This window comes from Tenacibaculum singaporense (genome assembly GCF_003867015.1).
Taxonomy (GTDB): domain Bacteria; phylum Bacteroidota; class Bacteroidia; order Flavobacteriales; family Flavobacteriaceae; genus Polaribacter; species Polaribacter singaporensis.
The window spans coordinates 3,183,346-3,414,031 of sequence record NZ_CP032548.1 but is presented as its reverse complement, the minus strand read 5'-3'; the positions used below and the strand labels follow the sequence as shown (position 1 = coordinate 3,414,031).

The window sequence follows — 230,686 nt, the reverse complement described above, 5'->3', positions numbered from 1 at the left end:
TCTAATTCTAAAACCGAGTTTGATTTTACAACAATTTCCTCTTCAGCTCCAATAAAAGAAGCAATAATAAAAAAGAAAACAAACAGTAAAAATAGGGCAATAAAAAAACCTAGAATAGAGGCGAGTAAATTTCTTAAAAACTTCATGTTGTATGGTTAATTTTTTTGAGCAAATATACAGTTTTTCGAAAGACGTCTTTTACTAAGGTTTTACTAGTTCCAACGATTTATTCCTACACCCAAATTCATGCGGTATTTTCGTTGGGCGAACTCAAAATAATTAAAAAGTTTATAGTTTACTTCATAGCCATAATCAACGTGTGGACTATAATCAATTACGTTTTCATAAATGTTTGAATTAAATTGTAAAGGATTTCTAGCTCGGTAATTCCATGTATTTACATACAAACGGTTTTTATTTTCGAGGTATTGTTGTGAGTAAAAGCCTTCTGGTTTGGCTATACTGTTTAAATAAGTAGTAAAACCAGGGTCAATAATTATAATTTCATACTCTAAACTATCATTAGCAATTACAACAGGTTCCTCTTTAGGAGTGTTAGAAGTATTTTTTATAGGCGAGGAACTGCAAGCCCATATCATAATTCCAATAATACTAAGAAAAAGAATATGTTGTAAGGTTTTCATAATCAGTGTAATTTGTAATTATAAAGTCGCAAAAATTATTCCATTTTTCATTGATTTTTAATTTGTTTAACAGTAATTTTCAGCATTAAATAATAGAAAATGAAGAAAAGGTGTTTTTGGGTTAGTGATGACCCACTATATATTGAGTATCACGATAATGAATGGGGAGTGCCTGTATATGATGATGATAAGCTGTTTGAGTTTTTAATATTAGAAACTTTCCAAGCAGGTTTGAGTTGGATTACAGTTTTGAAGAAAAGAGAAAACTTTAGAAAGGCATTTGATAATTTCGACTATAAAAAAATAGCAAAATACTCTGAAGATAAATATGAAGAATTGCTTCAAGATGCTGGAATTATAAGAAATAAATTAAAGATAAGAGCCACAATTACCAACGCACAGGCTTTTATGAAAGTACAAGAAGAATTTGGTACGTTTTCAAAATATATTTGGGCTTTTACTGATGGAAAACCGATAGTGAATAAGTTTGAAAAGAGAGAAGAAGTACCGGCAACAACAGAGCTTTCCGATGCAATTTCAAAAGATTTAAAAAAACGAGGATTTAAGTTTGTTGGTTCAACAGTAATTTATGCACATATGCAGGCGACAGGAATGGTAAACGACCATACAACCGACTGTTTCCGATACCATGAAGTTTAAATTTTGTAATTTTAGCGTTCAAAAAAATAAATTAAAAACTATATAAATGAAACTAAAACAAATGCTTTGTGTGTTTGCAGCGGCAGGAGTGTTAACTTCTTGTGGTGTGGATGCAAAAAAAGAGCCTAAAGTAGCAGAAAAAAAAGCAAAAGAGTTTGAGTATGTTGTTGAGCAATTTGCTGATATAAAAGTGTTACGTTATCAAATTCCAGGGTTTGATGAGTTAACACTAAAAGAAAAAAAATTAGTGTACTATTTAACACAAGCTGGTTTATCTGGACGTGATATTATGTGGGATCAAAACTACCGTCACAATCTTGAAATTAGAGCTGCTTTAGAAAATATTAACAATAACTTTAAAGGAGATAAAGAAAGTGAAGATTTTAAAGCATTCACTACCTATTTGAAAAGAGTGTGGTTTTCTAACGGAATCCACCATCATTACTCTAACGATAAGCTAAAACCTACATTTTCTAAAGAATATTTAGAAACTTTATTAAAAGAAACTAATACTGAATTATCTACGGAAGCATTAGAAGTTATTTTTAATGATAAAGATGCTAAAAAAGTAAACAAGAAAGCTGGAGTAGATAATGTATTAGCATCAGCAGTAAATTTTTACGGAGCAGATATTACAAGTAAAGATGTAGAAGACTTTTATGCGAAAGCTGATAAAGGACCAGAAAGTCAACCAATTGAGGCAGGATTAAACTCGAAGCTAGTTCGTGAGAATGGAAAACTAGTGGAGAAAGTTTGGAAGTCTGGTGGAATGTACGGACAAGCAATCGATAAAATTATTTATTGGTTAGAAAAAGCTAAAGAAGTAGCAGAAAACGAAAAGCAAGCAAAAACATTAGAGTTGTTAATCGAGTACTATAAAACAGGAGATTTACATACTTGGGACGAATATGCAATTGCTTGGGTAGAATCTACTGAAGGAAATATTGATTGGATTAATGGTTTTATTGAAGTATATAATGATCCTAAAGGATACAGAGGTTCGTACGAAACAATTGTACAGATTAAAGACTTCGATATGTCTAAAAAGATGAAAGTATTATCAGACAATGCACAATGGTTTGAAGATAATTCTCCGTTAGATCCAAGTCACAAAAAGAAAGATGTTGTAGGAGTTTCTTATAAAACAGTAAATGTTGCTGGTGAAGCAGGAGATGCATCTCCAAGTACTCCAATTGGAGTGAATTTGCCAAACAATAACTGGATTCGTCAACAACACGGTTCTAAATCGGTATCATTAGGGAATATTATAGGTTCTTACAATAATGCTGGAGGAACTGGACGTTTAAAAGAATTTGCTAATGATCAAGAAGAAATTGATTTAGAGATTAAATACGGTAAGTTAGCAGATAAATTACATACAGCATTACATGAGGTAATTGGGCATGCTTCTGGAGTAATTAATGAAGGAATTGGTCAACCGAAAGAAACTTTGAAAAACTACGCTTCTACAATGGAAGAAGGTAGAGCAGATTTAGTTGGGCTTTATTACTTAATGGATCCTAAATTACAAGAATTAGGTTTAGTTGATGACTGGCAAAAAGTAGGAAAAGCTGCTTATGACGGATATATTAGAAACGGGTTAATGACACAGTTAATTAGAATTAACTTAGGAGACGATATTGAAGAAGATCACATGGTAAACCGTCAATGGGTTTCAGCATGGGCTTTTGAGCAAGGAGCGAAAGATAATGTAATTGAAAAAGTTGTCAGAGATGGAAAAACTTTTTATAATATTAACGATTATGAGAAGCTTCGTGAGATTTTTGGTCGTTTATTAAAAGAAGCACAAAGAATTAAATCTGAAGGAGATTTTGAAGCGGCAAAAGCATTAGTAGAAGGTTACGGAGTAAAAGTAGATCAAGATATTCATAAAGAAGTTTTAGATCGTAATGCTCAGTTTACATCTGCTCCTTATAGCGGATTTGTAAACCCAGTATTAGAGCCTGTAACAGATGCTGATGGAAATATCACTGATATTAAGATTAAGCAACCAGAAACGTTTGAAGAGCAAATGAATTTCTATGCTAAAAACTATAACTTCTTACCAGTTAAAAACTAAGAAGTCCAGTTTTAAAAATAGTTGAAAAAATCAAAACCGATTCTAATTAGAATCGGTTTTGTATTTTTAGAGATGTTAATAAAAAACACATGGCAAAAAAAGTAAAAGACCCTGGCTTAGGTTATAGCTCTAGTAGTAATGCACAAAGAATAATTAATGCAGATGGTAGCTCTAATGTAGTACATGCAAATAGAAGGTTTGGAGCAGATGATCTGTATACTTTTTTTATAGAATTACCGTGGTGGCAGTTTTTTACATTGATACTTATTGGATATTCATTGTTGAATGTTCTTTTTGCATTTGTATATGTGTTTATTGGAATAGAACAAATAACACCTTCAAAAGGAAATTTTTTAGACGACCTTTTAAATGGTTTTTTCTTTAGTGCACAAACCTTAACAACGGTAGGGTATGGGGGAATAGCGCCTAAAGGTATTGCAGCTAATGTAATTGCAGCTTTCGAAGCAATGATAGGCTTGTTGAGCTTTTCATTTATTACTGGATTGTTGTATGGGCGTTTTTCAAAAGCAAAAGCATCTATCCGTTTTAGTGAAAATTTAATTTTAAGAGATTTTAAAGAAGGAAGAGCATTAATGTTTCGGTTAATGAATCGTCGTAAAACAGTAATGATAGAGCCTGAAATAACTGTAACCTTATCACTATCAGAAAAAAAGTTAAACGGAGAATACAAACGACAATTTTATGAACTAAAACTAGAAAGAAATAAAATTATGTATTTACCAACTGTTTGGACAGTCGTACATGAAATAGATGAAAAAAGTCCGTTATATAAATATTCAAATAAAGAAATAAGTGAGTTAGATGGAGTTCTTTATGTTTTAACGCAATACCATGAAGAATCTTTTGGGCAAAAAGTATATCAAATTACTTCGTACAATTTTTCTTCTCTTGAAATAGATGTGAAATACACATCATCATTTTATTTTGATGAAGCAGGAAACACTGTGTTAGATCACTCAAAATTAAGTGAAATATCAAAAATGAATTAGAATTACTTCGTTAGTAGTTTTGATAAGAATAACAGTGCAATTACTACTGCGATTCCTATTGCTACATAAATAGCTGCATTTTGGTAGTATTTCTTATTGTTTTTAGCATCTTTTTTGTAGCTAAAAAACATCAAAATAATAAAAGCTATAACAAATAAACTCGCAAAAATGATTCTGCCTGTAGCAAACATTTTAGCAGCAATAAGTATAAACATAAAATTGTATTTTTAGCAAAGTTAAAGAATGATTTTAGAATGGAGAAAACTAAAACAGCAATTATTTTTGGAGGCACTTCTGGTATTGGAAAAGGACTTGTAGAAAAACTAATACAAGAAAATTATATCGTAGCGGTAACCGGGAGAAGGCTCGAAAAACTGAAAGAGTTAAAGAAGAAGTATTTCAATCAAGTTCTTATTAAGCAAAATGATATCCAACAAGTTGATGAGGTAGAAAAAGTGTTTAATGAGTTAGTAAATGAATTAGGAGAAGTTCATTTGGTGATACAATCTTCAGGAGTTGGATTTGTAAACCCAAAGTTAGACTGGGATAAACAAGAGCAAACTATAAACACGAATGTTTTAGGTGTAACAAAACTATATGCATTAGCTTATAAATTGTTTAAAAAACAAGGTTTTGGTCATTTAGTCGGTATTTCTTCTATCGCTTCACTACGTGGAAATAGAGCAGCACCAGATTATTTCTCTTCTAAAGCATATCAAAAAGCGTATTTAGAGAGTTTGTATATCAAAACAAAATCTATTAAAACAAAAAAAGTTTTTATTTCAGATATTCGTCCGGGGTTTGTTGATACAGCAATGGCTTTAGGTGATGGTATTTTTTGGATGGTTCCTCTAGAAAAAGCAGTTAATCAAATTTATTCAGCAATAAAACGAAAAAAACGAGTAGCTTATATCTCAAAAAGATGGAGGTTAATAGCTTGGGTACTAAAAATAGTACCAGCAAGAATTTTAAAAATGGCAACATAATGAAAAAGGAAAATTTAATAGTATTTGATATTGATGATACATTAACTAAAAGTGAAAATCAACATCAAGAAGCGTATGTAGAAGCTATGAAAAGTTTTGGAATAACTAAAGTAAACCAAGACTGGAAAAGTTATAAAAACATGACAGATAGTTATATCTTAAAAAGAAACTATGAAGTCAATTTTAATACAGCTTTTAGTTTTTCTTTTATTCCTGAATTTGAAGAAAAAATGACGGAACTACTATTGTCCTTAACAAAAACAGAAGAAATACAAGGAGCAGGAGAAATAGTTGATTTTTTTATGAAAGAAACCGATTATGCTATTTGTTTTGCAACAGGTTCATTATTAAAACCAGCATTAATTAAATTAGAACAAGCAGGTATAAACTTTGTTCCGAATTTAGTAGAAGCATCAAATAATTTATTCACAAGAGAAGAAATTGTAAACTCAGCAATTCAAAAAGCAAAAAGTTATTTTCAAGTAGAAGAATTCAAAAATATTATTTCGGTAGGAGACGGAATATGGGATTTAAGAACTGCAAAAAACTTAGGAGTAAACTTTTTAGGTATCAGAAATAAAAATTTATCAGATTTTAAAGAAGAAGGAATTAAGAGTCATATTGAAGATTGGACAAGATTTAATTTTCAAAAAGTAAAAACAGAATTACAAATCATATAAGTTATATAGAATGAAAAAAAGAATTGAAGCAGTACATGAATTTCATAGTGCATTTGGGTTAGGAATTAAAAATGAACCCACCGCTAATATAGGTGAAGAAAGAAATTTACTTCGTTATAATTTAATGAAAGAAGAAAATGAAGAGTATTTAGAAGCTGCCCAAAATAACGATTTGGTTGAAGTAGCTGATGCTTTAGGTGATATGTTGTATATTTTATGTGGAACTATAATAGAGCATGGAATGCAACATAAAATAGAGGAAGTATTCAATGAGATACAACGAAGTAATATGAGTAAATTAGGAGAAGATGGTAAGCCAATTTATCGTGAAGATGGTAAGGTGCTTAAAGGACCAAATTACTTCAAACCAAACATAAAAGAGATATTAGATAAATAAAAAAGCTCCTTATTGAGGAGCTTTTTTTACATTTTGTTCTTCTATGCTATTTACCCATAATTCTTTCTAATTCTGATGTTAATGTTTTAACATTGTTAACCATTTTAATAATAATACCATTAGAATCTACAATTAAATGAGTAGGGTATTGCTTTACTTTTAGCTTTTTAGCCATATACTCTTTTTGTTTAGGGATGGTTGGATATTTAAACTCTTTAGTTTCTAAAAACTCAACAAGTTCATCTTTTTTATCAAAAGCCAAACTAACAAATTCTATTTTGTCATCCTTGTACTTATCAACCAATTCATTTAGTTCAGGAAACTCTTCAACACATACCTTACAAGTAATAAACCAGCATTTTAATACTAACAATTTTCCTTTTGTATCGGCTTTATTGTGTGCCTTACCTTTTAAATCAACAAAATTATAATCAGGAAGTTTTTTACCTTCCATTTTAAAATATTGATGTGCTATTGAGGCTTTGCTAACAATTGATTTCTTGATTTTTTCGTCTGCAGAACCGTTAATCCCTGTAAGTTGATATTGTACTTTACCATCTTTTTCAGATTTAATAGGAATGTATGCACCCGTACGAAGTAAGGTTAAAAAGATTCCCTTTTCCATAACAGCTCCTTCATCATCTAAAGGAGTAAAAGTTGACATTAAGTCAATGTTTTCCTTTGTATAAGCTTCCCAATTATCAAAACTTTTCTGAATATCTTCACTATCAACAGAAATTGAACCTGTTGAAGATTCATTAACCGTTAAATCTTCTTCAGGAGTTTCTTCTTTAGAAGTTTCTACAGTCTCTACAGGAGTAGTAATTTCATTACTTTGGGCTACGATTTTATTTTCATTTTTTAATGAATCAGAATAAAAATCTAAGCCAAAAAACGAAACAGCAAAACCAACTCCTATTGATAATAAAGCAGGTATAATATTTCTCATTTCTTTAGAATTTTTTGTTAAAAAAACTTAATTCTGTTTACTAATATAGTTTTTTTTAATGAAACGATTAAATTTTCACCCTCCAGTTATGCTTGTCTTCCAATTTGTTATATTGAATGTTAAGTAGCTTATCTTTAAAGAAAGAAGCATAAGAATCACTTATTTCAGGTAGTTCAAAGGCTTCATTTTGGTGTTTAAACCCTTTTATAGGATTTATAACAGCAGCAGTACCAGAACCAAAGATCTCCTTTAGCTCACCTTGCCTTGCAGCTTCTTTAATTTCAGCAACTGAAACTCTTCTTACTTCAATGTCTATATTATAATCTTTTGCAAGTTGAATGATCGATTTACGAGTAACACCATCTAAAATACGGTCATTAGTTGGTGCAGTTACAAGTTTATCTCCTATTCTAAAAAAGATGTTCATTGTACCAGCTTCTTCTAGATATTCATGAGTATTAGCATCAGTCCAAATAATTTGTTGATAACCTTCTTTGTGAGCTAAACTAGTAGGGTAAAATTGTGCTGCATAGTTACCAGCCGCTTTAGCAAAACCAACACCACCATCAGCAGAACGACTATACTCTTCAGCAAAAATAACTCTAACTTCACCAGCGTAATACGATTGAGCAGGTGAGCAAATAATTATGAATTTATATTCTTCAGCAGGTGAAGCAGCAATAGCTCCTTCAGAAGCAATAATAAACGGACGAATGTATAATGAGTTTCCTATTCCTTTTTTAATCCATGCATTATCTAGTTCAAGAAGTTTTTTTAATCCTTCAAAAAATACATTTTCAGGAACTGGAGGCATTGCTAAACGAGCACCAGATTTATTGATTCTATGAAAATTCTCGTCTGGACGGAATAAAAATACATCATCATTATCATCTTTGTAAGCTTTCATTCCTTCAAAAACAGCCTGACCATAATGAAAAACTCTAGCAGAAGGCTCAAACGATAAAGGTCCGTAAGGCATAATTTTAGGTGTTTTCCATTCTCCATCAGCAAAGTCACAGATTAACATGTGGTCAGTAAAAGTGCGACCAAAAGCTAAGTTGTTAAAATCTACTGTATCTATTTTTGACTCTTGTATAAGCTCAATATCAATATTCATTGCGTTGTTGTTTTTAGAAGTGCCACGAAGATACGAAATCTAGCGGTATATTTAGAGTTTAGCTCCCTGCTTGGGGAAATATAAGTATATTTGTTGAATGTTAATTTTAAAATTTTGAAAATGAAAAGACTACTAGTTTTTGCTATAGTTTTAAGTATAGCAATTGTTGCTTGTAAAGTTGAGAAGAAAAATGAAACTTCTGATGTAAATAACTCTGAAGAACAAAAGATAGAATATGTATCGTTTGGAGATGAGATTACAGATGTGGATGCTATTTCTGCTGAAGAAATGCGTACTAAATTTAAAAATTTAAAAAAGGGAGATACCTTGAATATAAAATTTACTTCAACTATAAATGAAGTGTGTAAGAAAAAAGGGTGTTGGATGAAGTTAGATTTAGGTGAAGAACAAGAGTCAATGGTGCGTTTTAAAGAGTATGGTTTTTTCATGCCTTTAAATGCAGATAATAAAGAAGTGGTAGTAAACGGTAAAGCTTTTGTTACTGAGATTTCTGTTGAGGAATTACAACATTATGCTAAAGATGCAGGAAAATCAGAAGAAGAAATAGCAAAAATTACAGAACCAAAATACACTTATGCTTTTGAGGCTGATGGAGTGTTGATGAAAAAATAATGAAACAATTAATTATTGTTTTATTGGTGTCTTTGGTGCTTTTTTCTTGCAAAGAGGAAAGGAAACAACCAAAAGAGGAACTTATAATGTATCAGTCTTCTGAAATGGCAGCTTTAATGAATGCTATGTACGAAGGGAATATGACCATTAAAGATAAAATTTTAGAAGGAGAGCGAATAGGTGACTTTCCAGAAACCTATCTGAATATTCATAATGCTGTTTTAACAGACCCAGCAGATAGAAATGCAAGTTTTGAAGCTTTTTCTAAACTGTATATTCAAAATATGCAATTAGTATATTCTGGTTCTAAAGATTCTTTAAAACAAAATTTTAATCAAGCAGTAAACAGTTGTATTACCTGTCATAAGACTACTTGTACTGGGCCAATACCAAGAATTAAAAAATTACTGATTAAATAGTTTAGTTATAAAACGAGAAATTATCATAACGTCCGATGGTTCTACAACCATTCATTTACCAGAATGGAATGAACAATATCATTCTAAACACGGAGCAATACAAGAAGCATATCATGTATTCATTAGAAATGGACTGAAGTATGTTGATGCTAAAAATGTTTCTATTCTAGAAATAGGCTTTGGTACAGGACTTAATTCTTTTATCACGTTATTGGAAGCTAAAAAGGAGATTGATTATGTTGGAGTAGAGGCATATCCTGTAGCTAAAGAAGAAGTAGCAAAATTAAATTATGTTGCGGAGTTGGACGCCGATGACAAAAGAGAATTTTTTGAAAAAATTCACGAAGTTTCTTGGGAAGAAAAACACAACATTACTCCCAATTTTTCATTAACTAAGCGTAAACAGTTTTTTGCTGAAATTACTGATGAGAATTATTTCGATTTAATTTATTTTGATGCTTTTGGAGCAAGAGTACAACCTGACTTGTGGACAGAAGATATTTTTAGAATTATGTTTGCTGCGCTAAAATCAGAAGGTGTCTTGGTAACTTACTCAGCAAAGGGAAATGTAAGACGAGCAATGCAAGCAGTAGGTTTTGATGTTGAACGTTTACCTGGGCCTCCAGGTAAAAGAGAAATGTTACGAGCTACGAAAGTAGGCGAGTAATATTCAGCGTAGCTAAATGCTTCTCGGAACAAAAGTTAGGAAGTAATATTTTACGTAATTAGTGTAGAAATTAGAAAACAAACAAGTGGAATTTAAAAGACGTTTTGGTAACCGAAAAAGAGGAAATCCTAAAAGAGGGTTATTCTTAGTGATTTTATTAATTATTGTGTTGTATTTGTTCTTCAATGCAGAAAAAATTCTTGGAAGATTTTTATAAATGAAACCATTTAAATTTAAAGAGTTTATAGTGCATCAAGATAAAACAGCAATGAAAGTTGGTACTGATGCAGTATTGTTAGGTGCATGGTGTAATTTAGGAGATTATCCAGATACAATGCTAGATGTTGGTTCAGGTACAGGTGTTATTTCATTAATGTTAGCGCAACGAAGCGATGCCATGACTATTGATGCAGTAGAAGTAGATGGAGATGCTTATGAACAAACTGTAGAGAATTTTGAGCAGTCTGATTGGGGAGATAGACTCTTTTGTTACAATGCTTCTTTTGTAGAGTTTGCAGAAGAAATGGCAGAGGAAGAAGAAGAGTATGATATAATTATATCTAACCCGCCATTTTATACTGATAACTACGAAACAGAAGATGTAGCACGAAACAAAGCACGGTTTACGAGTTCTTTGTCTTTTGAAGAGTTATTAAAGGGAGTTAGTGAAATATTGTCCGAAAACGGAAGGTTTTCAACCATTATACCATTCAAAGAAGAAGAAAGCTTTATAGAACTAGCTAAAAAGCATAATTTATACCTAAACAGAGTTTGTCGAGTAAAAGGAACTCCTACTACTGAAATCAAACGTAGTTTATTAGAATTGTCTTTTGTAGAGAGTACAATCCAAGAAGAAGAGTTGATAATAGAAACAAAAAGGCACCAGTATACTGATGCCTATATTAATCTCACTAAAGATTTTTATTTGAAGATGTAATCTTTTATGAGGTTATACTTTCAAAATTTCTGTTTAGTTTTTAGTTATGTTCTTGTGAGGAATGTAGTTCTTCAGTGCCAGTTTTTATGACAGCAATAGGATTTTTGTTTTCATCAATAGCAACAAATGTAAATTCACCTTCAATGGCTTTTTCTCTGTGATGAGAGTACATCTGTTCAGTAAAAATTTTAACGGTGACTTTTAAACTTTTGTTACCTATATAACTTACTTTTCCTACTAATTCAATAATAGTTCCAGCAGGGATAGGCTTTTTAAAATCAATTTTATCACTATTTACGGTTACAACTTTTTGCCTACAGAATCGTGTTGCAGTAATAAAAGCAACTTCATCCATTAATTGCATGGCAGTTCCTCCAAAAAGGGTGTCATAGTGATTGGTTGTATTTGGAAATACAGCTTTGAAAATACGTGTTTCCGAATTTGCTATTTTTTCTTCTGTGGTCATTTTTAATAAATGTTAGGTGATTGAGGTAGCTGCTTTTTCATTTATATCTAGATATAAAGAAATAGAATTACTACGCTCTTTAAACTTTTATAATTAAATATTAATTTCAAAAGTTCTTTTAGATGCTTCGCAATGCTAAAAAACGATAAGATGTTTGAGGAGAAATAATGACATACCAAAAAGGCACAGCATTTCATAGAAGAAAGTGTGCGTTAAAAATATATCATCGGTATGACCCAAAAGCTTCAAATCGCGAAAGCATTGTCAATATCCGAATAGGCAGGTCTCCTGACTTATAACAGCTTTTATCATCCTTCCCGCTTTTGGCAGTGGATATACTAGGATAAAAACTTTTGGTGTGTTACTTACAGTTGCGCGACAGTTCGTGATTTGCACACGATTCCCTATTAATCTACAGCTAAGTAAAACCTTTCCGGTTGATGAAGTATGTAAAGAACTTATCGGGGTAAATGTATGTATTATTTTTTTAGAACTGGTAATAAAAAAAGCATCAATAAATTGATGCTTCATTTTGAAAAAGAAAATTTATAACTAATGTTTATTTTTTCCAGTTTTTAAGTTGGTCCAAGTATAGATAGCTTTCAACAAATTTTCTATGTTCTGTATTTGTCATAATTTCGAGAAGTTCTAACGCTGAAATATAACTAGCTAAATTTCCGTTTGAAGATAAAAACTTACCATCCTTAATAAAAGTCACTACGCTGTCGTTTTGCACTTTTAAATTTGGATAGTCTTTTTGTAGTTGCTCACCGCCGCCAATCCATGTTACAATTTTATGACCATCTGCTATGCCAGATTTACCAATTAAATTAGCTCCAGCACAATTACTAACAGTGTATTGGGTTTCTTGATTTTTTGTTTTTATAAAATCTACAACTTTATTATTGTGTACTTGTGCGTACATGTCGTATGCACTTGGTACAAACAAAGCTGTTAGTTTAGGGCAGTTTTCAAAAGTATAGTCAGGAACAAAATGCATTCCTTCTTCAGTAGTAATGGGTTTAGCTGTTTCAGCAATAGCTATTACATTAAAAAGTTGTTTGCCATCTTTGTTTGGTTTTCCAAAAACATCTGATGTTGCTATAACTTCTCCTTGTAAAACCCCATTAAACATTAAAAGTCCAATAGTTGGTAAATCAGGATTAAATGGCTTTAGGTGTTTAGTTAGTGTGTCAGATGGAGATATAACTTGTTCAACTTCTTCTGTTTTTTTATTGGTTTTCGATTTTTCTGAATTACAACTAACAGTAATAATTGTAAAAAGTAGTATTACTACAATGCTTAAATTTTTCATGCGTATTTTATTTAGTATCTCTTTGAGTAGGTTTAATAATCATTCTAAAATATTGGTCTTTATATATGTAATAGCCTAACCAGTTGTATAAAGTTCTTACTTTATTTTTGAAGTTAACAAGCCCCATAATATGTACAAAAATCCAAATTAACCAAGCGACAAAACCTTTTAAAGATTGTTTTTGTCCAGGAAAATCAAGTACAGCCTTATTTCTTCCAATAATAGCTAACGAGCCTTTGTCGTTGTATTGAAAAGTCTTCCAATTACCATGTTTTCTGTCAAGGTTTTTAGCCAAGTTTTTTGCCTGCTGTAATGCTGGTTGTGCTAATTGTGGATGTCCGTTAGGGTAGTTTTCATCTCCTAAAACTAAGGCACAGTCACCCAAAGCATAAATATTATCATATGAATGCACTAGGTTAAACTGATTTGTTTTTAATCTTCTACCAGGGCCAAAACTTTCTTTTGAAAAACCATCAAATGTTTTTGCAGATACACCAGCTGCCCAAATAAGGTTTTTGGTTTCTATTTTTTCTCCGTTTGATAAGTATACCGTTTCACCATCAAAGTCGTTAACCATTGTGTTCATAGTCAGAGTAACTCCGAGTTCACTTAGCTTTTGAGAAGTGTATTCTTGCGCTTTTTTTGACATAGGAGCTAATACAGAACTTTGACCATCGATAAGGTGTATTTCTCCAAAATCATTTTTATCTAACTCTGGATAATCTTTTATGATAATTGAAGTTTTAATTTCAGATAAAATTCCTGAAAGTTCAACACCAGTAGGACCCGCACCAGCGATCACAAAAGTTAAACACTTTTTCCTTTCTTCTGGATTCTGGATTCTAGTAGCACGGTCAAATCGAGTTAAAATAACATTTCTAAGAGATAAGGCATCACTAATAGTTTTCATTGGTAAACTATACTTTTGAATGCTTTTATTTCCAAAAAAATTAGTTTCTGTACCGGTAGCCATTACTAAAATGTCATATTCTATATCTCCATTACTTACTACAATTTTGTTTTCTTCTGGGACAACTTTTTCAAGAGTGCCGAGTCGAAAACGGGCGTTTTTAAATTTTCTTAAAATTTTTCTGAATGGATAGCTAATGGCAGATGGTTCCATAAAGCCTGTGGATACTTGGTAGATTAAAGGAGGAAAGAAATTGTAGTTGTTACTATCTACTAGAATTATCTGATAATTTTCTGAATTTCCTAATCCTTTTATAAGTTCTAATCCAGCAAAACCGCCGCCAACAACGACAATTTTTTTCATATTTTTCATAATGCTATTATGCCCTTAAATTAATATAAGTACAAAGGTAGTTAAGAAGATTTCAGTAAAAAATAAACTAGCTTAAGAAATGTTATTTTCTTTTAATTTCACTTAAATATTCAGGAGTTAACCCTAAGAAGCTTGCTAATAAATATTGGGGTACTCGTTGCACAAACTCAGGAAAGTCTTCTCTAAATCTAAAAAACATTTCTTCTTTAGAATAGCTGTTTATGTATTTTAAACGCATTAAAGCAGCTCCGTAAGCGGTTTCATAAATATTTCGGAAGTATTTTTCTAATAAAGGAAATTGATTTAATAACTCAGTATATTTTGAGGAAGAGATTGATAAAACTATAGAGTTTTCAACTGTCTCTATAGTAAAGTTAGAACGTTTTTGGTTTTGAAAAGCTAAAAAGTCAGTTAACCACCAATTCTCTAGAGCAAACTGTGTTGTTTTTTTGTAGCCTAAATTATCAATAAAATATAATTGTAAACAGCCTTTAGCAACAAAAAACAGTTTATCACAACGTTTATTTGTAGATAATAAAACTTCTTTTTTTTTATAGGACTGACAGTTAAAAAAAGAAAGTATTTCAGTTAGTTCTTTTTCTGAAAAAGAAGTGTAACCTTTAATATGTTCTATTAAAATACTTTTAGCCATTTGTTAGTGTAGTATTGAAATGTAAAAATACTAACTTTATAATTAGTTCTTTTTAACTAAAAAAGAAAAGGCACCCTTGTTTAGGTGCCTTTTTATTTGTTATTTGAAAATTTTTATCCCTTTATACTCTCAGGGTTATATCCTAAATAAGGCACTTCTTTTTCAACAAAATTAATTCCGTAATCTTCCAACTCTTTTAAAATTGGTTCGTATACTTCTTTGTTGATTGGTAATTGTACACCAGGAGTAGTAATATCACCATTTAAAATACGTACCGTAGCCATGGCTACAGGTAAACCAACAGTTTTAGCCATTGCAGTATAAGTTTGGTCATCACCTTTAATCACCATACTACTTTCAATTTGGTACTTGTCTTCTTTGTATTGGTATCCAAAAATATGGTGCATTACAATCATATCTTTATCTTCAGCTTCAAGAGTCCAAGAATCCATCAATATTTTTTGTAAAATTTCAGCTGGAGTTGCGTTTTTCAACCCTACTTTTTTATTCGGATTGAAGATGTCTAACTCTACAAATTTATCCCACATTAAATCATCTTGATCAATCTTTGCATATGAACGGAATTTTAATTCAACAGAATCTGAAGGAGAATAGGCTAAGAAAAGATTTGTAAAATCACGATAGCTCATGTTTTCAGAATCTTCAATAGTATAAGTATCATCAGTCATTCCCAATTGAACAAATACATTCCAAGCACGAGAAAATCCAACTTTACGAATTGTTCCTCTGTACATGGTTTTAATATCTTCTAAACCATAAATACTTCTATATTTTAAAGAATCACGGTTAGCATACGCTTCAAATTTTCCACTACCATTAATGGTTAAAAATTCAGTTCGTCTAAACAGTTTTTGATACGGAATATACTTATAGGTTCCTTCTTGAATAAACATTGAAGCTCCACCTTGACCAGCTAATACTACATTTCTTGGGTTCCAAGTAAATTTATAATTCCATAAATTAGTATCACTTTCAGGTGCTACCAATCCGCCACAAAAAGATTCAAATAATAGCATTTTGCCTCCCTGTTCCTTTATACGATCAATAACTTGCATAGCACTCATGTGATCGATTCCTGGATCCAAACCAATTTCGTTCATAAATACTAAGCCTTTAGCTTTAGCTTCTTTATCTAACGCTTTCATTTCATCAGAAATATATGAGGCGGTAACCATGTGCTTTCCGTAAGTAATACAATCTTTAGCTACTTCAATATGAAAACGAGCAGGTAACATTGAGATAACAATGTCAGCTTTTTGAATTGCTTGTGAGCGTTCCTCGGCGTTAAAAACATCTAACTGTATTGCTGTAGCATTTGAATGATTGTTAACTTTAGATTGAGCGCTTTCTAATGAAACATCACCAATAGTAATATGTAGGTTTTCTTGTGAAGATTTATCTAATAAATATTTTATAAGTGAAGAGCTTGATCTACCAGCACCAATTATCAATATATTTCTCATTATAATGTATTTTTGTTATCAATAAATTTTGAGGCGACAATATCGCTAAAAAAGTTTAAATTTAAACAAAAACTATAAAAATGTATAAAAATTTAACAACGACAGGGGGTTTAGGAGTGATTGCTGTTATTTTAGGAGCTTTTGGAGCTCATGCTTTAAAAACAAGATTAACACCAGAAGCTTTAGATAGTTTTGAAACAGCTGTACGTTATCAGTTTTTTCATGTGTTTTTATTACTTTTTGTAAACATGTTTACTGAGTTTACTAACAAAGAAAAGAACAAGATTAGCTATTTTTTAATAGCTGGAATTTTATTGTTTTCAGGATCAATTTATCTAATCCATCTAGCGAATGTTCCTGCAAAAGCAATTTGGTTTATAACACCATTAGGAGGAATACTATTAATAGTGGGTTGGAGTCTATTAACATATAGTTTTTTTAAAAAAGTTATTAAAAGTTAAAGTTGATAAAATCTTTGTATGATTCATCTTTTTAATCAAAAAGAACTATTTTTGTCCAAAATTAAACACAACTAAAATCTTTTAAGATGACAAATCTTGATACGAAAACGATATCGTTAGATAACTTAGGCATAAAAGACGCTACGGTTCGTTATCAATTAACTTCAGACGAGTTACACGACATCACTATTGAAAAAGAACAAGGAGTAGAAACCAGTTTTGGAGCATTAGCTGTTAAAACAGGTGAGTTCACAGGTCGTTCTCCAATGGATCGTTTTATTGTTAAAGACGATATAACTAAAGACCAAGTTTGGTGGGGAGATATTAATATTCCTTTCGATTCAGAAAAATTTGACAAGCTATACGATAAAGTAACAAACTATTTATCAAATAAAGAGGTATTTGTACGTGATAGTTATGCATGTGCAGATGAAGATTACAAACTAAATATTCGTGTTGTAAACGAATATCCATGGAGTAACATGTTTGCATACAACATGTTTTTACGTCCTACAGCTGAGGAGTTAAAAAACTTTTCTCCAGAGTGGACAGTAGTAAACGCTCCTGGTTTTATGGCAGATCCTGAGGTAGATGGAACGCGCCAACACAACTTTGCTATCTTAAACTTTACTAGAAAAGTAGCATTAATTGGTGGTACTGGATACACAGGAGAAATTAAAAAAGGTATTTTCTCTGCGTTGAACTTTATTTTACCAGTATTTAAAAACACATTACCAATGCACTGTTCTGCAAACGTTGGTAAAGAGGGGGATACTGCTATTTTCTTTGGATTATCAGGAACAGGTAAAACTACCTTATCTACCGATCCAAATCGTAGTTTGATTGGTGATGATGAGCATGGTTGGACTGCTGAAAACACTATCTTCAACTTTGAAGGAGGATGTTATGCAAAAGTAATCGACTTATCTCAAGAGAAAGAACCAGAGATTTACGGAGCAATTAAAAGAGGAGCAATCCTTGAAAATATTGTAATGGACGATAAAGGAAATGTAGATTTTGCAGATACATCAATTACACAAAATACACGTGTAAGTTACCCTATTTATCACATTGAAAATATTCAAACACCTTCAAAAGGTGCAAACCCAAAGAATATCTTCTTCTTAACAGCAGATGCTTTTGGAGTATTGCCTCCAATCTCTAAATTAACACCAGGGCAGGCAGCATATCACTTTATTTCTGGATACACAGCAAAAGTAGCAGGTACAGAGGCAGGAATTAACGAACCATTACCAAGTTTCTCAGCTTGTTTTGGAGCTCCATTTATGCCATTACACCCAACACGTTACGCTGAAATGTTAAGTAAGAAAATGCAAGAAGCAGGTGTAAACGTTTGGTTAATTAATACTGGATGGACAGGTGGTGCTTACGGTACTGGTAGCAGAATGAAATTAAAGTACACTCGTGCTATGATTACAGAAGCTTTAGAAGGTAATTTAGAAAATGTTGAATTTGTACAACACCCAATTTTTGGATTATCAATGCCAACTACTTGTGAAAATGTTCCTGATGAAGTATTAAATCCAAAGCAAACATGGGCAGACAAAGATGCTTATGATGCAAAAGCTATGGAATTAGCGAATTCATTTAGAAAGAACTTTGCTCAGTTTGAAGAAATGGCAAGTGAGGAAATTATTAAAGGAGGACCAATAGCGTAACCTTTAAAACATAAATACTAAGAAAGCATCCACTATGGATGCTTTTTTTGTGAAAAATACTCAGTATTTTAGCAATAAATAAATTTTAGCATGATTGTACAGGGAAATATAGTCGACATACAAAATAAACGAATCTTTAAAGGAGAAGTTGAGGTTAAAGAAGGAAAGATTATACAGATTAGAGAAGTAGAAAATGCTGTAGAAAACTATATTTTACCTGGATTTATTGATGCACATATCCATATTGAAAGTTCAATGTTAGTACCATCAGAGTTTGCTAAAATAGCAGTAACACATGGTACGGTAGCAACAGTATCTGATCCACATGAAATAGCCAATGTATTAGGGGTTAAAGGTGTGAATTTCATGATTGAAAACGGAAAAAAAGTTCCGTTAAAATTCAATTTTGGAGCGCCGTCTTGTGTACCAGCGACTTCTTTTGAAAGTGCAGGAGCAGTAATTGATTCAGAAGAAATCAAAAAGATGATGGAGAATCCTGATATCAAATATTTAGCAGAAATGATGAATTACCCGGGAGTTATTTATCAAGATGAAGAAGTGTTGAAAAAAATCGCTTGGGCAAAACATTACAACAAACCAGTAGATGGTCATGCACCTGGACTAAGAGGTGAAGATTTAGATAAATACATAGCGGCAGGAATTTATACCGACCACGAATGCTTTACCTATGAAGAAGGATTGGAGAAGTTAGAAAAAGGGATGAAAGTTATTATCCGTGAAGGAAGTGCTGCAAAAAACTTTGAAGCATTAATTGATTTACTACCTGAGCATTATGAGAATATGATGTTCTGTTCTGATGATAAGCATCCAGATGATTTGTTATTAGGACATATCAACCAATTATGTGAGCACGCAGTAGCGAAAGAAATAGATGTTTTTAAAGTATTGCAAGCTGCCTGTATAAATCCGGTAGAGCATTACAATTTGGATGTTGGGACTTTAAACGAAGGAGATGATGCTGATTTTATTGTGGTGAAAGACTTACAAAAGTTTGAAGTACTACAAACGTATATTAATGGTGAATTAGTAGCTGAGAAAGGAAAATCATTTGTAGAGCATGTAGATTTTGAAGTGTTGAATAATTTTGACACTGATAAAAAAAATGTTGCTGATTTTGAGTTCCATTCAGCATCTGAAAAGCTTCGAGTGATAGAAGCTCTAGACGGAGAATTGATGACGAATGAGATTGAAGCTGATTCGTTGATAAAAGAAGGAAATTTAGTTTCTGATGTAGCAAACGATGTGCTAAAAATGACGGTAGTAAATCGTTATCAAAATGCAGAACCTTCGATTGCGTTTATCAAAAACTTTGGATTAAAAGAAGGGGCGATAGCGAGTTCTGTAGGACATGATTCTCATAATATTATTGCTGTAGGAGTATCGGATGAATTGATTTGTAAGGCGGTAAATTTATTGATTGAAAATAAAGGAGGCGTTTGCGCTGTAACATCTTCTGAAGAAAAAGTAGTTCCGCTTCCCGTTGCAGGAATCATGTCAGATAAACCAGCAGTTGAAATAGGAAAAGCCTATGCAGAATTGGATGTGATGGCAAAACAATTAGGTAGTAAATTACGAGCTCCGTATATGACCTTATCTTTTATGGCATTGTTGGTAATTCCATCCTTAAAACTATCAGACAAAGGCTTGTTTGATGGGAACACATTTAAATTTACTTCTTTAGAAGTTAAATAAACGAGAGTTTGAAGACAGAAAAAATTATATTAGGGATTGACCCAGGAACTTCCATTATGGGATTTGGAATTATAAAGGTAGTAGGTAAAAAGATGGAATTTGTTCAAATGAATGAATTGCTCTTAAAAAAATATGACGATCATTATTTAAAACTCAAAATTATTTTTGAACGAACCATTGAATTGATTGATACTTACAATCCAGATGAAATAGCGTTGGAAGCTCCTTTTTATGGGAAGAATGTACAATCTATGTTGAAATTAGGACGCGCACAAGGAGTGGCCATGGCAGCAGGATTGTCAAGACAAATACCAGTAACGGAGTACGCACCTAAGAAAATAAAAATGGCCATTACAGGAAAAGGAACTTCAAGTAAAGAACAGGTAGCCTTAATGTTAAAATCGTTATTGAATTTAAAAGTGCTACCTAAAAACTTAGATGCAACGGATGGTTTAGCAGCTGCGGTGTGTCATTTTTATAATTCAGGAACAAAAGTAGGAGGTAAGAACTATACAGGTTGGGCAGCGTTTGTAAAGCAGAATCCAGGAAAAGTGAAATAATTTGGCAGGAATTTATCTACATATCCCATTTTGTAAGCAAGCATGTTATTATTGCGATTTTCACTTTTCTACTTCATTAAAAAAGAAAGAGGAGTTAGTTTCTTGCTTGGTGAAAGAGCTAGAATTGCGAAAGGAAGAGTTACAAAATGAAGAAATAGAAACGATTTATTTTGGAGGAGGAACCCCAAGTTTGTTGTCATTTGAAGAATTGAGGTTGTTAATAGATACTATTTATCAAAACTATGTAGTAATAGCCAACCCAGAAATTACCTTAGAAGCGAACCCAGATGATTTATCAGAAGAAAAAATAATTGAATTATCTAAAACCCCTGTTAATCGCTTAAGCATAGGAATACAATCTTTTTTTGAAGAAGATTTACAATTGATGAATCGAGCTCATAATGCACAAGAAGCAAAAAACTGCTTGTCTGTCGCGACACGCTACTTTGATAATATTACTATTGATTTGATTTACGGAGTTCCGAATATGAGTAATGAACGTTGGAGAGAAAATTTGCAAATTGCTTTTGATTTCGGAATCAATCATATTTCATCATATGCGTTAACGGTAGAACCTAAAACAGCATTAGATTCATTTATCAAGCAAGGAAAATATCCTGATGTTGACGAAACAGTAGCCAAAGAACATTTTGATGTTTTGGTAGCAGAAACCACTAAAAACGGATTTGTACATTACGAAATTTCCAATTTTGGAAAACCAAATTATTTTTCAAAACACAATACAAGTTACTGGCTAGGGAAAAAATATATAGGCATTGGTCCATCAGCACACTCGTTTAATAAAACACACCGTAGTTGGAATGTAGCTAACAATGCAAAATATATAAAAGCAATTCAAGAAGGAAAACTCCCTTTAGAAGAAGAAAAACTCACTAAGAAAGATCAGTTTAATGAATATTTAATGACAGGATTAAGAACCATTTGGGGAGTGTCGTTAGAGAAAATTGAGGAGGATTTCGGGGAAGAGTTTAGAAAAAACCTCCTTAAAAATGCTAAGAAATTTATCCAGCAAGGGCTACTAGTCATTACAAATGAAGTTTTGAAGACTACAGAAAAAGGAAAGTTCTTAGCAGATGGATTAGCTTCTGAATTATTTATTATTTAAGTATATTTGAGTATGATCGCAACAATTGAATATAACTCAAGAAAGTACAAAATAGATTTATCAAAACCACAAGACATTTCAATAGCTATTGATACCTCAAAAGAAAATGTAAATGCTTGGTATTTAGATGATCCTAAAATTTTCCCTGTTTCTGATGGGAATTGGATAGGAAGTGTACAACAAGGAGCAGATGTAAACTTTAATAATATCCAGTTTAATCCTCACTCACATATTACACATACCGAATGTGTGGGGCATATTACAGAAGAAGTTTATTCAGTAAACAAAGAGCTATCAAAATTTTTCTTCTTAGCTGAAGTAGTGACTATTGCTCCAGAACAGTTAAAAAATAAGGACTTTGTAATTTCAAAAAAACAATTACAAAATGTTTTAGGAAACAAAAAGCGCGATGCAATTGTAATCAGAACCTTACCAAACCTTTCAGACAAAAAATCGATGCGGTATTCAAATACAAATCCAACCTATTTGTTAGAAGAGGGTGCTATATACTTAAAAGAAAAAGGAATAGAACATTTACTAATTGATTTACCATCGGTAGACAAAGAAAAAGACGAAGGAAAATTGTTAGCACATAATGCTTTTTGGAATACACAAGGAGAAATTAGAATGCAGGCAACGATAACAGAGTTTATATATGTATCCAATAAAATAAAGGATGGAACCTACTTTTTAAACTTGATGGTAGCGCCATTTGAAAACGACGCTACACCCAGTAAACCTACACTTTACGAAATTATTTAAAACTTTTTTTGTTGGTGTATTTATTTTTTTACTAGTTTTACAGCTCAATCAAGAAATAATAATGACAATTTTTAATACATATAAGCAATGTAAATCGACTGTGGTAAGACACAGAAACGATCGGGCGATGTATGTATTATAACTATGTTTATATAAAATATAATGATTACAAAAAGTCCGACTGAAAAGTCGGACTTTTTACTTTTATAACTAGTAATAATAACCAAACTTTAACCATATGAAAAAACTATACTTTAACTATTTAAACACCTTTAAAGGGCTCTCAAACGAAGTTTGGTGGCTTTCATTAATAACTCTGATAAACAGAGCAGGAACCATGGTGATTCCGTTTTTATCATTGTACCTAACTAAGAGCCTACAGTTTACTTTAAAAGATGTAGGGTGGATTATGACTTGTTTTGGGTTAGGGTCTGTATTAGGATCTTGGTTAGGAGGTAAGTTAACCGATAAAATAGGTTTTTATAAAGTAATGAAGACTAGCTTGTTTTTGACGGGGTTACTTTTTATAGCCTTACAATTTGTAAATACTTTTGCAGGTTTTTGTATTGGTATTTTCTTAGTAATGTTAGTAGCAGATACGTTTAGACCAGCTATGTTTGTTGCATTAAGCACATATAGTAAACCAGAAAATAAAACACGTTCGGTAACGCTAATTCGTTTAGCAATTAACTTAGGTTTCTCAGCAGGTCCTGCAGTAGGTGGATTAATTATAACCTCGTTGGATTATAGTGGGCTGTTTTGGGTAGATGGAGTGACTTGTATTTTAGCTACTGTTTTATTAGTGAATGTATTAAACCCTAAGAAAGCAAAAGTTTTAGATGAAATAAAAGTAGAAAATCCACAATCGGTATTTTCAGATAAAGCTTTTTGGGTGTTCTTTGTAGGGATGTTCATTTTCGGATTTATTTTCTTACAATACTTCTCAACAATGCCTTTATATTACAAAGATGTTCATCATTTAACTGAGTTAGAAATAGGCTTATTAATGGGGCTTAATGGATTCTTTATCTTCTTATTAGAAATGCCTCTTATTAAATGGTTAGAAGAAAGTAAGTATACCAAAGAATTTTTAATGTTTTTTGGTTTATTATTAACAGGATTAAGTTTTGTTGTAATTAACTTAACCGGTTGGGTAGGAATTTTAATTGTAGGGATGTTATTTATGACCATAGGAGAGATGATCGCATTTCCTTTTTCAAATGCCTTCGTAATGGAACGTGCAAAAAAAGGAAACCAAGGAGAATACATGGCATATTATAGTATTGCATTTTCTATGTCACACATATTTGGACACAATTCAGGAATGCAATTAATTGATAATATTGGGTTTGATAACACATGGAATTTTATGATTGTATTATCGGGAATAGGAGTGTTATTTTTATTAATGTTAGTACGAATTGTTAAAAGAGAAAAAGTAATAGCATGAATTTAAATCAAGTAACAATTCCGTCTATAGATGTATATGCATCTGTTGTATTTTATAAAAAACTAGGCTTGCATCTTATTGTAGATGCAAGTCCTAGATATGTCCGGTTTGAAGTGCCAGATGGAGATGCAACTTTCTCAATTCATCAAGTAGAGAGTTTACCTAAAGGAGAAGGAATTACATTGTATTTTGAAGATGAGAATTTAGATGTGTTAGTAGAAAAATTACAAGAAAAAGGAATTCAATTCACCCAATTACCCAAAGATCAAACATGGTTATGGAGAGAAGCCCATTTGTTAGATCCAGATGGTAATAAATTAATTCTGTTTAAAGCAGGAGAGCATAGAAAAAATCCGCCTTGGCGAATCAATTAAGAAATAGAAGTTTTTATCTTTGAATGTTTAATAAGAAAGCAGAGAACATGAATATACAAGACGCACAAAAACAAGTAGATGATTGGATTAAAAATCACGGAGTTCGTTACTTTAACGAGTTAACAAATATGGCGCAACTAACAGAAGAAGTTGGAGAAGTAGCTCGAATTATTGCGCGTCGTTATGGAGAACAAAGTGAAAAAGAAAGTGATAAAAACAAAGATTTAGGGGAAGAATTGGCCGATGTAATGTTTGTTGTGTTGTGTTTGGCAAACCAAACAGGCGTAAACTTACAAGAAGCCTTTGATAAGAAGCTAGATATTAAAACTAAAAGAGATCACGATCGTCATCACAATAACAAAAAACTACAATAAATGAGTCTCATAAATAATATACAAAAAGGAAGTTTTTGGATTAATGTTTTAAAAGTAGGAACTCCATTTTTAATAATAGTAGCTGTATTTTCTCTATTTTTTAAAACAGGAGGAGCTATTTTTTCAGGAGACTTTGAAACTGTATACAATGTACACTTCGCAAACAAACAGTGGATTCGTTTTTGGTTGAGTAAGATAGTAATCACACTTATTTATAGTATATACATTGTAAATAAAAAAACGAAGTAGTTTTTTATGGATTTAAGACTAAAAACTGAAGAATTTAATTCAGGTACTCATATAACCATTTCAGGTTCAAAAAGTGAATCAAATAGATTGTTGATTTTACAACAGTTATATCCAGGTTTACAAATTGAAAATTTATCAGATTCTGACGATACACACCATTTACAAGGAGCGTTAACTTCTGATGATACAGTTGCAGACATTGGACATGCAGGAACTGCGATGCGTTTTTTAACTGCTTTTTTTGCAACACAAGAAGGTGTTACAAAAGTATTGCAAGGATCTGACCGTATGCATAATCGACCAATTGAAATCTTGGTTAATGCGCTTCGTGATTTAGGTGCTGATATAGAATATGAAAAAAAAGAAGGCTATCCACCGCTCAAAATAACAGGTAAGAAGTTAACGAGAAATAAAGTTTCAATTAACGGAAATGTGAGTAGTCAATACATTTCAGCATTAATGCTAATTGCTCCTAGCTTAGAAAAAGGACTGGAAATTGAATTGGTTGGAAAAATTACATCGGTTCCCTACATCAATATGACCTTACAGCTATTACATCAATTGAAGGTTGAAGCTGAGTTTAAAGGACAGGTTATTAAAATAAAACCTAAATTAACTGTAGAGAAACAAACAGTTGTAGTTGAGTCTGATTGGAGTTCAGCGTCTTATTTTTATTCGATTATTGCATTGAGTAAAATAGGCTCTTCTGTGAAATTATCAGCGTATAAAAAAGATAGTTTACAAGGAGATAGTTGCTTGGAAGAAATCTATAAGCATTTTGGAGTGACGACCACTTTTAAAGACAACTCAATTCTTTTAACCAAAGAAAGAGAACATAGTTCAGCTGTATTAAAAGAAAATTTAAAAAATGCACCAGATATAGCCCAAACTATTGCAGTTACATGTTTCGGATTAGGTGTTGCTTGTGATTTAACAGGGCTACATACCTTAAAAATTAAAGAGACTGATCGTTTAGAAGCATTACGTGAAGAGTTAACAAAATTAGGAGCAGATATTTCAGTTACTAATGAAAGTTTACACTTAAAACCATCTATAAAAATTAAAGAGAATATTCAAATAGCTACCTATAATGATCACCGAATGGCAATGGCATTTGCTCCGTTAGCATTAAAAGTTTCCATAGAAATTTTAGAAGCAGAAGTAGTAACTAAATCGTATAGAAGTTTTTGGAAAGATATGCTGAGTGTAGGAATTCAGAATGTTACCATAAAATAATAGGGCAATAGCTTGACAACCCCTATGTTGAAATTGTATATTTGCCACCGTTAAGAAAATTTTACAAATGAAATTATCAAATTTTAATTTTGAATTGCCAAAAGAATTATTGGCAGAGTATCCTTCAGAGCACAGAGATGAAGCACGATTAATGGTATTGCACCGTGACACACAAAAAATCGAGCATAAACTATTTAAAGATTTAATCGATTATTTTGATGAAGGAGATGTAATGATGTTGAACAATACGAAAGTATTTCCAGCCCGTATGTACGGAAACAAGGAAAAAACTGGAGCTCGTATTGAAGTATTCTTATTACGTGAGTTAAATGCTGAAAATCGTTTGTGGGATGTATTAGTAGATCCAGCAAGAAAAATAAGAATAGGTAATAAGTTATTCTTTGGAGATGATGAAAGTTTAGTAGCTGAAGTTATTGACAATACTACTTCACGTGGAAGAACATTACGTTTCTTATTTGATGGTCCTTACGATGAATTTAGAAAAAAATTAATCGAATTAGGAGAAACGCCATTACCAAAATACATAAAACGTGAGGTAGAGCCAGAAGACGAAGATCGTTACCAAACTATTTTTGCTAAGCACGAAGGAGCAGTAGCAGCACCAACAGCAGGATTACACTTTTCTAAGCACCTAATGAAGCGTTTAGAAATTAAAGGAGTAGATTTTGCTGAAACAACATTGCATGTAGGTTTAGGTACTTTTAACCCAGTAGAGGTTGAAGATTTATCTAAGCATAAAATGGATTCTGAGCAAATTATTATTCCGCAAGTTAGTGCAGATATGGTAAATAATGCTATTGCTAACAAGAAAAAAGTTTGTGCAGTAGGTACTACAGTGATGAGAACGATTGAATCATCAGTATCTTCTAGTAAGCAATTAAATGCTTATGAAGGATGGACAAACAAATTCATTTTCCCTCCATACGACTTTAGTATCGCTAACTGTATGGTAACAAACTTCCATACTCCAAAATCTACTTTATTAATGATGGTATCGGCGTTTGCTGGTCACGATTTTATGATGGAGGCTTACCAAGAAGCAATTAAAGAAAAATATAAATTTTACTCGTACGGAGATGCGATGTTAATTTTATAAAATAGTTTTTAAACCATTAACAAAACCTCACAAGCTACTTGTGAGGTTTTGTGTATTTTTGTACCTGATGACAGTAAAGAAGAAAGATATACGTGCATTAACCAAAGAACAACTCCGTGACTTTTTTGTTGAAAACGGAGATAAAGCCTTTCGAGGTAACCAAGTGTATGAATGGTTATGGCATAAAGCAGCGCATTCGTTTGATGATATGACAAGCTTATCTAAAGCAACAAGAAAAATGCTTGATGAGAACTTTGTAATCAATCATATTGAAGTTGATGCAATGCAGCGTAGTAATGATGGTACGATAAAAAATGCTATCAAGTTACATGATGGGTTAATTGTAGAGTCAGTTTTAATTCCTACCGAAAAACGTACTACAGCTTGTGTATCTAGTCAAGTGGGTTGTAGTTTAGATTGTAAATTTTGTGCCACAGCTCGTTTAAAACGCATGCGTAATTTAAATGCAGATGAGATCTATGATCAAGTTGTAGCAATTGATAAACAAAGTAGGTTATACCATAATCATAAATTGTCAAACATTGTTTTTATGGGAATGGGAGAACCTTTAATGAATTACAATAATGTAATTAAAGCTATTGATAAAATAACTTCGGATGAAGGCTTGGGAATGGCAGCTCGAAGAATTACTGTGTCAACTTCTGGCGTGCCTAAAATGATTAAAAAAATGGCAGATGATGAAGTACGTTTTAATTTAGCAGTTTCATTACATTCAGCCATTGATGAAGTTCGAACATCTATTATGCCATTCAATGCTACTTTCCCATTAAAAGATCTAAAAGAATCTTTGGAGTATTGGTATGAAAAGACTAAACGAAAAATAACATACGAGTATGTTGTTTGGAATGGAATTAATGATCGAAAAGAAGATATTGATGCACTGGTACAATTCTGTAAATATGTTCCGTGTAAGGTTAATTTAATAGAGTACAATCCAATAGATGACGGAGAATTTCAGCAAGCATCAGACAGAGCTTTGAATAATTATATTTCTAATCTTGAAATGAACGATATTGTGGTAAATGTGCGTCGTTCTAGAGGAAAAGATATTGATGCAGCTTGTGGGCAATTAGCAAATAAAAGTTAAAGATTAATTCCTTACTTTTGATATCTGAATGAAGCCAGTAGAGCAAATAAAACTTCCGATTGCTAAAGAAATGGAACTCTTTGAAACAAAGTTCAAAGATTCGATGTTGTCTAAAGTTCCATTATTAAACAGAATTACCTATTATATCGTTCGTAGAAAAGGAAAGCAAATGCGACCAATGTTTGTGTTTTTGGTAGCAAAAATGGTTTCTAATGGCGGTTTTGATGAACGAACATACCGAGGAGCTTCAGTAGTAGAATTAATCCACACAGCAACTTTGGTACACGATGATGTAGTTGATGATAGTAACCGCCGTAGAGGTTTTTTCTCAATCAATGCACTTTGGAAGAATAAAATAGCTGTCTTAGTAGGTGACTATTTACTATCTAAAGGATTATTACTCTCTATAGATAATGAAGATTTTGATTTACTGAAATTGATTTCGATTGCGGTTCGAGAAATGAGTGAAGGGGAGTTGTTACAGATTGAAAAAGCTCGTAAACTCGACATTACTGAAGAGGTTTATTTTGAAATTATTCGTCAAAAAACGGCAACGTTAATTGCAGCATGTTGTGGTATTGGTGCGGCATCAGTTGGTGCGAACAATGAAACAGTACAACAAATGCGAAAGTTCGGAGAATACATTGGTATTGCATTTCAAATTAAAGACGACTTATTTGATTATACTGAAGATAAAATAGGAAAACCAACAGGAATTGATATTAAAGAACAAAAGATGACACTTCCATTGATTTATACACTGAATACTTGTTCTCCTAAAGAAAAAACCTGGTTAATCAATTCGGTAAAAAAGCATAATAAAAACAAAAAAAGAGTAAAAGAAGTCATTGCTTTTGTAAAAGAAAATGGAGGGTTAGAATATACGACAGCTAAAATGCACGATTATAAAAATAAAGCATTAGCTATTCTTAATAATTACCCAGATTCAGAATATAAAAGTTCTTTGCTTCAAATGATTGATTATGTTGTGGAAAGGAAAATATAACTTTACTTGTATGAGATAAGCTAACTTTTATTTAGTGTTTTCTACGTATGCTTCATATTTTATTTTCTCATCTTTAGATATATCTTTTAGATGATTTATAATATCACTAGTTAAAAGATGTAGCTTAAATGTGTAGTTACGATTTTTTATGTTTTTATTTACTGTATAGGTTAAAATGAATAAAACCATACTGGTAGAGAAGAAAATGTATGAAAATACATTATGATTTAATAAAAGAATTGTTTTACTGTCTTGAGTGAGTGAAGATTTGGTTGATTTTTCTATAATGGTAACTATAAATTCAGGAAAGAAGAAAATTAAAGAAAAGCTAACCGTTAAAATTGATAGTAAAAGCAAGATAATCCTAAAAGAGTTTAAAGAAAAATCCTTGATACTTCTAAAAATAGATTTTTCTTCTATTTTTTTAAAGGTATTTTCAAACTCACGTATTTTTTGATCTGTAGTTTGGATTTTATATAGTTTGTAATTACGAATTTCCTCTTTAATCTTATTGTTGTTCATAGCTTCACATTATTTTTTATCAATTATACAAAAAACTGATAATTTTATGGTTGTTTTTTAATGAGTAATTTTTTGTTTTTCATACAAAAACAAAAACCTCGAGATATGTCTCGAGGTTTTCTATATTTATCTATGGCGATTCGCCATTACATCATTCCTGGCATTCCACCACCCATTGGAGGCATTCCACCACCTGCAGGAGCATCTTCTTTAATATCAACTAAAGCACACTCAGTAGTTAAGATCATTCCAGCAACAGAAGCAGCGTTTTCTAAAGCTACACGAGTTACTTTCTTAGGATCAATAATACCAGCCTCTAACATATCTACATATTGTTCAGATTTTGCATCGTAACCAAAGTTTTGGTTTTCTTCTAAAACCTTATTGATTACAACTGAACCTTCACCACCAGCATTTTCAACAATAGTACGTAATGGAGATTCAATAGCTCTATTTACAATTTGAATACCTGTAGTTTCGTCTAAATTCTCTGTAGTAATAGTTTCTAACACCTTTTTAGCACGTACTAAAGCAACACCACCACCGGCAACAATTCCTTCTTCTACAGCGGCTCTTGTAGCATGTAAAGCATCATCAACACGGTCTTTCTTTTCTTTCATTTCCACTTCAGAAGCAGCACCAACATATAGTACAGCAACACCACCAGCTAACTTCGCTAAACGCTCTTGTAACTTTTCACGATCGTAATCAGAAGTAGTCGTCTCAATTTGTGCTTTGATTTGATTTACACGAGCTTTGATTTGTGCTTCGTCACCAGAACCATTAACAATTGTAGTGTTATCTTTATCAATAGTTACTGTTTCTGCAGTACCTAATAAATCTAAAGTTGCATTTTCTAATGAGAAACCTCTTTCCTCAGAAATTACGGTACCACCAGTTAAAATAGCGATGTCTTCTAACATTGCTTTTCTACGATCTCCAAACCCTGGAGCTTTTACAGCAGCGATTTTTAATCCACCACGTAGTTTGTTCACAACTAAAGTAGCTAAAGCTTGTCCGTCAACATCTTCAGCAATAATTAATAAAGGTTTACCAGATTGAGCAACTGGCTCTAAAATTGGAAGAATTTCTTGTAAGTTAGAAATCTTTTTATCGAATAATAAGATATAAGGATTGTCTAAGTCAGCAATCATTTTATCAGCATCTGTTACAAAGTAAGGAGATAAGTATCCACGATCAAATTGCATTCCTTCAACAACATCAACATAGGTGTCAGTTCCTTTAGCTTCTTCAACAGTAATCACTCCTTCTTTTCCAACTTTACCAAATGCTTCAGCAATTAAGTTACCAATTACCGCATCGTTATTAGAAGAAATTGCAGCTACTTGCTTAATTTTTTCTGATGAATCACCAACTTCTTTAGATTGTTTTGCTAAATCTTCAGTAATAGCGGCTACTGCTTTATCAATACCACGTTTTAAATCCATAGGGTTAGCACCTGCAGCAACATTTTTTAATCCTTCTTTTACGATTGCTTGTGCTAATACAGTCGCAGTAGTAGTACCGTCACCTGCTAAATCGTTAGTTTTAGAAGCTACTTCTTTTACCATTTGAGCTCCCATGTTTTCTAACTCATCTTCTAACTCTACTTCTTTAGCTACAGAAACTCCATCTTTAGTTACATGAGGAGCTCCGAATGATTTAGAAATAATTACGTTACGCCCTTTAGGACCTAAAGTTACTTTTACTGCATTTGCTAATGCATCTACTCCACGTTTTAATCCGTCGCGAGCGTCTACATCAAATTTTATATCTTTTGCCATGTTTGTTTAAGTTTTTTTGCCGTTAGCATATAGCTGTTGGCTTGGTTTTAAATTTTTTGTTTAATAGGCTAATAGCGAAAAGCTAATAGCAAAGAAATTTTAGATAATAGCGAAAATGTCGCTTTCTCTCATAATTAAATAATCTTTTCCTTCTAATTTAAGCTCTGTACCAGCGTACTTTCCGTATAAAACAGTATCACCAACTTTTACAGTTAAAGGCTCATCTTTTGTTCCGTTTCCTACGGCTACGACAGTACCTTTTTGTGGTTTTTCCTTTGCGTTGTCAGGGATGATGATTCCTGATGCTGTAGTAGTTTCTGCTGCAGCTGGTTCAACAAGAACTCTGTCTGCTAAAGGTTTAATGTTTAATCCCATTTTATATATTTTGATTGATTAAATTAATTTTACTGGTAGTATTTTGTCAGAAATTATGCCATTAGGTTTTTGCTGACAATTTTTCTAATACATTAGATTAATAAATAAAAAAAATGCCAACGTGTCATTTACGTTGGCATTTTATATTCTATTTTTTTTAGAAACTATTGAGCGCTATCTTTAGCTGTATCTGTTGCTGCTGGTGTAGCAGGAGTTGTTGTAGTTTCAATATTGTTTAAGGTTTCATTTAATTGAGGAGCGTCAGCTGCATTTCCTCTTGGAATAGCAAAGTTAGCTAATAAAATTAAAGCAAACATAGTAATAGCTAATGTCCATGTAGTTCTGTCTAAAAAGCTATTCGTATTTTGTACACCTCCAATATTTTGAGCTCCACCGCCTCCAAATGATGAAGATAATCCTCCACCTTTAGGATTTTGAACCATTACAATTAAGATTAATGCTATTGCAACAATCAATATTAAAACTAAAAGTAAAGTATACGTTGTCATCTATTTATTGTTTTGTAAAATTTGTATTCTTTTAATTTGGTCTGCAAAGAAACCACTTTTTTCTGGATATTTCAAACTTAATATTTTATATGCTTGAATAGCACTATCATATTTCTTTTGTTCTAAATATACTTTAGCCAAAGTTTCGGTAGCTAATTGATTATTTTGTTGATTTTCGGATATTTTTATATCCGAGGTATTTGTTTTGCTAGGGCGAGAAATTTTTGGAGCAGTTTCAATAAAACGATCAATAATAGCTTCGTGCTCAGATTTAACTGGAGTTTTGCTTGTTTGTTTTTCTGAAATTTTATTATTTAAAGTTCTAACTATAGCTTTTTTAGATGATAGTTGTAACCATTGATTGAAAGAAAAAGTTTCGTTTTGTGTGAAAGAAAGAGGTTTACCAATAGCTAAATCTTCTTCTATTGCTGAAACTTTTATTTGTTTCCTTTTAGGAAGAATTTTGTCTTTTAAACTAATCTTTTCTTCTTTTATAGGAGCTTCTTTGAAAGCTTCAGAGGTAATAAAATCAAATAAAACAGTTCTGTCACTGGTGTGAGCTGCCGTTATTTTTAACTCGTTGTTGTATTTATAACTTTCTTGATTTTTTAAAATTTTTAAACGAAGTGCTCTAGCTGATTGAAAATAAGGATATTCTTGAATGATATCAGTAATATCTGAAAGATGTTCTTGCGAAATTAATTCAGGCTTTTCTAATAACTGTATGTATAAATCCTTATTCAAAAAATTACCATTTTGCCACTGAGGCATTAAAAATATCTTGCGTAATACGTTCTATAATTTCATCTAAAGCAGTTTCTAAAACCCCTCCTGTTAATTGTTGATTAGCTCCGTAATCGTAGTAAAAAGAAAAACGTTTTTCAAAATTATCTTTCTCTTCTAAAGCATTAACAAAGTTTACATTTACAGTAATTGTTAATCGGTTTTGAGCAGCTGTTTGTTGAGCTGTTGCACTCATTGGTGTAATACGATAGTCAACAATTTCACCAGAAAAATGTAAATCACCACCGGAATTCACCAAGGTTAAATTAGTTTGACGAGTGAATAAATCTTGTAAATCTTGTGTGAATTTTTGACTAAGTATTGGTTCAACTAAAGGTGCTTGGTTAGGAAAAAAATCAACCTGAATTGTTTTTGCATTTCCTGTGTTTCCACCAGTAAAAGAGTATGCTCCACAACCAATAATGGTTGTAAAAGTAATAAGTAACGATACTATATAAAGAGTTTTTTTCATTTAAAGTTGAATAATTTTTTAAAAGTAAACAATGTAGCTATTATAAATCGTATTGTTTTATTTTTCTGTATAAGGTTCTCTCAGATATTCCTAATTCTTTGGCAGCTAATTTACGCTTACCATTGTTTTTTTCGAGAGACTTTTTTATCATTTCTATTTCTTTTTCTTGTAACGATAAACTTTCATCTTCCTCAATGGTTTCCGCATAATCATAATCATTTTGATGAGAAGTTGATTTTGGAATTTGTACTACCTCAATGTTTGAAGCTTCTGATAAATCTTGATCTTGATAAATACGTTCAATTAAACGATGATTGTCTTCTTGTACCTGTTGAGAGTTTCCGTTTTGCATTAAATCTAGCGTTAGCTTTTTTAGATCATTAATGTCATTACGCATATCAAACAAGATTTTATACATGATGTCTCGTTCATTAGCAAAATCTGATTGACTTGTAGTTCTGTCACCTACAACAGCAGGTAGATTACTACGGTTTTCAGGCAAATATTGAATTAGTTTTTCAGGGGTAATTAGCCTATCTTCCTCAACTATTGATACTTGTTCGGCAATGTTTTTTAATTGACGAATATTACCAGGGAAATGATAGTTCAATAAAACCTTTACAGCATTCTCATTTAACCTGATGGTAGGCATTCGGTATTTTTGTGCAAAATCGGCAGCAAACTTTCTGAACAGTAAATGTATGTCTTCTCCACGTTCTCTTAAAGGAGGTAGTGGAATTTCTATAGTACTTAAACGGTAATATAAATCTTCACGAAATTTCTCTTTAGAAATAGCTTCGTGCATATTAACGTTGGTTGCAGCTACAATACGAACATTTGTTTTTTGTACTTGTGAAGATCCTACTTTTATAAATTCTCCATTTTCCAATACACGTAACAAACGCACTTGAGTGGTTAATGGAAGCTCACCAACTTCATCTAAAAAAATGGTTCCGCCATCAGCCACTTCAAAATACCCTTTTCGGGTTTGTGTAGCTCCTGTAAAAGCTCCTTTTTCATGTCCAAATAACTCACTGTCAATCGTTCCTTCAGGAATAGCACCACAGTTTACTGCAATATATTTTGCATGTTTTCTGTGTGATAATTGATGAATTATTTTTGGGATATTTTCTTTTCCAACACCACTTTCACCAGTAACTAGTACCGAAATATCAGTAGGAGCAACACGAATCGCTTTTTCAATAGCGCGATTTAGTTGCACATCGTTACCGATAATGCCAAAGCGTTGTTTTATAGCTTGTAAATTTTCCATTTCTTTTTTAGAATAGAGAAAAAAGAATAGAGAGAAAAGAAAAATGTAATCTTTTCTCTTGACTCTCTTTTTATAAATTAATTATTGTCAGAATATCCAACAGCCGTACCTTTTAAGGTAGTAGAAGTACAATCTTCAATTTTTACATTTACAAAATCACCCATTTTATAGTTTTCTTTAGGGAAAACAACTACGGTGTTTTGTGTGTTACGACCTTTCCATTCGTTTTCGTTTCTCTTTGAAGTTCCTTCAATTAAAACTTCCTGAATTTTCCCTACATGTTCTTTAGCTCTGTATAAACTATGTTCTTGTTGTAGGTTGATGATTTCTTGTAAACGACGTTTTTTGATAGCTAAAGGAACATCATCTTCCATTTTCTTAGCAGCTAAGGTTCCTGGTCTTTCTGAATAAGCAAACATAAACCCGAAGCTATATTTTACATAGTTCATCATGTCTAAAGTATCAAGATGGTCTTCTTCAGTTTCTCCACAGAAACCAGCAATCATATCTTGACTTAAAGCCATTTCAGGAACAATTTTATAAATATTGTCAACTAACTCCATATACTCTTCACGAGTGTGTTGACGGTTCATAGCTTTAAGCATATTGTTACTTCCACTTTGAACAGGTAAGTGAATGTATTTACAAATGTTTTGGTGTTTTGCCATTACATGAATCACATCTAAGGTCATATCCTGTGGATTAGACGTAGAAAAACGGAAACGCATTTTAGGAAACTCAGTAGCACACATGTCTAATAATTGAGCGAAATCTACTGCAGAAGCTTGTGCTAATTCAGATGCTTTTTTGAAATCTTTTTTCAATCCACCACCATACCATAAATAAGAATCAACATTCTGTCCTAATAAGGTAATTTCTTTGAAGTTTTTTTCTTGCATACTGCGAATTTCTTCAATAATACTCTTAGGGTCACGACTACGTTCACGGCCACGAGTAAAAGGAACTACACAGAATGTACACATATTATCACAACCACGAGTAATTGAAACAAATGCAGAAACTCCGTTAGAGTTTAAGCGTACAGGAGAAACATCAGCGTACGTTTCTTCCTTAGATAAAATTACATTTACAGCATCTCGACCCGCATCAACTTCTTCAATTAAATTTGGTAAGTCTCGATACGCATCAGGACCAACAACTAAGTCAACGATTTTTTCTTCCTCTAAAAATTTTTCTTTCAGTCGTTCTGCCATACAACCTAGTACACCAACTTTCATAGTTGGGTTAGTTTTTTTAACAGCGTTGTATTTTTGAAGTCTGTTACGAACAGTGGTTTCTGCTTTTTCACGAATAGAACAAGTGTTAACTAGTACAAGATCTGCATCTTCTAGGTTTTGTGTGGTATTAAAACCTTGTTCAGCTAAAATTGACGCCACAATTTCGCTATCGTTCATATTCATTTGACAACCATAACTTTCTATAAAAAGTTTTTTGTTGTTTCCTTCTTTGTGTTCTGTAACAAGGGCTTTTCCTTGTTTTTTCTCATCAATTACTTTCTCTACGTGTTCCATAAATCCTTAAATCGTACTAAAATAGGCTGCAAAGATACAACCAAAAAGTGTAATTTGTGACAAATTGACATGGATTGTTTTTTTAAGAAAAAGTAAAATTTTGTTAAAAATGACCCATTAAAAAAAAACTATATACTTTTGCAAACTGAATTATACCTATATTATTAAGGTGTAAAATGAGATAAGAGATATAAGACGTATGGCAAAAAATTTAGTAATAGTTGAGTCACCTGCTAAGGCGAAAACAATAGAGAAGTTTTTAGGAAAGGACTTTCAGGTTGAATCGAGTTTTGGACACATTGCAGACTTACCATCTAAGGAATTGGGTGTAAATGTAGAAGGAGATTTCAAACCGAAGTATATAGTTTCTACCGATAAAAAAGCGGTAGTAAAAAAACTGAAAGACTTAGCAAAGAAAGCAGAAACTGTTTGGTTAGCATCCGATGAAGACCGCGAGGGAGAAGCTATAGCATGGCACTTAGCGGAACAATTGAAGTTGAAAAATGAAAACACTAAGCGTATTGTTTTTAACTCTATTACTAAAAATGCAATTTTAAAAGCAATTGAAAACCCACGCACAATTAATTACAATCTTGTTGATGCTCAACAAGCAAGACGTGTGTTAGATAGAATTGTAGGATATGAATTATCTCCTGTATTATGGAGAAAAGTAAAACCAGGATTGTCAGCAGGTAGGGTGCAATCGGTTGCAGTACGTTTAATTGTAGAACGTGAAAGAGAAATAGAAGGTTTTACACCAGTAGCTTCTTATCGTGTTGATGCAGAGTTTGTAAATGCAGAAGGAAAAAAGTTTAAAGCAAAATTAGCAAAGAACTTTTCAACAAAAAAAGAAGCTGAAAATTTCTTAAATTCTTGTTTAGGAGCAGAATTTTCTGTTGCTGATTTACAAAAAAAACCAGCAAAAAAATCTCCAGCACCGCCATTTACTACATCGACGTTGCAACAGGAAGCGTCAAGAAAATTAGGTTTTCCAGTTGCCAAAACTATGATGGTAGCACAACGTTTGTATGAAGCAGGGTTAATAACCTACATGAGAACAGACAGTGTAAACTTATCTGATGATGCAAAAAAAGCTGCTCAAGCAGAAATTATAGCTTCTTATGGTGAAGAATATAGCAAGCCACGTAATTATGCAACTAAGTCTAAAGGAGCACAAGAAGCGCATGAGGCAATTCGTCCGACTAACATGGAGAATCATGAAATTACAGGTGAGTATGATCAAACAAGATTGTATAGCTTAATTTGGAAACGCACATTAGCTTCACAAATGAGTGAAGCTAAGCTAGAACGTACCGTCGTAAAAATAGATAACAATAAGAATAAAAAGCAGTTTACTGCAAATGGAGAGGTAATTACTTTTGAAGGATTTTTAAAAGTATATTTAGAAGGTACAGACAACGAAGAGGAAGAACAGGCAGGAATGTTACCTAAAATGGAAGTAAATGAAGAATTAATAAACGAGTTGATAACAGCAACTGAGCGTTACACACGTCCGCCAGCAAGGTTTTCTGAAGCATCCTTGGTAAAACAATTAGAAGAGTTAGGTATTGGTCGCCCTTCTACGTATGCACCAACCATTTCAACTATTCAAAGAAGGGAGTATATTGAAAAAGGAACTGTAGAAGGAAAAGAAAGAAATTACACTCAATTAAGTTTAGCCAATCAAGAAGTGTCAGAGCAAATTTTAACTGAAAGAGTAGGTTCAGATAAAGGAAAGCTCGTGCCAACAGATATAGGAAATATAGTAAATGATTTCTTAGTAGAAAATTTTGATGCAATTTTAGATTATGGTTTTACAGCTAAAGTAGAAAATGAATTTGATGAAATTGCAGAAGGAAAAGAAGATTGGATAGCAATGATTAAAGACTTTTATAAAAACTTTCATGTTGTTGTAGAAGATGTTGCTGCAAATGCAGAAAGAGCAAAAGGGGAACGTTTATTAGGTGTAGATCCTGAAAGTGGAAAGAATGTGTATGTGCGTTTAGGGCGTTACGGAGCAATGGTGCAGATAGGAGAGGCAACTGATGAAGAGAAACCTCGTTTTGCAAGTTTACAAGGTGACCAAACAATGAATTCAATTACCTATGAAGAGGCAATGGATTTATTTAAGTTGCCAAAAACATTGGGAGACTATGAAGAGAAAGAAGTAGTTGTAGCTAATGGAAGATTTGGTCCTTATATTAAATTTGATGGTAAATATGTATCGTTAGATAAAGGAGAAAATCCAATGTCTGTAGATATGGATAGAGCTATTGAATTGATTGAAGCAAAAAGAAAAGCAGATGCTCCTATTGGAGAATATGAAGGAATGCCAATTCAAAAGGGAGTAGGGCGTTTTGGCCCTTTTATTAAATGGAACTCTATTTTTATCAACGTAAATAAAAAATACGACTTTGATAATTTAAGTCAAACAGATTTAGAAGAATTAATAGAAGATAAAAAAAGAAAAGAGCGTGAAAAGCTAATCCACAATTTTGAAGAGGTTGGTATTCGTGTAGAAAAAGCACGCTGGGGACGTTTTAATGTAATAAAAGGAAAGATAAAGGTAGAACTGCCAAAGACAACAGAGATAGAAAAACTAACACAAGAAGAGGCTGTTAAAATGATTGAAGCAAAAACACCTAAGAAAAAAACAGCTAAAAAGAAAGCAACCAAAAAAAAATAAAGAAGCTTTCAGAAAAAAAATAGTTTAGTATATTGCGACTCCAAAAATTCCCCTAATAAATGAATATAGACTTCTTTTCCCCTATTGAAGATTCTGTAGCTACTCGTGTAGTTTTACAGCCTTCTTCTGTATTAGGAAGAACTATTCAACTACATACTGTTCAAGATGGTTTTCCAGATTTAACAGAAGTAACTATCGCAATTTTAGGGGTTAAAGATGATAGAGGAGCAGCAGGTAATTTAGGGAGTGGTAAAGAATTACACGAAATTCGTAAACATTTGTATCAATTATTTCCTGGTAACTGGCATACTCGTATAGCAGATCTCGGAAACATAGAGAAAGGAAATACATTAGAAGATACCTACTTTGCTGTTAAATCATCAGTAGCATTTTTACTAAAAAAAAATATACTTCCTGTAATAATTGGGGGAGGACAAGATTTAACTTACGCAAATTATAGAGCTTACGACGAACTAGAGCAAACAGTTAACTTAGTAGTTGTTGATAGTCGGTTTGATTTAGGCTCATTAGAAGAAGAATTAAGCTCTCAATCTTATTTAAGTAGAATTGTAATGGAGGAGCCTAATAATCTGTTTAACTTCAGTAATATAGGGTACCAAACCTACTTTAATTCTCAAGAAGAAATAAATCTATTAGATAAATTATATTTTGAAGCCTACAGATTAGGAGAAGTTAAAAACATAACATTGGTAGAACCAATAATGCGTGACGCAGATGTTGTAAGCGTAGATATAGGCAGTGTACGTCAAAGCGATGCTCCTGCAAATAAAAATGCTTCGCCAAATGGATTTTATGGAGAAGAGTTATGTGCTGTTGCACGTTATGCAGGGATAAGTGATAAGGTAACATCTTTTGGAATTTACGAGTACAATAGCCTTTTAGATTTAAATCATCAAACAGCAAAATTAATAGCTCAAGTAATTTGGTACTTTATAGAAGGAGTAAATTCAAGAGCTAAAGATTACCCATTTGTAACCAAAGAAAGTTACCAAAAGTTTACGGTACTTTTAAATGATGATGATCCAATAAACTTTTATAAGAGTGATAAAAGCGGTCGTTGGTGGATGGAAATAAATTTAATATCAAATAATAAACACAAAAGACATGCGTTAATACCATGTAACTATCGAGATTATGAACAAGCATTACAACAAAAAATACCAGAAAGGTGGTATAAGGCTTTGCAAAAGCTTGTTTAAAAGAAAGTTGTATGTTCTGTAAAAAATAATAATTCGTAATTGTTTTTTAATAAAAAAAATAATAGGTTTACGCCTCTTTTATAAGAAAGATTTAATATGAAAAAAATAACAGTACTTGCATTGTTAGCATCTATCATTTACTCTTGTGGTTCAAGTGGTGATAGGGGAGAGTTAGTAGGAGTGAAATCTAAAAGGAAATGGTTTGCTGAAAAACCATATGGTATGGCTAAAATCCCAGGAGGATCTTTCACTATGGGAAAACAAGATGAAGACCCTATGGGGGCTATGAATGCTCCAACTAAAACAGTTACGGTACAACCATTTTACATGGATGAGACTGAAATAACAAACAGTGAGTATAAAGCCTTTGTTCATTGGGTAAGAGATTCCATAACAAGAACTAAATTAGCTTATCAAGCAGAATTTGCTTCTTTAGGAGGAGAGGATGCAGCTAATACAGGTAAAAATGCACAAGGAATACAATTATATGCTTTTGCATCAAAAGATACTGTTAATGAAACTCCGTATGATAAGTACATGCGTGAAAATTATTACGAATTAGGAGAAGGATTAGATTCACTAAAACCATTAAACTGGGAAGAAGAGTTAATTTGGGATTCACAAGAATATCCTGATGCTGATTATGTAGAGGTGATGGACTCTTTATATATTAGAAAAGATGAGGCTTTAAATGGAATTAGAACATTTAATACAAAATTATTAAACTATAGGTATTATTGGTTTGATAATGAAGCTGCAGCAAGAACAGGTAAGAATAGAAGAGATTTCTTAAAAGACGAAGTTATAAATGTGTATCCAGATACAACAGTATGGATAAAAGACTTTAATTATTCATACAATGATCCAATGCATCAAGAGTATTTCGGACACAAAGCGTATGAGAATTACCCAGTAGTAGGGGTAACATGGAATCAAGCAAAAGCATTCTGTCATTGGAGAACACAAACAAAAAATAATTTTCAAAGATCTAGAAAGAAGTTAGGTTTAGTGCCTGCTTTCAGATTGCCTACAGAAGCAGAGTGGGAATATGCAGCACGTGGAGGATTAGATTATGGTAAATATCCTTGGGGAGGACCTAGTACAACGAGTGATAGAGGATGTTTTTTAGCAAACTTTAAACCAGTTCGTGGAGATTATGCAGCTGATGGAGCCCTTTACACAGTTGAAGCAATGTCTTATAATCCTAATGAGTATGGATTGTTTAATATGGCAGGTAATGTTTCAGAATGGACAAATACAGCTTACAATCAAATGTCTTATTATATGGGGTCTACCATGAACCCTAATGTTGAAATAAAAGAAAATAGAAGAAAGATAATACGTGGAGGATCTTGGAAAGATGTAGCATATTTCTTAGAGGTAAGTTCTCGTGATTGGGAATACGCTGACACCGCAAGAAGTTATATCGGATTTAGAACCGTACAAGATTATTTAGGTACCAATAAAAGTAATTAAACAAGAAAACAAGAATAAATATTAATCCCCAAATTTTAAAAATCAAGAATTATGGCACAATCAAAATCAACTAAAAAAATGTTCAACATGGCTTACGGTTTAGGAGCCGCAGTAGTTATTATTGGAGCATTATTTAAAATTTTACACTGGCCTTTTGGAAATGAAGTATTAATGGTAGGTATGATTGTTGAAGCAGCAGTTTTCGCATTGTCAGCGTTTGAAGCAGTTGAAGACGATTTAGATTGGACAAAAGTATACCCAGAGTTAGCAGATGGACAATCATCAGGTAACAAAAGAGATAAAAAAGTTTCTGCTTCACCAGAAGAAGCACAAAGCATGTTATCTCAAAAATTAGACAATATACTAAGTGAAGCTAAATTAGATGCTCAATTAGTATCTCGTTTAGGAGACAGTATTAAAAGCTTCCAAGGAGCAGTAGAGCCATTAGCTTCAGCTTCTCAATCAATTTCAGCTACTAATAGTTACAATGAACAAATGTCTAGAGCAGCAGCTCAAATGGAATCATTAAATAGTTTATACCAAACTCAAGTAGAAAATGCTAGTAAACAAGCCGATTTAAACTCAGCTATGGTAGAAAACTCTCAACGTTTACAAGAGCAAATGCAATCGTTAGCAACAAACCTATCTTCATTAAATGGAGTATATGGAGGAATGTTAACTGCAATGTCTAACAAATAATTAATTAGTTTAATCTAATTATTAACTAAACAAACTAATTAATATGGCAGGAGGACAACTATCACCAAGGCAGAAGATGATTAACCTTATGTACTTAGTGTTTATTGCAATGTTAGCAATGAACATGAGTAAGGAAGTATTATCTGCCTTTGGATTAATGAATGAAAAGTTAACAGTAGCTAACCAAAAAGCAACAGAGAAAAATAAAACAGCTTACGAAACGTTAGCTCAAAAGGCAGCAGAACAAGCTAAGCAATACGGTGAAGCTAAGGAGAAAACAGATAAGTTAAAAGTAGCAGCTGATGAATTATATGCTTACGTAGGAGATTTAAAGAGCCAAATGACTGGTGATTTAGAAGATAAAAAAGCATATGAAACAATGGATAAGTCTAAATTTTTAGATGAATTGTTCTTTAAAGGAGGTAAAATATCAAAAAAAGGACAAGAATTTGTTGCTAAGATAGATGCTTTCAGAAATGATGCTGTTGCTGCTTTAGAAGGTACAGAAGTAGCAGATGTAATAGCCGCTCGTTTTAATACAAGTAAAGTAGAAAATAAAGACGGTAAAAAAATTGACTGGTTAAAATATCATTTTGAAGGTTTCCCTTTAATTGCGTCTTTAACTAAGTTAACTCAAATCCAAGCAGATATTAAAGCTACAGAATCTGATGCTTTAACAGCTTTATTACAAGGAGAATTACAAAGTGCTGTATCTATGACCAAATATGAAGCAATGGTTGTTTTTGATAAGAGTGCTTATTATCCTGGAGAAAACTTATCAGGTAGAATTGTATTAGGAAAAAAAGATCCTAATTTAACTGCAGAGAAAGTTATTATTAATGATAAAGAAGTTGAGCAAGAAAAAATTCAAGCAGGACAAGTTATTCTAGACGGTCCAGCAGGTAATGTAGGAGATAAGGAATTAAAAGGAGAGTTCCAATTTAAAGAAGGAGATTCTATTGTAAAAATAGATATTAAAGGAGCTTATGCTGTTATTCCTAGACCAAATGAAGCTCTAGTTTCTGCAGATAAAATGAATGTAGTATACCGTGGTTTAGCTAACCCGTTAACTATTTCTATTCCAGGAGTACCAGGAAATAAAGTTTCTGCAAAAGCTCCAGGATTGAAAAGAGTTAGAGGAGACAAGTATACTATGTATCCAGGAAAAGGTAGTGAGGTAAACATCGTAGTTACAGGAACTCCAACGGGTGCATCAAAAGGTGTACGTTCTGTTAAGAAATTTAGAATTAAAGACATACCACCAGCAGTAGGTATGGTTAGAGGTCAATATGGTACCGTAAAAATGCCAAAAGCTAGTTTAGGAAGAATAAGCGTAGCTGCAGGATTACCAGACTTCTTATTTGATTTAAAACTAAACGTATCTAGCTTTAAGGTTAAAGTACCAGGACAAGTAGCTATTTCAGTTAGTGGTAGAGGCTTAAACTCTAGAGCTAAAGCAGCTATAAATAAGGCTAGAAGAAATGATGTAATTACGATTTTTGATATCAAAGCATCAGTATCAGGTTCTAACTACAAAATTAAAAAAGTATTACCTGTTAGCGTAGAAATTACAAATTAATAAGTAAAAAATAAGAAAGTATGAATTGGAAGCGTTTTTATATGGTTTTATTCGCGTTTGCTGCGACAAGCTATGCAAGTGCACAAGCTAACCTTTTAAATGCTAAAAAGGTAGATGAAATTGGAGTTAAATCTGAAGCTCAAATAGCTTCAGAAGATGACAAACCACTTCCTTATGGCTACATTAGTGATAGAGATGTGTTATGGTCTAAAGTGGTGTGGGAATATGTAGATTTAAACCAGAAAATAAATCTACCTTATTATTACCCAATTGATACTATGAATGCAGGTCTTACAAGACGTTCTTTATTTGATACTTTATTAAAAGGTATCAAAAACGGTGAAATAACTGAGGTTTATAACGACTCTTATTTTACTACAAAGATTGGTATGAACGATATAGAAATGATGGTTCATAATCAACGTCAAAATGGAGATTATGTGGATGATTATTATGTACAGTCTCAGGATATTAAAGGATTTAAATTGAAAGGTATTTGGTATTTTGACAAACGCCAAGGTGAGTTAAAATATCGTTTATTAGCCTTAGCACCTATGGGGCCAGATGTACAAGTAATGGGAGTTGAAGAAATTGACGATAGTGAAAATGTATATCCATTATTTTGGGTGTTTTTCCCAGATGCTCGTGAAACGTTACATAGTTCGAAAGTATTCAACCCAGAAAATTCAGCACAACCACTTTCTTATGACAACTTGTTAAATGCAAGACGTTTTAACTCAACCATTTTGAGAGAAGAGAACATTTATGGAGACAGAGCTATTTCTGATTATGTTCGTGGTAACTCTTTATTTCAATTGTTAGAAGCAAATAGAATTAAAGAAGGTATTCGTAATAGAGAAATGGATATGTGGAATTATTAATATTCCTTTTCAGTATAAACAAAAAAGAGCTTGCAATGCAAGCTCTTTTTTATTACAATAGTAGTACTTTTGAATTATGAATAAAGAGGTAGATTATATCATCGTTGGCTTAGGGTTATCAGGAATAGCCTTTACAGAACAATTAATTAAAAACAATAAAAGTTTTATTGTTTTTGAAAATACTTCACAAGTATCTTCAGTAGTTGCTGGTGGAGTATACAATCCTGTAATCTTAAAACGATTTACGCCAGTTTGGAATGGACATGAACAACTAGAAAAGGCAATCCCTTTTTATGAAGAACTAGAAGAAAAGTTACAACTTAACTTAGATTATAAATTTACTACTAAAAAAGTATTTTCAAGTGTAGGAGATGAAAACAATTGGTTCATTGCATCAGATAAACCAATGTTGTCTTACTATATGAATCCAAAAATATCAAAAAAAAAAATAAAAGGAATTATAGGTAATTATGGATTTGGAGAATTAAAAGGAACAGGAAGAATTGATACCCCTTTATTAGTAAAGTCTTATAAAGAGTATATAAAATCATTAAAAAGTCTCCTAGAACAAGCCTTTGACTATTCAAAAGTTACTATTCAAGAAGATAAAGTAAGTTATGATAATATTACAGCAAAAAGAATTGTGTTTAGTGAAGGATTTGGTTTAAAGAAAAACCCATTTTTTAATTATTTGCCTTTAAATGGAACGAAAGGAGAAACGATAACAATTCATGCTCCCGAACTAAAAATAGATTTTTTATTAAAAGGCAGTGTATTTATAATGCCGTTAGGTGACGATACATACAAAGTAGGCGCTACTTTTAATTGGACAGATAAAACATCAGTTCCAACAGAAGAAGGAAGAAAAGAGTTGGAAGAAAAATTACAAAAGATAATATCAGTTCCATATACAGTAATTGAACAATCAGCAGGAATACGCCCTACAGTAAAAGATAGAAGACCTTTAGTAGGAAAACATCCAGAATATCAAAAATTAGCTATTTTAAACGGCTTAGGAACACGTGGTGTAATGATTGCCCCAACTGTTGCAGAAAACTTATATAATCATCTCGAGAAGGGTGAAGAGTTGGATAAAGAAATAAATATAAAAAGGTTCGTTGAATAACGAACCTTTTTATATTTTAAGAAATAATAAACTTATTCCTAGTAGAGTTATTTTTCTGATTGTAATTCTTTGGCGTTCTTTTTATAACCCACAAATAGGTTAATCCAAATAATTCTTGAAAGTCTTAATGTAATAGGTGTTAATATTAAAGAAACAACTATTATAGCTATGAAACTATGTAAAATAGATAAGCCAATAAAAACTTTAGCAATAATAAAAATAGCAACAAAAAGAGCTACTGCAAGCGCGTAATTTACATACATCGCACCAAAGAAAAAAGAAGGCTCCATCATGTACTTAAAATTACATTGAGGACAATTTTCATGTAAAGTAGTTACTTTTTTAGGGTTGAAGTTAAGTTTGTATTTAAAGAAGTCTCCTTCATGACATCGAGGACATTTACTATTAAAAATACTATACAATTTACTTCCTTTTCCAAACATTTCTTATGGGTATTAAGTTCGATTAACTATTTGCTTTTTGTAAGTTTGTACAAATTTCAACAAAAATAAAACTATCGTTTGTAACTCTAGTTACAAAACTAAAGTAATTTGCTAAAAATATGTTAAACGTACACGATGTATCAGTTTCATTTATGGGAACAGATTTGTTTTCTGGAATCACTTTTAAGTTAATAAAAGGAGACAGAATTGGATTGATTGGAAAAAATGGAGCAGGAAAATCTACCTTATTAAAAGTTTTATCAAAAGATATTGAAAGTAGTGGCGGAACACTGGCATTTGATAAAGATGTACGTATAGGGTTTTTACGACAGGATATTGATTTTGTACATGGAAGAACTATTTTAGAAGAAGCATACCAAGCATTTACTGAAATTAAAGAAATTGAACTAGAGCTTGATGAAATTAATCGTCAACTAGCAGAAAGAACTGATTATGAAAGTGAAGCGTATAATCAATTAATTATTGATTTAAACGAGAAAACTGAACGTTACGAGTTACTTGGTGGATATAACTACCAAGGAGAAACCGAAAAGATTTTACAAGGGTTAGGTTTTCAACGAGAAGATTTTGATAAGTTAACTGATACTTTTTCTGGAGGTTGGCGTATGCGTATTGAATTAGCAAAACTACTTTTACAGAATAATGATATTTTATTGCTAGATGAGCCTACCAATCACTTAGATATTGAGTCAATTATTTGGCTAGAAAATTTCTTAAAGAATTATGCAGGCGCCATAGTGTTAGTATCACATGATAAAATGTTTTTAGATAACGTAACTAACCGTACAATAGAAATTTCACTAGGACAGATTTACGATTATAAAAAGCCTTACTCAGAGTTTTTAAAGTTGCGAGCTGAAATAAAAGAAAAGCAATTACAAGCTCAGAAAAATCAACAAAAAGAAATTGAGCATACCGAAAAGTTGATTGAGAAGTTCCGTGCGAAAGCTAACAAAGCTTCTATGGCACAATCACTAATCAAAAAGTTAGACAAGGTTGAGCGTATTGAGGTTGATCAAGATGATAACGCGGTAATGAATGTTCGCTTTGCTATTTCGAAAGAACCAGGGAAAATTATTGTAGAAGCTGAAAACCTATCCAAGAGTTACGGAGACAAAGAGGTGTTGAAAAATGTCAATTTGCTGATTGAACGTAATAGTAGAATAGCCTTTGTAGGGCAAAATGGACAAGGGAAATCTACTTTAGCGAAGATGATGGTAGGGGAGATTCCGTTTGAAGGAAACTTAAAGCTCGGGCATAATGTAGAGATAGGATATTTTGCGCAGAACCAGTCAGAAGAATTACCACCAGAGAAAACAGTGTTGGAAATCATGGAAGACGCTGCTAATGATACCAACCGAGTAAAGGTAAGAGACATGTTAGGGGCCTTTTTGTTTGGTGGAGAAGCAGTAGATAAAAAAGCAAAAGTACTATCAGGAGGAGAGCGAAACCGTTTAGCGTTGTGTAAGCTATTATTATCACCTTTTAACGTGTTGATAATGGATGAGCCTACCAACCACTTAGATATTGCTTCCAAAAATGTATTAAAAAAGGCTCTACAGAACTTTGACGGAACCTTAATCGTAGTATCTCACGACCGTGATTTCTTACAAGGATTAACAACAACCGTATACGGATTTAAAGACCGAGAAATAAAAGAATATTTAGGTGATATCGATTATTTCTTAGAGCAACACAAAATGGAAAGTTTACGCGATGCTGAAAAAAGAACCGTAGTAACCAAAGAAAAAGATACTTCTAAAAAAGAAGCGTATCAGTTATCGAGAGAGCAAGAAAAGGAACTTAAAAAGTTAAAAAATAAGCTTAATAAAATAGAAAATCAAATAGCGAATTTAGAAGCCGAAATTGAGCAAATAGATTTAGAACTAGCTCAGAATTACGACGAGGTATCTTCACGTCCTAATTTCTTTGAAAACTACAAAGCCAAAAAAGCGAAAGTTGATCAACTCATGGAAGAGTGGGAGCAAGTAGAAGAACAGGTGGCTGGGTTATAGGTATAGTTTATACTAGTATTGATTATACTTTTATATTGAAGTAGAACGTACTTCCTACACCTAATTCAGATTGCACCCAAATATTTCCATTGTGCATAGATGCTATTTTTTTACAATGAGCAAGTCCAATACCTGTTCCTTCATATTCAGACCTATTGTTTAACCTTTGAAACATAGAAAATATTTTTTCCTTATAAGGTTCGTCTATTCCTATTCCATTGTCCGTAATTGAGAATGTCCATCCATTCTCTTTTTTAGCATCAATGAATATTTGAGGTCTTATATTTTGTTTTTGAAACTTGATTGCATTTCCAATCAGATTTAGAAACAAAAGCCCTAGTTCAGTTTCATATCCTTTTAACTTTGGTAAGGAACCTATTTTAATAATTGCTTTGCTATTTTTAATCTTTTTGTCAAGATCGATTAAAACATTTTTTAATAATTCATCACAATTTATATTACTTAGGTTTTTGTTTTCTCCAAGTTTGCTATAATCAAGTAATGAATTAATAAGGCTTTTCATTCGTTTAGCAGAAACAGATATGTAATTAAGATATATACTGGCTTCCTTTTCAATATCATTTCCATAATCTTGTAATAATAAGTCAGCAAAGCTTTGAATGGTATTTACTGGTTCTTGTAAATCATGTGAAGCTATGTAGGCAAATTGTTCTAGTTCCTTGTTTTTTTCAGCTAGCATTTTATTAGCTTCTTTTAGTTTTGTTGTTGTTGTCATAATTTTGGTAATATTATTATGAGCACCTAACATTCTTATTGGTGTACCAAGACTATTTCGAATAACTAAACCTCGACATCTAATATAAACAGTTGAACCATCTTTATGTTTATACCTGACAACTTGGTCATATGGATGATTAGAGTCTTCACAATGTTTATTGAAATTTTCCAGAGCAGTGTTTAAATCATCTTTATTTATAATATTTTGCCAAGCATCACTTTTATGGGGCATTTCATTTGGGTTATATCCTAATTCTGTCCAAAACTTTTCATTCATCCATTCATTTTCAGGGTTTTCTAGATCCCAATACCATAAGCCATCTAGAGATCCTTCTTGAATAAAAGAAAATATTGAATCATCTGTTTTGATTAAATCGTAAAGCTCCTTTTTTAAGTAATGTTCCATAATTGTAATAACTAGATTAGCTCTATGTTTTTGATTTTAAATATAGTAAAAGAAAATTGTTTTTGAACTAAGAAAGAAGATGTTAGGTTCAACGAAGTAAAATCTCAAGATTGTGGCTTAGTTTGTTTTAATAAGAGACCTCTCTCTAGTTGGAATGAAGAGAATGAAAATGTCAAAAAAGTGTAAAAGAAATGTCAACTATTGATTAAAACCATTGAAAAGTAGGATATTTGTAAACAATATGAGTAAGAATCCTAATTTAATAGTAAATAAAATAAGTGTCTACTTATTTGTTGTAATAGTACTATTTATTTCGTGTACTACTAGCGAAAATTTTTCAGAACGTGTAAAAGTTTGCTTACGAAATGTGGGGCATCAGTTATTATTAAGTAATGGAGATGCTAGCTCATTAATATTACCTATAAAGCAGTTGAATGAATCAACCTTTAAGCTAAGTTTTCAAGATAGTTTGGAAATTCAACCCGATAGCTTAGTGATTTTTGTAAACAGGAGTTTTAAAAAATCTAGTTTTCCAACAAATTATATTCTAGAAGTAAAAAGCTGTACTAAAGAAGAAGTAGTGTATAGTTATGAAATGCGAAAAAGAGAAGAAAAATCGATTATACCCTGCAAAGGAAGAGCATTGCCAAAGGATTGTTATTTTATAGAAGTTCAATTTCATAAAAAGAGTACATCTAATAAAAGTCAGTTTATTTTTTATGGGTTGTTGTTTTTAGCTTTAGTATCCAGTGTAGTGGTGTATCAAAAGAGAAGAAAAAATAAAACAACAACAACGAATAATCTAACTAATGTTGTAAGCTTAGGAATTTTTGAGTTTTATCCAGAGCAAAACAAATTAGTAAAACAGGCTGTAGAAATTAGCTTATCTAAAAAAGAATGTGAGTTATTAGAAATTTTTATTAGCAGACCAAACGAAATTATAAAAAGAGAAGAGTTAACCAAAAGAGTTTGGGAAGATAACGGAGTGGTTGTTGGAAGAAGTTTAGATACGTATATTTCTAAACTTCGTAAAAAACTAAAAGACGATACTTCCATAAAAATAACTAACATTCATGGAGTAGGGTATAAGCTAGAAATAGATTAAAGACTTACTTTTGCGTTGATAACTTTTTAAAATGCTGTTCCAACTAGAAATTCCCACACCAGAGAATCAACAAATTCAACTACCTGTTTTAACAACAAAAGGAATTGAGCTCTTTGTAAAAAGGGAAGACACCATCCATCCATTTGTTTCAGGGAATAAATTCAGGAAACTTAAGTATAATATTGAAGAAGCAGAACAACAAGAGAAAGAGGTTTTATTAACTTTTGGAGGTGCTTTTTCAAATCATATTGCAGCTACTGCCGCCGCAGGAAAAATAGCGGGATTTAAAACAATTGGAATTATTAGAGGTGATGAGTTAGGAAAGGATGTAACGAAGACACTTTCTCAAAATGAAACCTTGAGAAATGCATACGAAAATGGAATGCAGTTCAAGTTCATTACCAGAGAAGCCTATCGAAATAAAACTTCTGAAGCATTTATCAATCAATTAAAAAAAGAATTTGGTGATTTTTACTTGGTTCCAGAAGGAGGAACTAATGCTTTAGCTGTTCAAGGTTGCGAAGAGATTTTAACAAATGAAGATGAAAAATTCAATTATATTTGTTGTGCAGTTGGTACTGGAGGAACCATTTCTGGATTGATAAATTCGGCAAAAAAACACCAAAAAGTAATTGGTTTTCCTGCACTAAAAGGTGATTTTTTAGTAGATGAAATTCAACCTTATGTAAAAGGAAGTGAAAACTGGAGTTTACAAACTGACTATCATTTTGGAGGTTACGGAAAATATAATGAGGAGCTAATCCGTTTTATTAATGAATTTAAAGAGCAAACGACTATTTTGTTAGATCCTATTTATACAGGGAAAATGTTGTTTGGGATTTTGGATTTAGTAGCAAAAGGTGCATTTCCAGTAGGTAGTAAACTACTAGCAATTCATACAGGAGGTTTGCAAGGAATAGCAGGAGTAAATCAAAAATTAAAGAATAAAAATAAAGAGTTAATAAAGGTTTAATGAGAGTAAAGGTAGTTTTTTTAGCAGTGTGTGCTGTAATATTGACAAGTTGTGGATCAGGTAAAAATGTAGTAAAGAGTACACCTAATGAGGTAACTTTAGAACCTAGAGAAGAAAAAATGCCTGAGTTACCACAGTTAGAACAGATACAAAAACCATTAAAAACTACAACAAATCATACCGAGGCATATATTCAAAAATTTGCACCGATTGCGGTTAAGAAAATGCACGAACATGGTATTCCTGCTAGTATAACTTTAGCTCAAGGAGTGTTAGAATCGGGAAGTGGTAGAAGTCAGTTAGCCCGCAGATCAAACAACCACTTCGGAATTAAATGTCATAGAGGTTGGCAAGGAAATAGTGTAACCCATGATGATGATGAAAAAGGAGAGTGCTTTAGAAAATATAAATATCCAGAAACTTCATATGAAGACCATTCGCAGTTTTTATTAACTCGTAAACGATATGCAAGTTTATTCAGATTGAGGCATACAGACTATAAAGGTTGGGCTCATGGGTTGAAGAGAGCAGGGTATGCAACGGATAGAAAATATCCTCAAAAGTTAATATCGATTATTAGAAAATACAACCTAGATAAGTATGATAGAGTAAGGCGAGATGGTTCTTTAGCAGCGAAAACACCAACTTATAAAACAACTTCTCATAAAGTTCAAAAAGGAGATACATTGTATTCTATATCAAGAAGATATAATATTTCGGTACAACGATTAAAAGAAGTAAACGGATTAAGTGATAATAACATTAGTATTGGGCAAGATTTGTTGGTAAAATAAACGAAATGTCATTTCGAACTGTAGTGTAACGAAAGTGAGAAATCTGAAAGGCTTTGATTCTGTTTATTAAAAATATTTACTGTTTCTTTGAATGAGATTCTTCTCGTTGTTAGGAATGACGACATAAAAAAGCGGAGTAAAACCCCGCTTCAACTAACCAAACCCAAATCAAAACTACCAAGAGTAATTTTTCTTTTTTGCTTGTTTTTTAATGGCTTTAATCATAACACTTTCTAATTCATTCTTCTTAGAACTTTCACGTTGTTTTTTTGCTACATAAGTCTTTCTTTTTTTATTTAACTCTTGAATTTTTTGTTGGATTTCTGCACGCTCCTTACGCTTTTTTTCCACATACACCTTAATCTCTTTAGCAGATTTGTTTTGTAACTGTTTAGGGAGTTGTTTCTTTTTTAAAGAGCTATAATCAATTTCTTTTTCTTCTGAAGCATCCACCAAATCCCATTCAGCATTTTTATATAGTTTAGAGCTTTTAGTTACAGCACGTTTTACCACTACAGCTTCATCTAAACTCTCAGCATTCATATCTTGCTTTGCTTGGTTACTGTATTTAGAATATCCATAAGAACCATAGTGAATATAGGTGTCATTTAAACGTTTATTTAAAATAATAATATCGTTGTCATAAGGTGTTACAATATGTACAATGTGTTTGTTTTGGTTAATGGTCATATAATCACCACCTCCATAAATAGCTCCATCTTGCCATCTTCCAGTAATCCCCTGATTATAATCACCACAAAAAATAGTATTTATGGTAATGTCTTTTTCTTTGGCATTGGTAATAGCATCTCTGTAATTAATTTTTCCTTGTGTAAAAGGTTCATTCCCCGCAATAAAAATCATTTTTAAATCACGTTTATTAGCTCCCCAATCTAGTTCATTTAGTGATGTTTGTATTACTTGCCCGCAATATTCACTTCCACCATTGGTGCTTAAAGAAAAAAGATGTTCAGAAATCTCATCTAAATCACTGGTGAATTGTAAAACTTGTCGGATATATCCTTCTCTAGAAGATAAGTTTGAGTTTCCGTATTTGTACAAAGCAATTTCTAAGTTAGGGGTGATACCATTGCATTTAGCATACGATAACTCATTTACAATCTCCCATAATTGTGCTTTAGCTTGGTTAATGAGTCCGTCCATACTATTACTGGTATCCAATAACAATGCAACTTTTACGGTTTGCTTTTTAGCTTTTTTTGTAGGTTGATTTTCATTAGCAAACGTAGTTGCTGTTAGTAGTACTAAGCAAAAGAAAAATACTTTTAATGCGTGCGTTTTCATAATTTTTGTTTTTAGTTATTAATCGGGTAAAAGTTTGATTGGTGCTAATTTCTATTCAAAACTACTTCCAACTTTTTTCTTAAAAAATCCAGAATGAGTGAATAGGTTATTTCGTTTAGGGAAATAATGAGTTAAATGAGTAACTCCTGTTTTTTGGCTGCTTTTTATAGTGTTTTAGAGAGACAACCGTTTTTTTGTATGGTATTTTGTGAGTATGTTTACAGTAAGAAATAAAGAATGAAGAAACTTATTTACATACTATTACTTCCTATATTTTTACTGAAGTTTTCATCAATTTATTCCCAAGTAGATAAAGAACTATCGAAAGAATTTTCTGTAAAAGTTCAAGTGGTGAGTAAAGAAACAAGTCGTCCCATAAAAGATGCGAGTGTAGAAGTAAATGGAAGAACATATCGATTTTCTGAAATAACGGGAAGCTATACTGTAAAAGCCACAGCAGGAAGTCAACTGGAAGTATCACACCCTAACTTTAATCGTGTTTTTTATACGATTAAAGATGATGAAGATATAAAGGTAGAAGTTGAAGGTTTTACACCTAAAAGAAAATCAAAACTAAGCTCTTATAGTGCAAGAAAACAAACAGGTTTATATTCACAATACTTAGATTCTGTTCAGTTTTATAAAAAGAAAGATATTGATAAAAGTTTGTCTTTTGTTGAAAAGACGTTGTTGATAAACCCAAATAAAAGCCAAAGAGCTACTGTATTTAAAGAATTAGCAGAGGTGTACTTTTATTGGAAACAATACGATTTAGCGGTTGAGAATTATCAAATTTCTTTACAAGAAGTAAACTCGCCTAGGGTTCGGTTAAAATTGGCGAAAGCAGCGTTTTTATCTGAAGATTATAGCAGTAGTGAACAGAATTATTTACAAAGTTTACAAAGCGGAGTGTTAAATAATTACTTGCGTTTAACAGCATATCAAGGATTGGGAGACGTGTATTTAGCACAAAAGAACTATAATCAAGCAAAAGCTAATTATGAAAAAGCACTAGAAATTGCGAAAAAGAATCTAATCACTCCTAAAATAACAGACTTAAACTCTAAGTTGGCAGAAGTTTTTGCAGCACAAGGGAACACTCAAAAAGCAGATGGTTATTTTAAAAACTCATTAAAATTAGCATCCGAAGAAAACAAAAAACGCTCGTTAAAAGAACAACAAAAAGTGGCCGATTTTTATAATAGATCTCAGCGATATGATGAAGAAATTCAGCTGCGAAAAGAAAGCCTAAAAGAAGCAGATGATATAGTTGTAGAAGCGGAAAGTAACGAATCTTTGGTCGATTCAATTACTTCACAAAAAATCAACTATAAAATAGGAAATGCCTACATGCAAAAATCTGAATATGAAGAAGCAATTCCATATTTAAAAAAGAGTATTGCAGATGCTGATAAAAACAAAGATTTAATCATTCAAAAAGATGCTACTAAGCGTTTATCAGAAGTATATGCTACGGTTGGAGATTACACGGAAGCACTAAAAACCTATCAAGATTATGTAGAATTGGTAGATACTTTGTATTCACGAAAAGAGCAGGAAATTCAGCAAGTAAAACGTTTTAGTAAGCGAATTTCAGATAACCAAAATAGAATAGCTAGTTTAGAAAAAGACAAAGAACTAGCAGATAGCAAAATAAATTTAGCGTATAAAGATCAGCAATTGGTTCAGGAAAGTAACAAACGTCAAAAATGGATTATTTATTCATTAATCGGAGGTTTTTTATTAATGGTTTTGTTAGTGTATTTTATGTTCAGAACGAATAAACAACAAAAGTTAGCCAATAATTTACTGGCTTTAAAATCGATGCGTTCGCAAATGAATCCGCACTTTATTTTCAATGCATTGAACTCAGTAAATAGTTTTATTGCAGTAAATGACGAGCGAAGTGCGAATCGATATTTGTCAGAGTTTTCAGCATTAATGCGTTCGGTTTTAGAAAATTCAGATGAAGATTTTATACCGTTAACGAAAGAAATTGAGTTATTAGAATTGTATGTGAAGTTAGAGCATAATCGATTTAAAGATAAGTTTGATTATAATATCAATATAGATAAAAGTATACCTTTAGATGAATACTCGATTCCACCAATGTTATTGCAACCGTATATAGAAAATGCGATTTGGCATGGACTTCGATACAAAAAAGAAAAAGGAAAACTTCAAATTTCAATGCTTCCCAAAAACAATGATTCTGTTACAATTTTAATTGAAGACGATGGAATTGGAAGAGAGAAATCAATAGAAATGAAGACGAAAAACCAACTCAAACAGAAATCGAAAGGAATGAGTACAATAAAAAATAGAATTGCTATTTTAAATGATATGTATCAGGACAAAATATCTGTAGTGGTTTCTGATGCTTTTGAAGATGGAAGTGGAACTAAAGTAGCATTGATACTAAAAAAAGACAAAAATTAGCAATGAAAATAAAAGCAATTATAGTTGAAGACGAGCAAATCAGTAGAGATATTCTACGAAATTATATAGCTAAATATTGTCCTAATGTTGAGTTGTTAGGAGAAGCAAGTAATATTGAAGAAGCACAAAAATTAATTGAAAAATATGAATTAGATTTGGTGTTTTTAGATGTAGAAATGCCTTTTGGAAATGCTTTTGATTTGTTAGAAAAAGTAGAAAACCAAACTTTTGAAACAGTTTTTGTAACTGCATACGATCATTACGCTATTGAGGCATTAAACAATCAAGCAACTTATTATTTGCTAAAACCTATTTCGATAGATGAGTTGATTAAAGCAGTAAATATTGTAACTGAAATTAAAGAGAAAGAAAATGAGTTAGAAACCGCTGTGTTAACTCCAAAAACAACGCATCAAGTAAATGGAAAGATTACGATTCCGCAGCAGGATGGATTTGAGGTAGTACTAGTCAATGAAATTTTGTTTTGTAAGGCAGATGATAATTATACCGAAATTTATTTTGAGAATTCTAAAAAGTTAGTGAGTAAAACACTGAAATATTTTGAAGAAGCTTTAAAAGACAGTTCTTTTGTTAGGGTGCACAAATCGTTTTTAGTCAACGTTAATGAAATAACAAAGTATAAAAAAGGAAAAGGAGGAAGTGTTGTGCTGTCAAACGGGAAAGAAATTATGGTTTCAGCATCTAAAAAAGCAAATTTATTATCATATTTTAAATAAAATTATGCCAATTATAAAACCAGTAAAAGGAAAACACCCACAAATTCCAAATGATTGTTATGTTGCAGAAAATGCAACTATTGTAGGAGATGTAGTAATGGGAAAAGAATGTAGCGTATGGTTCAATGCGGTTATTCGAGGAGATGTACACTACATAAAAATGGGAGACAAAGTAAATGTGCAAGACGGCGCAGTTATACATGCAACATATCAAAAATCACCAACTACCATAGGAAATAATGTTTCTATAGGTCATAATGCTTTGGTACATGGATGCACGATACATGATAATGTATTAGTAGGTATGGGGAGCATTATCATGGACGATTGTGTGGTCGAATCGAATTCTATCATTGCAGCAGGTGCAGTAGTTACTAAAAATACACATATTGAAAGTGGAAGTATTTATGCTGGAGTACCAGCAAAAAAAGTAAAAGATATTTCTAAAGAACTCATTTCAGGAGAAATTGATCGAATCGCCAATAATTATGTAAAATATTCAAGTTGGTTTAAAGAGTAAGTGAAAAAGTAAAAAGCCCGGTTTTGTTTCCAAAATCGAGCTTTTTTTCAATCAAAAACTAATCTACTAAGAGGTTAGACTTACTTTTCCTCTTGGTGCTTTTTATGGTGTTCTCCTTTTCTATATTTTTTATGAGTAGCTTTCTTTTTATGCCTCTTCATTTTTCGTGCATTCATTTTTTCATAACGCTCGTATTGTTGCTCATTTAAAATACGTTTCATTTCAGATTTATGAGCAATTTTTTTGTCTAGCATATGGCTTTTCATAGCATAACGTTCATCAGCTGTAGCTTTTTTACCGCTTTCTTTCATTGCTTTTCTTTTTGCCCACATTTTCTGTCTCTCCGCAACCTGTTTTGCTATTAAAGGCTTAATTTGCTTTTGTTGAGCTTCAGTTAAATCAAGCTGTAGCGTCAATTTTTTTACGGCTAACTCTGTTTTTTGTTCAGTACTTAACTCTTTATGTTTAGTATTATCTCGTTTTTGAGCTTGAGTAGTAACAGTAAAACCAACTGCTAAAATCAAGAGTGTTAGTAATTTCTTCATGTTATTAAATTTTAAGGTTTATTTAATTATTTACGCTTCTAAGACCGTTCCAGATTAAAAAAGTTTAAATTTGAAATCGTTTTTAACACTTTTTTAATTTTTATGAAGTCAGTTTTTAGAATTATCTTAAGGTCTTTACTACTTGTTTTGGGGTTGTTTGCAATCTTTTTTTTCTGGGCATCATCTCCAACAATGGATGAAGCAGAGTATGCTAAAATTATTACGCATGAGTATACGAGTACAACTGATAATGATTCAATATACAGTATAGTAACCTACAATATTGGTTATTTAAGTGGAATGACAAATAACAGAGCAATAGCAAAGCCTAAAGAATTATTTGATTCAAATTTAAAAAAGGTACTTACAGAAGTAAAAAAAGTGAACCCAGATATTATAGCACTTCAAGAAGTTGATTATAATGCAGCGAGATCTTATGAAGTAAACCAAGAAGAAAAAATAGCAGAATTAGGTTACAATTATGTGGCAAGAGGTATAAATTGGGACGAGCATTACGTACCTTTTCCATATTGGCCACCAAGCATGCATTTTGGTAAAATAGTTTCAGGCCAATCAATTTTAAGTAAATATGAGCTACAAGATTATGAACGTATAGTTTTAGAACGAGTAGCTGATAACCCTTTTTATAGAGATGCTTTGTATTTAGATAGATTGGTACAAGTGGTAAAAGTTATTTTAGAAGGAAAAGAGGTTGTAGTAATAAATTTACATTTAGAAGCATTTGATAAAACAACTAGAGTAAGACAGTTTGAGTATGTATTAAATCTTTTTAATAAGTATAAAAATAAGTACCCTACAATTTTATTAGGAGATTTTAATTCAAAAGCAAGAGATAGTGAAGCTATTATTAGAAAAATGTTTGCAATGGATGGAGTAGGAAATGCAGCCTTTTTTGTTGAGAATCCTGAAAATACATTTGATACAAAAAATCCAGTAGAGCGCATTGATTATATTTTTTATACTGAAGATTCTATAGAATACATAGACGGAACTGTATTAAAAGAGTTCGGACAAGCATCAGATCATTTACCTATTGAAATGAAGTTTAAGTTAAAATAAATAAAGAAGCTTGGTAAAATTACTGAGTTTTTTCATTTTTAAAACTAAAAAACCCGAACAAATTTGTTCGGGTTTTTATCGTGGTGCCTCCAGGAATCGAACCAGGGACACAAGGATTTTCAGTCCTTTGCTCTACCAACTGAGCTAAGGCACCAGTCATAGCTTAAAAAGTAACATCTTTAAAATAAAACTCGTAACATCGCTACGAGTTTTATTGTGGTGCCTCCAGGAATCGAACCAGGGACACAAGGATTTTCAGTCCTTTGCTCTACCAACTGAGCTAAGGCACCAGTTGCTACTTTCGTTAAGCGGATGCAAATATACAATCGTTTTTTAATTATACAAAGTAAAAACTTTAAAAAAATGTAACGTAAATTTACAAGCTCTAAGAAATGAAATATGTACCTAATTATTGATGTAGGCAATACAAGAGTTAAAGTGGCTGTTTTTGAAATAGATACTATTAAAGAAGTCTTTACTTTTGAAAAAACAAATATAATTTCAGAACTGAAAAAAATAATTTCAAATTTTTCAATTTCGAATAGTATCGTGTCATCTGTAGCTAATTTTACAGATGAGGAAACGAAAAAAATAGCTGAACTCTTGAATCCAGTTTTTTTAGATTCAAACACAAAAGTTCCATTTGAAAACTTATATAAAACACCAAAAACATTAGGAGTAGATAGAATAGCGTTAGCATCAGCAGCGATAAAAAGATATCCAAATCAAAATGTATTGGTATTGGATGCTGGTACTTGTATAACATATGAATTTATAATTGATGAAGGAAATTATCTAGGAGGTGCCATTTCACCAGGAATAGCCATGAGGTATAAGGCATTACATACTTTTACTTCTAAATTACCGTTACTAGAAGCAAATGAATTAGAAAACTTTATTGGTACAGATACTGAAAGTTCAATCCATTCAGGAGTTATTAATGGAGTTTGTAATGAAATAGACGGAATTATAGCACAATATCAAAAGAAATATCCAGATTTAACAGTAGTTTTAACAGGAGGAGATACATATTTTTTGTCAAAACAATTAAAAAGTGTCATATTTGCCCATCCAAATTTTGTTTTGGAGGGGTTACATACTATTTTGATACACAATTTAGCGAATGATTAAGAGATTTATATTAGGAGTTTTCGTACTAACTACGTCAGCAATATTAGCGCAAAGAAATAGTGCTTCGCCATATTCTTATTTTGGTATTGGTGAAAATTTTGAGGCAGTAACAGTAGAGCAAGCTTCTATGGGAGGTATTGGTGTTGCAATGAAAGATTATCATCACCTAAATTTTACAAACCCAGCGTCAAATGCTGATTTAAGAGCTGCAACTTATGCAATAGGAGGTAGCTTAACTTTTTTAACTGTTAAAGAACAAAACGCTTCTCAAACAGGAAACTCAACAAATTTAAGATACATATCACTAGGTTTTCCTATTGGTAAAAAAGCAGGGTTATCTGTTGGATTACAACCTTTTTCATCGGTAGGATATTCTTTGTTAGATGATGCTAACGCTGATGATGTTACTTTATTTACAGGAGAAGGAGGAGCTAACAAAATATATGCAAGCTTTGGTATGTATGCCTATAAAGGATTATCTATTGGGGCTGAAGCAGGGTTTATTTTTGGAAACATAGAGAATAATATTTTAAACCAAAGAGCTAATGTTGCATTAGCAACTAAACACAAAGAGTCTTTCAATGTTAGAGGGGGGCAGTTTAAGTTAGGTTTACAATATAAAACAGAACTGAAAAATAAATTACAGTTATCTACAGGGGCTTCATTTACAATGTCTACAGATTTATCTGCAAAAGGGTCTGAGAAAATGTACTCATTATCATTTAGCGGATCTGGACAAGAAATTCCTAGAGACGATTTATTTAATAGAACCTTAGATGGAAATATAAATGTGCCTTTGAAAAGTACTTATGGTTTCGGTTTAGGAAAGGAAAATAAATGGTATATAGGAATTAATCAAGAATTCCAAAGTGCTTTAGGAAGTAATAGTGTTTTTATAGCTAATGGATCATCGCATAAGTATGATGATTCAAGTAAGTTTGCTATAGGAGGATACTATATTCCAAAAATTAATTCAATTTCAAGTTATTGGGATAGAGTTACCTATAGAGCAGGTTTGCGTTTTGAAGACACGGGTTTATTGGTCAAAACCACCAATAATTTTACTGCTGTAAAAGACTTTGGCATAAATGTTGGATTAGGATTGCCATTACCGAGACAATTATCAAACGTAAATGTAGGGTTTGAGTACGGGCAAAGAGGAACAACTAACAACAACTTAATAAAAGAAAACTATTTTAACGTAAGATTAAGTTTATCTTTGAATAGTATTAATTGGTTCCAAAAAAAACGAATAGATTAACAAAAACTGAGAACGATGAAAAAAATTACGTATTTACTAACAGGATTATTTTTGTTTGTAGCCGTAAATGGAGCGAAAGCGCAAGCAAGCCAAGAGTGTCATATCAAGTATAACCTATTTAAAGGTGATGCTACAACTAAGAAATATGCCCAAGCAAAACCTAATTTAGAATACTTATTAGATAACTGTGCTACATTATCTATTAACATTTATAAATATGGAGCTAAAGTTGCTGAAAATTTAAAAGATCCTGTTTTAGCTAAGAAAGTATACGAAACAAGGTTAGCTAATTTTCCAGATAAAGATCCAGCTAAAGCACATAGTGATTATGCAGATTTTTTAATTGAAAACAAATTAGCGTCAGATGATGAAGTTTTTGAAATCTTAAAGAAGGCTTATAATATCTCTCCAAAAGACATGGGAGTAAAAAATATCTTCTTGTACTTCCAAATGATAGCGGATAAGCATCAAGATTCTAATCCTCAAAAAGTTTTTGATACCTATGATGACGTAATGGAATCAGTAGAAGAAAAATTAGAAGACTACAGTAAGAAGATTGCAAAATTACAAGAGAAAGATTCTGTAGGAACTATTACTTCTAGAGAGAAAAGAAACTTAAGAGCTTACACAATTAACTCAGGATTACTAGGTAAAGTTGAAGGAGGTTTAGATGCAAAAATCTCTAAGATAGCAACATGTGAAAGATTAATACCTATTTACTCTAGAGATTTTGAAGAAAACAAAACAGATGGTGTTTGGTTAAAAAGAGCAGTATCAAGAATGTATAATAAAGAGTGTCAAACAGATCCTTTATTTGAGAAGTTAGCAAACGAGTATGCTAAAGTAACACAGTCTGCTGACGCATATAACTTCTTAGCAGGAGTTTTAGCTAAGAACGGAGATAAGAGTGGAGCTGCTGAAATGAGAAAAAAAGCATTCGACTTAGAAACAGATCCGTTTAAAAAGGCTAAGTATAAGTTAAGAGAAGCTCAAAGTGCAGGAGGTAGCAGAGCAAGAGCTTTAGCTTACGAAGCTTTAAAGTATAACCCTAACATGGGTAAAGCATACTTATTCATTGCAAGTTTATACCAAAGAAGCGCTAATTCTTGTGGTGGTGATGAGTTCGAAAAAAGAATGGTATATGTAGCAGCTTTAAATAAGGCTTTAAAAGCTAAAAAAGTTGATCCAGGGTGTGGAGCTGGAAGATATATTTCTAGTTATAAAAAGAATGTACCATCTAAAAAGTTAATTTTCCAAAAAGGAATGTCTTCAGGGGCAAGTTATAGAGTAGGATGTTGGATTGGAGAAACTGTTCGTGTACCTTAATAGAAGTTAATGCTTAAAAGAGCAAAACATATATACAATAGCATTGCTACCATTTGTTTGGTGGCAATGTTTTTTTCTTGTACCAATTCAAAGAAAGAGGTGCGAGATTTTTTAGCAGATAAAAATTTGCCAGTAGGTTCGGCAGTAAATATTTATCATATTCATAAAGATTCTGGAAGAATAAGTTCAAAAACAAAAGCACCTGTTTTTTACGACTATTCAAACAGAAAAGATCATCCATATAGTGAGTTTCCTAAAGGAATCGAAATTGTAACTATTGATAAAAATGGAATAGACTCAACCACAATATCAGGTAATTATGCACTAACTTATAATAAGACAAAAATATCTGAAATTAGAGGAAATGTGGTGATTACGAATCATACCAATCAAACAATATTAGAAACCAATCAATTGTTCTGGGATCAAAAAGAACATTATTTTTTTACAGAAGATGGCTTTAGGTTTACAACTCCTGAATCAGAAATTAATGGCTTCGGATTTGAGTCGAGCGAAGACTTAACTAAATGGATAGCTAAAGATATTACTGGAGATATAGAAACAACACAAAAAGATATATAATGAACGCACTTTGGAAATATTTACAATACGGATACTTGATTATAGGAGTAATCTTTTTTGTTGAAGGAACTTTGAAATGGAATTCTGATAGACAAGAAGCGTTTATTATGTTTGGATTTGCTATCTTTATCGTATTAATATTCTTCTTTAAACGACATTTTAGAAGAAAAGTAGAAAAAAGAAACAAAGAACGTTAATGCAACCCGAACTCTTAATTATTCTTACTTCTATTTTATTTTCAGCCTTTTTTTCAGGAATGGAAATAGCCTTTATTTCGGCAAATAAACTTCATATAGAGCTAGAGAAAAAGGGAGAAGGAATACTTTCTAAAATACTAACCAAGTTAACAGAAAAATCCTCAAAGTTTATTACGACTATGTTAGTTGGTAATAACGTAGCTTTAGTAATTTATAGTTACTTTATGGGGGAATTGTTAATGAGATGGTTTCAATCTTTTTTACCTTCTGATTATACGGTTGTAAATTATGTGTTATCAGATATAAGTTTACTAACGCAAACACTTATTTCAACAGTAATTATTTTGGTAACAGCAGAATTTTTACCAAAAGCCATCTTTAGAATTTATGCAAATGAAATGCTAAAGTTCTTTGCTATACCTGCTTATGTTTTTTATGTTATTTTTTATGGAGTTACATGGGTAATTACTAAAATTTCAGACTTTTTCCTACATGTGTTTTTTCGAACAAAAGAAGATGAAATTCAAACTGAATTTAGTAAAGAAGAGCTAGGAAATTATATTTCCGAACAATTAGATGCGGGTAATGATGAAGAGCAGGTAGATTCTGAAATTCAAATATTTCAAAATGCATTAGAGTTTCACAAGGTTAAATCTCGTGAAATTATGGTACCTAGAACAGAAATTGTTGCGGTTGATTTACACGAAACAGTAAGTAACCTCAAAAAAATGTTTATCACAACAGGATTGTCAAAAATCTTGGTTTATAAAAATTCATTAGATGATATTTTAGGGTATGTAAATGCCTTTGAACTTTTTAAAAAACCACGCACTATTAAGTCGATTTTGTTGCCTGTAGAGTTTGTTCCAGAGTCTATGATTATCAATGATGTACTTAATAATTTAATAAAAAAGCGTAAAAGTATAGCGGTTGTAGTAGATGAATACGGGGGAACTTCAGGTATTATTACGGTTGAAGATATTGTAGAGGAGTTATTTGGAGAAATAGAAGATGAACACGATACGCAACAATTATTAGAAGAACGAATTAGTGAGCACGAATTTAATTTTTCAGCTCGTTTAGAGGTAGATTATTTAAATGAAGAATACGGTTTAGGAATCCCCAAAGAAGAGGCTTATGAAACCATAGGAGGCTTTATTTTAAACCATACTGAAACAATACCACTACAAGATGAGGTATTAGATATAGAAAACTTCCAAATAAAAATCTTAAAAGTAAGTGCCACCAAGATTGATGAAATTTATTTTAAAGTAATTCGTAAAGAAGATTAAATTTCCTTCTTTTACCTAGAACTCCCTCAAAAACAGCGTAAAAAAACATTGCATTATTTAATGTGAAATTGTATTTTCGCACACTGTTAATAAAATAAATTATGTATGGCAATTTTATCGAAAATTAGAGAACGTTCAATGTTCTTAATTCTTGTAATTGGTTTAGCACTTTTTGCTTTTGTATTAGACCCTTCTACAATATCAGACTTTTTTAGCGCAAGTAAAGTAAATGAAATAGGTGAAGTTAATGGTGAAGCCATTTCTCGTCAAGAGTTTGCTGAAGCTTTAGAAGCTTATAAAGCACAAACAGGAAATAGCATGTCTGAGATGCAAGCAGCAAAAGCAGTATGGAATAATTTAATCCGTCAAAAGATATACAAAAAGCAATTAGAAGAAGCTGGTATTACTGTTGGAGATGCAGATATCTTAAACGCTTTATATGAAACCCCAGTAATTCAAAACGATGCCAGATTCCAAACTTCAGGAATTTTCGATAAAAACAAGTTAAAAGAGCATTTAGCTACGATTAAAGAAGAGAACGGACAAGAATGGGGTGCATGGCAAAACTATATGGCTTCTATAAAAAGTAATATAGAGAAAACTACATACGATAACTTAGTAGCAGCTGGTTTAGGGGCTTCTTTAAAAGAAGGAGAGTCTAAATACTTAACTGAAAATACAAAAGTATCTGGTAAGTATGTATATGTGCCATATACAACAATTGCAGATAGTTTAGTAACTTTAAAGAAAAGCGACGTTCAAAATTATATAAACGAACATCAAGATGCTTTTCAGGTTGAAGCTTCAAGAGACATTAACTTTGTAAAATTTAATATAGAGCCTACTGAAGCTGATGAAGAAGCTATTAAAGCTAATGTAGCTAAATTAATTGAAGATTCTGAAGTAAACAATACTCCAGTTAAAGGATTAAAAAACACTACAAATTATAGTGAGTTTTTAGAAGAAAACGAATCTGATTTAAGATTAGATAATAATTATAAGTTTAAAGTACAAGTTCCTCAAGTAATTGCTGAAGAAGTTTTCAACGGTAAAGAAGGAGATGTTTTCGGGCCATACAAAGATGCAGGATTCTTTAAGTTATCTAAAATTACTGAGGTAAAACAATTACCAGACTCAGCACAAGCAAGTCACATTTTAATTCCTTTTGTTGGTTCTGCTAGTGCTGATGCAACGGTTGTTCAAACAGAAGAAGAGGCTAAGAAAACAGCAGATAGTTTATTAGCTGTTGTTAAAGCTGATAAATCTAAGTTTGCAGATTTAGCAAAAGAAATGTCATCAGATAAAGGTTCTGCTGAAAAAGGAGGATTCTATGATTGGTTTGCTTATAACAGAATGGTACCATCATTTAGAGACTTTGTTTTTGAAGGTAAAGAAGGTGATATGGGAGTTGTAAAATCTCAATTCGGATTCCATGTAATTAAAATTGACGGGCAAAAGAACTTCCAGCCAGTAGTTAAATTAGCTACTTTTGGACGTAAGATTGAAGCTTCAGAAGAAACAGAAAATGCAGTATTCCAAAATGCAGAAACATTTGCTTTGGAATTAGCCAATGGAAAAGCTTTTGAAGAAATAGTAAAAGAAAAGAACTTAAGTTCTTTACCAGCGGTAGGGTTAAAGTCTTTAGATGAAAACGTACCAGGTGTAGGTCGTGAAAGACAAATCATTACTTGGGCATTTGAAAAAGAAGTAAATGAAGGAGACTTTAAACGTTTTGATGTTGAAGGTGGATATGTAGTAGCTGTATTAACTACTAAAACTGAGAAAGGATTAATGTCAGTTGATAAAGCAACAGCAAGTGTGCGTCCTATTTTAACAAATGAGCGCAAAGCAAAAATGATTGAAGATAAAATTAGTGGTTCAACATTAGATGAAATCGCTAAATCAGTAAGTCAAACAGTTAGAACTGCTACCGATGTAAACTTACAATCACCAACTATTTCAGGTGTAGGTTTCGAACCAAAGGTAGTAGGAGCAATGATTAATGCAAAAGAAAACGAAGTAGTTAAAAATGTAGTAGGAGATAAAGGAGTATTTGCTTTTGTTATTGAAAAGAAAGAATTGCCAACAGCATTACCTAACTACGATACGTACAGAAAGCGTATAGCTAATGAAAGAAAGAATAAAACGTTCCAAATGTACGAGGCGGTTAAAAAAGCGTCTGAAATAGAAGATAACATGAGTTCTTTCTACGGAATTCAATAAGAAATAAAGTCATACAAATAAAAAAATCCCGAACTAAGTAGTTCGGGATTTTTTGTGCAAAAAATTATTTATAATTTTCAGCTGTTTGATTTGATAGTTTCTCGCTAAAAAGATTCATGAATTCAATTGAAAAAACAAGCCATTTATCAACAAAAGACTTTAAGTCATTTAACTCAAAGTTTCTTATATTTTTTTCTGCTTTATTAAACACTGGAGAAAACTCATTATTAATAATTTTAAAATTGATTGATAAATTTTCATAATGAACTACAGTATCTCTAGGTTTTACTGCTTTTGAAATCCAGTCATTATAATTATCAAATATTAACTTCATCAACTTATCACTGTCTTTTCTAAATTTAACTTCAGACATCATGCCTTTAGTTTTTCCCTCTGTTGTAATTCTACCAAAAGTCGTAGAAGAACTTACACTTTTATTAATTTTTGACACAAAATATACTAATCTATCAAGAGCAGTTTTAATAGCGACTAAGAAGGCGTTTAATTCTAATTGAATTTTCAATGTAGAATAACTAATATCATGTTCGTCAATAACCCCTTTTGACAACATGTATGGTAAGTCTTTTGAAAAATAATCTTCTATTACTGTTTTTAATCTATTAAAATGATACGCAGGAGATAAATGTGAAATTTTAAAGTCATAATATTTTTGATAAATTAAAATATCATTACCAATATAAAGGTGTTTTATATTTTTATTAAGAGTTTTTGTAAAATCATTTGAAAGTTTATTTAAGTCATACATAAAAAAATTGTTTACTGAAATGTAAAACTATAAAATAAAAAAGCAACCTCAAACGAGATTGCTTTTTAAAGTATATTTTAAGGCTTTTTATTAAGCGTTTAATGGTTTACCATCCCAAGCTGCTTTCGCTGCTTCTTTTACAGCTTCAGAGTAGGTTGGGTGTCCATGACAAATACGAGCTAAATCTTCCGCAGAAGCTCTGTATTCCATTGCTACGGCAGCTTCCATAATTAAGTCAGCTACACGAGCACCTACCATATGAACTCCTAATACTTCATCGGTATTTTTATCAGCCAACACTTTTACAAATCCGTCTAAATCTCCACTTGCACGAGAACGTCCTAATGCACGCATAGAGAATTTTCCAGACTTATAATCAACACCAGCATCTTTTAATTCTTGTTCAGTTTTACCAACAGCCGCTACTTCTGGCCATGTGTAAACAATTCCAGGAATTAAGTTATAGTCAATATGAGGTTTTTGTCCAGCTAAATATTCAGCAACCACAACACCTTCTTCTTCTGCTTTATGTGCTAACATAGCTCCACGAACTACATCACCAATTGCATAAATGTTAGAAACGTTAGTTTGTAAATGATCATTTACTTCAACCATTCCTCTTTCCGTAACTTTAACGCCCGCTTTTTCTAAAGCTAGTCCTTCAGTATACGGACGACGACCTACAGAAACTAAACAGTAATCACCAGTGAAAGTAACCTCTTCACCTTTTTTATTAGTGGCTTTCACCACCACTTCATCACCATTTCTTTCAACAGAAGTCACACCGTGACTAGTATTAATTTTCATACCTTGTTTCTTTAAAACTTTAGTAAGTTCTTTAGAAACATCTTTATCCATAGTAGGAGTAATTGCAGGCATAAATTCGATAACAGTTACCTCAGCACCTAAACGCTTGTAAACTGACCCTAACTCTAAACCAATAACACCACCACCAATTACTAATAAGTGCTTAGGAACTTCAGGAAGTTTTAAGGCTTCAGTAGAAGTTATTACACGCTCTTTATCTATAGTAATAAAAGGTAAAGAAGATGGCTTAGAACCAGTAGCTATAATAATGTTGGTACCTTCAATTACTTCTTCAGCACCATCATTTTTAGTGATTTTTACGTGTGTAGCATCTTCAAAAGATCCTAAACCTTCGTAAACTTCAATATTATTTTTATCCATTAAATATTTGATACCTCCTGTAGTAGTTTCTACTACATTTGCTTTACGAGCTACCATTTTTCCGAAGTCAAAAGAAGGCTTCTCTACAGAGATACCATGCTCTTCGAAATGATTTACTGCATCATAGTAATGGTGCGAAGAATCTAATAAAGCTTTTGAAGGAATACATCCAACATTTAAACAAGTTCCACCTAAAGTTGAGTATTTTTCAATGATAGCAACTTTAGAACCTAATTGAGCGGCTCTGATAGCAGCAATGTACCCTCCTGGACCAGAACCAATAACGATTAAATCGTATTTCATGAGTTGTGTTTTATTTTTTCATAAATAATGAGGTACAAAAGTACAATTATTTGTCGATAAAATTAGTTTTCATATCTTTAAAACTTAAATTCGTTGTATGAAAATTTTCAAAAAAATTATAGGATTATTACTAATACTATTAGTAGTTGCACAGTTTTTTCAACCAGAAAAAAATCAAGGAGAAATAGCTACAGTTGAAGCTTTTATAAAAGAGACTAAACCAAATGATCAAGTACATAAAATACTAAAAACAGCATGTTTTGATTGTCATAGTAATTCAACTCGTTACCCTTGGTATAGTAGTATTACGCCAGTAAACTATTGGTTGGCTGACCATGTAAACCATGGAAAAGAAGAATTGAATTTTTCTGAATGGGCTACCTACTCTCTAAAACGAAAAGAACATAAAATGGAAGAAGTTTGGGAGGAAGTAGAAAAAGGGAAAATGCCGTTAGATTCGTATACTTGGACACATGCGGATGCTCGTTTAACTAAAGAAGAAGTAGAGCAAGTAATTAACTGGGCTAAAAGTGTACAAAGTGATTACAAAATGCAGTTAGCGAACTAAATTAATGCAACAACTTTTAATAATTGGGTATGTTTGGATAGAAAAAACTACCGGCGCTGGCAACCGAATGTTACAGTTGCTCAATGTTTTTAAAAACCAAAACTATACGATCACTTTTGCAACTTCTGCTCAAAAAACTGAAAACTCTTTAAGTTTAATAGAGTTAGGAGTTCAAGAGCAATCGATTGAATTGAATTCAAGTTCTTTTGATGATTTTGTTAAAGAACTGCAACCTGATGTTGTATTGTTCGATCGTTTTATGATGGAAGAACAATTCGGTTGGCGTGTTGCAGAACATTGCCCGAAAGCTTTACGGGTTTTAGATACAGAAGATTTACATTTTTTACGTAAAACACGTCATCAACAATTAAAAAAAGGAAAACAATTTTCAACAGAAGCTTTGTTGAAATCGGATGAAGCAAAGAGGGAAATAGCTGCTATTTTACGTTGCGATATGAGTCTGATTATTTCAGCTTATGAAATCCAGCTTTTGAAGGAAGTTTTTAAGATTGATGAAGCTTTGTTATATCATTTACCTTTTTTGTTGGATGCAATAGATGCTGAAACTACTCAGAACTGGAAATCTTTTGAAGAACGAGAACATTTTGTGTTTGTAGGTAATTTTTTCCATGCTCCAAATGTCGATGCCGTTTTACAATTAAAAACAATATGGAAGCAGATCAGGAAACAACTACCCAAAGCAGAATTACACATTTATGGAGCTTATGCTACGCAACAAATTAAGCAATTGCATAAACCAAAAGAAGGGTTTATAGTTAAAGGTTTTGCAGAAAATGCACTCGAAGTAGTTAAAGATGCTAGAGTAGTGTTAGCGCCAATTCGTTTTGGAGCGGGAATTAAAGGGAAATTAACCGAAGCAATGGAATGTGGAACTCCAAGTGTAACTACTTCGATAGGAGCAGAAGGGATGCATGCTGATTTACCTTGGAACGGATTTATAGAGGATGATTTTGAAAAGTTTGCTAACAAAGCTATAGAGCTATATACTTACGATATCCTTTGGAAAAAGTCTCAACAAAAAGGTATAGAGATTATTAATTCAATATATGACAAAGAAGTGTTAGAGATTTCTTTTATGAAGAGAGTTAAAAAAATCCAAGAAAATCTTGACGTACATCGTACACAAAATTTTCTTGGAAGTTTGTTGCAACATCAAACCCTACAGGCTACAAAATTCATGAGCAAGTGGATTGAGGAGAAGAATAGAAGGTTATAAACTACTTGGTAATTAATTGACATTTGAGTTAAAAATGTCTAAAGTTTCATGATAATAATTAAAGTTGCCATTTGTAAATAATATAGTAATAGAAGAAACTTTAGCTTCTTTATCAATTCCTATATATATGATCTTAACGTTACCATAAACTTTATGTTTGTAGTAATTGTCGGGTTTTATTTTTGGGAATTTAGTGAATAAATTATTAATTAGTTGAATCTCAGTTTTACTGATGTTGTTTTCTCTTGTGTTCACTAAATTATAGATGTTAGGAATTGTATTAAAACCATCAATCTTTAAAATCTTATGATAAAGATAATGACTAATAGCACTTTGAGGTAAATTATTTAAACGATTAAACCCATCTATTACCCAGTTATTTTTAACAATATTTTGACCATACTTTTCTATATTTATTAATGTTTGATAAAATAAATGACTTTTTGTTGTGTTATTTTTCTTGTTATATTCTAGAGTGTTCTTAATAGACGAAAAAATAATATTATAGGTTTGAGAAACAGAAAAGTTATTTAACAAGCTTGTTAAGATATCAAATGTTTCAATTCTCGAATTAAAACCACCTCCAATATATTTAAAAACTAAGTGTTGATAGTACTCTATTACCTCATAAAGAGCAACTTTTTTCCACATGAAGAGAATCTCTAAATAATCATCTTCGGTTAGAGTTACTTCGTCTAGAAAAGTGTTAACTTTCTGGATATAAGTTGAAGTATCTTCAATGTTAATATTTAAACTCCAAAGAAGAGATTTAGTGTCTTCATAGTCAATTAATGGTATTATATATTCTAAAGAAATTAAATCGCTTATAATTTCATCATCATAAAAAGACGAAGGAGAATAAGGTATAGCTATATTTTTGATAGGCTCACTAAAACCTTTATTATTAGAAATACAAATAGAAAATAATGCCCCAAGATATATTTTTTCAGTTATTGAAAGATCATTTATCTTAACATCTCTATTGGAGTTAGTCTCTTTTTCTAACATATTTTTTCATAATATAACTACGAATTATGAATTTTAAACTCATAATTCGTAATTTAAAATTTATAATTATTTCAGAAGTCCCGCACGTCTTAATAAAGCATCAGGTTTTGGTTCTCTTCCTCTAAAACGTTTGTATAATTCCATAGGTTCTTCTGTTCCGCCTTTAGATAATACATTATTCTTGAATTTATCGGCAACTTCTTTATTAAAAATACCTTCTTCTTTAAAATATTCAAAAGCATCGGCATCTAAAACCTCTGCCCATTTGTATGAATAATATCCAGCTGAGTATCCACCTTGAAAAATATGAGAGAATGAAGTACTCATACAGTTTTCTGCTACATCAGGGTATAACTTAGTCTCAGCAAAAGCATTCGTTTCAAACTCTTTTACATCAGCAATAGTTTCAGGAGAATCTCCAGAGTGCCAAGACATATCTAATAATCCGAAGCTTAATTGACGTAAGGTTTGCATTCCTTCATGGAAACTCGCAGATTCTTTAATTTTCTCAACATATTCCATAGGAATAATTGCTCCAGTTTCGTAATGTTTTGCAAACAATTCCAACGCTTCTTTTTCGTAACACCAGTTTTCTAAAACTTGACTTGGTAACTCTACAAAATCCCAAGAAACAGAAGTTCCTGATAAGCTTTTATAAGTAGTATTTGCCAACATTCCGTGTAAGGCGTGACCAAACTCGTGGAATAAGGTAGTAACCTCGTTAAAAGTTAATAAAGAAGGCTTGGTTTGTGTAGGTTTGGTAAAGTTACAAACGATAGAGACTTGTGGTCTTTCATTTGTACCATTACTCCTATATTGTGATTTGTAAGAAGTCATCCACGCACCGTTACGTTTTCCTGGTCTTGGATGAAAATCAGCATAAAAATACGAAACAAAATTACCATCAGTATCAGTTACAGCATACGTCTTAACATCTTCATGATACTTATCAATAGTGTCAATTTCTTCAAACTGTAAGTTGTACAATTTGTTAGCCACAGTAAACACACCATCAATTACATTCTCTAACTTAAAATAAGGTTTCAATAACTCTTGATCTAAGTTAAACAACTCTTTTTTAAGCTTCTCAGAATAGTAAGCACCATCCCATTTTTGTAGCTGGTCTATTCCGTCTAGTTTTTTAGCATAGGCCTCTAAATTATCAAATTCACGTTGCGCAGCAGGTTTCGCTTTTTCTAACAATTCATTTAAAAACTCCATAACCTTTTCAGGGGTTTCAGCCATACGCTCTTCTAATACAAAATGAGCGTGGGTTTTATACCCTAATAGGTTTGCACGTTTGTGGCGAAAGGTTACAATGTCTTTTACAATTTGCTCGTTGTTGTATTCATTTTGTTGGAAACCTTTTTTACCAAAAGCTATAGCTAACTTTTTTCTCAATTCTCTATTATCAGCATAGGTCATAAAAGGAATATAGCTTGGATAATCTAAGGTAATCATCCAACCCTCTTTGCCTTTAGAGTTCGCGAGTTCTTTAGCAGCTTCTTTAGCACTTTCTGGCAAACCAGCTAAATCATCTTCATTGGTAATTAATAATTCAAAAGCGTTGGTTTCAGCCAACACATGCTCACCAAACTGTAACGATAATTTTGCTAATTCAGCATCAATTTTGCGAAGCTCAGTTTTATCAGTTTCATTTAAATTCGCTCCGTTACGCGCAAAGCTTTTGTATTGCTTATCTAGCAACATTTCTTGCTCAGGAGTCAAGTTTAAATCAGACAATTGATTGTATACAGTTTTTACACGTTTAAACAACCCCTCATTTAAAATCATATCGTTTCTAAACTCACTTAACCAAGGAGAAATATCTTTCGCTATTTTTTGAATTTCTTCATTTGTTTCAGCAGAGTTTAAATTGAAAAAGATAGAAGTAGCTCTATCTAATTTATTACCTGTATTGTCTAAAGCAACTGTAGTATTTTCAAAAGTTGGAGCTTCAGAGTTTTCTACAATAGCATCAATTTCGTCTTTAGCTATTTGTATAGCTTCTTTTATAGCGGGTTTATAATCTTCTTCTTTAATTTGAGAAAAAGGGGGCGTATTAAAATCTTGTAAAAGTGGATTTTTGGTCATGAAAATTTAGTTTAAAAAATTGAAGAAACCTCACAAATAAAAAAATCTGTGAGGTCTTCAAGTTAATATTGTACTAAGGTACTTATTTTTTTACTCTTTCAGAAGCTTTTTCAACTTTCAGTTTTAAGCCTTCTTTATAAGCGATAATTTTGTCTAACACACATTTGTCAGAAGCTCCAATAATTTGAGCTGCTAAGATTCCTGCATTTTTTGCTCCGTCTAAAGCAACTGTAGCCACAGGAACACCACCTGGCATTTGAAGAATAGATAAAACAGAATCCCAACCATCAATAGAGTTTCTACTTTTTACAGGAACTCCAATTACAGGTAACGGACTCATACTGGCTACCATTCCAGGTAAATGAGCAGCACCACCAGCACCAGCAACAATAACTTGTACGCCACGCTTGTGTGCATTGTTAGCGTAATCGAATAATTTTTCAGGAGTTCTGTGTGCAGATACGATATCTACTTCAACTTGAATATCAAAACTCTCTAAAATATCAATTGCTTCTTGCATAATTGGAAGATCTGAATCGCTTCCCATGATAATTCCTACCATAATTTTATGTTTTTGTCATCTCGAGTGTAGTCGAGAGGTTATTTTGCTATTACCTTAATAGTTTCTTTTACTTGTTGAGCGACTTTTCTCGCCTCATTTATATCTTCATTCACAATAGTTACATGTCCCATTTTACGGAAAGGTTTGGTTGTCTTTTTTCCGTAGATATGAGGAGTAACGCCGTCAATCTTTAAAATCTCTTCAATATTTTCGTATACGACATCACCAGTATAGCCTTCTGCACCAACTAAGTTCACCATGATTCCGGCTACTTTACTTTCGGTATTTCCTAATGGAAGGTTTAAAATACTACGTAAATGTTGTTCAAATTGACTAGTATAACTCGCTTCGATAGAATAATGCCCTGAATTGTGAGTTCTTGGAGCAGCTTCATTGACTAAAATTTCGTCATTTTCAGTTTGAAACATTTCCACAGCTAATAATCCAACAAAATCAAATGCATCTGCAACTTTTAAAGCAACTTCGCGCGCTTTTTCAGCAACTGCATCTTCAATTCTTGCAGGACAAATTACGTACTCTACCTGATTTGCTTCTGGGTGAAATTCCATTTCAACTACTGGGTAAGTTTTAGTTTCTCCGCTTGCATTTCTAGCAACAATAACAGCTAATTCATTTTTAAAAGGAATTAACTTTTCAGCAATACACTCACCTGTAGGAAGGTTTTCTAAATCGCTGATAGCACGAACTATTTTTACTCCATTACCATCGTATCCAAATCGAGCTGATTTCCAAACAAAAGGATAAGTAACCGCTTCGTTACTTATGGCGTGTTTCAGCTCTTCTAAAGAAGTAAATCTAGAAAAATCAGCAGTAGGTATATTGTTATCGTGATAAAACACCTTTTGATGTGCTTTATTTTGAATAGTTCTTAAGTTTTTAGGCTTTGGAAAAATGGTTAATCCCTCAGCTTCTAAAGCATCTAAAGCATCAATATTTACGTTTTCAATTTCTATGGTTAACAAATCTACTTGTTTTCCAAAATTGTAAACAGTATCATAATCTAATAAATCTCCTTGATGGAATTCGTTACATATCTGAGCGCAAGGAGCGTCAGCATTTCCGTCTAAAATAACAGTATAGATATCAAATTTTTGCGTTTCGGTAAGTAACATTCTTCCTAATTGGCCGCCTCCTAGAACACCCAATTTAAAGTTTGAAGAAAAGTAGTTTTTCACGATAAATGTGTTAATTGTGTTGTTGTTGCTGCAAAAATAAGAATCTAATTGTTAGTACAAATAGTATTAACGAGATATTCTTAACTGATTGTTACTAATAGGAGTAACAAAATACATTAAAGCATTGCAACCTTCACCGTCTAAAGGAGCACCACCAGAAAGGTAGTTGTATTTTTTATTGTCGCAAGGACAGGTTATTTCAACTCCGTTGAAAGTCATTAAAGAGTTACAGTTTTGTTCAGGACATTGTTGGTCAAAAGCTCTGTAACCAGAAGTTCCTGTTCTAAAAATAAAAACATTTCGCCCTTGTATTACGTTTTGCGATTCTCCTCCAGGAACTAATAAACCACTAAATTCTGGAAGAGATAAATCAATGATAGCATTCATTTTTATTCCAGAAAAACAGTTGTTAATAGGAGTGTTATCACTACAGCTAAAACAAATTATAACAAGAAATAAATAAAATATTTTTTTCATTTTTTAGTATAGAAGTTGTTATTGTAACGCAACGAAGTTACAAATATTTTGTACATTTGTAAGACAATCTCATTCCTAACGGCGTGAGATTTTTAAATTTAACCCACAGGGTTATAGGAAGAAAAGTTATATGCTTCTTACAAAACGTTAAAGAAAGCGTATAAAAGTTTGTTGATTTTAAAAAGAGAGAAGAGATGAGTAATGTATCATATTATACGGAAGAAGGATTAAAGAAACTTAAAGAAGAATTAGCGCATTTAGAGCAAGTAGAAAGACCACGTGTTTCTCAAGAGATTGCAGATGCTCGTGATAAAGGAGACTTGAGTGAGAATGCAGAATACCACGCTGCAAAAGAAGAGCAATCGTTGCTAGAAACAAAAATAGCAAAGCTTAAAAATGTAGTGGCTAATGCCCGTGTTATTGATGAAAGTCAGTTAGACACCTCTAAAATTTTAATCCACTCGATAGTGAAGATTAAAAATACGGTAAACGGAATGGAGTTTACGTATACGCTGGTAGCAGATAGCGAAAGTGATGTAAGAAACGGAAAGTTATCTGTAAACTCACCAATAGGTAAAGGATTGTTAGGTAAAAAAGTAGGTGATGTTGCCGAAATACAAGTGCCTAACGGAATTATGAAGTTTGAAGTAATGGAGATTTCTCGATAAGAGAAAAAACAAATACAAAAAGAGTAAAGATTTATTCGGGTTTTAGCTTCGCTAGAACCCGATTTCTTTTTTACTTTTACTGTAAAATTAAATTAATAAAGACATGGCAAGTATTTTTACAAAAATAATTAACGGAGAAATTCCATCGTATAAAATAGCTGAAGATGACAACTATTTTGCTTTTTTAGATATCAATCCAAATGCAAAAGGACATACGTTAGTAATTCCTAAACGAGAGGAAAATAAATTATTTGACTTATCAAAAGAAGAGTACGACGGATTAATGTCTTTCTCTTACAGAGTAGCCAAAGCAATTGAAAAAACAATTCCGTGTGAGCGTGTAGGGATGAGCGTAATTGGTTTAGAAGTACCTCATGTACATGTACACTTAATTCCGTTACAAACTATGGAGGATATCCGTTTTGTAAAGAAAGAAAAGTTAACAAACGAAGAGTTTGTAGCAGTTGCTGAAGGGATTGCTAAGAATTTTGAATAAATAAAAAAGAGCTATGAAAAAGTGGATAAAAGAGGGGATAGCCTGGGGAGTAATTATGTTTATAATGATGATGATTATTTTCCCATGGATTGAAGGAGAAGAAATAACTTTAAAAAGAATGCTTGTAGGGGCACTTATATGGGGAGCTGGCGGATTGTTTTACGGTTTTTTAATGAGTAAAGTAAAGGCAGACAGTTAAACCTTATTCAATAAGATTTCAAAAGTAGTTCCTTTTCCTATTTCAGATTTTAATACGTGTATTCTTCCGTTGTGGTAATCTTCAATAATACGTTTAGAGAGAGATAAACCTAGACCCCAACCACGTTTTTTTGTGGTGAATCCAGGGTTGAATATTTGTGAAAACTGTGTTTTAGGAATCCCTTTACCAGTATCTGAAATTAGGATTTTTACATTTTTAGAGCTTTCACTAATGCTAGCTGATAAACTCCCTTTGCCTTGCATAGCATCAATAGCATTTTTAATTAAGTTCTCTATAACCCAACCATATAACTCGGTATTTAGGTTGGCGCGAATTTCTTCTGCTTCGGTAGTAAAAGAAAAAGAAATTTGTTTAGAGCTTCTATTTTCTAAGTAGTCATAAGCAACTTTAGTAATCGATACAACGTTGTTGGGTTTTAACTCAGGAAGAGATCCTATTTTAGAAAAACGATTTGCGATGGTGTTTAAGCGTCGTACATCTTTTTCAATTTCATCAACATAATCACTGCTAACATTTTCAGCACGTAAAATAGCTATCCAACCTAATAAAGAAGAAAGCGGCGTTCCTATTTGGTGTGCCGTTTCTTTTGCCATACCTGTCCACAACTTATTTTGTTCAGCAACTTTGTTAGACTTGTACACCATGTAAATAATGGTGAGAAATAAACCTAAAATTAGGACTAAGGCGAGCGGGTAGTATTTGAGCTTGTATAAAAGGTCAGAATTTCTATAGTAGATGTGTTCTTTAATACCTAAGTATTCTATAGCAATTGGTTCATTCTGATTTTTCATAATGTTCAATTGCTTTTGAAGGTATTCAGGATCTGTAGACTTTATAGAATCTAGGTTATGGAACTGCTTTATTTCACCATCTTTACCAACTAAAATAGAAGGAATGTTCTCTATGGTTTCATAAACTTTGTTTACTAAATTAAAGTTGCCATCAGAGTCAGGGTTTGATGCTACCTCCTTAATTGCAGTAGCATAAATCTCCATTTTAGCGCGTTCATCCTTTTTAAATTTTTGAAAAAACACGTAAGTATTCCATAAAATAAATAAAACGATAAGTAAGGAAATACTAATTGCAATACGCTTTACCCAATAAGTGTTTGTAAAAAAAGCCATCAATCAAATATAAACTATTCTCTAGAATAACTTGATAATTGAAATTTTAGTTCAATTAAAACAAAACTATATAGTTAATTTGGTTGCGGAAGTGATTTAAACTGTAAAGGTTCATATGACCATCCAATGATACAGGTGTTTACTTTATTTGGTGCTGCGTAATTATAATCTAATACATCAATTAATTCTGCTAAAGGAATAAAAGCAAAAATCAGAATAAAAAGAATACATGTATATTTAATAAAAGGAGAAACACTTTTTGTTTCTACATATTCAATATTAAGTTGATCATATCTGTTTTTCATAAAGTAAAAATAGTAAAAATAGAATTAAGTAAAACTGTAGTATATTTACACTAAAATTATATAGAATGTTATCAATAAACCCTAAAGATATACCAACTTCTAAACTGCATGGATATTTATTAGGAGCTGTAGCTCCAAGACCTATTGCTTTTGCAAGTACTGTAGATGCAGATGGAAACCCAAATTTATCACCATTTAGTTTTTTTAATGTATTTGGGGCAAACCCACCAATTATGATTTTTTCTCCAGCACGTAGTGTAAGAGGAAATAAAACCAAACATACATTAGATAATGCCGAAGCAACCAAAGAAGTGGTTATTAATATTGTGAATTACGATATTGTTCAGCAAATGTCGTTGAGTAGTACGATGTACCCTAAAGGAGTAAATGAGTTTGTAAAAGCTGGTTTTACAATGTTACCTTCAGATGAGGTAAAGCCGTTTAGAGTAGCGGAATCTCCTGTGCAATTTGAATGTAAAGTAAAAGACATTATTTATACAGGTGAAGAAGGCGGAGCAGGAAACTTAATTGTATGTGAAGTAGTAAAACTACATGTAAATGAAGGTGTGTTAGCAGAAGATGGTAGTATAGATCAACATAAAATAGATTTAGTAGCCAGAGCAGGAGGGAATTATTACAGTAGAGCTAGAGATGGCTTTTTTGAAATACCGAAACCACTAACTACCTTAGGAATTGGAGTAGACCAAATACCTGCTGAAATAAAAAACAGTACAGTATTAACAGGAAACAATTTAGGTATGTTAGGTAATGTAGAACAGCTACCTACAGAAGAAGCTGTTAATAACTTTGCGAAAGAACATTCACAATTTGTGGGTATTTCAACTGAAAAAAAACATACTTTTGCACAAGAGTATTTACAAAACAATGATGTAGAAAGTGCTTGGAAGGTACTTTTAATTAAATAGATAAGAAATGGAAGTAATAGGAAAAATTAAATTAATTAACGAGACACAAACATTTGGGTCTAACGGATTTAGAAAGCGTGAACTAGTAGTAACTACTGATGAGCAATATCCTCAAATGTTATTAATTGAATTTATTCAAGATAAATGTGATTTATTAAACAGTTATCAGGTAGGGCAAGATGTAAAGGTTTCTATTAATTTAAGAGGAAGAGAATGGATTAACCCACAGGGAGAAGCTAAATACTTTAACTCTATTCAAGGATGGAGAATTGAAAACTTAGCACAAGCTGCTTCTCAAAACATTCCACCAGCTGATCAATTTGAGCCAGCTCCAGATTTATCTGCAAACGAACCAGATGATTTACCATTCTAAGAATATTTAGAAAACTATGAATACAAAAAGAGCGCAAATTTTGCGCTCTTTTTTTGTTTTGCGGAAAACTACATTTATACTTACGGATATCCCTTTTAATGTATCAAAAGACGGTTATATATTTGTATCATAATCATTCAATAAATAATTATTGATTGAGAAATTTAAGGGGAAAATAAAAACCTTCTGATTTAATTCAGAAGGTTTTTTAATTATATAAGTGTTAGTGGTGTGGTTACTTTTTTGTTGGCTTTTTCTCAGGCATCGGACCTCTTAAATGAATAATTAATCCGTTTAAAAAGTTACGTAAAAACTGATCGCCGCATTCCATATACTTAGGATGATCTTCTTTTCTAAAAATAGCGTTGATTTCCGATTTAGAAACTTTAAAATCTACCAAAGCACAGATGTCAATAATATCAGTATCTCTTAATTTATGTGCTACTCGTAGCTTTTTAAAAATATCGTTGTTAGTTAGTCCCATAATTGTTTTAAGTTAATTTACTACCGAAAAAATAGCCCATGCATAAATAGCAAAACGAGCAAAACGAAATAAGCCTACAAAAACTACATTTTTAAAAGGGTATTTAATCATACCAGCAGTTAAACAGCTAATGGCAAAAGGTAGAGGTAATAGTGCACCTACTAAAATTAAAAAACCACCCCATTTACTAGTGTTTTTAAGGTTTTTAGCCATTTTAACCTCTAAATAATTTCTTACTGAGTCAATCTTTAAAGAAGCTCTACCTATAAAATAAGCACACAAACCTCCTAAATAAGATAGTGTCGCTAATAAAGAAATATTTACAATAGGATCTTCAGTTTTCTTAGACCATGCGATGAAAATCTCTGGCGGAATTAATCCTAAAATTGTTTCAGAAATAAAAAAAGTAACTAAAACTCCAGTTCTAGAAAAAGTTTCAGTCATATGTTGTAAACCATCGTTAATATTATAAACATACTTGTTAAATAATAATATACCAACAACAGCTCCAACAATTGGCCAAAAAGCTTTCTTCAAGCTAATCCAAATGAACATGTAAAAACCAGTGCGATTATAGTAGTTGTGCAAACGTTTATAATGCGGCTTATCTATTTTCTTTTTGTTATTTTTTTTATTCTTTTTACTCATCGCTAAAAAGCCTCTAATTTTTAGGAATAGCAAAAGTACGAGGTAATTAGAAATTACACCAACAAATATTTGTTAATTATTACAGGTTTGTAATGGCAGCCTCAGCACAACGTTCACCGTCCATAGCAGCTGAAATAATACCACCCGCATAACCACCACCTTCACCACAAGGAAAGAGTCCTTCAATTTGTGGATGTTCAAGGTTTTCTTTTCTTGGAATATTTACAGGTGATGAGGTTCTAGACTCCACTCCAACAATGTTTGCTTCCGCAGTATAATAACCGTGCATTTTTTGTCCGAAAGCCGCAAAACCTTTACGTAATCTACTTCCAATTAATTTAGGAAGTAGTGAGTGTAGCGGAGAAGAATTCAACCCTGGTTGATACGAACAGTCATTTAAAGAAGAAGACAATCTACCTTCCACAAAATCGGTTAAACGTTGAGCTGGAGCAACCTGACTTCTTCCACCTGCGTTAAATGCTAACTTTTCTAAATCTTTTTGATATTGTAATCCTTTTAAAACTCCGTATTTTTCATACTTCGGTAAATCTTTATCAACATTAATTTCAACTACAATACCAGAGTTGGCAAACTTGTTATTACGACGCGAAGGCGACATTCCGTTTACCACCACTTCACCATTGGCAGTTGCCGCAGGAACAATGAATCCACCAGGACACATGCAGAATGAATACACTCCACGGTTTCCTACTTGGTGTACTAAACTATACGCAGCAGCAGGTAGTAACTCATCACGTTGACCTGTACAACTATACTGAATTTGATCAATAATTTCTTGCGGATGCTCTATACGAACTCCCATAGCAAACGATTTCGCTTTTAGCAAAATGTCTTTTTTGTGTAGTAGCTCATAAATATCTCTTGCCGAATGACCAGTAGCCAAAACAACAGCATTTACAGCCATTTCCGTTCCGTTTTGTAACTGAATAGCTTGTAGCTTATTGTTTTTAACGATAAAATCGGTCACACGAGTTTCAAAATGAACTTCACCACCATGTTTTAAAATCGTTTCACGAATATTTTGAATAATCTTCGGAAGTTTGTTCGTTCCTATGTGTGGATGCGCATCTACTAAAATTTGATCGGTAGCACCGTGATATACTAAGTTTTCAAATATTTTACGAACATCACCACGCTTTAAACTACGGGTGTATAATTTTCCGTCAGAATACGTTCCTGCACCACCTTCACCAAAACAATAGTTAGAATCTGGGTTTACCTCATGAAATTGATTAATAGCACGTAAATCTCTACGACGATCTTGTACATTTTTACCACGCTCTAACACAATAGGTTTATAGCCTAACTCAATACAGCGAAGTGCTGCATACATTCCCGCAGGACCAAAACCTACAATATGAATCTCTTTCGCATTCGATACATCTTGATATTCAAAAATATAATCAGGAGTATCAGGTTGCGGTTCGTTAATGTACACCGCTACCTTATAATTAAAAATAACTTCTTTTTTACGTGCATCAATCGATTTACGTAACACCTTTACGCTAGTAATATCAGCTATATTAATACCTAGCTTCTTAGCAGCTTTTAGCTGTAATACATTGTCTTTGCGTTCTTCTACTAAATTAACACGTAATTGAAGTTCTTTTACCATATTGCAAAACTAGGTAAAAAACTATTTATTCTATTTGATTATTTTTAGCAAATCAAACTTTAAACTATGAAGATTACGCAGGTTATAGAAAATGTTTTTAAAAAATATTTACCCTCACCTTTTACCATCGCTATATTATTAACACTGCTAACTCTTTTATTAGCACTGTTTTTTACAAAACCAGCAGAAAGCTCAGTAGTAAACTATTCTTTAGAGGTGTTACAATTTTGGGAAAACGGAATTTGGTCTAACGGATTACTCGTTTTTGCCTATCAAATGATGTTGATTTTGGTATTAGGGCATGTGTTGGTGTTGAGTAAGCCTGTGAGTAATTTAATTTTAAAAGTAACAAAATTCTGTACCAACACAGCAAACAGCGCAGCTATTGTAAGTTGTACTACCATGTTGGTAGCTTTTTTTAATTGGGGACTAGGACTCATCTTTGGTGCTTTGTTGGCACGTAAAGTAGCAGAACATGCCCAACAACATAACATCAAACTAAATTACCCAATTATTGGAGCGGCGGGTTATATGGGATTGATGGTTTGGCATGGTGGAATTTCTGGATCAGCACCGATAAAAATTAACGAAAGCGGACATATAAAAAGTATTATGCAATCGGTTTCTTCGGATGAGGTTTTAGCTCAAATACCTGATGTGATTGATTATTCTCAAACGATTTTTAGTTGGTGGAATTTGCTGATTTTTTTCGTGGTAGTAGCTGCGGTATCGGCAACCTTCTATTTTTTAGGGAAGAAAGCAACTCCTACAGCGATTAATTTACCAGAATATAAAATGCATACTGATGAAAAGGTTAGCACTCAAGCAGAAAAACTAGATAGTTCTCAGTGGTTAGCTATTGCTTTTGGTGTGTTGATTTTAGTAGCGTTTAGTTATCGTTATTGGGCAGACATTCAGCAGTTAAAAATTACGCCTAACTTAATTAACTTTTTTATGTTAGGGTTAGGAATTATGCTACACGGAAGTTTTAAAAAGTTTACCAACGCTGTAGGAGAATCGATTAGTGATGTTTCCGGAATTTTAATTCAGTTTCCGTTGTATTTTGGTATTATGGGGGTGATGAAAAGCACGGGGATGGTTACTTTAATTTCTGACTTTTTTGTGTCGATAGCAACCGCAACTACCTTACCCATATTTACGTTTTTTAGTGCTGGTTTGGTTAATATTTTTGTACCGAGTGGAGGAGGGCAATGGGTTGTACAAGGCCCTATTGTGGTAGAGAGTGCATTAAAATTAGGAGTTCCGTTACCTAAGGCAATTATGGCACTAGCATACGGAGACCAAATAACTAATATGTTACAGCCTTTTTGGGCATTACCTTTATTAGGAATTACAAAACTAAAAGCAAAAGAAATTTTACCCTACACGTTAATTGCAATGGTGGTAGGTAGCGTAATTTATTTGTTAGGACTTACCTTGTTTTAAGAGTTTATTGAGGAAACCTCAGCGCGTCACGCTAATGGTTCCGTTGTGTTGAGGAAACGTCAGCGAGCTTCGCTGATAGCGACTATACTTTGTTTTATTAATAAAACTTTTATGTTGAATTCACGGATATAGTATTTTTGTAAAAAAGAATATAACGAATGATTTGGCTTTCTGAAAAAATAGAGTTTCCTCCGTATGAGTTGGCTACTGATGATGGTTTACTGGCTTTAGGCGGTGATTTATCGGCTGAACGATTGGTGTATGCCTACCAACATGGAATCTTTCCATGGTTTAATGAAGGGGAACCGATTGTTTGGTATTCTCCATGGGAGCGTATGGTGTTATTTCCTGAGGAAGTGAAGATTTCCAAATCGATGAAACAGGTATTGCGAAAAGGTGGTTTCACGATAACAGAAAACAAAGCTTTTGGCGATGTTATTTTTAATTGCCGACACATCAATCGTTTTGATCAATTAGGTACCTGGATTACCGATGAAATGGAAGATGCTTATATAAACCTACACGATAAAGGCTATGCAAAATCTATTGAGGTATGGATGGACGACAAACTGGTTGCAGGTTTGTATGGAGTAGATTTAGGAAATGGCGTTTTTTGTGGCGAAAGTATGTTTAGTAAAGTAAACAATATGAGTAAAGTTGCGTTTATCCATTTAGCTCAAAAAGGAGGCTACAAACTTATCGATTGTCAAGTATATAACGACCATCTAGCAAGTTTAGGCGCGAGAGAAATTCCTAGAGAGGAGTTTTTAAAGTGGTTGTAATAAGTTGTTTTTTTGTAAAAAGTGAAAAAGCACAAACCTATTGGGTTTATGCTTTAACTGTCACTATTTAGCTTCTTTATTTTTCATTCGATATTTCTAAAAGAATATCAGCAAGATTTTCAGGTTGTGAAAAGTTTGGTGTATGGCTAGAGTTTAAAGAGTATGATTTTTCTGTTTTTCCTTTATACATTGCTCTTTGTACTTCAATAGGTATGGCTTTATCTTCTGTACATTCAATATAGTATTTAGGAATTTTACCGAAATTTTCATCGCTTATTTGTAATTCGTACATTAAAGGTTTTGCTGGTTCTGCTACTATATACGGTTTTGCTTTGTCGAAAGCTTCTTTGGGAATGTCGTGAGCAAAAGCATTTTGTATCTCATTTTCTGTTATTACGGCACATGTATTATCGTCTGATAAGTGAAAGTTTTCAACTGCGATAGAGTTTTGAACACCTTGTACAGCCTTGAAAAAAGAACCTTCACTAGGTAGTAAAAAGGCAGTTAAATAAACCAGTTTTTTTACTTTATTAGGTCTTAATTCGGCAACTCTGCTTATCGTAATTCCATTAAAACTATGCCCAACTAAAATTACCGGAGCATCTTGCTTATCAAGAATATCTGTTAGTGTTTTAACATAATCATCCATTGTAATATTCTCAGGAGCTGTTTTGTCACTTCCATGACCCGGTAAATCTGGTGTTAATACTTTGTGACCGTTTTCTTTAAGAGTTTTTGATACGTTTTCCCATTGCCATCCGCCTAACCAAGCCGCGTGCACTAATACATAGGTTTCTTTTTTGTCCATGTTGTTTTTGTTAAATTGTTTTTTTACTTCAAAATGGTCATGTTGTAGTTTCCATGTACCATTTATTTTTACCCAAGTTTCGTTAGTAATAATACCTTCACCAACATTCATACTCCAATCTGAAGAAATAATGGCTTTGGTTGGGTTTAATACTTTTACTCTTGTATTGGTGTATTTTAAATTAGAAGCACCTGATTTTATAAAAGGCGTCCAAAATTCACTTATAGCTTCCCGTCCCTCAAAACTTCCAAAAGGTTTGGCTACCATAATAGCATCTTCTGTATAAGCATTTGAAACTTCTGTAGTATTTCCGTTGTTAAAATTAGCAATCCAGTTTTTACTAGCTTCTAAGACTTCTTTTTCAATTTTTTGAGCATTCGAGCATCCCATATTGAATATCGAAAAAATTGCAATTGCAATGAGTGAATAATTTGTTTTTGTCATTTTAATATTTTGTTGAATAATTATATGACAAATGTAGAATGAGAAGAAAAGTAAAACCTGTACCTTTTGATACAAGTGGTAAAATAAAGTTTAAAAAAAGTACTTTTTTAAAGTAGTTCTATTTGTTTAAACTTGAGATTGACAATTCCAGAAAGTTCAAACTGCTTTAAAATTTTAGAAACAACTTCACGAGTAGTACCTATTTCTTGAGCTAGCTTGCTATGAGAGATATTAATGTAAGTGGTATTATTCTTTTTACATATAGATTGCATATAATCTAATAGGCGCTTATCAATTTTGTTAAAAGCTAAATTTTTATAGGAATGCAGTAAATCTTCGTAACTATTGATAAAAGCATCTGTAGTGAATTTGTTCCAAGATTTATATTTATACCCCCAATCATTAATATATTGAACAGGTATTTTAATTACAGTAGTTTCTTCTTCTGTTTTAGCATTTATAACACTTTTACAATCTCTAAATGTAGCAGAAAGTGATAAAACACATGTTTGGATTGGGGTAACATAATAAAGAAGAATTTGTCTGTTTTCATTTTCTTGCCAAACCCTAACTTTTCCAGAGATAACTATCGCTAACCATTTAATATATTTTTCTTGCTCAACAATAAAGGAAGCTTTTGAAACAGTTTGAACAACTCCTACGTTAAGAATTTCTTTTTTCAGATTTTCTTCTGTGATATTTAAAGCTTTAAATAGTTGATCGAATTCAGTCATTTTACTAAGAAGGTTAAGGGTATGTATTCGCTTTAATAAATTATATCAGCCAACAGCGAAATTAGTAAATTAAAAGATAATAATCGATTGCCAAGTGTATAACGACCATTTAGCAAGTTTAGGCGCGAGAGAAATTCCTAGAGAGGAGTTTTTGAGATGATTGTAGAATTTTGTTTGAATATAGTTAGCTAATATTTCTCATCCAGCATTTTTTGAAATCTCCAATCTGCAACCTTTCTAATTCTCATTATCCTCTCAGCTAATTCAGGATTGTATGAGCATCTAGATTCGTCAAATCCAATCCAGTCAGGAAAATATTTTTTAGCCATTTCAAAAATTTGTTTATCAAAACTATAGGAACGCATAACACCAACATCATTATCAGGTCCCGCAACTAATTTCATTCTATGATGAATTACATATTTAAAGGCATCGGCTAAATGATGATTTCTTAAATCCCATAACCCTTCATCTTCCCAAATGAAGGCTCCTGAAAGACCTTCGTGTTCCATCTTAGGATTTGTGTTTTTTGATTTTGTAGGTAATGTTTCTTTATTTTTTATAAAAGTTATCCAAATCCATAATTTCAGAATAGAATTTTTTATCATTAAAAGATTTTTATACACTGGGTTATGTAATATTTTCAATTAGGTAACTGAAACCACAATCAGTATTAATTTGTTTATAACTGTTGAGTTTGTCTAAATCATTTTTATTTTCAACTGGATAAAATGTTTGAACTCTGTAATAATTTATTCGTTTATTTCCTTTTAAGTATTTTGTGTAAGGTCTGAACCAAATAGCATAAATTCTATCATTAAAAATTATATTCAAACATTTATTATTGAATGTATTGCTTTCAGGTGTCTTTTGATAACATTTAATCGCTTTTAGTAAAAAATCAGGAATGCTTTTAAATCCAATGTTTTTATCAAAATGATAAGATTTTTCAGTTTGATGTTCTTTTATTTGCTCAGAATAATGCCTAAACATCGTATGGACATATGTAAATCCGTCAATTAATATTTTTTCACCATTTAATTCAATGATTTCTTCATCTTTTCCTAATTCTTGATAGAACTCTTTTACTAATAGATATATATATTTTCCGTGAAGGGTTAATGATTTCTTTAAGTACTTTTTTCTATTGGTTCCAATACTTAACTTTTCACAATATTTGTCTAACTTCTTTATCTGATTTTTTGTTTCTTGAGAAACATAATTGATTAATTCACTTCCATTTAATTTATTACTAATAAAAGAATTCCAATCATCATATTCTTTTTGTAAGAACGAAACATCTACACGTTTTTTTTCAACTGGAATTTCTCCATCAAAATCATATACTTTTTTGTGACCGTTTAAATCACTAAAATATAGTAAGTATTTATTTCGGAAAAGATAGTTTTTACAAGAATTATAATCTTGAATGTTTAACTCTTTTTCTCCTTGATAATTTCTAAGATTTTCAATAATAGGACAAACAAATTGTTCTTCAGCTAAACTAATTTCTTCATTGGCAAATACCTTGTTGGCAAGAGTTTGTACAATCTTGTCAAAATCTACAGGCTTACCACTTTGTGCATTAATTGAATTTAATTTCTCTCTAGTGTAATTCATTTTGCTAGTTGAATCAAATGTGTAATCCAAATATAAAAAATAAAAGATAGCCAAGAGTTTAATTCAGCTGTGTTAATTAAATAAGCGTCCTTATAACAGACGCTTATTTAGTATTATAGTTTTTAAACAGCACTCACAGGACCTGTAAGCGGTGTTTGAGCAGGTTTGGCAATTCCGTAAACCACTACGACACCAGAGCCACCACCCCAAGTAGAATAGGCAGGGTCAGGTTTAGCTTCCATCACCGTTTGAGGTAAGTTCCAGTTGTTGGCACACCAAAGGTTTCCGGCTTGGTCAACTACTACATCAGTCAGCATTTGTATACTACCCGAATGAATGGTGTGAATCACCTCTCCTGTAGCAAAATCTTCGGTTCGTCCAGTTGGTGAAGCACCTGCCATAAACGATATGCCTCTTCCCATAAAATTGGCAACCCAAACATCATCATTTCCATCAATTGATACTCCCCAAGGAGCGTTTAGTTCACCATCTCCGTAAGGTGTTAAATTTGATTTATGGGTAATTTTATCAATCGTATCTATAGGTTTAGCATCCGCAGGAATCATAAAAACGGATCCTGTTTTATTCTTACGCCCCACTGTTTGTTGTAGGTGCGGATACCCAAGGGCAAATCCTTCAATAATGGAAACACCATCTGTAGTAGTGGTATGAGGGAAGTCTGGGCTCGTATTGCAGGCTACCCAACAATTTCCTTTGGAGTCCAAAGCAACTCCACGTCCGCCACCAGCAAGAATAAAACGTTCTACAGGTCTGTTTTTTTCAGAAGGAGCATAACGAACTAGCGATACACCGTTGGTATTACTAATCCATACACGATTGTTAGCATCTATCGAAGCAGCAAACGGAGCAGAAAGCGTTTCATTAAGTTTTTCATTTACAACAACTCTACCTTTGGCAAGGTCTCCATCAGGAAAATGAAGCATGATGTTAGATGAGGTTCCAACAATCCAAATATCACCATTCGGTGCTACTCCAATACCTTGTAAACCTCCAATTTCATTTAAAGCTTCTGCTATATGTTCTGGAACATTTTCAACCACTGGAGAACCGTCTTCTAATTTATACACACCGATAGAACCGTTAAAACTCGTTACCCAGCAAGTACCGTCTTTGGTTACAGCCGTACCCCAACCAGCACCATCAACACCCATTCCGGTATAACCAGTAACAGGTGGTGATAGTAGTTTACCAGTAGAGTCCAACTTTACAAGTCCACCACCGATACCTTGATACACGCCATTTTGTGCTCCTGGCATCCAGTTTAAACCCGTCCATAAATTCCCTTCTTTGTCAAGAGACAGTTTTCCAGGAGCGCAGATTCCTCCTTGACCGAAAGCTAAAATCATAGCGAAATCCTCAGGAGCAAAACTTAAATAAGGTACAAAAGGAGCATTGCGTCTACTTGTAGGAACTTTGCTGTTAGGTTTAGCAGGGAAACCATTTTCTGGTGATGGATAGGCTTTATCAAAAAGATGAAATAAATCCGCAGGATGCAGCCAAGGTGATTGGGCGACACCAATCATAGCTTCGGCAGTATTTTGTGGTTTTTTACCTCCCAGCGGTGTTGTGTACTTCAAGAAGTTTTCTTTCCAGTTGTATCCTTCAATCTCTACCGTGCCGTAGGCTGTGATTAATGCGGCTAATGTATTTAATCGCGCGAGTGTTTCGTTTTGTGTGATGTTGAAAGGATCCGTTAAGACTTCTCCATAACTTCCTGTTACAGGATTGATGAGGTTAGGAGTGTTTTTAGCGGCAATTCTTATTCCGTGTAGATTCCCTGTTAACTGAAGTCCGTTAAAAAACTGAGCACAGGTAAAGGCAGAGGCTACTGTGGTTAACTCATTTACAGCGATTCCTTTTTCTGTAATGTCTTTTTCAAAATTTGGTGACAGTACAGAGAGTAGCACTACTTTAGAATTTTGTAGTTCAGCAGTAATATAGAGAACGGTATCTTTTGCTTTAGGAGTTGCTTTTATGGTGAATTTACCTTTTGCTTCAGGTGAAATGATATGTTCACCAATTGCTTCTTTATCATTTGCCTCCCACAATTTTACAATTGCAGTGACATTATTAGATTGGTTAAACGATACATCTCCTTTAATAGTGGTTTGATTAGACATAGCTTTAGTTAGTTTTAATGTTGAAAAAGAATTTGTTTTAGCAATTAAATTGTCAGTGAATTTCTAATAGGTGAATTTAATAGCAAAAACATTCTCCAAGTTACTAATAACTAGTTTACATATGTACTATTGATGTTCTTACATCCTAATATAAAGGAATAAAAGTGCTTTTTTAAAGCATAAAAAATGAGAGATGGAGTAGGTTAGCTAATAGTGTTTTTAGTTTGTGAAGTTTATCGTAGGTTTTTATTACTCCACTCCATTATCATGGTTAAGTTTTCTTTTAAAGATTTCCCTTTTTCAGTTAGGCTATATTCAACTTTAGGAGGGATTACAGGATATACTTTTCTATTTACTATGTTTAATTTTTCGAGGTCTTTTAATTGTTGAGATAACATTTTTTGGCTAATCCCATCAATAGCTTTATCCAGTTCGTTAAATCTCATTACCTCGTTTAAAAGCAAAAGCCAAATGATTACAGGTTTCCATTTTCCTCCAATTTGTTCCATAAATAGGGTTATTGGACATTCTTTGGCTTGTTGATATTTTTTTTCAATTATTTTTTCTTCTGTTTTCATATAAAAGTACATTTTTCCGACTTGTAGGTCAGTTACTTACTAAAAGGTAAGTACTTGTCAAATGTAAAGTTATTCGTCAATTTTGCAAAAAAAAACACATGATGAATAACAAAATTATAGTAATTACAGGTGGAACATCGGGTATTGGTTTTGCTTGTGCAGCCTACTTATTAAGTTTAGATTATAGAGTAATAATAACAGGAAGAACGAAAGAGAATTTAGATAAAGCTGTTGCTGATTTAGGAAATAATTCAGTAGGTATTTTATCAGATACATCTTCATTAGTTGAGATTGATAATTTAGTAGCTAAGGTTAAAAATAAGTTTGGGAAAATTGATGGATTGTTTGTGAATGCAGGTATTTTTAAAGCTTCTACTTTTGAAGAAACTTCAGAGCAATTGTTTGATGAAACAATGAATATCAATTTTAAAGGAGCTTTTTTTACGGTTCAAAAATTTATTCCAATTCTTAAGAATCCTTCAAGTGTTGTTTTAAATACCTCTGTTGTTGTTTTTAAATCTTTTTCTAATACAAGCGTATATACTGCTAGTAAAGCAGCTCTGGAAAGCATAGCAAGGGTTTTAAATATAGAGCTTGCAGATAAAGGAATTAGAGTAAATGTAGTGAGTCCTGGGGTTACAGAAAGTCCTATTCAGAAAAAGTCAGGAATGAGTGATGAGGCTATTGATAATCTTTTAGAACATTTCTCCAGTACTTCTCCTATTGGTAGAATTGTTCAACCAACTGATATTGCTCCAATTGTTGAATTTCTACTTTCAGATAAATCACAAGTTTTAAGAAATGAAAAGATTATTGTTGATGGTGGAACCACACTTTAATTTTTAACACAACTAATTGCTAGTGAAAGGGCATATATAAATGGGCTTGATTGCCCATTTATATTGTTTATAGGGGGAATGTTTTTAATGTGAAGTACATTTTTACTCTGTTATCTTTAAAACTGTCTCGGTACCTGAGTTGGTTAATTTAATAGTAGCTGTACTAGCTTTAGATGGAGTTTCTGTTGGGTACCAATTTCGGTTGGTTTTAACGATGATTAATAATCCGTTGTCATCACCAAGGGCGGTGAATGTTTCACTGTTATGATTTTTTTCAAATAAACGGAGTCCGTAAGTGTCAATCAAATACTTTCCGTATATATCAGGACGGTCTTTTACAATTCCAAACTCGCTTATGTTTAAAATTTGATTGCTATTGAACTGTTCTGTAGCGGCATTGTCTAAATCGTGTCGAGCAATAAATTCTAATATGTTTCCGTCAGCATCATAAAAATATACCGAATTGGCATTCCAGTTTTCGAAGTTAGTAATCAGTACCTCGTTTTCTTTTTTTACAAATTCGAACTTGTTTGCAGACCATTCAATTGCTTCTTGTAACTTGTTTTCAGGGATGTTAAAAGCCAAGTGGTAGGCAGGCGGAGGGTTTTTAGAATCTTCCATGAATTTTAAATAGGAAGTACCAATTTTAATACGAATTGATTTATTGTCACTCTGCGTAGTTGGGAGCTCCAAGACATTTGCGTAAAAAGCCTTGACTGTTTGTATATTGGCAGCTTTTATTTCTATTTCGTTTAGTGTCATCTTGGTGGTTTTTAATGAATGTATCTATTTTCATATACCTAAACCAATGTAAAAATACATTAATAATGACAATTAGCTAATTACGTTAAAGCAAAATCTATAATATTCTCAACATGAATTTTAGTAGTATCGAATACAGGGAAGTCAAAATCGTTTTGTCCAATTAGCATAGGAATTTCAGTACAGCCTAAAATAATTCCTTCAGCTCCTTGCTCTATCAATTCGCTTGCAAATCGCATAAATTTTAGCTTTGACTGGTTGGTTACAATTCCTTTCCCAAGCTCATTTTTTACAATATGCTGTATTTCTTCAATGTCTTTTTTCTCTGATGGGATAATGGTTTCGATATTGTTTTCTTTTAGTTTGTCTTTGTAAAAACCCATTTCCATTGTGAATTTTGTTCCTAACAAGCCTACTTTACCTAGTTTTTCTTTTTTTATTTCTTTGGCGGTTGCTTCTGCAATATGGATAATTGGAACATTAATTTTTGATTGGATTTCATCAGCAAATAAATGTGCTGTGTTCGCGCCTAAAACTATAGCATCTACATTACTAGATGCTAAGTTTGCACAGGCGTTATAAATTAGATCAAAAGAATTTGTCCAACCTTTGTTTTGAACATCTGAAAAGTTTAGTGAGTAAATTAAACATTCAGCAGAATTTAAACCACCTAACCTTTGGTTGATTCCTTCATTAATGTATTTGTAGTAATCTAAAGTTGAGGTCCAACTAATACCTCCCACCAATCCTATCTTTTTCATTTTATATCAATTTTCAACTTTTTTATTTAGCACAATCTGTTTTGGTTAATGGCATTGTAGAAGTATAACTAATGTTGTTCTTGTTTTTAAAAGCATCTCCTGTTTCATTTAATTCACCAAAGCCTTCAATTAATTGATTGTCTTTTACCATAAAAGCAACTTCTCTTGTGCTTTCTGTTCCTTCGGAAGAAAAGGTGTAGGTACCAATTAATTTATCATCGGTTAGTGTTCCTGAAAAAGTACCTGTGTTTGCATCTTTTTCTGCTAAAACATAGTTAATAGTCCCTTCTACGGTAGTATTAATTTCTGTAATTTCGAATAAAATTTGGTTCCCGTCTTTATTGTATTCGTAACATCCTATTTGTACTAAAGTAGTTGGAGTTTGAACGACAACTTCTTTAGATTCTTTGGTCACATCATTTTTAGATTCTTTCTTTTTACAGCTTATTGCTAGTGTAGTTACTAAGAATAGAATTAGAAGTTTTTTCATCTTTTATAATTTAATTGGTTAGTCTACTTTTTTAAATACCAATAAGGTTTTATCAGGATTTAAAAGCGTTAATCGGTTATTAGCAATTGTGTAAGATATAGTGCTAGCCAACGCTTTTGTAAACTCTTGCTCTTTTTCATTTCCTTTAGTACAAAGCATTTCTGTTGAGGCCATGTTAGTAAATCGAATTCGCTCTCTTTCAGAAAAAAGTTTACCAGTAATTCTGTTACAGCCAGAAGTTCCCATAAAGGTATTTTTACTAGAGTTTATTTCTATATACGGCAATTCTTTACCAAAATCATCTTTACTAACTTTTGTACCATTTAATTCTTCTAATGCCCAAATATCGTGTAATCGATAATTGGTGATGTATTCTCCACATCCTTCTAAAGTAGTAAATTCCTTATCTTTTCCTTTTTTGTAGTTAATAGTTACTGAATAGGGGAATGATTTACCTGACATAGCATTGATACATTCCATTTGGCTAATTTCTATTTTAACAGCAGCTAATTCGGTATGTAAAGTATATAGTTTTACGTTACTGTCTTGCGCATAGATAGGTTCTGTATGTGGTGTTAGAATAGAGTCTGAATTATGAAGTGTTTTTAGCTTAATCATCTTATCAGAAATAGTCAAACTCCAAAAAGGTTCAACTCCATGAGCTTTGAAATAAGCATTTGTTATTGTGTTTTTAGTAGTAGTTTTAGGAATTGAATCGGTGGTAGTAATGGTTTTTTCTTCAGGAGTTTTCTTCTCTTTCTTATTTGAGCATGCTGAAATTACTAAGCAAGCACTTAGTAGTATTGGTATAAGGTTTTTCATGAGTAAGTTTTTATAGTATGTTAAAGATAGGGTATTAAAATAGATGTACAAAGTGTGAAAAGGTTGCGTAGAAAACTCACTAATAAATAAGCTGTTTTTAAATAGAAAAAAGTTTGTTGTTATTTTAGTACAGTAAATTCTATACTAGAATCGGTAAATACAGAATGCGTTTGTGTTTTAAAATCTTTTTCGTCTGCTTTGTAAATATTGTCTACATAGGTTTGCGGATTCAAATCGATTAATGGAAACCACGTACTTTGTACTTGTATTTGTACTTTGTGCCCTTTTTTAAAGGTGTGAAAAACATCTTGTAGTTTAATATTTACAGCTGTTTTCTTATTTGGTGTAAAAGGTTCTGGATTTGAAAAACTATTTCTAAAACGTCCACGCATTACTTCACTACGTACCATTAAATGATAGTTGCTTAGTTTTAAATGGGGTTGCATTTCTTTGTTGTCATTTTTTAAATCAGCAGGATGTACATCAACAACTTTCACAATCCAATCGGCAGCAGAACCTGTGGTAGCTACCTGTAGTTTTGCTAAAATATCACCTGCAAGTGTAAAGTCTTCGGTTAATACCTCTGTTTCATATACCAAAACATCAGGTCTACGTGCAGCAAAACGCTGATCGTCTGTCATATATTTACGCGGAGTAAATACCGTTTTAATATCTTCTGAATAGGGTACAGGTCGCTTAATGTCACTAATAAAACTAACCTTGTTGTTTCCTTTTTGAGTTGCTGTTAATTCTTGATTTTCTGAAAGGAAAAATGTTTGTTTTTGAGCATTTTTAGGTGGCCATGCATCGTATGATTTCCACGTTTTTTTACCTGTATCAAAAACATAGGCTTCCGGTAATCCAGAATTTTTAGTACCATCACCTTTTAAGAAGTGGTTAAAGAATTTGGTTTCTACTTCTTTTTGGAATTTTAAAGAGATGGAATCTCCAAAGTAGTAGTTACCCACTTTGTTAGCTACTTTATTTCTAGACCATCCGCCATGATCCCAAGGTCCAAAAACAATTGTATTATAGTTGTTTGGTTGATTTTTTTCAATGTTTTTATAAGTTTCTAATGGACCGTACAAATCTTCTGCATCAAATTCACCTCCAACAATCATTGTTGCTACTGTAGAAGGAACTTTATCTAAATGTTGGATAATTCCTTTGCTTTGCCATACCGAGTCGTAATTAGGGTGTTCTACAATTTCCTTCCAAAAGAAATCATCAATACGCTCCTTATTGTCGGTAATTTTGGTATCTAATTTATCGTATTGAAAATATTCGTTTAAGTTTTTAAGAGGTCCTTTATCTAAGAAAAACTGATACTGATCTTGAGTTTTCATATCAGGGAAAGAGTACCAAGCAGAATCGGTAGGTTGATCTTTGTAAGTTCCGAATAAAGAAATAGCTTTGAAATAGCTTAATAAGAAAGCTCCGTTATGATGAAAATCATCAAAAAAGAAATCTCCAATACACGCTTGTGGTGAAGCAGCTTTTAGAGCTGGGTGCGCATCAATGGTTGAAACTGTAGCATAATGACCTGGATATGAAATTCCCCATGTACCTACTTTACCGTTATTGTTTGGTACATTGTTCACCAGCCAATCAATAGTGTCATAGGTATCGGTAGTTTCATCGGTTTGTTTTTCTGTTTTATTCGGAATATAAGCACGCATGTTGTCATACACTCCTTCACTCATCCAACGTCCGCGAACATCTTGATATACGATGATGTTTCCCTCTTTCATTAAAATTGGGTTAGGACCAATTTTTTTTCTGAATTTATCTTCTCCATAAGGTTGGCAACTATACGGAGTACGTTGTAATAAAATAGGATAGGTTTTACTAGTATCTTTTGGTGAATAGATGGTGGCGTGTAGCTTCACGCCATCTCTCATTGTAATTTTCACCTCTTTTTTAGTGTAGTGGTCTTTAACGTAAGTATTTTCTGTCTTTTCAGCTTTCTTTGCTGTTGTTTTTTTTGTGCAGCTAGCAAATGAGACTGCTAGTATAAATAATAGAAGGAAGTTTTTTTTCATTATAGTTTTTTAGTGAATGGAAAGTAAATGTATAAAAAAATAACAGCAACCTATTAGATTGCTGTTATTTAAGAAAAATTATTTGCTTGGATTTAGAATAGTGTCTATTCTATCCGCCGCATCTTGTAAGTGGTAACGAGTTATTGTGTTACGAGCAGAAGGAATACTTCTTTTAATATCTCTTTGTAAACGTTTTAACTCTCCTCTTACCACAGGTTTAATATCTGATTGATTGATAGTAACGGCTGTTTGTTTAAAATAACCTCTGTCACTTTTAGCAGCTTTTTGATCTTTCGCTTTGTTTAGTAAAAAGTCCAATCTGTCTAAATGTGCACGTTGTAAGTTTCTACGATACGGATCTATAGTTTTGTTAGCGTATACTTCACTCCAAATACCTTTACGTAAATCTCCCATCATTTCAATAAGAGAATATGCTTTAGTTCCGTTTAAAGTTTCATTCTCAATCATACGTGTTAATCTTCCAGTTTTTAAAACTCTGTTTAACGTTCGTACTTGTAAACTTCTTATGCGCTCAATAATTCCGGAGTGTTGTGTTTTACTGATGATGTTTTCATCAATTAACCAAGTAGGAGTTTTAAACAATTCGTTATTTACAAATTGTAAAGCTCTTTTTTGATGCTCTTTTGGAACGTGAATGTATACGGCTCCATCTTGATCGGCAGTTTTAAAGTATTCGTATACCCCTCCAATATTAGAACTTACGTGTCCCATATATCTGTTAAACTGTCCAACTACTTGTCCGTACATAGTTTTTAACTCTTCGTAAGTTTCACCATCTTCAGTAGTCCACTCTTCTAAACGAGGTAAAATACGTTGTAGGTTTTTAATACCATAAGCACTCGCTTTCATAGCGTCATCTCCTAAGTCTTCTGTTTGTGAACTAGGGTCAATAATGTTACGAACTTGTTGGTGTCCGAATCTATACACAGGATTTCCAGCTTTCTCTTTAATCCACTGATTTAAGATTGTTTTTTCATCTTTAGCTGATTTGTCTAAGATTGGTCTGTATCCCCAGTTGATAGCATATTTATCGTAAGGACCAATATTAGGCATTAAAGCAACTCCTTTGTCTTCTGGTTGTGCTACATAGTTAAAACGAGCATAATCCATAATTGAAGGAGCAGTTCCATTTTTCTTAGTAAATTCAGCAGAACGTAAAGAATCTACAGGATATGCAACAGAACTTCCCATGTTGTGAGGCAATCCTAAAGTATGTCCAACTTCATGAGAAGAAACAAAACGGATTAAGCGTCCCATAACTTCATCTTTAAATTGATTTCCTCTTGCATCTGGATTGATTGCAGCTGTTTGTACAAAAAACCAGTTGTGTAATAAAGTCATTACATTATGGTACCAGTTAATGTCTGATTCTAAAATCTCTCCTGAACGAGGGTCACTTACGTGAGGTCCATTTGCATTAGGAATTGGAGATGCTAAGTAACGAACTACAGAGTAACGTACATCTTCAGGACTCCAATCAGGATTTTCTTCTTTAGTAGGAGCATCTTTAGCAATGATAGCATTTTTAAATCCAGCCGCTTCAAAAGCAATTTGCCAATCTTCAATACCTTGTTTGATGTACTTACGCCATTTTTTTGGTGTAGCTCTGTCAATGTAGTATACAATTTGTTTTTTAGGTTCTACTAATTCACCTCTTTTAAACTTTTCAAGGTCTTCATCTTTTACTTCTAAACGCCATCTGTCTAAATAGGTAACCGATTTACTTTTTTGAACATCTAAACCGTAATCTGTTTGAGAACTCGTAAACCATCCTACACGCTCATCAAAATAACGTCTTTTCATAGGGGTTTTAGGAAGTAAAATCATAGAGTTACTCAACTCCATAGTTACAGAACCTACACTTGAATTTGATGGAGGATTTCCAGCAATGTAAGTTTTTACATTTCTAACTTCTATGTTTTGAGGATAACTGCTAATTCTGTCAATATAAGATCTTGTTTTATCCATTTTAGAAATCTTATAACGCTTTCTGCTCCTTTGTGGAAAAGCAATTGCTTTTACATCACCTTCAAAAAGAGGACTAGCATCAATTACAGTAGCTGTAGAGTCTTTGCTAAATGCTTTGATTGGAAAAGCAAATAGGATGGGCTCAAAATTTGAATTAACTACAGCCTCGTGTACCGGTAAAATGGTATCTGCTACAACATTGTGAGAAACTACTTTTAGTAAAATTTGCTTCTTGTTTTTTACCCAGCGTAGCACTTGCGTATTTTGTTTTCCACCACCAAAACCAATACCGCTAGCTGTTTTGGCAATTCTAGTCACCATTAGCATTTCACGGTTCAGAAGAGAATCTGGAATTTCAAATAAATATTTAGCATCTTTTGAGTGAACTTTAAACAAACCTTCGTCTGTTTTGTGTTTTTTGGTAACTACCTTTTCATAAGGTTGTATGCCGCCCTTTTTAAGTTTGTCTTTTTTAGCAGTAGTTTCTTTTTTTGTGTCTTTTTTCTTCTTTCGTTGTGCTTCCGCATTCAAAGAAAAACCTAAAGCAAGAAATACTACTAAAATAGTTGAAAGTATTTTTTTAGTCATTGTAAAAATTATAAGAATAAATAAGGGCGGAAATTAGTAAAACTACTTTCGGTATTATCTTAATTAATTGTTAAAGGGAAGTTAAACTAAATGGTGTGAGTAGTTTATACTTCATAATTCATATCAGATGGTAACTTAGTTGTCTTTTTACGATCTATCTTTTTTCTTACTTTTTTTAGTCCCTTGTTTACAACATCTTTCATTTTCTGTAGTTGTTCTTGTAGAGTTTCTTGAGTAAAAGTCTTAGGTTCTTTTTTTTCTAAAAGCTTATTAATTCTTTTAACTTGATTCTTTTTGTTGAAATCAACTAGTTTAAATTTCGCACCTGCAGAAAAAGCTCCCATTATAGCATTGGTTTCAACTAAATAAACTTTGTCAGCTTCTAAATTAGCTTCTAAAACATCAATGTTTTCAGCTTTAATCCAAAAAACTTTTTCTCCTGGATCACATTCATAACGTAAATAGTTAATACCATTAAATCTTCCTAAGTATTCTTCTTTATCAAAATATCTAATGTTCATTAGGGCGCCTAAACCGCTTGTTCTAAGAAAGTAAATTACCGACTTACCTTTGGCTGGAGGGACTATTTTTTCGGTTTGTATTTGAGAAAAGGTTTGAAGTGATAAAAATAATAGTAATAGAAAAGTAATGCATTTTTTCATTTTTGGGTTTTATTTAAATTAATTAGGAGATAAATCTAGTTAAAAAATAGTATTTTATTTTTTTCTGTTAGATGTGTTTATAATGTAGTTTTCAGTTTTTTACTGTATTGCAGTGTAAATAAAACCCCGTACCTTTGCAGCGGCATGAGAATTAGACGACTTTCAGATTGGTTACCGACTACAAATAAGGAGGTGAAGTTAAGAGGATGGGATGAATTAGACGTAATCCTATTCAGTGGAGATGCATATGTTGATCATCCATCATTTGGTCCTGCAGTAATTGGACGTATTTTAGAGAGTTACGGCTTGCGTGTGGCAATTGTTCCGCAACCAAGTGTACATGATAATTTGCAAGATTTTGAGAAGCTAGGAATTCCAAGGTTATTCTTTGCGGTAACAGGTGGTTGTATGGATCCAATGGTAAGTAATTACACGGCTAGTAAACGTCGTCGTGATAAAGATGCTTACACTCCTAATGGAGATAAAGGGTTTAGACCTGATTATGCAACTTCAGTATATTCTAAAATTTTAAAAGAAAAGTTTCCAGATGTTCCTGTATTAATTGGAGGAATAGAAGCTTCGTTGCGTCGTGTTACTCATTACGATTATTGGTCCGATAAACTATTACCAACGATTTTAGAAACCTCTAAAGCCGATATGTTAGTATACGGAATGGGTGAGCAGCCACTAAGAGAAATTGTTGAGTTGTTACAAAAAGGTGTACCATTTTCGAGCTTAAAAACGATTAAGCAGACAGCAGTTTTATTAGAAGAAGATGAGAAAACTCCGAAAAATAAGAACTGGGACGATGTAGAAATTAGTTCGCATGAAACTTGTTTGAAGGATAAGAAAGCCTATGCTTCTAATTTTAAAGTGATAGAGCAGGAGTCGAACAAACTATATGCACGTCGTATTTTTCAAAAGGTTGGGAATAAAAAGTTGATGATTAATCCGCCGTTTCCAACAATGACGGAAGAAGAAATTGATGCTTCATTCGATTTGCCTTTTACACGATTACCACATCCAAAGTATAACAAACGTGGACCTATTCCTGCGTTTGAAATGATTAAGTTTTCTATTAATATTCACCGTGGATGTTTTGGAGGGTGTAGTTTTTGTACTATTTCAGCGCACCAAGGAAAGTTTATTGCAAGTAGAAGTCAAGAATCGGTTTTAAAAGAAGTAGATCAAGTTGCTCAAATGGACGATTTTAAAGGCTACTTATCTGATATTGGAGGACCTTCTGCGAATATGTATAAAATGAAAGGTAAAGTACAATCGATTTGCGACAAATGTGTTGCTCCGTCGTGTATTTCACCTGTAATTTGTAGTAATTTAGATACTTCGCATAAACCGTTAACAAAATTGTACCAAGCTGTTGATGCACATCCGAAGGTGAAAAAATCATTTATTGGTAGTGGTATTCGACATGATATGTTAGTGCCTGAATTCAATAAAAATGCAGATCCTAAAGAGTTAGATGCATATACAGAAGAGGTGATGACAAAACACGTTTCTGGGCGATTAAAAGTTGCACCGGAACACACTTCTGATCCTGTACTAAAGTTAATGCGTAAACCGTCGTTTAAATACTTCCATTTATTTAAAGAACGTTTTGATCGTATCAACATCAAAAAGAAATTAAAACTGCAGTTAATTCCTTATTTTATATCAAGTCACCCAGCTTGTGAGGCAGAAGATATGGCAAACTTAGCTGCAGAGACTAAAGACATGGGGTTTCAGCTAGAACAGGTACAAGGTTTTACACCAACACCTATGACGGTGGCTACAGTAATTTATTACAGTGGATATCATCCGTATACTTTAAAAGAGGTGAAAACTCCGAAAACCAAAAAGGAGAAGGAAGATCAGCACAAGTTTTTCTTTTGGTATAAAAAGGAAAATAAGCAATGGATTAAAGATACGTTAAACAAAGTTGGACGTACTGATTTATTGAAAAAATTACTTCCAGAAGACACTTCTTGGCGAAAAAATAAAGCAGGGAAAGCTAAAAATACATTTGATGATACTGTGACGTATAAACCATCAAAGCCTTCTAGAAGAAAGAATAAAGGTTTTAAAAAGAAGAGACGATAAAATAAAAATCCGCTGTTAGGCGGATTTTTTATTTATGCTTCGTTTTCTAAACGGTTTCGTTTCATTTCAAAAGCTTCGGTAGCTTGTTTTATAATATTTAAGGTGTCAGAAGCTCTTACCATTACTTTTTCGAGTTCTTTGTCTAAGTCTTTTGACTGGATATCGAATAGTTGAACTTCAACCACACCAATTTTTTCAATTAAACTTTTTTGCGTGTTTTTAATGTCTTCCATTTTAACTAAAACGGAATTCATTGTATCGAGTCTTTTCTGTTCTTGATCTGTCATAAGTTTCTTTTTTAGTTGCAATTAAGATATGAAAAAATCAAGAGTTAAGCAAATTAAGAGGTTTGTAAGGTGTTGGCATTTAGTGTTTTTAGTAGGTTTTTAAATGGAAAAAACAGGGGTGAAATTCCTGCTTTTTTGTTATTCTGAAAATTCTAATACGCTGTTTTTAGTACGGAGTCTTATTTCACTTAGTTTTTCATCAACTAACAATTTTCCGTCTTTAAAAACTTCTCGTAATTCGCCTTTTTGTTCTTCTTCCCAACTTACTTGATCGTGTAATTTATATTCTCCATCTTCTAACGTTATTTTTAATAATCCTTTGGCAGATTTTTTAGTCCCGTCATCGGTAATTGGATCTTTAAAAATTTCTCTTCCTTCTCCATCTACTTCTCCGTAAGTAGCTTTCATGGCAAATCCAAAGGTATCTCTGGTGTTGTATTGATAAGTAAAAGAACCAATTCCTAAGACTACGTTGGTAGAGGCAAATCCTTTTTGTTTTAAACGTTCACAAATTTGTGTGGCTCTTTCAAGGGTAATGCTATCGCCATAAATAGCTCCAATATGACTATCTAATTCTTTATATCCTTTTGTATTGGTTGTTCCTCCAAAAACTTCCCAAAGCAGTTGTATAACTCCTTTTTGTGCTGCTTTTGTCTTACCATTGGGGTTTCCGCAAATAATATCAAAAGGATCCCCGCTGTCTGGTCTAATCACTACTTTACCATCTCTAGCTAAGACTTCTTCTTTTAGATTAGGTAAGTATTCGGTAAGTACTTTCCATAAATCCCAAGTATCAGAAACAATAGAAACGATACCGTTTGGATATACCTCAGTAATTAATCTTTTAAAAGTATCTTCTTCACCACTATTGGTTCCCATACACATTACAGAGTGTTCAGTTGCTGCAACAGAACCACCAATCAATTCGTTGTCAGAATCAGCATTGTAATACTTTTCTAAAAAATCTACAGCAGGAATTGTATCTGTACCAGTAAAGCTTAATAAGTGACCAGCAGCACTCATTTCAGCAGCTTCTAAACCAGCCATTCCTCTCATAGAAAAGTCGTGCCCTTGCCAATCTACCATTTCAGGAACAGATGAGGTTTCTTGTGCGTATTTGTCTAATATTTTTCTGTATTGTTTTGCAATGGTTGCAGAATTACATGGTAACCAAACAGTAGTAGATAATAAAGTTTCAAAGTAATTGGTTAACCAAAAGAACTCTGGCAATGTATTATACATAGTAAACATTGGTACTCTGATAGGAACCTCGACACCTTCAGGTAATGCTTTAAAAGTCATAGGAATGTACCCTAAATCGTGTAACGCAGCAATATGCTCTATACCTACAGAGTTTTCACCTAAATAATTGTTGATTCTTCTGCTGTATTGTTTGCAAATTTCTTCTTTTGGTTTGTTAAAGAAGTTGGTTTGAAATTCTTTAATAATATATTTTTTGATGAAATATTGTAGTCCGAAAAAAACTACTTTTTCAACTCCTTGAATTCTACTTTTTCTTGGTGTCCAGTTTGAATATACTAACGTGGTATTGTTAGGGTATTGTCTTCTGTGGTCTACTTTATAACCGTCTGTATATAATAATGGGTTCATAGTTTGTTATTTTTTTTGTGTCAAATTTACGCAAATTAAATTATAAGCAAAAATTTTTATTTTAATTTCTTCCTTTTTCGTTTGGATATAGCGTTTTTATTGGATTGCTTTGCCAAAACTCTTTGCTGTCGACATCCATAATTGTTAAACACCCTGTGAATGCAGCACCTGTATCAATGTTCCATAAGTTTAAAGCGTTTATAGGATTTGATGAGTTATAGCGTATAGTTGGGGTGTGGCCAATGTATATCTCTGAATAGTGTGTGAACCTCTCAGGATATAGTTCAGATTTTTTAGATAAGTTTTTATCTGTAGCCAACGCTGTTTCCCATAAGGTTCTATCAAAATGATAATTTAATTTGAATGTTTCTTTTTCCACTCCGTGCATAGAGGTGAATCCAGCATGGATAAACAAACGATTTTTATTATCGATATAATAAGGTTTCATTTGTTGAAAAAAAGCTAAATGTTTTTGTTTCTGTTCTTCTGAATAAGATTCGTAGCTTTTTTGGGTTTCTTCACCACCATGTGCTAACCAAATAACTTCACCTTTACCTGTTCTCAACCAATCTTCACACCACAAATCATGATTTCCTTTAATGAAAATACATTCATGCTTTTTGTTTAACTCTATTAAAAAATCAATGACTTGTGCAGATTCACTCCAGCCGTCCACATAATCACCAAGAAAAATTAAGGTATCTTCTATAGTGATTTTGGCTTTTTTTAAAACTTGGGGTAAGGCTTTTAAGCCTCCATGAATATCACCAATGACAAATGTTTTCATACTATTATAAATCTTCAAATTCAATAAATTCAGCCGGGACAAGGTTAGTTAACCAAACTCTATTTCTTTTTGTGTTTTTCTTATTCATAGTTTAATAAGTTTTTATATATCGTGTAGTTTTCATTATCAAAACAAACAAAAATGACTTCATCTAATATTGGAGTACTTTTTATTGTTGAAGGAGCTACTTCAGCTGCTACTTGTTTAGGAAAGCGATAAATTCCTGTGCTAATGTTAGGAAAAGCGATAGATTGTAAATGATTTTTCTTAGCAAGTAACATGCTGTTCTTGTAGCAATTTGCTAGTAATTCTTTTTCTTTATTTTCTCCCTTTTGATACACTGGACCAACAGTATGTATAACCTTTTTAGCAGGAAGATTTCCAGCGGTTGTAATTACAGCTTCTCCTGTTTTACATTTACCTTGCTTGTTTCTTATTTGTTGACATTCTTCTAAAATAACAGAACCACCAGTTCTATGTATAGCACCATCAACACCACTTCCACCCAATAAACTTGAATTAGCTGCATTAACGATTGCATCAGTTTCTATTTTGGTAATACCACCCTTTATAATTTTAATTTTCATAGTAGTTTTTTATGATTTTTATAGCAATTTTCCCAATTCAATCTGTATGCAATTCTCATTTTCAATAGTTTTAAAACTATCTGTAGTGAAAATTTTAGTAAAATATTTTTCAAGCTCTTCGAAACCTTTACTAAATATTCCATGACTTACAGCTAAATATAAATTCCCCGCATTTTTAGCTTTTAGTTCTTTAGCTAGCCCTAAAAAGGTACCTCCGCCATCACAAATATCATCTACAATTAAACAATCTTTGCCTTGTAAATCATCAGCATATACTTTAAAACCTGTTAGCTGCCCTGTTTTTACGTTTCGGCTTTTAGAGCATTCAATAACTTCATAATTTTGAAGGTGAGTAGCAACTTTATATATTTTTTTTAAAGCACCACCATCAGGAGAAATTAGTAGTAAATCGTCTGATAGTTGCTGTATTATTTGCTCTATGAATATGTGGTTGTCGATTACTTTACAGTTATTCAATAGGGCAGGAGTTACTTCCGAATGTGGATCGAAAATAGTTACAGACTCATAATTCTGAGTATTTATAATATCTGCATATACTTTTACCGATAAAGGTTCACCCGATACCATTAATCTATCTTGACGAGCAGCTGGAAAATAGGGAAGTACAACGTGTAACTTTTTAATTCCCATGTTTTTTAAGGCATTAGTAGTCAATAAAAGCGTACCTATATCATTAAAAGATTGAATACGATGTGTAATGGTAACTTCTGATACATTTTCAAGTTCAGAAATGATTTTAATATGTGGTTCCCCTCCTGAAAAAGTAAAGAAATTATAGTCTACATTGTTTTCTGTTCCGTAAGGAGTAAAGCTTTTATCTAAGTTTAAAATCATATTGCGTAATTTTTACACAAATATAATGCGGTTTTTTAAAATAAAAAATGTTTTAGCGTTTTTTTTACGCAAACTTAATTTCGAAGTGGAACCCTTTCTTTTCTAGCTCTTTATACTTCTTAGCATTAAACTTAAAAAGTTTTGCAGGTCTACCACTAGAAGGCTGGTGTGTTTTGTCGGTTTCGGTAAGTATTCCAAAGCTCATAATTTTTTTTCTGAAATTACGTCTATCGATTTTTTGATTAAGGATTGTTTGATATAAATTTTCTAAATCAGAAAAAGGAAACTCTTTTTTTAGTAGTTCAAAACCAATAGGTTGGTAGTTTATTTTATTCTGAAGTCTTTGTAAAGCTGTGGTTAAAATACGATTGTGATCAAATGCTAATTTGGGGAGTTCATGAATAGGAAACCATTGTACTTCGGCAGCATCTGTACTTGCACTGATTTTAAAATGATTGGGACTTACCAAACCAAAATAGGTAACAGAAATGACTCTGTTTCTTGGGTCTCTTTTGGGAGTTCCGAATGTGTACAATTGTTCAAGATAATCAATAGTAACTCCTGTTTCTTCTAATAATTCTCTTTCAACTGCATGTTCCAGTGATTCGTTTTCTAAAACCAATCCACCAGGCAATGCCCAAGCTCCTTTAAAAGGTTGAATCCCTCTTTTTATTAATAAGACAGAAAGTTCTTTTTGTTGGTAGCCAAAAACAACAGCATCTACAGCAACTTTTATATTTTGTGATATCTTCATTTAGTGTTGAATTTACACAAAGTTACGAAAGTTTTAAAAAATTACGGATTCTTATTTTTAAACTTAGAAGTCAGTTTATGCAAAGGTGTTTTTTGATTGTCTTTCTGCAATGTAAACTGCACAATTTTGGCGGTAAAGGCAACAAAAGTTCCGATAGACAGAAAAGTGTAAATAATAGTAAATATTTTACTAATGTTATGTGTGGGTACGAAGTCTCCATAACCTACCGTTGCCATTGTCATTACAGAGAAATATAAAGAGTCTATAAGCTCCCAATGCTCAATTTTGTGATAGAATATAGTAGAGCTAGTTAATAGTAAAGAAAGGAAAAAGAATAGATATCTGAATTCAGTATCTTTTTTGATACCTATAAAAACAAGTTTACAAAAACGATAAAAGTTGATAAAGAATGAAACCATAAGTTGAAAAATAAGTTAGAAGAAAAGCTGAATATATAACTTACTTACAAACTTTACAATCTTCTTTGTCTTGAATTTCACCTACCAATTTTCCTTTTTCGTTAAGTGAAAATCCACAACAATCCATAAAACCTTGAGCAATCAACTTACGAGCACGTTGAATTTGAGATTTTGTTGTAGGTAAATTTTGTTGTAAAGTGTCAGCAACTTCTTGCTGTTTTAAGCCTTTTATATCTGATAAAAATAGCGGATCTCTATACTTTTTAGGCAAGCTTTGTAAGATTCCACGTAAGCAATCTTTCTCGGTATGTTCATGTTCTTTTATATCTGTTTGAACTTCAAAATTTTTTAAGTCAACTGTTTGATTAGTGTTTTTGAAGTAATCCATCATCGTATTCCGGGCAATCGTAAAAATCCAAGGTTTTAGTTTGGTAATATCCTTTAAGGTGTGAAGTTTAGTGTGAACTTTTATAAATGTTTCTTGTAGCAAATCATCAGTCACAGTAGGCTCTTTCACTTTACTTAAAATAAAGTGTTTTACATCATCTGCGTATTTTTTCCAAACTTGTTGCGTTGTCATAGTATAAATTTACGAAAAATGTCACGCTGAATAAAATGAACGTTTCGCTTTCACTACATTCAGAATGACAAAATATTAAAAAGTTAATTTAATTAACAGTTACAATTGTTACATGTGCAATTTTCACAAGTACAATTTGAACAGTCGCCTGTTTTGCATCCTTCGCAAGTGCAGGTACATTGATTATTATTTTTCATGATATTATATGTTTTGTGTGTTCGTATAGTAGACTAGAAAATGAGTAAAAAGATGCATTTATTTTTAAAAATATTTTTGAAGTTCTTTTCTAATAGGAATAGGCTTCACTGCTGAAATGTTTGTACCTCCTGTATTCCCTGTAGGAACCCAAATTAAAGTGAATAAAATTGAAGCGATAATTCTAAAAAGTTGTCCAATAATTTCTTTACTACTGTTTGTTTTTATTCCGTAGACTAGCATCCAATAATGAGATAGAGTGTGTCTGTAAACATGTTTTTGTCCTAATATATGAGCGTTTTCTAAATGATAAAAAGACACCTGAAAGCTTTTGCTTTTAAGTGCCTTTTTTGCTAAGGTTAACTGCCTGTAAAATTCTTGTTTTCGTTGTAGTTGTGTCATGATTTATTGATTTTGTAAATCAGACTACAACGAATAGAAAAAGATGCATTTTTAATTTACTTTTTCTCCATTAATATAGGTTGCTAAAACTTTTGTATTTGGAATTTCTTTTCCGTCGATTTTCATGATGTCTTTGTCTAAAATGATAAAATCAGCTACTTTACCAACTTCTATGCTTCCTTTTTCGTTTTCTTCAAAATTTGCGTAAGCATTCCAAATTGTCATTCCTTTTAAGGCATTTTCTCTTGATAAGGCATTGTACATTTGATAGCCTTTTTCGGGATAGCCTTTTAAATCTCTCCTGATGGTTGCTGCATAAAATGTGTATAATGGACTTACGTGTTCAATAGGGAAGTCGGTGCCTAAAGCTACTTTTCCGTATTCTTTTAATAAATCATTATAAGCATAAGCACCTTTAATTCTTTCAGTACCTACACGATCTTCAGCCCAGTACATATCAGAAGTGGCATGTGTTGGTTGTATAGAAGGAAGTACATTTTTGAACAGATTAAAATCCTTTACATCTACTATTTGAGCGTGTTCAATACGCCAACGTCTGTCGATTTTGTCTTTTAATACTTCGTTATAGGTTTTTAACATCACATAATTGGCAGAGTCACCAATTGCATGTGTATTCATTTGATAGTCGGAAGCAGCAATTCTCTTAGCTACTTTCTGTAAGTTCTCATAAGAGTTTACCAAAGCTCCAAAATGCCCTTTTTTGTCGGAGTATTCATCTTTAAGGGCAGCTCCTCTAGAGCCTAAAGCACCGTCAGCATAAACCTTTACTGAACGAACATTTAGTCTGTCAGTTTTTATAACTCCTTTGTCGAGGTAGTAATCAAGGTTTTTTTGATTGTTTGAAATCATAGCGTATACACGCATTTTTAAATCTCCTGAATGCTGTAGGCTGTCAATTAATTCAATAACTTCTTTATCTAAACCAGCATCGTCAACGGTAGTTAATCCCAAATCGAAACATATTTTTTCAGCATCTTTTAATGCTTGAATTTGCTCCTTTTTTGATGGTTTTGGATTATTAATAAAATTCATCGCATTGTCAATAAGCACTCCTGTTAGCTTACCGTCTTTTTTTATAAATTCTCCTCCGTTAATTTTTGAGTCAAGAGTTATTCCAGCTAAATCAATAGCAGCTTGATTTACTAACATTGCATGACCATCTATTCTGCGAATAGCTACTGGTGTGTCAGGGAAAATACTATCCAACTTTTCTTTAGAAGGAAATTCTTTTACTTCCCAATCATTTTGATCCCAACCACGCCCAGTTATGTAGGTTGTGTTTTTTTCTTTTTGAAAATCAATTAAGCGTTGTAGTACTTCATCATAACTCTCAGTTCCAACTAAGTCAACTTTCTGCTGTTGTAAACCTAACCCGTAAAAATGACAGTGTGCATCAATAAAACCTGGGTAGACAGGTTTATTTTTAGCATCGATAAGATTAGTTGCTGTGTATTTTTCTTGTATTTCTTTATTGTTTCCTATGGCTATAAATTTTCCATCTTTAATAGCGAAACTTTCAGCAGTGTTAAAATTAGAGTTTACCGTATAGGTATTGGAATTAATAACAATAGTGTCTACTTTTTCTTTTTGTTTACAAGAAAGTAGTAAACTAAAAGTGAGTAGAGGGAGTAGTGTTTTTTTCATGGTTGGTATTACGTTAAAAGTATAGATATTCAAATGTATTTAAACTTAAATAAAAAAAGGAAAACTAAAACTAGTTTTCCTTTTATAAAAATACATAACAGAAAAAGTTCCTATTTACTAACGGCTTTTAAAGCAGCGTCAAAAGCAGGATCAATATAAGTTGTTGTTAATTCGTCTACTTGTTCTTGTGTAGGGATAGCTTTTACATCTGGAGCAACACCAATAGCCTCAACAACTTTTCCTTCACTATTTTTAAATGCCATTAATGGCATGTAAAACTGTAAGTATCCATTGCTTAATCTATTACCACCATTAAATGAATCTTGACCTCCTAAACCTGCAGTACCACCACCGCTATTGTCTCCGACGATAGTTACATGATCTCCTTGAGATTTAATCATCATGGTGCTAATTTCAGACATACTAAAAGAGTTTTCATCAATTAAGATAGCGATAGGAGCATTTTGTTGAAGGGCAAATTTGTGAGGTTTTGTTTCTACTGGTGTCCAAGGACTGTAATTAAAACGACCATTCCCTTCTTTGGTTCTTTGATATCCCCAAACTTTTTGTTGCGTTATAAATCTTTCAGTAAAAATGCGAGCATCAATTACATATCCACCACCATTACCGCGTAAATCTAAAATTATTTTTTTTGCTTTACCACTTGTTATAGGGTTGTATAATTTTTGATAAAGATCAAAATTGTAATTTGAAGAAATAGAATTTAATAATGCGTCAAATTCATCAGTAAATGTAAGACCGAAAAAAGAAACTGTACTAGCAAAGCTAGAAACTTTTTGGTAAGTTGCAATGCGCTTATTGTAAATTCCGTATAATATATTAACAGCTTCTTTTTGTGCTTCAGTAGTGGTTGGAGCATTGTAATAAGCGCCTAATGTAGGTAATACAGTCGCGTGTTTTGTTTTAAACTCGTTTTTAGCAGCTTGTGTAAAGCTAGCTAAAGGAGCTAAACTGTTTTCAAAGTCGCTAATTAACTCAGTGTTTTTAAAGTTGTCAAGTGCGCTTATGTAAGTTTTATACTCGTTAGAATTAATTACTGTACTTACTAGTGTTTTAAAAGAGTTTAAGTTATCTTTCATCAAAGCTTCAAACTCGGTACCAGCTTCATTATCTAATTTTTTTAAGTCATCAAAATACGATTGATTAATACCATCAATACCGCTAATGTCTTCTAATAAAGGGAATGCTCCTTCTATTATAGCAGTTGGATAAACCTCAAAACCAGTTAATTGAATATACATTGTTTCTGGGTCACTTTTTAAGAAGCCAGCTAAAATAGGACCTTCTTGAACAATTGTAGTAGGGTCTAGCTTGTCATTAGCCATAACAAAACTTACTTCACCTTTGTTAACTTTTGGATTCCTTTGATTTCTTCCAAAGCTAACAAAACCGTCTTCTTCAGTGTACTTGTATTTCATGTTGCTAGAAAAACCTGCTGATACAGAAGCATTTCTACCAGGTAGTTTAACACTTGGTAAAGGAATGGTTACACTTAAGCCGAAATGTTGGTCTAAAACTTTTCCAGTAATAATTTCAGCAAAATATTTAAAGGCTAAATTAGCTTCTTTTTCAGCTTCAATAGGATTAGCATCCGCCTTATTAAAAGTTGTTAGTTTTTTAAATTTTGGATTGTATTTTTTGTATACGTTGTCCCAACTTTCTTCTTGTTCATTAAAGTAGTTATAATCGTTATTCATTGTATCCCAAAAAGCATTGAAAAGATCAGAATAACTAGCTACATCAGTTCTGTCTAACTCAGCTACCTCTAAAGCATCTTCTCTACAAGATTGAAGAGTTTGTAATGATAGAACTACTATAAATATTTGTAATATGTATTTAAGTTTTTTCATAATAATTTAGTTTTTAAAAGTTGTAAGATATTCCTATACCATAATTAGAGGTGGTATAATAATAGTTAGAAGTTTTTCTTAATTGTTCTTTTTGGTTGTCAGACAAACCATACATAAAAGAGTACTCAACAAATAGGCTGAAGTTTTTGTAAAAGTTATAGCCTAATCTGGTTTCAGCTTGTAGGCCATAATCAACCCTGTTAAAATGATTTTCATTTTTGTTAAAGTCATAAGTCTCAGTTACAGTTTTCTTAGGGAAACCATCAAGATCAAGTTCTCCAAAAACTTCAACTGTACTTTCTCTTTTAAGTGAATTCCACCAACCTACATAAGTTCCTGCAAAAACTTCAAAATTAAACTTGGTGTCTTTTAAGGCTTGATGTAGTGGTTGTATCCCTACCATTACTGGAATGTTGAAATACCTTGATTTATGAAGGGTAGAAACACCTTCACGTGTTCCTGTTCTTTGAAATCTATAGTTTTTATTAAGATAGGTTAACCCTGTTTGTATACTAATGTGTTTATAAACTTTAAAGTTGAAACCTGCTTTAAAGTAGTTTCCATCCTCATCTACATACTCAGTATCTACTCTGTTACTTGCGCTATAAGTAATATCATTATTGTTTAATCCCCCTGAAAAGCTTACTCTAAATTTATTTTGGGCTGATAGAGAAGAGTTGATTAATAAGGCAACAAAAAGAAGTAAGACTACTTTAGGGGTAAAAGAAGACTTTCTCCCATGAGTTTTTTTATTTTTCATGCGTGTTATGTTAAAATTAATAAATAATAAAAGGTATCCTAATATGGATATAGCGTAATTTTTTCTAGAATAAAATTGCGGTACTAAAACAAGTGAATCGCTAAAAACCCTAATATTTTATTTTAATTAATGTTAAAAAAAGGTGAATTTTATGTTTTTTTTACGTGAAAAATTAGAAAGTAGTATTTGTTAGTGGTTTGGTTTGTAGTATTGTAGGTTGTTATTCTTTTTGATGAGAATTTTTTAAAATATTTTTATTTTTTTTAAGAGTATTGAGGTTGTGTTGTGAATGAAATGAAAAGCCACATTTAAAACTTAGTTTTAAATGTGGCTTTAAACAAATAATTTATCTCAAAGAAATATGTTCTCTGTTTCTTAATTAAGAAAAAATTTTTATTGGTGTGTATAAATTAAATAGGCAATATATAACAGTAAAAACTGAAGAGGTACTCTTATAATGGCTATTTTCCTAGATCCAATTGCAGGTTTTTCTCTAAAAACATCCCAAATATGAATAGGTAAGAAAATTAACATTAATAAAAACATTGCTAAAGCTGCTTGTTTGGTAGTTTGATTAATTAGTAATCCAATACCAATTACCAATTCTAATAAACCAGTTATGTAGTTTACAACTAATTTTGGAAGAAAATTAGGGATGAAACGATTGAAAATCTTAGGTTTTACAATGTGCATAATACCTGCAAAGGCGAAAAATATTCCGAAAATATTTTTTAATATTATGATAAGAGTACCCATGAATTAAGGCTTTAAAGATTCTTCGTTGTATAAATATTTATCCATTAAATATATAATACTAGCCATAGAAGCACTTCCTAACTCAAGTTCACGTTTATTTACTTTATCAAACGTATCTGTAGCTGCATGGTGATAATCAAAATAGCGTTGAGAATCTGGTCGGTAGCCTACTAAGGTAACATGGTCGTCTTTCAAAGGTCCAATGTCAGCACCGCCACCTCCAGCAGTAATATCATGTAAACCATAAGGAGCTAATAATTTTTTCCAGCTTTGAACTAGTTGCAAGTTTCTTTCATTAGCATCAATAGAGAAACCTCTTGGAGTATGCCCACCGGCATCAGATTCTAAAGCTCCAATATGTAATTCGTTATTTTGTTTGGCTAAACGAGCATATTCGGTTGCTCCTCGTAAACCATTTTCCTCATTCATAAAAAAGACAATACGTATGGTGTTTTTTGGTTGAATATTGTTCTTTTTTAATAGATAAGCTACTTCTAAAGACTGTACAATTCCAGTTCCGTCATCATGTGCGCCTTCCCCTAAATCCCAAGAATCTAAATGTCCGCCAACAACCATAATTTTATTAGGATATTCACTTCCTTTAATTTCTCCTACGACATTGTGTGAAGGGGCATCAGGTAAGTTTTCACAACTTTGTTTAAAATAAAACTGTAAGTTAGGGTTTTCTTTTAAATGTTTGCTTAAGTTTTCAGCAGCACGAGAACTAATAGCTGCTGCAGGAATGTATTCTTCTTTTGGAATATCACCGTACCCCATAGAACCTGTGTGTGGATAATCATCAATTCCATTAGTCATAGAGCGAACAATGACTGCTTTTGCTCCAAATTTTCCAACTATGGCAGCTCCTCCATAGCGTTGTCCTACACAACCTCCATAAGCTTGAAAGGTATTAATAAGAGTGTTGTCAAAAGCACCATTGAAAAATACAATTTTACCATTGGCTTTATCACCTAAGTTTTTAGCTTCTTCAATATTTTTTACTTCGATAACTTCTGCTGTAATTCCGTTAGAAGGTGTTGCAATTGAACCTCCTAAAGCACAAATAGGGACATTTATTTTCCCTCCGTTAAATTCATAATTAGCAATTTCTTTTTCTCCACGAACCCAATGAGGCACCATAATGGGTTGTAGCCAAACAGAATCTAAACCAACTTCTTTCATGAGTTTTTCTCCCCAAATAACTGATTTAGCTGCCCCTTCTGAACCAGATAAACGGCTTCCAATATTTTGTGTTAAATCACGTAGCCATTCATATGATTTACCTTGGGTAAGTGCAGTGTTGAATAGTTTTTTTACTTGTGTTGAATCTTGTTTGTAGTTTGCTTCTGTGTAGGTGTTTGAAGCTGCTGTAGGTTGTTTTTGTTCTGTTTTACAAGCAAAAAAAGTAATACTTGTAAGTAATAAAAAAGTTAGTTTTTTCATTTAGGGTATTAGTTTTAACACCCTAAATGTAAGTTATATATTTTAATTTTTAGAACAGTGTATCAAACTTCCAGGTTAAACCTCCCATTGCTTGAAATCCTTGTACATTAAAGTTATTGAATCGTTGATAGCTGTTGTTTAAAACATTGTTTAAGTTTAAGAATACAGAGAACGAATCATCAAAATGATATCCCCCATTAAAGTTTACATCAAAATAACTTTTTAAGTCTACTGAAGTAAAGGTCTCAGCAGGTAAAGTATCATAAATTCTTCCTTTACGATTTCCTACGAAGTATAAGTTAGCACCAGCAAACCATTTATTGGTTTTGTAGGTTCCAAAAACTTCTCCTTTTATTTTAGGCGTGTTCCAAGCTTCTTCTTCATTGGTTAAGGTAAATTTATTGAACTGAGCATTAGCTCCAATAGTAAGATTTTTAATACCATCAAAGGCAACTTCACCAAAGAAGGTCATTAACTTAATATCATCATAAACTACTTTAAAAGAGTTCCCATATTCATATCCATAGAATGTAAATCCGTTAGTTCCAGCAATGTTGTCGCCTTCTGACTTTGATTGATTCAAAACAAAAAATGGATTATTTTCAATATCAGCATAACTTACTTTTGCATTATAACTAAATTGATGATTTAGTTTACCTCTAATTCCTCCAAAAGCATCAAACTTTTTATTAGTTTGTCTCATGTCAAGAGTAGGAGACAAATATGGGTTATCATCTGTAAAAGATTGATACATATTTGTGGTTAAATCACCAGATGCACCAACAAATACATTTGCTAGTTCTTTAACGATAGGATAAGAAATCTCCACGTCAGGGTATATAAAAAAGTTATTTTCGCTATTTTCTGTATCCATTGAAAAGTAACTTTTTGCTCCCAATTGAATAGCTAAATCTTGTACATTGAACTTGTAAGTTGGATGTACTCCAAGTGTAATGAAGTTATAATCTATCGGAGTAACGGCATCATATGCATAAGCATAGGAACCTCCTAAGTAATTAATAGTGGTATTTACATACAAATCGTTTAATTGGCGATGAAAATTATCTAAAGGAAAACGAAATTGTGCATTACCATCAACTAAAAATTCAGCACTTTCAAACGAGTCAGAGAAAAAAGCGATTGCTCCATTAGCTTCTTCTAAAAAAGAATCATCAGGTTTTATTTGACCAAATATTTTTATGTGATTGTAACTTTGGGCTTCTTCAATAGCACTTAAAGTAGCTTCTGTAAACGTGATGTTTGTAGGTAAGCCATACCAGTTATATTTATCTTTCTCAGCATCTAAACCTGCTGACCATTGAAAATAACGTTCTTGTTGGGTGTAGTTTATGTTTAGGTCAATATTATAAAAAGTACTACTTAATTCTGTGTCAGCTACAGGGTCGGATGATAATAAAAACTTTAAATGCGCTCCTAATTCGCTATTATAACTTTCGCTACGTCTTACATATGCTTCTAAAAAAGGTGAAAGGATGTTTCCAAATCCAACTGATACGTAGTTTGGATATAACTTTTCTCTTTTGCCCAAGTCAACTTTTTTCATTGTTCCACTTTTGGGGATAAAAGTAGAGGCAACAGGAACCGAAAATATTTGATATTCTAAAGCTTTTTTCTGAGTTTCTTTTGTGTGTTCAATCACAGGTTTTTGCTTTATTTTAAAAGCATCAGTAATTTTAGGAACATATGAAGTTACTACATTTACAACTTCGGTTTTTATTATAGTGTCTTTAGCTTTATTAGTGACGTTTTTTTCTTGTGCATTTGCATATGCTACTACAAATAAAACAAGTAAACTTAAGTGCTTTTTCATCGATCTAGTCATTTAACTTTCGTTTGTTATTAACAAATTTTAGTTTTGGGTAGTTACTGATTCGTTTGTTTTTGCTTCTTTATTTTTAATGGTACGAAGCTCATTTTTTGCTTCTTCAATTACATCTTTATACTGTGTAAAGTTTTTGATGATGTTCTCCAAGATGTATGTTGCTTGGTACGCATCTTTTAAAGCATAATAATTCTTAGCCATAATTATATAACTTTTAACTCCCCAGTATTTGTATGACGAGTAGTTAGCAATTAAATCTTGTACAGCTTTAGTAGATGCTTCATATTCTTTATTCTCATGTAAAAAGAAAGCATTGTAGTATAAACATTCAGCTTTCAGTTCACCAGTAGCTTTTTTACTAGCTTCGTTAAAATATTCTTCAGCAGTTAAAAAGTCATTGTTTTTGAAAGAAGAGCGGGCTAAAATGATTTTAGCATCCTCAGCAATGTTAGTATCTACCTTTCCTTTAACTAATACTTTTTCAGCATAGGTGATAGCATTACTATAATCACCTTTTTTATAGTACCCTTTCATTAAATTACTTTGAGCAAAAATGATGTTTTGCGGATAGTTAGCTTCTTTTTCTAGTTGTTGGAGCACTAAAATACCGTTGCTCCAATCTTCTTTTTGTAAATAAATGTTAGCTAACTTGGTTAAAGATTCTTCTGTAAACTCACTTTTAGTTTGTTTGTTTACATAGGTGTAGTGAGGAATAGCTTTATCAAATAACTTTGTGTTGTTATACGCTTGTGCTAAATAAAAATGAGCTTTTAATACATTAATTCCGTTAGGAAATTGTTGTAAGTATTTATTGAACCCTTCAATAGCCCTAGTGTTGTTGTTCTCTAGGAACTTATTTTCAGCAGATTGATAGGTTGCGTTATCTAATTCTGCATTGGTAACATTAGCAAAAGGTATGCTTTTAACCCAGGCGGCATATTCATCTACTTTACCTATATCGATATATACATTTTTAACGTTGCTTACTGCTTGTTTTGCTTCGTTAGAATTTGGATGTTTAGTAACTACCTCTTTATATTTTTCAATAGCTTTTCTATTATTGTTGTTACTATAGTATAATAACCCTTGACGCAATAATACATTTGGAATATAGTTGCTTTTTGGATGATTCTTTAATAAACGTTCGTAAGCTTTTTGTGCTTTTGAAACGTTATTCATGGTTGTGTAAGTGGTTGCTAATTGAAATAAAGCATCGTCTTTTAATTGAGAACCATCGTAATCACTAATTAAAGTTTCTAGATCTTGGACTTTAGCATCATTTTTCCCCAAAAATCCATTACTCATAGCTGTTTGATATTGTGCATAATCAGATCCTACACCACCTTCTTGAATTACCTTATTATATGCCTTAATAGCATTTGTGTAGCTTTTTGAAGCATAAAAAGAATCTCCTAGGCGATTGGAAGCATCATCGTTTAAATCGTTGTCATCCAAATTTTGTTCTAAAAATTGCTGAAAGTATTTTGCAGCATTAGGATAACTTTTTAGTTTGAAGTTTGTGTATCCAATTTGATAATTAAGCATCTTGGCCTCGTTAATATCCTTATCAGTAACAGATAAGAAGTGTTTAAGGGCACTTTGATAATTCCCTAAAGTGTATTCGGTTTCAGCCAACCAGTAAGCAGCTTTATTACTCACAGTAGTGTTCTCTGATTGAGTTGCATTTACAAAGTATGGTTTGGCTTCTGCTATTTTATTTTCGTTGTATAATTGAATACCTCTGTATAAAGAAACTTCACTGATAATACTTTTGCTTTCTGGAGTATCTGAAGTGTTTAAAAAGTCCAAAGCACCTTGATAATCTCGTTGATGCAAGTATGAGGTCACTAACAAATTACTAATTTCAGCAGCGTTTGGAGATGTTGGGTATTTAGCTAAAAAGCCCTTTAAAACATCTGGAACACTTTCATATGGGTTTCCTTCTTCGTAACTTAACTTCGCATAATTTAAAGAAGAACTTTGAGTAATTTGAGCATCAAAATCCATTTCACTAGCATTCTTAAAAGCATTTAAAGCTTCTGGTTTTTTATCTAATTCTAAATAACATTCTCCTAAATGGTAATAAGCATTTTGTGCTACTTTATTATTCCCGTCAATAATTTTATTAAAGTTGCTAATAGCAGTTTCATAATCCTTTTGTTGATAATAAGCATAACCTAAATAATAGTAATCGGTATTTGTCCAACGACCATTTTTTCCTTTGTAGGCTTTTAAAAACGGAATAGCTTTTTCGTATTTTTTAAGGTTGAAATAACTTTCACCAACAATTTTAGAAATTTCAGAAATCTCTTTTTGATCTTTCGTAGTTTTTAGTAATTGTTCTCCAATTTGAATTGATTTATCAAATCTCCCAGCTTTAAAACTGATGTCTAATATATAGTAATTTGCTTTTGCTTGGTAAGTAGCATCGTTTGCTAATTGACTTAAATTGTCTTCAGCTTCTCCGAAATTTTCTTGCTTATAGGCAATGTATCCGTAGTAGTATCGAGCGTCGTTACCATAAATAGGGTTTCCTAACAAGGTTTGAAAACGAGATTTAGCATCTTTTAAGTAATTAGAAACTAATAGCGCATAGCCCATTTTATAATTGAGTTCATTTTTTTCTTCTGGACTCAATAGTTTTTCATTTACTTTTTGATACCATTTTAGGGCGTGAGCAGCTTTTCTGTTGGCAAAATAATAATTACCAACATTTAAAAATGCCTTTTCTTTTTTATTGTTGTAAGGGTAGTTTTCAACAAACTGATTAACTCTATAATCAGCATCATCTTGTTGCAATTTTATTGCACACATAGCATCATAATAGTCAGCATTAGCTTTTAAGTTATGATGTTTTTCAGAGTTTACGGAAACTTCGCGAAAAAGTTCTTGTGAAGCAGCATATGCTTTGTTGTTGTATAAACGTATTGCTTTATGAAAATCGGCATTTGCATCAGTATTTATAGCCGACTCTTGTGCTATTACCGCTGTTGTAAAGGTTAAAAAAAGAAATAAGTAGCAGCTTTTTTTGAAACAGTTAAATCTCATATTTTTTAGTTATCTAGAAACTATAACGTTAGTTTTTTATTTTTGTTGGGAGACTTTTTATCAAAAGTAAGAAATGTTACAGAATTACGTTATAAAATTTTAGATTTGTAAAAAACTACATTCCATGGAAAACCCTGTTTTACACCTTGAAAACGCAGATATTTATCAACAAGACAATTTAGTATTGTCAAAAGTAAATTTTACCCTGAATAAAGGTGATTTTTATTATTTAATCGGAAAAACAGGAAGCGGAAAAAGTAGTTTGTTAAAAACCTTATATGGTGATTTACGTTTACAACGTGGCTTAGGAAGTATAGTTGATTTTGACTTAAAACAAATGAAAGAGAAAGATATTCCTTTTTTACGAAGAAAACTAGGAATTGTTTTTCAGGATTTTAAATTATTAAACGATAGAAATGTTTACGAGAATTTAGAGTTTGTATTAAAGGCTACTGGTTGGAAAGATAAAAATGAAATGAAAGATAAAATTCATGAAGTTTTAGATAAGGTAGGAATGAAGGAGAAATACTATAAAAAAACTTTTGAATTGTCAGGAGGGGAGCAGCAACGTGTAGCAATTGCTAGGGCGTTGTTAAATGATCCTGAATTAATTTTAGCAGATGAGCCTACGGGAAACTTAGACCCAAAAACTTCACTAGAGGTGATGGAGTTATTGAATGAAATTCACCAAAGTGGAAAGACAATTTTAATGGCTACGCACGATTATCAATTGATTGTAAAGTTTAAACAAAAAGTGATTAAATGTGAGGGTGGTGAATTGTTTGAAGTAGTACAACAAGCAGTCTAAATATTGTAAAAAACAAACCCACTTCAAGGATGAAGTGGGAAAATTGCTATGAAAAACTATGAAAAGAAACACTACTAATGCTTCTCTACTATAAAGACGTTTAGATTAGCAAAATCTTACACAGTAATTGGAATTTTAACAAAAGTTTATAAAAAAAACCTGAGTAATTTTATTACTCAGGTTTTTAAATATTTCAGACTGTTAACCTCTTAGAAAGTTAATGCAGTATTGTTATTTTTAACGGCTTCAGCTGAAGAAGTTAACGCCGCTTTTTCTTCTTTGCTTAAGTTAATCTCAACGATTTTTTCTATTCCGTTTTTACCTAATACTACTGGTACACCAATGCATAAATCAGATAAACCGTATTCTCCTTCTAATAAAGCAGAACAAGGGTAGATTTTCTTCTGGTCACAAGCAATTGCTTGTACTAACCCAGATACAGCAGCTCCAGGAGCATACCAAGCAGAAGTACCTAATAAACCAGTTAAGGTAGCACCACCAACTTTAGTGTCTTGTTTTACTTGTTCTAATCTTTCTTCAGATAAGAATTCAGATACAGGAACAGAGTTACGAGTAGCTAAACGAGTTAACGGCACCATTCCTTTGTCAGAGTGACCTCCGATAACCATTCCGTCAACATCAGAAATAGGAGCTTCTAAAGCTTCAGCTAAACGATACTTGAAACGAGCTGAATCTAAAGCACCACCCATACCAATGATTCTATTTTTAGGTAATCCAGTCGCTTTGTGTACTAAATATGTCATTGTATCCATTGGGTTAGATACTACAATGATAATTGTGTTAGGAGATTGCTCAACTAAGCTAGCAGCTACAGATTTTACAATACCAGCATTGATTCCTAATAACTCATCGCGAGACATTCCTGGTTTACGAGCAATTCCTGAAGTAATTACACAAATGTCTGATCCAGCAGTTTTGCTATAGTCTCCTGTTGTTCCAGTAATTTTAGTGTCAAAACCATTTAAAGAAGCAGTTTGCATTAAGTCCATTGCTTTACCTTCAGCAAAACCTTCTTTAATATCAACTAAAACAACTTCAGAAGCGAAATTTTTAATAGCAATGTACTCAGCACAACTTGCGCCTACAGCACCTGCTCCTACAACCGTTACTTTCATTTTATATATGTTTTTTGTAATTAATTATGTTTATAAGTGCGGAATCCGCACAAGATGCACAAAAATAGCGATTTGGCTATGGATATAAAAGAAAAACCCGTTGATATTTCAACGGGTTTTATATTGTTAGTTGTAGCTAAATATTTTTAAGTCTTTTCCTTTAGAAAAATAAATCTTTTTAGCGGGCTTGTCAATTTTGTATTTTGGTTTATCTACACCAAACTCATATGTTTCAACAGTGTCACCAGAATCTTTATTAACTTGCACTAAAACTTTTTTACCTCCTTTGTTTGCATAGAAGAAGGCATTATTTTTAGTGGCTTTAAAAGCATTGTGACGGTCTCCATCCCATAATAACTCTCCTATTTCAGAAATCGTTGTTCCGTCGTTAAATTGAGATACGCCTTTGTTAGCATGTTTTATACCGCGATTTATTGTGTTTTGTTTACCTACAAAAGCTCCTGATCCAACTAGTGCTGATCCATATGTGGCGTTAGCGTATCCAAGTCCTTGCATTCCAAAACCAGTAAAACCTAATGCATAAGAACCAAAATTCTTTAAATGTCTAAACCCTTCGCCAGGTTGTTTAAAGTATTCATTCTTTATTACATTACCTTTGAAGTCTGTAATTACATATTCCCAGTTGCTGTTGATGAAATAACCATTGTCTCTTATTTCAACAGAGGTTATTTTACTAGCATCATTAAAATCAATCTTTTTTACTTGGTCTTTTCCAAGTTCTTTGTCAGGGTTTAAAATGTATAGTTTTTTACCACTTAATAAAATTAAAGAGTTGTTTTTCTCATGATAGGTTAGTTTATCATTTTTTTCATCTAATTTAATTTTGTATACTCTTTTCTCTTCTCCGTTTTGGAAATATTCTATTCTGTATGGGGTTACAAAAATAGTACCTTTATCATAAGAGAAAGTAGTGAATTCTTCTTCGTCGTCTACTTCAAAATCTACATTTTTAATAACCTTTTGAGGTTTTTTCCAAACTTTTTTACCAGTATTATCTACCAAATGCTTTTTGTTTTTGTAATAAACAATATAACCTTCTGAAGTTTTTTCAACACCTTTAACTTTTTTTCTTTTGAATTCTTTTTTCCAAGCATCTTCACCAGTATGATAGTCAAATAATTTAGCTCCGTCTTCGTGGATTAAAAATAATTTTCCATCTTCAAATTGATAGTCTACAAACCCCTCATCTAGTTTAATAGGTTTTTTCCAAGTTTCTTTACCAGAATTTACATCAAAAGCAATAAGCTCTTTACCAATTACTTTTTTCCCTATTAGAGATAATCCCATGGTAAAACCAGCTTTAATAGCTCCCCCAACTAAAGAACTACTTTTGTTTTCAACAGCGATTAAAAGACTTATTATCTTCTGTAAAAAACAATTTACCAGCGTCGTATTTTTCTGATAGTATAACTTTACCATCAGATTTGTTGATTAAAAAAACAGTTTTACCAGCTGTAAAAGCAATTTTATCTTCGTTTTGGATAAAGTTATAAGCACCTGCACCTCCTAATAATAAGCTTCCTAATTTCTTATTGGTTTTTATAGAGCTTTCCCAAATGATGTTATCATTTTCAATGCTAGTTAAAAATAGTTTAGCTTCAGTTTTATCAGTTTTTGCAAAAAATAAAATAGCATTTTTACCAAAAACAAACTTGTCATCAAAAATTCCTTTGTATCCATTGGTCTTTTCGTCTAAAATTTTATGACCCGTTTTGATGTTGAAAATTGTTTGATTAAATTTTCCGAATGGAGATAATGCTACTTCACTAAAAGAAGAACCTCCATCTTGACCAAGAGCATTAAGATTTTTAATAAATCCACTTTCTTTGAACTCCCATATTTTTTGACCTGTTTCACCATTAACTCCATATACGGCACCATCTGTTGTAATCACAGGAATTCCTGTTAAGTTGTGTAGGTAAACGTCACTAATTTTACTGTCAAGAGTAAGTGTGTGATTAGGGTCTCTTTGTGCGGACGCTAATAAAGAGGTTAATAGAAATAATAAGAATAATTTTGTTTTCATAACACTTAAAAATTAAGAGGTTAAAATTTTGTTAAAATAAAAATTAGTTGCGAATATAGAGATTAAAAAAATCCTATTTAGCTAAATAGGATTTTTTTATTATGCATTTTATAAAGTGAGTCTTATCTAAAGCTAAAAGCAATACCTGCATTGATAGCATTATATTCTTGCAAAGTGTAGTCTGCAAATATTTTAAAGAAACCTAAACTTAAACGAGTACCTAATGTAGCTTTGAAACCGCTAGCGTTAGAATCTAAGTTTAAAGGGTTTGTTAAGGTTCTCTGGTTTAAAGATGCATTATAAGAAAGAGTATATCTTCCGGTCATATCTAAAGAAGAAGTTCCTCCTGTGTAACCTACTCCTCCATAAACATTAATTATAGGAAAGTTTAAAGAGGCAATAGCTTGAACAGTGTAAGAATTTAAATCAAAATCAACTTTACCATTTTCTATTTCAATGTTGTCATTTGGGTTTTCGTCAACAATGTTGTAATCCACTCCCATAGTTGAATAAGTAGCTAGTAAAGAAACATGTAATGGGGTTTTATCCATTGGTCCAAACCAGCTTGTGATTTCCTTTTTTAAACCAATACCAAATAAACTACCTTTAACATCATCGCTTCCAACTTTAGGGACATAACGTAAAATAATATCTGATTTAAAAGGTAACCCCATGCTTGCTTGAATAGCAGGAGCAGGAACAGCATTTAATGGTAAGTCCTCTTTGATTCCACCAGGCATTTCAAAAGTTCCAGTATAGGTGATTCCGTTCTCTTGAAATGTAACAGTAGCTTGGCTACCATCATTTTCAGAACCAGCTACAGTAGCAGAAGTAATATTCCCTGTAGGTTGATTTATTGAGTTTAAGTTTGATAAACTAAATATTTCATCTTTTGAGGGAACTATTGACCCGTTAAATCCAATAGTAATATCAAAGCCAAATTTTTTATGAACTTTGGCGGTGTGATACCAACCATTGTTCATTCCGTATATTAATCCTTTCATAGCAGGATTAATATATGCATTAGTTAACCTGTTTGCGTCTTGTTTACTCGCAAATAAAATTCCTTCAGGACCGTCTTGAGCCTTGATGCTAAAGCTTATTATTAGAGTTAATAGTGGTAATAGAATTTTTTTCATAATTATGAGGGTGTTGTTTTAAACGGTAAAAATATAAAATAAAAAAAAGCTCAATAATATTATTGAGCTTTTTTAAAGTTAAGAAAATATTTTATGCATCAATATTCGCATATTTTGCATTCTTTTCTATGAAATCTCTACGTGGAGGAACTTCATCACCCATTAGCATAGAGAATATTCTATCAGCTTCAGTTAAGTTGTCAATAGTAACTTGTCGTAGTGTTCTAAACTCAGGATTCATGGTAGTGTCCCATAATTGTTCTGCGTTCATCTCTCCAAGACCCTTATAACGCTGAATAGTTACTGAGCCACCCATTTTTTGAGCAATTAAATCACGTTGATTGTCATCCCATGCATACTCGCGTTTTTGCCCTTTTTTAACTAAATATAAAGGAGGAGTAGCAATGTAAATATATCCTTGTTCAACCATTTCACGCATGTAACGGAAGAAGAATGTTAAAATTAAAGTAGCAATGTGAGAACCATCCACATCGGCATCACACATAATAACTACTTTATGGTAACGTAATTTGGTTAAGTTTAATTCACGAGGGTCGTCTTCTGTTCCAATAGTAACTCCTAATGCGGTAAACATGTTTTTGATTTCTTCATTTTCAAAAACTTTATGTTGCATAGCTTTTTCTACATTTAAGATTTTACCTCTTAAAGGAAGAATAGCTTGGAAGTTACGGTCACGACCTTGTTTTGCAGTACCACCTGCCGAGTCTCCCTCAACAAGGAATATTTCACATTGAGCAGGATCAGTTTCAGAACAGTCAGATAATTTACCAGGTAAACCACCAATACTCATTACTGTTTTACGCTGTACCATTTCACGAGCTTTACGTGCTGCGTGACGTGCTTGTGCAGCTAAAATAACCTTTTGAACAATGGTTTTAGCGTCATTTGGATTTTCCTCTAGGTAATCCGTTAACATTTCAGATACAGCTTGTGATACAGCAGCGCTTACTTCACGGTTACCTAATTTTGTTTTTGTTTGACCTTCGAATTGAGGTTCTGCTACTTTTACAGATACAATTGCTGTAAGTCCTTCACGGAAATCATCACCAGCAATTTCGAATTTTACATTTTTAAGTAAACCAGACTCATCAGCATACTTTTTTAATGTGTGCGTTAAACCACGACGGAAACCTGATAGGTGTGTACCTCCTTCGTGTGTATTAATGTTATTTACGTATGAGTGTAAATTTTCAGCATAAGAATCATTATACACCATAGCAACTTCTACAGGAATACCATTTTTTTCACCTTCCATAGAGATTACATCCTGAATAATCTGTGTTCTTGTCCCGTCTAAGAACTTCACAAACTCAGATAAACCTTCCTCGGAATGAAATGTTTCAGAAATATTATTCCCTTCATCATCCTGATTACGTTTGTCTGTCAACGTAATAGTAATACCTTTGTTTAAGTATGCCAATTCGCGCATACGTGTAGCTAAGGTGTCGTAGTTGTATTCTGTTGTTTGTTGAAAGATTGATTTATCTGGTAAGAAGGTAACAATAGTTCCAGTAAAATCCGTATCTCCAATAGTTTTTACAGGGTATAAAGTTTTACCTCTTTCGTACTCTTGTTGCCAAATTTTACCTTCTTTATGTACAGTTGCAGTTAAATGATCAGAAAGTGCATTCACACAAGAAACCCCAACACCATGTAGTCCACCCGATACCTTGTAAGAATCTTTATCAAATTTACCACCAGCACCAATCTTGGTCATTACAACCTGTAGGGCAGAAACTCCTTCTTTTTTATGAATTCCAACAGGAATACCACGACCATTATCTTTTACTGTAATAGAGTTATCTTCATTAATATCTACTGATATTTCATCACAGTGACCAGCTAAGGCTTCGTCAATAGAGTTATCTACAACCTCATATACTAAATGGTGTAATCCTCGTACTCCAACATCTCCAATATACATGGAAGGACGCATGCGTACATGCTCCATTCCTTCTAACGCCTGGATACTATCGGCAGAATAATTATGTTTTTTTTCTTCGCTCATTATAAAGAGAATTAAATTAAAGTCTTTATCATAAAAAAATCGCTCGGAAGCGATTATTGTTACATTACAAATTTACAATTTTATAAAGTTAAAATAAAGTTTTTAAGAGGTTTTTGTGATATTTTATCAACAATTGCTTAAGAAATAAAAAGACTCTTAAAACGGCTAAAAATCCTTTTAAATTAGAATTTGAAGATGAATGAATAATTTGGTTTAATCTTTTTTTATAAAATAGCTTATTTGGCTTTAAAAACGTTTTATAAAAGTAAAGTTATAAAATTGTTTTATTGGTGTTAAATAAATGAATTTAAATTAGTGTTTAGTGGTGTTTTGTTTATGTTTTTGTAAAAAATTAACATTTTTTAAGGTTTTTATTGTGTTTTTTGTTAATATTGAAGCTAGTATTAATAAATTAAATTTTTTTAAAATGAAAACCCCCCGAATTTTATTAGGAGCTTTATTGGCTTCGATGTTGTTTATTGGCTGTAACAATTCTGAAGAATTAGTTACTGGTTCTGAAAGTTTAACAGAGCAACAAACTTCCGATTTAGTAAATAAGAAAGAAGTTGCTTTTCAATTTATTGATTTGATGAAGAATCAAAGCTTTAAAGAAAAGACTCTTGAGTTATTGAATAATCAGCAACCAAGTGTAGCGATGTCTAAAATTTTAAACCAAACTTCTGAGTTTGTAAGTGATGAAGAGTCATATAAAATGTTAATGTCTAAAACCACTATGTTAGAAGGTAAGGCGTCTAAAGAAGCCGCTCCTGAAAAGATAGAGATTTTAGAAGTTTGGATGCACAATGGAGAGAGAATAGAAGATTTTTCTAATGTGTTATTTTCTTTTGCTCCTGAAGGAGATGAGGAAACTTGGGAGAGAGTTGAAGCTTATACAATAGATAAAGAAGTTGTTTATCTTGATCCTAAAGAAGCACCAAGTCAAACAGTTATTGTTATTGAAACTGATGGTTTTGAAACCTTGAAGAGAGAGGTAACTTATATGAATAAGTATCTTCAAGAAAGTGGAGTTCAAAATAATAGGTTTTTAAAGTCTTCATTAGATTTAAGTACTAAATCTGCTAGAAATGCTGGATTGGAAACCACGAAGTTAGATAAAATAAGATTAAATGATGATGAAGAACCTTGGATAAGTGGTGCTGCTGAGGTATATGCAATAACATCAGGTATTAAAGATGATAAAAACAATCCTGAAATTAAGGTAATACCTATGTATTATTTAGATCATGATGATACTGATTATTATCCGAATCAAATATTATTGTTTTGGGATGATTATCAATACCAAGCTGCAAATATTCAGTTATTTGAAAAAGATGATAATACAAATTATAAGGACTTAGTTTCTGCTATTGTAAATGGAGTTTTTCAAATTATAGGAGCAGTTTCAACACAACCTTGGGTGAGTGTTTTAGGTCAAGTTGCAGGAGCAATAATTCAAGCAATGCCTAATAGTTGGTATACTAATAATGATGATTATGTAGATTCATTTTATACAATTGAAAAAAATAAGAGTTACTATAATTACTATGGTGCTAGAAGAAACGCTAAGATAAACTTATCTCCTTTTTATGTTGCGCCAAATTAAAAAGTAAAGGATAAGTAAATGAAAGAGCATTCTGATTTTTCAGGATGCTTTTTTATTTTAAAAAGCCTTAATAATAAGACCTAAAAAATTATGAGAATTGTATGTTGTTAGGAAATAAACCTAAGGAGTTTTTTTGTTTTGAAAGTTCTTTAGGGCATATGCCAAACTTTTTCTTAAAGCAATTAGAAAAATAAGAACTACTATTGAAGCCAACATCTATTGAAATTTGATTTATAGCTGATGAGCTCATTGTTATTGAGTCTATAGATTTTAAAAGTCTAAACTCTTTTAATAATTGATTGATGGATTTACCAGTAATGTCTTTACAGTTTCTGTATAATTTGGTTTTAGACATCATCATTAAAGAGCAAATATCTGAAACTTTAAATTTAGGTTTATGATAGTTCTTTGAAAGTATATCTATTAAAGAAAGTATGAAGGATTCTTTTTCAGAATTTAACCAGTAAATTTTTTTTAAGCTAGAAAGTGAAGGATGCATGTTTAATTTTTTTGAAGAAATAATCAGTTGTTCTTTCTTTTTTACAAGAAAGAGCAGCTTTGTTAGTTTAGGAATTATTTCAGAAAGAATAGTTTTATTATCGTTGTGTAAAGATGTGTATAAAATAATTTTAGTGGAACTATTATCTGTTCTTTTATTGAGCTTGTCTAGTATAGAAACAGTACAACCCAAGGCGTTTTTAATAGAATGAAATGAAGCTATTATATTTTCGTTAGTTTCTATTTGATGTCCTTCGTAAGAAGTTATTAGGTTTTGAATAATAGCTTTTTTAAACGGTAAAGATTCAATAGTTTTTACTTTGTTTAGAAAGAACACTTTTTTATTAAATGTTTTGGCTAAAAAAAAGACTGAATGTTTTTGTGATGTGTAGAGTGATTTAGATTGTATTGCTTTAAGTTTTTGTATACTCTTTAAGAAAGCAAAAACTAAATGGTTATTTACGGATGTTATTTTGTGAGGACGTAGGTTAATAGATTTGTAGTATAATTTTCGGATTGAGTTTTTGTTAGGTGCTTTTATTAGAAAAAAAACACTGTTCTTTTTGTGGTCAATCCAACAGTTGATACATTTTTTAAGAAGAGTTTGCTGAAGTTTAGAATAAAAGGTGATAGCTAAATTAATAGTAGTGTTGTTGTTGGTTATATGTTGAATCAAATAAACAGCCATGTGTAAAGTTAACAAATAGTAATTTGAAATGTTATTAACTTATAAGGAAAGAAGAGAAATTTATAAGAAAAAGGGGAAAAACCTTAAAAAAGTATTTTACTGAAGATGTAAAATACTTTTTATATTGTTATGATAAAAGCTTATTTTTTAATGAATATTACCATCGTAATCTAGCTTTAAGTTTTTTCGTTTTCCATCTTTTCTAATTTGAACTTTAAATACTTTTTTTGATTTACTGTTGTTTCTGTAAGTCACAAGGTAAACGTCTTTATGTATTCTCCATCCAGGGTATTTCTTTAAAATGGCAGTTCTTACAATTTTAGGTAGTAGTATGTTCTTGTAACGCTCAATAGAACTAATAATTTTACCGTTAGAATCGTAAGTGGCTGTGATTAATCCACTTGTTCCTCCTTCTTTTTTTGTTCTGAAAATAACTTCATAAGCTTCAAACTCTCTGTCAAAAATAGGGTCTTCTGTGATGTCGTATCTAGCGGCTTCATTTTCTAGATTTTTGACTAGTTCTGGAGTGTCTTTGTGTTGAACCTCTTTGAGGTAACTGAGGTTTAATGGCTTTATAGTAACAGGCTCTAAAATAATATTTTTTGAATTCCCATTATTTTGAGAATGTACCAGGCTGGTTAGACCCAGAAAAAGCAAACCAAATACAAATTTCTTCATAATACTAAGTTTTAGTGGTTGTTAAAAAAAACGAGGAGTATGAGTAATAATTCGGTTTTGAGGAAGAACAAAATTACTTTCAAAAAAAAGAAAGTGTTGTTAAAATTGTTCTTATTACTATAAGAAATGATTCAAAGAGTTTAGTTTAACAAAGTTTTAAGTTTTTGTATAAAAAAATCCCGCAAAAGCGAGATTTTTATCACAACTAAAATTTGAAAAAAACTAAGAATTTTTCTTAGTAAGCGTCTTCATGTACAGCTTTGATAGCTCTACCAGAGGGTTCGTTTTGGTTTTGAAAACTTTTATCCCATGCTAACGCTGTAGGGGTACTACAAGCAATTGAAGGCACAGATGGAACTGTTAAAGCAGCAGTTTCACTAGGGAAATGTTCTTCAAATATTGAACGATAATAATATTCTTCTTTGGCTCTTGGTGTTTGAGTAGGAAAACGATGTGAGGCGTTTGCCATCATTTCATCAGTAATAGCAGCTTCTACAACTTCTTTTAAGGTGTCAATCCAGTTATACCCAACTCCATCAGAGAATTGTTCTTTTTGTCTCCAAGCTACTTCTTCAGGTAAATAGCTTTCAAAGGCTTTTCGTAATACCCATTTTTCCATGCGCTCACCGTTAATCATTTTATCTTCAGGGTTAATACGCATTGCAACATCCATGAACTCTTTATCTAAGAATGGAACACGACCTTCAATTCCCCAAGCCATTAAGCTTTTGTTAGCACGTAAACAATCGTATTGATATAGCTTATCTAATTTTCTAACTGTTTCTTTGTGGAACTCTTCTGCATTAGGAGCTTTGTGGAAGTACAAATATCCTCCAAAAAGTTCATCAGCACCTTCACCAGATAGTACCATTTTTATTCCCATCGATTTAATAACACGTGCCATTAAATACATGGGAGTAGAGGCACGAACTGTTGTAATATCGTAAGTTTCTAGGTTGTAAATAACATCTTTTATTGCATCTAAGCCTTCTTGAATAGTAAAAGTGATTTCGTGATGAATAGTGTCAATATATTCCGATACTTTTTTAGCAGCAGCTAAATCTGGAGAACCTTCTAAGCCTATTGAAAACGAATGTAGCTGAGGGTACCAAGCAGCATCTTTATCACCAGATTCTATACGCTTAGCAGCATATTTTTTAGCAATAGCTGAGGTAATGGAAGAGTCTAGTCCACCAGATAATAAAACACCGTATGGCACATCACTCATTAGTTGACGATGAACGGCTGCTTCTAAAGCGTCACGTACTTCTTCAATTGATGTTTGGTTGTCTCTAACAGCTTCGTACTCCATCCAGTCACGAGAATACCATTTTTGTAATCCATCTTCACGCGTATAATAGTGTCCAGGGGGAAAAATTTCGATTTTGTTACAAACTCCTTCTAAAGCTTTTAATTCAGAAGCTACATAAAAAGTACCATGTTTATCCCATCCCATGTATAGGGGAATAATTCCCATATGGTCACGGGCTACTAAATATTCATCCGTAATTGAATCGTATACGGCAAAACCAAAAATCCCGTTTAAATCATCTAAAAATTCTACACCTTTTTCTTTGTATAAAGCTAAGATAACCTCACAATCAGATTTAGTTAAAAACTCATGCTGTTCCTTAAGTTGCTTTCTTATTTCTTTGTGATTGTATATCTCTCCATTGGCAGCTAATACAAATCTACGGTCATGGCTAAATAGAGGTTGTTGTCCAGAAGCAGGATCAACAATTGCTAATCGCTCATGTGCCATAATTGCTTTCTCATCACTATAAATTCCGCTCCAGTCTGGACCTCTATGACGAACTTTTTTAGCCATTTCTAAGATTTGAGGTCTCAGCTTATCTGAAGGTTGTTTTAAATCAAACGCACATACAATTCCACACATAATAATATCTTTTTATAAATTTTATTCTTTTTGGTTTATTTCTGGTACAAATAACAAGGGAATGTTTTTTAATTGTAAGTTAAAATTAAAATATGATTATAAAATATAATTTAATTATTGTTTTTTGTGTTGAAGTGAAACTTAAACAGCTTTGTTTACTCATAGAGACTTACTATTTTTTAGTTGCAATAAATAATTTGAAAGAAAAGTTTGTAAAATCAAAATCACTTTATACATTTGTAACATAATGATGAAACAACAATTAAATAACTGGTGGTGGAAAACTCATAACTTACGTTAGTGAGACCATCTTGTTATATCTATAATACAACGAAAAGGCTTATCTCATGATAAGCCTTTTTTGTTTTTACATATTAAATAAAATGAAAAAAATTACCTTTAAAACAATAGCAAAAAAACAATTGGCAGATATGATAACGCCAGTTAGCTTGTATTTAAGAACAAGAGATAAGTACGCGAATAGTTTGCTGTTAGAAAGTTCAGATTATCACAGTAAAGAGAATAGTTATTCGTTTTTATGTATAGAACCGTTGGTAACCATCAAAGCAGAAAACGATGAGTTGTTATTGTCTTATCAAAAAGAAGAATTAGCAAGAAAACCTATTCAAAGAAATTTTTACGAGAAGTTTGATGCGTATAGCAATGTTATTTCGGTAGACTGTTCGGAGGAGATAAAATCATTTAATGGATTGTATGGTTATACTACTTTTGATGCGGTTCAATACTTTGAAACAATTCAGTTAAAATCAGATAAAGCACCTTCTGAAATTCCAGTATTACAGTATAGCTTTTTTCGATTTATCGTAGCAATTAATCATTTTAAAAATGAAATGATTTTGATAGAGAATATTCCAGAAGGAGAGGAGTCTCGATTATTGGAGATTGAAAACTTAGTGAATTCTCAATCTTTTGCTAAATATGACTTTACTTTTGAAGGAGAAGAAACATCTAATATAACTGATGAAGAGTTTAAAGAAAGTGTAACAAAAGCAAAAGAACACTGTAAAAGAGGAGATGTTTTTCAGTTGGTATTATCACGTCAATTTCAACAACAATTTAAAGGGGATGAGTTTAATGTGTACAGAGCGTTACGCTCTATAAATCCTTCTCCATATTTATTCTATTTTGATTACGGAAGTTTTAAGTTAATGGGATCTTCGCCAGAAGCACAAATTAAAATAGATGAAGGTCAGGCAGTAATCAATCCAATTGCAGGAACCTTTAGAAGAACAGGTGATGATGAAAAAGATAGGGAGTTGGCAAAAGAGTTAGCAAATGATCCGAAAGAAAATGCAGAACATGTAATGTTGGTTGATTTAGCAAGAAATGATTTAAGTAAACATGCAACTAATGTAACAGTTGAAACTTATAAAGAAGTACAGTATTTTAGTCATGTAATTCATTTGGTATCCACAGTAACAGGTAAAATTACAGGAAACCCGATAGAAATTGTAGGAGATACATTTCCTGCAGGAACCTTGAGTGGAGCCCCAAAATACAAAGCCATGGAATTGATAGATAAATACGAAAATCAAACTCGTGGATTTTATGGAGGATGTGTTGGTTTTATTGGACTGAACGGAAATGTAAATCAAGCTATAGCGATTCGTTCTTTTGTAAGTAAAAACAATACTTTGTACTATCAAGCAGGAGCAGGAATAGTAATCAACTCAAAAGAAGAAAACGAACTGCAAGAAGTAAATAATAAGTTAGCAGCATTAAAAAAAGCATTAGTGTTAGCAGAAGAAATATAAAATTAGAATTGAGATGTTTGTATTTAGATGTGGGATATACATGTTTTATCAATATTCAAACCTCAATACTCAATACTATAAATATGAAGATATTAATATTAGATAATTACGACTCGTTTACCTATAATCTGGTGCATTATGTAGAAGATATCACAGGAAAGTTACCTGATGTATATCGTAACGATGAAATTTCAGTAGATGAAATTAAAAATTATGATGCTATTATTCTATCACCAGGACCAGGAATTCCTGATGAAGCAGGAATTTTAAAAGAAACCATAAAAACGTATGCAGGTAGAATTCCAATTTTTGGAGTATGCCTAGGTTTACAGGCTATCACTGAAGTTTTTGGAGGTGAAATAGAAAATTTGAATGATGTTTTTCATGGGGTAGCTACTGAAATGAAAGTGATACAAAATAATACAGTCACTTTCAAAAACATTCCGGAAACTTTTGAAGCTGCACGCTATCACTCTTGGATTGCTTCACGCAACAACTTTCCAGAGGAACTAGAAATAACAGCAATTGATGAAGATGGTAGCATTATGGCACTACGTCATAAAGAATTTCCTATTGAAGCGGTACAGTTTCACCCAGAAAGTATTTTAACTCCTGATGGGAAAAAAATGATTCAGAATTTTATTGCTTTTGCCGAAAGCCAAAAGCTAAAAGCTTAAAGCTATTGATATGAAAAAAATACTAAACACCCTATTTGAACAAAAACGATTGACCAAGGAACAATCGAAAGAAGTGTTGATAAATATTGCACAAGAAAAATACAATGCTTCACAAATAGCTGCATTCATTACCGTGTTTTTAATGCGACCAGTTTCGGTTGATGAATTATCAGGATTTAGAGAAGCTTTATTAGAGTTAGCAATAAAAGTAGATTTGTCAGATTTTAATACTATTGATTTATGCGGAACAGGTGGGGATGGAAAAAATACGTTCAACATTTCAACATTAACCTCATTTATTGTGGCAGGAACAGGACATAAAGTTGCAAAGCATGGTAATTACGGAGTGTCTTCTGCATCGGGATCCTCTAATATGTTAGAGTTTTTAGGATACAATTTTACAAATGATGTAACCGCGTTGAAAAGTCAGTTGGAAGAAGCAAATATTTGTTTTTTACACGCACCACTATTTCATCCAGCAATGAAAGTTGTAGCACCTATTCGAAGAGAATTAGGAGTAAAAACATTTTTTAACATGTTGGGGCCATTGGTAAATCCAAGTCGTCCACAAAATCAATTGGTGGGCGTATTTAATTTAGAGGTTGCCAGGGTGTACAATTATATGTTGCAACAATCTGAAGTAAATTATGGTGTGGTACATGCATTAGATGGGTACGACGAAATATCGTTAACAGGAGATTTTAAATTGTTTACCAAAGAAGCAGAGCAACAAGTTTCTCCATCTGATTTAGGACAACAACAAATTGCTCCATCAGCTATTTTTGGAGGGAATACTGTTAAAGAAGCTGCGGACATATTTGTGAACATAATCAACGGAAAAGGAACAGAAGCACAAAATAATGTGGTATTAACCAACGCGGCATTTGCCTTAAAAACGTTTAATAAAAATAAGAGTTTTGAAACTGCTTTTGAAGAAGCAAAAGATTCGTTATTAGGGTTAAAAGCAAAACAATCGTTAGAGAAATTAGTAAATTAAAATAAAAAACCGTCATTCCGAACGGACACTGAGCGTAGTCGAAGTGGTAGTGAAGGAATCTTTCTGTAAAGAAAATAATTTAGATTGCTTCACTTTGTTCGCAATAACAAAAAGAATATAAGATGACTATTTTAGATAAAATAATAGCCTTTAAAAAACAGGAAGTAGCAAAAATAAAAGCTGAAGTTGCTGTTAAAAAACTGGTTGAAAGTCCGAATTTTAAAAGACAACCAATTTCTTTGAAAAAATCGTTGTTGGAGCCTTATTCAACAGGAATTATAGCAGAGTTCAAACGTCAATCACCTTCTAAAGGAATTATCAATGACAAAGTAACGATTACTGAAGTAACGAATGGATATTTAGATGCTAATGTAGCAGCACAATCGATCTTAACCGATACTTCTTTTTTTGGAGGTACGATGGCAGATTTGATGGAAGCACGAGTAATTAATCAGCAAAAACCCATTTTAAGAAAAGATTTTATTGTTGATGGATTTCAAATAGTAGAAGCTAAAGCAATTGGTGCCGATGCGGTGTTGTTAATAGCTACTTGTTTGACAGCTGAACAGTTGAAGAATTACGGTCAGTTAGCAACAGATTTAGGATTAGAAGTCTTATATGAAATCCATACCCAAGAAGATTTAGATAAAATTGGAGATCTGGATAATAAAATTATAGGAATTAACAATAGAAACTTAAAGACGTTTGAAGTTGATTTAGAACACTCAATAAATTTAGCAAGTCAAATACCCGATACGGTAGTAAAAGTTTCTGAAAGCGGAATTTCAGATCCAAGGATTATAACAGGATTAAAAGAACATGGTTTTCATGGTTTTTTAATAGGAGAAAACTTTATGAAAATGGATAACCCAGGACAAGCATGTCAAGAATTTATCGATCAAATTAGATAATGTCAGTTCGAGTGAATTTATGAGGAACGAATAAATTAGTATCGAGAATAAGTACTTCTCGATACAATTTTCTCACAAAGTCGAAAATTACTCGAAGTGACGAAATATAAATAATATGAAACTAAAAGTTTGTGGAATGAAGTTTATAGAAAATATTCAGCAAGTAGCTGAATTACAGCCTGATTATTTAGGGTTTATTTTCTATGAAAAATCATCAAGGAATTTTGAAGGAATCATTCCGAAGCTGCCCAATGGAATCAAAAAAGTAGGCGTTTTTGTAAATGAGTATTTGGAGATTGTAGTTTCTTTAATTGAAGAATATCAGCTGGATGCAGTTCAGTTGCATGGAGATGAATCAGTAGCGTATATAAAGGAGTTAAAACAGCATTTACCAAAAGTAGAAATCATCAAAGTATTTGGAATTAAAGATGAGTTCAATTTTGAGCTTTTAAAACCGTACGAAGAAGTAGTTGATTACTTTTTGTTTGACACTAAGGGAAAAGAGCGTGGAGGAAACGGAGTAACTTTTAACTGGCAGGTTTTGAAAGATTACAATTCAACAAAACCTTTCTTTTTAAGTGGAGGAATAGGGTTAGAAGAAGTCGGAGAATTACAATCCTTTCTTAAAAGAAAAGAATCACAATACTGCTATGCAATTGATGTGAATAGCAAGTTTGAAATCAAGCCAGGAGTAAAATCAATAGAGAAATTAAAGAAGTTTAAAGAAATATTAGTCAAAAAGAGTTAAATGTCATTTCGAACGAAGTGAGAAATCTCTCTGTAACTAAATAACATTACGATAAGAAGATGAAATTTCAACCAGACAATAACGGATATTACGGACAATTTGGAGGAGCATTTATACCAGAATTATTATACCCAAACGTAAAAGAATTAGAAGATAATTATATAAAAATTATAGAATCTGAAGAGTTTCAGGCGGAATATAAAGATTTATTAAAACACTATGTTGGTCGTCCAAGTCCGCTGTATTTAGCAAAACGATTATCAGAAAAATATGGAGCAACAATTTATTTAAAACGAGAAGATTTAAATCATACAGGAGCACATAAAGTCAATAATACTATTGGTCAGATTTTAATCGCAAAACATTTAGGAAAGACTAAGATTCTTGCAGAAACAGGTGCGGGGCAACATGGTGTGGCTACAGCTACAGTATGTGCCTTGATGGGGTTAGAGTGCATTGTTTTTATGGGAGAAACCGATATTCAACGACAAGCGCCGAATGTTGCACGTATGAAAATGTTAGGAGCTAAAGTAGTACCAGCAACTAGTGGAAGCAAAACCCTGAAAGATGCTACGAATGAAGCAATTCGTTATTGGATTCAACATCCAGATACCTATTATTTAATAGGTTCTGTGGTAGGCCCGCATCCATACCCAGATATGGTAGCGCGATTGCAAGCAGTGATTTCAGAAGAAATGAAAGTGCAATTGAAAGAACAAACAGGGAAAGAAAATCCTGATACTATTATAGCTTGTGTAGGTGGAGGAAGTAATGCAGCAGGTGCTTTTTATCATTATTTAGAAGATGAAGAAGTAGAATTGATTGCAGTTGAAGCGGCTGGCTTAGGAGTGAATTCTGGAGAAAGTGCTGCAACCTCACAATTAGGAGAAGTAGGTGTAATTCACGGTAGTAAAACGATTTTAATGCAAGATGAATACGGGCAAATTGTAGAACCTTATTCTATTTCTGCAGGATTAGATTATCCAGGAGTGGGACCGTTACATGCCTATTTACATGAAACAGAACGAACAACCTTTATGAATGCTACGGACAAAGAAGCACTAGACGCTGCTTATGAATTGACAAAAATAGAAGGAATTATTCCAGCATTAGAAAGTGCACACGCCTTAGCAGTATTACCAAAAATGAATTTACAAAAAGATCAAGTGGTTGTGGTGAATTTATCAGGAAGAGGTGATAAAGATTTAGAAACGTATATAAAACATTTAAGCTAATAGTTAAAAGAATGTCTCATCGAGTGAATTTGTGAGGAACGAACAAATTTGTATCGAGATGTAATAAGTTCTCGATACGATTTTCTCCTAAAGTCGAAAATAACTCGAACTGACAAAACCATAGAAAATGAACTCAATTCAACATATATTCAAACAAAAAGAAAACAATTTACTGTCAATTTTCTTTACAGCAGGCTTTCCAAAATTAGAAGATACCACAAAAGTTATTGCTGAGTTAAGTAGTAACGGAGTAGATTTTATAGAGGTAGGTTTACCGTATTCTGATCCGTTAGCGGATGGACCGACTATTCAGCATAGTAGTGATGTAGCGCTGAGAAACGGTATGAATCTCGATGTGGTTTTTGAACAGTTATCTTCTATAAAAGATACGAATAAAACTCCATTAGTAGTGATGGGATACTTGAATCAGATTATTAGATATGGAGAAGATAAATTCTGTCAAAAAGTAAAGGACTGTGGCATTGATACGGTAATTATTCCAGACTTACCGATGGTTGAATATGAAAATCACTATCAGCAGTTGTTTGAAAAATACGGAATCACAAACGTATTTTTAATCACTCCACATACTTCCGAAGAACGTATTCGTAAGATAGATTCTTTAACCAATGCTTTTATTTATGTTGTTGCTTCGGCGTCTATTACAGGGGTCAAAGGTGAAGTTTCATCAGCACAAATAAATTACTTTAAAAGAATTCAAGCTATGAATTTAAAAAGTAAGTTAATTGTAGGTTTTGGTATTTCAGATCATAAAACATTCTCTACTGCCTGTGAGTATGCAAACGGAGCAATTATTGGATCAGCTTTTATTAAAGAATTAGAAAAAAAGGGAGTTGAAGGAATTGGTGATTTTGTGAAAACTGTTAAGAACTGTTAATATATTCCTAATTTTATGAGAGTTTTAGTCGTAATGAAGTAATTTGGTGGTTTAAAATCAAATAACATGACTAAAAAGATATTCTTAGGGGTGGCTTTAATAGCAAGTAATTTTTTATTTGCCCAACATACGCTAATTCGTAAGCCTGTGATTAGCCCTGATGCTTCTCAAATGGCATTTAGTTATTATGGCGATATTTGGCTATATAACTTTAACAATCAGCAAACAAAAAGGTTGACTATTCATAAAGGCTACGAAAGTAACCCTGTTTGGAATGAAAAAGGAACTGAGATTGCATTTTCATCAAATAGAAAAGGAAATGATAATGTATTTGTAACTTCTATAAAAGGAGGAGTTCCTAAACAGTTAACATACTACCCTACAGCCAATGTTCCTACAGATTGGACAAAAGAAGGAGATATTGTTTTTACGACTGGTCGTGTATTAAGAGGTCCGGAGTGGGATAAACAAATGTATGTAGTTAATGAAAAGGGAGAAACGCCTCGTCGATTATTAACTGCTTATGGTGAAATGGCTTCGGTATCTCCTAACGGAAAATTAATTGCTTTTACCAAAGGAGCATGCCGTATTGCTCGTGAAGATTACTCAGGTTCTGCGCAGCGTGATATTTGGGTTTATAATACTGAAACAGATGAATATCATCAAATAACGACGAGTAACAAGAATGACCACTCTCCTGTTTGGGATGCAGCAGGAAATTTATATTATATCGGCGCAAAAAGTGGACGTTATAATATTTATAAACAAGCAATTTCTGCAAATGGAACTGCCAATGGTACAGCTACTCAATTAACAAATCGAACAAAAGACGGTGTACAAACATTTTCAGTAAGTAATAATGGAACGATTGTTTATACTAGTGGGACAGATACTTTCAAGTTAGAAAATGGAAAAACTCAAAAAATTAACTTAGATATTGTTTCAGATAATCGTTTTGAAGAAGAAGAAACTAAAACAGTTTCAGGAGACATTGGTGATTATGCAGTTTCACCTAATGGAAAAAACGTAGCATTAGAAATTAATGGAGAAATCTTTGTAAAGGAGAATAATAAAGAAAAGAAGCGCTCAAACAATGTAAGCAAGCATCCGTATAGAGATATCAATCCACAATGGTTAGACGATAAAACAGTTGTTTTTTCTTCAGATAGAGATGGAGTTTATCAATTGTACAGTGCAGTTTCTACAGATACTTTAGTGGGGTTACACCGTAGTTTAAAAACAAAAGTTTCTAAACTAACCAATAGTAAAGAAGATATTGAATATTCTTTAGTTTCTCCTGACGGAAAGAAGATAGCTTACCAGATAGGAAGAGGAATTTTAATGATTGCTGATATTAAAAATGGAAAGATAACAAATGCTAAAGAGTACTCTAATTCTTGGGCAGCTGCTGAAGGAGTTTCGTGGAGTCCAGATAGTAAATACATAGCCTATTCTCAAGAAGACTTAAATTTTGATAGCGAAATTTTTATTCAATCTGTAGAAAAACCTTCTACTAAAATGAATGTATCGATGCATCCTAGAAGTGACCGTAATCCAGTTTGGAGTGCTGACGGAAAAAAGTTAGCATTTTTATCAAATAGAAGCGGAATCAATTACGATGTTTGGATGGTTTGGTTGGAAAAATCTGATTGGGAAAAGTCAAAACTAGATCACGAAGAAGGAGCTTATTATCCTGAGAAGAAAGAAGAACCTTCTAAAGATAAAGACGCAAAAAAAGGAAAGAAAAAGAAGAAAAAAGTAGTTGTAAAAATAGATGAAGATAAAATTTACGATCGTTTAGTACAGGTTACTTCTTTACAAGATGATGAGTATAGTCCTGTGTTTAGTGCAGATAGTGATTTTATTTATTTTTCAGCAACCAACCCTGCTACAGAAAAAAGAAGTACATACAAAGTTAAATGGGACGGTAGCAAGCCAAAGTTAGTAAAAGGAGTTGCTAATGCACGAAACTTTACTGAGAACAAAGGAAAAATTTATTTCACTTCTAGAGGAAAATTAGCTGAATTAAACACAAAATCAGATAAAGTAACGAAGTTACCACACAGTGCTACCTATACAACTAATAGAGAGGAAGTATATCAACAAGTTTTTGAAGAAGGAATTCGTGCATTAACAGCTGGTTTTTACGATCCAGAATTTCACGGATACAATTGGAATGCTTTAGTAAAGAAGTACAAGCCTTGGGTATTGTCAGCAACCACTCACGAAGATTATACCTATATGTTTAATTTGTTGTTAGGACAGTTAAATGCGAGTCATATGGGCTACCGAGGAAGTGCTCCAAGAAATACAAGTGATAAAGTTGGAGTATTAGGTTTAGAAGTAGAGAACACTAAAAAAGGAGTAAAGGTTTCTTATGTGTTACCAAATTCAGTAGCAGATAAATCAACCAGTAAGTTAAAAGTGGGGGATATTATTACTGCTGTTAACGGACAAGAAATTAAAAAGAATACGAATTTTTATAGTTTACTAAAGAATACTCAAACTAAGGAGATTTTGTTGAGTTTAGGTAACGGTAAGGATGTCGTATTACGTCCAGAAAGATCCTTAAGAAGATTACAATATGAAGAGTGGGTAAATTCTAGAAAGAAATTGGTAGATGAATATTCTAACGGTCAATTAGGATATATTCATATTCAAGGAATGAACATGCCAAGTTTTGAGCGTTTTGAACGTGAACTAAAAGCTAGTGGTTATGGTAAAAAAGGAATTGTAATTGATGTCCGTTACAACGGTGGTGGTTGGACAACTGACCGATTAATGGCGGTGTTAAATGTAGATCAACATGCATATACAGTTCCGAGAGGAGCAGCAAAAAGTTTAAAAAATCATAAAAAGTTCAATAAAAATTATCCGTTTAACGAACGTGCTATTTTATCAGTAAACACAAAACCAATGGTAGCTTTATGTAATGAAAATAGTTATTCAAACGCAGAAATTTTTTCACATGCGTTTAAAAACTTAGGTTTAGGAAAATTAGTAGGACAACCAACTTTTGGAGCAGTAATTTCTACAGGAGGAAAACGCTTACAAAACGGATTTATTCGTATGCCTTTTAGAGCATGGTATGTGAAAAAATCAGGAAAAAATATGGAGAACGAAGCACCGGCAGTACCAGATTACTTAGTGAAAAATGCACCAGGATGGAAAGATAGAGGAGAAGATGCTCAGTTAAAAAAAGCAGTTGAGGTGTTGTTACAAGATATTAAGTAATAAGAACTAAAAAAAAGATCAAGCGCAGAGTTTAAACTCTGCGCTTTTTTTATTCCTATTTTTGCCAAATGATGCAGATTACAGAACAAGAATTGTTAGAAAAATTAAAGGTAAATTTTGGATATGATAGTTTTCGTTTAGAGCAACAAGCTATTATCGAAAATATTTTAGCAAAAAAAGATACGTTGGTTATTATGCCAACAGGAGGAGGAAAGTCTATTTGTTATCAATTACCAGCCTTGTTTTTTGAAGGTGTTACGTTGGTGATTTCTCCATTAATAGCTTTGATGAAAGATCAAGTAGATAGCTTGAGAGCAAATGGAATTTCTGCTACTTTTTTTAACAGTAGTCAATCTACAGAAGAGCAGCAACAAGTATTTGATGCGATAGCTTCAAAAAGTATAAAATTATTGTACGTCGCACCAGAAAGTTTATCATTACTCCAAAATGTGTTAAATCAATCTTATATAAGTTGTATTGCTGTTGATGAGGCGCACTGTATTTCTGCTTGGGGGCACGATTTTCGTCCTTCCTACAAGCAATTAGCATTTTTAAAAAAGTCATTACCTGAAATTCCGATTGTAGCATTAACAGCAACTGCAGATAAAGCTACGCAACAAGATATTTTAGAACAGTTAGCTGTACCTAATGCTACACAATTTATAAGTTCTTTTAACAGAGAAAATATTGCTTTAGAAGTACGTCCTGCAAATGATAGAGTACAACAAATTATTAAGTTTATTCAAAGAAGACCTAATGAAGCAGGAATTATTTATTGTTTGAGTAGAAAAGCTACAGAACAATTAGCTAGTAAACTGCAACAAAACAATATTGATGCAAAGGCATATCACGCAGGATTATCTTTTGAAGAAAGAGCTAAAACTCAAGAGGCTTTTATTAAAGATGATTGTGAAGTAATTTGCGCGACTATTGCATTTGGAATGGGAATTGACAAATCGAACGTTCGTTGGGTAATACACTATAACATGCCTAAAAACATTGAAGGCTATTATCAAGAAATTGGACGTTCTGGTCGTGATGGATTACCTGCAAAGGCTTTATTATTTCATAGTTATGCAGATGTTATTCAACTACGTCAGTTTATAGAGAATACCGGAAATAAGGAAGTTCAAGAGGCAAAATTAGAACGTATGAAGCAATTTGCTGAAGCCACCGTTTGCCGAAGAAAAATATTACTCAGTTATTTTGGAGAACTGATTGAAGAAAACTGTGGGAATTGTGATGTATGTAAGAATCCACCACAATTTTTTGATGGAACAGTTATTGCGCAAAAAGGACTCTCAGCTATTTACCGATTACAAGGAAAAGAAGCTATGGGAACTGTTATCGATGTACTTAGAGGAGCAAAAAATGCCACGGTTTTAGATAGAAACTATGATAAGCTAAAAACCTACGGTGTTGGTAACGATATTTCTTGGAGAGATTGGCAACATTATTTAATTCAGTTAACTAATCAAGGATATTGTCAAATAGCTTTTCATTTACATAATAGTTTGCAACTTACAGAGTTCTCAAATAAAGTGCTTTTTGAAGGTGAAAAAGTACAATTAACAACTCCAGTAGCGTTTACAAAAGAAGTAAAAACGGTAACAAAAGAGAAAAAGAAAAAAGCAGTTAAGGATACGTTATTTGAGCGTTTGCGAAAACTACGTTATCGCATTGCCCAAGAAGAAGATATAGCCGCCTATTTAGTTTTTAATGATGCTACACTTAAAGAAATAGAAAATGAACGACCACAATCTGACGAAGAATTTCTAGCAATAAGTGGAGTGGGACAGCGAAAATTGGAAGTGTATGGTGCTGAGTTTATGGAAGAGATCAAAACTTTTTTAAACGAAAAGAAGAAAACTAAAAAAGATACCACTTTAGAAACGTTTAAGTTATATAAAGAAGGATTTACGGTTGAAGGAATAGCAGAGAATCGTGGATTAAAACCTACCACTATTTTTTCTCATTTATCTAAGTTATACCTAGAGGGAAAAGATGTGAGTTTGGATGAGTTTATAGAGGCAGATACATTAGCTTTGGTAGCAAATGCCAAAAAAGTATTGAAAAATGAGACAGCTTTAAAACCTTATTTTGAATTTTTAGGAGAACAAGTTCCATATGAAAAAATACGAGTAGGATTGACCATTTTACGAAGGAAAGGATAGTGTATTATGAACGAGGACCATTTTCCTATTGATGCTAATTCAGACGCTATTTTAAACTTAGAAGAGAAAATCAAAGCGTTAAAAGGTAAGATTGAAGCAATTAAAACCAAGCTGTTTCCTTTTGAACAATCGTTACGAAATTCAATTGCTGATTTGTTAATAGAAGAACGAGAGTTAACAATTTTATATAAAGCACAAAAGAAAGCTAAAAAGGAAAAAAGGTTAGCACAAAAGCGAAAAGGTAAAAATTACAAAGAACCTACAGGTATTGTACCTGTTTCGAAAAAAGAAGAAGTAGAGAAAGCCAATCAGAAAGAGAAGAAGAGATTATATAAAGAAGCAATGTTGTATGTGCATCCTGATAAATTTTCGATGCAAGAAAATGAGCAACAAAAAGCATTAGAAACAACAACAAAGCTGATTGAAATATATCAAAACGGAAGCTTGGAAGAGTTAGAGGCTTTTCATGCTCATATTTTTGGAGGTAATACAGCGTTGAGTTTTAATAAAGATATAACATTAGTAAAAAAAACAACTAGTAATACTAGATATTTAACAAATGAGGTAGAACGTTTAGAAAAGCAATTAACCAATTTGTTAGATAGTTATACTTATAAAGTTTTAACAACATACAAAAATCCTATGTCATTTGTTGAGGAACTAAAAGTCTATTATGACGATAGAATTTTTAAACTTCGTAAACGAACCAGAACAAAAAAATAAACCAGAATTATAAAAGAACAATTCTGATTTATGATTAATTAAGAAGTTTTTAATTCTTCCATTTCTTTAATAATATCGTCTAGTTTTGATATAAGACTGTGATATAAAATTCGAGTAGAGATGTTGTATACCACGAAACCAATAACTCCAGTCACAATTGCTACGATGAGTCCAACTCCTATAATGTCTAAGAATGAAGAGTCACTAGAAATATAGTTAGATAAAAAACTTTTCTCTTTCACACCGTAAGCCAGAGCAAAAATTGATAGAATAGCTAGTGGAATTGCAAAAACAAATAACTTTTTTGTGGCTTTAGATACCGAGTTAATTACACTTCTGTAGTTCTTTAAATATGTTAAGTTGTCAGATTTAACATCAATAGTCTTAAATCTTTTTAATAATCTTGTATTAAAGAAGTACAAGCTTAGGATTAAAAAAGCACCGTATGCACCAATAATAGTTTCAGATAAAAGAATCCCACCGATAACTACAATTCCTGCCATAGGAAGCAATCCTTTATTGTCAAACTCGTAGGTTCTTCTAATTTTATTAATAACCGATTTAGATTTCTGGTTGTATATATCGTTAATTTTTGGAGCTATTAATGATTGTTCGTCAAGAAAAGCTTCATTCCATCTTTTTTCAATTGATTTTTCCATCTAATATTATTTTTAATTGTTTTTTAATTCTGTTAATACGTACTGCAATATTGTTAGCGCTAGTTCCAATAATTGCAGCAATTTCTTTGTAAGGATTTTCTTCTAAATGCAGTAAAATTATCGCTCTGTCGACTTCAGATAATTTTTTAATAGCATCATATAACAAGTTTAAATCTTCGTTTTGAAAAGCTTTATTATCCTCCGATAAATTGGGAGTTTTCTCTAAAGAATATTCTTTTTTAGCATTTCTCTTCGCTAAGGTTAAACAAACATTTAGCGTAATTCTGTATATCCAAGTAGACCATTTCGATTTGTTTTGGAAAGCATCTCTGCTTTTCCATATTTGTAAACAAGCTTCTTGATAAAAGTCTTCAAAGTCTTCCTGAGAGTCCGTATAAGCTCTACATATTTTAATAATAATACCAGCATGTGGTAAAATGGATGTTATATAAAAATCGTTACTCAAAATTTGGTTTTCTTGATAGGTATTCTGAAAAGTAAAATTATTACAAGAAAGTTTAATTTTTTTTGAAAATAAAAACCTTACAAAATTAATTGTAAGGATGAAGTTTGACAATGAGGTAATAGAAAATACTATTTTATGGGTTATCTGCTAATCACATCAGAGGTAATTAGTGTTTTTCTTCTTTCTGCATGTTCAAGTACATATCTCATTCGTTTAATTTGTCCTTTGGTAAATACATTCATACATCTATCATCAGTAAGATTCATATAGTTGTTTACAGGAGCAGGTTGTCCGTCACAGGCTTTAGGAATTGTCCCATCACAACCATCAATAGAACTACTTACAGGTGGTGTGTCTTCAATAAAATCGTCATGGTCAGAACAAGGTTTTCCTTCAAGAGCAGCTCCCCAAATATGTAATAAACCTAAGAAATGTCCCATTTCGTGGGTTAATGTTTTACCAAGATTGAGACCTCCAGAAACATCGGATTTTCCAAAGTGATGAACATTAATTAAAATACCATCACCTATGGTTTTTAACTCATCTTTTATTCCAGGTAAGTTAGTAGTAGGAAAAGAAGCTGCGCCAGCAAATGTATTAGGGGCATACCCGCCATATACCCATATGTTGATATATTTATTAGGGTTCCAATATTCAAACTCAGGAAGCCAATCAAATCTGTCTTTATCACCTCTTACGGAAGTGTTGTCGTAATAATTAATACGGTTAATTCCGTTAGTTGGGTTTCCGTTAGGATCTATTTCTGCAAGTTTAAATTGAATAAATGAGTCACTACTAAGTGGGGAATTGTTTTCTCCTAAAGTGCCTGCTACTCTTCTAAAGTCGTGATTTAAAGATTGAATTTGTTCTTTAATACGTTCGGTAGCTAGGTTAAAGCCTTCGCCTATACTTTCTCCGCCATGTATTATGTGTACGACTACGGGTAAGGTGTAGACTTCTAAGTTATCTAAAGGAGGTTCTGGATTTTCTGGTAAATCAATTTTAGTTTCGCTACTGCAAGCAAATAGTAAAGAGAAAAGAGTAGTTATTAAAAAGGTTTTTTTCATAGAATTAATGGAGTTGTATCAAATTATTATTGACTAGACGCTATAGAAAGCGAAAGGTTGCGTGTAATTTTTTTATTTAACATTTTTTTATTTTAAAACAAAAGTTTAAGGAATAGAAACTCTTTAATAAAGAAGACATTTAAAAGTATAAAAGCCTCACTTAAATTTAAGTGAGGCTTTAAATATTTATTTAAAGGCATTGCCTTTTACATGTTTCGTCTGTATTGACCACCAACTTCAAATAATGCAGAAGTAATCTGACCTAACGAACAAACTTTAGTAGCATCCATTAATTTTTCAAAAAGATTTTGATTGTTAATAGCAGCCGATTGCATTTCAGATAAAAGTTGTTCTATTTTATCTTCATGAGCTTTATTTAAGTTTTCTTTCGTTTTGATTTGGAATTGTTTTTCCTCTTCCGTAGCACGAATTACCTCTTGTGGAGTAACCGTTGGAGAACCTTTAGAACTTAAGAAGGTGTTTACTCCAATAATTGGGAATTCACCTGTGTGTTTCAAGGTTTCGTAGTATAAACTCTCTTCTTGAATTTTAGAACGTTGGTACATGGTTTCCATAGCACCTAATACACCACCACGTTCCGTAATTCTGTCAAACTCAGTTAATACAGCTTCTTCTACTAAATCGGTTAATTCTTCAATGATAAATGAACCTTGAATTGGATTTTCATTCTTAGCTAATCCTAATTCTTTATTGATGATTAATTGAATTGCCATCGCACGACGTACAGATTCTTCTGTAGGCGTCGTAATGGCCTCATCATATGCATTCGTGTGTAATGAGTTACAGTTATCGTAAATCGCATATAACGCCTGTAACGTTGTACGGATATCATTAAAATCAATTTCTTGCGCGTGTAGTGAACGTCCAGAAGTTTGAATATGGTACTTTAACATTTGTGCTCTTGGGTTTGCTCCGTATTTATGTTTTAAAGCTTTTGCCCATATTTTACGAGCTACACGACCAATTACAGCATATTCAGGATCAATACCGTTAGAGAAGAAGAATGATAAGTTTGGCCCAAACTTATTAATATCCATTCCTCTTGATAAGTAGTATTCTACGTAAGTGAATCCGTTTGCTAGTGTTAAGGCTAACTGTGTAATTGGATTTGCACCAGCTTCTGCAATATGATACCCTGAGATAGATACTGAGTAGAAATTACGAACATTTTTCTCAATAAAATATTCTTGAACATCTCCCATTAAACGTAATGCAAATTCCGTAGAGAAAATACACGTGTTTTGTGCTTGGTCTTCTTTTAAAATATCTGCTTGAACCGTACCGCGTACTTGTGCTAAAGTGTTTGCTTTAATTTCAGCGTATACATCTGCAGGTAAAATTTGATCACCTGTAATACCTAGTAACAACAAACCTAATCCGTCATTACCTTCTGGTAAATCACCATTGTATTTAGGTCTGTCAATACCTTTATCGTCGTATAACTCTTTAAGCTTTGCTTCAACCTTTTTCTCTAGTTTGTGCTCCTTGATGTATTTTTCACAATTCTGATCGATTGCAGCATTCATAAAGAATCCTAATAACATTGGTGCAGGACCATTAATGGTCATAGAAACCGAAGTCATAGCATGACTTAAATCGAAACCAGAGTATAATTTTTTAGCATCGTCTAAACAACAAATAGATACCCCAGCATTTCCAATTTTACCGTAAATATCAGGTCTGTGTCCTGGGTCGTTACCATATAGTGTAACCGAGTCAAATGCAGTAGATAAACGCTTTGCAGGCATTCCCAAACTTACATAGTGGAAACGACGATTGGTACGTTCTGGTCCACCTTCACCCGCAAACATACGTGTAGGATCTTCTCCAGTACGTTTAAACGGATACAAACCTGAAGCATAAGGAAATTCTCCTGGAACATTCTCTTGTAAATTCCAACGTAATAAATCACCCCAAGCTTGGTATTTTGGTAACGCAACTTTCGGAATTTGTGTATGCGAAAGTGACTTTGTATGAGTTTCTATTTTAATTTCTTTATCACGTACTTTAAACGAGTAAATAGGATCTTTGTATTTTTTTACTTTCTCTTGCCAGTTTAAAATAACTTCCCAGTTATGTGGGTCAAGATTTAGTTTTACTTTATCGAATTGAGCAAATAATAATTTTATAAATGGTTGTTCTTCCTCCTGAACTTGTTTCTGAATAGCATCTTGGTCAATTCCGTTTTTAGTAAGGAAAGATTCCGTCACTTCGTTTGGAATGACAGATAAGATGGTTTGATAGATTCCGTATAATTTCTGAGCTACTTTTTCTTGCTCATCAACTTTTTTATCGTAAGCGCGGTTGTTTTCTGAAATTTCAGATAAATAACGTGTTCTACTAGGTGGAATTACAAATATCTTTTCAGACATTTCTTTTGTAATTTCAAAAGTAGATTGTAAATCAGCTCCCGCCTTTTCAACCAATTTATCCATAATCGCTTTGTATAACGAGTTCATTCCCGGATCATTGAATTGAGATGCAATTGTACCAAAAACAGGCATGTCATCCATATGAACATCCCATAAATTATTGTTACGCATGTATTGCTTTTTTACATCACGTAAAGCATCTAAAGCTCCTCTTTTATCAAATTTGTTGATGGCTACTAAGTCAGCAAAATCAAGCATGTCGATTTTTTCCAACTGTGTTGCAGCACCAAATTCGGGAGTCATTACATATAAAGAAGTATCAGAATGTTCGATAATCTCTGTATCTGATTGTCCAATACCAGAAGTCTCTAAAATGATTAAGTCAAATTCCGCAGCTTTTAATACTTCTACTGCTTCATTTACATATTTTGATAATGCTAAGTTTGACTGACGTGTAGCTAATGAACGCATATATACACGTTCATTGTTGATAGCATTCATACGAATACGATCACCTAACAAAGCACCACCTGTTTTTCTTTTTGAAGGATCAACAGAGATTAATCCGATAGTTTTGTTTGGAAAATCAATTAAGAAACGACGAACTAATTCGTCAACTAAACTTGATTTACCAGCACCACCGGTACCAGTGATTCCCAGTACTGGAGTTTTAGAGTTTTTATTTTTTTTGTGAATGGTTTCTAAAGCTTCTTTAGCAACTTCAGGGAAGTTCTCAGCAGCAGAAATTACACGAGCAATACTGCCAACTTCTTTATCGGCTAATTTGTCTACTTCTCCATTTAATGCATCTCCAATGGCAAAGTCTGATTGTTGAACTAAATCGTTAATCATTCCTTGTAATCCCAATTCACGACCATCATCCGGAGAGTAAATACGAGTAATTCCATAGTCCATCAATTCTTTGATTTCCTCTGGTAAAATTACTCCACCACCACCACCAAATATTTTAATATGTCCAGCTCCTTTTTCTTGCAATAAATCGTACATGTACTTAAAGTACTCGTTATGTCCACCTTGGTACGAAGTCATAGCAATTGCATTTGCGTCTTCTTGAATAGCACAGTTAACTACTTCTTCAACGCTTCTATCATGTCCTAAGTGAATTACTTCAACCCCAGTAGATTGAATAATTCGGCGCATAATATTAATGGCAGCGTCGTGTCCATCAAATAAAGAAGCCGCAGTTACAATTCGTACTTTGTGTTTAGGTTTATAGGGAGTTATTTGTTCCATTCGTAAATTGTCTTAATTTTCGGGTACGCAATTTACGGAAATCTTAAAAAATAGACGGATGTTTTAACAATTATAAATAAGAAAGGAATGCCCATCTCTTTCGAGTAGAGATATATTCTAAATTATGTTCATTTTGATAAGCCTCTCGTTCAAAACTTAAATTGTTATAAGCTTTAGAAGCTCTGCGATAAATTAATAATCGGATAAACCATTCTAAGAAATAAAAGAAGTAAAAGAATATAATTAAAAGTTCTAACTGCTGTTTTAGGTGTATCTTCTCGTGGTTTATTAAAACGGGATCTCCTTTTAAATCTTCTCTTTTTAAAAAGATAAAAGGATATAAAGTCAATCCAGAAAAACCTTTTGGAATTATATGTTTAGAGATAAATATCACCTTAAATTTTATGGTTAATTATATAGCCGTAAAAATAGTTATTTTAATTTATATCATATTTAAAAGAGAGCTTAGTAAGGGGTTTCGATTGTTTTTATCCCATACAACTGAAAGTGTAGCGTGTTGTTTAATGTTATTTAATTCAATGAATTTAACATTCATATTATACCCTTGTTGTAAAGATTTAGGAACAATTGATAAGCCAAACTTATTTTCTACCAATTTATATATAGAAGCTGCGTGTATAGTATTATGAGATATGGTAGGAGTAAAGTTACTGTCGGTAAAAATTTGCATTACTTTTTCATAGTAAGATGGACTATAAGAAGGATCAAATAAAATAAAAGACTCGTTTTTTAATTGATGTAGGCTTTTAAAATTAGTGCTGTTTATACTGTGGTCTTTAGGTAGAACTAAACAAAAGTTTTCTTTTAATACAGGTTTAATATTTAATCCTTTAGGAACTCTGTCTAGTCTAACAAAACCGATATCAATTTTTTGATGTAATAAACTTTCAATTTGTTTTTGATTGTCCATTTCTTTTAGACCAAATTGTACATTTGTATGTTTTTTTTTTAAATTAACCAATAAGTTAGGTATAATTTCTTGCATAGCAGAACCAACATAACCAAATTCTAACTTTCCTTGTTTTCCATCTTGTAATAATTTAGCATGATTAATAATGTTATCTAGGTTTTTAAGGTTTCGAGAGATTTCATCTTTTAGATATAAACCAGCAGGAGTTAATACAACTTTTCTGTTATGCCTTTTAAATAACTCAATATTTAAATCATCTTCCATTTGTTTTATCTGTCTACTTAAACCTGGTTGTGAAATAAATAATCGTTCAGCGGCTTTTCTAAAATGTAAATCTTCAGCAACAGCTAAAAAATAACGAAGATGTCTTAATTCTAATTGATAACTCATAGTTATTACTTATTGATTGAAGAAGTATTGTTAAGCATCAAAAATAAGAGTAATTTTGTAAAAAACGAAAGGAATATGTTTAAATACGGAATAGATCATTTAACAGTAGATAAAGTAATTGCTATAGCAAGTGGAGCTTTAAAAGCAGTGATTACTGAAGAGGCTAAAGAGAAAGTAACTATATGTAGAAAAAAGGTAGAAACAATGGCAAGTTCTGATGCTGCGGTATACGGAATTAATACAGGCTTTGGACCTTTATGTGATGTGCAAATTACGCCAGAAGAGACAAGTAAATTACAAGAAAATTTATTAATTACACATGCAGTTGGTGTAGGGAATCCTATAGATAAAACACTATCTAAAATAATGATGATATGTAAGGTGCATGCATTGTGTCAAGGTTTTTCTGGGGTTAGATTAGAAATGATTGAGCGTATTATTTATTTTATTGAAAATAATATGTTGCCTGTAGTACCAGAACAAGGTTCAGTAGGAGCATCAGGAGATTTAGCACCATTATCACACCTGTTTTTACCATTGTTAGGAGAAGGTGAGTTTTGGGTAAATGATGAAATTTTACCAGCAAACGAAGTACTAGCTAGCCATGGTTTAGCTCCATTAACTTTAATGGCTAAAGAAGGATTAGGGTTAATTAATGGAACTCAATTTATTTTATCTCATGCCATTTTAGGTTTAAAGAAGATGGAATATTTACTAGATTTAGCAGACGTTGCTGGGGCTATGAGTTTGGAAGGTTTTCAAGGAAGTGCTTCACCTTTTAGAGAAGAATTACATACTATAAGGCCTTTTAAAGGAAATTTAAAAGTAGCTGAGCGTATTAGAATGCTATTGAAAGGGTCTCAAAATGTAGAGAACCATTTGGATTGTGAGCGAGTACAAGATCCGTATTCAATTCGTTGTATGCCACAAGTACATGGAGCGTCGAGAAATGCATTTAATCATTTAAATGAATTGGCTGAAATAGAAATGAACTCTGTAACCGATAATCCAATCGTTCTAAGTGAAACAGAAGCTATTTCAGGAGGGAATTTCCACGGCCAACCTTTAGCAATGGCGTTAGATTATGCTTCTATTGCTGCGGCAGAGTTGGGGAATATCTCTGATAGAAGATGCTATTTATTACTAGAAGGGAAATACGGATTACCAAGATTATTAACTGAAGCAGGAGGTTTAAATTCAGGGTTTATGATCCCACAGTACACAACAGCAGCTTTGGTTACGGAAAACAAATCGTTATGTTTTCCACCATCGGCAGATAGTGTTCCAACCTCATTAGGTCAGGAAGATCACGTGTCTATGGGAAGTATTTCAGGAAGAAAATTCAACCAAATTCTAGGGAATTTAGACAAAATCTTTGCGATTGAATTAATGTACGCAGCGCAAGCAATGGATTTTAGAAGACCTAATACGTTTTCAGAAATTATAGAAGAGAACTTTAAATTAGTTAGAAGTAAAGTAGCTAAGTTAGAAGAAGATCGTGTACTAAAAGACGATATAAATATTTTAGTAAACATGGTTAAGAATCAAAAATTCATTGTAGCATAAGCTTAAAAAAAGATTAGTATGACATTTAAAGAACAAATAAAACAAGGAATACCAACTACATTACCTCCAAGAAAGGAGTATGATACTACTATAAATCACGCACCAAAACGTAAAGAAATTTTAACTGAAGAAGAGAAGAAGTTAGCTTTACGCAATGCATTGCGTTACTTCGATAAAAAACAGCATGAAGAGTTGTTACCTGAGTTTAAGGAGGAATTAGAAAAGTACGGTCGAATTTATATGTATCGTTTCCGTCCTGATTATAAAATGTATGCACGTCCAATTGACGAATACCCAGGGAAATCTGAACAAGCAAAAGCGATTATGGTAATGATTCAAAATAATTTGGATTATGCAGTAGCGCAACACCCACATGAATTGATTACCTATGGAGGTAACGGAGCAGTGTTTTCTAACTGGGCACAATACTTATTAACCATGAAGTACTTATCTGAAATGACAGATAAACAAACATTGGTAATGTATTCAGGACACCCAATGGGATTATTTCCATCACATAAAGATGCACCAAGAGTAGTGGTGACGAACGGAATGATGATTCCGAATTATTCTAAACCAGATGATTGGGAAAAGTTCAATGCTTTAGGGGTTACTCAATATGGGCAAATGACCGCAGGAAGTTACATGTATATTGGTCCGCAAGGAATTGTACATGGAACTACTATTACTGTGTTAAACGGATTTAGAAAGATAGGAAAATCTCCAAAAGGAAATTTATTTGTGACTGCTGGTTTAGGAGGAATGAGTGGAGCACAACCAAAAGCAGGAAACATTGCAGGCTGTATTACGGTTTGTGCTGAGGTTAATCCTAAAATAACGCAGGTTCGTTTAGATCAAGGTTGGATTGATGAAAAAATTACTGATTTAGATGAGTTGGTAGCACGTGTTCGTAAAGCAAAAGAAAACAAAGAAGTAGTTTCTTTAGCGTACCTAGGAAATGTGGTAGATGTTTGGGAAAAGTTTGCTGAAGAAGATGTGTATATCGATTTAGGTTCTGATCAAACATCGTTACACAATCCATGGGCAGGAGGATATTATCCTGTAGATATGTCGTTTGAAGAGTCAAATGAGATGATGGCGAATAACCCTGAGTTGTTTAAAGAAAAGGTGCAAGAAACGTTACGTCGTCACGCAAAAGCGATTAATAAGCATACAGAGAAAGGAACTTATTTCTTTGATTACGGGAATGCCTTTTTGTTAGAAGCAAGTAGAGCAGGTGCGGATGTAATGAATCCAAATCCAACGTTGGGAAGAGAGTTCAAGTATCCTAGTTATGTACAAGATATTATGGGGCCTATGTGTTTTGATTATGGTTTTGGTCCTTTCCGTTGGGTATGTACTTCAGGAAAACCAGAAGATTTAGCCAAAACGGATGCGATTGCTTGTAAGGTATTGGAGAAAATTATGAAAAAGTCCCCAGAAGAAATCCAACAGCAAATGGCAGATAATATTCAGTGGATTAAAGGAGCGCAAGAAAATAAATTGGTAGTAGGTTCGCAAGCACGTATTTTATATGCAGACGCTGAAGGACGTATGAAAATAGCAGAAGCGTTTAACAAAGCAATTAAGAAAGGAAAAATTGGTCCAGTAGTCTTAGGTCGTGACCATCACGATGTTTCAGGAACTGATTCACCTTATCGTGAAACTTCTAATATTTATGATGGTTCGCGCTTTACAGCAGATATGGCAATTCATAATGTAATTGGAGATAGTTTTAGAGGAGCTACATGGGTTTCTATCCACAATGGAGGTGGAGTAGGCTGGGGAGAAGTAATTAATGGAGGATTTGGCATGCTTCTTGATGGTTCTAAAGATGCATCAAGGCGCTTAAAATCAATGCTTTTCTGGGATGTGAATAACGGAATTGCAAGACGTAGTTGGGCACGAAATGACGAAGCTGTTTTTGCTATTAAACGTGCCATGGAAGTTGAAAAGAAACTAAAAGTTACACTTCCAAACTTAGTGGACGATGCGTTATTAGAAAACATGTAAACCCTAAGAAAATGAAAAATTTAAAATTACTTTTTTTACCAATTGTAGCCTTACTAATTACTTCGTGTAGTTCAGTAAGAGTTGTAACGGATTATGATACACAAACTGATTTTAATCAGTATAAAACATTTGCATTTTACAAAACAGGAATAGACAAAGCTCCAATCTCTGATTTAGATAAAAAGCGTATTATGCGTGCAATTGAAGCAGAGTTGACGGCGAAAGGGATGACAAAATCGGCTACACCAGATGTTTTAGTGAGTTTGTTTACTAAGTCTCGTGAGCGTATTAATGTGAATGATAATTTCTATGGAGGGTTTTACTATCCATGGTATTATGGTCCAAGTCCAGTAACTGTTTCTCAATATACCGAAGGTACGTTGTTTATTGATTTGTTAGATGCTAATAAAAAAGAGTTAGTATGGCAAGGAATAGGAACGGGAGCTTTGAGTACAAGTAGTGTAGAAAGAAAGGAAGCTCGTATTAAAGAGTTTGTGGCTGAGATTATGGTGGAGTATCCACCTCATGCTAAAAAGTAATATTTAGAATTTTAAGATAATATAAATACGTTAAGCAGAAACATAAAGTCTGTTTAACGTATTTTTTTATGATATTTGTAGTATGAGAAATAAGATATTAAAACCTACTCCTGATGAGTATTATACTAATGAACAAGGATATAGGGTTTTTAAAGAAGCGTATCATTTAAGGCGCGGATATTGTTGTAGAAGTGGCTGTAAACACTGTCCGTATGGATATGATAAAAATACCGATAGTTTCAAATAAATGTGACAATAATTAGTTTATTGTTTCTAATAGATAAAATCAAACAAGTAGACATGAAAAAAATTACAGTATTCTTTATTGCACTTACTTTTATGGGGTGTTCAGAATTACAAAAAGTAGTAAATCAATTACCACAAGGAGGAATATTAACGCAAGAGCAAATTGGTAATGGTTTGCGTCAAGCTTTAGATAACGGGATTCAGCATCAAGTAACTAAATTAACCTCAAAAGATGGTTTTTATAAGAATGACTTGGTGAAAATTTTATTACCAGAAGAGTTACAAGCGGTTGATAAAGGATTACGCAGTATTGGTTTGGGTAATTTAGCTGATGAAGGTTTAAAAGCAATTAATAGAACTGCTGAAGACGCTGTAAAAACAGCGACTCCCATTTTTGTAAATGCTGTTAAAGAAATTACATTTAATGATGCTAAAAATATTTTATTAGGAGCAGATAATGCTGCAACTTCTTATTTAGAAGGAAAAACAACTTCAGCGTTATATGCTGAGTTTAACCCAGTAATTAAAAACTCATTTTCGAAAGTAGGAGCTGATAAAATTTGGTCAAATTTAATTTCAAAATATAATAGTATTCCGTTTGTTAAAAAAGTGAATCCAGACTTAACAGACTATGTAACAACTGAAGCGTTGGATGGTGTATTTACTATGATTGCGGTTGAAGAAAAAGGTATACGTAATAAAGTTGGGTTACGTAATACAGCATTATTGCGTCAGGTATTTGCATTGCAGGATAATAGATAAATTATAATTGTTTACTAGCAATTTTTTCAAAAAAGGGCTTTCTGTAGGTGTTGCCAATAGGAAGTTCTTTTTTTTGTATCCATAATGAATCGTTTTCAATTTTATCAATAGCCTTAATTGAAATAATGTATGACCTGTGTGTTTGGATAAAATTATCTTCAGGTAAACTACTTACTAGGCTTTTTAAGGTGCTATATGTAATAATTTGCTCATTTTTTAGGTAAACCGAAACGTAGTTTTTTAAACCTTCAATAAATAAAATATCACCTAAAAAAACTTTTGAAAACTTGTTTTTTCCATCTGTTTTTAGAAAGAAATAATCATTCTCAGTGTTCTGGTTTATTTTTTTGTCTGACTTGGTAATTTTTTTATGAACTTTTAAAACAGCTTTGTAAAAGCGATCAAAATCAAAAGGTTTTAGCAAATAATCAATAGCAGCGATATCGTAGCTTTCTAGGGCAAATTGAGGATAAGCGGTTGTAAAAATAATATTAGTTTTATTACTAATAATTTTAGATAATTGTATGCCTGTAATTTCAGGCATTTGTATGTCTAAAAAAACTAAATCAATAGTCCCTTTTTCTATTTCTATTAAGGCTTCTAATGGATTTGTGTAAGTACTGTTTACTGAAAGAAAAGGAACTTTATCTACATACTTCTCTAATAATCGGATAGCTGGCGGTTCGTCATCAATGATAATACAAGTTAGTTGTTTACTCATAATGGAAATTGTAGATAGGTGTTAAAAATATTATTACTTTGCTGAAAAGTTAGTGAAAAATTGTCATTATATAGAACTTCTAATCTTTTTCGAACGTTTTTAGTTCCAATACCTATTTCCATATATTTTTCAGAAGTATTTGTGTGGTTTTCAGTGGTAACTACCAAGCTGATATCATCAATAGTTATGTTTATATTGGCAGGTTTATTCGGGTTGTTTATAACTCCATGCTTACAAACATTTTCAATAAAATTGATTAAAATTAACGATGGTATTTTATAGCTTTTAGGATTTCCGTTAATAGTTAAACTAACATAAAAATTACTTTCATATCTACGTTTAAAGAAGTGTAGATAGTCATTAAGAAACTGTATTTCTTTTTCTAACAAAACAAAATTTTCAGATGTTTCATAGGTAACATAACGTAATAGATGTGAGAGTTTTAAAATATCGTTAGCAGTTTCTGGTTGTTCATCATATAATTCTATGTAAAAACCATTAAGTACATTAAATAAAAAATGTGGGCTTATTTGAGATTTTAAAGTGGTTAATTGTGCTTGTTGATGTTTTATTTCTAATAAATGAAGTTTGTTTTTGTTTTCTCTATATCTAAAAAATAAATATACCAGAGTGCTATATAATGAAGCTTTAAAGCTGAAAATGAAGCTATCGAAAAAATAGGCGAAAATTATGCTTTGATCATTAATATTGTAATTATTGATGTTGAATAATATGGGAGATAGAACTTCTTCTAGTAAAAAACGAATTCCTGCAAAAACAAAAACCATAAAAATAACCGAAGCTCCAAATAGTATATACTTTTTCGTATTAAAAAGACGAGGGAGTAAATAATAATAGTTAACAAAATATACCGTAAAAAAACTGATGCTAAATGTTAGTGTAAAAAGAAGAGAGTACTTTATCGGTAACTTATTAGATGAGGTAAAAAAATCCCAACCAAAATCTAATAAAATTAGTAGAGCTACAATAAGTAAGTTGTATTTTAATTCTTTTGAAAGCTTCATTATTCAAAAATAAGTGGAATATTCTTTAAGAGATTAAAAATAGGACAAATCAATGTTTTGTTATTATAAAAGCATGTTTTTGTAAAACTAACATGAGTTCTTTGTTAAAAGAAACTGCTTGTGTAAAAGAAACCGGAGTTGGTGTAATAAAAACTAATAGGTTGAATTAACAATGTATTCTTGTGTAGAATTTTAAAAACAAAAGAATGAAAAAATATTTAGTATTGTTATTAGGAGTATTGTTACAATTTTCTTGTCAAAATAAAGGAGAAAAACTACTAGATCAAGATCAGACTGTTTTAAAACCTTATGCATCTTATTACCCAAGTGATAAAACCAAAGTGTTAGTGGTTGGGACCTTTCATTTTTCTTATCCAGGATTAGACTATACTAAAACTAAAGAAAGTGATAAAATAGATGTATTGAAGGAACCAAAAAAATCCGAAGTAACAGAATTAGTAGAATATATCAAAAAGTTTAAACCAACTAAAGTAGCTATTGAAGCAAAACCAAGTTGGAATATGAATCAAAGTTATAAAGAATATAAAAAAGGAGCACATAGGAACGTTAGAGGTGAGGATTATCAGTTAGGAATGCGTATAGCAAATGATTTTAACTTAGATACTATTTACTCTATAGACGCAAATACATTAAGTAGTGATTTGTCTAAATTAAATCCTGAGTTTATTAAGGAGTTGTCAAAAGGTTATGATTTTAAATCTGAGGATCCTTATAGCAAAATGGTTCAAAAATCATTTGATGAGGATGCTAAAATGCCTTCTAAAGTGAATTTACTAGAATATTTTAAACACATGAATTCTATTGAGGGGCACAAAAATAACTACGGTGCTTATTTGGTTGGAGACTTTAAATTGGATAATAATAGAGGTGTAGATTTTTTATCTATTTGGTGGTATAACCGTAATCTTCGAATTTTTAGAAATATTCAGAAAATAGACCATACAAAAGAAGATAGGATTTTAGTAGTTATAGGTAATGGACATGCGTCTGTATTAAGGCATGTGATAGAATATTCCCCAGAATATGAGTTTGTTGAGTTTAATAGTTTATAGAATAAATAGAAGAAATTTATATATTAAAAGTTTAGATATAAAAAACAAAATGAGAAGTAAATAAAGTGACAAAGTTTCATCATTGAAATGTAAGGATATTTTCAAGTGTTAATATAATGCAATGAATTATGATGATAGAATATTTATAATTTCTGGAGGGGGCATATACAGTATTTTTTGAAGATTTTATGAGTAGAAGTATGATTTATAAATTACAGAATCAGGAAGGTTAGTTGAAATAAAAAAGGGTTTTTCCCTTTTTTATTATTTCAAAGTGTTTTATATGGTTGTAAATCAAATAAATATGTATATTTATAATCCGTGTTAACCCAATTAGAAATGTCAAGAATTAATCAATTACGTAGATACAGAAAACATCTTGAAGAAAGATATCGTAGATTGGTTGAGACAGCTAATGATTATAAATATGAAGATGAGTGCAAAAGTGATCGCTCAGCATTCAAAGCAATGAAGATATTAGAGAAGCTAAATAGAATAAAATATTTAGATGAGGATATGTCAAACCCCGTTGTGTAACTCCTTAAAGTAATCAAAAGCTTTTAATAGTCTACTACCGTACCAAGAAAAGTATTCACCATCAACTAAGATAGGAGTGCTTTTGCTTGCGTGCTCTTTTATTTCAATAATATGTTTTTCTTTAAAAGGAAAAGGTTCTGAAGAAAGTAAAATCAGTTCTGGTTTTTTCTTGTAGATATCTTTTAAGTTAACTTCAGGGTATCTTACTTCATTGGCATAAATATTTTCAAACTTATTTAATTCTAGTAAATGGTTTATAAAAGTATTATTAGCAGCAACCATCCAGGGATTTCTCCAAATAAAATAAGCTACTTTTCTATTTCTTTGATTTGCAATAAACTTTTTAAAATCAGTTATTTTTGATTCTAATTCACGAATCATTTTTCTGGCTTCAACTTGCTTTTCAAAAAAACTCCCATAAAGAGAAATTAGCTCTAAGGAATCAGTAAGTGTAAAAATATCAGATACATGAGTGAATGCTATTTGTTGGCAGGCTTCAACTATTTCTTTAGTGTTTTCTTCTTTGTTACATAAGATTATGTCAGGTTGAAGTTCCTTGATCTTATCTATTTTTATATTTTTTGTACCACCAACTACTGTTTTTGTTTTTAAAAGATGTTTTGGGTGAATGCAGAATTTTGTTACTCCCACAATGCTGTCTTCAAGTCCCAAATCAACCAAAAGTTCTGTTTGACTTGGAACCAAAGAAATTATTTTTTTATACTTTTTATCAATACTCATTAAGCAAAAGTAAGGATTCAAAAAGAAAGAGTAATTATTTAACTCCCATGAGTTCTTGAAAGTCTTTTTTATAGCTTTTGCTTACTCTGAAAGTTTTATTATCATTGATTTTTACATCTGTTTCACCATAATTAGAAGTAATAATTTCATCAATAAAATTAGAGTTGATAATTGTTGATCTGTGAATTCTAATAAAAAGGTTAGAGTTTAATCTTTTTATTATACTTGAAAGAGATTCTCTTAATAAGTATTTCTTATTATCGGTAGTAAAAATTTCTACATAATAACCAGAAGCAGAAATGTATTTAATAGAATTTCGTTCTAAGAAAATTATTTTATTTCCAGATTTAATATTAATCTTGGTTCCTTTTACGGGTATTTCAATTGGAGTTTTTTCTTTTACAAGATCTAAGATGTTATCTAAGCTAGAAAGGTTTTCTATTTTTTTATAATCTATAACCTTTTTAATTGAAGCGTAAAACCTGTCTTCCTCTAGGGGTTTTAAAAGGTAATCAAAGGCAAAATAATCAAAAGCTTTTACAGCATGCTCATTAGAAGAAGCTGTGAAAATAAAAATAGGTTTTTTAGGTAAAGTTATCTTTTCTATAATATCAAACCCTGTCATGTTGTTGATTTTTGTATCAAGATAAACTACATCAGGATTTAAAATATTTATTTTCTCTATGGCATCCAAACCATTTGAGCATTCATCTACAATTTCGATAAAACTATAGTCATTAACTAATTTTTTAAATCTTGACCTAGCAGCTTTTTCGTTGTCAACGATTAGAATTGATATTTTCATATACATTTTGTTTTCTTGTAGCTATAACAGCTAAAACTAGGAGATACCCTAACTTTTAATTTATTAAAGTTTAGTTAAATGAATATTAAAACTTTAATTATTTGTTAAAGCTTATAGTCTGATTATAATTAGTAAATAGAAGGGATTTGCTTACTTATTATTTAAATAAATCGAGCTGCAAAAATAAAGAAGAACCCCTCTACAATTCGATCAAAATATAGGGTTTTTAAAAAAATTAACATTAATTAACATTTGACTGTTTTTGGAGTGTGTGTTGTCGACTTCTTAAAATTGTTTTTTCACATCAAATTAAAGGTTATTAACTTCAAATAGGTGTTAACAAAAACTTATAGCCTTTAGATTTACAACTGTTAATTAATAAAAATTTAATAATTTATGAATCTACATTTTAAAAATGTGATCTGTGTATTGTTCTTTTTTAGCTTTTTGCTAAATGTTAGTGCGCAGGAGAAAAAAATCACCGGAGTGGTGTCTGATAGTTCAGGACCTTTACCAGGTGTAAATGTAATTTTAAAGGGTACAACTACAGGTACAGAAACAGACTTTGATGGTAAGTATTCATTAAATGCAAAAGAGGGAGATATTTTAGTGTTTAGTTTTGTAGGAATGAAAGTGACTGAAAAAGCAGTAGGTGCAGGATCAGAGCTTAATGTTTTAATGCAAGAAGACGCTAACTTATTAGAAGAGATAGTCATTGTTGGATATGGATCAACTTCTAAAAAGGACTTAACAGGGTCAGTAGCAACTATAGGTGTGGAACAGTTACAAGATAAGCCAGTAGCCAATGTAACACAGGCTTTGCAAGGTAAAACTTCTGGTTTACAAATTGTAAGTACAGGTGGTAGAGCAGGTGATGCTACTCAAATTAGTATTAGAGGTAACGGTTCTTTAAGTGCTTCAAATAGTGCTTTATACATTATTGATGGGGTGCCACAAGAAGATATGTCAGGGATTTCTCCTGAAGATATTAAGAGTATAAGTATCTTAAAGGATGCTGCTTCTACAGCAATTTATGGATCTAGAGCCTCTAATGGTGTTGTTTTAATTCAGACAAATAGAGGAGGATATCAAAAAGATATATCCGTGTCTTTCAATACTTCTTATGGTTTTCAAAATATTATAAAAAGACCTAGTTTATTAAACGCGGAGCAATACAAGCAAGTATCAGATGCAGCAAGAATAAACTATGAGCAAGATATTGCTTCCGGAGCTTTAGCTGGACCAAAAGACCCAACAATTTTAACTCCATTACCAGATAGCCCTTATAATACTGATTGGTTGAAGCTAGTATTAAGAGATAATGCTACAGTTAAAAGATATCAATTTAGTGTTGCTGGAGGAGGAGAAAATACAAGAGCATATTTATCAGCGTCTTTATTTGATCAAGAAGGAATTATTAAAAAGGATAATTATAAAATCGGGCGTATAAAGTTAAATGTGGAGCAGAAGATGAATGATTATGTAAAGTTAGGAGTAAATTCTTACTTTTCTTTCTCTGAAGCAACACCTTTTGCAGATGATAATAATACATATCAACCTTATTCAAATGCGTTAGGAGCAAGACCAGATGTTAGTCCTTATGATGCAGACGGTAATATAGCTGTTCATAACTTTTCAAACCCATTATTTGCTTTTGAAAGACAAGTGACTGACAAGTGGCAAAACTTGGGAGGTACATTATTTTTCGATGTAACCCCTATTGAAAGTTTAGTATGGCACTCAGCTTTTAGTGGTAACATAAGAAGTAATAGATACAATAGATATGATGCTCCTAACACAAGAAGAGGTTTAAATGGAGATGGAGTACCAACAGGTTACGGTTACTATAGTACAGAGAATAACAGAGATTATTTAATTGAGAATACAGTAACCTATACAGATAGGTTTGCTAATGATAAGCTAAAATTAACATTATTAGGAGGACACTCGTTCCAGAAATGGGAATATGAAGATTCTTTCGTATCTGGAGAAAACTTTCCTTCAAGTGATTTGAGTTGGTTAGTTTCTGCAGGGGAGATAAATCAAGGACGTAGCTTTTATAAAGCAATGGCATTAGAATCATATTTTACAAGGTTGCAGTTATCTTGGGATTCAAAGTATCATTTTATGGTGTCAACAAGATATGATGGGTCTTCAAAATTTACTAAAGAGAACAGATGGGGAAGTTTCCCAGCAGCATCTATTGGATGGACCATTTCTAACGAGAAATTCTTTAATGTACCGGCGATTAATGAATTAAAAGCAAGAGCTTCTTTTGGATATACAGGTAACCAAACAGGTATTTCTTATGCTTCAGGGCAAAGCTTGATAGGTTCTGGTGAAAACTATGATCAAGCACCAGGTTTAGCTGCTACCACTATTTTCAACCCTGATTTAAAGTGGGAGAAAGGTCAAGCTTTAAACTTAGGTTTAGACATTACTTTATTTGATAGGATAGATGTTAATTTAGATTATTATGAAAAAGAAACTCAAGATCTTTTAAGTAGAGTTAATGTACCACAAGAAAGTGGATTTAGAACTATGTTAGCAAATGTAGGTAATATTTCAAATAAAGGATTCGAAGCTAATATTAATGCAAGAATAATCGAAAAAGAAAATTTCAAATGGAATTTTGGAGCTAACTTTTCATATAACGATAATGAAGTGTTAAAGGTAGGGTCTGAGACAGGACAATATACAACAGGGTTCGCTTCTATTGTTAAAGAAGGAAGTGCTTTAGGTTCGTTCTTTATATTAGAATCAGCAGGAGTAGCTTCAGAAGAGTATACATATAAAGATGCTGATGGGGTTGATGGACAAACAGTTGCTGCTGGAGATATGATTTATGTTGATCAAAATGGTGATGGTAAAATTACTGATGAGGATAAAAAAGTATTTGAAGGAGGTATAGCTCCTATTTATGGTGGTTTTAATACTTCTATTGAATACAAAGGATTTGATTTAGGAATTAGTGGCCAGTACTCTATAGGTAAAAAAGTATACGCACTTTTTAAAGAGGACGGATTAAATGGAGGAGCAGTCGGAGCACCATCTTATTCTGAAAATATGTTAACAGAAATGTTAGACTATTGGACACCAACAAATACAAATGCTTCTAACCCGAGGCCTCATTTATCTTCTGAAATTTCTGCATGGAACACTCAAAGATCTAGTAGATACTTAGAAGATGCAGATTATTTAAGAATTTCAGATATTACTTTAGGATACAACTTTAACTTCTTAAAAGATTCAGATGTGAAGTTTATAAAAAGTTTGAGACTTTATGCTCAAGTAAGAAACCCATTTACATTTACTAAATATTCTGGTGGAGATCCAGAAGTAAGCTATGTAGATCAAACAGCTCAAAGTGGTCAAGACAGAACTGACGGAAGTAAAATTGAAGCTGGAGTTGATTTAGGTGGTATTCCTAACGTTAAATCGTTCTTAATAGGGTTAAATGTTAAATTTTAAAAAAATGAAGATGATTAAAAAAATTTCAAAAATACTTTTCATTGGGCTGTTTGTGGCTTTAACTACATCTTGTAGTGATCAGTTAGATATACCTTCTGAAGCATCTTTAGATGCAAATGCAAACTTAGCAACAGAAGATGTAGATAAGCTATTAACAGGGCTGTATAAAAAAATGAGACACCCTAATCAGTATGGGTATTTCGCTATCATGAATACTGAAATTATGGGAGACAACTATAAGCCTGTTAAGTTTCAGTGGTTCCAAGTGCAGAACTTTTATGAAAATAAAGTGCCTGCTGGAGACATTTTATTAAGTTATTTCTATGCAGATTATTATGCAGGTATTGATAGAGCTAATACTATTTTAAAAGTACCTTCAGCAAATGAAGCACAAAAAGGAGCAGCACGTTATAATAGAGCTTTAAGTTACTTAAGGTTATATGATATGTTTGAAAGAGTTCCTTTAATTGATGAAAATTATGATAGAACACCTATTGCACCATCTTCAAAAGAGGATGTATTAAACTTTATCGTTGAAGATTTAAAATATGCAAAGGAAAATTGTGTAAGCTTTAACGGACTTAGTTTATTAGAAAGTCAAAAGACTCCTACAAAAGAAGCAGCTTCTGCTCTTTTAGCAAGGGTTTATAGAGTACAAGGAGATATAGCAGCAGCGGGAGTAGAGGCTGAAGAATTAATTACATCAGGGAAATTTTCTTTAGCAGCAAACCCTTTAGAAAGAGATCCAGAGGTTATCTTTATGTATAAAGGTAATAAAGCAGAAACTGTTGGTTCTTGGGGGTGGATTATGAGTCCAGAGGCTAGAACATGGAATTGTTTTGCAGCAGCAGATGATTTAACAGCTCTAGTTAAAGGAGAAGATACTCGAAAGATCTTATTTGATTTCGATGGTAAAGATGCTAATGGCGGTTATATATATTCAAAGAAATATAAAACCGAAGACAATTCTGACTTATTAGTTTCTAGAATTGCTGAGATGTATTTAATTTCTGCAGAAGCAGGAAATACAGCAAGATTAGATGAATTGCAAGCGGCTAGAAAATCTTCTTTAACATTGGCAGAAGAAAGACGTTTGGAGATGTCATTTGAATGGACAAGATGGGAGGATTTGAAATTAGAAGGGAAAACTTCTTATATTTTACCTTATCCAACTAGAGCAGTAGATTCAAACCCATTACTTAAGTAATTTTATTTAGATATTCCCCTTAATAAATAAAGGGCTGAGTTTTAAAACTCAGCCCTTTTCATATTAAAGAAATTGTTTTTCAATTCAAAAAAAAGGTAATTCAAATCAAAGTTATAATAATGAAGAGTTAAGCTTAATACATTTGCGCCAACTTATACCAACTTTGTTTTCATTGGTGTAATTATTTGAATTAATTATAAAGTCAAGGAGTCATTAACCTTGGCTTTTTTTGTTTAATAAATGATCTATTTGTTTTTTTTGATTTGTTTTTATGTGTTTTTGTTGTTTTTTTAACTTTTTTTATGTTAAAATGCTTATTTTTTAGTGTTTTTTTTAGCATTTTGTTAATTTTATAAAGTATCAATTTTAAGGTTCTTGTAATGAGGGTTTTAAGTTTAAAAATTTTAATTTATGAAATTAAAAAATTACCTAATGCTAATGTTTATACTCATAAGTATATCAGTTTTAGCACAAGAAAAAACGGTTACAGGAACAGTAACTGATGAAACTGGAGCACTACCAGGAGTTAGTGTAATTATTAAAGGTACTAATAGAGGTACTGAAACAGATTTTGATGGGAAGTATGCCATAAAAGTAAACCAAGGAGATGTACTTGTTTTTAGTTTTGTAGGGCTTAAAACTGTTGAAAGAACTGTTGGAGTAATTTCTGTTTTAAATATTAAAATGGAAGAGGACGTTAACTTGTTAGACGAAGTGGTAGTTGTAGCTTATGGGACTACTACTAAAGAAGCATTTACAGGTTCAGCGAGTGTTTTAGGTGTAAAAGATTTAGCCACACGTAATGTAACTTCTCCAATTGCAGCTATTGAAGGTCGTGCAACAGGTATACAATTTACATCGTCTGCAGGCCCTGGAGCATCACCAGATATTGTAATTCGTGGTGTAGGTACATTAAATGGAGATACTGATCCTTTATTTATAGTGGATGGTATTCAATATGAAGGAGAGTTAAATACAATAAATCAAGAAGACATAGAGTCTTTTACAGTGCTTAAAGATGCCTCTTCTACATCATTATATGGTTCAAGAGCTGCTAATGGAGTTGTAATTATTACTACCAAAAAAGGAAAGAAAGGCGGAGTAAGAGTTAACTTTACTGCTCAATCTGGAGTTGTGGTAAACGGTGTTCAAACATATGACCAAGTGTCGCCAGGTCAGTATTATGAAGTTATGTGGGAGGCTTTGAAAAATTCTAGTGCTGGTGGAGGTGATCCTGCATTTGCTAGTGCAAATATTTATAATCAATTAGGTTATAATCCGTTTAATGTGCCAAATGATCAAATAGTTGGAGTGGATGGAAAGTTAAACCCTAATGCAAGCGTTATATATAAGAGTCTTGATTGGTTTGATGAACTACAACAAACTGGAATTAGAAATAACTACAATGTAGGTATATCAGCAGGAGGTGATGATCATACAGTATATTTTTCAGCTTCATATTTAGATGAAGAGAGTTATGTGGTAACTTCAGGTTTCGAGCGTATAACAGCAAGGTTAAATGCTGATTTTGATGTGAGTGAAAGTATCAAAATTGGAGGTAGTGCGAATATTGCGCTTACTGAAGCAAGAGGTCCAAGTTCAGCGGGAACAGGAAGTATTGTTAACCCATTTAGTTTTGCATTAGGTATGGGGTCTATCTATCCAGTATATGTGAATGATTTACAAGGGAATATTGTAAGAGACGAATTTGGAAATCCTGTTTTTGACTCAGGTGAAGGTTTCCCAGAGTATAATATAGGTTCCAGACCCACTAACCAAGGTCGTCACGCACTTCAAGAATTGTTACTTAATAATGAAAGCGATAAGGATAATACTTATGGGTTTAGGTTTTATGGAGATATTAAACTTTTAGAAGGTCTTAATTTAAAAGTAACTTATGGTAGAGATATTAACGAACTATTTGAAAAAGAATATGAGAATGCAATCATTGGCGACGCTCAGCCAGATGGAAGGTTAAGTGAAGATCGTGGAAGAAGGGAAGTAGAAAACTTTAATCAAATTTTAACTTACGTTAAAAGTTTTGGTAATCATAATTTAGAGTTACTTGCAGGACACGAGAGTTTTGAAAGAACACTTTCCAATATAGAAGGGCTTGCCACAATACAAGCTGCCAATGGGATTTTTGAGTTTGCTAACTTTTCAAATATTGTAGATCTGGATGGAGCAACTTTTGACAAAGCAATAGAAGGGTATTTTTTTAGAGCGAACTATAACTATAATAACAAATATTATTTAAGTGGTTCAGTTCGACGTGATGGGTCTTCAGTATTTGATATGGATAAAAGATGGGGTACTTTTTATTCTGTAGGGGCTTCTTGGCGTATTGACCAAGAAAATTTCATGAAAGATGTACCTTTTATAAATAAACTAAAATTACGAGCATCTTATGGAGAAGTAGGGAATGATGATTTGCTAGATTCATATTTGTCACAAGCACGATTTTCAATTACATCTAATGCAGCTGCTCCAGCAATTATTTTTACAGATATAGGGAACGCTAATTTGCAATGGGAAACCATAGAAAATTTTGATGTAGCATTGGAATTTGCATTGTTCGATAATTTTTTAGATGGCTCAATTGAATACTATAAAAAAAATTCAACCGATTTACTTTATCTTTTACCCATAGCGCCAAGTAATGGATTAAATGAAGTTCCAGTAAATGCTGGAGACATGTTTAATTCAGGTTGGGAGTTGGGTTTGACAGCTCACCTTTTTAATAGAGAAAATTTTAAATGGGACTTAACATTACAAGCCTCTACATTTAAAAACGAAATTACGAAATTACCCGATCCTTTTATAAATGGATCAAAACGTTGGGCTGAAGGCAGGTCTAGGTTTGATTACTTTTTATTAAGAACTGCAGGGGTAGACCCTGATAATGGAGATCAGTTGTTCTATATGTATGAACAAGATGAGAATGGAGAAAGTGTTCCTGTTTTAGATGCAAATGGAAACATAGAAACGACAAATGATTGGCAAGAAACAGAAAGAGCCTATACAGGAGATTCTTCAGTACCTGATCTTTTAGGTTCAATTTTAAATAAAATTACATATAAAGATTTCACTTTTGATTTTTTAGTTACCTATGGTATAGGTGGAAAAGTGTTAGACAACGCATATTCATCTATGATGCATAGTGGAAGTTATGGAAGATCTTTGCATCCAGATATATTGAATGCATGGAGACAACCTGGAGATATTACAAATGTTCCGAGATTGGAAAATGGAAATCCTGATTTAGTTAGAACTCAGTCAGACAGATTTTTAACCGATGCTTCTTTCTGGGCGTTAAAAAATGTCAACATAGGCTATACATTAGATAAAAAAGTTGTAGAGGCGCTTAAAATGGATGATATAAGGTTTAATTTATCTGGAGAGAATTTATTCTTAAAAAGTGAGAGAAAAGGTTTAGATCCTCAATATGACTTATCTGGAGTTTCACCTGGTGATGATTTTTCACCTCCAAGAATCATTTCTTTCGGTATTAATGTTTCATTCTAAAAAAAATCATTATGTTAAATAAATTAAAATATATATTAATAGTTGTTATTCTTATTTCGATAACATCTTGTAAAGAAGATTTTCTTGAAAGAACCCCTACTGATGCTATTTCTGCATCTGATGCGCTAGCTAACGAAACAAACATGCAATTAGTTCTTAATGGAGTACATAGAGGGTTGTATTCTCAGTCACAAACAATATTTCCAGGAGGAGATTCTCAAAGAGCAGGAAATCATTATTGGGTTCCTTTAGGAGATAATTTGTCAGGAGGACTAATTCATAGTGCACCAGCAAATAATTTGGGTTGGAGAACTGAAATGCAATGGAACTCACATACACAGCCGACTTCGCTTACAAATGAGTTGTTATGGTATCATAGGTATAATATAATTTTACATGCAAATCTATTGATTAATGGAATTTTAGAAGGGAACTTAACAGAAACTCCAACATTAAATTCAATTTTAGGGCAAGCTTATACATATAGAGCCTATGCATATCTCTCTTTAGTACAGCATTATAGTAGAGGGTATTTAATAGGTAGTCCGAGTACTGACCCAGGAGTGCCTTTACTTTTTTCTTCAGAGTCACCATTCACGAGCGAGCCAAGATCAACAGTTGAAGAAATATATAATCAAATAGGGCAAGATTTAGATGCTGCCATTAGTGCTTTTGAAAAAGGATCTACAAGACCATCTGGAGGACCAGAGGTAAAATCTCAATTAAATATAGATGTAGCTTATGGGTTGAAGGCTAGATGGGCTCTCTCTAAAGGAGACTGGCAAACAGCTGCTGATGCTGCTGTGGCTGCACGTCAAAATTATCCGTTAATGAATGAATCAGAATGGAAGGCAGGGTTTAATTCAAATGATCTTTCGGAAGTTATTTGGGGAAGTAATGTTATTCAAACAGAAACAACATTTTTTCGTTCTTATTTTTATTTAGCTAGCAACACTTTTAATGGAAGTCAAATTAGAAACAATCCAAAAATAGCTGATAGAAGATTAGTGGATGCGATTCCAGACACAGATTATAGAAAAGATGTATTTATTATTGATGCACCAAATACAAACTTTTCTGCTTCAAATAATGAAGGAGGTCTTGACCCTGATACAGGATTACCAAAAGACCCTAATTATGCCAGTGATTTAGATGCCTATAATGCCAGAAGAGCGGAAATTAATGCAGAGTATGGTATTACGAACAGCTTTAATCAACATCCATATATGCATTTTAAATTAAAGAACAAAAATCCTGGCTCTATTGATCCTGACGATGTAATTTATATGCGTGCTTCAGAAATGTATTTAATAGAAGCTGAGGCAAGAGCTATGATGAACGATATTGTAGGAGCACAAAATGCATTAAAGCCTTTAGGAGAAGAGCGTGATAGTGCTTATGATGTAACAGTTTATAATACACAAGAATCTTTAATGGATCATATTAAGTTTCAAAGAGGAGTAGAATTATGGGGAGAAGGTTTTGGATATACAGATAAAATTCGTTGGGATGAAGGAATAGATCATGCCGCTGATGGAGGCTCAGGAGCTTCTGCAGTACTTTATCAAGGGGCTTATCAAGTAGAAAAACCATCTTTAAATGATGACTGGATTTTTAAAATCCCACAAGCAGAAATTAATGCCAATCCAAATATAACACCAAGTGACCAAAACTAAAAGAGTTGTGAATAAGAAGCTAATTACATTAAATTTTTGTTTTCATTTAATGTAGTTGTTTGAATTAATTTTAAGCCAAGGAGTCATTAACCTTGGCTTTCTTTTATTTTAAAATACTTTCCATTTGTTGCTGTAACTCTTTAGCTTTAGCAGCGGCAGCTTCAGCAAAATCACTCTCGTTAGAAGCATAAATAATTCCGCGAGAAGAGTTAATTAGTAACCCTATAGTATCAGTCATTCCGTATTTACAAACTTCTTCTAAACTACCTCCTTGGGCACCAACCCCAGGAACTAATAAAAAGCTTTCAGGAATAATTTTTCTGATATCAGCTAAATATTCAGCCTTCGTAGCTCCAACAACGTACATTAGGTTTTGAGAATTTTTCCAAGATTTAGAAGTTTCAATTACTTGTTTGTATAACTCTTTACCATCAATAGTTTTTGTTTGGAAGTCAAAAGCGCCTTGGTTAGAAGTTAAAGCCAACATAATGGTATGTTTATCTTCAAAAGCTAAAAAAGGTTCAACAGAATCTTTTCCCATGTATGGAGCAACCGTTACCGAATCAAAAGCTAAGTCTTCAAAAAAAGCTTTTGCATACATGGTTGAAGTATTACCAATATCACCACGCTTAGCATCAGCAATGGTAAAAATTTCAGGGTGTTTTTCGTTTAAGTAATTAATCGTTCTTTCAAGAGATTTCCACCCTTTAATTCCGTAAGCTTCATAAAAAGCAGTATTAGGTTTGTATGCTACACAAAGATGGTGAGTAGCATCAATAATAGCTTTATTAAAGGCAAAAATAGGATCTTCTTCTTGAAGTAAATGAGCTGGGATTTTGTTTAAATCAACATCCAGTCCAATACATAAGAACGATTTCTTTTTTTGAATTTCAGATACAAGTTGTTGTGTTGTCATGTGTTGTTGTAAAAGTTAGGCAAAAGTACATAAATTTAGCAGTTTCTGTTATCTTTGTTATATATGTTTCAATATATCGTTAACAAAATTTTTTACGGATTCTTAACACTGTTTGGTGTAGTTACTGTAATTTTTTTACTGTTTAACATTTTACCTGGAGATCCAGCTCGTATGATGTTAGATCAGAGAGAAGACACCGAACAACTACAAAATATTCGAAAAAAATACGGATTTGATAAACCTGTATTCACACAATATTTGTATTATTTGAATGATGTTTCTCCGTTGTCTTTTCATAGTAAAAATACTGATGATTATACCTTTTTATTAGAAGGGAAATACAATGCGTACCCATTATTTTCTATAGGAAATACAGAGTTGGTTGTAAAAACGCCGTATTTACGTCAATCATTTCAAAAAAACGGAAAAAACGTTTCCGAAGTAATTAAAGAAACGTTACCCAATACAGCAATTCTAGCGGTAGTAGCCATAACCATTGCTTTAATTTTAGGAATTATTTTAGGAGTCTTTTCAGCCTTATTTAAAGATACATTTTTTGATAGAATCATAGCAGTTATTAGTACTTTAGGAATGAGTGTTCCTTCTTTCTTTTCGGCAATTTTATTTGCTTGGTTGTTCGGTTTTGTATTACACAAGTACACAAGTTTAGAAATGACTGGAAGTTTGTACGAAGTAGATGATTTTGGTGAAGGAATGCATATTCAATGGAAAAATTTAATACTACCAGCAATAGTGTTAGGTATTCGCCCGTTAGCAGTAGTAATTCAATTAATGCGAAACTCGTTGTTAGAAACGCTGAGTCAAGATTACATACGAACAGCAAAGGCAAAAGGGTTAACGATGTACCAAGTAATAAAAAAACATGCCTTGAAAAACTCATTAAACCCAGTAATAACAGCAATTTCTGGATGGTTTGCATCTATGTTAGCAGGCGCGGTTTTTGTAGAGTATATTTTTAACTGGAACGGATTAGGAAAAGAAATAGTAAACTCGCTAAATACTCTTGATTTACCCGTAATTATGGGAGCTGTTTTAGTAGTGGCTACGTTATTTATAATCATAAATATTATAGTAGATATTTTATATAGTTGGTTAGATCCAAGAATAAGATTACAATAAAATGAGAAAATTTTGTCTATTAATCACCATAGCTTTTTTGTCAAGTTGTGCTGTTTTTCAGCCAAAACACTTTACTCAAACATCTTTGAATGAAGAATTATTAACTTTAGAAAGAGAGTCAATTTCGTTTAAGAAAATCTTAAAACGAAATAAAGGAAAGAAAATTTTTGTACAAATTTTCGCAACCTATTGTCCTTATAGTCAAAAGAGCTTTAAAGATGTGCTTTCATTTCAAAAGAAAAATTCAGAACTTGTATATGTTTTTTTATCAGTAGACCATTCATATCATGATTGGAAAAGAGGCTTAGAAAGTATACCTGTGAAAGGGCAACATTATTATATCCCAAAAAAAGGAAAAGGTGCTCTTGGTAAGTTTTTAAAACTAAAAACAATTCCTCGGTTTTTGATTATTGATGAAGAAGGAAAAATTAGCGTGTATAAATCATCCAAAGTGTCAGATAAGCTCCAAAACAAAGTACAATAACATGAAAAAAATAGTAATAGTAGCTTTTATTGGATTAACCTTATTAAGCTGCTCTAAAGAAGCTCCAGATCATTTTTCTACAGAAGCGTTGGAGGATGTTTTTATTTCTTTAGAAGGAAATGAAGTGCCTTTCAATAAAATTTTAGAAAAACATAAAGGAAAAAAGATATTGATAGATATTTGGGCTTCATGGTGTCCAGATTGTTTAAAAAGTATTCCTAAAGTACAGAAAATACAAGAGAGTTACGCAGGAGCTGCGTATGTCTTTTTATCCTTAGATAGAAATAAGAGAGATTGGAAAAATGGCATTGAACGTCTAAATATAAAAGGAGACCATTATTTTATGCAATCAGGATGGGAAGGGAAGTTTGGTAAGTTTTTAGGTTTAAATAGGATACCAAGGTTTTTAGTTATAGACGAAAATGAAAAAATAATTGTTTTTGATGCTACAAAAGCCACTGATAAATTAATTCGTCAAAGCCTAGAAAAAATGTAATTTTGCAAACACAAAATCAATAACCAGAAAAAAATAACACACGTGAGACAAAAAATAGTTGCAGGTAACTGGAAGATGAATAAAAACCTCGATGAAGCAAAAGAATTAATTGAGGTAATAAAGAAAGAAGTAAAAACTGGTTTAGAAGAAGGTACTAGAGTTATAATTGCTCCTAGTTTTGTAAATCTACAGTCAGCAGTAAAAAACACTGAAGAATCAGTTGTAGAAGTTGCCGCACAAAACATGCATCAATCTAAAAGTGGAGCGTTCACAGGAGAGGTCTCAGCAGATATGCTAACAAACTTAGGTGTTAACATAGTAATTTTGGGGCATTCTGAACGTAGAGAGTATTTTGGCGAAACAGATGAGTTATTAGCTCAAAAGGTAGATGCTGCTTTAGCTAACGGATTAGAAGTGATTTTTTGTTTTGGTGAATTGTTAGAAGATAGAAAGTCTTCTAATCATTTTGCGGTGGTAGAAAACCAGATAAAAAAGGCATTATTTCATCTAAAAGAAGAAGTCTTTAAGAATATTGTTTTAGCGTATGAACCAGTTTGGGCAATTGGAACGGGAGAAACAGCTTCACCAGAGCAAGCGCAAGAAATGCATGCTTTTGTAAGAGAACTTTTTGCTAAAGAGTATGGAAAAGAAATAGCAGATACCATTTCAATTTTGTATGGAGGAAGTGTAAAACCAGCCAATGCTAAAGAAATTTTTTCTAAGCTAGATGTTGATGGAGGTTTAATAGGTGGAGCGGCATTAAAAGCTGAAGATTTTGCAGCAATAATTAAATCAATTTAATGGACAATATTTATATAGAATATACTTTTGAAGTAACACCAAAAGAACCAACTACAGAAATTCTAATCGCTGAGTTAGGTGCTTTAGGATTTGAAAGTTTTGTAGAAAATGAAAATGGTGTTATAGCATATATCCAAAAAGAAGATTGGAATAAAGATATTTTAAATGATGTCTTTGTTTTAAACTCTGAAGAGTTTTCAATTCAATATAAACATAAAGAAATAGAGCAAACAAATTGGAATGAAGAATGGGAAAAGAATTTTAATCCTATTCAAGTAGATGATTTAGTTAGCATCCGAGCTCCATTTCATGAAAACCCTAACTTGAAGTACGATATCGTTATTGAGCCAAAAATGAGTTTTGGTACAGGACATCATGAAACTACACACATGATGGTACAACATTTGATTAATTTAGATATAGCGGGTAAAAAAGTACTAGATATGGGGTGTGGTACAGGGATTTTAGCAATTTTTGTAGAAATGAAAGGAGCAAAACCTATTGATGCTATAGATATTGACGCTTGGTGTTATAAGAATTCATTAGAGAATGTAGAAAGAAATAACTGTAAACATATTTCGGTTTATGAAGGAGATGCATCTTTATTAAAAGAGAAAAAATATGATGTTATCATAGCGAATATCAACCGAAATATTTTGTTAAATGATATGGAAACCTACACAAATTGCTTAACTGAAAAAGGAGTTTTATTATTAAGTGGATTTTACAGTGAAGATATTCCAGTGATTGATAATGAGGTGTCTAAGTATAGTTTAACATTAAAAGATACCATAAAAAGAAATAATTGGGTAGCTTTGCAGTATCAAAAATAAAACAAATGAGTACGATAGAAAAAATTCAAGAAGAGCTTGATGTTTTATTAAATGAAACAAGAAAGCATGAAATTGTTTTGCATAACGATGATGTAAATACCTTTGATTTTGTAATTGATAGCCTTGTAACTGTATGTGATCATACATTAGAGCAGGCAGAACAATGTACTATTTTAGTACATTATAAGGGTAAATGCTCGGTTAAAACAGGAGAGTATAAAGATTTAGAACCAAGATGCTCTAAATTATTAGAGTTAGGTTTATCAGCAGAGATAGTATAAGAATGGAGAACATTTTTAGGTATTACGAATTTTCAGATTTTTTAAAAGATAACTCAGGAACGTTTCAAGAAAACGAAATAAGTTTTTCGGAACTTAACAAAGAGCACTTTTTAATTTTTGAAAAGAAAGAATTACAATATAACTTATACGTATCAAAATACAGCTCCAAAAAGGATATAGGAAAAGAACCTCCAGAAATATTAGAGTTATTAGTAGAAAACTACGATAAATCTATACCAGAACATAGAATAGTACTTAGAAAATATTTGTATTAAAAACTCAAAAAACTTTTTTTGAGTTTTTTTTATGTTTTTAGGTGACCTATTAAAAATAATAGTGTCTTAATAGTGTAAGCAAAAGAAAAGAATACAATTTGATTAAAAATATTACCCTTTAAATGTAAAACTTCTCTTTTCTGCTTAAAGCTTACAAAGAGAAGTTTTTAAAGGTTTAAAAATAGTAGTAGTTAGTTTTTATACTAAGTTTGGTTAGACGAAAAGGCCTTAAGCGAAAGTTTAAGGTCTTTTTTATTGAGTTTTTAACTAAAAAATAAATTAAGAGTCTGGTAAAAAAGTGAAAAAAAATGTATCTTTATATAGGTAAAATAGTAACAATAAAAGCCTATGTAGCATCATTTTCTTTAGACACCACGAGCATAACTAAAAACTAGTTTTTGCTAAAAGAAACTTGGACTTGTTGTGGTTAATATCCAAGATAATATTTATTAACTAATAATTTTAAAGAAGATGAAAGATACTATTATCAAAACTGTTTTTATATTATTTATTGGGCTAAGTTTAGCTTTTACCCATAAGCAAAATAACATTACAGAACCTATAAAAACCATAGCAACTTTTCAAGGTTATGATGAGTATGGTTATACTTTTTCGTTTGAAGACGAAGAGGGAGATGAAGATGTAATAACCTTTGAAACTATATCAGAGAAAATATTAAAAATTTATAACTTAAAAGATAATAAATTTGTAGGTCAGGTGTTTGAAATTACATATGATTATAAGGTATCAGATGATGAAATTGAGACACCTGTGTTACAATCAATAAAAAAAATAGAATAATTATGAGTATTGTAGATTTATACGAGTCAAGTAAACATAGAAATAATGTAGCACACTTTAGTGCTATTGTTAACCTTGCTATTATTGATGGTGATTTAAATGAAGATGAAGAAAAATTAGTGAATCGTTTTGCTAGAAAATTAGATATAACTGAGGCAGAGTATCAAGATATAGTAGAAAATTCAAAAAAATATCCAGTAGTGCCACAAGCAAAAACAGATGATAGGTTGGAGCGCTTGCTAGATTTATTCAAAATAATTTATTCAGATCATCAAATTGATGAAGCTGAATTAAAACTAATTTTGAGATATGCTATTCAACTTGGTTTTTCACAAGAAAAAGCAGAAGAAATTATTTCTAAAACTACAAAAATCTTTAGTGGTAAAATTGATTTAGATCAGTATAAATTGATACTAAACATCCTATAAAAAGTAAAATCCCATTCTAAACAGAATGGGATTTATTTTTAAAGTAACTGCAAGTTTTCTAACTTAAAAATTACAAGATCCTCATCATCTACATCATCAAAAATTTCTTTGTATGTAATTTCAAAACTTTTGTTTTTATAAGCTGATGATTTTAAATCTAAATGCTCAAGATTCTTTTTGTTGATTTGTTCAAAATCAATAATGTCTCCATTTTCTAATTCAAAAACATAATAGCCGTTTGTATATCCTTGATAAACACCGACTAATGTAACTGTTTCTTGTGAGTTATAATAAGTCATGGTTTAAAAACAATTTACTATTTATTCATTATCAAAATCGTCTGTTATTTCAATTTCATCAAAAGTATCGTTGCTATCTTCATCATCAGTTTCATGATCTTCCATTGTTTGTTGTAGCTGAGAACTTATTTTTACTAAAAAAAGAGTATCTTCAGTATTTACTTCTACAGCTTTTACTGTTTCCCCTTTACTATTTTTAAAGGAAATAATGTCTGAATGATCGTATCCATCAGGATACCTCTCTACCAATAAATCTAAAATATTAGTAGTTAACTTAGCATAGTCTACAATAACTCTTTTCATAAGGTTACATTTTTAATAAATAAGCAAATATTAATGGAGCAACAATAGTTGCATCACTTTCTATAATAAACTTAGGAGTATCAATGTCTAGTTTTCCCCAAGTAATCTTTTCATTTGGAACAGCTCCTGAATAAGAACCGTAGCTGGTGGTTGAATCTGAAATCTGACAGAAATAACTCCAGAAAGGAGTGTCTTCTCTTTCTAAATCTTGATATAGCATTGGTACTACACAAATAGGGAAATCTCCAGCAATTCCACCTCCAATTTGGAAAAATCCGATACCGTTTTCTGAGTTTTCAGTATACCAATCCGCTAAGAAGGTCATATACTCAATACCTGATTTCATAGTAGAAGCTTTTAGTTCTCCTTTTACTACGTAAGAAGCAAAAATATTCCCCATAGTACTGTCTTCCCATCCAGGAACAACAATTGGTAAGTTCTTTTCTGCTGCAGCATACATCCAAGAATCTTTCAAATCGATTTCGTAATACTCTTCTAAAACTCCTGATAATAATAATTTATACATGTACTCATGAGGAAAATAACGCTCACCAGCCTCTTCTGCATCTTTCCAAATTTTAAAAATATGTTTTTGTAAGCGTCTAAAAGCTTCTTCTTCAGGAATACAAGTGTCTGTAACACGATTTAATCCTTTTAACAATAAGTCCCACTCATCTTGCGGAGTTAAATCACGATAGTTAGGAACTCTTTTGTAGTGTGAGTGCGCTACTAAATTCATAATATCTTCTTCAAGGTTTGCTCCCGTACAAGAAATAATATCCACTTTATCTTGACGAATCATTTCAGCGAAAATTTTTCCTAACTCTGCTGTACTCATAGCGCCAGCTAATGACACTAACATTTTTGAACCTTGTTCTAATTGTGCTTCGTACCCTTTTGCAGCATCAACTAATGCAGCTGCGTTAAAGTGTAAAAAGTATTTTTCTATAAAATTGGTTATAGGTTTGTTCATTTTTTTATTTTGTTAAATAAGTTTTTCAACAATTACCTGTACTACTTCAAAAAGAATTAGAAGAATGATAATCCATTCTAGCATGCTACTGTACTTATGTTGTAGTATATCGTTGAATAAATCTAAATTTTCTTTAATTACGTTTAAACTATTTTCTATTCCTTGATGACGTTTTATAATATCTAATTCATCTTTTAGTTTATAATCTAAATCAGATAAATCTTTGTTATTCCAAGCTACATCTGGAGAGTCAAAAACAAATAGGTTTTCAGCAATGTTGTTTTTTAAATTTAAGGTTTTACCAATAAATTTTCGCATTTGAATTTTAGAAAGTTTAAAACTTCCCATCTTTTCTAATTGCTTTGAATACACTAATGTTTTATCGTGTAAATCAGATGTTTTATTTACATAGTTCATCAATGCTACCGATTGTGCTAGGTTAAGCATAATGATATGCGCTACATCATCATTTAACTCTTTAATTTGAATAGTTCCGAAATCAACTTCTATGGTGTCAGAAAAAGTGATATTATATTTTTCTGAGGGCAAGTTGTTGATATTTGAATTTTCTTTATTGATTAAAAAACTAACAATTTGATTAGTTAAATCATTTGTACAGTTCATAAAAACAACACTTCCATAATCTTTTATATAGATGTATGAATTGTTTGTGATTTTATATAGTAAAAAAGAATGTTCTCTTTTTACTAACTCATACGATTCAAACTGTGAGCGAATAGCACTTAGTGCTATTCGTCTTTCAAGATGATATGCAATTGTTTGTAAGTGCATTTTAGTAATCGTCGTCGTCGTTTTTAAACTTCGCTAATTTGTTAAATGGAGAGCTTTCGTCATCATCGTAATCTTCTTCATCTTCCATAGTAGAAGAAAACTTATAGCTCAACATTTTATAATATAACTTAGCCGCTAAAAAGTCTGATGATTTTTCATTCTCGTTAGGGCATAACTCCACAATGTCAAAACCAACTACATTTCTTTCGGTAAATACTCTCTTTAAAAACTCTAACGTTTCGTAGTAAAATAATCCTCCTGGTTCTGGTGTTCCTGTACTTGGTAATAGCGATGGGTCAATAGCATCTAAATCAAATGTGATAAAAACATTACCTGTTAATTGATCAATAACTTCATCCATCCAGTATTCATTTACAGCCATATCGTGTGCAAAAAAGACTTTATCCATATTCATAGAAGACTTTTCTGATATGTCCATACTGCGAATACCTACTTGTACTAAGTTAGTTGTTTGACTCGCTTCGTATACAGCACAAGCGTGATTGCAAGAACTACCTTCATATTCCTTGCGTAAATCGGCATGTGCATCAATATGTAAAACAGTAAGGTTGTTAAAACATTCGTTAAAAGCACGGATAGTACCGATAGAAATTGAATGTTCTCCACCAAAAAGTGTTACAAACTTATTTTTATTAATAAATTTTTTAGTCGTTGCATGCACAGCTTCTACCATAGCTTCTGGAGAAGAATCTTCTGTAACAGCATCCGCTAAATAAACCCCTTCTTTATATACTTCACTATCAGTTTCTATATCGTATAACTCCATATTTTCTGAAGCATCTAAAAATGCTTCAGGACCTTTGTCAGCTCCTTTTTGCCAAGTACTAGTTCCGTCGTAAGGAACAGGGATAAGTACTACTTTAGCATTTTCTAATTTAGCGTATTGGTCAGGTATTCCTGCGTAATTTCTTTTTTTCATCTTAATATTTTTTTACTAGTATCCTAAGATAGATAATAGCTCTTCACTCTTTTGTTGTTCTTTAAATAGTTTGGTGGTTAAATCACCGTTTTCGTTTATGTCAATTAATATATGTTTTGGAGTTGGGATTAAACAGTGTTGTAATCCGCCAAAACCACCAATAGTTTCTTGGTATGCTCCAGTATTGAAAAAGCCTACGTATAAAGGACTCTCTTTTTCGTATACAGGTAAATAAATTCCGTTTACGTGTTGTTCAGAATTGTAATAATCATCGCTGTCACAAGTTAAACCGCCTAATAAAACACGTTCGTATCTATGATTCCATTTGTTAAGAGGAAGCATGATAAAACGTTTATTAATAGCCCAAGAATCTGGTAAGGTGGTAATGAAAGATGAGTTAATCATGTTCCATTTTTCACGATCATTTTGTTTTTTTTGATATAATACTTCATATACAGCTCCTCCTGATTCACCTACCGTAAAACTTCCAAACTCAGTAAAAATATTAGGAACATCTACACCAGATTCTTTACAAGCAAGGTTTATTTGGTTTATAATTTCATCTACCATATACTCGTAGTCGTAATCAAAAGCTAGTGAGTTTTTAATAGGAAAACCACCACCAATATTTAAACTATCTAAACTAGGACATACTTTTTTAAGTTTTGTATATACTCTTAAACACTTTAACAACTCGTTCCAGTAATAGGCATTATCTCTAATTCCTGTATTAATAAAGAAATGTAACATCTTTAACTCTACTTGAGGATTATTAGCTATTTCACGTTCGTAAAACGATACAATATTTTTGTAACCAATTCCTAAACGACTAGTATAAAACTCAAACTTAGGTTCTTCTTCAGAAGCTATGCGAATCCCCACATTAAACTTACTTCTAGTTTCATCAAGTAATAAGTTTAGCTCTTCATAATTATCTATTATAGGTATACAATTTGTGTGTCCGCCATCAATTAAGCTTATGATATTAGCAATATATTGGTCGCGTTTAAAACCGTTACATAATACATAAGCATCATCGCTTAATCTTCCTTCTTTTTTTAGTGATTTTACAATATCAATATCAAAAGCAGATGATGTTTCAATATGTATATCATTTTTTAAAGCTTCATTTAAAACATATTTAAAGTGTGAACTTTTAGTACAATAACTATAGTTATAACTACCTTGATAATTGTGCTTTTCTATTGCTTTATGAAACCAGCTTTTAGCTTTGTTTATATTTTCTGATATTTTAGGTAAATAAGTGAATTTTAACGGAGCTCCGTATTGTTTCACTAATTCAATCATATCAATGTTGTGAAAAAATAAATTATTGTTTTCAGTATGAAATTCCGCTTGTGGAAAATCAAACGTTTGTTCTATTAAGTCTTTATATTTAGTATTCATTAATTATTTTAGTTGTATCTGTATGTAGGGTACAGAAAATCATTCAAAAAACAGTAAAGGCATATACCAGAACTTTTTTAAATAAAAGTGTATAACAAGTTTCGTTGTTGTTTTATAACAAGATGTTAAACCAAAATAAAATGAATAGTTAGACTCTTAAAGCTAAGCAATCACCGCACTGTTTATAAAAATTCAGTGGTAGAGAGTATTGAAAGTTGGAAGAAACCTTAATTTTTCGGTTGTGCTTCTCAAACACTAAATAACTAACTATCTTCCCATAGAAGTTATTGCCGAAATAAGTAAAACATAACATTTTGACTTATGTAATAAGATGTGGTAAATGTAAACTATTTTTTAATACAACAAACTTTTTTTTATTTTTTTTAATAAATTGTTTTTTAGTTGTTTAGCTTGCTTTTTGTTTCTTTATTAGCTCTATTCCTTTGTATAAAATAGTCGTATTAGGTATAGTAATTTCCCTTTTTTCTTCTGGCATATACAGTAAAACATAAAACCCTGTTATGTTTTTAACAACACCTTGTAAGTCGAAGTCTTTATCTATAATTTTTATAGTATCTCCTATACGCATAGGATGATAAAAAAACAAAATAATACTAGCTGTTAGGTTTGATAAAATTGACCATTGTGCGAAAAATCCTACTCCTAATACTGCAAGTATTGAAGAAGCAAAAACAATTACTTCTTTAAAATTAATACCAAAAATAATTAGTGAAATAAATAAAGCCAAGGTATAATATAAAAAATAACTCAGGTTTAAAATTAGTTTTCTTCTGTGTGGTTCAATAGCGTTTTTTACAATATAAGACCTAGTTAATTTTTTTGTTATATGAATTAAAAAAAATAACGAAGCTGTTAAAAGTAAGAATTGTAAAAACGGATTGTATATAGATAATTCTAGAAAACGATTTTTCATTATTATGTTTTTTATACAAATATACTTCTGGTTTTGTAAATATAATCTCAAAATAAAAAATTATATTTGATTGAAAATCATAATTATATATCGTTATGAAGAATATTTTAATACCCTATAATTTTTCCGAAGCAGCTATTAATGCTTTGAACTATACAAAGCAACTATTTAAAGGAGTTGAAGTGAAAATTTATTTGTTAGACGTATACATAAGTCAACCTTCTGAACTATTGAGTGATGAAGAAAATGAGAAATGGTTTAATGAAATGGATAATGAAATTGAAGATGAATTAAAATACCTGATTGAAGTTTTAAGAAGAGAAAATACCAGTTTTAATTACGAGTATATTGTAGAATCAAATTCATTAACAAAAGCAGTTACTAAAACAATTGAAGAAAAGAATATTGATGTTGTAATTGCTGGTACCAAAGGAGCAAAAAGTCTAGCAGAAACATTTATTGGTACAAATACTATGAAAATGATTAATGTAGTTAATAAGTGTCCAATACTTGTGGTTCCTATGAATTACAAGTACAAACCATTACATCAAATAGTATTTTCAACAAACTATAAAAGATTGTTTACAAACAAAGAGTTACAGTTTTTACTTAACTTAACAACGATTAAAAAGTGTATATTGGAGGTTGTGTGTTTATCTGAAGAGAATTTTTTGTCTGAAAACCAACAAAGAAATAAAGTGAAATTAAGAGAGTTGTTACAAGGTATTAATGTAACGTATAAAAAAATAGATTGGGAAGGCTCTGAAACATTAACAGTTGAGAAACATATTGAAGAAACAGAAAGTGAGCTGTTGGTTTTAATAAACCATAAGTACAATTTCTTTAACCGCTTGTTAGAAGAAAATGTAATAAAAAAATCGGCATTCAATAGTAAAATCCCTATTTTGATATTACCGGAAATAGCTTAATTATGAAATTTACTGAAGAATTTTACAAAAGTATAGCTAACTTGTTCTATGCCGTTTCTATGGTCGATAAAAATATGACCGTAGAAGAGAAAAAGAGTATTGTTAAAAGAGTAGAATTAAACTGGTCTACTTCAGAAAAGAAATCAGATAGCGAATTGATTTATGAAACCATAAGAGGGTTGATTAAAGAAAAAACTACTTCTGAAGAAGCCTATGAAAATTTTAAAGAATACTATTTGAAGCATAAAAAAGAATTTACAAAAAAAATAGTACATGATTTATTAGCGGCGTCACACGAAATTTCTACTTCTCATGCTGGAAAAAATAAATCAGAACTCATAATTTTAGCCAGACTTTACAAATTATTTAATCTCGTATAACTAAACAGATGGCAAGGTTTATAACCAAACAAAAAAACACTAAAAATGTAATTCCTGGAAGCCCAGTTTTTGTAGGAAATCAAAAAGAAGAGAATACTAGAATACGATTAATAGGTTATGATGAAAATGAACTTGAAGAAGTAGAGCTAGAAACCATAAATGAACTTGAAAATTATATAAGTAAATACAAAAGACTTTGGATTAATATTGATGGTTTGCACGATGTTGAGTTAGTAAGGAAAGTTGGAGAGTTGTTTGGTATTCACACACTCATTCTTGAAGATATTGTAAATACAGATCAGAGACCTAGAGTTGATATTGAAGAACATTATATTTTTACAAGTATTAAGATGATGTTTCTAAATAAAGAAAAGCACCAATTAGAAGCGGAGCAAATATCTATGTACTTATTAAAAAATGTGCTGATTACTTTTCAAGAAAAACAAGGGGATATTTTTGAGTCGGTAAGAGAGAGGTTGCGTAATAAAACAGGAAGGGTGCGAAACTACAATACAACTTATTTAAAGTATTGCTTATTGGATGTAATTGTAGATAATTATAATTTTTTAATGGAAACTTTTGGTGAGAAAGTTGAAGACTTAGAAGATAAAATTTTACTACAACCTAATAAAAATACGCTACAAGAAATTAATAAATATAAAATAGAACTTAACTATTTTAGAAAAGCAATAAGACCAGCTCGCGAGGCAATAAATAGTTTTAGAGCTTTAAAAACTGAATTAATAACTAAAAAAGAGCAACCTTTTTTTAATGATTTAAACGATTTGGTTCAACGAAGTTATGATTCAGTTGAAAACTATAAAAGTATGTTGAGTGAGCAACTTACTGTATATTCAACAAACGTAAATAATCGTTTGAATGATATTATGAAAATACTAACCATATTTTCAGTAGTATTCATTCCTATTACTTTTATAGCGGGTATATATGGGACAAACTTTGAGTATATACCAGAGCTTAGGTACCGTAGTGGGTATTTTGTAATGTGGGGAGTTATCCTGCTTACAGTGTTGATTATGTTAGGGTATTTTAAATACAAAAAGTGGTTTTAAGGATTGTTTAAGTTTTTGAAATTTAATTTTTTGTACTTTTGTGTTGTAAAATGAAAAAAGTATTTCATAAAATAGCATCTATTGTAATGGCTTTTGTAGTGTTGTTATCTACAATGTCATTTACAGTTAACAGTCACTTTTGTGGAGACATGTTAGTGGGTACAAGCTATTTTGTAAAAGCTGAATCTTGTGGAATGGATATGAAGCAAGAAACAAAATCTGAAGACTGTTCAGTAATGAAAAAGAACTGCTGTCAAGATGTGGCTTCAGTAGTTGAAGGTCAAGATACTTTAAAGATTACGTCTTTGGATCAACTATCTTTTAATCAACAAGTCTTTATAGCTTCATTTTATTATAGCTATATTAATTTATTTGAAGGAATTCACAATAAAGTAATTCCTTTTAAAGATTATACACCTCCACTGGTCATCAAGGACATTCATGTACTTGATGAAGTATATTTAATATGATTTTTAAACAATAACTAGTTATCCTTTTGAGAAACTCATTAGGATGATTTGTCGTATTCGATGTTTTTTTAACATCAATGTTTAATTGTTTAAAATCATTTTTTATGCTAAATAAAAGCATTAAATTTTTAATAGAAAACAAGCTGGTAGCAGTTATATTACTCGTTTTATTTGTAGGATGGGGAACTGTAAATGCACCATTTAATTTAGATACAGGTTTTTTACCAAGTAATCCTGTAGCGGTTGATGCCATTCCAGATATTGGGGAAAATCAACAAATTGTTTTCACAAAGTGGGATGGACAATCACCACAAGATATAGAAGACCAAATAACCTATCCATTAACAACATCTTTATTAGGAATCTCAGGAGTGAAAACCATTCGTAGCTCCTCTATGTTTGGACTTTCAAGCATCTATGTAATTTTTGATGAAGGAGTAGATTTTTATTGGAGTCGTTCTCGAATTCTAGAAAAACTAAATTCATTACCAAGTAATTTATTGCCAGAAGGAGTAAGTCCGTCTTTAGGACCAGATGCAACAGGTTTAGGTCAAATTTTTTGGTATACATTAGAAGGACGAGATGAAGAGGGAAATGTAACTGGAGGTTGGGATTTGCATGAATTACGTAGTGTACAAGATTACTATGTAAAATATGCGCTTTCATCGGCTAATGGAGTGTCTGAAGTAAGTTCAATAGGAGGTTATGTTCAAGAATACCAAATAGACGTAAAGCCAGAGTTGATGCGTCAATACAATATCAGTTTACAACAAATTGTAGCAGCAGTAAAACAAAGTAACCAAGATATTGGAGCGCAAACGATAGAAATAAATCAAGCTGAATATTTAGTTCGCGGTTTAGGGTATGTAAAGTCTATAGCCGATATTGAAAATGCTGTAGTAACAGCTAAAAATTATACTTCAATACGAATAAAAGACATCGCAAAAGTATCGTTAGGAGCAGAACCACGTAGAGGGATTTTAGATAAAGAAGGAGCTGAGGTAGTAGGAGGTGTAGTGGTATCTCGTTACGGAGCAAATCCTTTAGAAGTAATTACCAATGTAAAGGAGAAGATTAAAGAACTAAGTGCAGGTTTACCAAGTAAAGAGTTAACAGATGGTAGAACTTCTCAATTAACTATTGTTCCGTTTTATGATCGTACAGAATTGATTCATGAAACGTTAGATACGTTGAATGAAGCATTAACATTGGAAATACTAATTACCATTTTGGTAATTGTTGTAATGGTCTTCAATTTAAGAGCCTCTGTACTAATATCAGGTCTATTACCTGTGGCGGTATTGATGGTTTTTATTGCAATGAAAGCCTTTGGAGTAGATGCAAACATTGTAGCCTTATCAGGTATTGCTATTGCTATTGGAACCATGGTTGATGTCGGGGTCATACTCTCCGAAAACATCATAAGTCATTTAGAGAGAAAAGAAAAGAGAGAAGAGAATAGTGTCATTCCGACAGAGCGAGGTATGAGTGACGAGGAATCTCTATCTATTAACCAAATTGTTTACAATGCAACAGCTGAGGTTTCGGGTGCGATTGTAACAGCGGTAATGACAACTATTATTAGTTTTATTCCCGTGTTTACGATGATAGGAGCCGAAGGGAAATTATTCCGCCCACTGGCATTTACCAAAACTTTTGCATTGATAGCAGCTATTATAGTGGCATTGTTTTTAATACCACCATTTGCAGCTGTCTTATTCAAGAAAAAAGAGTTGACAAAAAACTTTAAGTATTTTATAAATGGAGTTTTAATAGCATTAGGTATTACAGCTGTTTTTTACGGAAGTTGGCTAGGAATTGTATTAGTAGCTTTTGGAGCTGTACAATTTTGGAGTAACTATTCAGGAAAAACAAAGGTTAGTTTTTCACTTTTCACTTTTCACTTTTCATTTTCAGTAAATACCATCAATATCGTTATATCTGCATTAGCAATTGTAGGTTTGTTAGCAGAATATTGGAGACCTTTAGGAGTTGATAAAAGTATTGTAACCAACCTTTTATTTGTAGCTCTGATTTGTTTCGGGTTGTTAGGTTTTTTCAGTTTACTTCAAAAATATTACAATCAGATATTACGTTGGGCATTGAACAATAAATTACTGTTTTTAACCATTCCGTTAACAGTGTTAACTTGTGGGTTCCTTATTTTTAAAAATACAGGAAAAGAATTTATGCCTTCGTTAAATGAAGGGTCATTTTTATTGATGCCAACTTCAATGCCACATTCGGGAACAGAAGAAAATAAGCGAGTATTACAACAGTTAGATATGGCAGTTGCCAATATTCCAGAAATAGCAACAGTCGTAGGGAAAGCAGGAAGAACAGATTCAGCACTAGATCCAGCACCTTTATCGATGTATGAAAATGTGATTAACTACAAGCCAGAGTATGCATTAAATTCTGATGGAGAACGCCAGCGATTTAAGGTTGATGAAAATGGTGGTTTTATACTGAAAGAAGGAATGTCATTGCGAGCGAAATATGGTGAAGCGTGGCAATCTATTGATGCAAACACGGAACTTATTCCCGATGAAGACGGAGAATTTTATCGTAACTGGCGTCCGCATATCAAATCACCTAATGATATTTGGAATGAGATAGTAAAAGTAACCAAGTTGCCAGGAGTAACATCAGCGCCTAAATTACAACCTATTGAAACCCGATTGGTTATGTTGCAGACAGGAATGCGAGCTCCAATGGGGATCAAAGTAAAAGGACAAGATTTAAAACAAATTGAAGCTTTTGGAGTAGAACTTGAAGGAGTTTTAAAAGAGGTTGAAGGTGTTAAAAAAGAAGCTGTTTTTGCTGATAGAATTGTAGGGAAACCTTATTTGTTAATTGATATTGATAGAGAAAAATTAGCTCGCTACGGAGTTGCCATTCAAACAGTGCAAAATGTGTTGAAAGTAGCTGTAGGAGGTATGCAACTATCGCAAACGGTAGAAGGAAGAGAACGTTACGGAATTCGAGTTCGTTACCCAAGAGAATTACGTTCTAGTCCAACGGATTTGGAAAGTATTTATGTGCCAGTTGCGAAAGGAACACCAATTCCGTTGAGTGAATTAGCAACGATTCGTTATGAACAAGGACCACAAATGATTAAGAGTGAAGATACTTTTTTAATAGGGTATGTGTTGTTTGATAAGTTAGATGGTTTTGCTGAGGTAAATGTGGTAGAAACTGCTCAAAAAGCAATTCAACAAAAAATAGATTCAGGAGAGCTGGTTGTTCCTAAAGGAATCTCTTATCAGTTTACAGGAACGTATGAAAATCAATTAAGAGCGGAAAAAACATTATCGGTAGTAGTACCTTTAGCATTGATGATTATCTTTTTAATACTGTATTTTCAGTTCCGTTCAGTAGCTACTTCATTAATGGTGTTTACAGGGATTACAGTAGCTTTTGCAGGAGGATTTATCATGATGTGGTTATACGGACAAGACTGGTTCTTGAATTTTAGTGTATTTGGAGAAAACCTACGAGAACTATTTCAAATGCATCCAATAAACTTAAGTGTTGCTGTATGGGTAGGGTTTATTGCATTGTTCGGAATTGCAACCGATGACGGAGTAGTAATGGCAACCTACTTAAAACAAACATTTACTAAAGACAAGCCCCAAACTATTGAAGCTATACGAGTATCTGCTTTGCATGGTGGTAGTAAGCGTATTAGAGCTTGTTTAATGACAACAGCAACGACCATTTTAGCATTATTACCTGTATTAACTTCAACAGGAAGAGGTAGTGATATTATGATTCCGATGGCAATTCCTGCTTTTGGAGGAATGATTATAGATGTGACTTCGTATTTTATAGTACCTGTGTTGTACAGTTGGCGTGAAGAATTTTTATTAAAAAGGAAAGTTAAAAGTGAATAGTGTAAAGTGTAAAATTTTTAAACATGAGTATTTTAAAAAATAAAAGTTATGAGTTTGCACTAGAGATAGTGAAGCTTTCGCAATATTTAGTTGCTGATAAAAAGGAATACATCTTAAGTAAGCAACTTTTAAGAAGTGGTACAGCTATAGGGGCTTTAATAAGAGAAGCTGAATTTGGACAAAGTAAAAAAGACTTTATTCATAAAATGAGTATTGCCTTAAAAGAAGCTAATGAAACCTTGTATTGGTTAGACCTTTTGAAGGATACCAAGTATATAGTTGAAGATACATATTCATTGTTGCATTCAATTTATAAAGAATTAGTAGCAATGCTAGTGAGTTCAATAAAAACAGCAAAAAAATCATTATTATGAAACGATTTATAACTTTTATATTTCATGCAACAAAGAATTGGATAGTTTTGTGTTTTTCGTTTTTCGTTTTACACTTAAAAAGGATATTCACTTTTAGTTTTTCACTTTTAGTTTTTCACTTTTCAAATGCGCAAGACTTACAAGGATATATAAACATAGCCTTAGAAAATAACCCAGAAGTGCAACAGTTTGATACGAAGTATAAACGCATTTCTGAGAAAAAAGAAGAGGTAAATACACTCCCTAATACTGAGTTCGGAGCAGGTTATTTCGTAAGTACACCAGAAACACGTACAGGTCCGCAGCAATTTAAATTATCTGTAAAACAAATGATTCCTTTTTTCGGAACCATAACTGCACGAGAAAACTATGTTTCTTCATTAGCTGATGCAGCTTATCAGGATATCGTAGTTGTAAAACGTAAACTAGCAACATCAGTAGCGCAGTCGTATTATAAGCTTTATGAAGTTAAAGCAAAACAAAAAGTATTAGACGAAAATATAGCGTTACTTGAAACGTATGAAAAGTTAGCGTTAACTTCTGTTGAAGTAGGAAAAGCATCAGTAGTAGATGTGTTAAGGTTACAAATAAGACAAAACGAGTTAGCACAACAAAAAGAAGTGTTACAAGAAACTTTTTTAGGAATGCAGAAAGCATTTAATAAGCTGTTGAATCAGGAGGTGAACACACCAGTTTCAGTAGCTGATAGTTTGCAAATCCCGAATGAAGTGAATAAAATACAACCAAGTACTTTGAAGTTACATCCAGAATTGGTGAAGTTTGACAAGTTGTATACTTCTGTAGAAAAGTCTGAATTCTTAAACCAAAAAGATAAACAACCAATGATTGGTTTTGGACTTGATTATGTGAATGTTGGTAAGCGTACCGATATGAATGTGATAGATAATGGAAAAGATATTGTAATGCCAATGGTATCGTTGTCAATTCCTATTTTTAATAAGAAAAATAAATCTATCAGTAAGCAAAATAAGTTAAAGCAAAAGGAAATTTTATCGCAAAAGGAACAGCGATATAATATGCTAGAGTCTGTATTATACAGAGCAGTTTCAGATAGAAAAGCATCTGTAATAAGTTATCAAACACAACTTAAAAATTTAGAGCAAGCTAAAAATGCAGAGCAAATTTTGGTAAAAAGTTACGAGACAGGAACCATAGATTTTAACGATGTGTTAGATATTCAAGAATTACAATTGAAGTTTCAAACGAATATGATAATGTCAGAAGTAGCTTATTATACACAAAGTGCCACTATTAATTATTTAATAAAGTAAACAGATGAAAAAATATATAATATATATAGTAATTTTAATTGCTGGGGTATTCTTAGGATGGCTACTTTTTGGTGGAGGTTCTTCAAAAAGTGAGGCAGCTCATGACCATACTACAGCAGAAAAAGGTAAAATGTGGACATGCTCTATGCACCCACAAATTATGCAACCAGAACCAGGAGATTGTCCTATTTGTGGAATGGATTTAATCCCTGCGGAAGTAGGAGCTGAAGGACTAGCTGCAAATCAGTTTAAATTGACTAAAAATGCATTGGCATTAGCAAATGTACAGACAACTGTAATTGGTAATGCTATAAGTGCTGATAATACAATTACATTATCCGGAAAAATAGCAGAAAACGAAAAGTCAAATGCAGTACAAGTAAGTTATTTTGCAGGAAGAATAGAACGTTTAAATGTGAACTTTACAGGAGAAGAAATAAGAAAAGGCCAGTTGTTGGCAACAGTATATTCTCCTGAATTGGTAAAAGCACAGCAAGAATTATTAACAGCAGCGTTAGTAAAAGAAAATCAGCCAGCATTGTATAAAGCAGTTAGAAATAAATTGAAATTGTGGAAGCTGTCCGAAAATCAAATTAATCAAATTGAAAAAACAGGGAAAGTCAAAGAAAACTTTCCTGTGTATGCTACAGTTTCTGGTACAGTATCAGAAAAATTAGTAGAACAAGGAGATTATGTAAGCCAAGGACAGGCCTTATTGAAAATAGCTAATTTGAATTCAGTATGGGCAAACTTTGACGTATATGAGAATCAAATCAGTAATTTTAAAGTAGGTCAAAATATATCAATTACTACAAATGCATATCCTAACGAAACTTTTAAAGCAAAAGTTTCGTTTATCGATCCTGTGTTAAATCAAGAAACTCGTACGGTAACTATGCGTGCTGTTCTTAACAATAGCAAAGGAAGGTTTAAGCCAGCTATGTTTGTTACAGGGAATGTGGAAGCTACAGAAAAGCAAACAGAGCAACAATTGAGTATTCCAGCTACAGCAGTTTTATGGACAGGAAAACGTTCAGTTGTATACATAAAACCTGACGCAAGTAAACCAGTTTTTGAAATGCGAGAAGTGGCATTAGGAAGAAGAGCAGGAGAGAGCTATTTAGTAGAGAAAGGGTTGAAGTCAGGAGAAGAGATTGTTACGAATGGAGTGTTTACAATAGATGCTTCAGCACAATTACAAGGAAAGAAGTCAATGATGAACCATACAAAAGAAATTATGGAATCTTTCAGTACTCCTGAAGCTTTTAAAGAGCAATTACAGAAAGCTTATGATGGGTATATTGTCTTAAAAGATGCTTTGGTGAAAACTGATGCAAATGCAGCAAAAATAAGTGCAGGCAACCTACAAAAAACCTTAACATCGGTTGACATGAAGTTGTTAACGAATGAAGAAGCTCATAAACAGTGGATGCAATTAGTTCCTGCGCTAAAGTCAAGTAATGCAGAAATTGCAAAAACTACTGATGTAGATGTACAGCGAAAGTATTTTAAAGTATTATCAGAGCATTTTATTATAGCAGTTCAATCTTTCGGGATAAATGAGGTTACCTATAAACAATACTGTCCTATGGCAGATAGTGATAAAGGTGCTTATTGGTTAAGTAAAGAAAAACAAGTATTAAATCCATATTTTGGCGATATGATGCTAAAATGCGGTGAGGTAAAAGAAACAATTATTAATAATTAAATATCAAATCAAAATGAAAAAAGTAATCTTAGGGGTAGCTATGTTAGCTACTATTGGTTTAGTAAGTTGTAAAAACGAAGCTAAAAAAGAAACAGAAACAAAAGAAGTACAAACAGAGCAAACTACTACTAAAGAAGTAGCAATGACTGAAGCAACTTTTGGAGTAAGAGGTAATTGTGGAATGTGTAAAAACACAATTGAAAAAGCAGTAAGCGGTGTTGATGGAGTAGCGTCAGCAGATTGGGATAAAGTAAGAAAGCAAATCAACGTATCGTTTGATGATTCTAAAACTAATTTAGATGCTATTCATAACGCAATTGCAGCATCTGGTTACGATACTGATAAAGTAGCAAGTAATGAAGAGGCTTATGGTAACTTACCAGGTTGTTGTCAATACGATCACAATATGGAAATGAGTTTAAAAGGTGATGTAAAAGCAGACGAAACGTCTAATCACTAATTGTAAAAAAGTGTAACGATATAAACTTCGTTACACTTTTTTCTTGTTTTAATTATTACAACTAAACAGCCAGCGTATTCCATACGTATCGGTTATACTTCCATATAAAATACCCCAATAATTTCTTTTTAAAGGAAGAGATACTGTTTTCTTCTTTGAAAAACTTGAATAGTACTTTCTTATTTTAGTTTCATCATTGCTTTTTAGAAGAATAGCAATTGTATTTCCTTGCAATAATCTATCTTCATCAAACAAATCAGTACCCATTAATACTATATTTTCCTTTTTAAGAATAGCTTGTAGGATATATTTTTTGTAATTGTTAGGAAGATTTTTTGCTTTAGGAGATTCTTCTAAGGTTTGAAAATATAATTCACCACCCAAACAACTTTGGTAAAAAAGCATTGCTTCTCTGCAATTGCCATTAAAAGTAAGATACGTTATTAGTTGACTCATTATTGTTTTTTACAAACTTTCAGTGTACTTTTTAAAGTTGTTTAGAATAGCTTGCCATCCCTCTTTTTGCATTTCAATAGAGTTTTGAGTTTCAGGATCAAAAACTGTTATAATTTCAGTATAATTTTCTTTTTGGGAAAAATTTGTTTTTGCTTTTCTGCCATCATCCATGGTATAGGCAATGCATTCGAATGGACTTACTTCATCGTAGGTACCCGTAAAATCGAAGCCAAAACTCCCATCTTTAGCTTCCATTCTTGATAAGAATTTTCCACCAACTCTTAAGTCATTTTTAGCACGAGTTGTGTGCCAATCGTTTGAAGGTGTGTTCCATATTTTTATATGTTCTGGTGTTGTCCAAACACCCCATACTTTGTTAGGTGTTGCTTTAATTGTTGCTTTAACTGTTATTTGTTCCATAATTTTAAGGTATTAATGTTAATACTACAAAGGTGGGATTAATTTAAAGCTTTCGTTGGGTGGTATAACGGCGTTTTTAAGGGGTAATCATGCCAATTTGATATATTTGTTTTATGAAAAACGTTTCTATCCTTGTTCCAGAGTCTGCTGTAATAGAGTCTGTTGCTGATCCTCAATACATGTTTTCAGCAGCCAATAATTTTTTAATATCCAATAATAAAGAGCCTCTTTTTGAGGTTACTCTTGTAGGGAATAAAAAAGAGATTGGGTTTAATAATGGTATGTTTTCTGTTCATACAAATAAGTTGTTGCATGAAGTTACTCAAACAGACCTTATTATAATACCAGCGCTTTTTGGAAATATGAAAACTGCGGTTGAACTCAACAAAGAAGCTATCCCTTGGATTGTAAAACATTATAAAAAAGGAACCGAAGTAGCTTCCTTGTGTGTTGGTGCATTTTTATTAGCTTCAACAGGAATTTTAGACGGAAAAAAATGCTCTACTCATTGGGCTTTTTATAATGAATTTCAAGAAACTTTTCCTGATGTTAAAGTTGCTGATGGTAGTATTATTACAGAAGAAAATGGAGTTTATTCTAGTGGGGGAGCAAATTCATATTGGAATTTATTATTATATCTTTTAGAAAAATATACTGATAGAGACACGGCAATTTTAGCATCTAAATACTTTGCAATTGATATTGATAGAGACAGTCAGTCAGCATTTACAATGTTTACAGGGCAAAAAAATCATAATGACATAGAAGTGATAAAGGTACAAGAGTATATAGAGGTAAATTATAAAGATAAAATTACTGTGGATGATATGGCAAGTTTAGTAGCTGTTAGTAGAAGAAGTTTTGAAAGACGATTTAAACAAGCTACCAATAATACAATTATTCAATATCATCAACGTGTAAAAGTTGAAGCAGCTAAAAGACATTTTGAAAGTACTAGAAAAAATATTACTGAAGTAATGTACGATGTAGGGTATTCAGATACGAAAGCTTTTAGAAATGTTTTTAAAAAAATTACTGGATTAACACCTATTGAGTACAGAAATAAATATAGTAAAGGTATTTAAGTCTTACGAGTACACTTTTAAAAGATTTAAGCGATAATATTATTGATTATAAGTTAGTTGTTTTCTTTTTTTGAGTTTTAAAATTTGCGCAGTTAAATAACTTTATTTATATTAGCAGTCAAATAACTGCATAATGAAGTTAAGAAGAGACGTATTTCAAGCCATAGCTGATCCAACCCGTAGAACTATTATTTCTTTAGTAGCGCTTCAAGCAATGACGCCATCTGCAATAGCTAATAATTTTGAATATTCAAGGCAAACAATTTCTAAACACATACAAATACTATCAGAATGTGATATTCTAAAACAGGAACAAAAGGGTAGAGAGATATACTATCATTTAAATCCTGAAGGAATGAAGGAAATAGCTGCTTTTATTGAACCTTTCAGAAAGTTTTGGGATGAACGTTATAATAAGTTAGAATCTGTAATGAAGAATTATAAACCAAAAAAATAAACATGGAACAGAAAACAAAAGTTGTAGCAGAAACAGGAAAACAAGAAATTGTAATAACACGAATATTTGATTTACCTATAGAACATTTGTTTATGGCGTATGTTGAGCCTGAAATTATTGAGCAATGGATGGGAACAAAAGTTATAGAACTTGAAAGTAAAACAAATGGAAATTATCAGTTTGAAACAACAGATCCAGTAGGAAACAAACATTTGTTAAGAGGAGTAATTCATGAAATTATCCCTCAAAACAAAATTATTAGAACTTTTGAAATGGTAAGCATGTCTTTCGGTGTACAATTAGAAACGTTGGTGTTTGAAAAGCTAACAAATAATAGTAGTAAGTTAACCAAGAAAGTAGTTTATCAATCAGTAAAAGAAAGAGACGAAAACTTAAAACTTCCATTTAAACAAGGTATTAATTGGGCACATCAACGATTAGAAGAAGTTGTAAATAAATTATTAAAAGTATGAAAGTAAAAACTACCCCATATTGGATACTGACAATATTTCTCTCGATAGGTATGCTTGCAGGAGGTATTCAGCAGATGTTACAAATTGGTGGGTACAATGATATCATTAAAGCATTAGGATATCCGTTATATGTACTAAGTATTTTAGGAGTATGGAAAATACTAGGAGTAATTGTTATTCTAGCTCCAAAATTAACCTTATTAAAAGAATGGGCATATGCAGGCTTTTTCTTTGCTATGTCGGGAGCAGCAATATCTCATACTATAGTAGAGCAAAATTTTACTGAAGTACTACCGTCTTTGATATTATTGGTAATTACAATTTTGTCTTGGTATTTAAGACCAGATAGTAGAAAAATAAAAAGAATTATAAAGTAAGTCTGAAATGGAAAAAGTAGATAAATACATAGAAAATATAAAAAAATGGAAGGAAGAAACTAAGCTGTTACGACAAATTTGTTTGGATTGTGGTCTTGAAGAAGATTTTAAATGGATGCATCCTTGTTATACCTTTCAAGGAAAAAATATTGTATTGATTCATGGTTTTAAAGATTACTGTGCATTACTTTTTCATAAAGGTGCATTATTAAAAGATACAGATGAAGTTTTAATTCAACAAACAGAAAATGTACAATCAGCTCGTCAAATTAGATTTACAAAACCTGAAGAGGTTATAGATTTGACGCTAACAATCAAAAGATATATTTTCGAAGCGGTAGAAGTTGAAAAAGCAGGTTTAAAAGTAAAAACTAAGAAAACTTCAGAATTTGAAATGGTAAGTGAATTTAAAGGAGTGTTGGAAGAAAATTCAGATGTAAAAAAAGCTTTCGAAGCATTAACACCAGGAAGACAAAGAAGTTACTTATTGTATTTTTCTCAAGCTAAACAATCAAAAACACGTTTATCAAGAATAGAAAAGGCGATACCGAAAATGATTGAAGGAAAAGGACATAACGAAAGATAATAAAGCTACCTAAATTTAGGTAGCTTTATAGAAACTTAGATGAAAACTAGATAAATTAACATTATTACGAAACCTTAGCCGTAGCATGAAACATTTGTGTAGACACGGCAATACGATTCCAAATATTAATTTCTCCTATTTGTATAATAATTTGAGCTATTTCATTATCGCTAAAGTAACTTTTAAGCTTTTGGAAGGTTTCTTCTGATAACCCATTATTACTTATTTGTGTTATTTCATCAGTAGCAGCTAATAAAGCTTTTTCCTCTTCAGAAAATAAAGGCGATTTTCTCCAAGCACTCAACGCAAAAATTCTGTTTTGTGCTTCTCCATTTTTTAAAGCCTCCGAAGTATGCATTTCTATACAATAAGCACATGTATTAATTTGTGAAGCTCTTATTTTTATAAGGTTTTTACTCTTTTTTGAAAGCGTTGTTGTTTCAAGGTATTTGTAAATTTCTAAGATTGCATTATAGGCATTAGGCTCTAATTCTTGGATGTTTAGTCTTTGTTTCATAATTTTTAATTTTATAAGCCAAAGGTATCATTCCCTATAAAGTTAAAACTTAAGCCAGTTTAAGAAACGTAATGCTGTGTGTTAAAGTTATAAAGAAACGTTTTATTTTTCTTCGGGTTTAGAATAAGTAACAATGTCAATTCCTATTCCGTTGGGGTCAATAATAGCAAAATGCCTATCACCCCAAGGTTCATTTCTTAACTCAATTTCAATAGGTATTCCTTTTTCTTTTAGTTGTTTGTAGTAATAGTCTACATTTTCTACTTCAATAGTTAAATAAACCCCTTTACCGTTAAATGCTGATTGAAAAATAGGTTTTTGACTAGGATGATTAGGAAGTAAGAAACTAATTTCTGAAGATTTATTAGGTGAATGTAATAGAAGGTAAAAATCATTTTCAAAAGTAACTCCAAAACCTAATGTTTGAGTATAAAATTTTTTAGTTTCTTGTAGTTTTTCGGTTATAATTCCTGCGTTTAGTTTCATTTTTTTGAATGTTTGTGCGTTGATAGATATAACAGTTAGCATCAACCCGATTATTATTAATTTTTTCATGTTATACATTTTTGTTGAAACAAATTTAGTATCAAGGGTTTTAGTTTGATTGTATAAATCGGACAGATTTTAATAAAGAGCTTTAGATGGAGTTACACCATAAAATGTTTTAAAATGTTTAATAAAGTGTGCTTGATCAAAAAAACCTAAGTCTAAATAAAGCTTGTTGTTTTTTAAACTTTGTGCAGAGGTGACTTCACTTAAAACTTGTTGAAACCGAACAACATTACTAAAAGCTTTAGGAGTTGTGCCAATGTAATAATTAAAAACTCTTTGTAATTGACGAGTACTTAAACCAGTATTCAAATCTTTTTCAATATCTAAATAACCTTTATGATGAAAAATAAGAGATAAAGCTTTAAAAAAAACGAGAATCGTTTTGTATAGATTGACTTTGAGTTAAGTTTATAAACTTGAAGTTAAGGAGTTTTACAATGGTTTCTAACGAGTTGCTCGAACTTATAGTTGTTTGTATCCATTTGGATAATTGAGGCAAGAAAAGTTGTAATTCTTGTGATTTATTACTTAGCTCTTTAGCATTAACTTTAAATAATAAAGGAAAAATTGAAGGGAGAAAACGAATTCCTATATAATCAAAATCATTCCCAATAGGAAATTCAACATATTTTCTGCAAAAACCCATTACAAAACTTTCATAAACATTCTTTTTGTTAAAGAAAATATCAATACACCCATCAGAAACGACCCGATAAGAGAAAGGATTTTGTAGTGTTTTTTTAGTTTTTAATTGCCAAAAACAATAAATATAGTTTTCTAATCTGATATCAGGTTTTAACTCAATATATGAGATGTTATTAGTTTTAGAATTAACCGATGGTTGTATGGGTTTATAGAAGTTTTTTATGGATTGAAAAGACGTCAAATGTGTTATTTTAAATTAAACATAAACGGCCTTACGATATTTGTTAGCATATTCAGAAGGAGTCATATTGGTGACCTTTTTAAAAACTTCTCTAAACGCCTTAGGGTCATTATAACCAACTTCATACATTATTTCGTTAACTGTTTTATTTCCTCTTTCAAATTCTTTTTTAGCAACTTCTATTTTAACACGTTGTACATACTCCATTACAGTATTGGCAGTTGCTTTTTTAAAACGTCTTTCAAAAGTTCTACGACTTACAGCTATTTTTTCAGAAAGCTCATCAACAGTTATTTTTTGTTGATAATTTTGTTCAATATGTTCTTGAATTTTTAAAATATCCTTATCACTATGAGATTTTTGTCCTTTAAAGATAATGAAAGGAGATTGACTATTACGACTAATATCTATTTCAAAAATTTTAGAAGAAAGTACAGCCATTTCACGACCAGCAAACTTTTCTACCAAATAAAGGTTTAAATTTAAAGAAGAATAGGCGCCACCACTTGTGTATAACCCATTTTCATCAGTAATAATCCTATCATCAACAAGATTCACATCAGGAAACATTTTTCTAAATTCATCAGCAGCCAACCAATGCGTAGCACAATCCTTGCCGTTAAGTAGTCCTGTACTAGCTAATAAAAAAGCACCTATACAAAGGCTAGCTATTTCAGCGCCATTAGTGTACTGCTTCTTTATCCAAGGAATAAAAGCACTATTCTTTGAAATTACTTGAGTATAATCTCCATGAATAGCAGGAATAATAATCAAGTCCGTTTTTTGCACATCAGTAATTGTTGTGTTAGGAATAATACTAAATAGTCCGTTACTTGACCTTGCTTTTTTATGTGTGCCAACAAGATGCGTTGCAAACATAGGCTGTTTACCAGCTTTTAATAAAGCATCGTTAGCCATAGTAAACATTTTATAAGTAGCTTCTAAATTACTCAAACTAGAGTCGCCTTCAGGTACAAGAATAGAAATATGTTTCATGAGTCATTTTTCAAGAAATTAAACCATTTCAAATATAAGATAAGCTATTGTCGCAATCAACCCGTGGTATTGTCGGGAACATACCTTTAGAGTATAAAAAAGACCTTTTATCTTTGGGAATCAAACAATTAATTCATGAAGGAAGAAGTTTTAAATGAATATTATATCACAACCAAGGAGTTATTAAGGTTGATATCATCGTTAACTGAAAAAGAGCTGAATAAAAAAACAAAAGAAGGAGGTTGGACAGTAGCGCAAGTAGGAGATCATCTTAATAAATCGTATGCTTTATCTGAAGTTTTGACAGGAGAAGTAAAAGAAACTAAACGTAGTCCAAATGAAAAGTTAAAAGAAGTACAGGAGCTTTTTTTAAACCTTGATGTAAAGATGAACTCACCTAAAGAAATTATTCCTGCCGAAGAGTTCATTGATAAAGAAAGTTTGTTGACTGAGTTAAAAATTAAAATACAATGGGTGAACGATTTCTCAAAGAAGGCGGATTTATCAAAACTCTGTTTAGATTTTGAAATTCCTGAATATGGACCATTTACACGACTTGAATGGATAGGATTTAATACAGTGCATACAAAGCGTCATATTTATCAAATAAAACAAATTATTAAGAATTTAAAACTATAAAAACAATGAACATATGGGCAAATTTAGGAGTAGAGGATGTAGAACGTACACAAAATTTCTATCAAGCATTAGGTTTTAAACTTAATGGAACTCCTACGAACGAAATAGTAAGTTTTTTATTTGGTGATGATGAGTTTGTAATTCACTTTTTTAAAAAGGAAAAGTTAAAAGAAAGTTTTGAAGGAGAAATAGCAAATCTTAACAACGGTAATGAAATAATGTTTACACTTTCGGTAAATAGCGAAGAAGAGGTTAGTATATTAATAGATAAAATAATTAAAGTAGGAGGAAATATTCGTTTTGACCCTAGAAAAGATAAGAAAAAGTTTTACGACGATAACGGTTATTGTGTTTGTGTGTTTGAAGATTTAGATGGGCACTTATTTAATCTGTTTTGTAATTTAAATAAAAGGTAATATTAGTTATGAAGGAACAACAAGAGTTTACAATAGTTATCAATGCTACCCCTGAAAAGGTATGGAAGATTCTTTGGGGTGATAAGACTTATTCTCAATGGACAGCAATTTTCTCCGAAGGATCTTATGCAAAAACAGATTGGAAGGAAGGTAGTAAAGTGTTATTTCTTACGCCTGATGGTAGAGGGATGGTAAGTAGAATCAAAAAAAAGATTACAAATAAATATATGTTATTTGAACATCTAGGAATTATTGAAGATCATATAGAAAACCTTGAAAGTAAGGAAGCAAAAGAATGGCGTGGAGCTATTGAAGAATATGTATTAGAACGAGTTGGTGATAATACACATTTAACAGTAAAAATGGATGTAGTTGAAGAATATAAAGACTTCTTTTTAGATACGTGGCCTAAAGCAATGGAAAAGATAAAAGAATTAGTAGAAAAGAAAAATTAGAATAAACATAACCTTAAAAACAAGAAAAATGAAAGTAAATCCTTATTTAAATTTTGACGGAGATGCAGAACGAGCATTCAATTTTTACAAATCTGTATTTGGTGGTGAATTTATCGCAAATATGAAAATGAGTGACGCTCCAGATGTAGAAAAGTTGCCAGAAAATGAGAGAAAACGTACAATGCATATTTCGTTACCATTATCAAAAGATACTATTTTAATGGCGTCAGATACCGTGCCATCAATGGGGCATAAGCTTAACAAAGGAAATAATAATTACATTTCAATTCACCCTGAAAGTCGTGAAGAAGCAGATCGTTTGTTTAACGGCTTATCTGTGGGTGGAAAAATTGAAATGCCTATGGAAGATCAGTTTTGGGGAGATTATTATGGAAGTTTTGTAGATAAGTTTGGTGTCCATTGGATGATTAATTATAACGAGTAGTATAGTTAAATTTAATATCTTTTTAATGGTAGAAGTCTTTAAAACATCTGTAACGTTAATTGAAGAAGAGGTATTTTTATTAAAAAAACTTCGAAAGAAGTTTCCAGATTACATAGTTAATTTTGATTTAGAAGACTGTGATAATATTCTACGAATTGAGGTAACAGATACAAAAATAAACCTTATTTCGATTATTAAGCTAGTAGAATCCTATGGATTTAATATCGAAGTATTGGAGGATGTGTTGAATATATAAGACAAAACGATATTAGAAAGCTAACACACAAACTTATAGTAAAAATAAAACCCTGTTAGATTTCTAACAGGGTTTTTTGTGACCTCGGCAGGATTACATTTTGTTGTTTTGTTTTGTGCGCGTTTTTTCAAAACCTGTATATTTTATAGTGATTTGGGCGTTTTGTTATTTCTTGTTGTTTTCAAAAAAATAAAAAAAATACATTTTTTCTTACCACGATGTTTACCACTATTGTATCTTTGGGGTAAGTAAAAAAGTGAAAAATGTATTTCTATTTAAAAGAACCTAAGTCAGAAAAAGAGACACTGATAATTATTCAATTCTATGTAAAGAGCGAAAAGGCTATTTTCAAATATTCAACTGGCGAAAAAATAAATCCTGAGAATTGGGATTTTGAAAACAGACTACCAAAATCTAAAAAAGGAATCGGTGGAGCGAAGTTAAAAAAAATAACTTCCAATATTATGCGCTATGATACCTTTTTGGAACGATTGATTGATAACTGTAAAATCAATAATATACCCCTAACTCGAAAGTTTTTAAAAACAGAGTTTGACAAGCATTTTAAGAAAAAGGTTGCAGCAGAAAAAAAAGGATTTGAATACCTTACTGATTTTATCGATGATTTTCTTATCAAAGCCCCTAACCTTATCAATCGTTCTACAAAACGAAATTATACAACAGACAAGATAAAGCACTATAAAAAAACAAACAATCGATTAAAAGAGTTTGAAACTTACAGGCGTTCAAAAATCAAAATAAACAAGTTTGATATTGTTGTCTATGATGCCTTGGTACACTACCTCACGGATAACAAAAAATACTCGGTCAACTATACAGGAGATTTAATAAAAAACATCAAAAAATTGCTTAAAGTAGCTGATGTAGAATTTGGTTACGATGTTCATAAGGATTATGAACGAAGTGAGTTTTCTGTTATCAAAGAAGAAAGTGTATCAATAGCACTAAATGAAAAAGAAATCGATACACTTTTCAATCACGATTTTTCCAACGATGAAAAATTAGAGAACTGTAGAGATATGGCTATTATTGGTCTTTGGACAGGGTTAAGAGTCTCTGACTTTCTTAACTTACCCCAAATTAATACGGATGATAAATTTATCACTGTACAACCTAAAAAGACCAAAAATTCGTCAGGGGTTAAAGTAGTGATTCCTTTGCACCACCAAATCAAAGAAGTCATTAATAAAAGAGGCATGCCTAGAATGATTACCGATGTAAAATTCAATGAGTATATAAAAATAGTTTGTAAACGAGTTGGATTTACTGATAAAGTAAAAGGTTCACTCATGGTTAAAGATGAAAAGACAGACATCTATCGTAAAAAAGTAGGTATGTACCCTAAATATAAATTGGTAAGCTCACACACTTGTCGTAGGTCTTTTGCAACGAATTTATACAAGATGAACTTTCCTACACTTTCTATTATGAAAATTACTGGACACTCTTCTGAAAAAAGTTTTTTATCATACATTAAAGTTACTCCAACAGAACATGCAGAGAAACTACTCAATCACTGGAATGAATATTATAGTCAAAAAAGAGTTGATTAAGTTTAAAACGTTCTTTTAATTACCTTAAAAATTTGATACACCTCATTAAGGTCTAACTCAAAATCTGAATACTCGGGACTTTTATTTCTACTATGGCAAATAATCGTCCCTTTTTCTTTATCCAGTCCGATAATATCCTTGTGAAAAACATTGTGCTTAGAAAGAATTATCCATCCGTATAAAGTAGGGTTGAATCCATCCATCCAATGATGGCGTCCAAGTTCTCTACCCAATACCAAGGCTCTGTTAGGGGTATCATTAATTCCTCCACCGTTCATACTATCGTTTTTAGTCCTAAATGCTTCGTAATTACCACGACCGTACTTTTCTACATTAAAAGTTACTTCCTCCCATTCATAAATTACATTTGCATCATCTAGCGTTTCTAAAAAAGAAGAATAGGCATCAAAAGGAATCAATCGTGTAGTTACGTTAAAACTACCATCAGGTTTTTCCACAAAAACATTCCCATTGGTATTCACCATAATATCCTTGTTGACAAGCTCTCCCTCTCCTGTGAGTAAATACATATAGTTAATCTCTTTGTACCTATTGGTAATCGCTTTGGCAAGCTTTGGACTTATTTTACTTCTTCCATTTCTTACATAGTAGATACGAGAATTGCTATTGTCTCCAATCTCTACCGATAAGCGGTTTGCTTTGATACCTAAATGGTCTAATAACTCCTGTAAAATTTCCGAACTGGTTTTCAACATCTTATCAATTTCTTTAAATTATTTTGTCCACAATTTATTCTAAAAGTTGACAATTGATTTTATTTTTGCGTCGTAATTATCCACAAATATAACAATTAACGATATATTATTGGTTTTTGTGAGCAAAAAATAAAAAAGAGCACAAAAATTTAAAAAATTGAATATGACCCAAGCAGACTTATTAAAAGTAAACCTTAAAGCCTTAACCATTTTTAATGCCAATGATACGATGCTTACCGTAGATGGTTGCGCAAAATATTTAAAAGTACATCCTAACACGGTTAAAAACCGCATCCATAAAAACACCATTCAAGCAATCTTTCAAGACGGCAAATACCATATCCCTAAAATTCAATTCTTAGAAAAGATAGTAGAGAGCTTTGAGCAATAATGAAAAAGAAAGCGCAATGAAAAACGCAAAAAGCGCAAAGACACCACAGCGATAAGTAAGCACTTATTGTAAGTAGCTCACAACATTCAGGTTGTGGGTTACTTTTTTAAAGCAAAAAACGGTTAGCTGTCACTAACCGTTTAAAAAATTGCTATGAAAAAGAAAAAAATTCTGCAAGGACGCAGAACCTTTTAAGAACCTCGAAGATATGAAAAAAAATAATACATCGCTCACAGCGATAGGATTGTACAATCAAAAAGTACATGAGTATTTACAAAACACAACGTTGGATGCGATAACCCAACTAGCTATCAAGCTATTTAAAGACAATGCGCAGCGCAATAAGCTAAACAATACGCAATACAACAAAGCCGTAGAGGAATTTAATACCCAACACGGGTATTTGCTTTTAAAAAAGGGAAAAGAGCATGAAAAAGCGATAAGTAAACACTACAACTATATCAACTATCCTTTTTTAGATAGAAGCGCTATGAAAAGCACGATGGATAACTACCGTCAATATGTACATAGCTATAATCAGCAAGCTGTAGAATATAACAAAGCCATAGCTGAGTATAACAAAACGGTCATAGCTCCTAACACTCCAACACTAGCCCAACAAGTTGCAGACTTTACAAAGAAACACCGTAGTGAATTTACAAGTACTTACAACAAAGAGGTAGCAAAATTCAATGCGCAAAAAAACGCAAACTATATCGCAAAAAAGCGCAAACCAACTATCAAGTACACCACGGAGCTTTTATTTAATGTCTTGGTAGGCTTTTATATCGCCCAATTAAAACAACGCAATTCATATCTCTTAGAAATGAATCGTCCAACCAGTGTATTAAAAAAAGCCTTACCAAAGCTAACCATAGACCATCGCAAATTAGCGACACATACCATCGCAGAGATACCAAGACTTGCTATTTGCAAAAAAACAGCGCAAAACCACATCAAACGCCTTAGAGAAGCCAACATCTTAATCAACTATGCATATATCAACCAATACAAACCGATAACGGTTAATTTCCACCCTGAAATTCTAACAATTTTAGACGGAAATCCACCAAAACCCAAAAGAATTGAAAACCAATCTTTTAAACAGGAGAACTGGAAAGAATTACCAGATAATAATGATACTACTAGAACCTTTTTATTAAAAGAAAAAGAAATAAAAGACTGTGTACATAACACAGGATTTCAAAAGGAAGAATTTATATGTCCTGCGGACGGCTTCTACAAGAACACCACAGTGATAAGTAAGAAAACAACCACTCGCCCGCGCCAAACCTCCGAAGCAGTCAAAGCCCTGTTGCCTGATTTTTTAAAACAAGAAAAACCAAGCCAAGGCACAAACAGCCCGCTTACGCATAACTTTTTAGCTCGATTGCAAGACGATAGAGAACTAGCACAAGAACTGGCAGACGGTGTGTATGACAACTACAAAGGATTGCGTTATGACTATTTGCAAAAAATAGAACTCTACGCCAATGTAACGACTGAAGAATTTAAGGCAATTTTACTACAAGATTGTATCAAAACTTCTGCAAAACTATGGAAACAGCACAATGTCTATGTAGGCGAATGGAAAAAAGCCATCAATTACCTAAACAACGAACTATTTACAAACATCACTCAAAAGACAACCCTAATTCAAAAACTCAAAGAATACCGTTGGAAACTGGAGTTTGCTCGCAAGTGGTTTATCAAATCACAAGTAACTGCATTGTATCCCTCGTTATATTTTGATAAAACCCGTACCCAAACCCATGAAATAGGCTTTTTCGGACTACACAAAGTATGGAAAACCCATGTAAAGTATCAGGAAAAAAAGGCAATAGAAAAAGCGCAACAACAAACGCAACAAAACGCAAGAAAACGCAAAGCGACCTATCAAAAGAAAATTACAACAGCCATCAAGAAATATGAAAAAGGCAATTATACGGCAAAACAGCTATATACCTATGTACAAACCAACCTACCACATAGCTATCTGTCTGCATTGTCCACTATGATACACTATAATCAATAAAACAGAATCTAAAAAATGAGCAAAAAAGAAAATCGATGCCATTGCGGAACAGGACACAAAATCACCTGTCCCCAATGCAGCAAGCTAAAAATGGTTATCCTCTTAAAAAATGGCAACAGTCATTTAAAGTATAAAACAAGCCATACCACCTATGCAAACCCTGTTTGGTATAACCATTTGAGTAAAAACAATAAAACCATCAACACCTTAATCAATAGCATGTACAAACGATTTCAAAAGTCAAAATACATAAACGCTACCAACAAACTTATGTTTTTTGACAATCAAACCAAACAACATATCACGACAATAGTAACCGCATAAAAAGAAGAACAAAGCATCAACCAACACAGAAAAAGGGTTTGTAGTATGAGACTGAAACTCTGAAACCCCGAAATACCCATTAAGCTCGCCAGTAAATCAGTCTATCGTTGGGAGATCAGAATTAGATAAAAAATAAGCAATGAACAGTTATCAGAAATGGTGTGAACTCCAAGAAGAAAAGCAGTATTGGAAGACGCAAGAAAAACGCAATAAAGCGCAAGGAAACGCAAAAAGAGAAGTACAATTAAAAAAAGAACATGAAAATACAACAATCAGCAAATGGTAATATAGTTATCACAGGAACATCAGGAGTGATAGAACACATCTTACCCACAATAACTATTCACAAACACCCGAGATACCCTAACGAAGCAATACTAATCACCCACAATACCAATTACAAAGACGAACAACAAGGCATTACCATACTCGCAAGAAACGTAACCAATGTAAATGAAACGAGATTTTATGGAAATGCACAGAGTCTAAAAAGTATGTTAGAAAACGAATTGAAATTACAAGGAGGAACAATGGAAGCTCCACCCAAAACCAAAGAACAAGACCCCATGTATGTTGCTTACTTACAAGCCAACACTTACGAAAAGCTGTTAAGTTTTGTTAAGGAACATCAAGACAATATAGGAGGGAAAAGACACCATGAAGACGGTAGGATAAGCGAGGAAGAATTTTTTTGTCAGTTTGAAACATTTATCATTCGAGTAACCCTGCGTTACTACTACAAGCTAGACAATCAAAACCTTATAAACTACATTCTAATGTCAGGAAGCACCAGTTACGTACACGAACCCAAAAAGGTATATGTGTATGATGGCAACAATATCATTACAGGGTATGTCTATGAGAAAGCCTATTAGCAGTAAACACACGAACAATGACCGCTATTTACAGTAAAAAGAAACTATTTGAGAAATACTATTACCTACCAGAAAGAGAAATGCGTGTAACGATTAATGAGATTATCGCAGAGATACGCCATTTACCTTTTGAGGTAGCCAAACATAAAAAGAAGCTACGCCCAAGTGAAGTAAGAAGATTTTTAGAAGTATATGATTTAGTATAAAAAAGAGGAAGTTCTAATCACTTCCTCTTTTTTAGATTTATTATTTAAGTATTTGCTTAAATACATGAATAATTGTAACTTTGTTTTATGGGAAATAATTCTTGTATAAGGCAACAAGCTGATATTGAGCAAATAAGTCGTTGTAGAGACACGGTTTTGGAATTAAATGAATCTTTCGACTATTTAGTAAATGGACTTTCATTAGCAGGGAATAGTGTTCGATTGAAAATACTTTACCTACTCTTTAAAGAAAAGAAACTTTGTGTTTGTGATTTAAGTGATATTCTCGGAATGAACATTTCTGCTATCTCTCAACATTTGAGGAAAATGAAAGACCGAAATTTATTGGAAACCGATAGAGTAGCCCAAACGATTTTTTACTCACTAACTGCTGAATATTCAACGTTACTAAATCCATTCTTTGAGCTACTTGATAAAAACAAAATTTTAAAAACGATATGAAAAGTGAAAGTAAATTAATCGGAGCAGGTTTATTAACTGCAATTGCAGCTTCTTTATGTTGTATCACACCTGTTTTGGCTCTTATCGCAGGAACAAGTGGGATTGCTTCAGTATTTTCTTGGATTGAGCCATTTAGGTTATATTTAATTGGACTGACAATTTTAGTTCTTGGTTTTGCTTGGTATCAAAAACTAAGACATAGAAAAGAAATCGACTGTGAATGTGAGACGGATGAAAAACCAAAATTCACTCAATCTAAAACTTTTTTAGGAGCTGTAACCGTATTTGCAATTATGATGTTGGCTTTCCCGTACTATTCAGGAACTTTTTATTCAACTACAAAAAAACAAATAATCATAGTTGACAAATTGGATATTAAAAGAACTGAATTTAAAATCAGTGGAATGACCTGTTCGAGTTGTGAAGAGCATATAAATTACGAAGTGAATAAACTCAACGGAATTATAAATTCTAAAGCGTCTTACGAAAATGAAAATGCAATCATTGAATTTGACAAAACAAAAACCAATGAAACAGAAATTGAGAGAGTAATTAACTCAACAAGTTATAAAGTAACAGAAAAAAAAGAAAATTAATGGAAGTTCAATTAAAATCAGAAATTACCTGTCCAAACTGCGGACATAAAAAAGTAGAAAATATGCCAACAAACGCTTGTCAGTTTTTCTATAAATGCGATAATTGTAAAACGGTTTTAAAACCAAACGAAGGAGATTGTTGTGTTTATTGTTCATATGGAACAATACCTTGCCCACCAATTCAAGAAAATAAAAGTTGTTGTTGATACAACACAAAAAATAGAATTTAAATTATCCAAAAAGATGAATATTCACTTAAAAATATAAGATAAACTTATGATGTATAAGTTTAAATTTAGAAAAGTTTATTCATTCTATTCTTTTTAAGAGTAGAAGTGTCTAGAACGATGTTTTTCAGACCCTCACCAATCTTACCAAACCCTCCCAAAAGTTAGCTAATTACAGCATAACTTAGCGAAGCTTTTCAAACCCTGAACCCCCACAAAACACTTCAAGTACTTTTGACTCAGCAAAAGAAAAAGAAGTGAATCCCGAGGCAATTAATACCATCTTATACAGACCCATCCAAAAAGGAAGTACATACGACAAGCTACTTCCACATAGCGACTGTAGTAGTGTAAAAATTGCCAACGGAGACACCAAGGTAGCAATTGAGAGTATGGCGTTGTGGGTATATAAATACCAACACCACACCCAAAAGCTATCCCAAGAAAAATTTGCAAACCACCCCTTACAAAAATTATGCAAGGAGCTACACAAGTTTTTGTATCAGCATCTACAATACAAGATAGATACTTACGACCAATTATTACGTAGCCCTGCCTGTGCTTGGGCGACTCGCTCACAGGGATTGGATTGCAAAAGTTATAGCATTTTCGCAAGCAGTGTGTTATTAAATTGTGGGGTTACACACTACTTGCGACGTGTTATACAACAAGAGGGAGAGGGTTACAGTCATGTATATGTGATAGTTCCCAAAAACCAACACACATTTGACCTAAACGACGGGTACTATACCATAGACGGCACCTTACAAACATTCAAAGAACAGGACATACACCAATCTGACGATGTATTAATGACCCCAAAAACCCAAGGCTTATCAGGAGCTATTGGAGGAGAACTGGTAAAAGGCGTTGGAAAACTAGTGAACTATGCCGTGAGTGAATTCATACAAGAAATGAACTCCTGTAGTGGTTCGTATTACGATGCCTCAGTAGTAGAACTTAAAATCAGACGTGATTTACGAGACAAGCTACAACAAAAAATTACCCAATTAGGCGAAGCCATCACCTTTAGAAACCGTGCAAGAACACAACACCTGTTCAACGAAATATTTAAAGAAGTAGACTTAGGCATTGCCCATTTACGTAACGAAACCGCTTATAGTTCCTATGAACATTGCGACGGAGAAACCCTAGCCCATGCGTTAGCCTTTGCGGAAAAATTAAAAACATTTATCGATAATTTTTTCGAAGAATTTAAAAAGCATGCTCCTTATTTCAAGGTAGAAGAGTTTATCAAGTCAGCCAATGTAAATAGTAGAACACTCTATTTTGTGGTGGAAAACGAGACCAACCCCATCGTAGCCGACTACCGCTTTATTGTCTTACGAAAAGAAATATCCACCTATGGACTAGACCCGATATTTCCATTTGAAGCCAATGCAGAGCAATGGTTAGTAAACAACCTAGCCCATTTACAAAAAACCTATAACGACGGACGGGAAAAGAGCTATGAAAAAGAAATAACCCCACTGTTAGACAGAGTAAAAGCCTTACGAGCCAAAGCACATTTAGGCGGAGAAATGCTGTATTATTTCGAACAACCCTTACAACGAGAACTCTACAAAGTATGGTTGCGATACGATGCAAACTACACCCAGTACCTAAAAGAAGAAGCTCAAAATACACGTACCGCTAATGAATTAGCTCTACGAGACTATCAAGAACGCTTTAAAAAAAATGTGGTAGAAGACCAACAAGCCAAAAAGCGCAAACGATTAAAAATCCAAGTAGGTATTGGCGCAGCAGCCTCCGCCTTGCTCGTATTGTTTTTACAAAAAAAATAAAAAGTTATGAATGAAGAATTTGACACCATAGGCAGCTATGTTCCGTATGGGCTGTATGGTTGGTTCGACGGCTTTTGTCCCTCCAATGGAATTGCCAGTCGATTGAACAACCAAGCCAAAGGCGTATGGGCGCAAAAAGCCGAATGGGACAACAAGTACAAGGCACTCCAAAACGGACGACAAGCCGCCGAATGGGAAAGCCTTAAAAAAGAAGTACGGCGCTTAGAACAAGCCATAAAAGCCGAACAACAACAATTAGTCCAAGAAGAAGGCATCGCCGATGCGTTAGGCTTAGGCGCTTGGTGTAACGGGGCAGTCTCCAAAAGAAAAAAAGCCGAAGAAAGTTTGCGCAATGCAGAAAAGTCCCTAGGACATATCAAAGGCGCTTTTCAAACCTTGGAACGTCAACAAACCCAAGGTATCAAAGAAGCCAATGCAGTGATTAAAGCAAACCAACAAAAGCTCAATGCCATTAAACAAAGCATTGTTCAAGTCAAACAAAAAATTGCAAAGTATAAAGCAGAAAGAGACCATGAAAAAGCCCAAGCAGCTAATGCCACACCCGCCGAGGTCAGCAATGCCAACAAGAAACGCATTGCAGGAATCGCCAAAGAAAACGCACCGTTGATACTAGGAGGTATCGCACTGTTAGGCGCAGTCGTCTATCTCAATAAAAAAAGTCCAACTCACAAAACGGTGAAGTCCGTAAGTGTATAAAATTAAGAACGATGAATTTGTTACAAACACACCTATTGCTTGCCGAACAAGAAGAAGCCTTAGAAAGCCAAGCACTTTCTAAACCACAAGCAAGCGGACTTCATGGATTTTGGGACGGAGCGAATCTAATGGGAATAATCAATACCGTTGGCGGAACATGGTCGCAAATAGAACAAGCCCGAAACGGAAAACCAGTCTATGTACAACAAGCCAATGGCGAAACCAAGGACATTGCTCCGATGCTAATAGCCAAGTTAGAACAACAAGCACAAGCACAGCAAACCTCGGTAGACAACTTGGTAAAAATGATGCAGCTACAATTACAAACACAACACCCCCCTAAAAAAGACAACACGCTGTTGTATGTAGGAGTTGGAGCAGGCATACTCGTATTGTTAGGAGGAATGTACGTAATGACACAAAAAAAATAAACGATGAGAAAAGAATCAATAGAAAACTCGGTAGTCAGTTTGCTAAGTATGAGTGCAGGCGCAATGCTTTCACGTGTAACCGCTAAAAAGCTACCGATGCAAAACACCAAGCTCAAAAAAGGCATGTTAGCCTTAGCAGGTGTCCTAGGCGCAGCCTATTTAGACAGGAAAACCACAGGCAAAGCCATTGCACAAGACATGGCAATGGGAACAGCCGTCACCCAAACAGGCGAACTCGTCAAAGAACTGCTAGATGAAAAGTTGCAAAAGAGTCCGCTATTACATTCCGCTTTAGGATCTCCTTATGACAATTGGAACGAACCCTTTGCACTAGATAGCACCGACTTTTTATCAAGTTACACCAGTCCCAACTACGATGGAATTTCCGAAGACATTTCCTACGAAACCATAGAAGATTTTAATAGCTAAAGAAATAAAAATAGCCTCGAAAAAAATACGAGGTATTCAGTGAAACAAAAACCAGTAGATACAAACGTATCAAAGTAATGCTAAAGCTCACTTAGTGAGAAAAAAAGAAAAGAAAAAAGATGAATTTTTTAAGAAACGAAGAACCTTATTTACGAGTAACTGAGTATTTAAAATACAAGAACTCCAAACGCAAAGAAAACGAAAAGTGGAACATCAGTGCGATGAAGCCCATGCCAAGCTTTTTATACGCCAACAAGAAAGTAGATGTAGGCGGTACAGTGTCCCTGTTAACAGGTTCGTCAGTAGCCAAAAGAGGCGTTACCAATTTTGATGGGAACTCCCTAGTCAAAGGACGTGTGTTTGTAGCCAATGGCATCACGTTTAAATGCGCTATTGACGATGCCAGCAAACCAGAGCAAGACATTGCCTATAGCATTGCTAAAGTCCCGAACACCTTAATGCAATCAATGGTTGTAGTCAAGCAAAAAAATGAAATCCTGATTGAATTACCAATTTGTGACATTTTAGGCGCTACCGAAAGCGGTAACCATTATTTCAAATTAGGCTCATTTGCCCTGTTGGAAGACGACACCATTACCGAAATCGAAATCCAATACCCAGAAGGTGCAAAAATCACGTTAGAAGACGGAAAAGCCCTGTTCGCTTCTGCACGCTTATCAGGATTTGCGACCTATCAAAAACGCTAAGCTCATTTTTATAACTACACTTTGCGCTAAGACAAGCGCAAAGTGTAACCACAAGCACCAAAGATGAAAAAGATATACAAACGCATAAAAATCAACAAAGACCTTTTAAAGACCAATCTTCCCCCTCAAGAACTCTTACAAAATGAGGTCAGTGACACCATCCCCACAGGAAAAGTAATCGGAGTGTATTTTATCTCCTATATGCCCCCTATGGACACAGGTATGCCCACAGGAGAAACGATGTCGAGATTAGTTCCTTTTGGAATTTCTCAAACAGACATTACCCTGAAAGACAGTAGAGGACATTTGCTGACTGAGACTACGGACATCAAAGACTATGAACACAAAAGCGGCGGCTATAACGAGGGCTTTAAAGAACTTGACTTTGAAAGCAAAAACGAACGAGTGACTATCAGTTGGGAAACCCTAGGAAGCAGACCCATTTGTGGCGAGTTCATTTTTGAGATAGAAGCCCCTAACCCGTGCTAAGAATGAAGACCATATACCACAGCGAACAGTTTACCGATGATTTTGAGATAAACTTTTCCGAGAAGAACGATTGCAAAGGTGTTGTAAAGCTTGAAATACACCCACACGAGCTAAGTGTCCCTTTGCTTATCAAAGACGGTTCAGGACAGCGAATCACTGCCCAAGCCCCTTTTGTAATAAACACCAATCATCCAATTGTAGACGGCTTGATACGCTTTGAATTTTCAGAATACCCAGCACTCACAGCCGTACAAACAACACCCTTTAAAAAAGCCATAGTAAGGTATTTATATTGTGAATAATCAATTATCGAACATCGTAGAAAACCACCTACAAGGAGGAAGCAATCATGTTATCAAGGTATCGAGTAACGGCATAAAACTTGTCAAGTCTACTTCTGCGCAGAAGTACGCCTTTACCTTAGAAGATATTGAAAGCAAATACGGTTCGATAGCCCAATTTTTACAAGCCTTACCCGAAAAAGGATTTAGCGGAGCGGTGGTCTTTACCCTACAAAAAACCTATACCAAGGATGGGAAGACCACCTATCACACGCTACAAACACTCACAGAAAAATTAACCCAAGATATGAATGCTACCGACCCTACCACTGCCTTTTTAGGAGCGCCAGAGCTGATGGCAAAGATGGTACAAGCAGAACGTTCGGCAGACTATAAAGAACAAGTACAAGAGCTAAAAGAAACCGTCAAAGACCTGCGTTCTCGCAATCGAGTATTAGAAGAAACCAATAGCTCACTCACCATTAAGTTGGAGACAGCAAAAGAACGAGAAGAACTCAGAGTCGAACGAGAACTACTGAAGAAAAAAAGCTTTTTAGAAACGCCCGCCTTTGAAAAGACGATGGAAACCTTGGGCGGGATGCTTCCTAAAATCTTAGAAGCTTCAGGAGGTAATGCCGTAGGACATCCGAGCCAGTTAGCAAGCCCGAATGTTTCGCCCATACAAAAAGCCTTTGTACAAAAGCTTCCCACTGCCACCGACGAACAAGTGATGTTTTTTAACTATTTGCTTGACAACTGGCAAGAAGATTTAATCACACAAGTAGCACAGATTATCGAACAACAACAAGAGCACCATGAAGATACAAACTAAAAAAGAAGCCATTGCCCAATTAGAAAAATTACCAGAAAAAGTATTGATACGACTAGCAGAACTATCCAGTCATAAAGAAGCACAAAGCTACTTTGCATGCCCGATAAAATACGGCGCAGTCAAGAGCTTTTTAAGGTAGAAAGCAACAACAAGATACAGGAGAAAAAAAAAGCGATGAAAAAGAAAACAAGTGTATCAAAAGTTGCCACCCGAAACAACGCTAAAAAAGCCGTTAGCAAAGCCAACGAAGCCAGTGCCTTTTTACTAGCCAACAAACCGCTACTGCTAGTAGCAGGCGGAAGTGTCGTAGCGTATTTCCTATACAAAAGGCTCAAACAATCAGCCGATGCGGTAACCGAAGTCTTTCAAGACGTAGCAAACGACCATATCGAAGCAGACCTACACATCAACACAGGAAAGCTAAGCATCAATAAAGAACAAGCGAAGATTTTAGCCAAGTCCTTACTAGATGCTTTTAACGACACCGCTTTTGGACTTCCTGCCACCGATGAAGCCAAAGTAAAACAAGTCTTTGACAAACTACAAACAGGCGATGACTTTAGGCTCGTGTATAAAACCTTTGGTAGAAGAAAACGGATGGGAGGCAAAACCCCAACGGTATGGCTCGATAAAAAGCTTGCGGACGATTACGATTTAATCTACTGGCTTAAAGCAGAGATTTCAGAGACGTGGGACAGGCAATTATACCACCAAATCAAACAACTAGTACAAAGCGCAGACATGCCCTTTTAAACAAAAAAAATGAAAAAGAACAATGGAAGCAAGTTTACCAATTTACGGGTTGGCATGTCCCGACACCCAACAAGCCCAAGAAGAATTTGACACGAAAAAAAATTGCGGATGTACGATGAATACAACAGCACAACAATTAATCAGCGGAATCATTATCAACGGAAGCACAGGAAAACCCTTTGAAGCAGGGCTTGTCAATGTGTACAATACCCAAACCAAAAAAGGAACAACACCCGATGCAAACGGAGCATTTCAATTGTATGCCAGTCCTACCGATGTGATACACATTTCCTTTGTGGGCTATGATACCCTACAAATAGCAGCCTCAAAACTACCTGCCACCATCACGTTGCAGGAAAGCTCGGAACTACTATCAGAAGTAGTGATAACCGCTAATAAGAAAGGAGATAACAATTATATCTATGCCAGTATGGGACTGTTAGGCTTACTGTTTATGTATGCCATTGCCAAGGATAAGAAAAAGAATAAAACGACGACCTAATGGAGTTTATACTCATGCACTGGGAAAAAATCACAGGTATTTTAGGGCTAGTTTTTTCCTTTTTCGCAGGCTTTAAAATGCGGAAGATACGCCACCAAGAAGCCAAGAACCTAGCCCTAGAAAGACGTTACAAAGCCGATTTACAAAAGCTAGAGAATTACAAACGAGCCTTTGACATCAATGCAGAAATGATAGAAAGCATTAAAAGTGATTTTATGGCTCGTATCGGTTCACTACATCAGTATATCGAACAATTGGAACACATGAATACAAAGCTACACAGCATTGTAGCCAAGCAACAACAAGAACTCGACAAATACATTACAAAATATGGAAAAGACATTTAAAATACTCAGTATTGTTTTATTACTACTGATTACAGCGTGTGGGACAACCAAACACAGTAAGACCCACACTTTAGAAACCCAAGTGGATAGTGTTTATGTACAAAAAGACAGTGTACAGAGCATCACTATCAATAGCGCTATTCAAGACAAAATATTTATAAAGGTTGCCACTGGAGATACCCTACTAGACAGCCTAGTTAATCAAAAATTACAACACTTTGCCAGTAGCAAACAAAGCGGTACAAACAGTTATAGCATTCGCTACGATACCCAAGCCCAAGGATTTGAGATACGCAGTACCATAGGCGCTACCAAGGAGGTTGTAACCAAACAGCGGGATAGTACATCAACGAGCCAGTACAAAAAGCACAAACAAGAGGTAAAAGAGCAAGCAACAACACACCGATTGCCCTTGTGGGTTTGGGTACTGCTCTTAGTCCTTGCAGGCATGGTCTATGGAATCGTCAAAACAACTTAAAACCACGAATGAACACAAGAAAGCTATGGGTCGTTGGAGCAGGCATAGGCTTAATAACCCTAACCGCTTTTATCAGCCAAAAGAAAGCCCAACTGACCCGTATAATAGAACAATTACAGTTTCGTGTTTCAGGAATTAGAAATGTGCAGCTCTCATGGCAATACATCGCCTTAGAACTAGACATACAGCTACGAAATCCAACGAAAGAACATTTGAATATCAATACAGGATTTATAAGTGCAAAAGAGCTACGAGTGTATGAAAAGAAGACAGGGAAGCAATTAGCCTTTACCAAGCTGAATACCCACAAAATTAGCATTCCTAGTGGCGGTATGTACCAGTTACCACCCACGCACATTACCCTGCCTGTACTCACTGTAGGACAGTTGGTTTTTGAGGAGCTTCAAAAAAAGCAACAGGACTTTATAAAGGCGTTGCGTTTTGAACTGGACGTAGCCAGTTTAGGAAACACACGAACCGTACAATTTTAAAAAAGAAAAAAGAAAATGGCAAGCTATGAACTATTCAAACCCTCTTTAGAACAAGCAGAGGGCGGGTATCAAAACCTAAAAAACGACAAAGGAAACTACAACTCAAAAAAAGAACGAGTTGGAACCAATCACGGAATTTCCGCTAAATTCTATGAAAAGATACTAGGCAGACCTCCGAGCATCAACGATATGAAAAGCCTTACCAAAGTAGAAGCTCACATCCTTTTTAAAAATGAGTTTTGGGACAAAATGCAAGCCGATAGCATCCGTAGTCAGGCAGTGGCAGAAATGATAGTCGACCATGCGATAAACGCCAATCCAAGAGTAACCGCAGGTATCGTGCAACGCTCTTTAAACCGATACTTTGGCAAAAACCTACAGGTAGATTATGTCATAGGATCTAATACTGTTAAAGCCATTAACTCGGTAGATGCCAAACAGCTTTTTGAGCGTATAGGAAAAGAACGTCTCGCCTATTACAAACGCTTAAAAGACTACCAATACTTTGCAACGAGCTGGACAGGAAGAGTGTTTGCACTAGCTCATAAGTTTGGTGTTGACCTCAAAAAAAAAAGGCAACAACGTTGCTGGTAAGTATTACTAGTATAGCCCTTATCAGCTATGTGATATATACAAAAGCTAAAAAGAAAAAGAAAAAATAAGATGAATACCATACAAAAATTTCAAGCCTTAGACGGCAAGGAAGTCAGCCGAAGTACTTTAGAAAGATTAGTAACACAGGCAAAAAAAGAAAACAATACGGAGGTTATTTATAGGGTCTCAAAAATCTTAAACGACCACCCTAAATACACGACGTTTAACATCTCAGTCAAACGATATGCCACAGGACTGAATGCACCAAGGCATACAGGAGCATACAAAGAAGCCTTAACCAGTTGCGGACGTTTGCGCAAAGGATGGCGTTTTATCAAAGGACGTGTAGTCAAAGCAAGCGCCAAAGTACCCAAACCTACTCGAAAAGGATTGGCAGCCCCAAAAAGAAAAGAGGGATTGACCGCTAGTGGACGTTTGAAAAAAGGCTATAAATATGCAAAGGGAGGTAAGATTGTAAAAGCTACCTCAAAAAAAAAAAGTGCTGTAGCGCCTGCCACTAAACCCCAACAACCTGCTGAAAATATCCCCTTAGAATTTTTAGCAGGTTTAGACTTCATTCAGGAAGAAGACACCAATACCACAGGACTGAATGCCCCTGTAAGCCCCGACCAAATCTATCAGATGATTACGGATAAACTTATCAGTGCTATCAAGAGCGCTAAAGGAACACCAAAGTTGGGATGGGATGATACCTTTTTAGAAAAAGGCGGGTATCTATCACCTGTGAGCTTTGCCTCTAAAAAAGCCTATAGAGGTATCAATATCATACTGCTAAAAAAAGGCAATCCTTTTGGAGCGTATAAAAACCCTTATTTCTTAACCTTTAAACAAATACAAGAAGCAAAAGGGAAACTCAAAAAAGGCGCTAAAGGGTTAGAAGTAATCTACTTTACCCGCCTGTATAAATTTTCAGATGCTCAAAAAGGACTCGAATACGCCACCTATAACAAACAAAAAATGCAAGACTTTTTACAATCGAAAGGCTATGATACGAGTCATTTTGATTTTCTCGTACAGACTATTCCTATCTTAAAATACTATACGGTTTTCAACGGAGCAGATATTGAGGGCATTGATTTTGGATTGAATAAACTAACCGCTTTGGAAAAAGCACGTTTAGGTTTTGTTGCACCAAGTACCCCTCATAATACAGAAGAAAAGAACCCGATAGCAGAACTTATCATTCAACACTTTCCGAAAGACAGTGCGAAGATAGTACACGGATTTAAAGGAGCGAGTTACAACCCCACTCAGGACAAAGTAAAAATGCCCAAGTACGAAGCCTTTTATCAAAGTGTTGACTACTACAGTACGCTATTCCACGAAATGATACACAGTACAGGACACCCAAGCCGATTGAACCGTCCTTTTGGAAAACGTTTTGGTGATGTGGTGTATGCCAAGGAAGAACTCATAGCAGAATTTGGAGCGGTGTTTTTATCCGCACAAGCAGGAATTTTATGGAAGACACAAGCAAACCATGCGGACTACCTAAAAAACTGGCAATTGGCGTTACAATTTATGCAAGAAGATACAAAGCTTTTAATGCGTGCAGCTAGTGAGGCACAAAAAGCAGTGGATTACCTCTTACAAGTAGACACTAACAAAGAACCCAAGTTTTACAAAGCACTGGTAAAAACCAGTCAAAAAGCAAGCTCAAAACCAACGAAAACACCTGCTTTAAACAGATCCATCAAAAGAGTGTCAAAGCCTCAATCCAATAACAATATACCAGGGAATCTCAATACAAACTCGGTAGCCTACAAACGAAAGCAACTACGACATAGAACCTTTGAGTATTACCAAATTGAAGATGTTGTATTGGCAAGCTTTTTAGGAAAGCTAGAGATAAAAACCAAAGAAAGTTTGGTGATTACCCTAGCAGGGAAACGAGGTTCAAGTAAAACACACTTTGCCTTTAAGTTTATCAATGTACTAGCTCAAAAATACAAGGTAGGTCATGCTTCTATGGAAGAACACCCTGAAAGTGCGTTGTATTGGGACAAAGCGGATATGTATTTTAACGAAGTAGCAGAACGAAACTTGTCCAATCCTGATATTGAAAACCTAGACCAATTAGACAAGCTGATTAGAGAAAACGATGTGATTGTGATTGATAGTTTTGCTAAATTAAAGGAACTGGATAGCAAGTTTGAAATTGACAAAGACTTACGAAAGAAGTACGACGGAAAGTTGTTTTTTATCATCTTTCAACAAACCGCAGATGGTAAAATGAGAGGAGGCTCAAAAAGTGGCTTTGATGGGGATTGTATTTTCTTTACTGAGAAAACAAATCATTACAAAACCAACTTTATTTACACGGATAAAAACCGTTACCAAGATAAACCACTCGATGAGTTGAAATACAATATTTATTCAGGGAAACTTGACTCGATTATCTCTGAAGAACTGGTTACAGAAAATGTGATGCCGAAAGAGGTGGAATTTTAGGATATATCCCGCAGGATGATTTACAATCGTTTTTCGGGATGTCATTTTAATGTTTTATTTGCTGAAAGTAGAATAAATCAAAACAAAAAACATTATTAAATTAAAGGAGTAAAAAACAACAACCTTATTTTTTTATTGAGCAAATAAATTCAAGAACTAGAACCAATGAAAACTTTTTGTGCATTACAAAAGAGTTCTGTAATGTGCTATGCAGCATACAAAATAATCATTGTTATAGGCATTAAAATGTATGAGAGAAATGTTATTTTTTCTTCTTTTACTTTCAACAACGAATTTGAAATTCGGTTAGTTATCCATAACATTATTGTAAAAAAATATAGAATTATCACATTTTGTATAAACCAAAATAATGTTATGAATAACATGCCTATACTGAGAATTATTGTCAAGCTTATTGCAATTTGTATGTTTGAAGTAAGGTCAATTCCGATAGGGTTTAGTATTGTTCCGAAATGTATTAATAATTTGGGACTATTCGGCTCACTCATTGAATCCAAAAGATAAAATAACCAAGGACTTATAATTATTAGACCTAAGTATTTAAACCAATCTAAAGTTTCTTTTCTTTTGTTTGTTCCCCATTTTAGGGAAATCCAAAATAGTAAGCTTAATAATATTGACGATAAAAAATAAATTCCAGGTTCGATTTTAAAATAAGTAAGTATTCCATTTATAATTATTCCACCGATAGAAATTACACCAAATAAGGTACTCATTTTTTTTAAATCAGTTCTAACATTAGATATTGCTCTCCATTTTAAGAATGTGATGGTGTTCTCATCTAATTTAGAAATGAATATTTTTCCTGTTTCTGATTTTTTTATTCCATTTCTAGAAATAAAAAACCAAGAGAAAAGATGAACTATAAATACGATTAGAGTCATTTTTTGTAATGTATGTTTTAGGTATTTGTATATGAAAAATTTCGTATCCTTACTTCTGATTTTTCGAAGGAAAATTAAAAGTAAGTAAATGAGTAATTAGTATTGACTAAGCCCGAAATTGAGCAATTTTTTTATACATCTCAAGTTAGCTATAATAATTTATCCGAACAAATTAAAATTAACATTTTGAGTAATTCTTAAGTTATTCGCATTTTTATTCCAATATTCTTTAAACGCTTTAATGTTTTCAGGTTTTAATTCTTTCCAAAAATCAGGTGATATTGCCCAAGTTTCAATTTTAGTGGCAAATAAATCTGTTAATTTTAGTTCAAAATCTAATTGAGTTAATTTTTTCCAAGAAGAAATATATTCTAATATCCATTTGCTAGATTTTGATTTATGATACCCAATAATTAGAGACAGTTTGTCTTTTTGCGGAATTAAGTTTATAAAGATATAATTTAAAATGTTTTCTGATTTTTTCAAAAATCCCAAAGTGTGTTCTTCAGGATTTATAGGTGTATAAACAGCTGAAGCACTAATAGGAATGAAATCAAAATCAATTTTTTCAAAAATAAAATCTTGATTGTTATTTGAATTGTTGATTTCTAATTCCATTATGTTTTTATACCAATTCAAATCTTGAATTCCCATAGTATTAGCTTCAACTTGAGATTTAGCCATATCTATAAATTGCGTATTGATTGCAAATTGTCTTGAGTTGTTCACTCTTTTAAATATATCAACATTAATTATCTTTTTCCTTATTTCTGCACATAATGAACGGTATGAAAACAATAACTGACTGTTATAATCATTGAGATTATGCTCTTCTATTTCTATAGGAGCAAAAATATCTGTGTCATGAGAATTACAGAATAATGGATATGACATTGCATTATTTATTCCAATTGATTTAATACTAATAATTCCATCTTTTTCTGCTTTAAAGAAGTCGTTTCCTTTAATTTGAGTAATATGGCTGTTGGTACTGATTAAATTTAAGATTCCATTTTTTTGTAATAAATGAGAGTTAATTGAATTTTCTTCACAGATTAAACATTTTTGTTTTTTGTTTTTTGCATTTTTAAAAATAGCTTGTAAAACTTTAAAATCTTCCCTCAATCTTTTATTCATACAGTTTGGCTTTATTACAGCTAACGTTTTCGTAAGTAGGCTAGAAATAGTAATAAATTATATACGTCTTTGTTACCTGTTGTGCTTACTAAATTTTGTGCTTCTCTTTTAATTCATTCCACTTAATTGACAAGTCGTTATTCATTTTTTTGAAAATTTTATTGTCTAAAAGAATAGCTGCCCTTGATAACGATTTTTCATAATTAATAATATTATTTAAAATCAAGTAATCAAGTTTACCTTTTTTCGATGTGTTAAAAATATATGTGAAATGTTTAAATACAGTATCAGTGTTTTTATAAAGTCGATATAATTTAAGAGTATCATTTAAAATGGAATATGGCAATGCAAGTAGAAGTATTTGTATAAGAAGATTATTTGCTACTGTAAAAATTAAAGTAAAAATTAGTAAGAATATAATGCCAGCTTGAATTAAATGTTTTTTTAACATTTTTTTTGTTATAGACTTTGTGAAAAATGAACTTTCAAAGCAATTAACTCCTAATTTATAAACACCTTTTTTTAAATCGTCATTGTTAAAATAACCGCTTGAGTTTTCTTCAGACAACTTTAATTTTAATCCATTGTCAATAAAATCATTTTTTCTTTCAAATTCTGCTTCGTGAAAAAGGTGTCTTTGTAAAATTTCTAAAATAAAGTAGGATACAGACAAGATTACAAGTACAACGTTAAGTATATGTGTAAACTTATGAGGTGTTTCTAGTTTATCTAACACCAAAATAGCAATAGAAATTGTTGTAGTTAGTATTAATATTATGCTTAATGTACTATTGATTTTGTTAACAAAATCATAGCTTTTTTGGTATGGTACTTTTCTAGTCATTATTTATTCTTTTGGTGTTGTATGTTTTGCTTCTGGTCCATACCAAATACCTGTCTCTAACCAAACTTCATAAAAGTACAACCAAGCAGCAGTAATGGGTACAATGTATTTTGCAATAAGCAATTCCTTTCTCCATTTAAAATCTTTAGGGTGATAAAGACATAAAGTTCCTGAATTTTTATAGAAGTGTGGTGGGTTTTCAACCAATTTTGGCTCAATTACCCGAATTTGAGGATTTGAATTACCTCGATATAAAATAGAGACCTTATATTTTTTATATTCGGGTTTAGGTTGTAGTTCTCCAACAAAAACAACTTCGGTACTTGTTTTTTTAGTTACTCTAAATTGAGGATAAATAGCTTTCATAGCGCCAATTTGTATATCTACTTTTGTGGATTTATTTCTATATATCGCCATAAAAACCTTTTGACGCTGGTATATTTCTACCAACTGTTTCAGAAATAGTCCCTGTAGATGATGACTTTAATAAACCGTCTGATAATTTTTGAGAAAAAGATTTAGCTTCGTTTACATCAGATATTATAAATTCTTTTCCAAAAACATCTTTCCAGATTTGAAGAGCCTCGGCATTTTCTTTTTTGTCTAAATGCTCTTTTGCGGTGTTTAGTTTATCCTTTGCCTTTTTAATCTTTTTGATTGCATCGTCGTATTGATTATTGGTTTTAAATTTAGCTTGTTCAAGATAATATTCCGCATTATTAAACCAAAGCCTTATTGCTTCTTCGTGATTTCCAAAATTGTGAATATTAAAGTATGCAATTAAGGTTTCTTCTATTTGAAAGGAAGGAATAAGTTTTTTGTTTTCTCTATTCCAATATTTTATTGCTTTTACAATGTCTTTTATTTTATAGCTATTATTTCGATTACAATCATTTAAATTGTTTGTTAATTGTTTAGGATAACTATATGTCCAAGATTGTAAATCATAATTCGGAATTAAGTAGCCACTATTGTTTCGCTCAAAACTTGGTAAAACATCGAAATTTATAGAATTCAAGGTTACTGTAACGCAAGGTCTATCTTGTGTCACTTTGTCCTTATAATGAGATATTGAATTTAGTTTATTTTTAATTTTAGTTAGAACTGCTTGTGGTTTTGGTAAATTACCATATTCGTCTGACCATTCAGACTCGTTTAATAATGCAAAAATATCTACATCATCTAATGGTCTTAAAATTGTATCTCGTTCATAAGAACCATTAACGAATGTACTGTCAATATCTAGGTTATTCTCGTCTTTAGTCAAATGACCGTTTAAATAATCAGTTGAAGTTTTGATACTTTCTTCTTGTCTATCTGTTACTGAAACTTTTTCAATCAGTTTTTTTATCGCTTGTAATACTGTCGGCATATCTTAAAATTTTCTTAAAACACTCAATTAATATGCCGATATTTTTATAGAGACAATTTGTCAGGTTGTTGATAGCGAGGTGTTTATTCGCATTGCAAGCAACTTGTTTGTCTAAACACTTTCAGCATTCTTAGTACAACCATAAATAGAACACAAACGTGCTTTTTGCAATTTTTTAGTTGTTTGATTTAGTGCTAGCTAATATAACAAAAACTGTAATTCAACAGGGTTTTAACGAAGGGTGTATTTTTTTACTCAGAAAACAAAGCATTACAAAACTAATTTTATTGGTGAAAGAGGAGGTGTTTTAGAATATATTCTACACGATGATTTTAACTCATGTTGCGGTTTTTTGTGCTAAGGATAAATAAAATAAAACCTTACTTTTGTTTTTATGGATATAAAATTGACAGAAGCGGAAAAAATAAAAATTCTAAATTCAGATGATATTTACGGAATCATGCAAAAGGTATTACTCCGTGAAAGTAAGATAGACCAAAACAGGGAGCATTTTTGGATTATAGGATTGGAAAACAACAACCGTATTCTTTTTATAGAACTGATAAGTTTAGGGACAGTCAATGCAACCTTGGTAGAGCCTATGGAGGTCTTTAGTCTTGCCCTACAAAAAAGAGCTGTAAAAATTGTGTTATGTCATAACCACCCAAGTGGAGAGTTAACACCATCCGACAACGATAAGAATTTAACCGATAGATTGATACAAGTGGGGATTATAGTAAATACCCATGTAATAGACCATTTGATTATCTCTGATAAGAGTTATATGAGTTTTAAAAATATAGGTCTTTTAGAGGAATTAGAAAAAAGCAAAAGATATGTTCCTAAATATGTTTTAGAAGAACAGATAAAAAAGGAAATGTCGAAAATAATCGAAAAGAATAGAAATATCGAGATAGCTAAACAGTTAAAAAGAAAAGGAGTCGATAATGAAACGATTGTTTTTGCTACTGGTTTAACTATTGAGGAAGTGAAGAAGCTACGAGTGAAAAGAGTGTAAAACACCTGTTTTTATATTGTATTCGTACTAAAACCGTACAAATTTTACATAAAAGCACATTTCAAATTGCGGAAAACCACAGTGTATTTTGATTTTCTTTTTTTAGCTTTACTGCCAGAAAATTAGAGAAGAAGTTTAGATAAAAGGCTATGAAGTCTATATCCCCCATTCTCCACAATTAAAATACTGCTCCCCCAAGAAATCCTATAACTATACCTTTTCGGTATGGGTAAAATTTTATTGCTAAGAATTTTAACTTAATTATTAATATATAAAAATGAAAATTACTAGGATTATCGTATTGATTGCTCTGTGTACATCAGCGCTCAATGCACAAGAAAAAGACGTGAGTCAAAATCTAAAGCTAAAAAAGATACTTACAGATTTGAAAGCAGAAAACAACCCCAAGAATTTTGTAAAAGCACTAAAAGACTATGAGTTACTTAAGAAACAAGCTTTGGAGGTTAAAAACAAAGCTTTAGTTGAAATCAAAGAAGAAACTGTATCAATTGATGAAGAATTATTAGACGTTGAAGTTAAGATTGAAGAAAGTATTGAAAAAGCTACAATAACTAATCAAGATAAAGAAGAAGAAACACAGAAGGAGCTAGATTGCGTAG

237 protein-coding genes, 2 tRNA genes, 1 pseudogene and 1 riboswitch (2 of these 241 running past the window's edge) are annotated in these 230,686 nt (G+C 32.4%); of the genes and pseudogenes, 136 read left to right on the top strand and 104 right to left on the bottom strand.

Annotated features, from left to right (window positions below):
* A protein-coding gene (gene sppA / locus D6T69_RS15435) for a signal peptide peptidase SppA (protein ID WP_125068947.1) crosses the window boundary here: on the bottom strand, window positions 1-146 show its start. Its footprint begins 1,600 nt before the window's first position; the window shows 146 of its 1,746 coding nt (coding positions 1-146); it begins with the start codon at window positions 144-146; the stop codon falls past the left edge of the window.
* A gap of 66 nt (window positions 147-212) precedes the next feature.
* Window positions 213-644 carry a DUF6146 family protein gene (locus D6T69_RS15430; protein WP_125068945.1) on the bottom strand — a complete coding sequence of 144 codons (432 nt, stop codon included), beginning with the start codon at window positions 642-644 and terminating at the stop codon, window positions 213-215.
* Window positions 645-743: 99 nt separating this feature from the next.
* Here D6T69_RS15430 and D6T69_RS15425 point away from each other — a divergent pair, with 99 nt between their 5' ends.
* From D6T69_RS15425 to D6T69_RS15415, 3 genes are all read left to right on the top strand, one after another.
* The gene (locus D6T69_RS15425; RefSeq protein ID WP_125068943.1) at window positions 744-1,304 is read left to right on the top strand and encodes a DNA-3-methyladenine glycosylase I; all 561 of its coding nucleotides are present in this window, start codon (window positions 744-746) and stop codon (window positions 1,302-1,304) included.
* 46 nt (window positions 1,305-1,350) lie between these two features.
* Complete coding sequence (locus D6T69_RS15420; protein WP_125068941.1) at window positions 1,351-3,384, top strand: dipeptidyl-peptidase 3 family protein; 2,034 nt, start codon at window positions 1,351-1,353, stop codon at window positions 3,382-3,384.
* An 89-nt stretch (window positions 3,385-3,473) separates the two neighbouring features.
* On the top strand, window positions 3,474-4,394 hold the full coding sequence (locus D6T69_RS15415) for an ion channel (RefSeq protein ID WP_125068939.1): 921 nt from the start codon (window positions 3,474-3,476) through the stop codon (window positions 4,392-4,394).
* A gap of 2 nt (window positions 4,395-4,396) precedes the next feature.
* On the opposite strand, the gene D6T69_RS15410 is transcribed toward D6T69_RS15415, so the two are convergent.
* The gene (locus tag D6T69_RS15410) at window positions 4,397-4,609 is read right to left on the bottom strand and encodes a hypothetical protein (protein ID WP_240628331.1); all 213 of its coding nucleotides are present in this window, start codon (window positions 4,607-4,609) and stop codon (window positions 4,397-4,399) included.
* Between the two features lie 39 nt (window positions 4,610-4,648).
* On the opposite strand from D6T69_RS15410, the gene D6T69_RS15405 reads away from it, so the two are divergent.
* The 3 genes from D6T69_RS15405 to D6T69_RS15395 are packed head-to-tail and all read left to right on the top strand — an operon-like array spanning window position 4,649 to window position 6,457.
* The gene (locus D6T69_RS15405; protein WP_125068937.1) at window positions 4,649-5,380 is read left to right on the top strand and encodes an SDR family NAD(P)-dependent oxidoreductase; all 732 of its coding nucleotides are present in this window, start codon (window positions 4,649-4,651) and stop codon (window positions 5,378-5,380) included.
* Complete coding sequence (locus tag D6T69_RS15400) at window positions 5,380-6,060, top strand: HAD family hydrolase (protein WP_164506739.1); 681 nt, start codon at window positions 5,380-5,382, stop codon at window positions 6,058-6,060. The genes D6T69_RS15405 and D6T69_RS15400 overlap by 1 nt, the downstream gene beginning before the upstream one ends.
* Window positions 6,061-6,070: 10 nt before the next feature.
* Window positions 6,071-6,457 (top strand): pyrophosphohydrolase domain-containing protein, encoded by a 387-nt coding sequence (locus D6T69_RS15395; protein WP_125068933.1) that lies wholly within the window; start codon window positions 6,071-6,073, stop codon window positions 6,455-6,457.
* Window positions 6,458-6,503: 46 nt separating this feature from the next.
* On the opposite strand, the gene D6T69_RS15390 is transcribed toward D6T69_RS15395, so the two are convergent.
* Both D6T69_RS15390 and D6T69_RS15385 read right to left on the bottom strand, forming a co-directional pair.
* Window positions 6,504-7,406 (bottom strand): TlpA family protein disulfide reductase, encoded by a 903-nt coding sequence (locus D6T69_RS15390; RefSeq protein WP_125068931.1) that lies wholly within the window; start codon window positions 7,404-7,406, stop codon window positions 6,504-6,506.
* A gap of 67 nt (window positions 7,407-7,473) precedes the next feature.
* Window positions 7,474-8,523, bottom strand: coding sequence for a branched-chain amino acid aminotransferase (locus D6T69_RS15385; RefSeq protein WP_125068929.1), 1,050 nt, complete (start codon window positions 8,521-8,523; stop codon window positions 7,474-7,476).
* 120 nt (window positions 8,524-8,643) lie between these two features.
* On the opposite strand from D6T69_RS15385, the gene D6T69_RS15380 reads away from it, so the two are divergent.
* The 4 genes from D6T69_RS15380 (at window position 8,644) to D6T69_RS15365 (ending at window position 11,179) form a co-directional block, all read left to right on the top strand.
* Window positions 8,644-9,156, top strand: coding sequence for a DUF4920 domain-containing protein (locus tag D6T69_RS15380; RefSeq protein ID WP_125068927.1), 513 nt, complete (start codon window positions 8,644-8,646; stop codon window positions 9,154-9,156).
* Entirely contained in the window at window positions 9,156-9,575 is a 420-nt protein-coding gene (locus D6T69_RS15375) for a hypothetical protein (RefSeq protein WP_125068925.1), read from the top strand. The genes D6T69_RS15380 and D6T69_RS15375 overlap by 1 nt, the downstream gene beginning before the upstream one ends.
* 7 nt (window positions 9,576-9,582) lie before the next feature.
* The gene (mnmD, locus tag D6T69_RS15370; protein ID WP_125068923.1) at window positions 9,583-10,242 is read left to right on the top strand and encodes a tRNA (5-methylaminomethyl-2-thiouridine)(34)-methyltransferase MnmD; all 660 of its coding nucleotides are present in this window, start codon (window positions 9,583-9,585) and stop codon (window positions 10,240-10,242) included.
* A 217-nt stretch (window positions 10,243-10,459) separates the two neighbouring features.
* Entirely contained in the window at window positions 10,460-11,179 is a 720-nt protein-coding gene (locus tag D6T69_RS15365; protein WP_125068921.1) for a tRNA1(Val) (adenine(37)-N6)-methyltransferase, read from the top strand.
* Window positions 11,180-11,219: 40 nt separating this feature from the next.
* Here the strand turns inward: D6T69_RS15365 and D6T69_RS15360 are convergent, their stop codons facing one another.
* The 5 genes from D6T69_RS15360 to D6T69_RS15340 form a co-directional block, all read right to left on the bottom strand.
* The gene (locus D6T69_RS15360; RefSeq protein ID WP_125068919.1) at window positions 11,220-11,645 is read right to left on the bottom strand and encodes an acyl-CoA thioesterase; all 426 of its coding nucleotides are present in this window, start codon (window positions 11,643-11,645) and stop codon (window positions 11,220-11,222) included.
* A gap of 261 nt (window positions 11,646-11,906) precedes the next feature.
* Window positions 11,907-12,093, bottom strand: a riboswitch (cobalamin riboswitch).
* Window positions 12,094-12,204: 111 nt separating this feature from the next.
* Complete coding sequence (locus D6T69_RS15355) at window positions 12,205-12,960, bottom strand: DJ-1/PfpI family protein (RefSeq protein ID WP_125068917.1); 756 nt, start codon at window positions 12,958-12,960, stop codon at window positions 12,205-12,207.
* A gap of 7 nt (window positions 12,961-12,967) precedes the next feature.
* Window positions 12,968-14,242 (bottom strand): NAD(P)/FAD-dependent oxidoreductase, encoded by a 1,275-nt coding sequence (locus D6T69_RS15350; protein ID WP_125068915.1) that lies wholly within the window; start codon window positions 14,240-14,242, stop codon window positions 12,968-12,970.
* An 82-nt stretch (window positions 14,243-14,324) separates the two neighbouring features.
* On the bottom strand, window positions 14,325-14,894 hold the full coding sequence (locus tag D6T69_RS15345) for a Crp/Fnr family transcriptional regulator (protein WP_125068913.1): 570 nt from the start codon (window positions 14,892-14,894) through the stop codon (window positions 14,325-14,327).
* Window positions 14,895-15,007: 113 nt separating this feature from the next.
* A complete protein-coding gene (locus tag D6T69_RS15340) occupies window positions 15,008-16,378 on the bottom strand; it encodes a saccharopine dehydrogenase family protein (protein ID WP_125068911.1) in 1,371 nt (456 codons plus the stop codon).
* Between the two features lie 80 nt (window positions 16,379-16,458).
* Between D6T69_RS15340 and D6T69_RS15335 the strand changes: the two genes are divergently transcribed.
* The 14 genes from D6T69_RS15335 to D6T69_RS15270 all read left to right on the top strand — a co-directional run bounded on the left by D6T69_RS15335 (window position 16,459) and on the right by D6T69_RS15270 (window position 29,593).
* The gene (locus D6T69_RS15335; protein WP_125068909.1) at window positions 16,459-16,839 is read left to right on the top strand and encodes a DUF423 domain-containing protein; all 381 of its coding nucleotides are present in this window, start codon (window positions 16,459-16,461) and stop codon (window positions 16,837-16,839) included.
* Window positions 16,840-16,925: 86 nt separating this feature from the next.
* The gene (gene pckA / locus D6T69_RS15330; RefSeq protein WP_125068907.1) at window positions 16,926-18,518 is read left to right on the top strand and encodes a phosphoenolpyruvate carboxykinase (ATP); all 1,593 of its coding nucleotides are present in this window, start codon (window positions 16,926-16,928) and stop codon (window positions 18,516-18,518) included.
* 90 nt (window positions 18,519-18,608) lie between these two features.
* Window positions 18,609-20,231: an adenine deaminase gene (gene ade / locus D6T69_RS15325; RefSeq protein ID WP_125068905.1), complete on the top strand. Its 1,623-nt coding sequence runs from the start codon at window positions 18,609-18,611 to the stop codon at window positions 20,229-20,231.
* A gap of 8 nt (window positions 20,232-20,239) precedes the next feature.
* Entirely contained in the window at window positions 20,240-20,791 is a 552-nt protein-coding gene (gene ruvC / locus D6T69_RS15320) for a crossover junction endodeoxyribonuclease RuvC (RefSeq protein WP_125068903.1), read from the top strand.
* A 1-nt stretch (window position 20,792) separates the two neighbouring features.
* Window positions 20,793-21,917, top strand: coding sequence for a radical SAM family heme chaperone HemW (hemW, locus tag D6T69_RS15315; protein ID WP_125068901.1), 1,125 nt, complete (start codon window positions 20,793-20,795; stop codon window positions 21,915-21,917).
* 12 nt (window positions 21,918-21,929) lie between these two features.
* Entirely contained in the window at window positions 21,930-22,679 is a 750-nt protein-coding gene (locus tag D6T69_RS15310; protein WP_125068899.1) for a cyclase family protein, read from the top strand.
* 238 nt (window positions 22,680-22,917) lie between these two features.
* Window positions 22,918-24,129, top strand: a complete 1,212-nt coding sequence (locus D6T69_RS15305; RefSeq protein ID WP_125068897.1) for an MDR family MFS transporter — start codon at window positions 22,918-22,920, stop codon at window positions 24,127-24,129.
* On the top strand, window positions 24,126-24,503 hold the full coding sequence (locus D6T69_RS15300; RefSeq protein ID WP_125068895.1) for a VOC family protein: 378 nt from the start codon (window positions 24,126-24,128) through the stop codon (window positions 24,501-24,503). The genes D6T69_RS15305 and D6T69_RS15300 overlap by 4 nt, the downstream gene beginning before the upstream one ends.
* Window positions 24,504-24,550: 47 nt before the next feature.
* Window positions 24,551-24,877: a nucleotide pyrophosphohydrolase gene (locus D6T69_RS15295; protein ID WP_073182681.1), complete on the top strand. Its 327-nt coding sequence runs from the start codon at window positions 24,551-24,553 to the stop codon at window positions 24,875-24,877.
* Window positions 24,878-25,126 (top strand): hypothetical protein, encoded by a 249-nt coding sequence (locus tag D6T69_RS15290; RefSeq protein WP_125068893.1) that lies wholly within the window; start codon window positions 24,878-24,880, stop codon window positions 25,124-25,126.
* A 6-nt stretch (window positions 25,127-25,132) separates the two neighbouring features.
* Window positions 25,133-26,362: a 3-phosphoshikimate 1-carboxyvinyltransferase gene (locus D6T69_RS15285; RefSeq protein ID WP_125068890.1), complete on the top strand. Its 1,230-nt coding sequence runs from the start codon at window positions 25,133-25,135 to the stop codon at window positions 26,360-26,362.
* Window positions 26,363-26,429: 67 nt separating this feature from the next.
* Window positions 26,430-27,479: a tRNA preQ1(34) S-adenosylmethionine ribosyltransferase-isomerase QueA gene (gene queA / locus D6T69_RS15280; protein WP_125068888.1), complete on the top strand. Its 1,050-nt coding sequence runs from the start codon at window positions 26,430-26,432 to the stop codon at window positions 27,477-27,479.
* Window positions 27,480-27,546: 67 nt separating this feature from the next.
* The gene (gene rlmN, locus D6T69_RS15275; protein WP_125068886.1) at window positions 27,547-28,587 is read left to right on the top strand and encodes a 23S rRNA (adenine(2503)-C(2))-methyltransferase RlmN; all 1,041 of its coding nucleotides are present in this window, start codon (window positions 27,547-27,549) and stop codon (window positions 28,585-28,587) included.
* Window positions 28,588-28,615: 28 nt separating this feature from the next.
* A complete protein-coding gene (locus D6T69_RS15270; RefSeq protein ID WP_125068885.1) occupies window positions 28,616-29,593 on the top strand; it encodes a polyprenyl synthetase family protein in 978 nt (325 codons plus the stop codon).
* Between the two features lie 27 nt (window positions 29,594-29,620).
* On the opposite strand, the gene D6T69_RS15265 is transcribed toward D6T69_RS15270, so the two are convergent.
* The 8 genes from D6T69_RS15265 to miaB all read right to left on the bottom strand — a co-directional run bounded on the left by D6T69_RS15265 (window position 29,621) and on the right by miaB (window position 36,843).
* A complete protein-coding gene (locus D6T69_RS15265) occupies window positions 29,621-30,115 on the bottom strand; it encodes a hypothetical protein (RefSeq protein WP_125068884.1) in 495 nt (164 codons plus the stop codon).
* 146 nt (window positions 30,116-30,261) lie between these two features.
* Window positions 30,262-31,899 carry a chaperonin GroEL gene (groL, locus tag D6T69_RS15260; protein ID WP_099215891.1) on the bottom strand — a complete coding sequence of 546 codons (1,638 nt, stop codon included), beginning with the start codon at window positions 31,897-31,899 and terminating at the stop codon, window positions 30,262-30,264.
* A 99-nt stretch (window positions 31,900-31,998) separates the two neighbouring features.
* Window positions 31,999-32,274, bottom strand: coding sequence for a co-chaperone GroES (locus D6T69_RS15255; protein ID WP_047788560.1), 276 nt, complete (start codon window positions 32,272-32,274; stop codon window positions 31,999-32,001).
* Between the two features lie 164 nt (window positions 32,275-32,438).
* Window positions 32,439-32,783 carry a preprotein translocase subunit SecG gene (gene secG, locus D6T69_RS15250; RefSeq protein WP_047788559.1) on the bottom strand — a complete coding sequence of 115 codons (345 nt, stop codon included), beginning with the start codon at window positions 32,781-32,783 and terminating at the stop codon, window positions 32,439-32,441.
* Window positions 32,784-33,554, bottom strand: coding sequence for a hypothetical protein (locus tag D6T69_RS15245; RefSeq protein ID WP_125068882.1), 771 nt, complete (start codon window positions 33,552-33,554; stop codon window positions 32,784-32,786).
* Window positions 33,532-34,038, bottom strand: a complete 507-nt coding sequence (locus D6T69_RS15240) for an LptE family protein (RefSeq protein WP_125068880.1) — start codon at window positions 34,036-34,038, stop codon at window positions 33,532-33,534. The genes D6T69_RS15245 and D6T69_RS15240 overlap by 23 nt, the downstream gene beginning before the upstream one ends.
* A 40-nt stretch (window positions 34,039-34,078) precedes the next feature.
* Window positions 34,079-35,311 carry a sigma-54 interaction domain-containing protein gene (locus D6T69_RS15235; protein WP_125068878.1) on the bottom strand — a complete coding sequence of 411 codons (1,233 nt, stop codon included), beginning with the start codon at window positions 35,309-35,311 and terminating at the stop codon, window positions 34,079-34,081.
* A 77-nt stretch (window positions 35,312-35,388) separates the two neighbouring features.
* On the bottom strand, window positions 35,389-36,843 hold the full coding sequence (gene miaB / locus D6T69_RS15230; RefSeq protein WP_125068876.1) for a tRNA (N6-isopentenyl adenosine(37)-C2)-methylthiotransferase MiaB: 1,455 nt from the start codon (window positions 36,841-36,843) through the stop codon (window positions 35,389-35,391).
* A 199-nt stretch (window positions 36,844-37,042) separates the two neighbouring features.
* On the opposite strand from miaB, the gene topA reads away from it, so the two are divergent.
* The 7 genes from topA to D6T69_RS15195 all read left to right on the top strand — a co-directional run bounded on the left by topA (window position 37,043) and on the right by D6T69_RS15195 (window position 46,510).
* Window positions 37,043-39,529, top strand: a complete 2,487-nt coding sequence (topA, locus tag D6T69_RS15225; protein ID WP_125068874.1) for a type I DNA topoisomerase — start codon at window positions 37,043-37,045, stop codon at window positions 39,527-39,529.
* Between the two features lie 59 nt (window positions 39,530-39,588).
* On the top strand, window positions 39,589-40,749 hold the full coding sequence (locus D6T69_RS15220; protein WP_125068872.1) for a formimidoylglutamase: 1,161 nt from the start codon (window positions 39,589-39,591) through the stop codon (window positions 40,747-40,749).
* Window positions 40,750-40,845: 96 nt separating this feature from the next.
* A complete protein-coding gene (gene porK, locus D6T69_RS15215; protein WP_073181772.1) occupies window positions 40,846-42,225 on the top strand; it encodes a T9SS ring complex lipoprotein PorK/GldK in 1,380 nt (459 codons plus the stop codon).
* 51 nt (window positions 42,226-42,276) lie between these two features.
* Window positions 42,277-42,924 carry a type IX secretion system motor protein PorL/GldL gene (porL, locus tag D6T69_RS15210; RefSeq protein WP_073181770.1) on the top strand — a complete coding sequence of 216 codons (648 nt, stop codon included), beginning with the start codon at window positions 42,277-42,279 and terminating at the stop codon, window positions 42,922-42,924.
* A 43-nt stretch (window positions 42,925-42,967) separates the two neighbouring features.
* Window positions 42,968-44,503: a type IX secretion system motor protein PorM/GldM gene (gene porM / locus D6T69_RS15205; RefSeq protein ID WP_073181768.1), complete on the top strand. Its 1,536-nt coding sequence runs from the start codon at window positions 42,968-42,970 to the stop codon at window positions 44,501-44,503.
* Between the two features lie 20 nt (window positions 44,504-44,523).
* Window positions 44,524-45,384, top strand: coding sequence for a type IX secretion system ring subunit PorN/GldN (gene porN, locus D6T69_RS15200; RefSeq protein ID WP_083574764.1), 861 nt, complete (start codon window positions 44,524-44,526; stop codon window positions 45,382-45,384).
* Between the two features lie 76 nt (window positions 45,385-45,460).
* Window positions 45,461-46,510 (top strand): NAD(P)/FAD-dependent oxidoreductase, encoded by a 1,050-nt coding sequence (locus D6T69_RS15195; protein ID WP_073181766.1) that lies wholly within the window; start codon window positions 45,461-45,463, stop codon window positions 46,508-46,510.
* 47 nt (window positions 46,511-46,557) lie between these two features.
* Here the strand turns inward: D6T69_RS15195 and D6T69_RS15190 are convergent, their stop codons facing one another.
* Window positions 46,558-46,953, bottom strand: coding sequence for a DUF983 domain-containing protein (locus tag D6T69_RS15190; protein WP_047788549.1), 396 nt, complete (start codon window positions 46,951-46,953; stop codon window positions 46,558-46,560).
* A gap of 119 nt (window positions 46,954-47,072) precedes the next feature.
* Here D6T69_RS15190 and D6T69_RS15185 point away from each other — a divergent pair, with 119 nt between their 5' ends.
* Complete coding sequence (locus tag D6T69_RS15185) at window positions 47,073-48,989, top strand: ABC-F family ATP-binding cassette domain-containing protein (RefSeq protein WP_125068870.1); 1,917 nt, start codon at window positions 47,073-47,075, stop codon at window positions 48,987-48,989.
* Between the two features lie 22 nt (window positions 48,990-49,011).
* Here D6T69_RS15185 and D6T69_RS15180 read toward each other — a convergent pair whose 3' ends face one another.
* Window positions 49,012-50,133 carry a sensor histidine kinase gene (locus tag D6T69_RS15180; RefSeq protein ID WP_125068868.1) on the bottom strand — a complete coding sequence of 374 codons (1,122 nt, stop codon included), beginning with the start codon at window positions 50,131-50,133 and terminating at the stop codon, window positions 49,012-49,014.
* A gap of 241 nt (window positions 50,134-50,374) precedes the next feature.
* Here D6T69_RS15180 and D6T69_RS15175 point away from each other — a divergent pair, with 241 nt between their 5' ends.
* From D6T69_RS15175 to D6T69_RS15165, 3 genes are read left to right on the top strand one after another with little or no spacing between them, the layout of a single operon-like run.
* The gene (locus tag D6T69_RS15175) at window positions 50,375-51,238 is read left to right on the top strand and encodes a winged helix-turn-helix domain-containing protein (RefSeq protein WP_125068866.1); all 864 of its coding nucleotides are present in this window, start codon (window positions 50,375-50,377) and stop codon (window positions 51,236-51,238) included.
* 31 nt (window positions 51,239-51,269) lie between these two features.
* Window positions 51,270-52,211: a 1-aminocyclopropane-1-carboxylate deaminase/D-cysteine desulfhydrase gene (locus D6T69_RS15170; protein WP_125068864.1), complete on the top strand. Its 942-nt coding sequence runs from the start codon at window positions 51,270-51,272 to the stop codon at window positions 52,209-52,211.
* Window positions 52,211-53,005: a glucosaminidase domain-containing protein gene (locus D6T69_RS15165; RefSeq protein WP_125068862.1), complete on the top strand. Its 795-nt coding sequence runs from the start codon at window positions 52,211-52,213 to the stop codon at window positions 53,003-53,005. Before D6T69_RS15170 ends, D6T69_RS15165 begins: the two co-directional genes overlap by 1 nt.
* A gap of 174 nt (window positions 53,006-53,179) precedes the next feature.
* On the opposite strand, the gene D6T69_RS15160 is transcribed toward D6T69_RS15165, so the two are convergent.
* Entirely contained in the window at window positions 53,180-54,310 is a 1,131-nt protein-coding gene (locus D6T69_RS15160) for a vWA domain-containing protein (protein ID WP_125068860.1), read from the bottom strand.
* Between the two features lie 237 nt (window positions 54,311-54,547).
* On the opposite strand from D6T69_RS15160, the gene D6T69_RS15155 reads away from it, so the two are divergent.
* The 3 genes from D6T69_RS15155 to D6T69_RS15145 are packed head-to-tail and all read left to right on the top strand — an operon-like array spanning window position 54,548 to window position 58,006.
* Complete coding sequence (locus D6T69_RS15155) at window positions 54,548-56,749, top strand: tetratricopeptide repeat-containing sensor histidine kinase (RefSeq protein ID WP_125068858.1); 2,202 nt, start codon at window positions 54,548-54,550, stop codon at window positions 56,747-56,749.
* Between the two features lie 2 nt (window positions 56,750-56,751).
* Window positions 56,752-57,486 carry a LytR/AlgR family response regulator transcription factor gene (locus D6T69_RS15150; protein WP_125068856.1) on the top strand — a complete coding sequence of 245 codons (735 nt, stop codon included), beginning with the start codon at window positions 56,752-56,754 and terminating at the stop codon, window positions 57,484-57,486.
* Window positions 57,487-57,490: 4 nt separating this feature from the next.
* Window positions 57,491-58,006 (top strand): gamma carbonic anhydrase family protein, encoded by a 516-nt coding sequence (locus D6T69_RS15145; protein ID WP_125068853.1) that lies wholly within the window; start codon window positions 57,491-57,493, stop codon window positions 58,004-58,006.
* An 80-nt stretch (window positions 58,007-58,086) separates the two neighbouring features.
* On the opposite strand, the gene D6T69_RS15140 is transcribed toward D6T69_RS15145, so the two are convergent.
* Window positions 58,087-58,551 carry a Spy/CpxP family protein refolding chaperone gene (locus tag D6T69_RS15140; protein WP_206197823.1) on the bottom strand — a complete coding sequence of 155 codons (465 nt, stop codon included), beginning with the start codon at window positions 58,549-58,551 and terminating at the stop codon, window positions 58,087-58,089.
* Window positions 58,552-58,653: 102 nt separating this feature from the next.
* Here D6T69_RS15140 and D6T69_RS15135 point away from each other — a divergent pair, with 102 nt between their 5' ends.
* Window positions 58,654-59,631 (top strand): endonuclease/exonuclease/phosphatase family protein, encoded by a 978-nt coding sequence (locus D6T69_RS15135; protein ID WP_125068851.1) that lies wholly within the window; start codon window positions 58,654-58,656, stop codon window positions 59,629-59,631.
* Window positions 59,632-59,712: 81 nt separating this feature from the next.
* On the opposite strand, the gene D6T69_RS15130 is transcribed toward D6T69_RS15135, so the two are convergent.
* Together D6T69_RS15130 and D6T69_RS15125 are read right to left on the bottom strand one after the other, a co-directional pair.
* A tRNA-Phe gene (locus D6T69_RS15130) sits at window positions 59,713-59,785 on the bottom strand.
* A gap of 63 nt (window positions 59,786-59,848) precedes the next feature.
* Window positions 59,849-59,921 (bottom strand) — tRNA-Phe (locus D6T69_RS15125).
* 109 nt (window positions 59,922-60,030) lie between these two features.
* Between D6T69_RS15125 and D6T69_RS15120 the strand changes: the two genes are divergently transcribed.
* The 7 genes from D6T69_RS15120 to D6T69_RS15090 all read left to right on the top strand — a co-directional run bounded on the left by D6T69_RS15120 (window position 60,031) and on the right by D6T69_RS15090 (window position 67,643).
* Complete coding sequence (locus tag D6T69_RS15120; protein WP_125068849.1) at window positions 60,031-60,762, top strand: type III pantothenate kinase; 732 nt, start codon at window positions 60,031-60,033, stop codon at window positions 60,760-60,762.
* Window positions 60,755-62,023: a hypothetical protein gene (locus D6T69_RS15115; RefSeq protein WP_125068848.1), complete on the top strand. Its 1,269-nt coding sequence runs from the start codon at window positions 60,755-60,757 to the stop codon at window positions 62,021-62,023. The genes D6T69_RS15120 and D6T69_RS15115 overlap by 8 nt, the downstream gene beginning before the upstream one ends.
* Before the next feature lie 15 nt (window positions 62,024-62,038).
* Window positions 62,039-63,349 carry a hypothetical protein gene (locus D6T69_RS15110; protein ID WP_125068846.1) on the top strand — a complete coding sequence of 437 codons (1,311 nt, stop codon included), beginning with the start codon at window positions 62,039-62,041 and terminating at the stop codon, window positions 63,347-63,349.
* Window positions 63,350-63,358: 9 nt separating this feature from the next.
* Window positions 63,359-63,931 carry an LPS export ABC transporter periplasmic protein LptC gene (gene lptC / locus D6T69_RS15105; protein WP_240628329.1) on the top strand — a complete coding sequence of 191 codons (573 nt, stop codon included), beginning with the start codon at window positions 63,359-63,361 and terminating at the stop codon, window positions 63,929-63,931.
* Complete coding sequence (locus D6T69_RS15100; protein WP_125068844.1) at window positions 63,931-64,128, top strand: hypothetical protein; 198 nt, start codon at window positions 63,931-63,933, stop codon at window positions 64,126-64,128. Before lptC ends, D6T69_RS15100 begins: the two co-directional genes overlap by 1 nt.
* Window positions 64,128-65,420 carry a hemolysin family protein gene (locus D6T69_RS15095; protein ID WP_125068842.1) on the top strand — a complete coding sequence of 431 codons (1,293 nt, stop codon included), beginning with the start codon at window positions 64,128-64,130 and terminating at the stop codon, window positions 65,418-65,420. Before D6T69_RS15100 ends, D6T69_RS15095 begins: the two co-directional genes overlap by 1 nt.
* A 105-nt stretch (window positions 65,421-65,525) precedes the next feature.
* Window positions 65,526-67,643 (top strand): peptidylprolyl isomerase, encoded by a 2,118-nt coding sequence (locus D6T69_RS15090; RefSeq protein WP_125068840.1) that lies wholly within the window; start codon window positions 65,526-65,528, stop codon window positions 67,641-67,643.
* Window positions 67,644-67,707: 64 nt separating this feature from the next.
* Here the strand turns inward: D6T69_RS15090 and D6T69_RS15085 are convergent, their stop codons facing one another.
* Together D6T69_RS15085 and lpdA are read right to left on the bottom strand one after the other, a co-directional pair.
* A complete protein-coding gene (locus D6T69_RS15085) occupies window positions 67,708-68,409 on the bottom strand; it encodes a hypothetical protein (RefSeq protein WP_125068838.1) in 702 nt (233 codons plus the stop codon).
* 90 nt (window positions 68,410-68,499) lie between these two features.
* The gene (gene lpdA / locus D6T69_RS15080) at window positions 68,500-69,900 is read right to left on the bottom strand and encodes a dihydrolipoyl dehydrogenase (RefSeq protein ID WP_125068837.1); all 1,401 of its coding nucleotides are present in this window, start codon (window positions 69,898-69,900) and stop codon (window positions 68,500-68,502) included.
* 97 nt (window positions 69,901-69,997) lie between these two features.
* Here lpdA and D6T69_RS15075 point away from each other — a divergent pair, with 97 nt between their 5' ends.
* Entirely contained in the window at window positions 69,998-70,468 is a 471-nt protein-coding gene (locus D6T69_RS15075; protein ID WP_125068835.1) for a heme-binding domain-containing protein, read from the top strand.
* Between the two features lie 4 nt (window positions 70,469-70,472).
* Window positions 70,473-71,705 carry a glycosyltransferase gene (locus tag D6T69_RS15070; RefSeq protein WP_125068833.1) on the top strand — a complete coding sequence of 411 codons (1,233 nt, stop codon included), beginning with the start codon at window positions 70,473-70,475 and terminating at the stop codon, window positions 71,703-71,705.
* 12 nt (window positions 71,706-71,717) lie between these two features.
* Here the strand turns inward: D6T69_RS15070 and D6T69_RS15065 are convergent, their stop codons facing one another.
* From D6T69_RS15065 to D6T69_RS15045, 5 genes are all read right to left on the bottom strand, one after another.
* Window positions 71,718-72,713: a hypothetical protein gene (locus tag D6T69_RS15065; RefSeq protein WP_125068831.1), complete on the bottom strand. Its 996-nt coding sequence runs from the start codon at window positions 72,711-72,713 to the stop codon at window positions 71,718-71,720.
* A gap of 66 nt (window positions 72,714-72,779) precedes the next feature.
* Window positions 72,780-74,807: a M3 family metallopeptidase gene (locus tag D6T69_RS15060; RefSeq protein ID WP_125068829.1), complete on the bottom strand. Its 2,028-nt coding sequence runs from the start codon at window positions 74,805-74,807 to the stop codon at window positions 72,780-72,782.
* An 82-nt stretch (window positions 74,808-74,889) separates the two neighbouring features.
* Window positions 74,890-75,369 (bottom strand): 5-(carboxyamino)imidazole ribonucleotide mutase, encoded by a 480-nt coding sequence (purE, locus tag D6T69_RS15055; protein WP_099215934.1) that lies wholly within the window; start codon window positions 75,367-75,369, stop codon window positions 74,890-74,892.
* Between the two features lie 38 nt (window positions 75,370-75,407).
* Window positions 75,408-76,565: a 5-(carboxyamino)imidazole ribonucleotide synthase gene (locus tag D6T69_RS15050; RefSeq protein WP_125068828.1), complete on the bottom strand. Its 1,158-nt coding sequence runs from the start codon at window positions 76,563-76,565 to the stop codon at window positions 75,408-75,410.
* A 66-nt stretch (window positions 76,566-76,631) separates the two neighbouring features.
* Entirely contained in the window at window positions 76,632-77,042 is a 411-nt protein-coding gene (locus tag D6T69_RS15045; protein ID WP_125068826.1) for a Rieske (2Fe-2S) protein, read from the bottom strand.
* 194 nt (window positions 77,043-77,236) lie between these two features.
* Here D6T69_RS15045 and greA point away from each other — a divergent pair, with 194 nt between their 5' ends.
* From greA to D6T69_RS15030, 3 genes are all read left to right on the top strand, one after another.
* Window positions 77,237-77,710 carry a transcription elongation factor GreA gene (gene greA / locus D6T69_RS15040; RefSeq protein ID WP_125068825.1) on the top strand — a complete coding sequence of 158 codons (474 nt, stop codon included), beginning with the start codon at window positions 77,237-77,239 and terminating at the stop codon, window positions 77,708-77,710.
* A 103-nt stretch (window positions 77,711-77,813) separates the two neighbouring features.
* Window positions 77,814-78,206 carry an HIT family protein gene (locus D6T69_RS15035; RefSeq protein WP_099215938.1) on the top strand — a complete coding sequence of 131 codons (393 nt, stop codon included), beginning with the start codon at window positions 77,814-77,816 and terminating at the stop codon, window positions 78,204-78,206.
* Window positions 78,207-78,219: 13 nt separating this feature from the next.
* Window positions 78,220-78,405 carry a hypothetical protein gene (locus D6T69_RS15030; RefSeq protein WP_125068824.1) on the top strand — a complete coding sequence of 62 codons (186 nt, stop codon included), beginning with the start codon at window positions 78,220-78,222 and terminating at the stop codon, window positions 78,403-78,405.
* Here D6T69_RS15030 and D6T69_RS15025 read toward each other — a convergent pair.
* Both D6T69_RS15025 and D6T69_RS15020 read right to left on the bottom strand, forming a co-directional pair.
* The gene (locus tag D6T69_RS15025) at window positions 78,402-79,550 is read right to left on the bottom strand and encodes a sensor histidine kinase (RefSeq protein ID WP_125068821.1); all 1,149 of its coding nucleotides are present in this window, start codon (window positions 79,548-79,550) and stop codon (window positions 78,402-78,404) included. The two genes, D6T69_RS15030 and D6T69_RS15025, sit on opposite strands and share 4 nt — an antisense overlap.
* 74 nt (window positions 79,551-79,624) lie before the next feature.
* Window positions 79,625-79,855 (bottom strand): hypothetical protein, encoded by a 231-nt coding sequence (locus tag D6T69_RS15020; RefSeq protein WP_125068819.1) that lies wholly within the window; start codon window positions 79,853-79,855, stop codon window positions 79,625-79,627.
* A 65-nt stretch (window positions 79,856-79,920) separates the two neighbouring features.
* Here D6T69_RS15020 and D6T69_RS15015 point away from each other — a divergent pair, with 65 nt between their 5' ends.
* Both D6T69_RS15015 and D6T69_RS15010 read left to right on the top strand, forming a co-directional pair.
* Window positions 79,921-80,781 (top strand): flavin reductase family protein, encoded by an 861-nt coding sequence (locus tag D6T69_RS15015; protein ID WP_125068817.1) that lies wholly within the window; start codon window positions 79,921-79,923, stop codon window positions 80,779-80,781.
* A gap of 7 nt (window positions 80,782-80,788) precedes the next feature.
* Window positions 80,789-81,154, top strand: a complete 366-nt coding sequence (locus D6T69_RS15010) for a DUF3127 domain-containing protein (protein ID WP_125068815.1) — start codon at window positions 80,789-80,791, stop codon at window positions 81,152-81,154.
* Window positions 81,155-81,389: 235 nt separating this feature from the next.
* Here the strand turns inward: D6T69_RS15010 and D6T69_RS15005 are convergent, their stop codons facing one another.
* The 3 genes from D6T69_RS15005 to D6T69_RS14995 form a co-directional block, all read right to left on the bottom strand.
* Window positions 81,390-81,638 carry a DUF1456 family protein gene (locus D6T69_RS15005; protein WP_047788507.1) on the bottom strand — a complete coding sequence of 83 codons (249 nt, stop codon included), beginning with the start codon at window positions 81,636-81,638 and terminating at the stop codon, window positions 81,390-81,392.
* Between the two features lie 12 nt (window positions 81,639-81,650).
* Window positions 81,651-82,286, bottom strand: a complete 636-nt coding sequence (locus D6T69_RS15000; RefSeq protein WP_125068813.1) for a YqaA family protein — start codon at window positions 82,284-82,286, stop codon at window positions 81,651-81,653.
* A gap of 79 nt (window positions 82,287-82,365) precedes the next feature.
* On the bottom strand, window positions 82,366-83,922 hold the full coding sequence (locus D6T69_RS14995) for an NAD(P)/FAD-dependent oxidoreductase (RefSeq protein WP_125068811.1): 1,557 nt from the start codon (window positions 83,920-83,922) through the stop codon (window positions 82,366-82,368).
* Between the two features lie 66 nt (window positions 83,923-83,988).
* Here D6T69_RS14995 and D6T69_RS14990 point away from each other — a divergent pair, with 66 nt between their 5' ends.
* Window positions 83,989-85,368: a short-chain fatty acid transporter gene (locus D6T69_RS14990; protein ID WP_125068809.1), complete on the top strand. Its 1,380-nt coding sequence runs from the start codon at window positions 83,989-83,991 to the stop codon at window positions 85,366-85,368.
* A gap of 158 nt (window positions 85,369-85,526) precedes the next feature.
* Window positions 85,527-86,150 carry a leucyl/phenylalanyl-tRNA--protein transferase gene (gene aat, locus D6T69_RS14985; RefSeq protein WP_125068808.1) on the top strand — a complete coding sequence of 208 codons (624 nt, stop codon included), beginning with the start codon at window positions 85,527-85,529 and terminating at the stop codon, window positions 86,148-86,150.
* 76 nt (window positions 86,151-86,226) lie between these two features.
* On the opposite strand, the gene D6T69_RS16055 is transcribed toward aat, so the two are convergent.
* Both D6T69_RS16055 and D6T69_RS14975 read right to left on the bottom strand, forming a co-directional pair.
* Window positions 86,227-87,402: an alpha/beta fold hydrolase gene (locus D6T69_RS16055; RefSeq protein WP_125068807.1), complete on the bottom strand. Its 1,176-nt coding sequence runs from the start codon at window positions 87,400-87,402 to the stop codon at window positions 86,227-86,229.
* A gap of 107 nt (window positions 87,403-87,509) precedes the next feature.
* Window positions 87,510-88,136 carry a Crp/Fnr family transcriptional regulator gene (locus D6T69_RS14975; RefSeq protein WP_125068806.1) on the bottom strand — a complete coding sequence of 209 codons (627 nt, stop codon included), beginning with the start codon at window positions 88,134-88,136 and terminating at the stop codon, window positions 87,510-87,512.
* A gap of 79 nt (window positions 88,137-88,215) precedes the next feature.
* On the opposite strand from D6T69_RS14975, the pseudogene D6T69_RS16120 reads away from it, so the two are divergent.
* Window positions 88,216-88,296 (top strand): annotated as a pseudogene (locus tag D6T69_RS16120) (leucyl/phenylalanyl-tRNA--protein transferase); the annotation flags it as partial.
* A 28-nt stretch (window positions 88,297-88,324) separates the two neighbouring features.
* Here the strand turns inward: D6T69_RS16120 and D6T69_RS14965 are convergent.
* From D6T69_RS14965 to D6T69_RS14950, 4 genes are all read right to left on the bottom strand, one after another.
* The gene (locus tag D6T69_RS14965) at window positions 88,325-88,648 is read right to left on the bottom strand and encodes a hypothetical protein (RefSeq protein ID WP_125068803.1); all 324 of its coding nucleotides are present in this window, start codon (window positions 88,646-88,648) and stop codon (window positions 88,325-88,327) included.
* A 118-nt stretch (window positions 88,649-88,766) separates the two neighbouring features.
* Window positions 88,767-89,756, bottom strand: coding sequence for a hypothetical protein (locus tag D6T69_RS14960; protein ID WP_125068801.1), 990 nt, complete (start codon window positions 89,754-89,756; stop codon window positions 88,767-88,769).
* 122 nt (window positions 89,757-89,878) lie between these two features.
* Window positions 89,879-91,897 (bottom strand): NHL repeat-containing protein, encoded by a 2,019-nt coding sequence (locus D6T69_RS14955; protein ID WP_125068799.1) that lies wholly within the window; start codon window positions 91,895-91,897, stop codon window positions 89,879-89,881.
* Between the two features lie 233 nt (window positions 91,898-92,130).
* A complete protein-coding gene (locus D6T69_RS14950) occupies window positions 92,131-92,475 on the bottom strand; it encodes a winged helix-turn-helix transcriptional regulator (protein WP_125068798.1) in 345 nt (114 codons plus the stop codon).
* 98 nt (window positions 92,476-92,573) lie between these two features.
* Here D6T69_RS14950 and D6T69_RS14945 point away from each other — a divergent pair, with 98 nt between their 5' ends.
* On the top strand, window positions 92,574-93,314 hold the full coding sequence (locus D6T69_RS14945) for an SDR family oxidoreductase (RefSeq protein WP_125068796.1): 741 nt from the start codon (window positions 92,574-92,576) through the stop codon (window positions 93,312-93,314).
* Between the two features lie 102 nt (window positions 93,315-93,416).
* Here the strand turns inward: D6T69_RS14945 and D6T69_RS14940 are convergent, their stop codons facing one another.
* From D6T69_RS14940 to D6T69_RS14910, 7 genes are all read right to left on the bottom strand, one after another.
* Window positions 93,417-94,076 carry a VOC family protein gene (locus tag D6T69_RS14940; protein WP_125068794.1) on the bottom strand — a complete coding sequence of 220 codons (660 nt, stop codon included), beginning with the start codon at window positions 94,074-94,076 and terminating at the stop codon, window positions 93,417-93,419.
* A gap of 80 nt (window positions 94,077-94,156) precedes the next feature.
* A complete protein-coding gene (locus D6T69_RS14935; RefSeq protein ID WP_125068792.1) occupies window positions 94,157-94,837 on the bottom strand; it encodes an aspartate/glutamate racemase family protein in 681 nt (226 codons plus the stop codon).
* A gap of 22 nt (window positions 94,838-94,859) precedes the next feature.
* Entirely contained in the window at window positions 94,860-95,327 is a 468-nt protein-coding gene (locus D6T69_RS14930) for a hypothetical protein (protein ID WP_125068790.1), read from the bottom strand.
* Between the two features lie 18 nt (window positions 95,328-95,345).
* The gene (locus tag D6T69_RS14925; RefSeq protein WP_125068788.1) at window positions 95,346-96,149 is read right to left on the bottom strand and encodes an META domain-containing protein; all 804 of its coding nucleotides are present in this window, start codon (window positions 96,147-96,149) and stop codon (window positions 95,346-95,348) included.
* 119 nt (window positions 96,150-96,268) lie between these two features.
* On the bottom strand, window positions 96,269-98,191 hold the full coding sequence (locus tag D6T69_RS14920) for a CocE/NonD family hydrolase (RefSeq protein WP_125068786.1): 1,923 nt from the start codon (window positions 98,189-98,191) through the stop codon (window positions 96,269-96,271).
* Between the two features lie 78 nt (window positions 98,192-98,269).
* A complete protein-coding gene (locus D6T69_RS14915; RefSeq protein ID WP_125068784.1) occupies window positions 98,270-100,768 on the bottom strand; it encodes a zinc-dependent metalloprotease in 2,499 nt (832 codons plus the stop codon).
* 104 nt (window positions 100,769-100,872) lie between these two features.
* A complete protein-coding gene (locus D6T69_RS14910) occupies window positions 100,873-101,430 on the bottom strand; it encodes a hypothetical protein (RefSeq protein ID WP_125068782.1) in 558 nt (185 codons plus the stop codon).
* Between the two features lie 144 nt (window positions 101,431-101,574).
* Between D6T69_RS14910 and D6T69_RS14905 the strand changes: the two genes are divergently transcribed.
* Window positions 101,575-103,527 carry a YgiQ family radical SAM protein gene (locus tag D6T69_RS14905; protein ID WP_125068780.1) on the top strand — a complete coding sequence of 651 codons (1,953 nt, stop codon included), beginning with the start codon at window positions 101,575-101,577 and terminating at the stop codon, window positions 103,525-103,527.
* A gap of 32 nt (window positions 103,528-103,559) precedes the next feature.
* Here D6T69_RS14905 and D6T69_RS14900 read toward each other — a convergent pair whose 3' ends face one another.
* The 16 genes from D6T69_RS14900 to D6T69_RS14825 all read right to left on the bottom strand — a co-directional run bounded on the left by D6T69_RS14900 (window position 103,560) and on the right by D6T69_RS14825 (window position 121,390).
* On the bottom strand, window positions 103,560-103,814 hold the full coding sequence (locus D6T69_RS14900) for a hypothetical protein (protein WP_047788492.1): 255 nt from the start codon (window positions 103,812-103,814) through the stop codon (window positions 103,560-103,562).
* Window positions 103,815-103,952: 138 nt separating this feature from the next.
* Entirely contained in the window at window positions 103,953-105,425 is a 1,473-nt protein-coding gene (locus tag D6T69_RS14895) for a nicotinate phosphoribosyltransferase (protein WP_125068778.1), read from the bottom strand.
* 61 nt (window positions 105,426-105,486) lie between these two features.
* On the bottom strand, window positions 105,487-106,212 hold the full coding sequence (locus D6T69_RS14890) for a metallophosphoesterase family protein (RefSeq protein WP_125068776.1): 726 nt from the start codon (window positions 106,210-106,212) through the stop codon (window positions 105,487-105,489).
* 80 nt (window positions 106,213-106,292) lie between these two features.
* Window positions 106,293-106,799, bottom strand: coding sequence for an O-acetyl-ADP-ribose deacetylase (locus D6T69_RS14885; RefSeq protein WP_125068773.1), 507 nt, complete (start codon window positions 106,797-106,799; stop codon window positions 106,293-106,295).
* A gap of 18 nt (window positions 106,800-106,817) precedes the next feature.
* Window positions 106,818-107,654, bottom strand: a complete 837-nt coding sequence (prs, locus tag D6T69_RS14880; RefSeq protein WP_125068771.1) for a ribose-phosphate diphosphokinase — start codon at window positions 107,652-107,654, stop codon at window positions 106,818-106,820.
* A 64-nt stretch (window positions 107,655-107,718) separates the two neighbouring features.
* Window positions 107,719-108,408 (bottom strand): NUDIX domain-containing protein, encoded by a 690-nt coding sequence (locus tag D6T69_RS14875; RefSeq protein ID WP_125068769.1) that lies wholly within the window; start codon window positions 108,406-108,408, stop codon window positions 107,719-107,721.
* A gap of 41 nt (window positions 108,409-108,449) precedes the next feature.
* Window positions 108,450-108,827: a potassium channel family protein gene (locus D6T69_RS14870; protein WP_125068768.1), complete on the bottom strand. Its 378-nt coding sequence runs from the start codon at window positions 108,825-108,827 to the stop codon at window positions 108,450-108,452.
* Window positions 108,828-108,867: 40 nt separating this feature from the next.
* Window positions 108,868-109,407, bottom strand: coding sequence for a sigma-70 family RNA polymerase sigma factor (locus D6T69_RS14865; protein ID WP_125068766.1), 540 nt, complete (start codon window positions 109,405-109,407; stop codon window positions 108,868-108,870).
* 261 nt (window positions 109,408-109,668) lie between these two features.
* On the bottom strand, window positions 109,669-110,004 hold the full coding sequence (locus tag D6T69_RS14860; RefSeq protein WP_125068764.1) for a DUF3703 domain-containing protein: 336 nt from the start codon (window positions 110,002-110,004) through the stop codon (window positions 109,669-109,671).
* Window positions 110,005-110,055: 51 nt separating this feature from the next.
* Window positions 110,056-111,669 carry an amidohydrolase gene (locus D6T69_RS14855; protein ID WP_125068762.1) on the bottom strand — a complete coding sequence of 538 codons (1,614 nt, stop codon included), beginning with the start codon at window positions 111,667-111,669 and terminating at the stop codon, window positions 110,056-110,058.
* A 110-nt stretch (window positions 111,670-111,779) separates the two neighbouring features.
* Complete coding sequence (locus tag D6T69_RS14850) at window positions 111,780-113,540, bottom strand: S41 family peptidase (RefSeq protein ID WP_125068760.1); 1,761 nt, start codon at window positions 113,538-113,540, stop codon at window positions 111,780-111,782.
* Between the two features lie 13 nt (window positions 113,541-113,553).
* Window positions 113,554-114,300, bottom strand: coding sequence for an outer membrane beta-barrel protein (locus tag D6T69_RS14845; RefSeq protein WP_125068758.1), 747 nt, complete (start codon window positions 114,298-114,300; stop codon window positions 113,554-113,556).
* A 393-nt stretch (window positions 114,301-114,693) separates the two neighbouring features.
* Window positions 114,694-115,056 carry a DoxX family protein gene (locus D6T69_RS14840; RefSeq protein WP_125068756.1) on the bottom strand — a complete coding sequence of 121 codons (363 nt, stop codon included), beginning with the start codon at window positions 115,054-115,056 and terminating at the stop codon, window positions 114,694-114,696.
* Between the two features lie 3 nt (window positions 115,057-115,059).
* On the bottom strand, window positions 115,060-116,499 hold the full coding sequence (locus tag D6T69_RS14835) for a M20/M25/M40 family metallo-hydrolase (RefSeq protein ID WP_125068755.1): 1,440 nt from the start codon (window positions 116,497-116,499) through the stop codon (window positions 115,060-115,062).
* 49 nt (window positions 116,500-116,548) lie between these two features.
* Window positions 116,549-118,330, bottom strand: coding sequence for a TonB-dependent receptor (locus D6T69_RS14830; RefSeq protein ID WP_125068754.1), 1,782 nt, complete (start codon window positions 118,328-118,330; stop codon window positions 116,549-116,551).
* Window positions 118,331-118,369: 39 nt separating this feature from the next.
* Entirely contained in the window at window positions 118,370-121,390 is a 3,021-nt protein-coding gene (locus D6T69_RS14825) for a tetratricopeptide repeat protein (protein ID WP_125068752.1), read from the bottom strand.
* Window positions 121,391-121,514: 124 nt separating this feature from the next.
* Between D6T69_RS14825 and D6T69_RS14820 the strand changes: the two genes are divergently transcribed.
* Window positions 121,515-122,198, top strand: coding sequence for a cell division ATP-binding protein FtsE (locus tag D6T69_RS14820; protein ID WP_125068750.1), 684 nt, complete (start codon window positions 121,515-121,517; stop codon window positions 122,196-122,198).
* A gap of 209 nt (window positions 122,199-122,407) precedes the next feature.
* On the opposite strand, the gene mdh is transcribed toward D6T69_RS14820, so the two are convergent.
* The 5 genes from mdh to gyrB all read right to left on the bottom strand — a co-directional run bounded on the left by mdh (window position 122,408) and on the right by gyrB (window position 128,549).
* The gene (mdh, locus tag D6T69_RS14815) at window positions 122,408-123,334 is read right to left on the bottom strand and encodes a malate dehydrogenase (protein ID WP_125068748.1); all 927 of its coding nucleotides are present in this window, start codon (window positions 123,332-123,334) and stop codon (window positions 122,408-122,410) included.
* Between the two features lie 126 nt (window positions 123,335-123,460).
* Window positions 123,461-124,774, bottom strand: a complete 1,314-nt coding sequence (locus D6T69_RS14810; RefSeq protein WP_125068746.1) for a PQQ-binding-like beta-propeller repeat protein — start codon at window positions 124,772-124,774, stop codon at window positions 123,461-123,463.
* A complete protein-coding gene (locus tag D6T69_RS14805; RefSeq protein ID WP_125068744.1) occupies window positions 124,692-125,381 on the bottom strand; it encodes a PQQ-binding-like beta-propeller repeat protein in 690 nt (229 codons plus the stop codon). The genes D6T69_RS14810 and D6T69_RS14805 overlap by 83 nt, the downstream gene beginning before the upstream one ends.
* Window positions 125,382-125,503: 122 nt before the next feature.
* The gene (locus D6T69_RS14800) at window positions 125,504-126,520 is read right to left on the bottom strand and encodes a DUF6588 family protein (RefSeq protein ID WP_125068742.1); all 1,017 of its coding nucleotides are present in this window, start codon (window positions 126,518-126,520) and stop codon (window positions 125,504-125,506) included.
* 91 nt (window positions 126,521-126,611) lie between these two features.
* Window positions 126,612-128,549 (bottom strand): DNA topoisomerase (ATP-hydrolyzing) subunit B, encoded by a 1,938-nt coding sequence (gene gyrB, locus D6T69_RS14795; RefSeq protein WP_125068740.1) that lies wholly within the window; start codon window positions 128,547-128,549, stop codon window positions 126,612-126,614.
* A 427-nt stretch (window positions 128,550-128,976) separates the two neighbouring features.
* On the opposite strand from gyrB, the gene D6T69_RS14790 reads away from it, so the two are divergent.
* Window positions 128,977-130,155, top strand: coding sequence for a DUF3103 family protein (locus D6T69_RS14790; RefSeq protein WP_125068738.1), 1,179 nt, complete (start codon window positions 128,977-128,979; stop codon window positions 130,153-130,155).
* A gap of 88 nt (window positions 130,156-130,243) precedes the next feature.
* Here D6T69_RS14790 and D6T69_RS14785 read toward each other — a convergent pair whose 3' ends face one another.
* The 3 genes from D6T69_RS14785 to asnB all read right to left on the bottom strand — a co-directional run bounded on the left by D6T69_RS14785 (window position 130,244) and on the right by asnB (window position 133,916).
* A complete protein-coding gene (locus D6T69_RS14785; RefSeq protein ID WP_125068736.1) occupies window positions 130,244-131,341 on the bottom strand; it encodes a helix-turn-helix domain-containing protein in 1,098 nt (365 codons plus the stop codon).
* A 147-nt stretch (window positions 131,342-131,488) separates the two neighbouring features.
* Window positions 131,489-132,019 carry a hypothetical protein gene (locus D6T69_RS14780; protein ID WP_125068735.1) on the bottom strand — a complete coding sequence of 177 codons (531 nt, stop codon included), beginning with the start codon at window positions 132,017-132,019 and terminating at the stop codon, window positions 131,489-131,491.
* Between the two features lie 235 nt (window positions 132,020-132,254).
* A complete protein-coding gene (gene asnB / locus D6T69_RS14775; protein ID WP_125068733.1) occupies window positions 132,255-133,916 on the bottom strand; it encodes an asparagine synthase B in 1,662 nt (553 codons plus the stop codon).
* Window positions 133,917-134,299: 383 nt separating this feature from the next.
* Between asnB and D6T69_RS14770 the strand changes: the two genes are divergently transcribed.
* From D6T69_RS14770 to D6T69_RS14725, 10 genes are all read left to right on the top strand, one after another.
* Complete coding sequence (locus D6T69_RS14770) at window positions 134,300-135,691, top strand: anthranilate synthase component I family protein (protein WP_125068732.1); 1,392 nt, start codon at window positions 134,300-134,302, stop codon at window positions 135,689-135,691.
* Window positions 135,692-135,774: 83 nt separating this feature from the next.
* The gene (locus tag D6T69_RS14765; RefSeq protein WP_125068730.1) at window positions 135,775-136,368 is read left to right on the top strand and encodes an anthranilate synthase component II; all 594 of its coding nucleotides are present in this window, start codon (window positions 135,775-135,777) and stop codon (window positions 136,366-136,368) included.
* A gap of 10 nt (window positions 136,369-136,378) precedes the next feature.
* Window positions 136,379-137,365 carry an anthranilate phosphoribosyltransferase gene (trpD, locus tag D6T69_RS14760; RefSeq protein ID WP_125068728.1) on the top strand — a complete coding sequence of 329 codons (987 nt, stop codon included), beginning with the start codon at window positions 136,379-136,381 and terminating at the stop codon, window positions 137,363-137,365.
* Window positions 137,366-137,487: 122 nt separating this feature from the next.
* On the top strand, window positions 137,488-138,276 hold the full coding sequence (trpC, locus tag D6T69_RS14755) for an indole-3-glycerol phosphate synthase TrpC (protein ID WP_125068726.1): 789 nt from the start codon (window positions 137,488-137,490) through the stop codon (window positions 138,274-138,276).
* 115 nt (window positions 138,277-138,391) lie between these two features.
* Complete coding sequence (locus D6T69_RS14750) at window positions 138,392-139,024, top strand: phosphoribosylanthranilate isomerase (RefSeq protein ID WP_125068725.1); 633 nt, start codon at window positions 138,392-138,394, stop codon at window positions 139,022-139,024.
* 59 nt (window positions 139,025-139,083) lie between these two features.
* Window positions 139,084-140,259, top strand: a complete 1,176-nt coding sequence (gene trpB, locus D6T69_RS14745; RefSeq protein WP_125068723.1) for a tryptophan synthase subunit beta — start codon at window positions 139,084-139,086, stop codon at window positions 140,257-140,259.
* Between the two features lie 127 nt (window positions 140,260-140,386).
* Entirely contained in the window at window positions 140,387-141,157 is a 771-nt protein-coding gene (gene trpA, locus D6T69_RS14740) for a tryptophan synthase subunit alpha (RefSeq protein WP_125068721.1), read from the top strand.
* 66 nt (window positions 141,158-141,223) lie between these two features.
* Window positions 141,224-144,391, top strand: a complete 3,168-nt coding sequence (locus D6T69_RS14735; protein ID WP_125068719.1) for a S41 family peptidase — start codon at window positions 141,224-141,226, stop codon at window positions 144,389-144,391.
* 68 nt (window positions 144,392-144,459) lie between these two features.
* On the top strand, window positions 144,460-146,565 hold the full coding sequence (gene recQ, locus D6T69_RS14730; protein ID WP_240628326.1) for a DNA helicase RecQ: 2,106 nt from the start codon (window positions 144,460-144,462) through the stop codon (window positions 146,563-146,565).
* Window positions 146,566-146,571: 6 nt separating this feature from the next.
* A complete protein-coding gene (locus D6T69_RS14725) occupies window positions 146,572-147,288 on the top strand; it encodes a hypothetical protein (RefSeq protein ID WP_125068717.1) in 717 nt (238 codons plus the stop codon).
* Window positions 147,289-147,326: 38 nt separating this feature from the next.
* Here D6T69_RS14725 and D6T69_RS14720 read toward each other — a convergent pair whose 3' ends face one another.
* From D6T69_RS14720 to D6T69_RS14695, 6 genes are all read right to left on the bottom strand, one after another.
* Complete coding sequence (locus D6T69_RS14720; protein WP_125068715.1) at window positions 147,327-147,947, bottom strand: hypothetical protein; 621 nt, start codon at window positions 147,945-147,947, stop codon at window positions 147,327-147,329.
* Window positions 147,931-148,413 (bottom strand): RNA polymerase sigma factor, encoded by a 483-nt coding sequence (locus D6T69_RS14715; RefSeq protein WP_047788669.1) that lies wholly within the window; start codon window positions 148,411-148,413, stop codon window positions 147,931-147,933. Before D6T69_RS14715 ends, D6T69_RS14720 begins: the two co-directional genes overlap by 17 nt.
* A gap of 140 nt (window positions 148,414-148,553) precedes the next feature.
* The gene (locus tag D6T69_RS14710) at window positions 148,554-149,480 is read right to left on the bottom strand and encodes a M43 family zinc metalloprotease (protein ID WP_125068713.1); all 927 of its coding nucleotides are present in this window, start codon (window positions 149,478-149,480) and stop codon (window positions 148,554-148,556) included.
* A 206-nt stretch (window positions 149,481-149,686) separates the two neighbouring features.
* A complete protein-coding gene (locus D6T69_RS14705) occupies window positions 149,687-153,127 on the bottom strand; it encodes a methylmalonyl-CoA mutase family protein (RefSeq protein ID WP_125068711.1) in 3,441 nt (1,146 codons plus the stop codon).
* A gap of 70 nt (window positions 153,128-153,197) precedes the next feature.
* Window positions 153,198-153,521 carry a hypothetical protein gene (locus D6T69_RS14700; protein ID WP_125068709.1) on the bottom strand — a complete coding sequence of 108 codons (324 nt, stop codon included), beginning with the start codon at window positions 153,519-153,521 and terminating at the stop codon, window positions 153,198-153,200.
* Between the two features lie 48 nt (window positions 153,522-153,569).
* On the bottom strand, window positions 153,570-154,448 hold the full coding sequence (locus tag D6T69_RS14695) for a LysR family transcriptional regulator (protein ID WP_125068707.1): 879 nt from the start codon (window positions 154,446-154,448) through the stop codon (window positions 153,570-153,572).
* A gap of 75 nt (window positions 154,449-154,523) precedes the next feature.
* On the opposite strand from D6T69_RS14695, the gene hutH reads away from it, so the two are divergent.
* The 5 genes from hutH to D6T69_RS14675 all read left to right on the top strand — a co-directional run bounded on the left by hutH (window position 154,524) and on the right by D6T69_RS14675 (window position 159,574).
* On the top strand, window positions 154,524-156,014 hold the full coding sequence (gene hutH, locus D6T69_RS14690) for a histidine ammonia-lyase (protein ID WP_125068706.1): 1,491 nt from the start codon (window positions 154,524-154,526) through the stop codon (window positions 156,012-156,014).
* A gap of 18 nt (window positions 156,015-156,032) precedes the next feature.
* Window positions 156,033-158,027, top strand: coding sequence for a urocanate hydratase (locus tag D6T69_RS14685; RefSeq protein ID WP_125068704.1), 1,995 nt, complete (start codon window positions 156,033-156,035; stop codon window positions 158,025-158,027).
* 11 nt (window positions 158,028-158,038) lie between these two features.
* Entirely contained in the window at window positions 158,039-158,566 is a 528-nt protein-coding gene (locus D6T69_RS14680; protein WP_125068702.1) for a DUF4136 domain-containing protein, read from the top strand.
* Between the two features lie 82 nt (window positions 158,567-158,648).
* Window positions 158,649-158,813, top strand: a complete 165-nt coding sequence (locus tag D6T69_RS16025) for a DUF5522 domain-containing protein (protein ID WP_164506738.1) — start codon at window positions 158,649-158,651, stop codon at window positions 158,811-158,813.
* Between the two features lie 53 nt (window positions 158,814-158,866).
* Window positions 158,867-159,574: a DUF4197 domain-containing protein gene (locus tag D6T69_RS14675; RefSeq protein WP_125068701.1), complete on the top strand. Its 708-nt coding sequence runs from the start codon at window positions 158,867-158,869 to the stop codon at window positions 159,572-159,574.
* Window position 159,575: 1 nt separating this feature from the next.
* Here D6T69_RS14675 and D6T69_RS14670 read toward each other — a convergent pair whose 3' ends face one another.
* Together D6T69_RS14670 and D6T69_RS14665 are read right to left on the bottom strand one after the other, a co-directional pair.
* Window positions 159,576-160,295 carry a LytR/AlgR family response regulator transcription factor gene (locus tag D6T69_RS14670; RefSeq protein ID WP_125068699.1) on the bottom strand — a complete coding sequence of 240 codons (720 nt, stop codon included), beginning with the start codon at window positions 160,293-160,295 and terminating at the stop codon, window positions 159,576-159,578.
* Complete coding sequence (locus D6T69_RS14665) at window positions 160,292-161,320, bottom strand: sensor histidine kinase (protein WP_125068697.1); 1,029 nt, start codon at window positions 161,318-161,320, stop codon at window positions 160,292-160,294. Before D6T69_RS14665 ends, D6T69_RS14670 begins: the two co-directional genes overlap by 4 nt.
* 206 nt (window positions 161,321-161,526) lie before the next feature.
* Here D6T69_RS14665 and D6T69_RS14660 point away from each other — a divergent pair, with 206 nt between their 5' ends.
* On the top strand, window positions 161,527-162,393 hold the full coding sequence (locus D6T69_RS14660; RefSeq protein ID WP_206197822.1) for a DUF5694 domain-containing protein: 867 nt from the start codon (window positions 161,527-161,529) through the stop codon (window positions 162,391-162,393).
* Between the two features lie 321 nt (window positions 162,394-162,714).
* Window positions 162,715-162,930 (top strand): hypothetical protein, encoded by a 216-nt coding sequence (locus D6T69_RS14655; protein WP_240628324.1) that lies wholly within the window; start codon window positions 162,715-162,717, stop codon window positions 162,928-162,930.
* Here D6T69_RS14655 and D6T69_RS14650 read toward each other — a convergent pair.
* Both D6T69_RS14650 and D6T69_RS14645 read right to left on the bottom strand, forming a co-directional pair.
* Window positions 162,913-163,671, bottom strand: coding sequence for an ABC transporter substrate-binding protein (locus tag D6T69_RS14650; protein WP_125068694.1), 759 nt, complete (start codon window positions 163,669-163,671; stop codon window positions 162,913-162,915). The two genes, D6T69_RS14655 and D6T69_RS14650, sit on opposite strands and share 18 nt — an antisense overlap.
* 34 nt (window positions 163,672-163,705) lie before the next feature.
* Window positions 163,706-164,476, bottom strand: a complete 771-nt coding sequence (locus tag D6T69_RS14645; RefSeq protein WP_164506737.1) for a LytR/AlgR family response regulator transcription factor — start codon at window positions 164,474-164,476, stop codon at window positions 163,706-163,708.
* A 396-nt stretch (window positions 164,477-164,872) separates the two neighbouring features.
* On the opposite strand from D6T69_RS14645, the gene D6T69_RS14640 reads away from it, so the two are divergent.
* From D6T69_RS14640 to D6T69_RS14625, 4 genes are all read left to right on the top strand, one after another.
* The gene (locus tag D6T69_RS14640; RefSeq protein WP_125068690.1) at window positions 164,873-167,947 is read left to right on the top strand and encodes a SusC/RagA family TonB-linked outer membrane protein; all 3,075 of its coding nucleotides are present in this window, start codon (window positions 164,873-164,875) and stop codon (window positions 167,945-167,947) included.
* A 10-nt stretch (window positions 167,948-167,957) separates the two neighbouring features.
* Window positions 167,958-169,154 carry a RagB/SusD family nutrient uptake outer membrane protein gene (locus D6T69_RS14635; protein ID WP_164506736.1) on the top strand — a complete coding sequence of 399 codons (1,197 nt, stop codon included), beginning with the start codon at window positions 167,958-167,960 and terminating at the stop codon, window positions 169,152-169,154.
* A 411-nt stretch (window positions 169,155-169,565) separates the two neighbouring features.
* On the top strand, window positions 169,566-172,679 hold the full coding sequence (locus D6T69_RS14630) for a SusC/RagA family TonB-linked outer membrane protein (RefSeq protein ID WP_125068686.1): 3,114 nt from the start codon (window positions 169,566-169,568) through the stop codon (window positions 172,677-172,679).
* A gap of 11 nt (window positions 172,680-172,690) precedes the next feature.
* Window positions 172,691-174,355, top strand: coding sequence for a RagB/SusD family nutrient uptake outer membrane protein (locus D6T69_RS14625; RefSeq protein ID WP_125068684.1), 1,665 nt, complete (start codon window positions 172,691-172,693; stop codon window positions 174,353-174,355).
* 103 nt (window positions 174,356-174,458) lie between these two features.
* Here D6T69_RS14625 and pyrF read toward each other — a convergent pair whose 3' ends face one another.
* Window positions 174,459-175,271: an orotidine-5'-phosphate decarboxylase gene (gene pyrF / locus D6T69_RS14620; protein WP_125068682.1), complete on the bottom strand. Its 813-nt coding sequence runs from the start codon at window positions 175,269-175,271 to the stop codon at window positions 174,459-174,461.
* Window positions 175,272-175,334: 63 nt separating this feature from the next.
* On the opposite strand from pyrF, the gene D6T69_RS14615 reads away from it, so the two are divergent.
* The 9 genes from D6T69_RS14615 to D6T69_RS14575 all read left to right on the top strand — a co-directional run bounded on the left by D6T69_RS14615 (window position 175,335) and on the right by D6T69_RS14575 (window position 180,810).
* On the top strand, window positions 175,335-176,411 hold the full coding sequence (locus tag D6T69_RS14615) for an ABC transporter permease (protein ID WP_125068680.1): 1,077 nt from the start codon (window positions 175,335-175,337) through the stop codon (window positions 176,409-176,411).
* A gap of 1 nt (window position 176,412) precedes the next feature.
* Window positions 176,413-176,895 carry a TlpA family protein disulfide reductase gene (locus D6T69_RS14610; RefSeq protein WP_125068678.1) on the top strand — a complete coding sequence of 161 codons (483 nt, stop codon included), beginning with the start codon at window positions 176,413-176,415 and terminating at the stop codon, window positions 176,893-176,895.
* 1 nt (window position 176,896) lies between these two features.
* Complete coding sequence (locus D6T69_RS14605; RefSeq protein WP_125068676.1) at window positions 176,897-177,391, top strand: TlpA family protein disulfide reductase; 495 nt, start codon at window positions 176,897-176,899, stop codon at window positions 177,389-177,391.
* A gap of 42 nt (window positions 177,392-177,433) precedes the next feature.
* Window positions 177,434-178,192: a triose-phosphate isomerase gene (tpiA, locus tag D6T69_RS14600; protein WP_125068674.1), complete on the top strand. Its 759-nt coding sequence runs from the start codon at window positions 177,434-177,436 to the stop codon at window positions 178,190-178,192.
* Entirely contained in the window at window positions 178,192-179,025 is an 834-nt protein-coding gene (gene prmA / locus D6T69_RS14595; protein ID WP_125068672.1) for a 50S ribosomal protein L11 methyltransferase, read from the top strand. The genes tpiA and prmA overlap by 1 nt, the downstream gene beginning before the upstream one ends.
* Window positions 179,026-179,030: 5 nt before the next feature.
* Window positions 179,031-179,306, top strand: a complete 276-nt coding sequence (locus D6T69_RS14590) for an ATP-dependent Clp protease adaptor ClpS (RefSeq protein WP_121146033.1) — start codon at window positions 179,031-179,033, stop codon at window positions 179,304-179,306.
* A gap of 2 nt (window positions 179,307-179,308) precedes the next feature.
* Window positions 179,309-179,581, top strand: coding sequence for a hypothetical protein (locus tag D6T69_RS14585; RefSeq protein WP_125068670.1), 273 nt, complete (start codon window positions 179,309-179,311; stop codon window positions 179,579-179,581).
* Between the two features lie 471 nt (window positions 179,582-180,052).
* Window positions 180,053-180,382, top strand: coding sequence for a hypothetical protein (locus tag D6T69_RS14580; RefSeq protein WP_125068668.1), 330 nt, complete (start codon window positions 180,053-180,055; stop codon window positions 180,380-180,382).
* Window positions 180,383-180,384: 2 nt separating this feature from the next.
* Window positions 180,385-180,810, top strand: a complete 426-nt coding sequence (locus D6T69_RS14575) for a tellurite resistance TerB family protein (protein WP_125068666.1) — start codon at window positions 180,385-180,387, stop codon at window positions 180,808-180,810.
* A 38-nt stretch (window positions 180,811-180,848) separates the two neighbouring features.
* On the opposite strand, the gene D6T69_RS14570 is transcribed toward D6T69_RS14575, so the two are convergent.
* The 7 genes from D6T69_RS14570 to D6T69_RS14540 all read right to left on the bottom strand — a co-directional run bounded on the left by D6T69_RS14570 (window position 180,849) and on the right by D6T69_RS14540 (window position 186,458).
* On the bottom strand, window positions 180,849-181,109 hold the full coding sequence (locus D6T69_RS14570) for a hypothetical protein (RefSeq protein WP_125068664.1): 261 nt from the start codon (window positions 181,107-181,109) through the stop codon (window positions 180,849-180,851).
* 21 nt (window positions 181,110-181,130) lie between these two features.
* On the bottom strand, window positions 181,131-181,412 hold the full coding sequence (locus D6T69_RS14565; RefSeq protein WP_125068662.1) for a hypothetical protein: 282 nt from the start codon (window positions 181,410-181,412) through the stop codon (window positions 181,131-181,133).
* A 4-nt stretch (window positions 181,413-181,416) separates the two neighbouring features.
* Window positions 181,417-182,385 (bottom strand): deoxyhypusine synthase family protein, encoded by a 969-nt coding sequence (locus D6T69_RS14560; RefSeq protein WP_125068660.1) that lies wholly within the window; start codon window positions 182,383-182,385, stop codon window positions 181,417-181,419.
* A 12-nt stretch (window positions 182,386-182,397) separates the two neighbouring features.
* Complete coding sequence (locus D6T69_RS14555; RefSeq protein ID WP_125068658.1) at window positions 182,398-183,177, bottom strand: RMD1 family protein; 780 nt, start codon at window positions 183,175-183,177, stop codon at window positions 182,398-182,400.
* A gap of 1 nt (window position 183,178) precedes the next feature.
* Window positions 183,179-184,117: an agmatinase gene (gene speB / locus D6T69_RS14550; RefSeq protein WP_073181580.1), complete on the bottom strand. Its 939-nt coding sequence runs from the start codon at window positions 184,115-184,117 to the stop codon at window positions 183,179-183,181.
* Between the two features lie 15 nt (window positions 184,118-184,132).
* Window positions 184,133-185,524, bottom strand: coding sequence for an arginine decarboxylase (locus D6T69_RS14545; protein ID WP_125068656.1), 1,392 nt, complete (start codon window positions 185,522-185,524; stop codon window positions 184,133-184,135).
* 406 nt (window positions 185,525-185,930) lie between these two features.
* Entirely contained in the window at window positions 185,931-186,458 is a 528-nt protein-coding gene (locus D6T69_RS14540; RefSeq protein WP_125068654.1) for a mechanosensitive ion channel domain-containing protein, read from the bottom strand.
* A gap of 95 nt (window positions 186,459-186,553) precedes the next feature.
* Between D6T69_RS14540 and D6T69_RS14535 the strand changes: the two genes are divergently transcribed.
* The 9 genes from D6T69_RS14535 to D6T69_RS14495 all read left to right on the top strand — a co-directional run bounded on the left by D6T69_RS14535 (window position 186,554) and on the right by D6T69_RS14495 (window position 197,040).
* On the top strand, window positions 186,554-187,387 hold the full coding sequence (locus D6T69_RS14535; protein ID WP_125068652.1) for a universal stress protein: 834 nt from the start codon (window positions 186,554-186,556) through the stop codon (window positions 187,385-187,387).
* 2 nt (window positions 187,388-187,389) lie between these two features.
* Window positions 187,390-187,767: a hypothetical protein gene (locus D6T69_RS14530; protein ID WP_125068650.1), complete on the top strand. Its 378-nt coding sequence runs from the start codon at window positions 187,390-187,392 to the stop codon at window positions 187,765-187,767.
* An 8-nt stretch (window positions 187,768-187,775) separates the two neighbouring features.
* On the top strand, window positions 187,776-188,840 hold the full coding sequence (corA, locus tag D6T69_RS14525) for a magnesium/cobalt transporter CorA (protein ID WP_125068648.1): 1,065 nt from the start codon (window positions 187,776-187,778) through the stop codon (window positions 188,838-188,840).
* Between the two features lie 50 nt (window positions 188,841-188,890).
* Window positions 188,891-189,310: an HYC_CC_PP family protein gene (locus D6T69_RS14520; RefSeq protein ID WP_125068646.1), complete on the top strand. Its 420-nt coding sequence runs from the start codon at window positions 188,891-188,893 to the stop codon at window positions 189,308-189,310.
* Window positions 189,311-189,414: 104 nt separating this feature from the next.
* Entirely contained in the window at window positions 189,415-193,206 is a 3,792-nt protein-coding gene (locus tag D6T69_RS14515; RefSeq protein ID WP_125068644.1) for an efflux RND transporter permease subunit, read from the top strand.
* Window positions 193,207-193,229: 23 nt separating this feature from the next.
* Window positions 193,230-193,580, top strand: coding sequence for a four helix bundle protein (locus tag D6T69_RS14510; RefSeq protein WP_125068642.1), 351 nt, complete (start codon window positions 193,230-193,232; stop codon window positions 193,578-193,580).
* Entirely contained in the window at window positions 193,577-194,872 is a 1,296-nt protein-coding gene (locus tag D6T69_RS14505; protein WP_125068640.1) for a TolC family protein, read from the top strand. The genes D6T69_RS14510 and D6T69_RS14505 overlap by 4 nt, the downstream gene beginning before the upstream one ends.
* A gap of 4 nt (window positions 194,873-194,876) precedes the next feature.
* Window positions 194,877-196,580 (top strand): efflux RND transporter periplasmic adaptor subunit, encoded by a 1,704-nt coding sequence (locus tag D6T69_RS14500; protein WP_125068638.1) that lies wholly within the window; start codon window positions 194,877-194,879, stop codon window positions 196,578-196,580.
* Between the two features lie 13 nt (window positions 196,581-196,593).
* A complete protein-coding gene (locus D6T69_RS14495) occupies window positions 196,594-197,040 on the top strand; it encodes a heavy-metal-associated domain-containing protein (protein ID WP_125068637.1) in 447 nt (148 codons plus the stop codon).
* Between the two features lie 48 nt (window positions 197,041-197,088).
* Here the strand turns inward: D6T69_RS14495 and D6T69_RS14490 are convergent, their stop codons facing one another.
* Both D6T69_RS14490 and D6T69_RS14485 read right to left on the bottom strand, forming a co-directional pair.
* On the bottom strand, window positions 197,089-197,496 hold the full coding sequence (locus D6T69_RS14490) for a VOC family protein (RefSeq protein WP_125068634.1): 408 nt from the start codon (window positions 197,494-197,496) through the stop codon (window positions 197,089-197,091).
* Window positions 197,497-197,505: 9 nt separating this feature from the next.
* Complete coding sequence (locus D6T69_RS14485; protein WP_125068632.1) at window positions 197,506-197,916, bottom strand: SRPBCC family protein; 411 nt, start codon at window positions 197,914-197,916, stop codon at window positions 197,506-197,508.
* Window positions 197,917-198,029: 113 nt separating this feature from the next.
* On the opposite strand from D6T69_RS14485, the gene D6T69_RS14480 reads away from it, so the two are divergent.
* From D6T69_RS14480 to D6T69_RS14460, 5 genes are all read left to right on the top strand, one after another.
* A complete protein-coding gene (locus D6T69_RS14480; protein WP_125068630.1) occupies window positions 198,030-199,001 on the top strand; it encodes a GlxA family transcriptional regulator in 972 nt (323 codons plus the stop codon).
* A gap of 133 nt (window positions 199,002-199,134) precedes the next feature.
* A complete protein-coding gene (locus tag D6T69_RS14475; RefSeq protein WP_125068628.1) occupies window positions 199,135-199,458 on the top strand; it encodes an ArsR/SmtB family transcription factor in 324 nt (107 codons plus the stop codon).
* A 2-nt stretch (window positions 199,459-199,460) separates the two neighbouring features.
* Window positions 199,461-199,931, top strand: a complete 471-nt coding sequence (locus D6T69_RS14470) for an SRPBCC domain-containing protein (RefSeq protein ID WP_125068626.1) — start codon at window positions 199,461-199,463, stop codon at window positions 199,929-199,931.
* On the top strand, window positions 199,928-200,308 hold the full coding sequence (locus tag D6T69_RS14465; protein ID WP_125068624.1) for a DoxX family protein: 381 nt from the start codon (window positions 199,928-199,930) through the stop codon (window positions 200,306-200,308). Before D6T69_RS14470 ends, D6T69_RS14465 begins: the two co-directional genes overlap by 4 nt.
* Window positions 200,309-200,315: 7 nt before the next feature.
* Complete coding sequence (locus tag D6T69_RS14460) at window positions 200,316-200,894, top strand: YdeI/OmpD-associated family protein (protein ID WP_125068622.1); 579 nt, start codon at window positions 200,316-200,318, stop codon at window positions 200,892-200,894.
* Between the two features lie 64 nt (window positions 200,895-200,958).
* Here D6T69_RS14460 and D6T69_RS14455 read toward each other — a convergent pair whose 3' ends face one another.
* The 5 genes from D6T69_RS14455 to D6T69_RS14440 all read right to left on the bottom strand — a co-directional run bounded on the left by D6T69_RS14455 (window position 200,959) and on the right by D6T69_RS14440 (window position 203,845).
* Window positions 200,959-201,411, bottom strand: coding sequence for a carboxymuconolactone decarboxylase family protein (locus D6T69_RS14455; protein WP_125068620.1), 453 nt, complete (start codon window positions 201,409-201,411; stop codon window positions 200,959-200,961).
* Between the two features lie 102 nt (window positions 201,412-201,513).
* Window positions 201,514-201,897: a VOC family protein gene (locus D6T69_RS14450; RefSeq protein ID WP_125069319.1), complete on the bottom strand. Its 384-nt coding sequence runs from the start codon at window positions 201,895-201,897 to the stop codon at window positions 201,514-201,516.
* A gap of 138 nt (window positions 201,898-202,035) precedes the next feature.
* Complete coding sequence (locus tag D6T69_RS16050) at window positions 202,036-202,272, bottom strand: helix-turn-helix domain-containing protein (RefSeq protein ID WP_206197821.1); 237 nt, start codon at window positions 202,270-202,272, stop codon at window positions 202,036-202,038.
* Window positions 202,273-202,324: 52 nt separating this feature from the next.
* Window positions 202,325-202,849 carry a DUF6597 domain-containing transcriptional factor gene (locus tag D6T69_RS16045; protein WP_206197820.1) on the bottom strand — a complete coding sequence of 175 codons (525 nt, stop codon included), beginning with the start codon at window positions 202,847-202,849 and terminating at the stop codon, window positions 202,325-202,327.
* 15 nt (window positions 202,850-202,864) lie between these two features.
* Entirely contained in the window at window positions 202,865-203,845 is a 981-nt protein-coding gene (locus D6T69_RS14440; protein ID WP_125068618.1) for a GlxA family transcriptional regulator, read from the bottom strand.
* Window positions 203,846-203,980: 135 nt separating this feature from the next.
* On the opposite strand from D6T69_RS14440, the gene D6T69_RS14435 reads away from it, so the two are divergent.
* The 6 genes from D6T69_RS14435 to D6T69_RS14410 all read left to right on the top strand — a co-directional run bounded on the left by D6T69_RS14435 (window position 203,981) and on the right by D6T69_RS14410 (window position 207,630).
* Window positions 203,981-204,484 (top strand): DinB family protein, encoded by a 504-nt coding sequence (locus D6T69_RS14435; RefSeq protein WP_125068616.1) that lies wholly within the window; start codon window positions 203,981-203,983, stop codon window positions 204,482-204,484.
* A gap of 5 nt (window positions 204,485-204,489) precedes the next feature.
* A complete protein-coding gene (locus D6T69_RS14430) occupies window positions 204,490-204,900 on the top strand; it encodes a VOC family protein (RefSeq protein ID WP_125068614.1) in 411 nt (136 codons plus the stop codon).
* An 8-nt stretch (window positions 204,901-204,908) separates the two neighbouring features.
* Window positions 204,909-205,355 (top strand): SRPBCC family protein, encoded by a 447-nt coding sequence (locus tag D6T69_RS14425; protein ID WP_125068612.1) that lies wholly within the window; start codon window positions 204,909-204,911, stop codon window positions 205,353-205,355.
* A gap of 28 nt (window positions 205,356-205,383) precedes the next feature.
* Complete coding sequence (locus D6T69_RS14420; RefSeq protein WP_125068609.1) at window positions 205,384-205,800, top strand: VOC family protein; 417 nt, start codon at window positions 205,384-205,386, stop codon at window positions 205,798-205,800.
* 25 nt (window positions 205,801-205,825) lie between these two features.
* Window positions 205,826-206,056: a hypothetical protein gene (locus D6T69_RS14415; protein ID WP_125068607.1), complete on the top strand. Its 231-nt coding sequence runs from the start codon at window positions 205,826-205,828 to the stop codon at window positions 206,054-206,056.
* Window positions 206,057-206,319: 263 nt separating this feature from the next.
* A complete protein-coding gene (locus tag D6T69_RS14410; protein ID WP_125068605.1) occupies window positions 206,320-207,630 on the top strand; it encodes a tyrosine-type recombinase/integrase in 1,311 nt (436 codons plus the stop codon).
* A gap of 2 nt (window positions 207,631-207,632) precedes the next feature.
* Here D6T69_RS14410 and D6T69_RS14405 read toward each other — a convergent pair whose 3' ends face one another.
* Window positions 207,633-208,346: a hypothetical protein gene (locus D6T69_RS14405; protein ID WP_121146958.1), complete on the bottom strand. Its 714-nt coding sequence runs from the start codon at window positions 208,344-208,346 to the stop codon at window positions 207,633-207,635.
* A 163-nt stretch (window positions 208,347-208,509) separates the two neighbouring features.
* On the opposite strand from D6T69_RS14405, the gene D6T69_RS14400 reads away from it, so the two are divergent.
* The 24 genes from D6T69_RS14400 to D6T69_RS14290 all read left to right on the top strand — a co-directional run bounded on the left by D6T69_RS14400 (window position 208,510) and on the right by D6T69_RS14290 (window position 224,790).
* Window positions 208,510-208,737 (top strand): helix-turn-helix domain-containing protein, encoded by a 228-nt coding sequence (locus tag D6T69_RS14400; RefSeq protein ID WP_099214612.1) that lies wholly within the window; start codon window positions 208,510-208,512, stop codon window positions 208,735-208,737.
* Between the two features lie 208 nt (window positions 208,738-208,945).
* The gene (locus D6T69_RS14395; RefSeq protein WP_125068603.1) at window positions 208,946-210,772 is read left to right on the top strand and encodes a hypothetical protein; all 1,827 of its coding nucleotides are present in this window, start codon (window positions 208,946-208,948) and stop codon (window positions 210,770-210,772) included.
* A gap of 90 nt (window positions 210,773-210,862) precedes the next feature.
* Complete coding sequence (locus D6T69_RS14390) at window positions 210,863-211,096, top strand: hypothetical protein (protein ID WP_164506735.1); 234 nt, start codon at window positions 210,863-210,865, stop codon at window positions 211,094-211,096.
* 139 nt (window positions 211,097-211,235) lie between these two features.
* Window positions 211,236-211,382: a hypothetical protein gene (locus D6T69_RS16020; RefSeq protein WP_164506734.1), complete on the top strand. Its 147-nt coding sequence runs from the start codon at window positions 211,236-211,238 to the stop codon at window positions 211,380-211,382.
* Window positions 211,354-211,971 (top strand): hypothetical protein, encoded by a 618-nt coding sequence (locus tag D6T69_RS14385; RefSeq protein ID WP_125068599.1) that lies wholly within the window; start codon window positions 211,354-211,356, stop codon window positions 211,969-211,971. The genes D6T69_RS16020 and D6T69_RS14385 overlap by 29 nt, the downstream gene beginning before the upstream one ends.
* Before the next feature lie 17 nt (window positions 211,972-211,988).
* Window positions 211,989-212,177 carry a hypothetical protein gene (locus D6T69_RS14380; protein WP_121146007.1) on the top strand — a complete coding sequence of 63 codons (189 nt, stop codon included), beginning with the start codon at window positions 211,989-211,991 and terminating at the stop codon, window positions 212,175-212,177.
* 87 nt (window positions 212,178-212,264) lie between these two features.
* A complete protein-coding gene (locus D6T69_RS14375) occupies window positions 212,265-212,639 on the top strand; it encodes an ArsR/SmtB family transcription factor (protein ID WP_125068597.1) in 375 nt (124 codons plus the stop codon).
* The gene (merTP, locus tag D6T69_RS14370; protein WP_125068595.1) at window positions 212,636-213,235 is read left to right on the top strand and encodes a mercuric transport protein MerTP; all 600 of its coding nucleotides are present in this window, start codon (window positions 212,636-212,638) and stop codon (window positions 213,233-213,235) included. Before D6T69_RS14375 ends, merTP begins: the two co-directional genes overlap by 4 nt.
* Window positions 213,235-213,441 carry a GDCCVxC domain-containing (seleno)protein gene (locus tag D6T69_RS14365; RefSeq protein ID WP_125068593.1) on the top strand — a complete coding sequence of 69 codons (207 nt, stop codon included), beginning with the start codon at window positions 213,235-213,237 and terminating at the stop codon, window positions 213,439-213,441. Before merTP ends, D6T69_RS14365 begins: the two co-directional genes overlap by 1 nt.
* A 278-nt stretch (window positions 213,442-213,719) precedes the next feature.
* Window positions 213,720-215,267, top strand: coding sequence for a hypothetical protein (locus D6T69_RS14360; RefSeq protein ID WP_125068591.1), 1,548 nt, complete (start codon window positions 213,720-213,722; stop codon window positions 215,265-215,267).
* A gap of 6 nt (window positions 215,268-215,273) precedes the next feature.
* Window positions 215,274-215,984, top strand: coding sequence for a hypothetical protein (locus D6T69_RS14355; protein WP_125068589.1), 711 nt, complete (start codon window positions 215,274-215,276; stop codon window positions 215,982-215,984).
* A gap of 11 nt (window positions 215,985-215,995) precedes the next feature.
* The gene (locus tag D6T69_RS14350) at window positions 215,996-216,415 is read left to right on the top strand and encodes a hypothetical protein (RefSeq protein WP_125068587.1); all 420 of its coding nucleotides are present in this window, start codon (window positions 215,996-215,998) and stop codon (window positions 216,413-216,415) included.
* Window positions 216,416-216,418: 3 nt separating this feature from the next.
* Entirely contained in the window at window positions 216,419-216,844 is a 426-nt protein-coding gene (locus D6T69_RS14345; RefSeq protein ID WP_125068586.1) for a hypothetical protein, read from the top strand.
* A 119-nt stretch (window positions 216,845-216,963) separates the two neighbouring features.
* Window positions 216,964-217,551: a hypothetical protein gene (locus D6T69_RS14340; RefSeq protein ID WP_125066256.1), complete on the top strand. Its 588-nt coding sequence runs from the start codon at window positions 216,964-216,966 to the stop codon at window positions 217,549-217,551.
* A 63-nt stretch (window positions 217,552-217,614) separates the two neighbouring features.
* On the top strand, window positions 217,615-218,040 hold the full coding sequence (locus D6T69_RS14335; protein ID WP_125068584.1) for a hypothetical protein: 426 nt from the start codon (window positions 217,615-217,617) through the stop codon (window positions 218,038-218,040).
* A 2-nt stretch (window positions 218,041-218,042) separates the two neighbouring features.
* On the top strand, window positions 218,043-218,342 hold the full coding sequence (locus tag D6T69_RS14330; RefSeq protein ID WP_125066254.1) for a hypothetical protein: 300 nt from the start codon (window positions 218,043-218,045) through the stop codon (window positions 218,340-218,342).
* The gene (locus tag D6T69_RS14325) at window positions 218,335-219,153 is read left to right on the top strand and encodes a hypothetical protein (RefSeq protein WP_125068582.1); all 819 of its coding nucleotides are present in this window, start codon (window positions 218,335-218,337) and stop codon (window positions 219,151-219,153) included. Before D6T69_RS14330 ends, D6T69_RS14325 begins: the two co-directional genes overlap by 8 nt.
* A 96-nt stretch (window positions 219,154-219,249) precedes the next feature.
* On the top strand, window positions 219,250-219,906 hold the full coding sequence (locus D6T69_RS14320) for a hypothetical protein (protein WP_125068580.1): 657 nt from the start codon (window positions 219,250-219,252) through the stop codon (window positions 219,904-219,906).
* A gap of 22 nt (window positions 219,907-219,928) precedes the next feature.
* Complete coding sequence (locus D6T69_RS14315) at window positions 219,929-220,408, top strand: carboxypeptidase-like regulatory domain-containing protein (protein WP_125066251.1); 480 nt, start codon at window positions 219,929-219,931, stop codon at window positions 220,406-220,408.
* Window positions 220,408-220,755, top strand: coding sequence for a hypothetical protein (locus tag D6T69_RS14310; protein WP_125066250.1), 348 nt, complete (start codon window positions 220,408-220,410; stop codon window positions 220,753-220,755). Before D6T69_RS14315 ends, D6T69_RS14310 begins: the two co-directional genes overlap by 1 nt.
* On the top strand, window positions 220,739-221,233 hold the full coding sequence (locus D6T69_RS14305; RefSeq protein WP_125066249.1) for a hypothetical protein: 495 nt from the start codon (window positions 220,739-220,741) through the stop codon (window positions 221,231-221,233). The genes D6T69_RS14310 and D6T69_RS14305 overlap by 17 nt, the downstream gene beginning before the upstream one ends.
* A gap of 8 nt (window positions 221,234-221,241) precedes the next feature.
* Window positions 221,242-221,724, top strand: a complete 483-nt coding sequence (locus D6T69_RS14300; RefSeq protein WP_125066248.1) for a hypothetical protein — start codon at window positions 221,242-221,244, stop codon at window positions 221,722-221,724.
* A 15-nt stretch (window positions 221,725-221,739) separates the two neighbouring features.
* On the top strand, window positions 221,740-222,318 hold the full coding sequence (locus D6T69_RS14295; RefSeq protein ID WP_125066247.1) for a glycoside hydrolase family 108 protein: 579 nt from the start codon (window positions 221,740-221,742) through the stop codon (window positions 222,316-222,318).
* A 69-nt stretch (window positions 222,319-222,387) separates the two neighbouring features.
* Entirely contained in the window at window positions 222,388-224,790 is a 2,403-nt protein-coding gene (locus D6T69_RS14290) for an ArdC family protein (RefSeq protein WP_125068578.1), read from the top strand.
* 206 nt (window positions 224,791-224,996) lie between these two features.
* Here D6T69_RS14290 and D6T69_RS14285 read toward each other — a convergent pair whose 3' ends face one another.
* From D6T69_RS14285 to D6T69_RS14265, 5 genes are all read right to left on the bottom strand, one after another.
* The gene (locus D6T69_RS14285) at window positions 224,997-225,695 is read right to left on the bottom strand and encodes a hypothetical protein (protein ID WP_125068576.1); all 699 of its coding nucleotides are present in this window, start codon (window positions 225,693-225,695) and stop codon (window positions 224,997-224,999) included.
* 159 nt (window positions 225,696-225,854) lie between these two features.
* Window positions 225,855-226,832, bottom strand: coding sequence for a hypothetical protein (locus D6T69_RS14280; protein WP_125068574.1), 978 nt, complete (start codon window positions 226,830-226,832; stop codon window positions 225,855-225,857).
* Between the two features lie 88 nt (window positions 226,833-226,920).
* Window positions 226,921-227,676, bottom strand: a complete 756-nt coding sequence (locus D6T69_RS14275) for a hypothetical protein (protein WP_125068572.1) — start codon at window positions 227,674-227,676, stop codon at window positions 226,921-226,923.
* A gap of 3 nt (window positions 227,677-227,679) precedes the next feature.
* Window positions 227,680-228,042, bottom strand: a complete 363-nt coding sequence (locus D6T69_RS14270; RefSeq protein WP_164506733.1) for a hypothetical protein — start codon at window positions 228,040-228,042, stop codon at window positions 227,680-227,682.
* A 37-nt stretch (window positions 228,043-228,079) separates the two neighbouring features.
* On the bottom strand, window positions 228,080-229,048 hold the full coding sequence (locus D6T69_RS14265; RefSeq protein WP_125068569.1) for a nucleotidyltransferase domain-containing protein: 969 nt from the start codon (window positions 229,046-229,048) through the stop codon (window positions 228,080-228,082).
* A 394-nt stretch (window positions 229,049-229,442) separates the two neighbouring features.
* On the opposite strand from D6T69_RS14265, the gene D6T69_RS14260 reads away from it, so the two are divergent.
* Both D6T69_RS14260 and D6T69_RS14255 read left to right on the top strand, forming a co-directional pair.
* Window positions 229,443-230,066 (top strand): JAB domain-containing protein, encoded by a 624-nt coding sequence (locus D6T69_RS14260; protein ID WP_125068567.1) that lies wholly within the window; start codon window positions 229,443-229,445, stop codon window positions 230,064-230,066.
* Window positions 230,067-230,343: 277 nt separating this feature from the next.
* Window positions 230,344-230,686 carry the start of a T9SS type A sorting domain-containing protein gene (locus D6T69_RS14255; RefSeq protein ID WP_125068565.1) on the top strand. The gene runs 1,331 nt beyond the window's last position, so 343 of the gene's 1,674 nt are visible here — the first part of the coding sequence; it begins with the start codon at window positions 230,344-230,346; its stop codon lies beyond the right edge, outside the window.

Bases quoted from the DNA above. Each gene is read 5' to 3' on its own strand.
- D6T69_RS15395 (WP_125068933.1), top strand. From the start codon at position 6,071: ATGAAAAAAAGAATTGAAGCAGTACATGAATTTCATAGTGCATTTGGG.
- D6T69_RS14605 (WP_125068676.1), top strand. From the start codon at position 176,897: ATGAAAAAAATAGTAATAGTAGCTTTTATTGGATTAACCTTATTAAGC.
- D6T69_RS14565 (WP_125068662.1), bottom strand. From the start codon at position 181,412: ATGAAAAGAGTTATTGTAGACTATGCTAAGTTAACTACTAATATTTTA.
- D6T69_RS15010 (WP_125068815.1), top strand. From the start codon at position 80,789: ATGGAAGTAATAGGAAAAATTAAATTAATTAACGAGACACAAACATTT.
- D6T69_RS14580 (WP_125068668.1), top strand. From the start codon at position 180,053: ATGAAAGATACTATTATCAAAACTGTTTTTATATTATTTATTGGGCTA.
- D6T69_RS14930 (WP_125068790.1), bottom strand. From the start codon at position 95,327: ATGAAAAAACTTCTAATTCTATTCTTAGTAACTACACTAGCAATAAGC.
- D6T69_RS14705 (WP_125068711.1), bottom strand. From the start codon at position 153,127: ATGGAACAAATAACTCCCTATAAACCTAAACACAAAGTACGAATTGTA.
- D6T69_RS14560 (WP_125068660.1), bottom strand. From the start codon at position 182,385: ATGAACAAACCTATAACCAATTTTATAGAAAAATACTTTTTACACTTT.
- D6T69_RS15075 (WP_125068835.1), top strand. From the start codon at position 69,998: ATGAAAATTTTCAAAAAAATTATAGGATTATTACTAATACTATTAGTA.
- porL (WP_073181770.1), top strand. From the start codon at position 42,277: ATGGCACAATCAAAATCAACTAAAAAAATGTTCAACATGGCTTACGGT.
- D6T69_RS15350 (WP_125068915.1), bottom strand. From the start codon at position 14,242: ATGAAAAATATGAAAAAAATTGTCGTTGTTGGCGGCGGTTTTGCTGGA.
- D6T69_RS14295 (WP_125066247.1), top strand. From the start codon at position 221,740: ATGGCAAGCTATGAACTATTCAAACCCTCTTTAGAACAAGCAGAGGGC.
- speB (WP_073181580.1), bottom strand. From the start codon at position 184,117: ATGAAAAAAAGAAATTACGCAGGAATACCTGACCAATACGCTAAATTA.
- trpD (WP_125068728.1), top strand. From the start codon at position 136,379: ATGAAAAAAATACTAAACACCCTATTTGAACAAAAACGATTGACCAAG.
- D6T69_RS14685 (WP_125068704.1), top strand. From the start codon at position 156,033: ATGACATTTAAAGAACAAATAAAACAAGGAATACCAACTACATTACCT.
- D6T69_RS14570 (WP_125068664.1), bottom strand. From the start codon at position 181,109: ATGACTTATTATAACTCACAAGAAACAGTTACATTAGTCGGTGTTTAT.
- D6T69_RS14975 (WP_125068806.1), bottom strand. From the start codon at position 88,136: ATGACTGAATTCGATCAACTATTTAAAGCTTTAAATATCACAGAAGAA.
- D6T69_RS14500 (WP_125068638.1), top strand. From the start codon at position 194,877: ATGAAAAAATATATAATATATATAGTAATTTTAATTGCTGGGGTATTC.
- D6T69_RS15375 (WP_125068925.1), top strand. From the start codon at position 9,156: ATGAAACAATTAATTATTGTTTTATTGGTGTCTTTGGTGCTTTTTTCT.
- D6T69_RS14505 (WP_125068640.1), top strand. From the start codon at position 193,577: ATGAAACGATTTATAACTTTTATATTTCATGCAACAAAGAATTGGATA.
- D6T69_RS14770 (WP_125068732.1), top strand. From the start codon at position 134,300: ATGAAAAAAATTACCTTTAAAACAATAGCAAAAAAACAATTGGCAGAT.
- D6T69_RS15270 (WP_125068885.1), top strand. From the start codon at position 28,616: ATGAAGCCAGTAGAGCAAATAAAACTTCCGATTGCTAAAGAAATGGAA.
- D6T69_RS14765 (WP_125068730.1), top strand. From the start codon at position 135,775: ATGAAGATATTAATATTAGATAATTACGACTCGTTTACCTATAATCTG.
- D6T69_RS14310 (WP_125066250.1), top strand. From the start codon at position 220,408: ATGGAGTTTATACTCATGCACTGGGAAAAAATCACAGGTATTTTAGGG.
- rlmN (WP_125068886.1), top strand. From the start codon at position 27,547: ATGACAGTAAAGAAGAAAGATATACGTGCATTAACCAAAGAACAACTC.
- D6T69_RS14520 (WP_125068646.1), top strand. From the start codon at position 188,891: ATGAAAAAAGTATTTCATAAAATAGCATCTATTGTAATGGCTTTTGTA.
- D6T69_RS15400 (WP_164506739.1), top strand. From the start codon at position 5,380: ATGAAAAAGGAAAATTTAATAGTATTTGATATTGATGATACATTAACT.
- gyrB (WP_125068740.1), bottom strand. From the start codon at position 128,549: ATGAGCGAAGAAAAAAAACATAATTATTCTGCCGATAGTATCCAGGCG.
- D6T69_RS14575 (WP_125068666.1), top strand. From the start codon at position 180,385: ATGAGTATTGTAGATTTATACGAGTCAAGTAAACATAGAAATAATGTA.
- D6T69_RS15290 (WP_125068893.1), top strand. From the start codon at position 24,878: ATGAGTCTCATAAATAATATACAAAAAGGAAGTTTTTGGATTAATGTT.
- miaB (WP_125068876.1), bottom strand. From the start codon at position 36,843: ATGGAACACGTAGAGAAAGTAATTGATGAGAAAAAACAAGGAAAAGCC.
- D6T69_RS14340 (WP_125066256.1), top strand. From the start codon at position 216,964: ATGAATTTTTTAAGAAACGAAGAACCTTATTTACGAGTAACTGAGTAT.
- D6T69_RS14855 (WP_125068762.1), bottom strand. From the start codon at position 111,669: ATGAAAAAAACACTACTCCCTCTACTCACTTTTAGTTTACTACTTTCT.
- D6T69_RS14540 (WP_125068654.1), bottom strand. From the start codon at position 186,458: ATGAAAAATCGTTTTCTAGAATTATCTATATACAATCCGTTTTTACAA.
- D6T69_RS14965 (WP_125068803.1), bottom strand. From the start codon at position 88,648: ATGGAACACGAAGGTCTTTCAGGAGCCTTCATTTGGGAAGATGAAGGG.
- secG (WP_047788559.1), bottom strand. From the start codon at position 32,783: ATGACAACGTATACTTTACTTTTAGTTTTAATATTGATTGTTGCAATA.
- D6T69_RS15015 (WP_125068817.1), top strand. From the start codon at position 79,921: ATGTTATCAATAAACCCTAAAGATATACCAACTTCTAAACTGCATGGA.
- D6T69_RS14455 (WP_125068620.1), bottom strand. From the start codon at position 201,411: ATGAAACAAAGACTAAACATCCAAGAATTAGAGCCTAATGCCTATAAT.
- D6T69_RS14900 (WP_047788492.1), bottom strand. From the start codon at position 103,814: ATGACAGATCAAGAACAGAAAAGACTCGATACAATGAATTCCGTTTTA.
- merTP (WP_125068595.1), top strand. From the start codon at position 212,636: ATGAAAAGTGAAAGTAAATTAATCGGAGCAGGTTTATTAACTGCAATT.
- D6T69_RS14495 (WP_125068637.1), top strand. From the start codon at position 196,594: ATGAAAAAAGTAATCTTAGGGGTAGCTATGTTAGCTACTATTGGTTTA.
- D6T69_RS14300 (WP_125066248.1), top strand. From the start codon at position 221,242: ATGAACACAAGAAAGCTATGGGTCGTTGGAGCAGGCATAGGCTTAATA.
- D6T69_RS14650 (WP_125068694.1), bottom strand. From the start codon at position 163,671: ATGAGTATTGATAAAAAGTATAAAAAAATAATTTCTTTGGTTCCAAGT.
- D6T69_RS14400 (WP_099214612.1), top strand. From the start codon at position 208,510: ATGACCCAAGCAGACTTATTAAAAGTAAACCTTAAAGCCTTAACCATT.
- D6T69_RS15150 (WP_125068856.1), top strand. From the start codon at position 56,752: ATGAAAATAAAAGCAATTATAGTTGAAGACGAGCAAATCAGTAGAGAT.
- D6T69_RS15195 (WP_073181766.1), top strand. From the start codon at position 45,461: ATGAATAAAGAGGTAGATTATATCATCGTTGGCTTAGGGTTATCAGGA.
- greA (WP_125068825.1), top strand. From the start codon at position 77,237: ATGAGTAATGTATCATATTATACGGAAGAAGGATTAAAGAAACTTAAA.
- D6T69_RS14645 (WP_164506737.1), bottom strand. From the start codon at position 164,476: ATGAAAATATCAATTCTAATCGTTGACAACGAAAAAGCTGCTAGGTCA.
- D6T69_RS14915 (WP_125068784.1), bottom strand. From the start codon at position 100,768: ATGACTAAAAAAATACTTTCAACTATTTTAGTAGTATTTCTTGCTTTA.
- D6T69_RS15385 (WP_125068929.1), bottom strand. From the start codon at position 8,523: ATGAATATTGATATTGAGCTTATACAAGAGTCAAAAATAGATACAGTA.
- D6T69_RS15155 (WP_125068858.1), top strand. From the start codon at position 54,548: ATGAAGAAACTTATTTACATACTATTACTTCCTATATTTTTACTGAAG.
- D6T69_RS15020 (WP_125068819.1), bottom strand. From the start codon at position 79,855: ATGAAAAACAGATATGATCAACTTAATATTGAATATGTAGAAACAAAA.
- D6T69_RS14435 (WP_125068616.1), top strand. From the start codon at position 203,981: ATGAAGGAAGAAGTTTTAAATGAATATTATATCACAACCAAGGAGTTA.
- aat (WP_125068808.1), top strand. From the start codon at position 85,527: ATGATTTGGCTTTCTGAAAAAATAGAGTTTCCTCCGTATGAGTTGGCT.
- D6T69_RS14610 (WP_125068678.1), top strand. From the start codon at position 176,413: ATGAGAAAATTTTGTCTATTAATCACCATAGCTTTTTTGTCAAGTTGT.
- D6T69_RS14865 (WP_125068766.1), bottom strand. From the start codon at position 109,407: ATGACAACGCAACAAGTTTGGAAAAAATACGCAGATGATGTAAAACAC.
- mdh (WP_125068748.1), bottom strand. From the start codon at position 123,334: ATGAAAGTAACGGTTGTAGGAGCAGGTGCTGTAGGCGCAAGTTGTGCT.
- pyrF (WP_125068682.1), bottom strand. From the start codon at position 175,271: ATGACAACACAACAACTTGTATCTGAAATTCAAAAAAAGAAATCGTTC.
- D6T69_RS14335 (WP_125068584.1), top strand. From the start codon at position 217,615: ATGAAAAAGATATACAAACGCATAAAAATCAACAAAGACCTTTTAAAG.
- corA (WP_125068648.1), top strand. From the start codon at position 187,776: ATGGCAAGGTTTATAACCAAACAAAAAAACACTAAAAATGTAATTCCT.
- D6T69_RS15170 (WP_125068864.1), top strand. From the start codon at position 51,270: ATGCTGTTCCAACTAGAAATTCCCACACCAGAGAATCAACAAATTCAA.
- D6T69_RS14940 (WP_125068794.1), bottom strand. From the start codon at position 94,076: ATGACACTAAACGAAATAGAAATAAAAGCTGCCAATATACAAACAGTC.
- D6T69_RS14625 (WP_125068684.1), top strand. From the start codon at position 172,691: ATGTTAAATAAATTAAAATATATATTAATAGTTGTTATTCTTATTTCG.
- D6T69_RS14535 (WP_125068652.1), top strand. From the start codon at position 186,554: ATGAAGAATATTTTAATACCCTATAATTTTTCCGAAGCAGCTATTAAT.
- D6T69_RS14390 (WP_164506735.1), top strand. From the start codon at position 210,863: ATGGTTATCCTCTTAAAAAATGGCAACAGTCATTTAAAGTATAAAACA.
- porM (WP_073181768.1), top strand. From the start codon at position 42,968: ATGGCAGGAGGACAACTATCACCAAGGCAGAAGATGATTAACCTTATG.
- D6T69_RS14950 (WP_125068798.1), bottom strand. From the start codon at position 92,475: ATGAAAACAGAAGAAAAAATAATTGAAAAAAAATATCAACAAGCCAAA.
- D6T69_RS14725 (WP_125068717.1), top strand. From the start codon at position 146,572: ATGAACGAGGACCATTTTCCTATTGATGCTAATTCAGACGCTATTTTA.
- D6T69_RS14270 (WP_164506733.1), bottom strand. From the start codon at position 228,042: ATGAAAGCTATTTATCCTCAATTTAGAGTAACTAAAAAAACAAGTACC.
- D6T69_RS14805 (WP_125068744.1), bottom strand. From the start codon at position 125,381: ATGAAAACAAAATTATTCTTATTATTTCTATTAACCTCTTTATTAGCG.
- trpC (WP_125068726.1), top strand. From the start codon at position 137,488: ATGACTATTTTAGATAAAATAATAGCCTTTAAAAAACAGGAAGTAGCA.
- recQ (WP_240628326.1), top strand. From the start codon at position 144,460: ATGATGCAGATTACAGAACAAGAATTGTTAGAAAAATTAAAGGTAAAT.
- porK (WP_073181772.1), top strand. From the start codon at position 40,846: ATGAAAAAAATAACAGTACTTGCATTGTTAGCATCTATCATTTACTCT.
- D6T69_RS14750 (WP_125068725.1), top strand. From the start codon at position 138,392: ATGAAACTAAAAGTTTGTGGAATGAAGTTTATAGAAAATATTCAGCAA.
- D6T69_RS14825 (WP_125068752.1), bottom strand. From the start codon at position 121,390: ATGAGATTTAACTGTTTCAAAAAAAGCTGCTACTTATTTCTTTTTTTA.
- D6T69_RS14555 (WP_125068658.1), bottom strand. From the start codon at position 183,177: ATGCACTTACAAACAATTGCATATCATCTTGAAAGACGAATAGCACTA.
- D6T69_RS14635 (WP_164506736.1), top strand. From the start codon at position 167,958: ATGATTAAAAAAATTTCAAAAATACTTTTCATTGGGCTGTTTGTGGCT.
- D6T69_RS14920 (WP_125068786.1), bottom strand. From the start codon at position 98,191: ATGAAAAAAAACTTCCTTCTATTATTTATACTAGCAGTCTCATTTGCT.
- D6T69_RS14675 (WP_125068701.1), top strand. From the start codon at position 158,867: ATGAAAAAAATTACAGTATTCTTTATTGCACTTACTTTTATGGGGTGT.
- D6T69_RS15425 (WP_125068943.1), top strand. From the start codon at position 744: ATGAAGAAAAGGTGTTTTTGGGTTAGTGATGACCCACTATATATTGAG.
- D6T69_RS15175 (WP_125068866.1), top strand. From the start codon at position 50,375: ATGAGTAAGAATCCTAATTTAATAGTAAATAAAATAAGTGTCTACTTA.
- D6T69_RS15185 (WP_125068870.1), top strand. From the start codon at position 47,073: ATGTTAAACGTACACGATGTATCAGTTTCATTTATGGGAACAGATTTG.
- D6T69_RS14465 (WP_125068624.1), top strand. From the start codon at position 199,928: ATGAAAGTAAAAACTACCCCATATTGGATACTGACAATATTTCTCTCG.
- D6T69_RS15095 (WP_125068842.1), top strand. From the start codon at position 64,128: ATGCAACCCGAACTCTTAATTATTCTTACTTCTATTTTATTTTCAGCC.
- D6T69_RS15030 (WP_125068824.1), top strand. From the start codon at position 78,220: ATGAAAAAGTGGATAAAAGAGGGGATAGCCTGGGGAGTAATTATGTTT.
- D6T69_RS14380 (WP_121146007.1), top strand. From the start codon at position 211,989: ATGACCGCTATTTACAGTAAAAAGAAACTATTTGAGAAATACTATTAC.
- D6T69_RS15355 (WP_125068917.1), bottom strand. From the start codon at position 12,960: ATGAAAAATTTAAGCATTGTAGTAATACTACTTTTTACAATTATTACT.
- D6T69_RS14585 (WP_125068670.1), top strand. From the start codon at position 179,309: ATGGAGAACATTTTTAGGTATTACGAATTTTCAGATTTTTTAAAAGAT.
- D6T69_RS14955 (WP_125068799.1), bottom strand. From the start codon at position 91,897: ATGTCTAATCAAACCACTATTAAAGGAGATGTATCGTTTAACCAATCT.
- D6T69_RS14960 (WP_125068801.1), bottom strand. From the start codon at position 89,756: ATGAATTACACTAGAGAGAAATTAAATTCAATTAATGCACAAAGTGGT.
- D6T69_RS15180 (WP_125068868.1), bottom strand. From the start codon at position 50,133: ATGGAACATTACTTAAAAAAGGAGCTTTACGATTTAATCAAAACAGAT.
- D6T69_RS14925 (WP_125068788.1), bottom strand. From the start codon at position 96,149: ATGAAAAACCTTATACCAATACTACTAAGTGCTTGCTTAGTAATTTCA.
- D6T69_RS15025 (WP_125068821.1), bottom strand. From the start codon at position 79,550: ATGGCTTTTTTTACAAACACTTATTGGGTAAAGCGTATTGCAATTAGT.
- D6T69_RS14935 (WP_125068792.1), bottom strand. From the start codon at position 94,837: ATGAAAAAGATAGGATTGGTGGGAGGTATTAGTTGGACCTCAACTTTA.
- D6T69_RS14670 (WP_125068699.1), bottom strand. From the start codon at position 160,295: ATGAGTAAACAACTAACTTGTATTATCATTGATGACGAACCGCCAGCT.
- asnB (WP_125068733.1), bottom strand. From the start codon at position 133,916: ATGTGTGGAATTGTATGTGCGTTTGATTTAAAACAACCTTCAGATAAG.
- groL (WP_099215891.1), bottom strand. From the start codon at position 31,899: ATGGCAAAAGATATAAAATTTGATGTAGACGCTCGCGACGGATTAAAA.
- D6T69_RS14710 (WP_125068713.1), bottom strand. From the start codon at position 149,480: ATGAAAAAAACCTTTTTAATAACTACTCTTTTCTCTTTACTATTTGCT.
- D6T69_RS14545 (WP_125068656.1), bottom strand. From the start codon at position 185,524: ATGAATACTAAATATAAAGACTTAATAGAACAAACGTTTGATTTTCCA.
- D6T69_RS14330 (WP_125066254.1), top strand. From the start codon at position 218,043: ATGAAGACCATATACCACAGCGAACAGTTTACCGATGATTTTGAGATA.
- D6T69_RS14640 (WP_125068690.1), top strand. From the start codon at position 164,873: ATGAATCTACATTTTAAAAATGTGATCTGTGTATTGTTCTTTTTTAGC.
- D6T69_RS14365 (WP_125068593.1), top strand. From the start codon at position 213,235: ATGGAAGTTCAATTAAAATCAGAAATTACCTGTCCAAACTGCGGACAT.
- D6T69_RS15060 (WP_125068829.1), bottom strand. From the start codon at position 74,807: ATGACCAAAAATCCACTTTTACAAGATTTTAATACGCCCCCTTTTTCT.
- D6T69_RS14415 (WP_125068607.1), top strand. From the start codon at position 205,826: ATGGTAGAAGTCTTTAAAACATCTGTAACGTTAATTGAAGAAGAGGTA.
- D6T69_RS15405 (WP_125068937.1), top strand. From the start codon at position 4,649: ATGGAGAAAACTAAAACAGCAATTATTTTTGGAGGCACTTCTGGTATT.
- D6T69_RS15300 (WP_125068895.1), top strand. From the start codon at position 24,126: ATGAATTTAAATCAAGTAACAATTCCGTCTATAGATGTATATGCATCT.
- D6T69_RS14870 (WP_125068768.1), bottom strand. From the start codon at position 108,827: ATGGTTTCATTCTTTATCAACTTTTATCGTTTTTGTAAACTTGTTTTT.
- hutH (WP_125068706.1), top strand. From the start codon at position 154,524: ATGTTTAAATACGGAATAGATCATTTAACAGTAGATAAAGTAATTGCT.
- D6T69_RS14885 (WP_125068773.1), bottom strand. From the start codon at position 106,799: ATGAAAATTAAAATTATAAAGGGTGGTATTACCAAAATAGAAACTGAT.
- D6T69_RS14275 (WP_125068572.1), bottom strand. From the start codon at position 227,676: ATGACTAGAAAAGTACCATACCAAAAAAGCTATGATTTTGTTAACAAA.
- D6T69_RS15265 (WP_125068884.1), bottom strand. From the start codon at position 30,115: ATGAACAACAATAAGATTAAAGAGGAAATTCGTAATTACAAACTATAT.
- pckA (WP_125068907.1), top strand. From the start codon at position 16,926: ATGACAAATCTTGATACGAAAACGATATCGTTAGATAACTTAGGCATA.
- D6T69_RS14860 (WP_125068764.1), bottom strand. From the start codon at position 110,004: ATGACACAACTACAACGAAAACAAGAATTTTACAGGCAGTTAACCTTA.
- D6T69_RS14480 (WP_125068630.1), top strand. From the start codon at position 198,030: ATGAAAAACGTTTCTATCCTTGTTCCAGAGTCTGCTGTAATAGAGTCT.
- D6T69_RS14320 (WP_125068580.1), top strand. From the start codon at position 219,250: ATGCCCGATAAAATACGGCGCAGTCAAGAGCTTTTTAAGGTAGAAAGC.
- D6T69_RS14845 (WP_125068758.1), bottom strand. From the start codon at position 114,300: ATGAAAAATAAAAAAACTCATGGGAGAAAGTCTTCTTTTACCCCTAAA.
- D6T69_RS15310 (WP_125068899.1), top strand. From the start codon at position 21,930: ATGATCGCAACAATTGAATATAACTCAAGAAAGTACAAAATAGATTTA.
- D6T69_RS14305 (WP_125066249.1), top strand. From the start codon at position 220,739: ATGGAAAAGACATTTAAAATACTCAGTATTGTTTTATTACTACTGATT.
- D6T69_RS15045 (WP_125068826.1), bottom strand. From the start codon at position 77,042: ATGAAAAAAATATTTTATTTATTTCTTGTTATAATTTGTTTTAGCTGT.
- D6T69_RS15220 (WP_125068872.1), top strand. From the start codon at position 39,589: ATGAATATAGACTTCTTTTCCCCTATTGAAGATTCTGTAGCTACTCGT.
- queA (WP_125068888.1), top strand. From the start codon at position 26,430: ATGAAATTATCAAATTTTAATTTTGAATTGCCAAAAGAATTATTGGCA.
- D6T69_RS14350 (WP_125068587.1), top strand. From the start codon at position 215,996: ATGAATTTGTTACAAACACACCTATTGCTTGCCGAACAAGAAGAAGCC.
- D6T69_RS14810 (WP_125068746.1), bottom strand. From the start codon at position 124,774: ATGGTAAAGTTATACTATCAGAAAAATACGACGCTGGTAAATTGTTTT.
- D6T69_RS14820 (WP_125068750.1), top strand. From the start codon at position 121,515: ATGGAAAACCCTGTTTTACACCTTGAAAACGCAGATATTTATCAACAA.
- D6T69_RS15305 (WP_125068897.1), top strand. From the start codon at position 22,918: ATGAAAAAACTATACTTTAACTATTTAAACACCTTTAAAGGGCTCTCA.
- D6T69_RS15160 (WP_125068860.1), bottom strand. From the start codon at position 54,310: ATGAAAACGCACGCATTAAAAGTATTTTTCTTTTGCTTAGTACTACTA.
- D6T69_RS14470 (WP_125068626.1), top strand. From the start codon at position 199,461: ATGGAACAGAAAACAAAAGTTGTAGCAGAAACAGGAAAACAAGAAATT.
- D6T69_RS15135 (WP_125068851.1), top strand. From the start codon at position 58,654: ATGAAGTCAGTTTTTAGAATTATCTTAAGGTCTTTACTACTTGTTTTG.
- D6T69_RS14515 (WP_125068644.1), top strand. From the start codon at position 189,415: ATGCTAAATAAAAGCATTAAATTTTTAATAGAAAACAAGCTGGTAGCA.
- D6T69_RS14280 (WP_125068574.1), bottom strand. From the start codon at position 226,832: ATGAATAAAAGATTGAGGGAAGATTTTAAAGTTTTACAAGCTATTTTT.
- D6T69_RS14260 (WP_125068567.1), top strand. From the start codon at position 229,443: ATGGATATAAAATTGACAGAAGCGGAAAAAATAAAAATTCTAAATTCA.
- trpB (WP_125068723.1), top strand. From the start codon at position 139,084: ATGAAATTTCAACCAGACAATAACGGATATTACGGACAATTTGGAGGA.
- D6T69_RS14440 (WP_125068618.1), bottom strand. From the start codon at position 203,845: ATGAAACATATTTCTATTCTTGTACCTGAAGGCGACTCTAGTTTGAGT.
- D6T69_RS14405 (WP_121146958.1), bottom strand. From the start codon at position 208,346: ATGTTGAAAACCAGTTCGGAAATTTTACAGGAGTTATTAGACCATTTA.
- prmA (WP_125068672.1), top strand. From the start codon at position 178,192: ATGGACAATATTTATATAGAATATACTTTTGAAGTAACACCAAAAGAA.
- D6T69_RS15335 (WP_125068909.1), top strand. From the start codon at position 16,459: ATGTATAAAAATTTAACAACGACAGGGGGTTTAGGAGTGATTGCTGTT.
- D6T69_RS15340 (WP_125068911.1), bottom strand. From the start codon at position 16,378: ATGAGAAATATATTGATAATTGGTGCTGGTAGATCAAGCTCTTCACTT.
- D6T69_RS14630 (WP_125068686.1), top strand. From the start codon at position 169,566: ATGAAATTAAAAAATTACCTAATGCTAATGTTTATACTCATAAGTATA.
- D6T69_RS16025 (WP_164506738.1), top strand. From the start codon at position 158,649: ATGAGAAATAAGATATTAAAACCTACTCCTGATGAGTATTATACTAAT.
- D6T69_RS14485 (WP_125068632.1), bottom strand. From the start codon at position 197,916: ATGGAACAAATAACAGTTAAAGCAACAATTAAAGCAACACCTAACAAA.
- D6T69_RS14510 (WP_125068642.1), top strand. From the start codon at position 193,230: ATGAGTATTTTAAAAAATAAAAGTTATGAGTTTGCACTAGAGATAGTG.
- D6T69_RS14905 (WP_125068780.1), top strand. From the start codon at position 101,575: ATGAGAATTAGACGACTTTCAGATTGGTTACCGACTACAAATAAGGAG.
- D6T69_RS15035 (WP_099215938.1), top strand. From the start codon at position 77,814: ATGGCAAGTATTTTTACAAAAATAATTAACGGAGAAATTCCATCGTAT.
- trpA (WP_125068721.1), top strand. From the start codon at position 140,387: ATGAACTCAATTCAACATATATTCAAACAAAAAGAAAACAATTTACTG.
- D6T69_RS15345 (WP_125068913.1), bottom strand. From the start codon at position 14,894: ATGGCTAAAAGTATTTTAATAGAACATATTAAAGGTTACACTTCTTTT.
- D6T69_RS15140 (WP_206197823.1), bottom strand. From the start codon at position 58,551: ATGAAGAAATTACTAACACTCTTGATTTTAGCAGTTGGTTTTACTGTT.
- D6T69_RS14995 (WP_125068811.1), bottom strand. From the start codon at position 83,922: ATGGTAAAAGAACTTCAATTACGTGTTAATTTAGTAGAAGAACGCAAA.
- D6T69_RS15295 (WP_073182681.1), top strand. From the start codon at position 24,551: ATGAATATACAAGACGCACAAAAACAAGTAGATGATTGGATTAAAAAT.
- D6T69_RS14720 (WP_125068715.1), bottom strand. From the start codon at position 147,947: ATGGAAAAATCAATTGAAAAAAGATGGAATGAAGCTTTTCTTGACGAA.
- D6T69_RS14790 (WP_125068738.1), top strand. From the start codon at position 128,977: ATGAAAACCCCCCGAATTTTATTAGGAGCTTTATTGGCTTCGATGTTG.
- lpdA (WP_125068837.1), bottom strand. From the start codon at position 69,900: ATGAAATACGATTTAATCGTTATTGGTTCTGGTCCAGGAGGGTACATT.
- D6T69_RS14990 (WP_125068809.1), top strand. From the start codon at position 83,989: ATGAAGATTACGCAGGTTATAGAAAATGTTTTTAAAAAATATTTACCC.
- D6T69_RS14265 (WP_125068569.1), bottom strand. From the start codon at position 229,048: ATGCCGACAGTATTACAAGCGATAAAAAAACTGATTGAAAAAGTTTCA.
- D6T69_RS15065 (WP_125068831.1), bottom strand. From the start codon at position 72,713: ATGTTAGAAAAAGAGACTAACTCCAATAGAGATGTTAAGATAAATGAT.
- lptC (WP_240628329.1), top strand. From the start codon at position 63,359: ATGCTTAAAAGAGCAAAACATATATACAATAGCATTGCTACCATTTGT.
- D6T69_RS14780 (WP_125068735.1), bottom strand. From the start codon at position 132,019: ATGAAGAAATTTGTATTTGGTTTGCTTTTTCTGGGTCTAACCAGCCTG.
- D6T69_RS14420 (WP_125068609.1), top strand. From the start codon at position 205,384: ATGAAAGTAAATCCTTATTTAAATTTTGACGGAGATGCAGAACGAGCA.
- D6T69_RS15245 (WP_125068882.1), bottom strand. From the start codon at position 33,554: ATGCCTCAGTGGCAAAATGGTAATTTTTTGAATAAGGATTTATACATA.
- D6T69_RS14375 (WP_125068597.1), top strand. From the start codon at position 212,265: ATGGGAAATAATTCTTGTATAAGGCAACAAGCTGATATTGAGCAAATA.
- D6T69_RS15070 (WP_125068833.1), top strand. From the start codon at position 70,473: ATGCAACAACTTTTAATAATTGGGTATGTTTGGATAGAAAAAACTACC.
- ade (WP_125068905.1), top strand. From the start codon at position 18,609: ATGATTGTACAGGGAAATATAGTCGACATACAAAATAAACGAATCTTT.
- D6T69_RS14345 (WP_125068586.1), top strand. From the start codon at position 216,419: ATGAGAAAAGAATCAATAGAAAACTCGGTAGTCAGTTTGCTAAGTATG.
- D6T69_RS15390 (WP_125068931.1), bottom strand. From the start codon at position 7,406: ATGAGAAATATTATACCTGCTTTATTATCAATAGGAGTTGGTTTTGCT.
- D6T69_RS14290 (WP_125068578.1), top strand. From the start codon at position 222,388: ATGAATACCATACAAAAATTTCAAGCCTTAGACGGCAAGGAAGTCAGC.
- D6T69_RS14890 (WP_125068776.1), bottom strand. From the start codon at position 106,212: ATGAAAACATTTGTCATTGGTGATATTCATGGAGGCTTAAAAGCCTTA.
- D6T69_RS14735 (WP_125068719.1), top strand. From the start codon at position 141,224: ATGACTAAAAAGATATTCTTAGGGGTGGCTTTAATAGCAAGTAATTTT.
- D6T69_RS14835 (WP_125068755.1), bottom strand. From the start codon at position 116,499: ATGAAAAAACTAACTTTTTTATTACTTACAAGTATTACTTTTTTTGCT.
- D6T69_RS15100 (WP_125068844.1), top strand. From the start codon at position 63,931: ATGAACGCACTTTGGAAATATTTACAATACGGATACTTGATTATAGGA.
- D6T69_RS14785 (WP_125068736.1), bottom strand. From the start codon at position 131,341: ATGGCTGTTTATTTGATTCAACATATAACCAACAACAACACTACTATT.
- D6T69_RS14355 (WP_125068589.1), top strand. From the start codon at position 215,274: ATGAATGAAGAATTTGACACCATAGGCAGCTATGTTCCGTATGGGCTG.
- D6T69_RS15090 (WP_125068840.1), top strand. From the start codon at position 65,526: ATGGCAATTTTATCGAAAATTAGAGAACGTTCAATGTTCTTAATTCTT.
- D6T69_RS14840 (WP_125068756.1), bottom strand. From the start codon at position 115,056: ATGGGTACTCTTATCATAATATTAAAAAATATTTTCGGAATATTTTTC.
- D6T69_RS16020 (WP_164506734.1), top strand. From the start codon at position 211,236: ATGAACAGTTATCAGAAATGGTGTGAACTCCAAGAAGAAAAGCAGTAT.
- D6T69_RS14590 (WP_121146033.1), top strand. From the start codon at position 179,031: ATGAGTACGATAGAAAAAATTCAAGAAGAGCTTGATGTTTTATTAAAT.
- D6T69_RS14895 (WP_125068778.1), bottom strand. From the start codon at position 105,425: ATGAACCCATTATTATATACAGACGGTTATAAAGTAGACCACAGAAGA.
- D6T69_RS15430 (WP_125068945.1), bottom strand. From the start codon at position 644: ATGAAAACCTTACAACATATTCTTTTTCTTAGTATTATTGGAATTATG.
- D6T69_RS14695 (WP_125068707.1), bottom strand. From the start codon at position 154,448: ATGAGTTATCAATTAGAATTAAGACATCTTCGTTATTTTTTAGCTGTT.
- D6T69_RS14460 (WP_125068622.1), top strand. From the start codon at position 200,316: ATGGAAAAAGTAGATAAATACATAGAAAATATAAAAAAATGGAAGGAA.
- D6T69_RS15145 (WP_125068853.1), top strand. From the start codon at position 57,491: ATGCCAATTATAAAACCAGTAAAAGGAAAACACCCACAAATTCCAAAT.
- D6T69_RS15085 (WP_125068838.1), bottom strand. From the start codon at position 68,409: ATGTATGACTTAAATAAACTTTCAAATGATTTTACAAAAACTCTTAAT.
- D6T69_RS15110 (WP_125068846.1), top strand. From the start codon at position 62,039: ATGAAAAAAATTACGTATTTACTAACAGGATTATTTTTGTTTGTAGCC.
- D6T69_RS14410 (WP_125068605.1), top strand. From the start codon at position 206,320: ATGTATTTCTATTTAAAAGAACCTAAGTCAGAAAAAGAGACACTGATA.
- prs (WP_125068771.1), bottom strand. From the start codon at position 107,654: ATGATTTTAAACTTAGATAAAAGCTTTACTCCTTACGGAACAGAAAAC.
- D6T69_RS14315 (WP_125066251.1), top strand. From the start codon at position 219,929: ATGGAAGCAAGTTTACCAATTTACGGGTTGGCATGTCCCGACACCCAA.
- D6T69_RS14875 (WP_125068769.1), bottom strand. From the start codon at position 108,408: ATGAAGATATCACAAAATATAAAAGTTGCTGTAGATGCTGTTGTTTTT.
- topA (WP_125068874.1), top strand. From the start codon at position 37,043: ATGGCAAAAAATTTAGTAATAGTTGAGTCACCTGCTAAGGCGAAAACA.
- D6T69_RS15360 (WP_125068919.1), bottom strand. From the start codon at position 11,645: ATGACCACAGAAGAAAAAATAGCAAATTCGGAAACACGTATTTTCAAA.
- D6T69_RS16055 (WP_125068807.1), bottom strand. From the start codon at position 87,402: ATGACAAAAACAAATTATTCACTCATTGCAATTGCAATTTTTTCGATA.
- D6T69_RS15235 (WP_125068878.1), bottom strand. From the start codon at position 35,311: ATGGAAAATTTACAAGCTATAAAACAACGCTTTGGCATTATCGGTAAC.
- D6T69_RS15005 (WP_047788507.1), bottom strand. From the start codon at position 81,638: ATGGGACTAACTAACAACGATATTTTTAAAAAGCTACGAGTAGCACAT.
- D6T69_RS15380 (WP_125068927.1), top strand. From the start codon at position 8,644: ATGAAAAGACTACTAGTTTTTGCTATAGTTTTAAGTATAGCAATTGTT.
- D6T69_RS15190 (WP_047788549.1), bottom strand. From the start codon at position 46,953: ATGTTTGGAAAAGGAAGTAAATTGTATAGTATTTTTAATAGTAAATGT.
- D6T69_RS14475 (WP_125068628.1), top strand. From the start codon at position 199,135: ATGAAGTTAAGAAGAGACGTATTTCAAGCCATAGCTGATCCAACCCGT.
- D6T69_RS15240 (WP_125068880.1), bottom strand. From the start codon at position 34,038: ATGAAAAAAACTCTTTATATAGTATCGTTACTTATTACTTTTACAACC.
- D6T69_RS15285 (WP_125068890.1), top strand. From the start codon at position 25,133: ATGGATTTAAGACTAAAAACTGAAGAATTTAATTCAGGTACTCATATA.
- D6T69_RS15165 (WP_125068862.1), top strand. From the start codon at position 52,211: ATGAGAGTAAAGGTAGTTTTTTTAGCAGTGTGTGCTGTAATATTGACA.
- D6T69_RS14615 (WP_125068680.1), top strand. From the start codon at position 175,335: ATGTTTCAATATATCGTTAACAAAATTTTTTACGGATTCTTAACACTG.
- D6T69_RS14910 (WP_125068782.1), bottom strand. From the start codon at position 101,430: ATGAAAAAATGCATTACTTTTCTATTACTATTATTTTTATCACTTCAA.
- D6T69_RS15000 (WP_125068813.1), bottom strand. From the start codon at position 82,286: ATGAGTAAAAAGAATAAAAAAAATAACAAAAAGAAAATAGATAAGCCG.
- D6T69_RS14850 (WP_125068760.1), bottom strand. From the start codon at position 113,540: ATGAAAAAACTTAAATACATATTACAAATATTTATAGTAGTTCTATCA.
- D6T69_RS14450 (WP_125069319.1), bottom strand. From the start codon at position 201,897: ATGAAACTAAACGCAGGAATTATAACCGAAAAACTACAAGAAACTAAA.
- D6T69_RS15365 (WP_125068921.1), top strand. From the start codon at position 10,460: ATGAAACCATTTAAATTTAAAGAGTTTATAGTGCATCAAGATAAAACA.
- D6T69_RS14430 (WP_125068614.1), top strand. From the start codon at position 204,490: ATGAACATATGGGCAAATTTAGGAGTAGAGGATGTAGAACGTACACAA.
- D6T69_RS14425 (WP_125068612.1), top strand. From the start codon at position 204,909: ATGAAGGAACAACAAGAGTTTACAATAGTTATCAATGCTACCCCTGAA.
- D6T69_RS14385 (WP_125068599.1), top strand. From the start codon at position 211,354: ATGAAAATACAACAATCAGCAAATGGTAATATAGTTATCACAGGAACA.
- D6T69_RS15115 (WP_125068848.1), top strand. From the start codon at position 60,755: ATGATTAAGAGATTTATATTAGGAGTTTTCGTACTAACTACGTCAGCA.
- D6T69_RS14285 (WP_125068576.1), bottom strand. From the start codon at position 225,695: ATGACTCTAATCGTATTTATAGTTCATCTTTTCTCTTGGTTTTTTATT.
- D6T69_RS15120 (WP_125068849.1), top strand. From the start codon at position 60,031: ATGTACCTAATTATTGATGTAGGCAATACAAGAGTTAAAGTGGCTGTT.
- D6T69_RS14665 (WP_125068697.1), bottom strand. From the start codon at position 161,320: ATGAAGCTTTCAAAAGAATTAAAATACAACTTACTTATTGTAGCTCTA.
- D6T69_RS14945 (WP_125068796.1), top strand. From the start codon at position 92,574: ATGATGAATAACAAAATTATAGTAATTACAGGTGGAACATCGGGTATT.
- D6T69_RS14830 (WP_125068754.1), bottom strand. From the start codon at position 118,330: ATGAAAAAGCACTTAAGTTTACTTGTTTTATTTGTAGTAGCATATGCA.
- purE (WP_099215934.1), bottom strand. From the start codon at position 75,369: ATGGTAGGAATTATCATGGGAAGCGATTCAGATCTTCCAATTATGCAA.
- D6T69_RS14490 (WP_125068634.1), bottom strand. From the start codon at position 197,496: ATGAGTCAACTAATAACGTATCTTACTTTTAATGGCAATTGCAGAGAA.
- D6T69_RS14800 (WP_125068742.1), bottom strand. From the start codon at position 126,520: ATGAAAAAAATTCTATTACCACTATTAACTCTAATAATAAGCTTTAGC.
- D6T69_RS14530 (WP_125068650.1), top strand. From the start codon at position 187,390: ATGAAATTTACTGAAGAATTTTACAAAAGTATAGCTAACTTGTTCTAT.
- D6T69_RS15415 (WP_125068939.1), top strand. From the start codon at position 3,474: ATGGCAAAAAAAGTAAAAGACCCTGGCTTAGGTTATAGCTCTAGTAGT.
- D6T69_RS14680 (WP_125068702.1), top strand. From the start codon at position 158,039: ATGAAAAATTTAAAATTACTTTTTTTACCAATTGTAGCCTTACTAATT.
- D6T69_RS15410 (WP_240628331.1), bottom strand. From the start codon at position 4,609: ATGTTTATACTTATTGCTGCTAAAATGTTTGCTACAGGCAGAATCATT.
- D6T69_RS15420 (WP_125068941.1), top strand. From the start codon at position 1,351: ATGAAACTAAAACAAATGCTTTGTGTGTTTGCAGCGGCAGGAGTGTTA.
- D6T69_RS14395 (WP_125068603.1), top strand. From the start codon at position 208,946: ATGAAAAAAAATAATACATCGCTCACAGCGATAGGATTGTACAATCAA.
- D6T69_RS15255 (WP_047788560.1), bottom strand. From the start codon at position 32,274: ATGGGATTAAACATTAAACCTTTAGCAGACAGAGTTCTTGTTGAACCA.
- porN (WP_083574764.1), top strand. From the start codon at position 44,524: ATGAATTGGAAGCGTTTTTATATGGTTTTATTCGCGTTTGCTGCGACA.
- D6T69_RS14660 (WP_206197822.1), top strand. From the start codon at position 161,527: ATGAAAAAATATTTAGTATTGTTATTAGGAGTATTGTTACAATTTTCT.